Source organism: Nonomuraea sp. NPDC050404 (genome assembly GCF_040655495.1).
Taxonomy (GTDB): Bacteria; Actinomycetota; Actinomycetes; order Streptosporangiales; family Streptosporangiaceae; genus Nonomuraea.
Map to the genome: position 1 here is coordinate 982,125 of NZ_JBFAKB010000001.1, position 205,336 is coordinate 1,187,460.

General features: G+C 71.1%; 178 protein-coding genes and 1 riboswitch (1 of these 179 running past the window's edge). Of the genes, 89 read left to right on the forward strand and 89 right to left on the reverse strand.

The genetic code is table 11. The features are described from left to right. The 3 genes from AB0I81_RS04305 to AB0I81_RS04315 all read right to left on the reverse strand — a co-directional run. Positions 1–1,230, reverse strand: partial view of a beta-L-arabinofuranosidase domain-containing protein gene (locus tag AB0I81_RS04305; protein WP_360649632.1) — the 5' portion only. 936 nt of this gene lie to the left of the window's left edge; the window shows 1,230 of its 2,166 coding nt (coding positions 1–1,230); the start codon lies at positions 1,228–1,230; its stop codon lies off the left edge, out of view. A 123-nt stretch (positions 1,231–1,353) separates the two neighbouring features. After that, positions 1,354–4,293, reverse strand: a complete 2,940-nt coding sequence (locus tag AB0I81_RS04310; RefSeq protein ID WP_360649635.1) for an FAD-linked oxidase C-terminal domain-containing protein — start codon at positions 4,291–4,293, stop codon at positions 1,354–1,356. 54 nt (positions 4,294–4,347) lie between these two features. Next, positions 4,348–5,058: a hypothetical protein gene (locus tag AB0I81_RS04315; protein WP_360649638.1), complete on the reverse strand. Its 711-nt coding sequence runs from the start codon at positions 5,056–5,058 to the stop codon at positions 4,348–4,350. A 120-nt stretch (positions 5,059–5,178) separates the two neighbouring features. Between AB0I81_RS04315 and AB0I81_RS04320 the strand changes: the two genes are divergently transcribed. Further along, entirely contained in the window at positions 5,179–5,721 is a 543-nt protein-coding gene (locus AB0I81_RS04320) for an RNA 2'-phosphotransferase (protein ID WP_360649641.1), read from the forward strand. Here AB0I81_RS04320 and AB0I81_RS04325 read toward each other — a convergent pair. Then, complete coding sequence (locus AB0I81_RS04325) at positions 5,700–6,293, reverse strand: NADAR family protein (RefSeq protein ID WP_360649644.1); 594 nt, start codon at positions 6,291–6,293, stop codon at positions 5,700–5,702. The two genes, AB0I81_RS04320 and AB0I81_RS04325, sit on opposite strands and share 22 nt — an antisense overlap. A gap of 90 nt (positions 6,294–6,383) precedes the next feature. Between AB0I81_RS04325 and AB0I81_RS04330 the strand changes: the two genes are divergently transcribed. The 5 genes from AB0I81_RS04330 to AB0I81_RS04350 all read left to right on the forward strand — a co-directional run bounded on the left by AB0I81_RS04330 (position 6,384) and on the right by AB0I81_RS04350 (position 10,073). Further along, positions 6,384–6,617: a DUF2945 domain-containing protein gene (locus tag AB0I81_RS04330; RefSeq protein WP_360649647.1), complete on the forward strand. Its 234-nt coding sequence runs from the start codon at positions 6,384–6,386 to the stop codon at positions 6,615–6,617. Beyond that, positions 6,614–6,997 (forward strand): DUF3140 domain-containing protein, encoded by a 384-nt coding sequence (locus AB0I81_RS04335; protein ID WP_360649650.1) that lies wholly within the window; start codon positions 6,614–6,616, stop codon positions 6,995–6,997. Before AB0I81_RS04330 ends, AB0I81_RS04335 begins: the two co-directional genes overlap by 4 nt. Before the next feature lie 237 nt (positions 6,998–7,234). Next, the gene (locus AB0I81_RS04340) at positions 7,235–8,584 is read left to right on the forward strand and encodes a potassium transporter TrkG (protein WP_360649653.1); all 1,350 of its coding nucleotides are present in this window, start codon (positions 7,235–7,237) and stop codon (positions 8,582–8,584) included. Next, positions 8,577–9,239, forward strand: coding sequence for a TrkA family potassium uptake protein (locus tag AB0I81_RS04345; protein WP_360649655.1), 663 nt, complete (start codon positions 8,577–8,579; stop codon positions 9,237–9,239). The genes AB0I81_RS04340 and AB0I81_RS04345 overlap by 8 nt, the downstream gene beginning before the upstream one ends. A 147-nt stretch (positions 9,240–9,386) precedes the next feature. Further along, complete coding sequence (locus AB0I81_RS04350) at positions 9,387–10,073, forward strand: hypothetical protein (RefSeq protein WP_360649658.1); 687 nt, start codon at positions 9,387–9,389, stop codon at positions 10,071–10,073. 76 nt (positions 10,074–10,149) lie between these two features. On the opposite strand, the gene AB0I81_RS04355 is transcribed toward AB0I81_RS04350, so the two are convergent. Further along, on the reverse strand, positions 10,150–10,452 hold the full coding sequence (locus AB0I81_RS04355) for a hypothetical protein (RefSeq protein WP_360649661.1): 303 nt from the start codon (positions 10,450–10,452) through the stop codon (positions 10,150–10,152). Between the two features lie 301 nt (positions 10,453–10,753). Here AB0I81_RS04355 and AB0I81_RS04360 point away from each other — a divergent pair, with 301 nt between their 5' ends. After that, complete coding sequence (locus AB0I81_RS04360) at positions 10,754–11,500, forward strand: hypothetical protein (protein ID WP_360649664.1); 747 nt, start codon at positions 10,754–10,756, stop codon at positions 11,498–11,500. 155 nt (positions 11,501–11,655) lie between these two features. On the opposite strand, the gene AB0I81_RS04365 is transcribed toward AB0I81_RS04360, so the two are convergent. Continuing rightward, a complete protein-coding gene (locus tag AB0I81_RS04365) occupies positions 11,656–12,870 on the reverse strand; it encodes a S8 family serine peptidase (RefSeq protein ID WP_360649667.1) in 1,215 nt (404 codons plus the stop codon). Further along, positions 12,870–13,727, reverse strand: coding sequence for a hypothetical protein (locus AB0I81_RS04370; RefSeq protein ID WP_360649669.1), 858 nt, complete (start codon positions 13,725–13,727; stop codon positions 12,870–12,872). The genes AB0I81_RS04365 and AB0I81_RS04370 overlap by 1 nt, the downstream gene beginning before the upstream one ends. A gap of 226 nt (positions 13,728–13,953) precedes the next feature. Here AB0I81_RS04370 and AB0I81_RS04375 point away from each other — a divergent pair, with 226 nt between their 5' ends. After that, positions 13,954–14,400 (forward strand): CBS domain-containing protein, encoded by a 447-nt coding sequence (locus tag AB0I81_RS04375; protein WP_360649672.1) that lies wholly within the window; start codon positions 13,954–13,956, stop codon positions 14,398–14,400. Positions 14,401–14,497: 97 nt separating this feature from the next. On the opposite strand, the gene AB0I81_RS04380 is transcribed toward AB0I81_RS04375, so the two are convergent. Together AB0I81_RS04380 and AB0I81_RS04385 are read right to left on the reverse strand one after the other, a co-directional pair. Continuing rightward, positions 14,498–15,784, reverse strand: a complete 1,287-nt coding sequence (locus AB0I81_RS04380) for a lipase (RefSeq protein WP_360649675.1) — start codon at positions 15,782–15,784, stop codon at positions 14,498–14,500. Between the two features lie 121 nt (positions 15,785–15,905). After that, complete coding sequence (locus AB0I81_RS04385; RefSeq protein WP_360649678.1) at positions 15,906–17,081, reverse strand: hypothetical protein; 1,176 nt, start codon at positions 17,079–17,081, stop codon at positions 15,906–15,908. A gap of 188 nt (positions 17,082–17,269) precedes the next feature. On the opposite strand from AB0I81_RS04385, the gene AB0I81_RS04390 reads away from it, so the two are divergent. Beyond that, a complete protein-coding gene (locus tag AB0I81_RS04390; protein ID WP_360649681.1) occupies positions 17,270–17,632 on the forward strand; it encodes an STAS domain-containing protein in 363 nt (120 codons plus the stop codon). 89 nt (positions 17,633–17,721) lie between these two features. Here AB0I81_RS04390 and AB0I81_RS04395 read toward each other — a convergent pair whose 3' ends face one another. The 5 genes from AB0I81_RS04395 to AB0I81_RS04415 are packed head-to-tail and all read right to left on the reverse strand — an operon-like array spanning position 17,722 to position 22,813. Next, complete coding sequence (locus AB0I81_RS04395; RefSeq protein WP_360649684.1) at positions 17,722–18,411, reverse strand: ATP-binding cassette domain-containing protein; 690 nt, start codon at positions 18,409–18,411, stop codon at positions 17,722–17,724. After that, positions 18,404–19,477, reverse strand: coding sequence for an ABC transporter ATP-binding protein (locus AB0I81_RS04400; protein WP_360649687.1), 1,074 nt, complete (start codon positions 19,475–19,477; stop codon positions 18,404–18,406). The genes AB0I81_RS04395 and AB0I81_RS04400 overlap by 8 nt, the downstream gene beginning before the upstream one ends. Next, positions 19,474–20,316: an ABC transporter permease gene (locus AB0I81_RS04405; protein WP_360649690.1), complete on the reverse strand. Its 843-nt coding sequence runs from the start codon at positions 20,314–20,316 to the stop codon at positions 19,474–19,476. The genes AB0I81_RS04400 and AB0I81_RS04405 overlap by 4 nt, the downstream gene beginning before the upstream one ends. Continuing rightward, the gene (locus AB0I81_RS04410) at positions 20,316–21,293 is read right to left on the reverse strand and encodes an ABC transporter permease (RefSeq protein ID WP_360649693.1); all 978 of its coding nucleotides are present in this window, start codon (positions 21,291–21,293) and stop codon (positions 20,316–20,318) included. The genes AB0I81_RS04405 and AB0I81_RS04410 overlap by 1 nt, the downstream gene beginning before the upstream one ends. Further along, positions 21,290–22,813: an ABC transporter substrate-binding protein gene (locus AB0I81_RS04415; RefSeq protein WP_360649696.1), complete on the reverse strand. Its 1,524-nt coding sequence runs from the start codon at positions 22,811–22,813 to the stop codon at positions 21,290–21,292. Before AB0I81_RS04415 ends, AB0I81_RS04410 begins: the two co-directional genes overlap by 4 nt. A gap of 271 nt (positions 22,814–23,084) precedes the next feature. On the opposite strand from AB0I81_RS04415, the gene AB0I81_RS04420 reads away from it, so the two are divergent. Genes AB0I81_RS04420 through AB0I81_RS04430 form a run of 3 tightly spaced genes read left to right on the forward strand, consistent with a single transcriptional unit; the run spans position 23,085 to position 31,551 of the window. Continuing rightward, complete coding sequence (locus tag AB0I81_RS04420) at positions 23,085–27,026, forward strand: HAMP domain-containing protein (RefSeq protein WP_360649699.1); 3,942 nt, start codon at positions 23,085–23,087, stop codon at positions 27,024–27,026. 22 nt (positions 27,027–27,048) lie between these two features. Next, positions 27,049–29,385, forward strand: a complete 2,337-nt coding sequence (locus AB0I81_RS04425; RefSeq protein WP_360649702.1) for a SpoIIE family protein phosphatase — start codon at positions 27,049–27,051, stop codon at positions 29,383–29,385. Positions 29,386–29,445: 60 nt separating this feature from the next. After that, complete coding sequence (locus AB0I81_RS04430) at positions 29,446–31,551, forward strand: DEAD/DEAH box helicase (RefSeq protein ID WP_360649705.1); 2,106 nt, start codon at positions 29,446–29,448, stop codon at positions 31,549–31,551. 130 nt (positions 31,552–31,681) lie between these two features. Here the strand turns inward: AB0I81_RS04430 and AB0I81_RS04435 are convergent, their stop codons facing one another. The 3 genes from AB0I81_RS04435 to AB0I81_RS04445 form a co-directional block, all read right to left on the reverse strand. Then, positions 31,682–33,367, reverse strand: a complete 1,686-nt coding sequence (locus AB0I81_RS04435) for a RyR domain-containing protein (protein ID WP_360649708.1) — start codon at positions 33,365–33,367, stop codon at positions 31,682–31,684. 242 nt (positions 33,368–33,609) lie between these two features. Next, positions 33,610–34,149 carry a hypothetical protein gene (locus AB0I81_RS04440; protein ID WP_360649711.1) on the reverse strand — a complete coding sequence of 180 codons (540 nt, stop codon included), beginning with the start codon at positions 34,147–34,149 and terminating at the stop codon, positions 33,610–33,612. 166 nt (positions 34,150–34,315) lie between these two features. Continuing rightward, a complete protein-coding gene (locus AB0I81_RS04445; RefSeq protein WP_360649714.1) occupies positions 34,316–35,056 on the reverse strand; it encodes a phytanoyl-CoA dioxygenase family protein in 741 nt (246 codons plus the stop codon). A 263-nt stretch (positions 35,057–35,319) separates the two neighbouring features. Between AB0I81_RS04445 and AB0I81_RS04450 the strand changes: the two genes are divergently transcribed. The 3 genes from AB0I81_RS04450 to AB0I81_RS04460 all read left to right on the forward strand — a co-directional run bounded on the left by AB0I81_RS04450 (position 35,320) and on the right by AB0I81_RS04460 (position 38,598). After that, positions 35,320–36,282: a hypothetical protein gene (locus AB0I81_RS04450; RefSeq protein ID WP_360649717.1), complete on the forward strand. Its 963-nt coding sequence runs from the start codon at positions 35,320–35,322 to the stop codon at positions 36,280–36,282. 108 nt (positions 36,283–36,390) lie between these two features. Then, positions 36,391–37,365 carry an aldo/keto reductase gene (locus AB0I81_RS04455; protein WP_360649720.1) on the forward strand — a complete coding sequence of 325 codons (975 nt, stop codon included), beginning with the start codon at positions 36,391–36,393 and terminating at the stop codon, positions 37,363–37,365. A gap of 108 nt (positions 37,366–37,473) precedes the next feature. Continuing rightward, a complete protein-coding gene (locus AB0I81_RS04460; protein ID WP_360649723.1) occupies positions 37,474–38,598 on the forward strand; it encodes a DUF418 domain-containing protein in 1,125 nt (374 codons plus the stop codon). 4 nt (positions 38,599–38,602) lie between these two features. On the opposite strand, the gene AB0I81_RS04465 is transcribed toward AB0I81_RS04460, so the two are convergent. Beyond that, a complete protein-coding gene (locus AB0I81_RS04465; protein ID WP_360649726.1) occupies positions 38,603–39,262 on the reverse strand; it encodes a hypothetical protein in 660 nt (219 codons plus the stop codon). A 141-nt stretch (positions 39,263–39,403) separates the two neighbouring features. Between AB0I81_RS04465 and AB0I81_RS04470 the strand changes: the two genes are divergently transcribed. Continuing rightward, positions 39,404–40,447, forward strand: a complete 1,044-nt coding sequence (locus AB0I81_RS04470; protein WP_360649729.1) for an endo-1,4-beta-xylanase — start codon at positions 39,404–39,406, stop codon at positions 40,445–40,447. A 133-nt stretch (positions 40,448–40,580) separates the two neighbouring features. Here the strand turns inward: AB0I81_RS04470 and AB0I81_RS04475 are convergent, their stop codons facing one another. From AB0I81_RS04475 to AB0I81_RS04500, 6 genes are all read right to left on the reverse strand, one after another. Further along, positions 40,581–41,123: a hypothetical protein gene (locus AB0I81_RS04475; protein ID WP_360649732.1), complete on the reverse strand. Its 543-nt coding sequence runs from the start codon at positions 41,121–41,123 to the stop codon at positions 40,581–40,583. A gap of 21 nt (positions 41,124–41,144) precedes the next feature. Beyond that, the gene (locus tag AB0I81_RS04480) at positions 41,145–41,594 is read right to left on the reverse strand and encodes an Rrf2 family transcriptional regulator (RefSeq protein ID WP_360649735.1); all 450 of its coding nucleotides are present in this window, start codon (positions 41,592–41,594) and stop codon (positions 41,145–41,147) included. Positions 41,595–41,606: 12 nt separating this feature from the next. Beyond that, positions 41,607–42,551: a sulfite exporter TauE/SafE family protein gene (locus tag AB0I81_RS04485; protein ID WP_360649738.1), complete on the reverse strand. Its 945-nt coding sequence runs from the start codon at positions 42,549–42,551 to the stop codon at positions 41,607–41,609. 146 nt (positions 42,552–42,697) lie between these two features. Beyond that, positions 42,698–43,093 carry a hypothetical protein gene (locus AB0I81_RS04490; RefSeq protein ID WP_360649741.1) on the reverse strand — a complete coding sequence of 132 codons (396 nt, stop codon included), beginning with the start codon at positions 43,091–43,093 and terminating at the stop codon, positions 42,698–42,700. Further along, positions 43,090–44,388 (reverse strand): hypothetical protein, encoded by a 1,299-nt coding sequence (locus AB0I81_RS04495; RefSeq protein WP_360649744.1) that lies wholly within the window; start codon positions 44,386–44,388, stop codon positions 43,090–43,092. The genes AB0I81_RS04490 and AB0I81_RS04495 overlap by 4 nt, the downstream gene beginning before the upstream one ends. Further along, positions 44,385–45,443 carry a hypothetical protein gene (locus AB0I81_RS04500; protein WP_360649747.1) on the reverse strand — a complete coding sequence of 353 codons (1,059 nt, stop codon included), beginning with the start codon at positions 45,441–45,443 and terminating at the stop codon, positions 44,385–44,387. The genes AB0I81_RS04495 and AB0I81_RS04500 overlap by 4 nt, the downstream gene beginning before the upstream one ends. A gap of 238 nt (positions 45,444–45,681) precedes the next feature. Between AB0I81_RS04500 and AB0I81_RS04505 the strand changes: the two genes are divergently transcribed. Next, positions 45,682–46,719: a PP2C family protein-serine/threonine phosphatase gene (locus tag AB0I81_RS04505; protein WP_360649750.1), complete on the forward strand. Its 1,038-nt coding sequence runs from the start codon at positions 45,682–45,684 to the stop codon at positions 46,717–46,719. Positions 46,720–46,726: 7 nt separating this feature from the next. On the opposite strand, the gene AB0I81_RS04510 is transcribed toward AB0I81_RS04505, so the two are convergent. Both AB0I81_RS04510 and AB0I81_RS04515 read right to left on the reverse strand, forming a co-directional pair. Further along, on the reverse strand, positions 46,727–48,037 hold the full coding sequence (locus AB0I81_RS04510; protein WP_360649754.1) for a mannitol dehydrogenase family protein: 1,311 nt from the start codon (positions 48,035–48,037) through the stop codon (positions 46,727–46,729). Positions 48,038–48,046: 9 nt separating this feature from the next. Beyond that, on the reverse strand, positions 48,047–49,075 hold the full coding sequence (locus AB0I81_RS04515; protein WP_360649757.1) for a LacI family DNA-binding transcriptional regulator: 1,029 nt from the start codon (positions 49,073–49,075) through the stop codon (positions 48,047–48,049). A 151-nt stretch (positions 49,076–49,226) separates the two neighbouring features. Between AB0I81_RS04515 and AB0I81_RS04520 the strand changes: the two genes are divergently transcribed. Further along, positions 49,227–52,859, forward strand: a complete 3,633-nt coding sequence (locus AB0I81_RS04520; RefSeq protein WP_360649760.1) for a LamG-like jellyroll fold domain-containing protein — start codon at positions 49,227–49,229, stop codon at positions 52,857–52,859. 99 nt (positions 52,860–52,958) lie between these two features. Here AB0I81_RS04520 and AB0I81_RS04525 read toward each other — a convergent pair whose 3' ends face one another. Beyond that, on the reverse strand, positions 52,959–54,167 hold the full coding sequence (locus tag AB0I81_RS04525; RefSeq protein WP_360649763.1) for an acyl-CoA dehydrogenase family protein: 1,209 nt from the start codon (positions 54,165–54,167) through the stop codon (positions 52,959–52,961). Positions 54,168–54,427: 260 nt separating this feature from the next. On the opposite strand from AB0I81_RS04525, the gene AB0I81_RS04530 reads away from it, so the two are divergent. From AB0I81_RS04530 to AB0I81_RS04545, 4 genes are all read left to right on the forward strand, one after another. Then, positions 54,428–55,690: a hypothetical protein gene (locus AB0I81_RS04530; protein WP_360649766.1), complete on the forward strand. Its 1,263-nt coding sequence runs from the start codon at positions 54,428–54,430 to the stop codon at positions 55,688–55,690. Beyond that, positions 55,680–57,407 (forward strand): DUF6055 domain-containing protein, encoded by a 1,728-nt coding sequence (locus tag AB0I81_RS04535; protein ID WP_360649769.1) that lies wholly within the window; start codon positions 55,680–55,682, stop codon positions 57,405–57,407. Before AB0I81_RS04530 ends, AB0I81_RS04535 begins: the two co-directional genes overlap by 11 nt. 659 nt (positions 57,408–58,066) lie before the next feature. Beyond that, a complete protein-coding gene (locus AB0I81_RS04540; RefSeq protein ID WP_360649772.1) occupies positions 58,067–58,273 on the forward strand; it encodes a cold-shock protein in 207 nt (68 codons plus the stop codon). A 382-nt stretch (positions 58,274–58,655) separates the two neighbouring features. After that, positions 58,656–59,744 (forward strand): winged helix DNA-binding domain-containing protein, encoded by a 1,089-nt coding sequence (locus AB0I81_RS04545; RefSeq protein WP_360649775.1) that lies wholly within the window; start codon positions 58,656–58,658, stop codon positions 59,742–59,744. Positions 59,745–59,753: 9 nt separating this feature from the next. On the opposite strand, the gene AB0I81_RS04550 is transcribed toward AB0I81_RS04545, so the two are convergent. The 8 genes from AB0I81_RS04550 to rpmG all read right to left on the reverse strand — a co-directional run bounded on the left by AB0I81_RS04550 (position 59,754) and on the right by rpmG (position 64,880). Beyond that, on the reverse strand, positions 59,754–61,025 hold the full coding sequence (locus tag AB0I81_RS04550) for an MFS transporter (RefSeq protein WP_360649778.1): 1,272 nt from the start codon (positions 61,023–61,025) through the stop codon (positions 59,754–59,756). Beyond that, the gene (locus AB0I81_RS04555; protein ID WP_360650194.1) at positions 61,022–61,987 is read right to left on the reverse strand and encodes an ABC transporter substrate-binding protein; all 966 of its coding nucleotides are present in this window, start codon (positions 61,985–61,987) and stop codon (positions 61,022–61,024) included. The genes AB0I81_RS04550 and AB0I81_RS04555 overlap by 4 nt, the downstream gene beginning before the upstream one ends. A 17-nt stretch (positions 61,988–62,004) precedes the next feature. Then, positions 62,005–62,802 carry an ABC transporter ATP-binding protein gene (locus AB0I81_RS04560; protein WP_360650197.1) on the reverse strand — a complete coding sequence of 266 codons (798 nt, stop codon included), beginning with the start codon at positions 62,800–62,802 and terminating at the stop codon, positions 62,005–62,007. A gap of 2 nt (positions 62,803–62,804) precedes the next feature. After that, positions 62,805–63,827, reverse strand: a complete 1,023-nt coding sequence (locus tag AB0I81_RS04565; protein ID WP_360650200.1) for an iron ABC transporter permease — start codon at positions 63,825–63,827, stop codon at positions 62,805–62,807. 183 nt (positions 63,828–64,010) lie between these two features. Beyond that, positions 64,011–64,178, reverse strand: a complete 168-nt coding sequence (gene rpmF, locus AB0I81_RS04570) for a 50S ribosomal protein L32 (protein ID WP_360650203.1) — start codon at positions 64,176–64,178, stop codon at positions 64,011–64,013. A 2-nt stretch (positions 64,179–64,180) separates the two neighbouring features. Then, positions 64,181–64,480, reverse strand: coding sequence for a 30S ribosomal protein S14 (rpsN, locus tag AB0I81_RS04575; protein WP_360649781.1), 300 nt, complete (start codon positions 64,478–64,480; stop codon positions 64,181–64,183). Beyond that, positions 64,480–64,716 (reverse strand): 50S ribosomal protein L28, encoded by a 237-nt coding sequence (rpmB, locus tag AB0I81_RS04580; RefSeq protein WP_360649784.1) that lies wholly within the window; start codon positions 64,714–64,716, stop codon positions 64,480–64,482. The genes rpsN and rpmB overlap by 1 nt, the downstream gene beginning before the upstream one ends. Then, a complete protein-coding gene (gene rpmG / locus AB0I81_RS04585; RefSeq protein WP_360649786.1) occupies positions 64,716–64,880 on the reverse strand; it encodes a 50S ribosomal protein L33 in 165 nt (54 codons plus the stop codon). Before rpmG ends, rpmB begins: the two co-directional genes overlap by 1 nt. A 73-nt stretch (positions 64,881–64,953) precedes the next feature. On the opposite strand from rpmG, the gene AB0I81_RS04590 reads away from it, so the two are divergent. Then, positions 64,954–66,096 carry a GTP-binding protein gene (locus AB0I81_RS04590; protein WP_360649789.1) on the forward strand — a complete coding sequence of 381 codons (1,143 nt, stop codon included), beginning with the start codon at positions 64,954–64,956 and terminating at the stop codon, positions 66,094–66,096. After that, positions 66,093–66,329, forward strand: a complete 237-nt coding sequence (gene rpsR / locus AB0I81_RS04595) for a 30S ribosomal protein S18 (protein ID WP_360649792.1) — start codon at positions 66,093–66,095, stop codon at positions 66,327–66,329. Before AB0I81_RS04590 ends, rpsR begins: the two co-directional genes overlap by 4 nt. Positions 66,330–66,440: 111 nt before the next feature. Here rpsR and AB0I81_RS04600 read toward each other — a convergent pair whose 3' ends face one another. Further along, on the reverse strand, positions 66,441–69,281 hold the full coding sequence (locus AB0I81_RS04600) for a BTAD domain-containing putative transcriptional regulator (RefSeq protein ID WP_360649795.1): 2,841 nt from the start codon (positions 69,279–69,281) through the stop codon (positions 66,441–66,443). Positions 69,282–69,380: 99 nt separating this feature from the next. On the opposite strand from AB0I81_RS04600, the gene AB0I81_RS04605 reads away from it, so the two are divergent. The 4 genes from AB0I81_RS04605 to AB0I81_RS04620 all read left to right on the forward strand — a co-directional run bounded on the left by AB0I81_RS04605 (position 69,381) and on the right by AB0I81_RS04620 (position 72,836). Continuing rightward, the gene (locus AB0I81_RS04605; protein WP_360649798.1) at positions 69,381–69,833 is read left to right on the forward strand and encodes a carboxymuconolactone decarboxylase family protein; all 453 of its coding nucleotides are present in this window, start codon (positions 69,381–69,383) and stop codon (positions 69,831–69,833) included. Positions 69,834–69,860: 27 nt separating this feature from the next. Next, positions 69,861–70,151: a hypothetical protein gene (locus AB0I81_RS04610; RefSeq protein ID WP_360649801.1), complete on the forward strand. Its 291-nt coding sequence runs from the start codon at positions 69,861–69,863 to the stop codon at positions 70,149–70,151. A 130-nt stretch (positions 70,152–70,281) separates the two neighbouring features. Beyond that, positions 70,282–71,124, forward strand: coding sequence for an alpha/beta hydrolase (locus tag AB0I81_RS04615; RefSeq protein ID WP_360649804.1), 843 nt, complete (start codon positions 70,282–70,284; stop codon positions 71,122–71,124). Between the two features lie 113 nt (positions 71,125–71,237). Beyond that, positions 71,238–72,836 (forward strand): NAD(P)/FAD-dependent oxidoreductase, encoded by a 1,599-nt coding sequence (locus AB0I81_RS04620; protein ID WP_360649807.1) that lies wholly within the window; start codon positions 71,238–71,240, stop codon positions 72,834–72,836. A gap of 32 nt (positions 72,837–72,868) precedes the next feature. On the opposite strand, the gene AB0I81_RS04625 is transcribed toward AB0I81_RS04620, so the two are convergent. Both AB0I81_RS04625 and AB0I81_RS04630 read right to left on the reverse strand, forming a co-directional pair. Continuing rightward, on the reverse strand, positions 72,869–73,045 hold the full coding sequence (locus tag AB0I81_RS04625) for a hypothetical protein (RefSeq protein ID WP_360649810.1): 177 nt from the start codon (positions 73,043–73,045) through the stop codon (positions 72,869–72,871). A gap of 10 nt (positions 73,046–73,055) precedes the next feature. Then, positions 73,056–73,247: a hypothetical protein gene (locus tag AB0I81_RS04630; protein ID WP_360649813.1), complete on the reverse strand. Its 192-nt coding sequence runs from the start codon at positions 73,245–73,247 to the stop codon at positions 73,056–73,058. A 493-nt stretch (positions 73,248–73,740) separates the two neighbouring features. On the opposite strand from AB0I81_RS04630, the gene AB0I81_RS04635 reads away from it, so the two are divergent. From AB0I81_RS04635 to AB0I81_RS04645, 3 genes are all read left to right on the forward strand, one after another. Then, on the forward strand, positions 73,741–74,421 hold the full coding sequence (locus AB0I81_RS04635) for a hypothetical protein (RefSeq protein ID WP_360649815.1): 681 nt from the start codon (positions 73,741–73,743) through the stop codon (positions 74,419–74,421). Between the two features lie 119 nt (positions 74,422–74,540). Next, a complete protein-coding gene (locus AB0I81_RS04640) occupies positions 74,541–75,044 on the forward strand; it encodes a SigE family RNA polymerase sigma factor (RefSeq protein ID WP_360649818.1) in 504 nt (167 codons plus the stop codon). Next, positions 75,041–76,219 (forward strand): hypothetical protein, encoded by a 1,179-nt coding sequence (locus AB0I81_RS04645; RefSeq protein WP_360649821.1) that lies wholly within the window; start codon positions 75,041–75,043, stop codon positions 76,217–76,219. Before AB0I81_RS04640 ends, AB0I81_RS04645 begins: the two co-directional genes overlap by 4 nt. A gap of 4 nt (positions 76,220–76,223) precedes the next feature. Here the strand turns inward: AB0I81_RS04645 and AB0I81_RS04650 are convergent, their stop codons facing one another. Continuing rightward, a complete protein-coding gene (locus AB0I81_RS04650; protein ID WP_360649824.1) occupies positions 76,224–77,696 on the reverse strand; it encodes a helix-turn-helix domain-containing protein in 1,473 nt (490 codons plus the stop codon). A 257-nt stretch (positions 77,697–77,953) separates the two neighbouring features. Between AB0I81_RS04650 and aceA the strand changes: the two genes are divergently transcribed. Then, complete coding sequence (gene aceA, locus AB0I81_RS04655) at positions 77,954–79,237, forward strand: isocitrate lyase (protein ID WP_360649827.1); 1,284 nt, start codon at positions 77,954–77,956, stop codon at positions 79,235–79,237. Between the two features lie 99 nt (positions 79,238–79,336). Here aceA and AB0I81_RS04660 read toward each other — a convergent pair whose 3' ends face one another. Continuing rightward, on the reverse strand, positions 79,337–80,173 hold the full coding sequence (locus AB0I81_RS04660) for a siderophore-interacting protein (RefSeq protein ID WP_360649830.1): 837 nt from the start codon (positions 80,171–80,173) through the stop codon (positions 79,337–79,339). Positions 80,174–80,260: 87 nt separating this feature from the next. Beyond that, positions 80,261–81,235, reverse strand: coding sequence for an alpha/beta hydrolase (locus AB0I81_RS04665; RefSeq protein WP_360649833.1), 975 nt, complete (start codon positions 81,233–81,235; stop codon positions 80,261–80,263). Positions 81,236–81,592: 357 nt separating this feature from the next. Here AB0I81_RS04665 and AB0I81_RS04670 point away from each other — a divergent pair, with 357 nt between their 5' ends. From AB0I81_RS04670 to AB0I81_RS04680, 3 genes are read left to right on the forward strand one after another with little or no spacing between them, the layout of a single operon-like run. After that, positions 81,593–82,258, forward strand: a complete 666-nt coding sequence (locus AB0I81_RS04670; RefSeq protein WP_360650206.1) for an ABC-2 family transporter protein — start codon at positions 81,593–81,595, stop codon at positions 82,256–82,258. Continuing rightward, positions 82,251–83,039 (forward strand): ABC-2 family transporter protein, encoded by a 789-nt coding sequence (locus AB0I81_RS04675; RefSeq protein ID WP_360649836.1) that lies wholly within the window; start codon positions 82,251–82,253, stop codon positions 83,037–83,039. Before AB0I81_RS04670 ends, AB0I81_RS04675 begins: the two co-directional genes overlap by 8 nt. Before the next feature lie 4 nt (positions 83,040–83,043). After that, on the forward strand, positions 83,044–83,799 hold the full coding sequence (locus tag AB0I81_RS04680; RefSeq protein ID WP_360649839.1) for an ATP-binding cassette domain-containing protein: 756 nt from the start codon (positions 83,044–83,046) through the stop codon (positions 83,797–83,799). 5 nt (positions 83,800–83,804) lie between these two features. Here AB0I81_RS04680 and AB0I81_RS04685 read toward each other — a convergent pair whose 3' ends face one another. Beyond that, positions 83,805–84,245 carry a hypothetical protein gene (locus AB0I81_RS04685; protein ID WP_360649842.1) on the reverse strand — a complete coding sequence of 147 codons (441 nt, stop codon included), beginning with the start codon at positions 84,243–84,245 and terminating at the stop codon, positions 83,805–83,807. Positions 84,246–84,408: 163 nt separating this feature from the next. Here AB0I81_RS04685 and AB0I81_RS04690 point away from each other — a divergent pair, with 163 nt between their 5' ends. Together AB0I81_RS04690 and AB0I81_RS04695 are read left to right on the forward strand one after the other, a co-directional pair. Continuing rightward, on the forward strand, positions 84,409–84,948 hold the full coding sequence (locus tag AB0I81_RS04690) for an MFS transporter (protein ID WP_360649845.1): 540 nt from the start codon (positions 84,409–84,411) through the stop codon (positions 84,946–84,948). A 48-nt stretch (positions 84,949–84,996) separates the two neighbouring features. Further along, positions 84,997–85,722 (forward strand): YcnI family protein, encoded by a 726-nt coding sequence (locus AB0I81_RS04695; RefSeq protein WP_360649848.1) that lies wholly within the window; start codon positions 84,997–84,999, stop codon positions 85,720–85,722. 286 nt (positions 85,723–86,008) lie between these two features. On the opposite strand, the gene AB0I81_RS04700 is transcribed toward AB0I81_RS04695, so the two are convergent. From AB0I81_RS04700 to AB0I81_RS04710, 3 genes are all read right to left on the reverse strand, one after another. Next, positions 86,009–87,076 (reverse strand): ABC transporter permease, encoded by a 1,068-nt coding sequence (locus AB0I81_RS04700; RefSeq protein ID WP_360649851.1) that lies wholly within the window; start codon positions 87,074–87,076, stop codon positions 86,009–86,011. Positions 87,077–87,158: 82 nt separating this feature from the next. Continuing rightward, on the reverse strand, positions 87,159–88,133 hold the full coding sequence (locus AB0I81_RS04705) for an ABC transporter ATP-binding protein (RefSeq protein WP_360649854.1): 975 nt from the start codon (positions 88,131–88,133) through the stop codon (positions 87,159–87,161). Beyond that, positions 88,130–89,329 (reverse strand): DUF2092 domain-containing protein, encoded by a 1,200-nt coding sequence (locus AB0I81_RS04710; protein ID WP_360649857.1) that lies wholly within the window; start codon positions 89,327–89,329, stop codon positions 88,130–88,132. Before AB0I81_RS04710 ends, AB0I81_RS04705 begins: the two co-directional genes overlap by 4 nt. Positions 89,330–89,581: 252 nt before the next feature. On the opposite strand from AB0I81_RS04710, the gene AB0I81_RS04715 reads away from it, so the two are divergent. The 3 genes from AB0I81_RS04715 (at position 89,582) to AB0I81_RS04725 (ending at position 92,893) form a co-directional block, all read left to right on the forward strand. Next, on the forward strand, positions 89,582–90,256 hold the full coding sequence (locus AB0I81_RS04715; RefSeq protein ID WP_360649860.1) for a response regulator transcription factor: 675 nt from the start codon (positions 89,582–89,584) through the stop codon (positions 90,254–90,256). Next, the gene (locus AB0I81_RS04720; protein WP_360649863.1) at positions 90,249–91,595 is read left to right on the forward strand and encodes an ATP-binding protein; all 1,347 of its coding nucleotides are present in this window, start codon (positions 90,249–90,251) and stop codon (positions 91,593–91,595) included. The genes AB0I81_RS04715 and AB0I81_RS04720 overlap by 8 nt, the downstream gene beginning before the upstream one ends. 167 nt (positions 91,596–91,762) lie before the next feature. Beyond that, entirely contained in the window at positions 91,763–92,893 is a 1,131-nt protein-coding gene (locus AB0I81_RS04725; RefSeq protein ID WP_360649866.1) for a ScyD/ScyE family protein, read from the forward strand. A gap of 387 nt (positions 92,894–93,280) precedes the next feature. On the opposite strand, the gene AB0I81_RS04730 is transcribed toward AB0I81_RS04725, so the two are convergent. Beyond that, entirely contained in the window at positions 93,281–94,150 is an 870-nt protein-coding gene (locus AB0I81_RS04730; RefSeq protein WP_360649869.1) for a LysR family transcriptional regulator, read from the reverse strand. 547 nt (positions 94,151–94,697) lie between these two features. Between AB0I81_RS04730 and AB0I81_RS04735 the strand changes: the two genes are divergently transcribed. Together AB0I81_RS04735 and AB0I81_RS04740 are read left to right on the forward strand one after the other, a co-directional pair. After that, positions 94,698–95,780 (forward strand): neutral zinc metallopeptidase, encoded by a 1,083-nt coding sequence (locus AB0I81_RS04735; protein WP_360649872.1) that lies wholly within the window; start codon positions 94,698–94,700, stop codon positions 95,778–95,780. 133 nt (positions 95,781–95,913) lie between these two features. Further along, a complete protein-coding gene (locus tag AB0I81_RS04740; protein ID WP_360649874.1) occupies positions 95,914–97,647 on the forward strand; it encodes an LCP family protein in 1,734 nt (577 codons plus the stop codon). On the opposite strand, the gene AB0I81_RS04745 is transcribed toward AB0I81_RS04740, so the two are convergent. From AB0I81_RS04745 to AB0I81_RS04755, 3 genes are all read right to left on the reverse strand, one after another. After that, the gene (locus AB0I81_RS04745) at positions 97,632–98,855 is read right to left on the reverse strand and encodes a cytochrome P450 (RefSeq protein WP_360649877.1); all 1,224 of its coding nucleotides are present in this window, start codon (positions 98,853–98,855) and stop codon (positions 97,632–97,634) included. The two genes, AB0I81_RS04740 and AB0I81_RS04745, sit on opposite strands and share 16 nt — an antisense overlap. 69 nt (positions 98,856–98,924) lie before the next feature. Next, the gene (locus tag AB0I81_RS04750) at positions 98,925–100,265 is read right to left on the reverse strand and encodes a hypothetical protein (protein ID WP_360649880.1); all 1,341 of its coding nucleotides are present in this window, start codon (positions 100,263–100,265) and stop codon (positions 98,925–98,927) included. A 237-nt stretch (positions 100,266–100,502) separates the two neighbouring features. Continuing rightward, positions 100,503–102,485 carry a spermidine synthase gene (locus tag AB0I81_RS04755; protein ID WP_360649883.1) on the reverse strand — a complete coding sequence of 661 codons (1,983 nt, stop codon included), beginning with the start codon at positions 102,483–102,485 and terminating at the stop codon, positions 100,503–100,505. Between the two features lie 242 nt (positions 102,486–102,727). Between AB0I81_RS04755 and AB0I81_RS04760 the strand changes: the two genes are divergently transcribed. Next, the gene (locus tag AB0I81_RS04760) at positions 102,728–104,086 is read left to right on the forward strand and encodes a S8 family serine peptidase (protein WP_360650209.1); all 1,359 of its coding nucleotides are present in this window, start codon (positions 102,728–102,730) and stop codon (positions 104,084–104,086) included. Positions 104,087–104,136: 50 nt separating this feature from the next. Here AB0I81_RS04760 and AB0I81_RS04765 read toward each other — a convergent pair whose 3' ends face one another. Together AB0I81_RS04765 and AB0I81_RS04770 are read right to left on the reverse strand one after the other, a co-directional pair. Then, entirely contained in the window at positions 104,137–104,862 is a 726-nt protein-coding gene (locus AB0I81_RS04765) for an ABC transporter permease (RefSeq protein WP_360649885.1), read from the reverse strand. After that, positions 104,862–105,617 (reverse strand): ATP-binding cassette domain-containing protein, encoded by a 756-nt coding sequence (locus AB0I81_RS04770; RefSeq protein WP_360649888.1) that lies wholly within the window; start codon positions 105,615–105,617, stop codon positions 104,862–104,864. Before AB0I81_RS04770 ends, AB0I81_RS04765 begins: the two co-directional genes overlap by 1 nt. A 66-nt stretch (positions 105,618–105,683) precedes the next feature. On the opposite strand from AB0I81_RS04770, the gene AB0I81_RS04775 reads away from it, so the two are divergent. Then, a complete protein-coding gene (locus AB0I81_RS04775) occupies positions 105,684–106,331 on the forward strand; it encodes a TetR/AcrR family transcriptional regulator (protein WP_360649891.1) in 648 nt (215 codons plus the stop codon). On the opposite strand, the gene AB0I81_RS04780 is transcribed toward AB0I81_RS04775, so the two are convergent. Then, positions 106,328–106,642 carry a DUF4190 domain-containing protein gene (locus AB0I81_RS04780; RefSeq protein WP_360649894.1) on the reverse strand — a complete coding sequence of 105 codons (315 nt, stop codon included), beginning with the start codon at positions 106,640–106,642 and terminating at the stop codon, positions 106,328–106,330. The two genes, AB0I81_RS04775 and AB0I81_RS04780, sit on opposite strands and share 4 nt — an antisense overlap. Positions 106,643–106,759: 117 nt before the next feature. On the opposite strand from AB0I81_RS04780, the gene AB0I81_RS04785 reads away from it, so the two are divergent. Next, positions 106,760–107,707 carry an ion transporter gene (locus AB0I81_RS04785; RefSeq protein WP_360649897.1) on the forward strand — a complete coding sequence of 316 codons (948 nt, stop codon included), beginning with the start codon at positions 106,760–106,762 and terminating at the stop codon, positions 107,705–107,707. A 31-nt stretch (positions 107,708–107,738) separates the two neighbouring features. On the opposite strand, the gene rpsD is transcribed toward AB0I81_RS04785, so the two are convergent. Then, positions 107,739–108,353 carry a 30S ribosomal protein S4 gene (gene rpsD / locus AB0I81_RS04790; RefSeq protein ID WP_360650212.1) on the reverse strand — a complete coding sequence of 205 codons (615 nt, stop codon included), beginning with the start codon at positions 108,351–108,353 and terminating at the stop codon, positions 107,739–107,741. Between the two features lie 77 nt (positions 108,354–108,430). On the opposite strand from rpsD, the gene AB0I81_RS04795 reads away from it, so the two are divergent. Next, positions 108,431–109,132, forward strand: a complete 702-nt coding sequence (locus AB0I81_RS04795; protein ID WP_360649899.1) for a DUF2470 domain-containing protein — start codon at positions 108,431–108,433, stop codon at positions 109,130–109,132. Between the two features lie 16 nt (positions 109,133–109,148). Here the strand turns inward: AB0I81_RS04795 and AB0I81_RS04800 are convergent, their stop codons facing one another. Continuing rightward, on the reverse strand, positions 109,149–109,937 hold the full coding sequence (locus AB0I81_RS04800) for a TetR/AcrR family transcriptional regulator C-terminal domain-containing protein (protein ID WP_360649902.1): 789 nt from the start codon (positions 109,935–109,937) through the stop codon (positions 109,149–109,151). Positions 109,938–110,053: 116 nt separating this feature from the next. Between AB0I81_RS04800 and AB0I81_RS04805 the strand changes: the two genes are divergently transcribed. Then, entirely contained in the window at positions 110,054–111,628 is a 1,575-nt protein-coding gene (locus AB0I81_RS04805) for an ATP-binding cassette domain-containing protein (RefSeq protein WP_360649905.1), read from the forward strand. Positions 111,629–111,697: 69 nt separating this feature from the next. Here the strand turns inward: AB0I81_RS04805 and AB0I81_RS04810 are convergent, their stop codons facing one another. Then, entirely contained in the window at positions 111,698–112,912 is a 1,215-nt protein-coding gene (locus AB0I81_RS04810; protein ID WP_360649908.1) for an ROK family transcriptional regulator, read from the reverse strand. 252 nt (positions 112,913–113,164) lie between these two features. Here AB0I81_RS04810 and zwf point away from each other — a divergent pair, with 252 nt between their 5' ends. From zwf to eda, 4 genes are all read left to right on the forward strand, one after another. After that, positions 113,165–114,565, forward strand: coding sequence for a glucose-6-phosphate dehydrogenase (zwf, locus tag AB0I81_RS04815; protein WP_360650215.1), 1,401 nt, complete (start codon positions 113,165–113,167; stop codon positions 114,563–114,565). Further along, positions 114,566–116,509: a phosphogluconate dehydratase gene (edd, locus tag AB0I81_RS04820; protein WP_360649911.1), complete on the forward strand. Its 1,944-nt coding sequence runs from the start codon at positions 114,566–114,568 to the stop codon at positions 116,507–116,509. Between the two features lie 162 nt (positions 116,510–116,671). Continuing rightward, a complete protein-coding gene (gene glk, locus AB0I81_RS04825; protein WP_360649914.1) occupies positions 116,672–117,637 on the forward strand; it encodes a glucokinase in 966 nt (321 codons plus the stop codon). A gap of 56 nt (positions 117,638–117,693) precedes the next feature. Then, positions 117,694–118,305 carry a bifunctional 4-hydroxy-2-oxoglutarate aldolase/2-dehydro-3-deoxy-phosphogluconate aldolase gene (gene eda, locus AB0I81_RS04830; protein ID WP_360649917.1) on the forward strand — a complete coding sequence of 204 codons (612 nt, stop codon included), beginning with the start codon at positions 117,694–117,696 and terminating at the stop codon, positions 118,303–118,305. Between the two features lie 9 nt (positions 118,306–118,314). Here eda and AB0I81_RS04835 read toward each other — a convergent pair whose 3' ends face one another. Continuing rightward, entirely contained in the window at positions 118,315–119,223 is a 909-nt protein-coding gene (locus AB0I81_RS04835; protein WP_360649920.1) for a LysR family transcriptional regulator, read from the reverse strand. 85 nt (positions 119,224–119,308) lie between these two features. On the opposite strand from AB0I81_RS04835, the gene AB0I81_RS04840 reads away from it, so the two are divergent. The 7 genes from AB0I81_RS04840 to AB0I81_RS04870 all read left to right on the forward strand — a co-directional run bounded on the left by AB0I81_RS04840 (position 119,309) and on the right by AB0I81_RS04870 (position 127,957). Beyond that, the gene (locus tag AB0I81_RS04840) at positions 119,309–120,172 is read left to right on the forward strand and encodes a xanthine dehydrogenase family protein subunit M (RefSeq protein ID WP_360649923.1); all 864 of its coding nucleotides are present in this window, start codon (positions 119,309–119,311) and stop codon (positions 120,170–120,172) included. A gap of 3 nt (positions 120,173–120,175) precedes the next feature. Then, the gene (locus AB0I81_RS04845; protein WP_360649926.1) at positions 120,176–120,637 is read left to right on the forward strand and encodes a (2Fe-2S)-binding protein; all 462 of its coding nucleotides are present in this window, start codon (positions 120,176–120,178) and stop codon (positions 120,635–120,637) included. Next, a complete protein-coding gene (locus AB0I81_RS04850) occupies positions 120,634–122,982 on the forward strand; it encodes an aerobic carbon-monoxide dehydrogenase large subunit (protein WP_360649929.1) in 2,349 nt (782 codons plus the stop codon). The genes AB0I81_RS04845 and AB0I81_RS04850 overlap by 4 nt, the downstream gene beginning before the upstream one ends. Beyond that, the gene (locus AB0I81_RS04855) at positions 122,979–123,728 is read left to right on the forward strand and encodes an XdhC family protein (protein WP_360649932.1); all 750 of its coding nucleotides are present in this window, start codon (positions 122,979–122,981) and stop codon (positions 123,726–123,728) included. The genes AB0I81_RS04850 and AB0I81_RS04855 overlap by 4 nt, the downstream gene beginning before the upstream one ends. Positions 123,729–123,826: 98 nt before the next feature. Continuing rightward, positions 123,827–124,618 (forward strand): IclR family transcriptional regulator, encoded by a 792-nt coding sequence (locus tag AB0I81_RS04860; RefSeq protein ID WP_360649934.1) that lies wholly within the window; start codon positions 123,827–123,829, stop codon positions 124,616–124,618. A gap of 140 nt (positions 124,619–124,758) precedes the next feature. Then, positions 124,759–125,898 (forward strand): cytochrome P450, encoded by a 1,140-nt coding sequence (locus tag AB0I81_RS04865; protein WP_360649937.1) that lies wholly within the window; start codon positions 124,759–124,761, stop codon positions 125,896–125,898. Positions 125,899–126,022: 124 nt separating this feature from the next. Continuing rightward, positions 126,023–127,957 carry a protein kinase gene (locus AB0I81_RS04870; RefSeq protein WP_360649940.1) on the forward strand — a complete coding sequence of 645 codons (1,935 nt, stop codon included), beginning with the start codon at positions 126,023–126,025 and terminating at the stop codon, positions 127,955–127,957. A gap of 56 nt (positions 127,958–128,013) precedes the next feature. On the opposite strand, the gene AB0I81_RS04875 is transcribed toward AB0I81_RS04870, so the two are convergent. After that, complete coding sequence (locus tag AB0I81_RS04875) at positions 128,014–128,919, reverse strand: D-isomer specific 2-hydroxyacid dehydrogenase family protein (RefSeq protein ID WP_360649943.1); 906 nt, start codon at positions 128,917–128,919, stop codon at positions 128,014–128,016. 158 nt (positions 128,920–129,077) lie between these two features. On the opposite strand from AB0I81_RS04875, the gene AB0I81_RS04880 reads away from it, so the two are divergent. Further along, on the forward strand, positions 129,078–129,962 hold the full coding sequence (locus AB0I81_RS04880; protein WP_360649946.1) for an alpha/beta fold hydrolase: 885 nt from the start codon (positions 129,078–129,080) through the stop codon (positions 129,960–129,962). A gap of 54 nt (positions 129,963–130,016) precedes the next feature. Here the strand turns inward: AB0I81_RS04880 and AB0I81_RS04885 are convergent, their stop codons facing one another. Then, complete coding sequence (locus AB0I81_RS04885) at positions 130,017–130,637, reverse strand: bifunctional 4-hydroxy-2-oxoglutarate aldolase/2-dehydro-3-deoxy-phosphogluconate aldolase (protein WP_360649949.1); 621 nt, start codon at positions 130,635–130,637, stop codon at positions 130,017–130,019. Between the two features lie 61 nt (positions 130,638–130,698). Further along, on the reverse strand, positions 130,699–131,604 hold the full coding sequence (locus AB0I81_RS04890) for a sugar kinase (protein WP_360650218.1): 906 nt from the start codon (positions 131,602–131,604) through the stop codon (positions 130,699–130,701). 165 nt (positions 131,605–131,769) lie between these two features. On the opposite strand from AB0I81_RS04890, the gene AB0I81_RS04895 reads away from it, so the two are divergent. After that, a complete protein-coding gene (locus tag AB0I81_RS04895; protein WP_360649952.1) occupies positions 131,770–132,981 on the forward strand; it encodes an MFS transporter in 1,212 nt (403 codons plus the stop codon). Here AB0I81_RS04895 and AB0I81_RS04900 read toward each other — a convergent pair. The 3 genes from AB0I81_RS04900 to AB0I81_RS04910 are packed head-to-tail and all read right to left on the reverse strand — an operon-like array spanning position 132,963 to position 136,362. After that, positions 132,963–133,850, reverse strand: coding sequence for a PfkB family carbohydrate kinase (locus tag AB0I81_RS04900; protein WP_360649955.1), 888 nt, complete (start codon positions 133,848–133,850; stop codon positions 132,963–132,965). The genes AB0I81_RS04895 and AB0I81_RS04900 overlap by 19 nt on opposite strands. After that, a complete protein-coding gene (locus tag AB0I81_RS04905) occupies positions 133,847–134,872 on the reverse strand; it encodes a LacI family DNA-binding transcriptional regulator (RefSeq protein WP_360649958.1) in 1,026 nt (341 codons plus the stop codon). The genes AB0I81_RS04900 and AB0I81_RS04905 overlap by 4 nt, the downstream gene beginning before the upstream one ends. Before the next feature lie 5 nt (positions 134,873–134,877). Beyond that, positions 134,878–136,362, reverse strand: coding sequence for a glycoside hydrolase family 13 protein (locus tag AB0I81_RS04910; protein ID WP_360649961.1), 1,485 nt, complete (start codon positions 136,360–136,362; stop codon positions 134,878–134,880). 243 nt (positions 136,363–136,605) lie between these two features. Here AB0I81_RS04910 and AB0I81_RS04915 point away from each other — a divergent pair, with 243 nt between their 5' ends. Then, positions 136,606–137,904 (forward strand): ATP-binding cassette domain-containing protein, encoded by a 1,299-nt coding sequence (locus tag AB0I81_RS04915; protein WP_360649964.1) that lies wholly within the window; start codon positions 136,606–136,608, stop codon positions 137,902–137,904. Positions 137,905–137,907: 3 nt separating this feature from the next. On the opposite strand, the gene AB0I81_RS04920 is transcribed toward AB0I81_RS04915, so the two are convergent. The 4 genes from AB0I81_RS04920 to AB0I81_RS04935 form a co-directional block, all read right to left on the reverse strand. Further along, on the reverse strand, positions 137,908–138,555 hold the full coding sequence (locus AB0I81_RS04920; protein WP_360649967.1) for a Uma2 family endonuclease: 648 nt from the start codon (positions 138,553–138,555) through the stop codon (positions 137,908–137,910). A gap of 120 nt (positions 138,556–138,675) precedes the next feature. After that, positions 138,676–139,863: a hypothetical protein gene (locus AB0I81_RS04925; protein WP_360649970.1), complete on the reverse strand. Its 1,188-nt coding sequence runs from the start codon at positions 139,861–139,863 to the stop codon at positions 138,676–138,678. 427 nt (positions 139,864–140,290) lie between these two features. Continuing rightward, on the reverse strand, positions 140,291–141,712 hold the full coding sequence (locus tag AB0I81_RS04930; protein ID WP_360649973.1) for an acyltransferase: 1,422 nt from the start codon (positions 141,710–141,712) through the stop codon (positions 140,291–140,293). A gap of 280 nt (positions 141,713–141,992) precedes the next feature. Then, a complete protein-coding gene (locus AB0I81_RS04935; RefSeq protein ID WP_360649976.1) occupies positions 141,993–142,880 on the reverse strand; it encodes a cation diffusion facilitator family transporter in 888 nt (295 codons plus the stop codon). A 69-nt stretch (positions 142,881–142,949) separates the two neighbouring features. Here AB0I81_RS04935 and AB0I81_RS04940 point away from each other — a divergent pair, with 69 nt between their 5' ends. Beyond that, a complete protein-coding gene (locus AB0I81_RS04940) occupies positions 142,950–143,306 on the forward strand; it encodes a hypothetical protein (protein ID WP_360649979.1) in 357 nt (118 codons plus the stop codon). Here AB0I81_RS04940 and AB0I81_RS04945 read toward each other — a convergent pair. The 4 genes from AB0I81_RS04945 to AB0I81_RS04960 form a co-directional block, all read right to left on the reverse strand. Then, positions 143,201–144,364: an acyl-CoA dehydrogenase family protein gene (locus AB0I81_RS04945; protein WP_360649982.1), complete on the reverse strand. Its 1,164-nt coding sequence runs from the start codon at positions 144,362–144,364 to the stop codon at positions 143,201–143,203. The genes AB0I81_RS04940 and AB0I81_RS04945 overlap by 106 nt on opposite strands. Before the next feature lie 8 nt (positions 144,365–144,372). Next, the gene (locus tag AB0I81_RS04950) at positions 144,373–144,885 is read right to left on the reverse strand and encodes a MaoC family dehydratase (protein WP_360649985.1); all 513 of its coding nucleotides are present in this window, start codon (positions 144,883–144,885) and stop codon (positions 144,373–144,375) included. Positions 144,886–144,950: 65 nt separating this feature from the next. After that, complete coding sequence (locus AB0I81_RS04955) at positions 144,951–145,562, reverse strand: ACT domain-containing protein (protein ID WP_360649989.1); 612 nt, start codon at positions 145,560–145,562, stop codon at positions 144,951–144,953. 181 nt (positions 145,563–145,743) lie between these two features. Then, positions 145,744–148,854, reverse strand: a complete 3,111-nt coding sequence (locus AB0I81_RS04960; protein WP_360649992.1) for a cytochrome P450 — start codon at positions 148,852–148,854, stop codon at positions 145,744–145,746. A gap of 54 nt (positions 148,855–148,908) precedes the next feature. Here AB0I81_RS04960 and AB0I81_RS04965 point away from each other — a divergent pair, with 54 nt between their 5' ends. Beyond that, positions 148,909–149,472 (forward strand): TetR/AcrR family transcriptional regulator, encoded by a 564-nt coding sequence (locus AB0I81_RS04965; RefSeq protein WP_360649995.1) that lies wholly within the window; start codon positions 148,909–148,911, stop codon positions 149,470–149,472. Positions 149,473–149,481: 9 nt separating this feature from the next. Here the strand turns inward: AB0I81_RS04965 and AB0I81_RS04970 are convergent, their stop codons facing one another. The 8 genes from AB0I81_RS04970 to AB0I81_RS05005 form a co-directional block, all read right to left on the reverse strand. Beyond that, positions 149,482–149,784 carry a hypothetical protein gene (locus tag AB0I81_RS04970; RefSeq protein WP_360649998.1) on the reverse strand — a complete coding sequence of 101 codons (303 nt, stop codon included), beginning with the start codon at positions 149,782–149,784 and terminating at the stop codon, positions 149,482–149,484. A gap of 18 nt (positions 149,785–149,802) precedes the next feature. Beyond that, the gene (locus AB0I81_RS04975; RefSeq protein ID WP_360650001.1) at positions 149,803–151,851 is read right to left on the reverse strand and encodes a P-loop NTPase fold protein; all 2,049 of its coding nucleotides are present in this window, start codon (positions 151,849–151,851) and stop codon (positions 149,803–149,805) included. Continuing rightward, on the reverse strand, positions 151,848–153,308 hold the full coding sequence (locus tag AB0I81_RS04980; protein ID WP_360650004.1) for a hypothetical protein: 1,461 nt from the start codon (positions 153,306–153,308) through the stop codon (positions 151,848–151,850). The genes AB0I81_RS04975 and AB0I81_RS04980 overlap by 4 nt, the downstream gene beginning before the upstream one ends. A 136-nt stretch (positions 153,309–153,444) precedes the next feature. Next, on the reverse strand, positions 153,445–154,710 hold the full coding sequence (locus AB0I81_RS04985; protein WP_360650007.1) for a right-handed parallel beta-helix repeat-containing protein: 1,266 nt from the start codon (positions 154,708–154,710) through the stop codon (positions 153,445–153,447). 58 nt (positions 154,711–154,768) lie between these two features. Further along, the gene (locus tag AB0I81_RS04990; protein ID WP_360650010.1) at positions 154,769–156,550 is read right to left on the reverse strand and encodes a glycoside hydrolase family 13 protein; all 1,782 of its coding nucleotides are present in this window, start codon (positions 156,548–156,550) and stop codon (positions 154,769–154,771) included. A gap of 5 nt (positions 156,551–156,555) precedes the next feature. Continuing rightward, positions 156,556–157,389 carry an ABC transporter permease subunit gene (locus AB0I81_RS04995; RefSeq protein ID WP_360650221.1) on the reverse strand — a complete coding sequence of 278 codons (834 nt, stop codon included), beginning with the start codon at positions 157,387–157,389 and terminating at the stop codon, positions 156,556–156,558. A gap of 2 nt (positions 157,390–157,391) precedes the next feature. Then, on the reverse strand, positions 157,392–158,960 hold the full coding sequence (locus AB0I81_RS05000) for an ABC transporter permease subunit (RefSeq protein WP_360650013.1): 1,569 nt from the start codon (positions 158,958–158,960) through the stop codon (positions 157,392–157,394). A gap of 4 nt (positions 158,961–158,964) precedes the next feature. After that, positions 158,965–160,236, reverse strand: coding sequence for a maltose ABC transporter substrate-binding protein (locus AB0I81_RS05005; RefSeq protein WP_360650016.1), 1,272 nt, complete (start codon positions 160,234–160,236; stop codon positions 158,965–158,967). A gap of 300 nt (positions 160,237–160,536) precedes the next feature. On the opposite strand from AB0I81_RS05005, the gene AB0I81_RS05010 reads away from it, so the two are divergent. The 3 genes from AB0I81_RS05010 (at position 160,537) to AB0I81_RS05020 (ending at position 164,304) form a co-directional block, all read left to right on the forward strand. After that, on the forward strand, positions 160,537–162,030 hold the full coding sequence (locus tag AB0I81_RS05010; RefSeq protein WP_360650019.1) for a glycoside hydrolase family 13 protein: 1,494 nt from the start codon (positions 160,537–160,539) through the stop codon (positions 162,028–162,030). A 64-nt stretch (positions 162,031–162,094) separates the two neighbouring features. Next, a complete protein-coding gene (locus AB0I81_RS05015; RefSeq protein ID WP_360650021.1) occupies positions 162,095–163,438 on the forward strand; it encodes a HAMP domain-containing sensor histidine kinase in 1,344 nt (447 codons plus the stop codon). 47 nt (positions 163,439–163,485) lie between these two features. After that, positions 163,486–164,304 (forward strand): SAM-dependent methyltransferase, encoded by an 819-nt coding sequence (locus AB0I81_RS05020; protein ID WP_360650024.1) that lies wholly within the window; start codon positions 163,486–163,488, stop codon positions 164,302–164,304. Between the two features lie 166 nt (positions 164,305–164,470). Here AB0I81_RS05020 and AB0I81_RS05025 read toward each other — a convergent pair whose 3' ends face one another. Beyond that, complete coding sequence (locus AB0I81_RS05025; protein WP_360650027.1) at positions 164,471–165,811, reverse strand: cation:dicarboxylase symporter family transporter; 1,341 nt, start codon at positions 165,809–165,811, stop codon at positions 164,471–164,473. A gap of 108 nt (positions 165,812–165,919) precedes the next feature. On the opposite strand from AB0I81_RS05025, the gene AB0I81_RS05030 reads away from it, so the two are divergent. The 5 genes from AB0I81_RS05030 to AB0I81_RS05050 all read left to right on the forward strand — a co-directional run bounded on the left by AB0I81_RS05030 (position 165,920) and on the right by AB0I81_RS05050 (position 172,453). Next, positions 165,920–167,413, forward strand: coding sequence for an ATP-binding protein (locus AB0I81_RS05030; protein WP_360650030.1), 1,494 nt, complete (start codon positions 165,920–165,922; stop codon positions 167,411–167,413). Beyond that, positions 167,410–168,090: a response regulator gene (locus AB0I81_RS05035; RefSeq protein ID WP_360650033.1), complete on the forward strand. Its 681-nt coding sequence runs from the start codon at positions 167,410–167,412 to the stop codon at positions 168,088–168,090. Before AB0I81_RS05030 ends, AB0I81_RS05035 begins: the two co-directional genes overlap by 4 nt. Before the next feature lie 74 nt (positions 168,091–168,164). Beyond that, complete coding sequence (locus AB0I81_RS05040; protein ID WP_360650036.1) at positions 168,165–170,207, forward strand: N-acetylneuraminate synthase family protein; 2,043 nt, start codon at positions 168,165–168,167, stop codon at positions 170,205–170,207. A 27-nt stretch (positions 170,208–170,234) separates the two neighbouring features. Next, a complete protein-coding gene (locus AB0I81_RS05045) occupies positions 170,235–171,215 on the forward strand; it encodes a glycosyltransferase family 2 protein (RefSeq protein WP_360650039.1) in 981 nt (326 codons plus the stop codon). 2 nt (positions 171,216–171,217) lie between these two features. Further along, entirely contained in the window at positions 171,218–172,453 is a 1,236-nt protein-coding gene (locus AB0I81_RS05050; RefSeq protein ID WP_360650042.1) for a polysialyltransferase family glycosyltransferase, read from the forward strand. On the opposite strand, the gene AB0I81_RS05055 is transcribed toward AB0I81_RS05050, so the two are convergent. Next, a complete protein-coding gene (locus AB0I81_RS05055; protein WP_360650223.1) occupies positions 172,437–173,597 on the reverse strand; it encodes a DUF6716 putative glycosyltransferase in 1,161 nt (386 codons plus the stop codon). The two genes, AB0I81_RS05050 and AB0I81_RS05055, sit on opposite strands and share 17 nt — an antisense overlap. Positions 173,598–173,603: 6 nt before the next feature. Next, entirely contained in the window at positions 173,604–174,545 is a 942-nt protein-coding gene (locus AB0I81_RS05060; RefSeq protein WP_360650045.1) for a hypothetical protein, read from the reverse strand. A 98-nt stretch (positions 174,546–174,643) separates the two neighbouring features. On the opposite strand from AB0I81_RS05060, the gene AB0I81_RS05065 reads away from it, so the two are divergent. From AB0I81_RS05065 to AB0I81_RS05075, 3 genes are all read left to right on the forward strand, one after another. After that, entirely contained in the window at positions 174,644–175,459 is an 816-nt protein-coding gene (locus AB0I81_RS05065) for an aldo/keto reductase (RefSeq protein WP_360650048.1), read from the forward strand. 99 nt (positions 175,460–175,558) lie between these two features. Next, positions 175,559–176,512, forward strand: coding sequence for a Gfo/Idh/MocA family oxidoreductase (locus AB0I81_RS05070; RefSeq protein WP_360650051.1), 954 nt, complete (start codon positions 175,559–175,561; stop codon positions 176,510–176,512). Between the two features lie 118 nt (positions 176,513–176,630). Beyond that, positions 176,631–176,768: riboswitch (cyclic di-AMP (ydaO/yuaA leader) on the forward strand. A gap of 12 nt (positions 176,769–176,780) precedes the next feature. Beyond that, positions 176,781–177,485: a CHAP domain-containing protein gene (locus AB0I81_RS05075; RefSeq protein ID WP_360650054.1), complete on the forward strand. Its 705-nt coding sequence runs from the start codon at positions 176,781–176,783 to the stop codon at positions 177,483–177,485. A gap of 183 nt (positions 177,486–177,668) precedes the next feature. On the opposite strand, the gene AB0I81_RS05080 is transcribed toward AB0I81_RS05075, so the two are convergent. Then, complete coding sequence (locus AB0I81_RS05080; RefSeq protein ID WP_360650057.1) at positions 177,669–178,628, reverse strand: helix-turn-helix domain-containing protein; 960 nt, start codon at positions 178,626–178,628, stop codon at positions 177,669–177,671. A 71-nt stretch (positions 178,629–178,699) separates the two neighbouring features. Here AB0I81_RS05080 and AB0I81_RS05085 point away from each other — a divergent pair, with 71 nt between their 5' ends. After that, positions 178,700–179,902 carry an MFS transporter gene (locus AB0I81_RS05085; RefSeq protein ID WP_360650060.1) on the forward strand — a complete coding sequence of 401 codons (1,203 nt, stop codon included), beginning with the start codon at positions 178,700–178,702 and terminating at the stop codon, positions 179,900–179,902. A gap of 140 nt (positions 179,903–180,042) precedes the next feature. Here AB0I81_RS05085 and AB0I81_RS05090 read toward each other — a convergent pair whose 3' ends face one another. From AB0I81_RS05090 to AB0I81_RS05100, 3 genes are read right to left on the reverse strand one after another with little or no spacing between them, the layout of a single operon-like run. After that, positions 180,043–183,249 carry a S8 family serine peptidase gene (locus AB0I81_RS05090; RefSeq protein WP_360650063.1) on the reverse strand — a complete coding sequence of 1,069 codons (3,207 nt, stop codon included), beginning with the start codon at positions 183,247–183,249 and terminating at the stop codon, positions 180,043–180,045. A gap of 34 nt (positions 183,250–183,283) precedes the next feature. Then, positions 183,284–184,789, reverse strand: coding sequence for an MDR family MFS transporter (locus AB0I81_RS05095; protein WP_360650066.1), 1,506 nt, complete (start codon positions 184,787–184,789; stop codon positions 183,284–183,286). Positions 184,790–184,793: 4 nt separating this feature from the next. Further along, positions 184,794–185,384: an NAD(P)H-dependent oxidoreductase gene (locus AB0I81_RS05100; RefSeq protein ID WP_360650069.1), complete on the reverse strand. Its 591-nt coding sequence runs from the start codon at positions 185,382–185,384 to the stop codon at positions 184,794–184,796. 114 nt (positions 185,385–185,498) lie between these two features. Between AB0I81_RS05100 and AB0I81_RS05105 the strand changes: the two genes are divergently transcribed. The 4 genes from AB0I81_RS05105 (at position 185,499) to AB0I81_RS05120 (ending at position 188,614) form a co-directional block, all read left to right on the forward strand. Next, positions 185,499–186,227, forward strand: coding sequence for a TetR/AcrR family transcriptional regulator (locus AB0I81_RS05105; RefSeq protein WP_360650072.1), 729 nt, complete (start codon positions 185,499–185,501; stop codon positions 186,225–186,227). Between the two features lie 92 nt (positions 186,228–186,319). Next, positions 186,320–186,763 carry a YciI family protein gene (locus tag AB0I81_RS05110; RefSeq protein ID WP_360650075.1) on the forward strand — a complete coding sequence of 148 codons (444 nt, stop codon included), beginning with the start codon at positions 186,320–186,322 and terminating at the stop codon, positions 186,761–186,763. A 118-nt stretch (positions 186,764–186,881) separates the two neighbouring features. Next, positions 186,882–188,153, forward strand: coding sequence for an RNA polymerase sigma factor (locus tag AB0I81_RS05115; protein ID WP_360650078.1), 1,272 nt, complete (start codon positions 186,882–186,884; stop codon positions 188,151–188,153). 14 nt (positions 188,154–188,167) lie between these two features. After that, on the forward strand, positions 188,168–188,614 hold the full coding sequence (locus tag AB0I81_RS05120) for a GNAT family N-acetyltransferase (protein ID WP_360650081.1): 447 nt from the start codon (positions 188,168–188,170) through the stop codon (positions 188,612–188,614). Between the two features lie 3 nt (positions 188,615–188,617). Here AB0I81_RS05120 and AB0I81_RS05125 read toward each other — a convergent pair whose 3' ends face one another. Then, positions 188,618–189,142 (reverse strand): CGNR zinc finger domain-containing protein, encoded by a 525-nt coding sequence (locus tag AB0I81_RS05125; RefSeq protein WP_360650084.1) that lies wholly within the window; start codon positions 189,140–189,142, stop codon positions 188,618–188,620. 61 nt (positions 189,143–189,203) lie between these two features. On the opposite strand from AB0I81_RS05125, the gene AB0I81_RS05130 reads away from it, so the two are divergent. The 7 genes from AB0I81_RS05130 to AB0I81_RS05160 all read left to right on the forward strand — a co-directional run bounded on the left by AB0I81_RS05130 (position 189,204) and on the right by AB0I81_RS05160 (position 197,357). After that, a complete protein-coding gene (locus AB0I81_RS05130) occupies positions 189,204–190,502 on the forward strand; it encodes an MFS transporter (protein ID WP_360650087.1) in 1,299 nt (432 codons plus the stop codon). 290 nt (positions 190,503–190,792) lie between these two features. Continuing rightward, positions 190,793–192,130 (forward strand): extracellular solute-binding protein, encoded by a 1,338-nt coding sequence (locus AB0I81_RS05135; protein WP_360650090.1) that lies wholly within the window; start codon positions 190,793–190,795, stop codon positions 192,128–192,130. Positions 192,131–192,185: 55 nt separating this feature from the next. Beyond that, positions 192,186–193,142 carry a sugar ABC transporter permease gene (locus AB0I81_RS05140; RefSeq protein ID WP_360650093.1) on the forward strand — a complete coding sequence of 319 codons (957 nt, stop codon included), beginning with the start codon at positions 192,186–192,188 and terminating at the stop codon, positions 193,140–193,142. Beyond that, a complete protein-coding gene (locus AB0I81_RS05145) occupies positions 193,139–193,966 on the forward strand; it encodes a carbohydrate ABC transporter permease (protein WP_360650095.1) in 828 nt (275 codons plus the stop codon). Before AB0I81_RS05140 ends, AB0I81_RS05145 begins: the two co-directional genes overlap by 4 nt. Further along, positions 193,963–195,372 carry a GH1 family beta-glucosidase gene (locus tag AB0I81_RS05150; RefSeq protein WP_360650098.1) on the forward strand — a complete coding sequence of 470 codons (1,410 nt, stop codon included), beginning with the start codon at positions 193,963–193,965 and terminating at the stop codon, positions 195,370–195,372. The genes AB0I81_RS05145 and AB0I81_RS05150 overlap by 4 nt, the downstream gene beginning before the upstream one ends. Beyond that, positions 195,353–196,351 (forward strand): LacI family DNA-binding transcriptional regulator, encoded by a 999-nt coding sequence (locus AB0I81_RS05155; protein ID WP_360650101.1) that lies wholly within the window; start codon positions 195,353–195,355, stop codon positions 196,349–196,351. Before AB0I81_RS05150 ends, AB0I81_RS05155 begins: the two co-directional genes overlap by 20 nt. A gap of 10 nt (positions 196,352–196,361) precedes the next feature. Further along, complete coding sequence (locus AB0I81_RS05160) at positions 196,362–197,357, forward strand: aminoglycoside phosphotransferase family protein (RefSeq protein WP_360650104.1); 996 nt, start codon at positions 196,362–196,364, stop codon at positions 197,355–197,357. Here the strand turns inward: AB0I81_RS05160 and AB0I81_RS05165 are convergent. Together AB0I81_RS05165 and AB0I81_RS05170 are read right to left on the reverse strand one after the other, a co-directional pair. After that, entirely contained in the window at positions 197,301–199,655 is a 2,355-nt protein-coding gene (locus AB0I81_RS05165) for a M64 family metallopeptidase (protein WP_360650107.1), read from the reverse strand. The two genes, AB0I81_RS05160 and AB0I81_RS05165, sit on opposite strands and share 57 nt — an antisense overlap. Positions 199,656–199,739: 84 nt before the next feature. Then, positions 199,740–200,999, reverse strand: a complete 1,260-nt coding sequence (locus AB0I81_RS05170; protein WP_360650110.1) for an anti-sigma factor — start codon at positions 200,997–200,999, stop codon at positions 199,740–199,742. Positions 201,000–201,121: 122 nt separating this feature from the next. Between AB0I81_RS05170 and AB0I81_RS05175 the strand changes: the two genes are divergently transcribed. The 3 genes from AB0I81_RS05175 to AB0I81_RS05185 all read left to right on the forward strand — a co-directional run bounded on the left by AB0I81_RS05175 (position 201,122) and on the right by AB0I81_RS05185 (position 204,718). Then, the gene (locus AB0I81_RS05175; RefSeq protein ID WP_360650113.1) at positions 201,122–202,318 is read left to right on the forward strand and encodes an FAD-dependent oxidoreductase; all 1,197 of its coding nucleotides are present in this window, start codon (positions 201,122–201,124) and stop codon (positions 202,316–202,318) included. A 91-nt stretch (positions 202,319–202,409) separates the two neighbouring features. Next, on the forward strand, positions 202,410–203,747 hold the full coding sequence (locus AB0I81_RS05180) for a class II 3-deoxy-7-phosphoheptulonate synthase (RefSeq protein WP_360650116.1): 1,338 nt from the start codon (positions 202,410–202,412) through the stop codon (positions 203,745–203,747). Positions 203,748–203,950: 203 nt separating this feature from the next. Continuing rightward, positions 203,951–204,718 (forward strand): SAM-dependent methyltransferase, encoded by a 768-nt coding sequence (locus AB0I81_RS05185; protein WP_360650118.1) that lies wholly within the window; start codon positions 203,951–203,953, stop codon positions 204,716–204,718. A gap of 54 nt (positions 204,719–204,772) precedes the next feature. On the opposite strand, the gene AB0I81_RS05190 is transcribed toward AB0I81_RS05185, so the two are convergent. Beyond that, positions 204,773–205,147 carry a thioredoxin family protein gene (locus AB0I81_RS05190; RefSeq protein WP_360650121.1) on the reverse strand — a complete coding sequence of 125 codons (375 nt, stop codon included), beginning with the start codon at positions 205,145–205,147 and terminating at the stop codon, positions 204,773–204,775. Positions 205,148–205,336: the final 189 nt, after the last annotated feature.

Consider the following 205,336-nt stretch of genomic DNA (forward strand, 5'->3'; position numbering starts at 1 on the left):
GCGGCGGGATGCGAGGATCTGGCCGTAGAGCGCCCGCTCGTAGTACTGCATGTACTTCGGGTCGGCGGTGTGGCAGAACAGGGCGCGGCTCAGCTTGAGCATGTTGTAGTTGCAGCAAGTCTCGGCGTTGTTGGTGCCCAGGGTGCCGACGATGACGCCGCGCGCGCCGAACAACTCGCCGTTGTCGGCCGGGCCGGCCAGGCCGCCGTCGGTGAAGATCCGGTGCGGGACCACCATGTCCCAGAAGTTCACGGCCGCGGTGAAGTAGTCGCGTTCCCGGGTCTGCTCGAAGACGGACAGGTAGCCGATGAACTGGGGGATGTGCTGGTTGGCGTGCTTGCGGTTGAGCGTGTCCTGGTTGCCGACGGTGGCCGCGAGGAGGGCGGTGTTGTCGAAGCACTTGGCGGTGGCGAGGTACTCCGTCTTGCCGCTGAGGGCGTAGAGGTCGGCCATCACGGTGTTCATGCCGTTGTACTCACCGGCGATGTAGATGCCCCACATGCGGTCGAGCTGGGCTCGCGGAAGGTGGCCCAGCCTGCTGTGGACCCAGTCGCCCATCTTCAGCACGATCTGGAGCGCCTGCTCGTTGCCGGCGTGCTCGTAGGCGTCGAGTAACCCTCTCATGATCATGTGGCAGGTGTAGTACGGCGCCCAGATCGTGGGATAGGTGACGTACTGCTCCAGCTGGATGAACTGCGTCTCGGGGTAGGCGGCCAGGAATCCGGGGTGGCTCGGCCCGCCCGGCTCCCCCACCCGCGCGGCCAGCGCGTCCTGGCACTGGCCCAGCGCGTGGACCATATAGTCGGCCTTGTCCTTGAAGAAGGCGTCGCCGGAGCCCGCGTAGGCCAGGGCGAGTGCGCTGAGGAAGTGCCCGCTGTAGTGGCCGCGCAGGTTCCCGGTCGCGTCGTCCCAGCCGCCGGGCGGCTGGGCGCCCAGGGTGTCCAGGCCGGCGTTGGCCCGGAAATTGGCCAGCATGCGGTCGGCCGGATAGGCCCGCAGGAAGGTCAGGATCCGGTCCCGGTTGGCGGTGAACAGGCTCGGGCCCAGCGTGACCTGGCTGTTGGCGAACGGCCGCACGATCCAGCCGCCGGGCACCGGAAGGTCCTTCCGCGATGCGGGGCCCGCCGTCCGGGCCGCTGCCGCGTGGGGCATCAGCGCGAGCGCGGACGGGGTGGCGGCCGCCAGCACCGCCAGCCGAAGCACCTCACGCCTGGGCATGATCTCTGACATCGCACTGGCCCCTTCGCCGCTGGGTGTCCGAGGGCATTCGCGCCGGGGATGATAGCGTTAACATTTCGGCCCGAGAGCTGGTTCGGCTCAGGTCGAAAAGTGTCGGTGACCTTGCCGGGCTCGTCAAGAGCGCAGTTGCTCGGCGAGCAGCTCGGCGAGGTGGCGCCCCTTGTGGCCGGTGTGAGAAGCGGCGATCTGGGTGCGGCAGGAGAAGCCGTCGGCCAGGACCGTCTCGTGCGGGTCCGCCGACCGCAGCGCGGGGAACAGCCCCTCCTCCGCGCACGCCACCGACACGTCGTAGTGCTCCCGCTCGAACCCGAAGTTCCCGGCCTGCCCGCAGCACCCGGAGTCGAGCACCCGCGTACGGATCCCGAACCGCTCCAGCACGGCCCGGTCGGCGTCGTACCCCATGATGGCGCTCTGATGGCAGTGCACCTGCGCCAGCGCCGACCCGCCGGACGCGGCGGGGCGCCAGTCGGGGGCGCGCTCCTCCAGCAGTTCGGCCAGCGTGAGCGTGCGCTCGGACACCAGCCGCGCCTGCGCCGTGTTGATCAGTTCGGGCCCGTCCGAGCGGAACACGGCGGTGCAGCTCGGTTCCAGGCCCACCACCGGCACCCCCGACTCGGCCCACGGCAGCAGCGCCCGTACGCTGCGTGCCAGCACCCGCCGGGCGACGCCGAGCTGCCCCGTGGAGATCCACGTGAGCCCGCAGCACAGCGTCACCGGCGGCACCCGCACCTCGAACCCGGCCGCCTCCAGCACGCCGACCGCCGCCCGCCCGACCCGCGGGTCGAAGTTGTTGGTGAACGTGTCGGCCCACAACACCACCCGCCCGCGCGTCCCGGGCCGTACGGGGCCGCGCCGCCTGAACCAGTCGGTGAACCGCTCCCCCGCGAACCTCGGCAACTCCCGCCGCCCCGCGACCCCCGCGGCGGCCTTGACCAGCCGCGACAGCAGCGGCAGATGCGTGATCGTGTTCACCGTGCCGGGAGCGGCCGAGGCGAGCGCCGCCCACAGCGGCAGCCAGCCCATCGAGTAGTGCGCGGCCGGCCGGAGCCGGTGCCGGTAGTGGTGGGCGAGGAACTCGGCCTTGTACGTCGCCATGTCCACGTTCACCGGGCACTCCGCCCGGCAGCCCTTGCACGCCAGGCACAGGTCGAGCGCGTCGCGCACGGCGGTGGAACGCCAGCCGTCGGTGATCACCTCGCCGCGTACCATCTCCTCCAGCAGCCTGGCCCTGCCCCGCGTCGAGTGCTCCTCCTCGCGGGTGACCCGGTAGCTGGGGCACATCACGCCGCCCTCGAACGTGTGCTTGCGGCACTTCCCCGTCCCGACGCAGCGGGTGGCGGCGTGGCCGAAGCGGCCGTGGTCGTTCGGGTAGCCGAAGAACGTCTCCCGGGGCTCCAGCGGGTAGAAGTGCCGCTGGAGCAGGTTCTGGTCCAGGCGGTGCGGGTGGACGACCTTGCCGGGGTTCATCCGGTCGCGGGGGTCGAGGATGGCCTTGAGCTCGCCGAACGCCTCGACCACCTCCCGACCGAACATCCGCGGCAGCAGCTCGGCCAGCGCCTGCCCGTCGCCGTGCTCGCCGGACAACGACCCGCCGTAGGCGGCGACCAGGTCGGCGCACTCCCGCGCGAACCGCCTGTAGGTGGCGATACCGTCGTCGGTGTGCAGGTCGAGCGGGAGCCGGCCGTGCACGCAGCCCTGCCCGAAGTGGCCGTAGAGGGCCGAGTTCTGGTAGCCGTGGCGGCGCCGCAGCCGGTCGTAGTCACGCAGGTACGCGCCCAGCCGCTCGGGCGGTACGGCCGCGTCCGACCAGCCTTCGTACGTCTGCCGCCCCGTCGGCGGGTAGGCCTCCACGCCCAGCCCCGACTCGCGCAGCCGCCACAGCTCGTCCTCCCTGGCCGGATCGCCCAGGAACGCGTGCGTCGGCACCGCCGAGCCGGCCGCCCGGTCGCCGCGCCCCACGTCGCGCATCATGGCCTCGGCCCGCTCGCGCGCCTGCCCGGCCGTGTCGCCGCCGAACTGCACCAGCAGCCACCCCGCCCCCGGGGGCAGGTCGCGCAGCGCCGGATCGCCGGGGCGTTCGGCACGGGCCAGCCGGTACATCGTCTCGTCCATGGCCTCCAGCGCCAGCGGCCGGTGCGCGGCCACGGCGGGGACGGCGTCGGCGGCCGTGAAGATGTCCTCGAACCCGAGCACCGCCAGCGACCTGGCGGCCGGTCGCGGCACCACGGCCAGCTCGGCGCGCAGCACGGTGACGAGCGTGCCCTCGCTGCCGACGAGCGCGCGGGCCAGGTTGAAGCCGTTCTCGGGCAGGAGCTGGTCGAGGTTGTAGCCGGACACGCGCCGTTCCAGCCGGGGGAAGCGGGTGCGTACCAGCTCCATGGTGTCGTCGCGCAGGTCGCGCAGCTGCCGGTAGATCTCGGCGAGCCGCCCGCCCTCGGCCTGGATGCGGGCGTACTCGGCCGCGCCGGTCGGCCCCACCCACGCGCGCACGCCGTCGTAGGTGAGGATCTCCAGCCGCAGCACGGAGTCGGCCATCTTCCCGTACGCCTGCGCGGAGGCCCCGCACGAGTCGTTGCCGATCATGCCGCCGATGGTGCAGGCCGCGTGGCTGGACGGCTTGGGGCCGATCATCAGCCCGTCGCGCGCCAGCACGTGGTCCACCGCGTCCAGCACCGCTCCGGCCTGCACCGTGACCCGCCGCCGCGCCACGTCCACGGACTCGACCCGCCCGCAGTGCTTGGACCAGTCGATCACCACGGCCGCGTTGCAGCACTGACCGGCCAGGCTGGTGCCGCCGCCCCGCGACAGGACGGGCACGTCCCTGGCCCGGCACACCGCCACCGCCGCCACTCCGGCGTCGAGGTCGCGCGGCACCACCACGCCGATCGGGACCTGCCGGTAATTGGAGGCGTCCGTGGCGTAGGCGGCGCGGCTGCCGGCGTCGAAGCGCACCTCGCCCGCCACCGCCTCCTCCAGCCGCAGGCGAAGCGTCTCGACGTCGATCTCGCGGGGCGGCGGCGGGCCCGCGACGGGCGTGGTGACCAGGCTGTCCATGTCCCGGCCCTTACCCGGGCCGCCCCAGCCGGGTCCCAAGGCCGCGCCAAGCGTTCACCAGCTCAGCGCCTTGGGCCGCCCGGTGAGGACCGGCGGGCGGTCGCGCAGCACGCGCAGGCCCAGCGGGACCAGCGCCACGCAGAGCAGGGCGGTGATCAGCACGTGCGGGAGCAGGGCGCTCTTCAGCACGCCCATCCAGGTGCCGCCCGCGATGAGCACCATCGCGGCGCGGGCGGTGCCGAACAGGCCGGAGCGCCAGGCGGCGACGGCCAGCAGCACCGAGCCGGGGAACTGCCCGACGGAGGCCCAGACCGGCACGCGCCACGGCCCATAGGAGATGTCGACGTACTCCGTCATGACGGCCTTCGTGGCCTGCTCCAGGCCGATGACCTCGGTGATCTGGAAGGCGGTCTGGTCCACGCCGGCGAAGTACAGGCGGGCGAAGAGGCCGGTGACCAGAAGGGCGGCGCCCCAGTACGCGAGCCGGCCGCCGATCAGCTGCGCCGCGGCGATGAAGGCGGGGAAGAGCAGCAGCGCGCCCAGGGCGAAGACGCCGTAGGAGAGGGTGAGCAGTTCGGGGTCGGAGGTGTAGGCGACGAACTGGCCGTAGGCGGCGAACGGCCGGGTTTCCGCCCATGCCTGCTGTTCGGGGGTGAGGACGGTGATCGTGCTCAGGTACCGCAGCAGGTATCCGGCGAACATCACCACCGGGCCCAGCACGAGCGTCAGCCCGCCGAGCCACCGTCCGGGGAAGAAGGCGTTCATGGGCCCCGAGCCTGGCAATCACGGGCCGGGTGGCTCATCCGCCGATCGTCAGGGCGTACCCCTGTCGAAAGTAATAATCGGCTCGCGCCGGGGAGCCGGGAGGCGGCAACATGGCGGGTGATGAACGAACGGCGGATGATCCGCATTTCCAAATATCTCGCCCGGCACCTGCGCCACGACCCGCAGCGCATCGGGCTCACCCTCGACGAGGCCGGCTGGGCGGACGTCGGGGAGTTGCTGCGGGCCGCCGCCGCGCACGGCTTCCCGATCACGGCGGCCGAGCTGCGGGAGGTCGTCGAGGTCAACGACAAGCGGCGGTTCGTGATCGAGGGCGGGCGAATCAGGGCCAGCCAGGGGCACACGGTGCCGGTGGATCTCGGGCTGCCCGTCATGGAGCCGCCCGACGCGCTCTACCACGGCACGGTGGGGCGGTTCGTGGCGGCGATCAAGGATGAGGGGCTGCGGCCGATGAACCGGCACCACGTGCACCTGTCGCCTGACCGGCAGACGGCCACGCGGGTGGGGGCGCGGCGGGGGGTGCCGGTCGTGCTGGTGGTGGCGGCCGGGGCGATGCACGCCGATGGGCACGTGTTCCTGCGCAGCGAGAACGGGGTGTGGCTGGTGGACCGCGTACCGCCGGGCTACCTGCGCTTCCCCTCCTGACCGAGACCGGGGTCCTTGCCGAGGAGGTCTCGGGCGGCCATCAGGGCGAAGCCGAGCAGGTTGAGGCCCTTCCAGCGGGCGGGTGCGGTGGCGTGCTCGTCGCCGGCGGCCAGCCCGATGCCCCACACCGGGTCCACGGGGCTCGCCTCCACCAGGACGCGCCCGGCGGTGCCGAGCAGGAAGCCCGCGAGCTCGGGATGCTGCCCGAACTTGGCCGCGTTGCCGCGTACGACGATGTCGAACCGGCTCGCCTCCCACGTCGCCTGGTCGAAGCCGCGTACGGTGCGGCCCAGCTTCTTGGCCTCGCCCGGGTGCTCGGCCGCGAGGATCTCGCCCGCGCACTTCTCGTCCCCGAACAGCCACGCCTTGTGCGCCATCATGTAGTGCTCGGCCGAGGCGAACGTGTGCCCGTCCTCGCCGAACCGGACCGGCCACCACTGGCTCAGGCAGCCCTGGCCCACGCTCCCGTCGCGCGCGGGCCGGTGACCCCAGAAGCACAGGTACGTGAAGCGCCGGCCGGCCTGTTCCGCGGCGACCAGCCCTTCGACGCTCAGGGGGAGTTCATCGGGCATGTCGATCAGCCTGCCACATCTCCGGCCGCCCGCGGCAAAGAATCGGCCAGGCCCCGGCTGGGGTCGCCGGCGGCGGGTAGCCGGGCTCGCATGTGTGCTGCTGCGAAGAAGAAGAAAGAGCCGTCCCCTGGTGACGAGGTCGCCTGGAGCAGCCACGGCTCCACCGCCAAGGGCAAGGTCGAGAAGAAGATCACCAAGCGTCAGCAGGAGGCCGGCCGTACCGTGGCGGCCTCACCCGAGAATCCGCAGTACGTGGTGCGCAGCGAGAAGAGCGGCAAGAAGGCCGTGCACAAGGCGTCGGCGCTGCGTAAGGGCCGTAGATGAGCGAGGACAGGAAGGCGGTCGCGGACGAGTTCGGCAAGGCCGTGAACATGACCGCGAAGGAGCTGGAGCACTGGCTCACCACCGACGAGTCCAAGTCCGTCGGCGCTTCCAAGGACGGCTCTTCTTCTAAAGACGGCTCTTCTTCTAAGGACGGCGGTTCCGCGAAGGACGGCGGTGAGTCGGTGGGCCACGAGTCCGGCCGGAAGATCGTCGCGCTGCTGCGCGGGAAGAAGTCGGACCGATCGGACGGCGACTACGACCACATGAGCAAGGTGATCGGCTACATCCATCGCCACCTGGCGCAACGTCCTTCCGGTGACGTGCGCGAGACCCGATGGCGGTACTCGCTCATGAACTGGGGCCACGACCCGCTCAAGTAGAAATCACCCGCCCCACCCGTCAAGGACGCGTACTCATCCCGTCAAGGAGCCGCAGGTGAGCTGGCGCTCGCCCGGCCTGTTACGGTAGTGCGCCCGGCGCTCGCGGGGCCTGTTACGGTAGTGCGCGTTGCGCCGGGAAGTCTGGTCGGCAGAAGGACTGCGGCCGGCTTGCTCGGGGGAGGCGTTCGCGATGCGCAGCCGTCGTTGTGGCTGTTGTTCTAGGGGTGTGGCGCGATCATGGGCGTGCTGACGCCGTTCACCACCCGTTTGCAGCATCCTGCCCAGGTTGTGGTGTTCGGGTTCGGCCTGGCGGCCGCGATCGGCACGGCCCTGCTGTCACTGCCGATCGCCACCACGACGGGCGAGTCGGCGGGCTGGGTGGCGGCGCTGTTCACCGCGACCTCCGCCGTGTGCGTGACGGGGCTGGCCCTCGTCGACACCGAGGCGCACTGGTCGGTGTTCGGCGAGGTGGTGATCGCCGGGCTGGTCCAGGTGGGCGGCCTGGGGATCATGACGATGGCGACCGTGTTCACCCTGCTCGTGTCCGGCCGCTTAGGTCTGCGGGCCAGGATCCTGGCGCAGGCGGAGACCAAGACGCTCAGCATGAGCGACATCCGTCACGTCATCCGCAAAGTGGTCATCTTCAGCCTGGTGTGCGAGGTCATCGCGGCCACCGTGCTCACCGGGCGTTTCATGATCGGGTACGACGAGCCGTTCGGCCGCGCGATCTACCTGGGCGTCTTCCACGCGATCAGCGCCTTCAACGACGCCGGGTTCGCGCTCTGGCCCGACAGCCTCATGCGGTTCGTGACCGACGGGTGGATCTGCCTGACCGTCGCCATCGCCAGCATCGTGAGCGGGCTGGGCTTCCCCGTGGTGTTCGAGCTGGCCCGCTCCTGGCGTACCCCGCGCAGGTGGACCATCCTGACGAAGATCACGGTGAGCGTGACCGCGATCCTGCTGGTGCTCGGCACCCTGGCGTTCCTGGTGGTCGAGTGGCGCAACCCCAAGACGCTCGGGCCGCTGGACGACTCCGGCAAGCTGCTGGCGGCCTTCTTCGCCGCCGTGATGCCGCGCTCGGCCGGATTCAACACCCTCGACATCTCCCAGATGTACCCGTCGAGCTGGCTGACCACCGATCTGCTGATGTTCATCGGCGGCGGCAGCGCGAGCACGGCGGGCGGCATCAAGGTGACCACGATCGGGCTGCTGGCCTTCGTCATCTGGGCCGAGCTGCGCGGGGAGAACCGGGTGAACATCGGCCACCGCAGCCTGCCGGAGACCGCGCAGCGCCAGGCGGTGACGATCACGGCGCTGGGGGTCGTGATCGTGGGGGTCGCCACGTATCTGATGCTCGCCATGACCCCGTACAGTCTGGATCAGGTGCTGTTCGAGGTGATCGCGGCGTTCGGCACAGCGGGCCTCAGCACCGGCATCACCGCGAACCTCGGCGTGGCGGGCCACCTGCTGCTGGTCGCGCTGATGTTCATCGGCCGGATCGGCCCTCTCACCCTGGGTTCGGCCCTGGCCCTCAACAGGCGCGCCCGCCACTACGAGCTACCCGAGGAGCGAGTCATCGTTGGCTGAGTACAAAGGCGACCCGGTGGTCGTCATCGGCATGGGCAGGTTCGGCTCATCGCTGGCGATGGAACTCACCCGGCGCGGCACGGAGGTCCTGGCCATCGACCACCGGCCCAAGATCACCCAGAGCCTGGCGGGCCACATCACCCAGATCGCGACCGCCGACGCCACCGACATGGAGGCGCTGCGCCAGCTCGGCGTACCCGACTTCTACCAGGCGGTCGTGGCCGTCGGCAGCGACATCGAGGCCAGCATCCTGACCACGTCGCTGCTGGTCGAGCTGGAGATCAACGACATCTGGGCCAAGGCCATCAGCACCCAGCACGGCCGCATCCTGAGCCGCATCGGCGCCCACCACGTCGTCTTCCCCGAACACGACATGGGCGAACGCGTGGCCCACCTGGTCAGCGGCCGCATGCTCGACTACATGCAGGTGGACGAAAACTTCGCCCTGGCCAAAACCAGCCCTCCGAAGGAGTACGTAGGCGTCCCCCTGGGCCGGTCCAACCTACGCCGCAAATACGGAGTAACAATTGTGGCCGTAAAACCTCCGGGCGAAGACTTCACCTACGCCACAGCCGACACAGAACTCTCCTACGGCGACATCATCCTGGTCTCCGGCAGCACAGAACAGGTAGAACGCTTCGCCGAACTCCCCTAAACAGCCAGGTGGGCCCAACTCCCCCACCCGTTACCCCTGAACGCCGCTCACCATGTCCACGCCGCTTGCCGAGCGCCTGGGAGCTGTGCCTGGGGCGCAGGCTCTGCCCTGTTCGGTGGGTTGGGTCCACTGCGGCATCATTGCCAGGTGACCAACGACGATTTGGTGTTTAAGGCTGTGCGCGCACGGGTGGAGGCGGGTGACTACCTGGATGAGAGAGTCGGGTTACCCGGCGTCGACGTCGACACCGAAGAAGGCGGAGCTTTCACGTACGCCCCTGACGGTCGGCTTCAGCGGTTGTACTGGCGAGGCACTCCTCAATACCGTGCCGCGCAAGCCGCTGACCGGTTCGCGCCGCTGCCGCCATTGATACCGGCCTCGGTTGAAGCGGTGAACGAGTGTGAGGCGTTACTCGGATACCCATTGCCGCCCCTGCTGCGCCGCTGCTATCTCGAACTGGGCGACGGAGGCTTCGGCCCTGCCTATGGTTTGGAATCCCTGCAAAGCGTTCTCAGCGATAATCGGCAGGACTGGCCTGAATCATGGAGGACGAAAGCCAAGGCGCTGCTGTTGGTCTGCCACTGGGGATGCGGAATCACCTCCTACGTCGACTGCGGCGACCCCGGCGCTGGAATGTGGGCGATCGATCCCAACCCCGCCCCGATTGGCAATTTCCAGGTGTCACTGTTCCCCCAGCCTTTGAGTTTCACCGCGTGGCTGCATCGTTGGATCGAAGGCACTCTTCACCAGCCATGGCTCGTCCAGGACGAAAAGACCGGAGAATGGCGGGGAGGAACTGACGCCGAGGCTGGCGCTGCGCTGGAGTCCACCTAATCTGATCTCTGGCGGTCAGCTGACCGGTTCGGGAGGGGCTTCGGGGTTGAGCCCCTCCCGGTCAGGTGGTGAGGTCTCAGGTCCAGTCTCCGCAGTCCCAGCCCGAGCCGAAGTCGATGCACGCGCGGATTCGCCAGATGTCCTGGCCCGGGTCAGTGCTGCTGGCGGTGTGCCAGCCGGTCTGGAGGCTGCGGGTCGTTCCGTCGTAGAACTGGTATTCGACGCGTCCATTGTTGTTCGAGCCGGAATAGACCCATACCCGGCTCGCGCCCGAGCCGGGGTTGTTGTCGAACTGGGCCTGGACCGTGTAGTGCGAGGTGCTGGTGGCGGCCAGGGCGGGCAGGGCTAAGCCGGCACCGGTCGCGACCGTGGCCGCCACTACGAGGGCGGTCTTCGCCAGGATGCTTTTCGTTTCGCGGCGCGTTGGCTCAGTAACAGCGGAAAGCCCCGTCCCGGTTGTGGGGCGGGATCATCACCGGCGCGGCCAAGGATCTCGGGCTGCAAGGGGTGCGCCGCCCGATGTCCCATCTCGGACCGCCAAGGACCCTGTACGTGCGCGTCAACCCGCTGGACGATGAATGCCTCCCTCGCACGTACCCCCACCACTGACCCAGGGACCTCGCCGTCCCATGACGCTTCGACTCGCCGTCTAGCACCCGGCGATCGACGGGAGGCAGCACATGACGTCGTACGAAGAGGAAGAGACCCCTCAACAGCAACAACTGCAGGCGGTGGCGCAGGATCCGGCCAAGGATCACAGCCTGCCGATGTTCCAGGTCACCGGCAACGCCAACGGCAAGCAGACCGCCACCAAGGCGATCGTCACCACGGCCGAGATCGAGGGGCGGGCCCGTATCGACCGCACGGAGGTCGGCGCCGAGCCCGGGGACGGACTCGGCTGGATCCAGACGATGTTCCGGGCGCACCTGCAGGCCGACTATTACACGGCGGGCGGCGTGTACGTCGAGTCCCACATCAAGGAGACGAACAAGCCGCACATCGACGGTGACGGCAACGGCTTCTGGTACAGCGACCCCATGCCGTACGGCGGCGGTGACCCCATCATGGGATCGGTCTTCTCCGACTCGCCCCAGCACTCCGTCCTGCTGACCTCGCCCAAGGGCGGCCACCTCGTCCGGTTCGCGGCGTCGTGGGAGTTCGGCTGCTGGCTCGTCACCAGGACGCCCAATGGCCGCGTCAAGTTCCTGCACCACCAGGACTGGACCGCGTCCTTCCACGCCGAGTACCGCAACGGCGCGGTCGAGGTGTCACACGACGACGTCCATCTCGGCGACTCGGGTCCGGGTTCGGGGTCGCTGCACCCTCTGATGGACGGTCCTCCGGCGAGCGAGTTCCTGGATGATCCGGGGTTGTGGACGGACGCGGGTGGCGAGCGTCTGCACAAGGACGGGGCCGACCTCACCTGATCCTGATGCGAGAGCCTCCTCCGGGAGAACGAGACCGGCGGCCCCGAGGGGCGGGGACACTGGTGCTGTGTGGGCTGGGGGTAAGGCCGCCTGATCACACCGTCACCGCTGATGGGGTCCTTAAGAACATCGGCTCTTACGGGCCCGTGATCATCTTACGAGCGCCGCCCGGGGCCGGCCGGCGACGGCCGGGCGCGTGGGCGGCGCATCAGCAGTGCCGCGCCCACCAGGAACAGCAGCCCGCCGCCGACCGCCGTACCCCCGATGATCACGTACGTCATGTCGATCGGCGGGTGGGTGGTCGGTGGCGCGGCAGGGCCGTCGCCGAAGTACTTCGGTCCCTTGTACGGGGCCGCCTTGGTCTCGGCGTCCTTGGCCGCGCCCGCCGCCCGCACCGCCGCCGCGGCGTCGATCGCCCCGAAGCCGAGGAGCACGTCGTACCCGGCCGGCGGCTTCCTGGCGGTGCGCACGAGGATGTCGCGTACCTGCCGGGGCGTCAGGTCGGGGTTGCGGGACAACATCAGCGCCACGGTGCCCGCCGCGAGCGCGCAGGCCGGGGACGTGCCGTCCCCCGTGCGGTAGCCGCCGCCGTTGTCGGCGGCGTGGATGTCCACACCGGGAGCGGCGATCGTGTTGTACGTGTGCACCTGCGAGAACTCGGCCCGCGCCCCGCCCGGCCCCATAGCCGCCACCGCGATCACTCCCGGGAACGCGGCCGGGTAGGACACGACGTTGTTGGCGTCCACCTCCAGCGGGTTCGTGGATCCCCCGTTGCCGGCGCTGGCCAGCAGTACGGCTCCCTTGCCGAGGGCGTAGTCGACGGCCGCGGCCGTGTCCTCCTCGTACCCGCTGCCGAAGCCCCACTCGTCGCTGCCGAGGGACATGGAGATCACCTGGGCGCCCTTGTCGGCGGCATGCCGGATGCCCTTGGCCAGCGCGGTGCTCGCCTTGATGCTCTCCTTGGTGGCGGTCAGGTCACCGGACTCGGCCCTCGCCTCCGCGCGCTTGCGTGCCGGGTCCTGCTTGTCCCAGATGACGCGTACCGACAGCACCTTCGCCTGAGGGGCCACCCGCAGCACGCTGGAGGCCATGGCGGTGCCGTGCTCACCCCAGTACGACTGCCCGGGCTTGGCACCGCCGCCGATGAAGTCGGGACCGTTCGTCACGCGTCCCTTGAACTCGGGGTGGTTCCGTACGACCCCCGTGTCCAGGACCGCGACCGTGATGCCCTTGCCCTGGCCGAGCCGTTGCGCGGCGGGCACCTTCATGGCCTGCTGCTCCCAGCCCCGGGGCGCGTCGGCGGTCGCGGGGGCGGCGGTGGCCGTGATCAGCCCGCCCGCCATCACGACGGCACAGACCATGCCGCGCATCACGGCCCCACCTTCCGGTTCTCGGCGTAGATCCTGGTGGACAGGCTGCCGGCGAGCCCTTGCGCGGTGTGCTCCCACGCCTCGCGGTCCTCCTGCTGGTGGTAGACCCTCTTGCCCCACGACCCAGGCAGCCGCCCGGGCCTGCGGCCGTCCGCCGGTCCGGTGGTGACCGCCACGAACAGGGGCGCGTCGCCGACGGTCTCTCCGCTGTTGCCCGTGCGGGCGGAGTCGTTCCACTTGGTGCCGGGCGCGGCGAGGGCCCGTACCGCGTGGTCCGGTTTGTCCTGCGCCTCGCGGATGATGTCCTGCAGGTCGGCGCGTTCGGCCTTCCGGTCGGAGAAGGCGATCAGGGCCACGGTGGCGGCCGTCCCTCCGGTGTCGTCCACGTACGTGGCCCGCAGGGCCGCCACGCACCCCCGCTTGGCCACGGCCTGGGCCAGCGCGCCGGAGAGCGCCTTCTGGCAGGAGGTGTCCGAGGAGATCGCGGCCCTGGTCCAGCCGCGTTCGTCGTTCGGCGTGGAATACCCCTTGTCGGGGTGCTCTCTGCCGAGCCGGGCCGGGAAGAGCGTCTCGACGGGCACGTTGCGCCACAGTTGCCGGGAGTATTCTGGGTTGTGGATGTTCTGCTGGCTGTTGGAGTAGGCGTGCGCGACGAGCGCGCCGCCGCCGAGCACGGCCAGCAGCCCGAACCCCGCCACGGCCAGTCCGAGGGCGACCCGCCAGGCACTGCGCGGCGGGCGCACCGGGTCCGGCGGCATCTGGGGATATGGATACTGGTACTGCGGCCCCGGGGCGTAGGAGGGGTGCGGCTGAGGGGGATGGAACCCCGGCCCGGTGCCGGACGCGGGATACGTCATCGTCTCTCCTGTCGTGCGAGCCTGCCGATCAGGGAACGGAGCACGTTTCCGTTTGCCCTCTTCTGATCGTTTTTGCGCGCTATGACCCTATCGGTCCCCGGCAGGCCCCGAACCCACCTGCGCGTTCAGCGCTCCGGGCCGGAACCTCGCACGGACCGGCAAACTGGCCCGTTCTCCTCACCATTCGTCCACGCTGTTGTTGGCTACGCTTGAGGACGGAGGCCACATGCGCGCACGCGATCTCGCCGTCGATTTCCCGGCGGTCACCCTGGACAGTTCCGCCTTGGAGGCGGCCAAGCTGCTGGCCGAGCAGGACCTGCCGGGGCTCATCCTGGTCGGCGACGACGGGCGGCCGCTCAGCATCCTGCCCGGCACCCAGGTGTTGCGGCTGGCGGTGCCCGCGTACTGCCAGGACGATCCGGCGCTGGCCCGGGTGGTGGACGAGGCCCACGCGGACGGGTTCCTGCGTCAGCTCGGCGGCAAGACGGTACGGGAATGCCTGCCGGAGCAGCCGCGCGAGCTGCCGGTGACCGACGCCAAGGCGACGGTGCTGGAACTGGCGGCGCTGATGGCCCGTACGCGCAGCCCGCTGGTGGCGGTGATGGACGACGAGGGGCTGCTGATCGGCGCCGTGACCCTGCAGTCGTTGCTCGACCACACGCTACGGCCGTGACACCGCAGTTGCCGCTCGACCACACGCTGCGCACGGCCGGGTGGCGCGGGGACGGGTGGTGCGGGGACGGGTGGTGCGGGGACGTCGTCCCCGGCTCTCAGTCGATGAAGTCGATGTTCGGGTGTCGCGGGGATTCGCCGTCGAACAGGTGCCGGTCCCGTCCGCGAAGGTGCAGGTCGAAGAACGCGCCGATGTAGTCCCGTTGCGCGGCCAGCGAACGGCGGGGATCGATGGTGCCGATGACCGCCTCACGCCTCTCCCGCGTCACGTGCGCGCCGAGCTGCGGCACAATGACCTGCAGATCGCTGTAGGCCATGTGCGTGCTGCCCCCGCGCAGCAGCAGATCCCGCTTCCAGCCGCGCTGGTTCGCCCAGAAGTCCGCCCAGCTGCGGTCGAACTCGGGAGTCCGGTGCGTGTGCTCAAGCGGTTTCCCGTTCTCGTCCACGGCCTCGGCGCCCATCAGGAGGAACGGCCTGTCCAGGCCGCGTTTGGTGACTTCGCCCGGCACGTACGGACTCCCAGGGGGATAGCCGATCGCGGTCGCCATCGCGCCGTCCAGGTTGATCCCGGCGTCGATGCGGCGGTCGTGCACCATCGTCTCGCCCGCGGTGAACCCGCCGTAGGAGTGCCCGTAGGCGCCGGCCCTGGACAGGTCGAGCGACCGGCCGAGCCCGCGGGGAAGCGGCCGCCCGCCCGCGTCCGGGTTCTCCCCTCGGGTGATCTTCGTGAGCTGGTCGAGCACGAACCGGCTGTCGGCGACCCGGGCGTCGAGCGCCTTCTTCTCGTAGTCGGGGATCTCGCCCCCGGGCACCGCGAGTTCGAGCCGCCCGCCGGGGAACTCGACCGCCGCGCTCTCGTAGGTGTGCGAGAGGGAGACGACCACGTAGCCGCGGCTGGCCAGATCGTCGATGATCGCCGTGTACGTCTCCCGCGGGCCGCCGAAGCCGGGCGAGAAGAGCGTGACCGGCTTCGGCGCGCCGTGCGCCACGGGGACCCCGGTCTCGGCCCTTCGCTTCGCCGAGGCCCAGTCGATGGAGCCGACCGGCAGATCGAGGAGGTCCTCGCCCGCCAGCGCCTGGTCGACGACGCCGCTCATGCCGGGTGTGAACCACGGCGCCCGCGGGCCGTCGGCGAACCGGTCCGCCGGGTAGGTGACGGTGACCATGAGTTCCCTGCGCCGTTCCGGTTTCCACGGATCGGGGCGGGCGGAGTCGACGAGGTGGAGGTCGGTGGTGCCGACGTCGTACTGGCCGGTGAGGGCGGGCGCGGTGAGCCTGGCCCGGTCCGCCGCCACGGCGGGAGCGGTCGCAATGAGCCCGCCCGCGAGCGCGAGGCCCGCGATCAGCGCCGAACCTCGCACCACCCTGGTGTGTCTCAATGACACTGCCGGAGTCCTTCCAGATCGGGGCGGCCCCAGCGGTCGCCTGCCTCCGACTGTGGCAGCGCCCCGGCACCACGCACATCCTCCTTCGGACGGAGCCCGCGCTCATCCGTGAAGGGCACGGTCACTGGGCAGAGGATGAGGAGCCGGATGCGGCCTCGGCCTCCACCGCCGCCGCCGCGTCCGTACGGTCGAGCCGCCGCAGGCAGGCGGCCAGGGTGCGCAGGGCCTCCCGCAGAGCCTGTTCGGCCTGGCGGACACGCTCCTGCGACTCCTCCAGCTCCGCGCGCCGCCGCTCGCGCAGGTACCACTCGGCGTAACGATGGTCGTCGTCCCAGTCGTCCCGTTCCTCCACGGCCCGATGTTGCTCCCGCGCCCCGTGCACACGTGCGCGGTGCCGCCGCACCGCCTCGCTGCCGGCGGCCAGGGCTTTCCTCGGGTGGCTCAGCGGGAGAAGGCGGACGGCCAGGTTGTGCCAGATCTCGGCCAGCTCGCCGTAGCCGTCGTCGCGCCGCAGCTGTGGCCACACCTCGACGATGACCTCGTACGCCTCCTCGCCCCGTCCGCTGCGGACCAGCCGGTCGCTCAGCTCGTCCAGCGAGCGGGCGACCTGGTACCTCGAGTCATCCTGCCCGCGCCAGAACGCCAGGACCTCGGCCGTAGCGTCGGCGGCCTCGGCCACCCGGCCGACCCGGTCGAGCCGCTCCGCGAAAGCGGTCAGCGCGTGGCAGAGCTTGAGACCGGCAGCCGCGCCCCCGGCACTTTTACGTCCAGCGCGCTCAAGTCCGGCACGTTCGAGCCCGGCACGGAGCTCCGCCACCGCCGCGCCCGCCGACTCCAGCGCCTCCTCATGGCGGCCGAGCCGGGTCAGGAGCACGGTCCGCCACTCCCTGGTCTCCTCCTGCCCGGACCGGTGCCGATCGATGGCGAGCTGCTCGTCGGCGACGGCCAGCGCCTCCTCATAGCGACCGTCCTCCACCAGGTTGCGGCGCAGTGCGACCATCGTCTCGACCATCCGGCCGGCGAAGGCACCCGGCTTCGGCTCATCCAGCTTCCGGTACGCCCTGAGCTCCTCCCGGCGGGCGAGCGCGGCCAGGTCGTCCCAGCCCAGCTCCGTCAGCAGTTCGGCCAGCTCACGCAGCGGCCCCGGCAGGGCGGCGAGGTGGCTCGGCCCCGCCCGGCGCTTCTCCTCGACCAGCGCCAGCTGCTCGACCGCCCACCTCACCGTCTTGTCGGGACGGACCACACCTTGGTATCGGCGCTCATCCACGGGACGATCGAGCATCTCCCTGTGGAGCACCTCTGAATCATGCTCGGGCACCACCACTGGATAGCACACCCCGCCCCCGGACGCATGGCCGTCATCTCCTCGTACGGGTCGGCGGGATTTCGCCTTGAGTTCGCAAAAAACCGGGATATCGCCGAGGACTCCAGCGGTCTATTCTTCATTGATGGTCAAGTTCCGCCGGCGAAAGCGGTGACCCGTAGATGCCGCCATTGACGTTGGCGCACCAGCACCTGCCCGGGGTGACCGTGGTAGCCGTTACCGGCGAAATGGACGCCACCAACCGCGCCGATTTCGACGACTACCTCCGGGATGTCCGGTCGGCTCCGGCCAGCCGGCTGGTGTTCGACCTTTCCGGGGTGCCGTTCATGGACAGTTCGGGCCTGCACGTCCTGCTGTCGTGCGCCACGGACTGCCTCAGGAAGGGGGGCGTGGTCCACATGGCGGGCGTGCAGCCCCTGCCGGCCCGGCTGTTCGAGATCACGGGCGTGGTGGCGCACATTCCGGTGCACCCGACGGTCGAGGACGCCGTCACGGCCGCGCTCGCGTCGGAACGCTCCATGTAACGGCGCCGCCTGAGTTACGGGATCCGCGCCCCGACCGGCTGGATCCGGCGAGCGGGGCGACGGCCGAGGTCGCCGCCACGCTGGTGACCTCACTGGTCTTGGCCTTCGCCGCGTTGCGCCACCTGAACCGCGCCTGACTCCTCCCCGGGCGTCCCCCAGTCCTGGACGTTGCCGTTCGCCCAGCGGTTCAGCAGCTCCGCGTCATGGCTGACGGCCAGCACCCCCGCCCCCGTACGCTCCCGGTAGGCCTCGATCCTGCCCACCAGGAGCGCCTGCGTCGAGGCGTCCAGCATCGTGGTCATCTCATCGCAGATCAGGTACCGGGGCTCCAGGGTCAGCGCCCGCGCCACGCACGCCCGCTGGAGCTGCCCGTCCGACACCTCGTGGGCCCGGCGGCCGAACAACTCGGGCGTCAGCCCCAGCTCCCCGGCCAGTTCGTGGGCCCGGTCCAGGGGGCGCCGGCCCGCGCGCAGCGGTTCGGCGATCACGTCGAAGAGGGTGAAGCGGGGATCGACGGCGAGCCTGGGCTGCTGGAAGATCAGGCCGATCGAGGTACGTTGCGGCGCCCGGTGCCGCCACCCCCTGACCGTCGTGCCGTCCACGCTGACCGTGCCCTCCGACGGGCGCAGCAGCAGGGACAACACGCGGGCGAGCGTCGACTTGCCGCATCCGCTGGGCCCGGCCAGGCCCAGCACCTGCCCCGGGGGCACCGCGAGCGACACCCGGTCGAGCACGCGGTGCCGGCCGAAGGCGACCGTGACGTCGTGGGCCTCAAGCATGGTGACAGGCCACCCTCTTCCCGTTCATGGCAGGCTGCCGCGCGCACTCGGGGGTCGCCAGGGGGCAGCGCGGCACGAAGGCGCAGCCGTCCGGGAGGCGGGTCAGCTCGGGCGGCTGGCCGGGGATCGGCACGAACCGGCGCGACGGGAGCGCGTCCAGCAGGCCACGGGCGTACGGGTGCCGGGGTCCGGCGAAGAACGGCCCGGCCTGGGACAGCTCCACGACGCGGCTGGCGTACATGACGGCGATCTCGTCGGCCACCCGCTCGGCGGCGCGCAGGTCGTGGGTGATGACCAGCACCGCGCGGCCCTCGTCGCACAGGCGGCGCAGCTCGGCCATGGTCGCGTCCACGAGCGGCCGGTCCAGGCCCGTGGTGGGCTCGTCGGCCAGGATCAGCGGCGGGTCGCCCGCCAGGGCCAGGGCGTTGGCGACACGCTGCGCCATGCCGCCGGAGAGCTGGTGCGGGTAGCGGTCCAGGTCCCGGGGCCGCAGCCCGGCGCGTTCCGCGAGGGTGTCGGGGGTCTCGCCGGTGCGGCCGAGCTCCCGCAGCGTCTCGGCGAGCTGGGCGCGGGCGGTGCGCACGGGGGTGAGGTGGGCGGCCGGGCTCTGCGGGATGAGGCCGATGAGCCGGCCGCGCACCCGGCGGGCGAGCACCTTCTCCGGCGCCGCCACCAGATCCAAAGACTCACCGCCGGGCAAACCGGCAGGCCGGGCGTGTCCCGGCTCGCCGCCGGGCGGACCGTCAGACCGGGCGTGACCCGGCCCGGCACCGGGCGGACCGTCAGACCGGGCGTGACCCGGCCCGGCACCGGGCAGACCGTCAGACCGGTGGCGAGCTGACTCGGCATCGGGCAGGTCGTCGAGCCAGGCGTGCCCGGTGACGGTGGAGTTGCCGGGCAGCAGGCCGAGCAGGGCGTGGGCCATCACGGACTTGCCGCAGCCCGACTCCCCCACCAGCGCCAGGCACTGCCCCGCGCGCAGCTCGAAGCGGGCGTCGGTGACGGCGTGCACGTCGGCGCCGGGCAGGTGGAAGCGTACCGACAGGCCGTCCACACGCAGCTTCACAGGTTCAGCTCCGATCTCCAGCGCGGGTTGGCGCGGTCGCGTACGTACTGGGCCAGCGACGACACCGCCAGCGTCGGCACCAGGATGAGCAGCCCGGGGAAGAGGCTGGACCACCAGTCGCCCGCCAGCAGCGACCGCTGCCCATCGTTGATCATGTTGCCCAGGGAGGCCAGGTGCGGCGGCATGCCCAGGCCGAGGAAGCTGAGCGCGGTCTCGTGCCAGATGGCGTGCGGGACCATCAGCACGGTCGCCAGCAGCAGTTGCGGCGCGAGGTTGGGCACGAAATGCCGCACCACGATGCGCAGCCGCGACGAGCCGCCGGAGATGGCCGCGTCCACGAAGGGCCGCCCGCGCAGCGACAACACCTCGGAGCGGACGATCCGGGCGGCGGTCGTCCAGTGGGTCACCGACACCGACACGACCACGGCGGTGGCGCTGGGCGCGAACAGGGCCACGATGAAGACCCCGAACAGCAGGTGCGGCAGCGAGTTGAAGCCGTCCACGACCCGCATCAGCAACCGATCCACGGGCCCGCCCAGGGTGCCCGCGGCCAGCCCGACGAGGCCGCCGATGAACACGCTCACCACCGCCGCGGTCAGGCCGACCAGCAGCGAGACGCGCAGCCCGTAGATGGAGCGCAGCAGCACGTCCCTGCCGACCTCGTCGGTGCCGAACGGATGGGCGGGCGAGGGCGGCAGCCCGGCCGAGCGCAGATCGACGAGCTGCTGATCCAGCCGGACGATCAACGGCACCAGCACGACGGCCAGCACCAGCACCGCCACGGTGGCCAGGGCCAGGCGGTGGCGGCGGGCCTTCCTGAGTGGGCGCGTCAGAGCCATCAGCTCACCCCGAGCACGCGCACGCGCGGATCGGCCACCGTGTACGCCAGGTCCGCCACCAGGTTGCCGACCACGACCGCGAGGGTGGCCAGCAGGGTCAGCGCCGCCAGCAGCGGGAAGTCCACCGCCAGCGCCGCCTTGATCGTCGTACCGGCCACCCCCGGCCAGGAGAAGACCGCCTCCACCAGCATCGCCCCCGTCACCAGTTCGGGCACCCGAGCCCCCATGATCGTGATGAACGGCAGCAGCGCCGAGCGCAGCGCGTGCCGCAGCAGCACCGTCCGTTCACGCAGCCCGCGCGCCCGCGCCCCGGTCACGAAGTCCTCCCGCAACACGCCGATGACCGACTCGCGGACGAACAGCAGCAGCCACGACGACTGCGAGAAGGCCAGCACCACGACCGGCAGCACCATGTGCCTGGCCAGGTCGGGCAGCGTGACCGTGGTGGAGGCGGCGTCGGTGAGCCCGCCGGCGGGCAGCCAGCCGAGCGTCACGGAGAAGATCCAGATGGCCAGCAGCCCGACCCAGAACACCGGCGCGGCCTCGTTGGTGAACGCCGTGCCGGTGACCAGCCGGTCCAGCCAGGAGTCGCGCTTCCAGGCGGCCAGCGTGCCGATGGCGAGCCCGGCGGCCAGCATGAGGACCAGCGCGCAGCCGACGACCAGCAGCGTCCAGCCGAGCCGTTCGCCGATCACCTGGGCGACGGGCAGCCGCAGTGAGCGGGACTCGCCGAGGTCGCCGGTGAGCAGGTTGCCGAGCCAGGTCGTGTACTGCTCCAGGAGTGGCCGGTCCAGGCCCCAGTTCGCCCTGATGTCGGCCATGATCTGGGGGTCGGTCATGTCCGCCCGTTCGCCCAGGTACTGCCGTACGGGATCGAACGGCGAGGCCATGGCCAGCGCGAACATGCCGAACGTCACGGCCAGCAGCAGCGGCACCGCGAACGCCAGCCGCCACAGGACGATCCGCGCCCAGGTCACTGGGCGGGCTTCCAGTTGACGACCGTGCCGAGCAGGCCGCCGGTGGCGTGTTCGTGCGCCTCGACGCCCGGGGTCAGGCCGGTCCAGTTCCCGCGTACGACGTAGACGTGCTTGAGGTAGACCAGGTACAACCAGGTCGCGTTGTCATCGACGCGCTGCTGCACCATGTCGTAGGCCTTCTTGCGGGTGACCGGGTCGGACGACTGGCGGGCGGTTTCGAGGGCCTTGTCCACTGCGGGGTCGTCGAGGTGGCCGGGGTTGAAGTAGCCCTGTCCTGCGAAGGAGGAGTGGAACAGCTTGTAGTTGGTGTAGTCGGGGTCGTACGGGCTGCCCCAGCCCATGACCAGCGCGTCCTTCGACAGGCGCGGCACGATGGCGTCGGAGTCGAGCCCGGCGAGCCGGATGTCGATGCCGACCTGCTTGGCGTCCGAGGCGACGGCCAGCGCGATCTCCTTGCGCAGCGTGTCGCTGGCCCGGTACATCAGCGTGAACCTGGCGGGCGTGCCGTCCTTCTCCCTGATCCCGTCGGCGCCGGCCTTCCAGCCGGCCTCATCCAGCACCTTCGCGGCGCCGGCGCGGTCGGGGTCGGGAGAGCCCCGCACGGCGGCGTTGTGCCATTCGGTGCCGGCCGGTACGGGCCCGAACCCGGGGTTGCCCGCGCCGGCCAGGATCGCCGAGACCATCGCTGCACGGTCCACGGCCAGGTCGAGCGCCCTGCGGATGGCCAGGTCGCCCGTGACGGGCTGCTCCAGTGGGAACATGATGGCCCGGTAGTCGGCGCTGGGCGCCTCGATGACGCTCATCCCCGGCTGGTTCCTGAACCGGGCGGCGGCCTTGGGCGGCAGCACCGTGGCGGTGAGCTCGCCGGCGGCCATCCTGCTCGCGCGCGCGTTGTCGTCGGCGGTGTAGGCGAGGACCACGTTCTTGACCGTGGGCACCTCGCCCCAGTAGCCCTCGTTGGCCTTGAGCATCACCTTCTCGCCCTTGTTCCAGGCCACGAAGGTGTACGGGCCGGTGCCGACCGGATCGCCCGACAGGTCGGAGCCCGCGGGGATGATCCCGAGGGTGGTGCGCTGCAGGATGGCCGCGTACGGGTGCTTGAGGTGGAAGACGACCGTGCGGGGGTCGGGCGCGCTCACCTTGTCGATGAACTCGTAGTCGCCCCTGATCGGCGAGTTGTTGGCGGACTTGAGCACCTGCTCGTAGGTGTAGACGACGTCGGCGCTGGTCAGCTCCTTGCCGTCGTGGAACTTGACGCCCTGGCGCAGCTTGAACGTCACTTCCTCGCCATCGGCCTCGGGCAGCGACTCGGCCAGGCCGGGGTGCAGCTTCAGGTCGGGGGTGCGGCGGACGAGCCCGTCGTACATGAGCGAGCCGCCGTCCGGCGCGTAGCCGAGCGCCGGGTTGAGCGAGTCGTGCTCGACGGTCAGCCCCAGCACGACCGTGTCCCGCTCGGTGTCCCGCTCGGTGCCCTGCTTGACGGCGGCAGGTCCCTCCGAAGGGGCCGAACACGCACTCAACGCTAGGACAATTACCCCGAACAGGGCCAATCTTCGCCTCATGCTGGCGACCTTAAGGCGAGAATCACGCTATTGCAACCAGCTCGCAATAAGGGTGAATGAACGGTATGAACCCCCCAGGCAACCGCCGATGAACCAGCCGAAACCTCCTCACCTCGCGCCTGTACGACCTGTGATACAGAGAGCACCCTACGGTTAGCGCGCGACGCGGTCAGATCCGGCTAATGTCTCCGCTACCTGAGGAAGCCCGGGTGAGTACGGAGGACAGCTCATGAGCGACCCCACCGTCAGCACGTCCCGCACGTCCGCGCGTGTCAAACGCACAAGCGAGGCCAGCGAGGAGCCGGAGCTGCGGCGCCTGCTGGCCGGGCTGACGGCGGTCAGGGACGGCGATTTCCGTACCAGACTCCCCGACGACGCCGACGGCCTGCTGGGCGAGATCGCCTCGGTGTTCAACGGCATGGTGGACCAGCTGTCCCAGTTCACCTCCGAGGTCACGCGCGTGGCGCGGGAGGTCGGCACGGAGGGGCGGCTGGGCGGCCAGGCCGACGTCCCGGCCGTGTCGGGCACCTGGAAGGACCTCACCGAGTCCGTCAACGCCATGGCGGGCAACCTCACCGACCAGGTACGCAGCATCGCCCAGGTCACCACCGCAGTGGCCCGCGGCGACCTGTCGCAGAAGATCACCGTGCACGCGCGAGGCGAGATCCTGGAGCTGAAGAACACCGTCAACACGATGGTCGACCAGCTGTCCTCCTTCGCCGCCGAGGTCACCAGGGTCGCCCGCGAGGTCGGCACCGACGGCAGGCTCGGCGGCCAGGCCGACGTCAAGGGCGTGGCCGGCACCTGGCGGGCGCTGACCGACTCGGTGAACTTCATGGCCGGCAACCTCACCGACCAGGTGCGCAACATCTCCCAGGTGGCGACCGCGGTGGCCAAGGGCGACCTGTCGCAGCGCATCACGGTCTCGGCCAGGGGCGAGATCCTGGAGCTGAAGAACACCCTGAACACGATGGTCGACCAGCTGTCCTCCTTCGCCGACGAGGTGACCAGGGTGGCGGGTGAGGTCGGCACCGAGGGCAACCTGGGCGGCCAGGCCACGGTCAGGGGCGTGTCCGGCACCTGGAAGGACCTGACCGAGAACGTCAACGTCATGGCCTCCAACCTGACCAACCAGGTACGCAGCATCGCCCAGGTCGCCACCGCCGTGGCCCGCGGCGACCTGTCGCAGAAGATCACCGTCGAGGCCAAGGGCGAGGTCGCCGCGCTGGCGCAGACGATCAACACGATGGTCGACACGCTCAGCGCGTTCGCCGACGAGGTGACCAGGGTCGCCCGCGAGGTCGGCACGGAGGGCCAGCTCGGCGGCCAGGCCCGCGTCCCCAACGTGGCCGGCACCTGGAAGAACCTCACCGACAACGTCAACTCCATGGCCGACAACCTGACCAACCAGGTACGCAGCATCGCCCAGGTCACCACCGCCGTGGCCCGCGGCGACCTGACCCGCAAGATCGACGTGGACGCCCGGGGCGAGATCCTGGAGCTGAAGACCACCATCAACACGATGGTCGACCAGCTGTCCTCCTTCGCCGCCGAGGTCACCAGGGTCGCCCGCGAGGTCGGCAGCGAGGGCAGGCTCGGCGGGCAGGCCGAGGTCGAGGGCGTGTCCGGCACGTGGAAGCGGCTGACCGAGAACGTCAACGAGCTGGCCGGCAACCTCACCCGCCAGGTCCGCGCCATCGCCGAGGTCACCAGCGCCGTCACCTCCGGCGACCTGACCAGGTCCATCACCGTGGACGCCGAGGGCGAGCTGGCCGACCTGAAGGACAACATCAACTCGATGGTGAAGTCGCTGCGCGAGACGACCAGCGCCAACGAGCAGCAGGACTGGCTCAAGACCAACCTGGCCCGCATGTCCGGCCTCATGCAGGGGCACCGCGACCTGGCCACGGTGGCCCAGCTCGTGATGAGCGAGCTGGCGCCGCTGGTCGCGGCCCAGTACGGCGCGTTCTTCCTGGCCGAGGAGAGCGAGCTGCAGCTCATCAGCGCCTACGGCTACCCGGTGGCCCCGCACCGGCCCTCCCGCTTCAAGCTGGGCGAGGCGCTGGTCGGGCAGGCCGCGCGCAGCCGCAGGACCATCGCCATGACCGAGCTGCCGCCCGGCTACATCACGATCTCCTCCGGGCTCGGCAGCACCGCGCCGACCTCGGTGATCGTGCTGCCGATCGTGGTCGAGGAGCAGGTGCTCGGGGTGATCGAGCTGGCCTCGGTGCAGACGTTCACGCCGGTGCACCGGGCCTTCCTGGACCAGCTCATGGAGACCATCGGGGTCAACCTCAACACGATCGTGGCCAACGCGCGTACCGACGAGCTGCTCAAGGAGTCGCAGCGGCTGGCCGTGGAGCTGCAGACCCGCTCGGAGGAGTTGCAGCAACAGCAGGAGGAGTTGCAGCGCTCCAACGCCGAGCTGGAGGAGAAGGCCACGCTGCTGGCCCGCCAGAACCAGGACATCGAGACCAAGAACCTGGAGATCGAGCAGGCCCGCCAGGAGCTGGAGACGCGGGCGCACCAGCTCTCACTCGCCTCCACCTACAAGAGCGAGTTCCTGGCCAACATGAGCCACGAGCTGCGCACCCCGCTCAACTCGCTGCTCATCCTGGCCCAGCTGCTGGCCCAGAACCACACCCGCAACCTGACACCCAAGCAGGTCGAGTACGCCGGCATCATCCACTCGGCCGGCTCCGACCTGCTCCAGCTCATCAACGACATCCTCGACCTGTCCAAGGTCGAGGCCGGCAAGATGGACATCAACCCCGAATGGGTGCAGCTGCGGCGGCTGCTGGACTATGTGGAGGCCACGTTCCGGCCGCTGACCGGCCAGAAGAGCCTGGACTTCCGCGTCACCACCGCGACCGGCGTGCCCGCCGAGCTGCTCACCGACGACTCACGGCTGCGCCAGGTGCTGCGCAACCTGCTGTCGAACGCGGTCAAGTTCACCGAGAGCGGCGGCGTGGAGCTGCGCATCGAGCCCGCCGCGCCGTCCGAGCTGCCCGCCTCCGTACGCGCCAACGGCCCCGCCATCGCGCTGCGGGTGGTGGACACCGGCGTGGGCATCCCCGAGCAGCAGCTGGAGGTGATCTTCGGGGCGTTCCAGCAGGCCGACGGCACGACCAGCCGCAAGTACGGCGGGACGGGGCTCGGCCTGTCGATCTGCCGGGAGATCGCCTACCTGCTGGGCGGCGCGATCACCGTGCAGAGCACGCCGGCGCAGGGCAGCGTGTTCACGCTCTACCTGCCGGTGGCGCGGCCGGGCTTCGAGGTGCTCCCGGCGGAGGGCGGCGAGCCCGCGCAGACGGCCGTCGCGCCGGTGTCCGCCCGGCGGCTGCTGGTCATCGAGGAGCGCAGGCACGGGCTGCTGTCGCTGGTCTCCGACAGTGTCGTGGGCGACCTGGCCAGCACGCGCGACCACGAGGGCACCATGGAGGTCGTCACGGCGGCAGGGGCCAAGGAGGCGGCCGTCCTGTTGTCGGGGCAGTCCTGCCACTGCATCGTGCTGGATCTCAACATGCCGGACATGGCGGCGTACCCGCTGCTGGAGGCCATGAACGGCGACCCGCGCCTGCACGGCGTGCCCGTGCTGGCCTACAACAACTGGCGCACCCACCCGCAGCGGGAGGCGCGCCTGGACCACCAGCCGCTGGAGCTGCTGTCCAGCCTCGACGAGCTGCGCGAGCGCATCGCGCTGCACCTGACCGCCAACCGGCCCGGCGACGTGCTGCCCCTGGTCAGAACCGCCAACCTCGGCGCGGCGGAGGGGCGGGAGATCGACAACACGCTGGCCGGCTGCACCGTCCTGGTGGTGGACGACGACGCCCGCAACCTGTACGCGCTCACGAGCATGCTGGAGATCCACGGCATCACCGTGCTGCACGCCGAGAACGGCCGCAAGGGCATCGACACGCTGACCGCCCACGAGGAGACCGACCTGATCCTGATGGACGTCATGATGCCGGAGATGGACGGCTACACGGCGACCGAGACGATCAGGGCGATGCCCCAGTACGCGGACCTGCCGATCATCGCGGTCACCGCCAAGGCGATGCCGGGCGACCAGGAGAAGAGCCTGGCGGCCGGGGCCAGCGACTACGTGACCAAGCCGGTGGACGCCGATCATCTCATCGAACGAATCCAGCACTGGATGGATCCGTCCTGACGACTGCGACGAGGAGCGGCACGTGCACACTCCATCCGGTGACGACTCCCCCGTGACGCCTCCACACACCGATCCGATCCCCCCGGAGGAGGCGGGCGGGGAGGCGGAGAGGGAGCTGGGCCGGTTGGCGGCCGTCGTCGAACGGCTGCGGCAGGAGGTCCGGCGGACCCGCCGCGCCGCCGACGACCGCGCCGTGGTCGAGCTGGCCAAGGGCGTCCTGGTCGAGCGGCTGCGCTGCGGCCCCGCGCAGGCGTCGGAGCAGCTGGCCACGCTCGCGGCCAAGGCGGGCGTGTCGCGGCTGGAGGTGGCCGCCGACGTCGTCAGCGAGGTCGCCCGCGACCGCATCGGCGAGGCGGGCAGGAACGACCCGGAGGCCGCCGTACGGCTGCGCACGGCCGAGAGCGCCGCGCTCGGCGCCCACGACACCATGGTCGTGGCCGCCGCGATGCTGGAGCACGCCCTGGGCCCGCTGGGCGCCAAGGCGGTGGCGGTGTGGGCGGCCGAGCCGGGCGCCGCGCTCTGCCTGGCCGGGTACGCCGGTTTCGGGGACGAGGAGGCCAGGCGCTGGCGTCACGTCCCGCCCGGCGTGCTCACCCCGGCCGGGCGGACGCTGACGGAGCGGCGCCTGATCTGGCACTCCGACTCGGGGCTGCCCGCCATCGGCCGGCTCGTCGCGGGCGGCGGGCGGGTCACCGTGCCGATGACCGTGGGCGGGCGGATACTCGGCGTGCTGGAGATCTGCTGGCCGAACGCGCTGCCGCCGCGACCGCCCAGGATCGAGCGGCAGATCGAGGCCATGGCCGAGTTGTGCGCGCACACGCTCGACCCGCCGCTCGTGCCCCTGGCGCCCTCCTCGCGGGCCCCGTCGGAGATCGTGGACCTGGCCGACACCCTGCCCGACCCCGCGCTGGTGCTGCGGGCGCAGCCGGACGCGCGCGGCGAGCCGGCCGACTTCCGCATCGAGCACGTCAACGAGCGGATCACCGGCGGGGACGGACTGCTGCTTGAGGCGTATCCGCTGGTGTCGGGCGGTCTGCTGCTGGAGGCCTACCCCCGTGCGGCCGGTGGGCTGTTCTCGCGGCTGGAGCGGGTGCACGCGACGGGCGAGCCGTTCCGCGCCGAGCGCATGCCGCTCGCGCTGAGCACGACGGGCGTGGCGGACGTCAGCCTGACCCGGCACGGCGACTGCGTGTTGCTGGTGTGGCGCGACCACGACGAGGGCGCGCGGCTGGCCGGGCTGCTGGAGCACGCCCAGCGGCTGGGCCGCATCGGCGGCTTCGAGGAGAACACGATGACCGGCCACATCACCTGGAACGCCCAGCTCTACTCCCTGTACGGCCTGACGCAGGGCGACGACCCGATCCCCCTGGAACGCCTGCGTGACCACGCCCACGCCGACGACGAGATCGCCATCGGCCGTTTCCTGCGCACGGTGCTGCACCACCGGCGCTTCGCGGCCGTGGCGTTCCGGCTGCGCCGCCCCGACGGGGTCACCCGGCACATGCGCGTGGTCGCCGAGCCGGTCTTCGGGCCCGACGGGCGGCTGATGGCGGTACGGGGCGCCTACCAGGACATCTCCTCCCAGCACTGGACGGAGGTGGCGCTCTCGGCCACCCGGGAGGAGCTCGCCCAGACCGAGGAGCAGTCCGCCGCGCGCAACCGCCTGGCCCTGCAGCTTCAGCAAGCCATCATGCCGCCCTCGCACGGCTCGATGGACTCCTCGGGCCTGCACATCGCCGTCCGCTACCGGCCCGCGCAGAAGGAGCACCTGGTCGGCGGCGACTGGTACGACGCGGTCGCCCTGCCGTCCCGCCGCGTGCTGCTGTCGGTGGGCGACGTGGCCGGGCACGGCGTGGAGGCCGCCACGGGCATGGTCGTCCTGCGCAACGCGCTGCGCGGCCTGGCCACCACCGGCGCGGGCCCCGCCCAGATCATGAGCTGGCTCAACCAGGTCGCCCACCACCTGGCCGACCGCATGACCGCCACCGCCGTGTGCGGCCTGTACGACCCGCCCACCCGCGTACTGCGCTGGGCCAGGGCCGGGCACCTGCCGCCCATCCTGCTGCGCGAGGGCAACGGCTCGGAGCTGGCCATGGTGAAGGGGCCGCTGCTGGGGGCGTTCACCGACGCCCAGTACGAGGAGGGTGAGCTGCAGTTACGGGCCGGCGACACGCTGCTCCTCTACACCGACGGGCTGATCGAGCGGCGCGACCACAACCTGCGCCACGCCCAGGACCAGCTCCTGGCCATCGCCGAACGGCACGCCGCCACGCTCGACCACCGCCTGGACGACCTGCTGACGCACTGCCACTCCGACACCGACGACGACACCTGCCTCATCGGCGTGCGGCTGAACTGACCGCTTTCGTCGATGTCGGCTCTTGCGCGGGCACCGGCGTGCTGGGGCATGCTTAATCCGGTGGAATGGCGTGAGGCGGACCGGCTGCTGGCCGACACACGGACGCTGCTCGACGAGCACGCCTCCGTACGGGCGCAGGCGGCGCACGCCCTGGACGCGCTGCGCCGCGACGTGGCCAGGGCCGGGCTCGACGCGGTGCCCGTCTCGCGGCTGAAGGACGTCACCGACGGGCGGCTGCGCATCGGCACGCTGGAGAAGGCCGGGTACGCCACGGTGCGGCAGGTGCTGGAGGCGACGCCGTACGCGCTGCAGTTGTTGCCGGGGATCGGCGCGCGCACGGCGGGGCAGATCCACGCGGCCGCCCGGCAGATCGAGCGGGCCGCCGCCGAGGCCGCGAGCCTGCGCCTCGACGTGGACCGGCCAGACCACCACACCACCGAGCTGGTGATCGCCCTGCACCGGCTGGTGAACGTGGGCCCCGACCTGCCCCGCGCCCTGGACGCGGCCCGGGAGCTGGCGGGGCGGCTGGAGCCGCTGCTGGCCGAGGCGCGGCCGGCGCGCAACCGGCTGCGGATGATGTTCACGCTGCCCGGGCGGCGCCGGCGGGCGCGCGAGGCGGTGGCGGAGATCGAGGGCCTGCTGGCGGGCGCCGGGGAGACGCGGCTGCTGCTCGCCCAGGTCACCACCGACCTGCTGCGTCCCGCGGCCCGCGACCTGGAGGCGTGGGCGGACTTCGAGTCCCGCTCGCCCGAGTACTTCGGCCTGCTGGCGGAGCTGGCCGGAGAGCCGATCGGGTCCGGGCAGGGGCTGCTGCCCGACGACCTGGCGGCCAAGGTCGCCGCGCATCCGCTCGACGACACCCACCGGCGCGTGTCGCTGCGCGGCTACCAGGCGTTCGGGGCACGTTTCGCGCTCACCCAGGAACGCGTGATCATCGGTGATGAGATGGGGCTGGGCAAGTCCATCGAGGCCATCGCGGCGCTGGCGCACCTGCGGGCCGGTGGCGAGCGGCACTTCCTGGTGGCCTGCCCGGCGAGCGTACTGATCAACTGGGTGCGGGAGATCGAGTCCCGCAGCACCCTGCGCGCCTACCCGCTGCACGGCCCCGACCGGGCGGCGGCGCAGGCGGAGTGGGCGCGCGAGGGCGGCGTCGCGGTGGCCACCCTGGACGGCCTGCACCGGCTGGACACGACGGCGCCCGACGTGGGCATGCTGGTCGTGGACGAGGCGCACTACGTCAAGAACCCGGAGACCAGGCGGGCGCGGGCGGTCACGGCCTGGTGCGGGCGGGCGCGGCGGGTGTTGTTCCTGACGGGCACGCCCATGGAGAACCGGGTGGAGGAGTTCCGCACGCTGGTGTCCTACCTGCGCCCCGACGTGGCCGCCGGGCTGCGCAACAGCGACGTGGTGGCGGGGGCGCGGGCGTTCCGCAAGGCGGTCGCGCCCGTCTACCTGCGGCGCAACCAGCAGGACGTGCTGAGCGAGCTGCCCGACCGGATGGAGGCCGACGAGTGGGTGGAGTTCAGCGGGGCCGACTTCGAGGCATACCGGCGGGCGGTGTCCGAAGGCAACTTCATGGCCATGCGCCGCGCCGCCTACGCCGAACCCGCCACCTCCGCCAAGCTCAAGCGCCTGCTCGAACTCATCGAGGACGCCGAGGCCAACGGGCTGAAGGTGGTGGTGTTCTCCTACTTCCGCGCGGTGCTGGCCACGGTCGGGGCCGCGCTGAACGGGCGGGCCCACGGGCCGCTGTCCGGCGGGGTCGCCGCCGAGCGACGGCAGCGGATGGTGGACGACTTCTCGGCCGCGACCGGCCACGCGGTGCTGCTCAGCCAGGTCCAGGCGGGCGGGGTGGGCCTCAACCTGCAGGCGGCCTCGGTGGTGATCCTGTGCGAGCCGCAGGTCAAGCCCAGCATGGAGACGCAGGCCGTGGGCCGGGCCCACCGCATGGGCCAGGTACGCAGGGTGCAGGTGCACCGGCTGCTCACGGTCGACTCGGTGGACCAGCGCATGCTCGACATCCTGCGCCGCAAGTCGAAACTGTTCGACGCCTACGCCAGGCGCAGCGACCTGGCCGAGTCCTCGGGCGACGCGGTGGACGTCTCGGAGCAGTCGCTGGCCCGTCAGGTGGTCGAGGAGGAACAGCGCCGCCTGCTGGCCGACTGACCGAGCCGACGGCTCTTCTCCGGCGGACTCGGTCCGGCCGTCCCGCGGCTCCGGGGCAGGGCGTGCTCTGGGCCGGGATCAGCCACCGCACATCCGCACGAGGAGCAGCCCCACGTGCCCTGGGCCGGGATCAGCCACCGGACATCCGCACGATGAGGAGTCCCGCGTCCTCCAGGATTCGGGGCAGTTCCGCGACCGCCTTGCGGTCCTTGTCGCGGCCGGTCTCGGACAGGTAATCCCAGTCCACCAGGTCCGGATGTTGCCTCCTGGCGTCGTCGCGCACGGGCCCGTGGGTCCAGCCCCTGGCCAGGAGGTACTTCATCCAGCGGGTGTGCTCCGCCTGGGCCAGTCTCTCCACCTCGCCGGGCCGGAAGGAGAAGTCGGCCGCAGCTTCGGCGCCGGGCGCCGGCACGCAGCCGATCATCGCGAGCTTGGCGCCGATGTGGGCCGCCTGGTCGCGGTTCTGGCCCTTCTTGTCCTCGGTGAGCCGTTCGTAGGGGATCATGGAGGCGTTCTCGCCGGGCGTCTCGCCGCGCTCGACGCACCCGAGCAGGTAGTTGTCGTGGATCGCCCGCGCCAGGCGTTCGATCACGTCCTCGTCGATCAAGGCCGGCTTCCCCGCTTCCTCGGTGACGGCGAAGATCTGCAGTGTCCCGGCGAGGTCCTCCATCAGCCGGGCATCCCGGAAGGCGTCTCCGAACATCGTACGCTGGCCCACCCTGACGATCACGGGCGCGCCCGTCCACAGCGGGACGACGGTGAGCGCGGCCGTCAGCGCCGCATGCTCGTCGCCGTAACACACGTAGACCCGCTGGAAGGACTCACCGCCCTCGGCCAGGAGCGTGCGCAGCCCGTCGGGGCCGGCGTCGGCCGTGGTCACGTCGCAGGCGCCGGACATGAACGAGTACGTCCGGCGCAGCCGCGCCACCTCGCTCTCCGCGCCGGGCGCGATCACCCGTACCGGCAGGCGCACGCCCGGTGGCGGCGGCAGCAGGCGCCACCGCCTGGCCAGTTCGACCAGCAGGGCGCGGCCGAAGGGCGACAACCCCACCAGCAGGATTGGGCGCGCCTCCTTGACGGGGTCGTGCGCCAGGAGCACGCGTACGGCCAGCTCGTCGAGGTTGAAGAAGTCGAGCCGGTGCCCCTGGTGCCCGCTCACGCCCAGCCGGCGCGCCCGCAGCGCGGCGCACAGCCCGGGGTCGGGAACGTGCGCGTACGACGAGACCGGCGCGACCGGCCGCAGCCCGTGCACGGCCGCGGCGATGGCCACGTTGACCGTGGCGTCGTCCTCGCAGGCGTAGACGATCTCGGCCTTTCCCGCGCCCGCCGAGCGCAGCACCACCGGGTCCCTGGCGTCGCCGGCCACGTGGATCACCCCCGGCGCGCGCAGCGGGACCGCCGCCGAACCGCCGACCACGACGACCCTGCGGCCCGCCTCCCGCAACCGCCGCGTCACGACCTGCCCCAGCGGCCCGGTCCCGCAGACGATCGCGTGCCGCCGCGCCTCGCGCGCCCTGAGCCGGCGGAACTCGTTGCCGAGCAGCAGCCGTACGGCCTCGATCAGCGCGTAGATGGTGACCGCCGGGGCGGTGAACCTGGCGACCTCCAGCGTCCACGGCAGGGCGCCGCCCGTGTCGAGCGGCTTGCTGTCGATCACGAAGAGCTGCAGGTCGTAGTACACCCGGTCCAGAAAGGTGTACTTGCTCTCTTTCGCGACGTACTCGGTCAGCCCCAGATACCCCAGCACCAACGTCACCAGGGCCAGCACCCCGAACCCCGCCATGACGGACGATCTGATGGAGGTCGTTTCCTTCATCGCGCCTCGTTCCGCATCCGGGGGACGACGGGAACCACTGCCCCCTACATCCCCCACCGGATCGTTCCGTTACCGCCGGGTGTCAGGTCGGAGAGCCGCTCCCCGGCCGGAGGGTTGACGCCGCGGGCCGGTATCAGGGGCGGGCGAAGGTCTGCGGTTCGCGTTGCGGGGCCTCCGCGAGGATCCTGTCCTCCCGGCGGTGGCCGTACGAGATGAGCGCGTCATATCCAACATGGCTCTCCTCAGCACGTGCGGATGACGCGCATGCGACGATCCCCCGGTTCGTAGCCCAGGCGCGTGACCAGGTCGTGCGTGCCGCCGGGGCCGTCGCCCGGCCGGCCGTCCCACACGGCGACGGCGAGCGGTTCGGGGTCGAGTTCGCGGGCCAGGCGGACCATTCGTTCGTTCGCCTCCGCGAAGACCTCGTCGCCCGCCGCGGTGCCGTACGGCGGCGGCTCGACCTGGGCCGACCTGGTCAGCCTCTCGAACCTGGCCCGCCAGTCGGTGCCGGGCAGGTCCACCGAGCGGCGGAGGAACTCCTCGCGCGGGAGCGCCAGGCAGACGATGACGCGGGCACCCCGGTCCTGTGCGAGACCCGCTCCGATGAGGTCGGCTCCCCTGGCGCCGCCGCAGACGACGACGGTGCCGGGGCCGACGTCCCACTCGTCGAAGATCGCCTTCATCTCCTCGGTCACCCTGCCGACCAGCCGCTGCGGGAAGCGCGGCGGCTGCCTGCCGGGCGTGTCCACAAGGTGCCCGCTCACGATGAGAGCCCGGCTCATGAGATCCTCACGCTGGCTCCTCCTGACCAGCCGCCCGGCCTTCGGGTGGCCTCCTCCGCCCGAAGGCTACGAATCTAGGGCCGCCGGCCTCGCATCCGCTTCCGGGAGCCTCCTGGGGGTTTCCCTAGGTGCCCGGTGATCGAAGGGTGCAAGGCGCACCTGTTCCTCACCGGTCGGCCAGTGGGTCGAAGCCGCGCAGCATCATCCCCTGGCCGCGCGAAAGGTGCACGTCGCCGGTCGGCCGGTCCTCGGGGTCGCGGAACTGGACGAGCAGTGTCGTACGGGCCTCCCCCGACCGGTTCACCCCCGACCCGTGCACGGTCAGATAGCCGAGGAACAGCACGTCCCCCGCCTCCGCCTGCACCGGCAGCGCCTCCTCCAGCGGCCAGCGGGCCGGCGGCAGGTGCCAGCCGCCCTCCTCGACGTGCGGCAGCGGCCCCTGCCGATGGCTGCCGGGAACGACGCGTACGCACCCTTTCTCCTCGGGCGCGTCGTCGAAGTGGAAGATCGCCGCACCGACGGTGTGGCGGGTGTGCGGGAAGTGGGCGGCGTCCTGGTGCATGGGGAACGGCGAGCCCTTCTCCGCCGGTTTGACGAAGATCTTGGTGTGGTGGAGCTGGACGTTCTCCGAGCCGATCAGCTCCGCCGCCACGTCGGTGAAACGCGGATCGAGCATGAGCCGGCCGAACGCGGCCGAGTGGTACTGAACGTCGTGGCAGTGCCGCAGCTCCGTGGCGCCCGCGGCGAGCCGCCTGGCGCTGCCCCAGGTGGGGTCGTACGGGCGCAGCCGCGCCAGCACCGCGTGGCACTCCTCGCGGTAGGCCCGCGCCTCGTCCTTGCCGATCAAGCCCTTGACCAGCAGGTAACCGTGTTCCCGGTAGAACCGCGCCGGCGATGAATCGGCCATGCCACGCTCCCGTTGCCCGTCCCGTCCCTCCTTCGATGTGCCCGCGAAACGCCCTCCTCGTGCAAGATTTCCAGCATTTTCGAAGCGAGCGGGGGTGTTGCTAGCGTGGCCGCCCAATGACGCAGAGGTGACGGGATTTCCGAATGACGCAGTGGTCGGGTGGACCCCACGATCAGTACCGTTACGGCGCTCCGCCACCGCCTCCCCCGGGCTACTATCCGCCGCCACCCAGGAAGCGGGGCGGGGCAGGAGTGATCGCGGCGGTGATCTCGTTCGTGGCGGTCATCGCGATCGGCGGGGGCGGGATGCTGGTGTGGCGGCTGTCCGGCGGCGGCAGCGGCGAAGCAGCCGCCGGTGAGGCGGACGCGTCGAGCCTAGAGGCACTGAAGAAGGGCTCGCTGACGGACGGGGACCTGGCCAAGGTGGATCCGGCCGCCCTGTTCTACGCCAGCTTCAAGGCGCTGACCACGCAGCCGGTCATGCACATCACGATGAGCTCGTACCAGGAGAAGGCGGAGTTCGACAAGAACACGCCCAAGTACGTGTGGGAGAGCGGCTACGACTACCGGACCAAGAAGTGGCAGCTCGCCTGGGGATCGGGCGACGACGATGACGGGCCGGTCTCCTACTGCGACGACAACGAGTCCCACCTGTACAGCTTCATGTCCAAGAAGTGGCTCCCCGTCAGCCGGGACGACACGATGTGCGCCCAGAAGAGCGCCTACCGATACATCACCGACGGCGTGTCGGCCGGCGGGCTGACGGCGGAGCAGGCCGAGGTGTGGATTCGCGAGCTGCGGACCGAGTACGAGGGGCTGGTCAACCCGGGCCGGGTGCAGCCGGCCGAGATCGACGGCAGGAAGTACCTGCGGCTGGTCGTGGACATCAAGCCGACCAAGCGGGCCGGCGGGCTCTACATCGGCGGGCAGTCGCTCATGTGGTCGTTCAAGAAGACGGGACTCGATCCGCAGGCGCATCCATACAGTTACACGGGCGGGATGGGCACCGGGTTCCACATCGAGTACCTCATCGACCCCAAGTCGCTGCTGCCCGCCTATGCCGAGATCGAGCTGACGCCGATGCTGGGCGAGGACGGCAAACCGCGGCTGGAGAACTTCGACTTCTCCGGCTGGCGCGTCCAGTACCACCTGCCGGGGAAGATGCCCGAGTTGCGGACCGCGAGGCCCGAGCGGCCGGCGCTCGACTGGCCGGGCACGGGGAACTGACGGTCGGCGAGCGCAGATGGCCGGGCGCAGCGGCGGACGACGTGGAGAAGGTGCTTAACTTGGAGGGCGTAAAACGTTTCATTTCGATCTTTGCGGAAGGTCACCCCCTTGGACTACGAACGCCAGCCGTACAGAAGGTGCGGCCGTAGCGGACTCCTCCTGCCCGCGGTGTCGCTCGGCCTGTGGCACAACTTCGGCGAGGGCAAGCCGCTCGACGGTCAGCGCGCCATCCTGCACAAGGCCTTCGACCTGGGCATCACCCACTTCGACATCGCCGACAGGTACGGCCCGCCGCTCGGCGCGGCCGAGGCCACGTTCGGGCGGATCTTCCCCCGGTCCCTGCGAGACGAGGCCGTGGTCACCACCAAGGGCCGCAACCCCATGTGGGACGGCCCGTACGGCAAGGGCAACTCGCGCAAGCACCTGCTGGCCACCCTCGACCGCTCGCTGGCCCGGCTCGGCCTCGACTACGTGGACATCTTCTACCTGCACCACGAGGACCCGGACACGCCGCTGGAGGAGCAGGTCGCCACGCTGGACCACATGGTCCGCACCGGCCGCGCGCTCTACGTCGGCGTCTCCAACTTCTCCCCCGAGCGCACGGCCGAGGCCGCCCGCCTGCTGCGCGCGCTCGGCACCCCGCTGCTGGTGCACCAGCCCTCGTACTCGCTGCTCAACCGGCGCATCGAGCAGTCCCTGCTCGGCGTGCTCGAGCAGGAGGGCGTCGGCTGCGTGGTGTACTCGCCGCTGGCCCAGGGCCTGCTCACCGACCGCTACCTGAACGGCATCCCGGCCGACTCCAGGGCGGCCGAGGGCCGGTTCCTGACCCCGGAGCGGGTGACGCCGGAGGTGCTGACGTTCGTACGGGCGCTGTCGGAGCTGGCCACCTCGCGCGGCCAGACGGTGGCCCAGCTCGCACTGGCCTGGGCGCTGCGCGATCCGCGGATCACCTCGGTGCTCGTGGGCGCTTCCAGCCCCGAGCAGCTGGAGGCGAACGTGGCGGCCGTGGACCGGCTGGACTTCACCGACGACGAACTGACGGCCATCGACCGTGCCGCCAAGGAGGCCGGCGTGGAAGCCTGAGAGCCTGCGGCGAAACCAAAGGTGTAACGCCGTACATCCATCGATGTACGGCGTTTTTCGCTCCCCAGGCCGATCTCCGCGAGTGCGTGAGCCAGCAGGCTTGAGAGTGTGAGCAGACGCATCGACGCACTCGACGTCCTTCGTGGCGTGGCCATCATGGGCACGCTGGGCACCAACATCTGGATCTTCACCGCCCCCGGCGGCGCGCTGGAGTTCCTCCAGTTCGGCGACGGCGGCAGTGCGGTGGAGACCTTCCTGCGGTTCCTGGCCAACGGCAAGTTCCTCGGCCTGCTGACCCTGCTGTTCGGGGTGGGGCTCGAACTTCAGTACCGCAGCGCGGTGCGCAAGGGGATGCGCTGGCCGGGGCGGTACCTGTGGCGGGCGGCGCTGCTGCTGGCCGAGGGTGTCCTGCACTACATCCTGGTCTTCGAGTTCGACGTGCTGATGGGGTACGCGATCACCTCCATGCTGGTCGCGTACCTGGTGGGGCGGAGTGAGCGGGTCATCACGGCGTGGATGGTCGCCGCGGGCACGCTGCTCGTGGCCCTGGTCGGGCTGGCCACGCTGGCGCTGACGGCGGTGCCGGCCGGGGGCGGGGGCGGGGCGGCTCCCGTGTACCCGGCGAGCTGGCTCGACCAGGTCTGGCTGCGGCTGGACAACGCGATCGTCTTCCGGATGGAACTCGTCTTCATCGTGCCCCTGGGCACCGTGCTCTTCCTGCTCGGCGTGCGGCTGATGCGGGCCGGTGTCTTCGACGAGCGTGGCGCGCGGCTGCGGGGCGGGCTGATGGTGGCCGGGCTGGGCATCGGGGTGCCGCTGAACCTGGTGACCTCCTTCGCCGGTCCCACCTGGTTCATGATCGACCGCTACCTCGTCGCGCCGCTGGTCGCTCTCGGTCTGCTCGCGATGATCACCTCTGTGGTGCTCGGCCTGCGCGGCGAGCCCGGCCCGCTGCGCCGCGGGCTCACCAACGTCGGCCGTACGGCGCTGTCCTGCTACGTGTTCCAGAACCTGGCCGCGAGCGTGCTCTGCTACAACTGGGGCCTGGGGCTGGCCGACCGGCTGGACGGGCTGCGGCCGTGGTGGGTGCCGGTGGCGTGGGCCGGGATCTGTCTGCTGTTCATGGGGCTGTCCACGCTGTGGTTGCGGCGCTTCGAGCGCGGACCGCTCGAACTGGCCTGGCAGTGGGCGTACCAGGCGCCGTGGAGGTCCCGTACGCCGGAGCGCGTCTGAACGGTCAGCGGAGGCGGCGTCCGCGCGCGATCAGGACGCCGGCCGCGACCAGGAGGACAAGGGCCGCCGCGCCCGCGGCGAATCGGCCCCAGCCGGCGTCGTCCTCCGCCACGGGCGCCGGAACCTCCCTGGTCCGCTCGCTCATGACCAGCCGCACGGGGGCGCCGAGGGCGGCGATCATCTCGGAGTCGATCGGCCCCCCGAGGCTCTCATGCCCGGTGGCGCGTTCGTCCCCGGGCCGCAGGGGCCCCTCGCCCGGCTCGACCGGGACGTTGCCCGAGCACAGGGTGGTCGACAGCCCGACCTCTTCCGGCTGCTCGAACATCCCCGAGTCGCCGGAGGAGGCGAACACGAGATAGCGGCCGCCCGTCGCGAACGGGTAGCCGCACGCGGCGGTGTCGGCGCTGCTCACGAGCCTGAACTCGGCGGCGGGCGCGCCCTTGTACACGTTGTCGGCCCGGAAGGTGTAGATCACGGGCCGGCCCACGGGGACTTCCCCCTCGCCGCTCCCCCACGCCACGGTGCCGGTGAACACGGTGTCCGCGTGCTTCACCGCCTCGGCCGGCGACAGTCTCGAACAGCTACAGGCGTACGCCGGGGCGGAGGCCCCCACCAGCACGGTTGCGATGAGGATGAGGACGGCGAGCAAGCGGGACAACACCATGCCCGTAGAACGTGCGTGATCGGTGCGCGGTTCAAGCATTGACGTGGCGTCCGCGAACGCTTACGGTTCCGGCAGTCGGTGAAACTATCGATACATATCCGAAACTTTCGGACGCCTCGGCACCCCCCACGGAGGTCTCTGGTGAAGCCATTGATCATCGCTCTCGCGCTCGTCCTCGCCCTCCCCGCACTCCCCGCCTCCGCCCACCCGCGACCACCCCGGGACCTGCGCCAGCTCGCGCAGCAGACCGGCATCAAGATCGGCTCCGCCGTGGACATCGCCGCCCTGCGCGCGGAGTCCGACTACCGCAAGGTGCTCAACCGGGAGTTCAACCACGTCACCGCCGAGAACGCGATGAAGTGGGAGTCCGTGGAACCGCAGCGCGGCGTGTTCACCTGGACCGACGCCGACGCCCTGGTCGAGAACGCCCGCCGCAACCACCAGCAGGTACGCGGCCACACCCTGGTCTGGCACAACCAGCTTCCCGCCTGGCTGACCGCGGGCGTGGCGGACGGCTCGATCGACGCCGCCGAGCTCAGGCAGATCCTGCGCGACCACATCACCACCCAGGTACGCCGCTACAAGGGCAAGATCAGGGCCTGGGACGTGGTCAACGAGGTCGTGGAGGAGGACGGCACGATGCGGCAGAGCATCTGGCTGACCCACCTCGGACCGGGCTACATCGCCGACGCCTTCCGCTGGGCACACCGCGCCGACCCGCACGCCAAGCTGTTCATCAACGACTACAACCTGGAGTGGAACGCCCCCAAGATCGAGACCACCCTGTCCGTGGTCAAGGACCTGAAGGCGCAGGGGGTGCCGATCCACGGCGTCGGGTTCCAGGGCCACCTCGGGATCCAGTACGACTACCCCGGCGACTGGGCCAACGTCATGCGCCGCTTCGCCGACCTCGGGCTGGAGGTCGCGGTGACCGAGCTGGACGTGCGCATGGTGTTGCCCGTCACCCCGGAGAAGCTGGCCACCCAGGCCAGCTACTACAGCCGGGCCCTGTCCGACTGCCTCAGCGTCAGGGCCTGCCGTGAGCTGACCGTCTGGGGTTACACCGACCGGCACTCGTGGGTGCCGGGCTGGTTCGATGGGGAGGGCTCGGCGTGCCTGCTCGACGAGAACCTGGCCCCCAAGCCCGCCTACCAGGCACTGCTGACCGTGAAACGCCCCCGCTAGCAACTCCCGGCAAAGCACCGTTCAACCAGGGGCGCCGCATCCGGCCGGGGCCCCTGCGTTCAGTTGGCGGGCTGCGTCCGGCCGGGGCACCGCGTCCGGCCGGAGCGCTGTGTTCAGAGTCGGGGCACTGTGTTCAGTCGGGGTCCGGTTTTCGGTCGAGGCGTTGGAAGAGGCCGTAGACGAAACGGGCCCGGTAGTCCTCGCCGTCGTGGCGGAAGTCGACGGTCCAGTGGTGCGGGGCGGGCCCATCGATCTGTACGGCGCCGGGAAAACTCGCCGCGACGTCCGCCACGACGAACCCCCACGGCGTCAGGTCCGCGAGGCTCGTCGTGACCGGCCCCGAGGCGCGGACGAACCACTGGTTCCACAGCTCGCCGCCGGGGCCGAGCAGCGCCTCGTACTCCAGGCCCGGCCAGGTCGGCAGCGGCCAGCGCAGGACGTCGCAGGTCAGGCTGCCGGCCGGGCGGCGGGCGCGGTGCGGCGGCGGGCCGAGCGCCACCCGCAGCGCGGAGACGCCCCTGCGTACGTGGGTGAGCCGCGTCCAGTGGGCGTGCGCCTCCCGCAACTCGGTGCGGGAGGCGCCTCTGGCTTCGAGCGCCTCCTCGACCTTGGCCGCGTTGACGTCGCGCATGCGGTGCAGCAGCGCCAGCTCGAACTCGACCACCCCGAAAGCCACCGCCCCAGCTTGCCAGGCCGCTCAGACACTTTCGCCCGCGACCGCCCCCCGTGACGAGCGCCGCGCGACCGGCCCGCCGTTCTCGTCCGTAAGCGGTTCGGCGGCGATGACGTCGGCCAGGGTGATCTCGTTGAGCAGGGCGTTCTCGTGGTTGCGCAGCCGGCTCCAGATCTCGGTGAGGGGCGCGGCGGCCGGGGAGAAGGGGCGGATGACCGGCTCGGCGCCCTCGGTGACGCGGATGACGTCGGCGAGCGCGATCTCCTTGGCCGGGCGGGCCAGCCAGTAGCCGCCGTCCGGCCCGCGCTGACTGTGGATGAGCCCGGCCCGGCGCAGCTGGAGCAGGATGTTGTCGCAGAAGCGACGCGGGATCTCCTGCGTGACGGCGATCCGTTCGGCGTGCACCGGGCGGTCGGACGCGGCCAGGGCGAGCATGGCGCCCAGGGCGTACTGGGTTCTGGCGGAGATTCTCATGGGCCCGTCGGCTCAGGCGCTGGCCGTCTCCTCCTTCTCACCGGCGGGACGCGCGCCCAGCTCGCTCTCCACCGCGTCGACCGACTCGTTGGCCTTGTCGCGGCGGTACTCGCGCACGGAGTAGGCGATCGCGGCGGCCCAGATCACGGCGATGATGATGTAGGCGGCGGTCTGCACGCCGCCGGAGGCGTCGATCCATTCACTGCGCAGCAGCGTGCGCACGTTGGTCAGAATGATCACGCCGCCCACCGCGGAGCCGAGGATGCGCGGCGGGATGTGCCGTACGAGCCAGGCCGCGATCGGCGCGGCGATGACGCCGCCGAGCAGCAGGACGGCCACCCAGGAGAAGTTGATGTTCTCCGAGCCGATGCCGACGAAGAAGCCGACGCTGGCGGCGATGGCCACGAGGAACTCGCTGGCGTCGATGGAGCCGATCACCTTGCGCGGCGCCATGCGCCCGCTGGCCAGGATCGCGGGGGTGCCGACCGGGCCCCAGCCGCCACCGCCGGTGGCGTCCACGAAGCCGGCCACCAGGCCGAGCGGCGCCAGGAAGCGCCTGCGCAGCGGCTTGCCCAGGTTGCCGCGCGGCAGGCCGAAGGCGGTGAAGCGGATGAGGATGTACACGCCGAGCGACAGCAGGATGATCGACATCACCGGCGCGGCGAGTTCGGTGGACAGGCTGGACAGGAACGTGGCCCCGGCGAACGCGCCGATCGCGCCCGGGATGCCGATCTTGGCGACGACCTTCCAGTCCACGTTGCCGAAGCGCCAGTGGGAGATGCCGGAGGCGAGCGTGGTGCCGATCTCGGCGAGGTGGACGGTGGCGGAGGCGGCCGCCGCGTTGGTGCCGATGGCCAGCAGCAGCGTGGTCGACGTGACGCCGTACGCCATGCCGAGGCTGCCATCGACGAGCTGGGCCGCCAGGCCGACGAGCCCGAGCAGGATGAGCGCTCGCACGATCTCCCCTTTCTCTACTTAATAAGTAGGGATAATGTTTTACGACGCCGCGTGTCCTGTCAAGTCCCGGCATGGGAACGCCCACATGCCACGGCCGCCCCGACCGGTGTCACGGTGCGGGACGGCCGCGCGTACCCTCTGGTTGCTCAGCCCGTGATCAGGGCCTTTACGGCGAGCTCCTCCACGCCCGCGGGGCCGTCGAGGCGGACCGAGAGCTCCCAGACGCCGCTCATCGAGAACAGCTCGCCCTCGGCCAGGAAACGGCCGGGCTCCCGCTCGGTGGCGGGGAGTTCGGGCATCGCGTGCCCCATGTCGGGCATCACCGCCGAGACCATCACGCTGTCGGCGTCGCCCTTGTCCACCCTGATCTCCACGGTGACGCGTCCGGGGGCCGGGTCCTCGATCAGGACGGTGGCGGCGTAGTGGGTGCCCGTGGTGCGCACGTTGACCGGTTCCGCCGCCGCGTTCCCGCCCGCCACGAACAGCGCCACGGTGGCGGCCACCAGCACCGCCACCGCTATCAGCGCCCGCTTCCTGTTCATCGCACGGCCTCCGGGGTCGTCACGTCCACGGTGAAGGGCGCGGTCACGATGCGGTCTCCGGTGGCGTACTGGACCCAGGCGAGGTAGCGGCCGGGCTCGGGGAAGCTGAAGGTGAAGCGCAGCCGGGAGCCCGGGGCGCCCATCTCGTGCACGTGGCCGAGGAAGTCGCCGTCCTGGCTGCGGATGAGGAGGTGGCCGGTCATGCCGAGCCAGGGCCGCACGCCGGCGGGGGCGGTGAGTTCGATCGTCGCGGGCCGGCCGGCGACCGGCACGGCGGGCCGCAGAGTCGGCACGACGGCCTCGCCACCCGGCTCCGGCGTCGTCGGCCGCTCCGTCTTCTCGGTCGATTCGCCGTCGCCGCCGACGGTGAAGTCCGCGGCGACGAGTTGCCCGCCCGAGTCCTCCCGTTCCAGCTCGGCGTGCGCCAGATACCGGCCGGGACGCTCGGCCCGCAACCTGACCTCCATCCGCCCGGGGGCGGTGCGCAGGGGGTGGACGTGGCGGAAGTACCGCCCGTCCTCGCTGGTGACGATCACGTGCGCGAGCGCCTCGTGGTGGACGACGAGGTCGTCCACGGGCCGCCCGGTGGAGCCGTCCACGAGGTCGATCCGCAGCGTGAACTCCTCCCCCTGGGCCGGCCTGGCGGGCACCGTCTCCACCCGCGCCTGCGCGTACGGCCGCCCGCCCGCCACGGCGGTCGTCTCGACCGTGGGCGCGGCGCCGTCAGGAGCGGCGGGAGGCAGTTGCGGCTCGAACACGATCACCATGGCGGCGACCGTCACCCCGGCGGCGGCGCCGGCGGCCAGCGCCATCGCCGTGCCCGGACGGGTGGTCATCCCGGTGAGCAGGCCGCCCACCAGCAGCAGCGCGGCCAGGAACAAGCCGCCGTAGATGAGGAAGTCCCCCGCGGAACCGCGATCGACGAGGACACGGAACGGGACCACGGCGGTCTCGTTCCCCGCGCTCAGCTTCAGCTCGTGGGGGCCGGTCCGCTCGACCTGGAGCTGCGCGTACTGCGGCTGGGCCGCGGCCAGGGCCGTGCCCGTCACCGTGCGGCCGTCCTCGACCGAGCGGACCTCGACGGCCACGGGCAGCCCGGAGACCGGCTGGTAGGCGATGACGCCGATGCGCAGCGGCCCCGGCACCCGCGACGTGCCCTTGATCACCACCGTGACCTCGGCGCCGGCGATCGTCTGGGCGATCCGCAGGTCCGCCCCCGCCGTGACGTTGTGCGCCGCGGCGGGGGAGGCCATCGCCAGCACGAGCACGGCGACGAGGCACAGGACTCGGATCATGCCCGCTCTGCGTCTACCGTACGGGGCGCGGCCCCGGCTGTGCCGTCAGCGGTGTCGTCGGCGGTGTCGGGCGTGGTTTTTTCGCTTCCGGCCGCGTTGGGCAGGAACAGCGCGCCCAGCGCGAGCCCGATGAGCCCGGCGATGATGGGCGCGCCGGTCCACAGCTCGGGCACGGTGGGCAGGCCGCCGCCGGTGGCCGAGGCGATCCCGATGTAAAGCGACCAGGTGGCCAGGCCGGACAGCCCGGCGAAGGTCCAGTACGCGGCGCGCCGCTCGCCCGTGGGACGCAGCCACCGGATCAGCAGGTCGCTCACGAGTCCGGCGACCACGAACGACACCAGGACGGGCACGTTCTTGAACTCGGTCTGGGCGCCGGGCATGAGCACGGCGAGGGTGTACATCACGGTCACCGAGCCGAACGGCAGCAGCCAGCGGCGCGCCAGGAGCAGCACGGGGCTGAGCAGGATGATGTTGGTCACGACCATCGCGAGCGCGAGCCGGTCGGCGCCGGGCTCGTTGACGGCGGAGAACGCCTCGACGATGCGGACCGGCCGGTACTGCATGGCGTCGCCGTACGACAGGAACAGGGAGACGAGCGTGGTGGCGAAGGCGAGCCCGATCAGCGCGGGCAGCAGGCGGCCGAGGGACGGCTGGGCGCCCACGTCGGGGGCGTTCCACGCCGAGCGCAGCGGGGTGGTGATGATGAGAAGCATCGTCACGATGAGCCCGAGATGCGAGGGGCTGAACAGGATGTCGAGACTCGTCTCGATGCCGAGCACGGTGTGCCACAACATGTCGATGAGCCCGAAGAAGGCGAACGCGGGCACCGCCAGCAGCCCGGCGAGGTAGCCGAACGGCACGGCCGCCGGCCCCTGCCTGCCGGCGCGGACGTTGCGCCAGACCTGCCAGATGATCCAGCCCGAGACCACCGCGAACCCGGAGTAGAACACCGCGTGCCAGGGCGTGAAGAACGTCTCCAGTTCGGCCAGGTTGGTGTGCGCCCAGGCGTCGATCATCAGCCCGATCCCGAACCAGACGCCGAGCAGCGCCGTCACCAGATCGGTCCTCGGAGAGACCCAGCCGCGGGGCTCCCCGGAATCCACCATTAATCGCCGGATGCCGGCGTCAGCCGATACCACGTGATGGCTCCTCGCTGTCGATTCGAATTCTGTCGAATCGAATCTATCCATGATCGCGTGACTGGATCGCCTCTCCATGCGCGGCTTGAGAACAGCACATGCACTGCGCGATGCTGGTGAGTCAATAGTGGTTGATATTGCACTCGGGGGTCGGATGAGGTCGCTGCAGGTCCTGCGCTGGCTTCCGTTCGTCGTCATGCTGGGCGTCGCCGGGCTCGACCTGCTGGCCGGCGAGCTGCTGGTGTTCCTGCCCCTTCTCACGCTCGGCCCGGCCTTCGCGTCGGTGTCGGGCGGTGTACGCAGGACCGCCGCGGTCGGGGCGGTGGCGCTGGCCATCTGCCTGCCCATGGCCTCCTACAACGGCCTGCTGTTCACCTGGGAGAACAACCTCACCATCATCAGCATCGCCGGCGTGACCGCGGCGAGCATGCTGGCCGCCCGCCTGCGCCTGCTGCGCGAGCGCGAACTGGCCAGCGTCCGGCAGGTCGCCGAGACCGCGCAGCGGGTGCTGCTGCGGCCCGTGCCCCGGCGGGCGGGGGATCTGCGGGTGGCGTTGTCGTACACCTCCGCGGCGGCCGAGGCCCAGATCGGCGGCGACCTGTACGAGATCGTCACGACCCCGCACGGCGTACGGCTGCTGATCGGGGACGTCCAGGGCAAGGGCCTGGCGGCGGTCGAGACGGCGGCCTGGGTGCTGGGCGCCTTCCGGGAGGCGGCCTACGACGAGGCCGGCCCCGCCGACATCGGCGAGCGACTGGAGGCGAGCCTGGCCAGGCACCTGGGCGGCGAGCAGTTCGTCACCGCGATCCTCGCCGAGGTCCACGAGACGGAGATGACGCTGGTGAACTTCGGTCATCCGCCGCCGCTGCTCGTGCTCGGTGACGGCGGCCTGGTCACCGCCGAGCCGCCCGAGCTGGGCCTGCCGCTGGGACTGGGCTCGTTCGACTCCTCGGCGATCAAGTCGCACCGGGTCCCGTTCGGGGGCGGGGACCGCATCCTGTTCTTCACCGACGGGGTGATCGAGGCCAGGAACGCGGCCGGCGAGTTCTACCCGCTGGCGGAGCGGGCCCGGCTGCTGCGGCACGACGACCCGCAGGCGGCGCTCGACGCGCTGCGCGCCGACCTCGTCGCGCACACGGGCGGCCCGCTGCTGGACGACGCCGCGATGCTCCTGCTCCACCGACCCGGCTGACCTCCTCTCACGCCAAGTTCGCGGCCCGCGTCGCGACGGCGTCGATCAGCTCGGTGTCGTGCGCGAGCTCCGGATCCAGGCAGGCCAGCACGGTACGGGCGGCCTCCGGCAACGGCCCGGCGACCGGAAGGGAGCAGGCCACGGCGTCGCGCACCGGAACGCCGCCACCGCGCAAATGCAGCAGCCAGGCCGCGATCATGCGGACGGCCCCGCCGGGCAACCCGCCCCGCCGCCGTTCGGCCCGCAACACGGGCAGCACCCGCACGGGCAACTTCTGCGACCCATCCTCGGCGATCTTCGCCAGGGTGTGCCGGATCCGCGAATTGGCGAACCGTGCCAGCAGCGCGTCCCGATAGGCGTCCAGCTCGGGCTCGGGAAAGTCCAGGTGGCGCGCGGCCTGCGCCCACCACTCCACCAGCCACCCGCGGCAGGCCGGATCGGCGACCGCCTCGGCGACCGTGGCATGGCCGCGCAGACCGCCGGCGTAGGCGAGGAGCGAGTGGCCGCCGTTCAACAACCAGAGCTTGCGTTCCTCGTACGGCGCCGCGTCGGCGACGAAGCGGGCACCCGCCTCCTCCCAGCGCGGCCGCCCCGCCGGGAACTCCCCGCACAACACCCACTCGGCGAACGGCTCGGCCACCACGGGCGCGGCATCGGCCCTGCCGGTGGCGGCGGCCACCACGCCGGAGTCCTCCGCCGACGGGTACGGGGTGATCCGGTCCACCATGGTGGTGACGTAGGAGGCGTCCGAGGTCCGCAGCCCGGCCGCCCCGGCCAGCTCGCCGACCATCCGCGCGGCCACCTCGCCGTTGCCGGGCAGGTTGTCGCACGGCACGATCGCGACCGGCCCGCCCCCGGCCCGCCGCCGCGCCGCCAGCCCGGCGGCCAGCCGCCCGGCCACGCTCCGTACCGGCGCCTCCGGATCCGCCCGCAACGCCGCGAGATCGGCGCCTGGCTTCGTGTAGGCCGCCTCGGTGACCGTCAGCGTGACCACCGCCAGTTCGGGCCGTCGCCAGTACGCCAGCCAGTCGCTGTGATCACCCCCGGCGTGCACCGCCGCGACCGAGCCGATCACCTCGAAGGAGTCACCGTCGCTCCCCCGCGTGACCAGCGTGTACAGGCAGTCCTGGGCCGACATCCGCGCCACGACGTCCGTGCTGCGCCCGGTGAAGGCGGCGATGCCCCAGCGGGCGGCGTCCGGGGCGTGCTCGGTGTACCAGGCCTGGTGGGCGCGGAAGAACCCGCCGAGCCCCAGGTGCAACATGCGGACGGGGGCGGCGGGACGGCCGTCGGCGGCGCGGTTCAGCGGAGGGATCATGACCTTGACTCAGAGCGTACCCGGCACCAGCGGAACCGTGGTCGACTCGCGCACCACCAGGCGGCAGGGCCGGGCATGGCGGCCGGGTGAGTGGGTGCCGTTGATGGCGGCCAGCAACATCTCGGCGGCCGTCCTGCCGAGCCCGTCCAGGTTCATGTCCACGCTGGTCAGCGGCGGCTGGCTGGCCCCGGTCATCACGTCCCAGTTGTCGAACCCGACCAGCGCCACGTCCTCCGGCACCCGGCGCCCGATGGCCCGCAGCGCGTCGGCGACGCCCCTGGCGATCTGGTCGCTGCCGCAGAACACCGCGTCGAACCCGGTCCCACCGGCCAGCAACATCCCGACCGCCTGCCGCCCCCACACCTCGCTCCACGCCCCGAACAGCGGCGGCCCCGACAGTTCGAGCCCGGCCTCGCCCAGGCGTTCGGCGGCCGACGACGCGCGGACGCGGGCCGAGTGGTGGTGCTCGGGGCCGGTGACGTGCGCGATCCGCGTACGGCCGATGGCCAGCAGGTGCTCCACCGCCTTGCGCGCCCCGCCCTCCTCGTCGGGCACCACCGAGCAGTCCTGCGGGTCGCTGGAGCTGATGTAGGCGTAGACGACGGGCACGGGCAGCCCCGCCGCGATCGGGGCGCGCGCCTCGGTGCGCCTGCCGGTGACGATGATGCCGTCCACACGCCGGCTGAGCAGCGTCTTGACGTGGTACTGCTCCCGGATCGGGTCGTCACGCCCGTCGCACAGGAACACCGACATCTGCCCGGCGCCGAGCGCGTCCTCCGCGCCCATCAGCACCGGGATGCTGAACCGGCCGATCGTGTCCATGGTGATCATGCCCACCGTGTACGTACGCCCGGAGTGCAGGCTGCGCGCTCCCGCGTTGACCTCGAAGCTGAGCTGCCTGGCGGCCTCCCTGACCCGCACCCGGGTCTCCTCGCGCAGGGATCCACGGCCGTTGAGGGCCTTGGAGGCGGTGCCCACCGACACCCCGGCCAGCGCCGCGACGTCGGCGATCGTGGCGTGACGCTCCAATTTCCCCATACTTTCCTCCGCTTTCCTACCGCCTTGCCTTGTCAATTCTACCGTCCGTTGACGCAAGCAAGAGAGCGTTGCTAATTTGCGGAAAACGGTTTCCTGGCTTTCCACCCACCGAGAAGCGCCCCGCCCCCGCCCGCGCAGTGAAGGACCAGCCATGCACCCGAGGATCGCCCTGCCCGCCGTGCTCCTGCTCGCCTTATGCACGCCGGTGTCGCCCGCCGCCGCGGCCGCGCCGCCCGCCGTCGCAGCCGCGCCGCCCGCCCCCGTGCTCGCCTATGAGTTCGACCCCGACGACCTCACCACCGGCACGATCACCGACTCCTCCGGCAACGGCCTGGACGGCACGCTGGTCAACGGCTCGACCGCGGCCCTGGTCGAGGGCCGGGGCGGCGGCCACGCGCTGAGCCTGCCCGGCGGCGCGCCGAACTCCGATGGCGCCTACGTAACGGTACCGCTCGCCGCACTGCGGGACAGAACGGACCTGACGGTCTCGGCGCGCGTGCGCTGGGACGGCACGACCGCCCCCTGGCAGTGGATCTACGCACTCGGCAAGGACACCGGCCGCTACCTGTTCACCACGCCCTACAACGGCGACGGCCGCCTGCGCACCGCGCTCACCACCTCGGGCGGCGGCGGCGAGGCCCAGGTCACGGGCTCGGCCGCGCTGCAGTCCGGCACGTGGAAGACGCTGACCGTCACCCTCGACACGGGCGCCGGCCGCCTGACCACCTACCTCGACGGCGCCGCCGTCTCCACCGCGCCCACCTCGATCAGCGCCGCGCAGCTCATCGACGCCGCCACCACGTCGGCGGGCTTCATCGGACGCTCCTTCTACCAGGACCCGCTGTTCGACGGCGCGATAGACGACTTCCGCATGTACGCCGCCGCGCTGTCGGCCGAGGAGGTGGCCGCCACCACCGGCGTCGAACCGCCTGCCCCGACCGGCCTCACCCAGGACGCCTTCACCGTCCGCACGATCATCGGCGCCGCGCCGCCCCTGCCCGCCACGGTCCGCGCCACCTTCTCCGACGGCTACGACCGCGACCTGCCCATCGCCTGGCGGCCCGTGGACCCCGGCGACTACGCCCGTACCGGCACCTTCACCGCGAACGGCACGGCCGGCGGCAGGCCGGTGACCGCCGAGGTGACGGTGATCCGCGAGGGCCAGCTCGTCATCGACCTGGCCAAGGACACCGGCCCCTTCCACGGCGGCGCGTCGGGCACGCTCTACGGCCTCTACGGGCCGGGAGTGCCGACGAACAACCTGATCGAGGGCATGCGCGTGCGCACGGTGTCCACCAAGGCGCAGGACGGCGCGCAACACCCGGGCGCCGACGCGCTGGAGGTGGTGAAACCGCTGGCCGACAGCACCGACGGCGACGTGTACGTCTACATGACCGACATCCATCGCGGCTTCCCCTACCAGTGGCCCGGCGGCACCCCGGAGGAGAAACTCACCCTCTACAAGGAGAAGATCGCCAAGCAGGTCGCCCAGGCGAAGCAACTTGACCCGAAATATCAGGACAACATCGTGTTCGTGCCGTTCAACGAGCCCGAGGGCAACATGTACGGCACCGGCCAGTGGAGCTACAACGGCGTGAGCTGGCTCAGCGACCCTGACGACTACTTCAGGGCCTGGGACGAGATCCACGCGCTCATCAAGGGCGAAATGCCCTCCGCCCGCATCGCCGGCCCCAACACCAGCGTGCTGTACTCCCAGGTCAAGGGCTATCTGGAGCACACGGTCGAGGCGGGCACGGTGCCCGACGTGATGACCTGGCACGAGCTCAGCCACCCCGAGCAGGTCCGCTCCAGCGTCAGGCGCTACCGCGAGATGGAGGCCGAGGTCTTCGCGGGCACCGCGCACGAGGGCAGGAAACTGCCGATCAACGTCAACGAGTACGCCTTCAACTACCACACCTCGGTGCCCGGCCAGATGATCCAGTGGATCTCGGCCATCGAGGAGTCGAAGGTGGACGCCGACATCGCGTACTGGAACATCGACGGCAACCTGTCCGACTCGGCCGTGCAGGCCAACCGGGGCAACGGCCAGTGGTGGCTGTTCAACGCCTACGGCGCCATGAGCGGCCACACCGTGCGGGTGACGCCGCCGTACCCGGGCCAGAACTACACGCTGCAGGGCGTGGCCACCCTCGATCCCGGCAAACGGCAGGCGCGCGCGATCTTCGGCGGCGCGGACAGCGCCGGGCACATCCGGTTCGAGAACGTGCCCGCGCGCCTGTTCGGCCGCACCGTGCACGCGTGGATCAGGGAGATCCCGTGGACCGGGCAGGTCGGCGACTCCGCGCAGCCGGAGGTCGTGGCCGAGCGGGACGTCGCGGTCAAGGACGGCGCCGTGGTCTTCGACTTCGGCGCCGGCGGGCTGCCCCGGCTGAAGGAGTCGTCGGCGTACGAGATCGTCCTGACCCCCAAGGGGCCCGGCAGGGCGACGGCGCCCGTCCCGGACCTGTGGGCGCGGTCGTACGAGGCCGAGGACGCCGAATACACCGGCACCGGCTACAGCCGCAACGGGCCCGAGGGCTCGCCGGCCGACGTGTCGAAGTTCTACACCTCGGGCCGCTACGACGTGGGCGGGCTGCGTACGGGCTCCGACGGCGTCCTGGACTTCACCGTCGAGGTCCCGCGCGCGGGCCGCTACGACCTCAGTGTCTTCGCCAACTCCCTCAACACCTACGACCTGGTGCGTGAGCAGGGCCCGACCAACGTCTTCGTCCGCGTGGACGGCGGCGCGGAACAGGAGTTGTTCCTGCCGCTCGGCTACAAGTGGGTGGTCTGGGACCACGCCGACACCACGGTCGAGCTGACCGCGGGCAGGCACGTCATCTCGCTGGCCGCCCGCGCGCTCGACGGGTCCGGGGCCACGAAGGGCGACGCGATCGTGGACCGCATCCGGCTCTCGCTGCCGAACCCGGCCGCCACCACCTCCGTCTACGAGGCCGAACTGGCGGACCTGACCGGCGCGAGGCCGTCATACGGGACGGGCGGCTCGGGCTCCGGCGTCGCGGCGGCCGGGCGCGGCCGGTCGGCCACGTTCTGGGTCTACTCCCCCGCCGACGCCGCCGCCACGCTCGACCTCGCGCTGCTCGGCCCGGGAAGGGCCGCGATGTCGGTCAACGGCGAACTGGTCCTGGACGCGCGGCGCGGGGCCTCGTCGGTGAACGTGTCACTGTCCGGCGGCATCAACAAGGTCAGGGTCACCGGCACCTCGGGCACCGCGCTCATCGACCGCCTCACGGTGCGGCAGGCCGCCGCCACAGCACTGCCCGCCACCGTGTACGAGGCCGAGTCCGCGCAGCTCGCGGGCACCGCCAAGGCGTCCCGGCTCTCGCTGGCCGCCGGTCAGGCCGCGGTGACCGGGATCGGCGGCGCGCCGGGCAACGGCAACACGCTGACGTTCACGGTCAGGGCTCCGGCCGCGGGCACGTACGCCATGCGCGTGCGCTACTCCAACCCCGAGCAGTCGGCCGCGACCCACTACAACCCCGACCCGCTGGCCAGGCACGCCGACCTGTCGATCAACGGCGCCGCACCGCGGCGGGTGTTGTTCCCGCACACCTTCCACGAGAACAACTTCTGGGAGCTGACCGTGCCACTGAAACTCCGCAGGGGGGACAACACGCTCCGCTTCTCCTCGGCGGAACTGCCCAACTTCGACGGCAGGACCTACGCCTCGGACACCTTCCCCGGGGTGCTGCTCCGCTCGCAGTACGCGCCGGTGATCGACAGGATCACGGTCGCGCCGTACAGCGCGCATGCCAGGGGCTGAGCGCACAGCGCGCATGCCGGGGGCTGAGCGCACAGCGCGCATGCCAGGAACTGAGCGCACAGCGCCCGGACCAGGGGCTGAACCCAGGGCGCGAAGCTCTCAGCGGACCGGCAGGCCGGTGACCGCGCGGCCGATGATCAGCCGCTGGATCTCCGACGTGCCCTCGAAGATCGTAAAAATCTTGGCATCCCGGTGGAAGCGTTCCACCGGGTGCTCCCTGGTGTATCCGGCGCCGCCCAGGATCTGGATCGCCTGCTCGGTCACCCACACCGCCGTCTCCCCCGCCACCAGCTTCGACATCGAGCCCTCCGCCTGCTCGAACTGCCGGCCGTTGCGGGCCATCCAGGCGGCCCGCCAGGTCAGCAGGCGGGCCATGTCCACGCGGGTGGCCATCTCGGCGAGCAGGAAGGCGATGGCCTGGTTCTCGCCGATCCTGCGGCCGAACTGCTCGCGTTCGCGGGCGTAGTCCCTGGCGTACTCGAAGCCCGCGCGGGCGATCCCCACCGCCATCGCGGCCACCGACGGGCGGGTGGTCTCGAACGTGCGCATCGCCGCCTGCTCCCCGGCCCGCTCCCCCTTCCGTACGCGGGCCAGCCGCGCCCGCAGCTTCTCCTCGCCGCCGAGCAGGCACGAGCCGGGCACGCGGACGTCCCGCAGGACCACCTCGGCCGTGTGCGAGGCGCGGATGCCGTGCTTGCGGAACTTCTGGCCCATGGACAGCCCCGGTGTGCCCGGCGGGATGACGAAGGACGCCTGGCCCCTGGTGCCCAGGTCCGGGTCGACCGAGGCGACGACCACGTGGACGTCGGCGATGCCGCCGTTCGTGGCCCAGGTCTTGACGCCGTTGAGCACCCAGTCGGTGCCGTCGGGGACGGCGCGGGTGCGGATGGCGCCGATGTCGGAGCCCGCGTCCGGCTCGGAGGCGCAGAAGGCGCCCAGCTTGACGTCGTTCTCGGTGCCGAACATCAGCGGCAGCCACTCCCCCATCTGCTCGGGGGTGCCGTTGGCGGACAGGGCGGCGGCGGCCAGCCCCGTGCCGGTGATGGACAGGCCGATGCCCGCGTCGCCCCAGAAGATCTCCTCGAAGGCCACCGGCAGCGCCAGCCCGCTCTCCTCGAACCACTGGGTGGCGAAGAAGTCGAGCGAGTACAGCCCGATCTTGGCGGCCTCCTGGATGACGGGCCAGGGGGTCTGCTCGCGTTCGTCCCATTCGGCGCCGGCCGGGCGGATCACGTCGCGGGCGAACGCGTGCACCCAGTCGCGTACCCCGACCACGTCGTCGCTGAGCTCCGGGCAGAAACCCGCCATGACCGCACTCCTCGCGCCAGCCCGTTACCGCTGGTAACACCTTACCGATTGGTAGCCCCGCTTGTGGAGGCCGACACAACCAACGCCTTGTCTGGAAATTTCACTGCAATTCCGGGCATCCTGCCAGGCAGCTGACACGGCGTCCTGACGGGAGCGGCGGGGACCTTGACAGGCTCGCGGCGCGCCCACCACACTCTTCCCCCGCATCAAAGTGTGTGACATAGCACCTTGTGTTAGCGTTAACAACTTTGGAGGTCAGAGTGAGACGATTAATCGCCGCCTTCACAGCGGTACTCGCCGCCATCGGGATCTTTCTCATCGCCGCCCAGCCCGCCGCCGCGGCCGATGTCAACCTGGCCCTCACGGCGACCGCCTCGGCGTCCTACACCTCCCCCTGGGAGAACGTCGCGGCGATCAACGACGGCATCGACCCGCCCAACTCCAACGACACCCAGAACCGCCGCTGGGGCACCTGGCCCAACACCGGTGAACAGTGGGCGCTGCTGACCTGGGCGCAGGCGCAGACGCTCACCTCCGCGCAGATCTACTTCTTCGACGACGGGGGCGGCGTGCGCGTGCCGGCCTCGTGGCGGCTGCAGCGCTGGACCGGCAGCGCGTACGCCGACATCCCCGGCTCCTACCCGACCTCCGTCAACGCCTACAACACGGTCACCTTCTCCGCCGCGGTGAACACCACGCGGCTGCGCGTGCTCATCCAGAGCGGCTCGGCCTCCGTCGGCCTGCTGGAGGTCAAGGCCATCGGGCAGGGCACCCAGCAGCCCGGCACCTGGAACCCGCCGGCGAACCTGGTCACCCCGCTGAACGAGGTCTGGCAGCATCAGGAGAGCACGTACCCCAACCTGTACGGCTTCCGCAACTACGGCTGGGACCAGATCATGGCCAACCGTGGCTCGATCAACTACTGCGTGCGCTGGGACTCCGGCGCCACGGTGACGGCGAGCCAGCGCGACCAGATCCACGCCACGCTGGCCCGCCAGTTCAAGAAGTGGATGGACGTCATGGCCGGCCACAACAACTGGCCGTACGCCGACGTGCCGCTGAAGGTGGTGGGCTGGGCCGTACGCGACCGGGCGCAGCTCCAGTGGAGCGACACCTCCGTCGACATCTACGTCAACGACATCCGCGAGAACGCCCCGCAGTGCGCGCAGGCGTGCGGCCGCTTCTTCAACCAGAGCGGCAACTACCCCAACTGTCCGGGCGGCATCTCGCACCACTACGACATGTCGCTCTGGCTGACCGCCGGCATGGGCGGCGGCGCGGGCGGCGACTGGGGGCAGCGGCTCGGCAGCGAGTACTACATGAGCAACCTCAACACCAACAACATGCACATCCTGCTGCACGAGATCGGACACAGCTTCGGCCTGGACGACTTCTACGACTGGACGCCGACCGGCCAGTGCTGCTTCCTGATGAAGGCGGGCAGCGCGTCGTCGATCACGGACTTCGACGCGTGGATGTTCCGGGACTGGTGGCGCCACCTGAAGAGCCGCTATGGCTACTAGGATCGCGGCAGTCCTCTGCCTCTTCCTCGCACTGCTGGTCACACCGTCCCAGACCGCCACGGCGGCGGCCAAGACGGTCTATATCCCCGCGCGCTGGGCGAGCACCGGCGAGGTGCCCTGGGTCGCCCAGCGCACCAAGGAGTCGGCCAACTTCATCCTGCTGTGGGGCGACCGTTCCGGCACCGATCCCAGGAACGCCCCCAGCCAGTACCGCTTCGACCCCGACAACATCCTCGGCCAGCTCGAAAACCTCTACTCCTTCTACGTGAACACCATGCGGTTCACGCCGGAGACGGGCCTGCTCGCCCAGCACAAGATCATCGTGATCATCACCAGGACCTGGTCGAACGCCCCGCTGGACGCCTGGGCCACGGGCGGCTCCACCGACGGCAGGGTCGGCGTCATCAACATCGCCCCCGGCGCGGCGCTGCCCGGTTCGTGGGGGCTGGCGCACGAACTGGCGCACGTGTTCCAGAACTACACCTTCCTCGGCAGGCCGGGCTACGGGTTCACCCATCCGGGCTCGGGCACGTTCTGGGAGGCCAGCGCCGAGTTCATGGCGATGCAGGTCTACCCGAGGACCGCCGCGGGCGACCTGACCAGGTTCATCCGCACGGAGAACCTCGCCTACAGCAGCAGCCGCCACCACTACGGCGCCTGGATGTTGCTGCAGTACATCAAGGACCGCGACGGCCTGGCCATGTTCAACCGCATCTGGAACGAGGCCAGGAACACCGAGCATCCGCTGGAGGTCTACCGGCGCATCGCCGGCATCGACCAGGCGGAGCTCAACCGCCGGGTCGGCGAGTACGCCCAGCGCAACGTCACCTGGGACTACTCCAACCGGGCCGACTTCATGCCGTTCATCAACTCCCTGTATCCCTTCATCACCGCCTACAACGGCGTGCCGGTGCTGGCCGTCAACGCCGCGGCCGGCCACTTCCGCGTCTCCGACGCCCTCGCGCCGTCCGACTACGGCTACAACAAGATCCGCCTGGTCCCGAGCAGCGACGGGGCCCTGATCCGGATGCGGTTCCGCGGGCATATCAACTCCGCGGCGCAGTCGGGATGGACGTACGGGTTCGTCGCGGTGCGCAACGGCGTCCCGCGGTACGGCCCCGTGCACAACTCGTCGAACGGCGAGGTGACCTTCCAGACCCAGCCCGGCGAGAGGGACGTCTACCTCGTGGTCACCGGCGCGCCCGGAGCCGTGCACAAGTACGCCTACCTCGACGGATACCCGAAGAACTACCGTTACCCGTACCAGTTCCGGCTCCAGGGCGCCACGCCGTGGGGCTTCGAGCCCGGCCACGTGCGGCCGCCCGCGCCCGGCAACGGGCGCTGGCACTCCAACGGCGGCGGCTGGGTGGACAATCGGGCCAACGTGGCCGCCACCGCCTACGTCGGCCCCCGGGCCGCCGTCTACGGCAACAGCACCGTCAGCGGCAACGCCCGCATCGAGGACCTGGCCTGGGTCAACAGCGGCGCCACCGTCACCGGCAACGCCGTGGTCAAGAACAGCGCCCTGGTCCAGGGCGGGGCCAACCTCAGCGGGAGCGTGGTCGTGGGCGGCGACGCCGAACCGGCCACGGCCTGCGGTTCCGGGACGTACCTGATGTTCAACCCCGACCGGCGCTGCGACGGCGGCGGGGGCGAGCAGGACGTCAACCCGCCCCACCCGATCTTCAGCGACGCCGACCTGGCCTTCGGCGGCTGACCGAGCGGTTGAACACGGGAGCGGGCGCCCAGCAGGGCGCCCGCTCCATCATGTGGCGCTCTTTCCCCGCCGTGACCTGCGCGGCCTCAGGAGGAGCAGCGCGAGGCACGCCGTGAGGAGTTCTGCCACCGGGAAGCTGACCCACACCCCACCGTCCCGAACCGGCCCAGCGCGAAGAGCGGCGGCGCCACCCCGGCGAACGGGTAGACGAACGCGAGCACCCGCAGCGCGTCGGCCGCCTGCTCCCGTACCGCCCGGTCGTCGGTGAACAGGGCGACCAGCGGCTCGGCCAGCAGGAGCAGGCGTGCCAGAGTTGCCGGCGGACCGGCCCGGTGCCCATGGCGGCGGCATGGTCTCGTCCGGTGTCACGGGCCCGCAACGGCAATGGCTCCCCATGTGTCGGCAAATGGCAGGCAATATAGCCGAGTCACGGGCCACCGGAGGGCCGCCGGGAAGGGGGTGAGGTTTGTGGGGCCTCAACCTGCGTGTTAATCTGGGGGCGTTGCAGTTGTGGTACCCATAAAGACTTGTGCGCACCTGAACACATTGTGACTTCAGGTGCGTTTTTGTTTTCCCGGTCATCTCCGGACGGGCTCACGCAGGCGACACGGGGGTCCGCGTTGTGCGGACTTCGTCCAGGTCTATCACAGGAGATCATCATGTCGACCGGAACCGTGAAGTGGTTCAACTCGGAAAAGGGCTTCGGCTTCATCGCGCAGGACGGCGGCGGCGCCGACGTCTTCGCGCACTACTCCAACATCGTCTCCAACGGCGGCTACCGTGAGCTCGTCGAGGGCCAGAAGGTGGCCTTCGACGTGGTCCAGGGCCAGAAGGGCCCGCAGGCGGAGAACATCGTTCCCGCCTGACACGCACGCAGCCACGAGCCGGGGCCCGCATCCGCAAGGATGCGGGCCCCGTCCCGTTTATCCCGCCCCCGACGCGTGGATGCGGGTCCCGCCCCGTTTTAGCCCGCCCCAGACGCGGGGATGCGGGCCCGTCCCGTTCATCCCGCTCGAGCGCGGGGATGCGGGCCCCAGTCTGTTTTAGCCCGCCCCAGACGCGGGCCGCCCCACCGCCCGGGCGCGCCAAGTTTTGGGTTTTGTCCGCATATCGCCCGGAGAAGCGGTCACAAACTGTCCGCTTCCCCTGCGATCGTGGTCCTGTGCCATGCAGCGACGACACCCCGGAGGACCCGACCGCCGTGACCGCAATGACCATCCCCGGCGCCGGCAAGCGAGGGGTGCCGCGATGACCGTACTGGACACCCGGGCACTCAACCGCGCCACGCTCGCCAGGCAGTTGCTGCTCGACCGCTCCGACCTGCCGGCGTTCGACGCCGTCGCGCATCTGGGCGGCCTGCAGGCGCAGGAGCCGCAGGAACCGTTCATCGGGCTCTGGTCACGACTGCGCGACTTCACCCCGGCGGCGCTGTCCGACCTGCTGACCGGGCGGCGCGTGGTGCGGCTCGCCCTCATGCGCCGCACCGTGCACCTCATGACCGCCGAGGACGTCCTGGCCTGGCGGGCCCGCCACGACGCCATGCTGCGCCAGAAGGTGCTGGGCGTCTACCGCCGCGAGCTCGCCGGGGTGGATCTCGACGAGCTCGCGGCGGCGGGCCTGGCGGTGATGGCCGACGGCGAGCCCCGCACGATGGGCGAGCTCGCGCGGGCGCTGGCCGGACGCTGGCCGGAGGCGGGGACGCGGCCGCTGGGCGAGATGCTGGTCGCCGCACTCCTGCCGATGGCGCAACTGCCGCCGCGCGGGTTGTGGCGTACGAAGGCGGGAGCGCGTTACGCGCCGCTCGCCACCTGGCTGGGCCGCGACGTCGACCCGCTCTCCCCCGACGCCGCCGACCCGGTAGGCCAGGCGATGGTGCGGCGTTACCTGGCCGCGTACGGCCCCGCCGCCTCGGCCGACCTGCGTGCCTGGTGCGGCCTGGCCGGGCTGCCCGCCGCCGTGGCCGCCGTCCGCGAGGAGCTGGTGAGCTTCCGCGACGAGCGCGGCCGCGAGCTGCTGGACCTGCCCGGCGCGCCGCGCCCCGACCCCGGCATCCCCGCCCCGGTACGGTTCCTGCCCGCCTTCGACAACGCGATCCTCGGCTACCACGACCGCGGCCGGATCATCGACGACGAACACCGCGGCCTGTCGGTCGCGGGCGAACGCGTGGTGCTGGTCGACGGCCGGGTCTCCGCCACCTGGACCGTCAAGGAGGACACGGTGCTCGTCACCCCGCTGCGCGACCTCTCCCCCGCCGACCGCACCGACGTCGCCGAGCAGGGGCAGGCGCTGGCCGCGTTCCTCTCCGACGGCGAAAGCCGGCGTATACAGGTGCTTTGAGCGTCCCGCTCAACCTTCCGTAACCGGCCGGTCCGGGCTTGTTTCCCGTGCGGCGGAGAAGTGCCGGCTGCTGGGGGTCAGGGCCGCCGCGGCGGGGGCCAGGAAGCACACCAGCGCGCAGACGGCCAGGACCGGCTGCCAGCCGAAGGCGTCCATTGCGGGGGCGAGGAAGGCCAGGCCGACGGGGGCCAGGCCGTAGGAGACGAGGAAGTCGAGCGAGGAGACCCGCGCGAGCAGGCGCGGCTCCACCTCGCGCTGGGTGGCGGTGAACCAGGGCACGTTGAACAGCTCGATGCCCAGGCCGGCCAGCGCGTAGGCGGCGAACACCAGGGCGGGGTGGGCCGGCAGCAGCAGGCTGAGGGGCGCGAGTCCGTACAGGGCCAGGCCGGCCAGCGCGGCCCAGCCCTGGGAGCGCGGCTTCCAGCGGCTCATGAGCACGGCCCCGACGATCGCGCCGAGGGTGTAGGCGGTCAGTGCCGCCGCGAGCACCGCCTCGCTCCCGTAGCTGTCGCGGCTGACCAGGGGAAGCGCCACTCCGGTGGCGGAGTAGCCGGTGAAGATCACGGCTGCCAGCGCGGCCAGCCCGGCGAGGAACCACGGATGCCGCCGCGCTTCCCGCGCCCCCTCGCCGAACTCCCGCACGAGCTCGCCCACGCCGAACCCTTTTGACCGCCCGGCTTCGCCCGCGTCCCGTACGGGCACTCCCCGAGGGGGCAGGAGCGCGGCGACCAGCCACAGCAGTGCGATGGCCACGAGCAGCGACCAGGTGTCCATGACGACCGCCAGCAGCGCGGTGCCCGCCGGCGCGACCAGCGTGGTGACGCGCACCGCCAGCGTGATGGCGGCGTTGGCCTGATGGCGTCGTTCGGGGTGCACGATCTCCGCGGTGAGCGCCTGGAAAGCGGGCCGGCACGCGCCCTGCCCGGCCCCCGCGACCGCGGCCGCCGCGGCCATGAGCAGGACGGAGCGGCCGAGCCCGAGCGCGATGAACGGGGTGGCGAGCGCGGCGGCCAGCCCGGACCACAACACCACCGCCCGGCGCGAGTACCGGTCGGCCAGCACCCCCGCGACCGGCACCGCGGCCAGGAATCCCACGGTACGGGCGGCCAGCACGATCCCGAGGCCGGCGGCGGTGAGGGTGCGGTCGAGCACCGCGAGGCCGAGCACGAACGGCAACGCCCAGGTCGCCAGGCCGGAGGCGGTCGTACCGGACCACAACCGCAGAAAGGCGAGGTCGCGCAGCACCGACCGGCCGCCCGGGGAAAACGTGGTAGTGGTCATTTCTCCAACTCGCGCAGGTATGTGGCGAAACCCTCCAAGCCGTCGATGTTACGGGGCCCGCTGATGCCCTCGTTGTAGTCCAGGATGTGGAAGCGGTCGTTGACGACGGCGGGCAGCTTGCTGGTGGCGGGGTACTCCTTCAGGAACTTGATCTTCTCCGCCGCCGGTTTGTCCCCGTAGTCGAGGATGATGATGACCTCCGGCTTGGCTTCGACCACGGCCTCCCAGGTCACCTCGCTCCAGCGGGCGTCCAGGCCGGCGAAGACGTTCCGGCCGCCGGCGAAGCGGATGATGTCGTTGGGCGGCACCTGGCTGCCGGCGGTGAAGGGCTTGTCGGTGCCCGAGTCGTACAGGAAGACCGGCACCGGCTCCCCCTTGGGCGCCTGGCCGCGTACCGCTTCCACCCGTGCGCGGTATCCGGCGATCAGGGAGCGGGCCCGGTCCTCGACGCCGAAGATCTGCCCGAGGCGTTCGAGGTCGGTGTAGAGGCCCTCGAAGGGGGTCAGGCGTTCGGGATAGCCGGGGTAGTTGTAGCAGGATTCGGCGTGCATGAAGCTCTGGATCTTCAGGCCGTCGAGGATGGCGGGGGTGATGCCGCGCTGGTCGCTGAAGCCCGAGCGCCAGCCGGCGACCACGAGGTCGGCCTTGGCCTCGACGACCAGCTCGCGGTTGAGCAGGTCGTCGCTGAGCATCTTGACCTTGGCGTACTCGGCGGCCCACGGTGATTCCTGGACCGGCGGGTTGGCGGGCGGCATGACGTAGCCGTGCACGTGCCGGGTGAGCCCGAGTGCGAACAGCTTGTCCGCGCTGCCGGCCTCGTAGGCGACGGCGCGGCGCGGCAGGGTGTACTCGACCTCCTGCCCGCACCTCTTGACCGTCACCTTCCGCGCGGTCGCGGCGCCCTCCACCTGGGCGCCGCAGCCGGTCAGGAGGAGCGTGCCGGTCAGGGCGGCGGCGGTCATCGATCGAAAACGCGTGGTCACGCGGGGGTTCCTTCCGTGGAGGAGGTGGCCGAGCCCAGGTCGTAGAGCACCTGGGGAACTCCGGTGAGCGGGTGCGGGACGACGCTCGCCTCGACGCCGAAGACGTCGCGCAGGAGCGCCTCGGTGAGGACCTCGCGCGGCGGCCCGGCGGCCACGAGGCGTCCCCGTGACAACACCGTGAGCCGGTCGCAGGCGGACGCGGCCAGGTTGAGGTCGTGCAGGGTGACGAGCACGCTCATACCGGTGTCCCTGAGCATGGCCAGCAGCCGGATCTGGTGGTGCAGGTCGAGGTGGTTGGTGGGCTCGTCCAGGATCAGGAAGCGCGGTTCCTGTACGAGGGCGCGGGCCACCAGGACGCGCCGGCGTTCGCCACCGGACAACGACAGCACCCCGCGGTGCGCCAGGTGCGCGACCTCCATGCGGGACATGGCCTGCCGGCACAGCTCCCGTTCGCGGGCGCTGAGCGCCTGGTTGCCGCGCAGGTGCGGGGCGCGGCCGAGCGCGACGATCTCCTCGACGGTGAAGTCCAGGTCGGCCCCGTCCTCCTGGGTGAGGGCGGCGATCATCCTGGCGCTGTCGCGCAGCGGCACGCGGGTCAGGTCGGCGCCGTCCACGCGCACCGCGCCACCGGCCGGCCGCAGCGCGCGGTAGACGCACCGCAGCGCCGTCGTCTTGCCCGAGCCGTTGGGCCCGATCAGGCCGACGACCTGCCCTTTCTCCACCGCGAGCGTCAGATCCTCAACGATCGCCGCGCCGTCGATGGACACCGAGAGCTCATCCAGCAGCAAGGTCATCTTCATCGCCCTCCGAACAGATAACCGCGGCGGCGCAGCAGGACGACGAACACCGGGACGCCCACCAGCGCGGTGATCACGCCCAGCGGCAGTTCGCGCGGCGCCACCAGAGTCCTGGCGACCAGGTCGGCCCACACCATGAAGATCGCCCCGACCAGCGGGGCGATCGTGAGCACGCGTACGTGCGCCGCGCCCACCCACAGCCGCACCAGGTGCGGCATGACCAGCCCGACGAACCCGATCGCGCCGCTGACCGCGACCATCGCGCCGGTCGCCAGCGACGTCAGCACGAACAGGCCCCTGCGCACCCTGAGCGTGTCCACGCCCAGGCTCGCCGAGGTCTCATCGCCCAGGGCGAGCACGTCCAGGCCGCGCGCGAACCGGCGCAGCACCACGACGCAGACGCCGGTGACGACGGCCACGACCGGCAGCGCGCCCCACGTGGCCGCGCCGAAGCCGCCCATCGACCAGAACAGCACCGTGCTGGTCGACTCCCCGTCCGGCATGAAGTACACGATCAGGCTCATCACCGCCTGGAACCCGAACGCCATGGCCACGCCGGTGAGCACCAGCCGCAGCGGCGCCAGGCCGCCCGCGCCGCGCGAGGCCAGGTAGACCAGCGCCGAGACGAGCAGCGCCCCGAGGAAGGCGCCGGTGGAGACCGCGTAGATGCCCATCGCGGTGAGCGCGCCCGAGGCGCTGACCAGCACCGCCCCGGCGGACGCCCCCGACGACACGCCGAGGACGAACGGGTCGGCCAGCGCGTTGCGCACCATCGCCTGGATCGCCACCCCGACGACGCTGAGCCCGGCGCCCACCAGGACCGCCAGCAGCACGCGCGGCGTGCGGACCTGCCAGATGATCTGGTACGCGGTGACCTCGCCGGCCGTGATCGAGCCGCCGGTCACGGCCGCCCAGAGGTAGCGGAGCGTGTCCCCCGGGGCCACGGCGGCGGCGCCCAGACCGATCGCCAGCAGCACCGACACCGCCAGCACCACGGCCAGTCCCGTGACGATCAGCGCCATCGGGGCGGTCGAGGTGGGAGGCACGTCGTCAGACCTCGGGACCGCGACCGGCGCGGCTGCGGGACCTGACTCGGGTAACGATCTCACGGACTCTCCAGACAATGACAATCATTTCCACGAGACCGTATCACTACAAATCGGCCCGCCGCGCGGCCCATCACCCACGCGGCGGGCCGGTTCACCTCACTCGGCCGTGAGCAGCCCCCGCTGATAGGCGCGGACGAGGCGGCGCGGCACCAGCAACTCCCGCCCGTTCACGGTGATGGGGACGAGATCGGGCGCGGCGGCCTTCCACTGGCTGCGGCGGTGGCGGGTGTTGGCTCGGGAGGTCCTGCGCTTGGGCACGGCCATGGTCACCAGCTCGCCTTCGTGATGCCGGGCAGCTCGCCGCGGTGCGCCATCTGCCTGAAGCGCACCCGGGAGAGCCCGAACTTGGTCAGGTGGCCGCGGGGACGGCCGTCGACGGAGTCGCGGTTGCGGACGCGGGTGGCGCTGGCGTCGCGTGGCTGGCGGGCCAGCTCCCGCATGGCCTGCGCCCGCTCCTGCGGCGTACCGGTGCGGATGAGCTCCTTCAGCTCGGCCCGCCGCTCCGCGTGGCGCAAAACCACGGCCTTGCGCCGCTCATTGGCGGCGATCTTGCTCTTCTTGGCCATCAGATCCGCTCCCCTCTGGCCCGGATGCGGGCGACCGCCTCCTCGATGCCGATCCTGTCGATCGTCTTGATCGCGCGGGCGCTCAGCGTCAGCCGGACGTGGCGGCCCTCACCCGGCAACCAGTAGCGCCGCCGCTGGATGTTGGGGTTCCACCGGCGCCGGGTGCGGCGGTGGGAGTGGGAGACGTTGTTGCCGAAGACCGGCCGGACGCCGGTGAGCTGGCAGTGCGCGGACATCAGCGCTCCTCCCGGAACAACACGTGCTGCCGGATCTTGGGGTCGTACTTGCGCAGCGTCAGCCTGTCCGGCGTGTTCCTGCGGTTCTTCCTGGTCACGTAGGTGTAGCCGGTGCCGGCCGTGGACCGGAGTTTGATCACGGGACGCACCTCGTTTCTCGCCAAAGCGGTTCCTTTCCACTCGTTGACTCGTGCCATGATAATGAAAACGGTTATCGATTTAGCAACTGGAAGCTCGGTGCCTACTCCCGTCGTCCTCGTCGCGGGCCTGCACGGATCGGCCCGCACCGCCGCCGTCGACCGGCTGCTCGCCGACCATCCGGGGTCACTCGCCGTCCACCACGACCTGCGCGAGGTCGTACGGGGACGGGTCAGGCGCACCGTCCGCGACCCGACGGGCGTGCTGGACACGGCCGACCTGCGGCTGGCACACGGCTGCGTCACCTGCACCGTGCGCGAAGACCTCATCCCCCAGCTCGTCCTGCTCGCGCCCAGGGCGGCGCTGCTGATCGTGGACCTGTGGGACTCGGTGGAGCCGCGCTCGGTGGCCGAGGCCGTCGACTGCGACGAGGCGCGGCAGACCCTGCGGCTCACCGCCGTGCTCACCGCCCTGGACGCCGAGGCCCTGCCCGACGACATCACCCGGGGCGAGCGGCTCATCCAGGTCGGCAAGCCCGCGGCCGGCGGCGACCGGCGCTACCTGGCCGAGGTCCTGGCCCGGCAGCTCGAATACGCCACCGGCCTGGTCCTGCACGGCGGCGACGAGGACGACAGGGAGCTGTCCCGCAGCGTCCTGGCGCACCTCGCGCCCGTCACGCCCGTCCACACCGCCGGCTCGCTGCCTTCGTGCACCGGCGCCGCCCTGTGCGCGGGTGAGCTGGCCGAACGCGTGGACCCGGCCACCGCGCGGCTCCCCTGCGACGCCCAGACCGACGAGATCGTCACCGCCGTCTGGCGCAGCCGCCGCCCGCTGCATCCCGGGCGCCTGTTCGACGCCGTGGACGAGCTGGTCACCGAGTCCGTACGCTCACGCGGCCGGTTCTGGCTGGCCGGCCGCCCCAGCAGGTTGCTGGCCTGGGACGCGGTCGCCGGCATCGTCTCGGTCGAGGACGGCGGCCCGTGGCTGGCCGCGCTGCCCGAGGCCGCCTGGGACCTGGTCGCCCCCGCCCGCCGCCTGGCCGCCGCGCTCGACTGGGAGGACGGGCACGGCGACCGCGTACAGCACCTCGTCTTCACCGGCCCCGGCCTCGATCCCGTCCGCTTCCGCGCGCTGCTCGACTCCTGCCTGCTCACCGAGGAGGAGCAGGACGCCGGGCCGCCCGCCTGGGCCCGGTACGACGACCCGTTCGCCCCGATTCTCGACCTCAAGGAGACCGCGTGAAGAACCGCCGCGCCCCGCGCAAGAGGGCCAACCCGCTGACGCACGTCGAACGCATCGACTACAAGGACCTCAACCTGCTGCGCAAGTTCGTCTCCGACCGGGGCAAGATCCGCAGCCGGCGCGTCACCGGCGTCACCGTCCAGCAGCAGCGCCTGCTCGCCAGGGCCATCAAGAACGCCCGCGAGATGGCCCTGCTCCCCTACGCCTCCCGCCCCGGCGACATGCCCGGATAAATTCCGTTAAAGGACTCATCCGGATGGCGGGCTCCGCACGAACCATGGCTGGGGCCGTACACATATGCGGTGGTCCCGGCGCACGGTGGGCCGGGACCCCATCCGCGGGCGTCAGGGGGCGACGTCCTTCAGCAGGGTGCGCATCTCCTCGGCCTCCGGCACGCCGAGCTCCTCGTAGAGGCCGAGTGCCAGCCGCCCATGTTCGCCGGCCCGCGCCGATCGCCCGAGCGCGAGGCAGGCGCGGGCCAGCCCGTCGTGGGCGCGCGCCCGCTCCGGCCGGTTGCGCGTGGCGTCGGCGAGCGCCAGCGCGGCCTCGTGCTCCCCGGCCGCCCGCGCCGGATCGCCCGCCGCCTCGGCCAGCCCGTTGAGTGCGGCGGCCTCGTCGGCGGTGTTGCCGAGCCGGCGGTAGAGCGCCGCGGCCTGCTCGTGGCGGGCGCGCGCCTCGGCGAGCTCGCCCTGGCCGCGCAGGACGACGCCGAGATGGTTGAGTATGACCGCCTCACCTGCCGGGTCGCCGACCTTGCGGTAGAGCGCGAGCGCCAGGTCGAGGTGGATGCGGGCCTCCTTCGGCCGGCCGGCGCGGTCGAGCACGAGGGCGAGGATGCCCAGCACGTGCGCCTCGCCCCAGGTGTCGGCGCCGATCCTGGCCAGGTCGAGCGCCTTCTTGAGGTGCTGCTCCGCCTGCGCGTCCTGCCGCCGGCGCTGGGCCACGTTGCCCAGCGTGAGCAGCGCCCGAGCGCATTCGCCTGGTTCGTCCCAGGCGTCGAGGACCCGCCGGGCGTGCTCCTGCGCGCGCTCGTACTCGCCGAGCCGCCAGTACGTCCACGCCAGCTCGGTGAGCGCCCGCGCCTGGACCGCGCGGTCGCCGAGCTCGCAGCTGCGCTGGAGCGCCAGGGTGTGCAGCGTGAGCGCGTCGTCGTGGTGCGCCTGCCGTTCGAGGTAGGGGCCGATGGCCAGGGCCAGGAATCCGAGGCAGATCTTGGGCCCGTGCACGGCGGTCGCGATGATGTTGGAGCGCTCGGCGTCGAGCCAGACGCCGGCCTCCGCCGCGTCGCGGATGGGCGCGATCGGGGACTCCGGCTGGGGGATCCCCTCCCGCTGGGCGATGCTGTGCGGGAACAGCCGGTCCACCGCCGCTCGCGAGCGATGCAGGTAGTAGACGAGCAGCCGCATGAGCGCCCCGTCGTCCTCGGCGAGGCCGCGGGCGTGCTCGCGGAGCAGGTCGTGGAAGGTGTAGCGGCCCGGTTCGAGCTGCAGCAGCATGTGGGCGTCGAGGAGCCCTTCGAGGAGCTCTTCCGCCTCCTCCTCCGGGATGCCGGCCAGCGCGGCCGCGGCGCAGGTGTCGATGTCGCGGCCGGGCGCCTGCCCGAGCAGGCGGAACATGCGCTGCTCGGCCTCATGGAGCTGCTCGTAGGACAGGGCGAAGGCCGCCGAGACGCCGTCCAGCAGTCGGCGGTGGTCGCGCAGCCGGCCGGCCAGGTAGGACACGGTCCAGCGGGGGCGGTGCTGGAGGCGGGCGGCCGCGATCCTGATGGCCAGCGGGAGGTGCCCGCACAACCGCAGCACCTCGCGTACGGCGTCGGGTTCCGCGCGGGCGCGGTCGCCCGCGATCCGCTCGAACAGCCCGGCGGCGTCCTGCTCGTCCAGCACGTCCATCGACAGCGCGTGGGCCCCGTCCAGGTCCACGAGCCGCCGCCTGCTGGTGATCAGGATGAGGGTGTCGGAGTGGCCGGGCAGCAGCGGGCGTACGTGGTCGGCGTCGGTGGCGTTGTCCAGCACGGCGAGCACCCGGCGGCCGGCCAGCTCGGCGCGCCAGAGGGCGCTGCGCTCGGCCGGCGGGACCGGGATGCGGTCGGCGGGCACGCCGAGCTGGCGCAGGAGCGTCTCCAGCGCGGCGGCGGAGTCGATCGGCTCGTGGCCGGCGGTGTGGGCCCGCAGGTCGATGAAGAGGCGGCCGTCCGGGTAGTGCTCGGCCAGGCGGTGGGCCACGTGGACGGCGAGCGCGGTCTTGCCGATCCCGGCCATGCCGTCGATCGTGACGACCGCCGACCGCTCGCCTCCCACCAGCCGCTCCAGCTCGGCGGTACGTCCGGAAAAATCGGGAATGTCGTAGGGCAGGAAGGTGGAGCGACGCGGCGGCGCGGAACCCACCGGCGTCTCCCCGGCCGGGCGCGATGCCCGATCCTCCGCCAGGACCGGATCGCTCATCGGGACCGGATCGCTCATCGGGACCGCCTCGATCGGGCGTAGGGCCGGATCGTCTCTCAGGACCGCCCGCTCAAGCTCGGTGAAGGCGTGCCCGGGGTCGAGGCCCTGCTCCTCCGCCAGCGCCGTACGGTAGGAACGGGCCGCCGCGAGGGCGTCGGCCTGCCTCCCCGCCCGGTGCAGCGCCAGGACGAGGTGGCCGTTGAGCCTTTCGCGCAGCGGGTTCGCGCTCACCTGGGCGGCCAGCTCGTCGAGCAGGTCGCCGTGCCGGCCCGCGGCCAGCTCATCCTCCGCCAGCCGCTCGTACGCCGCCAGCCGCCGGTCGTTCCAGAGCTCCCTGACGCCGCCCGCGTAATGCGCGTGCACGTCCTCCAGCGCCTCACCGCGCCACAACTCCAGGGCCCCGCGCAGCTCACCGGCCGCCACCAGGTCGGTGAACTCCCGCGCGTCGACCTGCCCAGGCTCGGGCCGTGCGACATACCCGCCGGCGCTCGTCTCCAGCAGCCGCTCGGCCCCCGCGCCGCGCAGCACCTTGCGGATGGCGGTGATGGAGGCGTGGATCTGCGATCGGGCGGTGTCGGGGCGGTCGTAGCCCCACATCGCCTCGATCAGCCGCTCGATGCTGATCACCCGGTCGGCGTTCAGCAGGAGATAGGCCAGTACGGCCCGGTGACGTGGGGCGATGCCCGTCAGGGGCACGCCGTCGGCGATCAGCTGGACGGGACCGAGAAGAGTGAAGCGCACCATCGTCGTCCCCCCATCTCCGTCGCATCGCGGACGCATAGCGAATGTATCAACCCGGACGACCACTCTGATCTCACCCCAATCGCGACAGAGGAGAACACGATGGAAGCCCGGATGAAGAACCCCGCCGAGATCATCCCCGCCGTCATGAAGCCGATCCAGGAACTCATCAAGGCCGCCCACTCGCAGGGCCTGCCCAGGGAGCTCCTGGAGCTGGTCCACCTGCGGATCAGCCAGATCAACGGCTGCAGCTTCTGCGTCGCCGCCGGCCTCACGTCCCTGCGCAAGCTCGGCGAGAGCGAGGAGCGCATCGGCCTGGTCGCCGCCTGGCGCGAGGCCGGGTACTACACCGACGCCGAACGGGCCGCGCTGGCGCTGGCGGAGGCCGCGACGCGGCTGGCCGACCGCCCGGACGCCGTTCCCGACCACGTCTGGGACGACGCCGCCGACCACTTCGACGAGCCGCAACTGGCCTCGCTCCTGCTGATGACCGCCACCACCAACCTCTTCAACCGGCTCAACGTCCCGATCCGGCAGGCCCCGGGCAGCTGGTAAGCCGATCACCCCCAAGGAGGCAGAGAAATGTCCGTCGTACGCGCACACCGCTACTCCGTCGCCGGCGCCGACCTGGAGGAGTTCCTGGCCCGCCGCAGCTCGCTGATCGCGACCGTCCGGGAAGGGCATCCCGGGCTCACCAAGGCCGTGCTGATCCTGCTGGAGGACGGCACCTACGCCGACACCTGGCACTGGGCGAGCGCCGAGCAGATGGGCGCCGCGTTCGCCGCCCTGCCCACCTTCCCGGAGGCGCCGCTGACCATGGCCCTGACCAAGGACTCCGCCGCGCTGAACGGTCAGGTCATCGACGAGCGCTGAAAGCCGGGGCCCGGTCTCGGCGCGCCGGTAGTGCCACCACTACCGGCGTGCGGGGGGCGGTCGGCATGGTGTCCTCCCGCCGCGTCCAGCGAAACTGATCAAGCAGCCCCCGCTTGATTTGGAGCATTCCATGCGTGTTCAGGTGAACGGCACCTCCCTGTACGTGGACGTCGAAGGCGCCTCCCTGGAGCCCGACGGCTACACCATGCGCGAGAAGCCGACCGTCCTGCTGCTGCACGGCGGCCCCGGCCACGACCATTCGATCTTCAAGCCCGCCTATTCGCAGCTCGCCGACGTGGCCCAGCTCATCTACGTCGACCAGCGCGGCAACGGCCGCAGCCGGGAGTCCGACACCTCCACCTGGAACCTCGACCAGTGGGGCGACGACGTGCGCGCCCTGTGCGACACCCTCGGCATCGTCGATCCGATCGTCCTGGGCTGGTCCTGGGGCGGGGTCGTGGCCATGAACTACGCCACCCGCCACCCCGGCCACGCGGCCAAGCTGATCCTGCAGAGCACCGTCGCCCGCTGGGACCTGGACCGGATCGTCGAGGGCTTCCGCGCGGAGGCCGGCGACGAGGCCGCCATGGCCGCCAAGGCGTTCCTCGCCGAGGGGAAGCCGTGGACGTTCGTCGACTTCGGGCGGGTCTGCGCTCCGGCCTACTGCCCCGCTCCTCCCGCCGAATCCGACGTCCAGGTCATGTCGCGCATCGTGCCGAACCCCGAGCTCACCATGAGCTTCATGTCCACCGCCCGGTTCGACCTGACGCCGGCCCTGGCCTCCGTCCAGTGCCCGGCGCTGGTGGCGGCCGGCACCCGCGACCCGATCACGCCGCTGTCCGCGGCGCAGGAGATCGCGGACTGCCTGCCCGGGGCGCGGCTGGAGGTCTTCGAGCAGTCCGGCCACTTCATCCCGGACACCGAGGGCGAACGCTTCTTCGCCCTGGTGCGTTCCTTCATCGCCGGGTCGTAGCGCCGTCGGTCTTGGCCGCCGGGAGCGGCCGTGTCAGGGTTGATGACTACGGGGCTGCGCTCCAGCCGTCATGCCGCCGCCCCTCCGCCGCACACGGACGGGAGATCCCGGACATGCCCGCAACCTCCTTCGACGCGGTCGTCATCGGCGCCGGGTTCGCCGGCCTGTACATGTTGCACCGGCTGCGCGGGCTGGGCCTGACCGCCCGGCTGTTCGAGACCGGTGAGGGCGTCGGCGGCACCTGGTACTGGAACAGGTACCCGGGCGCCCGCTGCGATGTGGAGAGCGTCGAATACTCCTACTCCTTCTCGGAGGAACTGCAGCAGGCGTGGGACTGGCGCGAGCGGTATCCGGCCCAGCCCGACATCCTGCGCTACGCCGAACACGTCGCCGACCGCTTCGACCTGCGCCGCGACATCAGGTTCCGGACGCGGGTGACCCGTGCCGCCCATGACGGGGCCGCGGCCCGCTGGCGGGTGGAGACCGACCGCGGCGACCGGGTGAGCGCCCGTTTCCTCATCACCGCCGTGGGCTGCCTGTCGGAGGCCAGGGTCCCCGGCTTCCCCGGCGCCGGCTCCTTCGCGGGAGAGAGCCACCACACCGGTCGCTGGCCGCACGAGGAGGTGGACTTCACCGGCAAGCGGGTGGCGGTCATCGGCACCGGTTCCTCCGGCATCCAGATCATCCCGGTCCTCGCGCGGCGGGCCGCGCACGTCACGGTCTTCCAGCGGACGCCCAACTTCACCATCCCGGCGTGGAACCGTCCGATGCCGCCGGAGCACGCCCGGTGGGTGAAGGACAACTACGCGGACATCCGCCGGACGATGCGCGGCTCCCTGTTCGGCATCGCGGCGGAGTTCAACCCGGGCTCGGCCCTGGAGGCGTCGGAACAGGAACGCCGCGCGGAGCTGGAGACGCGGTGGGCGCACGGCGGCCCCGGCTTCCTGGGGGCCTTCAGCGACATCGCGGTGGACGCGCGGGCGAACGAGATGGTCGCGGACTTCGTCCGGGAGAAGATCAGGAAGACCGTCGAGGATCCGCGGGTGGCCGAGATGTTGTCGCCGCGCGACCATCCGATCGGCACCAAGCGGCCCTGCTTCGACACCGACTACTACGCCACCTTCAACCGGCCCGACGTGACGCTCGTCGATGTCCGCGAGGCGCCGATCGAGGAGATCACGCCGACGGGGGTGCGCACGTCCGCCGCCTCGTACGAGGTCGACACCATCGTGTACGCCACCGGCTACGACGCCATCACCGGCCCGCTGCTCGCGATCGACATCACCGGCACCGGCGGCACCACGCTGCGCGCCAAGTGGGCGGCCAGCCCGCACACCTACCTCGGCCTCATGACCGCCGGCTTCCCCAACCTGTTCACCATCACCGGCCCCGGCAGCCCCTGCGTGCTCAGCAACATGTTCGTCTCCATCGAGCAGCACGTGGACTGGATCGCCGGCTGCCTGAGCCACCTGGCCGAGACGGGCGCGACGGTCATCGAGGCCGGCCGTGACGCCGAGGACGCCTGGATGCGGCACGTCGGCGAGGTGGCGGGGCAGACGCTCTACCCGCTGGCCGACTCGTGGTACCTGGGCGCGAACGTCCCCGGCAAGCCCCGGGTCTTCATGCCCTACGCGGGCGGGGTCGGGGCCTACCGCGACATCTGCGACGAGATCGCGGCCAAGGGCTACGAGGGATTCGTCCTGTCGGCCTGACCTGCGGGCATCACCTCTGGCACCGGCGGGCACTACGGGTCGCGCCTGTTCAGCAGTCTGCACATCGCCGCGAACGTCGCCCCGCCCGCGCCACCGCCGCCGAGCAGGGCGCCCGGCCATGGCACGCCGGTGGCCAGGACCAGCGCGCAGGTGATCGCGGCGATCATGATCGTCAGGGTGAGTGTGAGCAGCTGACCTGTGGTGAACATCGGTCCTCTTTCAAATGCGGTCGTCGGCCCAGAAGTCGATGAGCTCCTCTGGGGTGAGGTCGTCGGGGCGCGCGGCGGGCGGGGTCCGCCCGGTGCTGAGCACCCAGGTCGTCAGGAGCGTGACCAGCAGTTGCTCATCCGCGGGGCAGGGAGCGTCGGCGCAGTACGCGATGCTTGACGGGCGAGCCGTGAGCAACGGCATGGGTTGGCGGCCTCCCGGACATCAGCGGTGAATGCGCCAACATTGCCTCGCCGGGAAGGCCGCCGGCCAGTTGTCCAAACGTGCTCGGACGCACCCGCACGAGACCGGAAACGCACCGCGCCGGGCATAAAACGTCCGCACCCATCCGACCTCGTCCGACTTCATCCGCATTTATCCGCATTTAGCCGGACGGGGCCCGGACGATCGGGGAATGCCCAGCTACGCGCCCATGCCGAGGCGGGCGTCACTCCTGTGGCCGATGCGCAAACGATCACCTGGAGCGGCCATAGCGACCGGATGAGATGGAATCTGCGAAGTGTCCAGAATCGCGAGACTCTTTCTGCAAATATGACGTTCTAGATGACCTTTCCACCGATCCTTTCGACCAACCCCCAGGACGATGACTGACACTTTCCGGGCAGGATCACATTCCGCCTTCATAGCTGCGCTCATAGAGCTGCGGGAATCGGCCGGCCAGCCGACCTATTCCCAGATGAATCGGTTGTCGCGCGCGCCGGGCATCCCCAAGGAACTGCCGGCGAGCACGCTCAACGACATCCTCAACGGCAAGCGGGAACGCCTGCCCGACTGGGGGCTCGTCGCCTCCTTCGTGCAGGTCTGTCACCGGCATGCCGAACAGACCGGCCTGCTCACGGACACCCTCGGCACCGTGGAACAGTGGCAGGCCCGGTGGCGCGCCGCCAGGAACGAGTTGCCCAGGCCGCACGCCACCGGGTCGTACGACCTCTACCGCACCCCTGCCGATGAGGCCGAGCGACGGACCAGCAGGACCGTCGCGCGCCTGGTCCGCCTGGCGGGCGACGGCGACTCCGAGGCCGCCTACCGTCTGGCGATCATCCACCTGCTCACCGGCGAGCTCGCGGCGGCCGGTTACTGGATCCACGCCGCCCGCCTGCGGCACTATCCCGACGCCGAAGCCCTCGCCCGCGATCCGCACCGGATCCAGTTCGCGGCGGGCGTGTCCTTCAGTTACGGCGAGGCGTTCGAGCAGGAAGGCCAGGCCAAGCTCGGCATCGCCAGGTTCTACTACGGGCTCGCCGCCGACCACGGCCATGTCCAGGCCGCCGAGCGCCTCCGGGTCCTGCGCGCCATTCCGTTCGGCAAGCTGCTGCCCGCACCGATCGGCATCGAGCGCCGCCCCTCGGACGGGTGACCCGGCGCCGCAGAGCGCGGCGGAGAACGGATTCCCGGACGCCGGCCCCCATCGGCCCTCATGCAACAGTTGGCCCGCATTGTTCCTCTGGGAGGTGACGGAACGACGAAGGGCTTGGAGTGTTGGAAGCTGATCCGCGTTTCGCGGAGTTCGTCGCCGAACGCGGCGACGCGCTGCTGCGCTACGGCTACGTGCTGGCCGGCAATCCGCACGACGCGGCCGACCTGGTCCAGGAGGCGCTGCTGAAGGTGCGCGCCGCCTGGCCCCGGCTGCGGCACAAGGACAATCCGGAGAGCTACGCGCGTACCACGATGGCCAGGCTGCACATCGCCGCCTGGCGGCTGCGCCGGCGCGAGCTGCTCGCCTGGGAGCTGCCGGAGGTCGAGCACCACGACCGGCTGCCCGCCGGCGACGAGCGCAACATGTGGCAGGCGCTGGCCGGGCTGCCGCGCAAGCAGCGGGCGGTGCTGGTGCTGCGTTACTACGAGCAGCTCGACGACGCCGAGATCGCCGCGGTGCTCGGCATCTCGCGCGGCACCGTACGCAGCCAGGCCGCCCGCGCTCTGGACAAACTCCGCACCACCGCCCCGGCCCGGCCGATGACGAGGGGGAACGCCCGATGACCGACGTTGAGGAGACCCTGCGCAGGACGTTCGGCCAGGCCGCGGAGCAGGCTCCAGGGCTGCCCCCGCTGCTGCCCGAGCACCTGGAGGGAGTGCACCGGCGCAGGCGGCGGCGCTCCAGGGCGGTGCTGGCCGCGGCGGCTGTCGTGCTGGTCGCGGGCGGCACACTGGCCGTGGTACGCGGCGGCGACACCATCACCGCCGTGACCGCCACGCGGCCGCTGTCCCCCAAGCCGCCCGCATCCGTGGAGGAAGTGTGGCCGCAGGCCGTGAAGAAGATCCCGGTGAAGGGGCCGGGCGGCCTGACGTGGCAGCCGATCACGCTGATCGACGATCAGACGCTGCTGCTGGTGACCTCCACGGCAAAAGTCGGGCGGGCCGCCGCCCTGTACGCCTACGGCCTGGACGACGGCACATCCCGCGAGATCGCCACCATGCCGGACCCCGACAGGTACGGCTATGCCGGCAACTTCGCCGTGAGGGCCGGGCGGGTGGCCTGGGGAACCCTGGGCAAAGGCCGCGTCCACCTGTGGAGCGCGCCCCTGGACGGCGGAAAGACCGAGACCATCGGCAGCCAGAGCCTCCCGGCGGGCGACGACGGCAGCGGCATCGACGTGCTGGAGATCACCAACGGCAAGGTCGTGTTCTCCTTCTACGCCGGCGGGGTCTTCTCCGTCCCCCTCGGCGGGGGCACGGTGACGCCGGTCACGGGCGACGCCGGCATGCACCTGCTCACCTGGCCGTGGATCGGCGCCCCCGGGCGCGGCGGCGAGCCCCACGGCACCGTGTACGCCCAGATCACGAACGTCGAGACGGGCGAGAAGAGGTCGGCCGTCACCAAGCAGGGCGAGGACCTCGATGAGTGCGGTGTGACGATCTGTGTCGGGACGACCGAGGAGGGCAAGGGCTTCTTCCGGCACCGGGACGGCTCGGCCCACAAGCTCGCGCCCAGCCTGGTGTTCCAGCCCCGCTCGCCCTCCCAGGACCGCTTCTACGTCTCGACGTTCGGCGACGGCGCGGGTCTCTACGACCTGGACACCGGCGAGTCCGGCGATCTGGGCCTGCGCCAGGAAGGCCAGTTCATGAGCCTGCCCTCCCAGGACGACACCGGCCGGCTGCTCAGCTACACGCTGGGAGACCGGCTCCACGTGATCGATCTCGCCAAGATCGAGTGACCGCTCACGAGCCGTTCGCGTGCCGTTCCAGGAAGGTGTAGACGTCGGCCTCGTCCACCCCCGGGAACGACCCGGGCGGCAGCGCGGCCAGCACGTGCGAGTTCGCCCGAGCGGACGGCCAGGCGTACCCCTCCCAGCGTTCGGAAAGCTCGGCCGGCGGGCGGCGGCAGCAGTCGCCGCCCGGGCAGCCGGACTTGGTGCGGTTGGTGGTCTCGCGGCCCCGGAACCAGCGCGACTCCTTGTACGGCACGCCGAGCGTGATCGCGAAGTCCCGCTCGCGGGAAGGATCCACGTGCGCGATGCAGAAGTAGGTCCCGGTGGGCGAGTCGGAGTACTGGTAGAACACCGAGAACCGGTCGGGTGAGGAGAACACCTGCCGCCCCGACCACTGCAGGCACATGCGCTGCCCCTCGATGGCGCCCTGCTCGTCGGCGGGGAAGACGATGCCGTCGTTCTCGTAGGCCTTGTAGATGGTGCCGCCGGCGTCGTTGCGCACGAAGTGGCAGACCAGGCCCAGGTGGTGGGTGGCCAGGTTGGTGAAGCGGTGCGCGGCCATCTCGTAGGAGACGGCGAACACGTCGCGCAGGTCCTCCACCGACAGCGCCCGGTCGGACTTGGCCTCCTGGAGGTAGGGGGCGGCGGCCTTCTCGGGGACGAGGATGGCGGCGGCGAAGTAGTTGGCCTCGGTGCGCTGGCGCAGGAAGTCGGCGAAGTCGCGGGGCTTGTCGTGGCCGAGCGCGAGATGCCCGAGCGTCTGGAGCAGGATCGTGCGCGGCGTGTGCATGCCGAGTTGCTCGTGCTTGACGTAGATGCGGCGGTTGCGCAGGTCGGTGATGGAGCGTACGGAGCGGGGCAGGTCCTGTGCGGTGTGCACGGTGAAGCCGAAGTGCGTGACCAGGCTCTGGATCATGCTCTGGGACAACGCGCCGGTACGGTAGCCGACCGCCTCCAGCGCCTCGGCCGCGGCCTTCTCGATCTCGGGGAAGTAGTTGCCCACCTCGCGCTGGCGGCGCCGCAACTCGGCGTTGGCGACCCTGGCCTCCTCCGGCGTGGCGGTGCCGCGGGCCTGGCGGGCGCGCAGCTCGCCGTACAGGCCGAGGAGGTGTTCCAGCACGTCGTTGGGCACGCGCGCGGAGACCTTCAGCCGGGGCAGGCCGAGCCCGGCGTAGATGGGGTCGCGCTGGGCCTCCTCCAGCGCGATCTCCAGCTGGGCGCGGCGGTTGGGCGGCTGGCGGCGCAGCAGCTCCTCGACGGGGACGGCCAGGGCGCTGGCCAGCGACTTGAGCAGGGAGAGCTTGGGCTCGCGCTTGCCGTTCTCGAGCAGCGACAGCTGGCTGGGCGCTCTGCCGACGCGGGAGCCCAGGTCGGACAGTGTGAGCCCGCGCTGTTTCCGCAGGTGGCGCAGGCGCTGGCCAAACGCGATCAGATCGAGCTCCTGCGTCAAAGACAGCGGTTCTTCACCTACCAAGGACGCCATAGCGGAATCTTAGACAGAAATTCGGCCCATTTTCTAGCCTTCTCGGGCCACGGTTGGCAGGTCGATCGGCGCGCGTTCTCGCCAGGCGATTGGTCTAGTCCAACGGTAAAACTTGCGATTTCTTCGCCCTTGAATACCGCCCAGCAATGTACGCAGGGAGAATTTTCGTGGTTCTTCTCCTCGCCACAGCCTATTGACACTGCCTCCAAGGGCAGAGACTCGGCGTGAGCCCCCAGGGGACGACAAAGGAGTGAATCATGATCGATCGCCTCAAGGGAGCTGCCGAGCAGCTACAGGACGAATGGGACAACAACCCTCGCTGGGAGGGCATCGAGCGCACCTACAGCGCGGAAGACGTGGTGAGATTGCGCGGCAGTGTCCAGGAGGAGCACACCCTGGCCCGGCTGGGCGCCGAGCGGTTGTGGAGCCTGCTGCACACCGAGGACTACGTCAACTCCCTCGGGGCGCTGACCGGCAACCAGGCGGTGCAGCAGGTGAGGGCCGGGCTGAAGGCCATCTACCTGTCGGGCTGGCAGGTCGCCGCGGATGCGAACCTGGGCGGGCACACCTACCCGGACCAGAGCCTCTACCCGGCCAACTCCGTGCCGGCCGTGGTGCGCCGGATCAACAACGCGCTGCTGCGCGCCGACCAGATCACCTGGTCGGAGGGCGTCGAGGCGCCGCACTGGCTGGCGCCGATCGTGGCGGACGCGGAAGCCGGCTTCGGCGGTGTGCTCAACGCGTTCGAGCTGATGAAGGGCATGATCGCGGCCGGCGCCGCGGGCGTGCACTGGGAGGACCAGCTCGCCTCCGAGAAGAAGTGCGGCCATCTGGGCGGCAAGGTGCTGATCCCGACCGGCCAGCACGTCAAGACCCTGAACGCCGCCCGCCTCGCCGCGGACGTCGCCGGGGTGCCCTCGCTGGTCGTCGCGCGGACCGACGCACAGGCCGCGACGCTCCTGACCAGCGACGTGGACCCGCGCGACCAGGTGTTCACCACCGGCGACCGCACCCCGGAGGGCTTCTACCGGGTCAGGAACGGGCTGGAGGCGTGTGTGGCGCGCGGCCTGGCGTACGCGCCGTACTCCGACCTGCTCTGGATGGAGACCGGCACGCCCGACCTGGACGTGGCCCGCTCGTTCGCCGAGGCGATCAAGGCCGAGCACCCGGACCAGATGCTCGCCTACAACTGCTCGCCGTCGTTCAACTGGAAGAAGCACCTGGACGACTCGACGATCGCCAAGTTCCAGCGGGAGCTGGGGCACATGGGGTACAAGTTCCAGTTCATCACGCTGGCCGGGTTCCACTCGCTGAACTACGGCATGTTCGACCTGGCCCAGGGGTACGCCGCCGACGGCATGACCGCCTACGTCGAACTGCAGGAGGCCGAGTTCGCGGCCGAGTCGCGCGGCTACACCGCCACCAGGCACCAGCGTGAGGTCGGCACCGGCTACTTCGACCTGGTCAGCACCGCCGTGGCGCCGGACTCCTCGACGACCGCGCTGACGGGCTCGACCGAGGAAGAGCAGTTCGCGCACTGACAACTCATGGACTCGCCGGCCACCTCCAGGGCATGGGATGGTTCCCCGGCGATGGGCCGCGCCGGTTACCCCCAGCACCGGCGCGGCCCACTCATGCGTTCAGGAGGCGATCGCCGCCGCCTCCTCGGCCTCGACCTGGCGGTTCCAGTCGCCCTTGACCTGACGCCACCCCTCGTCGTCCACCCCGGTCCGCCAGTAGCCGGAGATCGACAGCCGGTCGATCCCGACCCCCCGCTCCAGGCGCAGGTGGCGGCGCAACTCCTTGACGAACCCGGCCTCACCGTGCACGAACGCGTGCACGTCGCCCTCGGGGAAGTCCAGTTCGCGCACCGCCGTCACCAGCTTCTCGCCCACGGGCCGGTCGCCCCGGTAGATCCAGGTGATCCGCGCGTCGGCCGCCGTCCCGAGCTTCAACTCGTCCTCGGGCGCGTCCACCTCGATCAGGACCCGCGCGGGCACGCCGTCATGGAGCACCTCCAGCGCGGCGGCGATGGCCGGCAGCGCGCTCTCGTCGCCCACCAGCAGGTGCCAGGCCGCCTCGGGGTCGGGTGCGTATCCGCCGCCGGGTCCCAGCATGAGCAGTTCGTCACCCGGCCCGGCCCGGTCCGCCCAGGGGCCGGCCAGGCCCTCGTCGCCGTGGACCACGAAGTCGAGGGTCAGTTCACGGGAGTCGGGATCCCAGGCGCGCACGGTGTAGGTCCGCAACTTCGGCCACAGTTCGCGGGGCATGGTCTCACGGCAGCCCTTCACGCTGAACGGCTGCGGATATTCGACGCCCTCGACCGGAAAGACGAGCTTGACGTAGTGGTCGGTGAGCCCCGTGGTCGCGAACTCGGCCAGCCCGTCGCCCCCGACGACCACCCGGACCATGTGACGCGAGATGCGCTCGGTGCGCTGGACGACCCCCCGGTGGTGGTCCGTACGGTTGTCCGCCATTGGACAGCCCCCTGACATTACATAGTTAGGTATACCTAACCTTACACTGCTCCTCAGTCTCGATGTGTGCCGATCATCACAATCCGGTCAGGCCGCCGCCGAGCCTCCCATGGGTTCGGACAGATCCGCCACCATCCTCAAAAATTGGGACATGTGGCGGAATGCCAGTCGCGCCTCGGGGAGCACGTCGGCCAGGATCGGGAAGACGTGCGGCATGCGGGGCCATTCCTCGTACCTGACCGGCACGCCCGCCAGCCGCGCCCGCCGCGCCACCCGCCGGGCCTCGTCCCGCAGCACCTCCGTCGAGCCCGTCACGATCATGAGCGGCGGCAGTCCCGTGAAGTCCCCGTGCACCGGCGAGACGAGCGGGTCCCACGGGTCGAGCCCGGAGGTCCACCGGCGGGCCAGCCAGCGCACCCGCCCCGCCGACACCATCGGGTCCTGGAAGCGGTTGGCCCGGCGCGGCACGTCGGTGAGGTCGGCCCACGGCGAGAGGCAGATCGCCGCCGCGGGCAGCGGCAGCCCCCTGTCGCGCAGTGCCAGCAGGGTCGCCAGCGTCAGATGACCGCCCGCGGAGTCCCCCGCCACGACGATGTCCCCCGGCGCGTGGCCGCGCCGCAGCAGGCAGTCATAGGCGTCCAGCGCGTCGGCCAGTGAGTCGGCCAGCTTGTGCACCGGGCCCTGCCGGTAGTCCAGCGCCAGCACCGGCCGCCGGGCCGCCACCGACAGCCGCCACGTGATGGACCTGTGCGTACGCGGCGAGCACGAGAAATAACCCCCGCCGTGGAAGTACAGCACGGCCTTGCGCTCGTCGAGCCCCTGCCCGCCGCGCACCCATTCGCCACCACAGGAGGAGAAGGCGGCGGGCACGATCGCGACATGATCGGGACGTGGCGGCGCGACCCGCGCCAGATCACCGAGGCGGGCGGCCCCCACCAGGGCGAGCGGATGGCGCAACAGCAGGGTGCCGGCCGGCTTGACGGTGCCGCGCATGAGACCGGTGAGCGCGCGGGCCTGCCAGCTCACGGGATACTCCGGCACCACGTTCCTGTCTATCCGCATAAAACCCCCTTACAGGGCCATTCTTCCCCCTCTCAAGATCATCCTACCGGTGAGTAAGTATCTCATCCCTTACGCGGATATTTCGGCACAATGAACGCCCGGCAGTCCGCGGCCCCTTAATTCCGTTGCCGGTCGCCGGCCCCGCCGTGGATAATTCCGTGCTTCCCACCGGCAGACCCGTGCGCGGGTCCAAACACGGTCCGCAACCGTGCCATCACACCCTGGAGGTGCAAAACCATACCGCTCTATGCCCGGCTGGTCCGGTACGGCTTCCGCAAGCACGCCACCTACGTCGGCGCCGCACTCGCGGGCGCGTTCACCAACAGCGTCTTCGGCATCCTGCGCGCCTACATCCTCATCGCCCTCTGGCAGGCCCGCCCCGGCCTGGCGGGCTACGACATCACCGACGCCATCACCTTCTGCTTCATCACCCAGGCGTTCATCGGGCCGATGCAGCTGATGGGCGGCGGCCTCACCCTTCCCGAACGCATCCGCAGCGGCGACATCGCGCTCGACCTGGTGCGCCCGGCCTCGCTGCAACTCTGGGCGCTGGCCGAGGACATGGGCAGGGCCGCCTACCTGTTCCTGGTCCGCGGCATCCCGCCCACGCTGCTCGGCGCGGCCCTGTTCGGCCTCTACTTCCCCGCCGGCCCTGGACAGTGGCTGTCCTTCCTGGCCGGCTTCGCGCTCGCCCTGCTCGTCAGCTTCGGCTGGCGTTACCTGGTCGCGCTGTCGGTCGCCTGGCTGCTCGACGATCGCGGCGTCGCGATCCTGTCGATGGTCCTGACCACCTTCTTCAGCGGCATGATGGTGCCGCTGCACCTGTTCCCCGGCTGGTTCGGCGAACTGGCCAGGGCGCTGCCCTGGGCCGCCATGGTCCAGTTGCCCACCGACCTCTATCTCGGCAAGGCCCCGGTGGCGGACACGCTGGCGCTGCAGGCGTTCTGGGCCGTGGCCCTGCTCGGGCTCGGCTGGCTCGGCACCAGGGCGATCCGCCACAAGGTGGTGATCCAGGGTGGTTAGGACGTACTTCCTGCTGATCTGGGTCTCGACCCGCGCCGCGGCCGCGTACCCCGTCTCGTTCGCGCTGATGACGGTGCTCGGCTTCCTGCTCGCAGGCACGGACGTCGCGGTGATCCTGGTCATCTTCGCCAACACCACCACCCTGGCGGGCTTCTCCCGCGAGGAGGTGCTGTTCCTGTACGGCGCCGCCAACCTGGCCTTCACCATCTGCGACACCTTCGTCAGCAACCTCGACCGCACCAGCCAGCACATCAAGGCGGGCACCCTCGACACGTTCCTGATCAGGCCGGTCAGCGCGTGGCTGCAACTCGCCGCCGAACGCTTCATGCCCACCAGGATCGGGCGCATCCTGCAGGCCGCGCTCGTGCTCGGCTACGCGGTCACCGCGCTCGGCGTCGGGTGGGAGCGCGCCTGGATGATCCCCGTCATGGTGATCACCGGGATCGTCATCTACACGGCGTTGTGGACGATCGCCGGCGCGGTGCAGTTCGTGCTGACCGACGCGCCCGAGGTGGTCAACTCGCTGACCTACGGCAGCAACCAGCTCACCCAGTACCCGTTCAGCGTCTACGCCCGTGACCTGGTCGCGGGCGTGACCTACGCGCTGCCGCTGGCGTTCGTCAACTGGCAGCCCGGCCTGTACGTCCTGGACCGGGACGACCCCTTCGGCACACCCGAGTTCATGCGTTTCCTCGGACCGGCCGCCGCGCTGGTCCTGGCCCTGCTGGCCGCGCTGGCCTGGCGGCAGGGCGTCCGGCACTACCGATCAACGGGGAGTTGAGCACATGATCGAGCTTGACCGGGCAGGCCGCTCGTTCAAGGTGAAGAAGAACGTCGTCCACGCCGTACGCGACCTGTCGTTCACCGTCGCGCCGGGCGAGTTCGTCGGGTACCTCGGCCCCAACGGCGCGGGCAAGTCCACCACGATCAAGATGTTGTGCGGCATCCTGACGCCCACCTCCGGCCAGGTCCGGGTGGCCGGGCTGGACCCCTCGCGCCGGCGCACCACGCTGGCGCGGCGGATCGGCGTGGTGTTCGGGCAGCGTACGACGTTGTGGTGGGACCTGCCGCTGCGCGACAGCTTCGAGCTGATCCGCCACCTGTACCGGGTGGACCGCGCCACTTTCCTGACCCGGCTCGGCGAGCTGACCGAAACCCTGGATCTGGGCCCATTCCTGCGCACTCCGGTGCGCCAGCTCAGCCTGGGGCAGCGGATGCGCGGCGACCTGACGGCGGCGCTGCTGCACCAGCCCGACGTGCTCGTCCTCGACGAGCCGACGATCGGGCTGGACGTGGTCAGCAAGGCCGCCATCCGGGACTTCCTGGGGCGGCAGAACGCCGAGCGGGGCACGACCGTGCTGCTGACCACGCACGACCTCGGCGACATCGAACGCCTGTGCCGCCGGGTCATGCTGATCGACCACGGGCGGCTGGCCTTCGACGGCAGCCTGGAGGAGCTGATGGCCACCGCGCCCGACCAGTCCTCCATCGAGGAGGTCGTGACCCGCCTCTACACCTCGGGCAGTCCCGCCTCCCAGTAGCCCGCTCAGTAGTAGCTGCCCTCCGGCGTGGTCTCGTAGTCCTCGTCCATCTCGTCGTCGCGGCGCGACCAGCGCGACGGCATCAGCACGGGGATGAACAGGGCCACGCCGAGCAGGGCGAACACGCCCGTCGTGAGCAAGGTCTTGGCGCCGAAGCCGGCGTCCCTGACGATCTGGTGGACCGAGGGCTCGGCCGGGATGAAGGACAGCGCCCGGTTCACGTCGAGCGCGTACACGACCGTCCAGGCCAGCAACACCATGGAGGGCACGAACGTCGCCAGCGGCGAGACCCGGCCGGCCATCACGAGCCCGAAGACCAGTCCGACGGCGGCCATCGCGCCGAGCGCGATCCACATCTTCTGGTTGTCGGGCGGGGTGGCCGCGGCGTTTCCGACGGCCTGCTGCACCGCCCACCCGCCGCCGCCCAGCACTGCCGCCGTTACCACAAGCCCGATGAGCAAACCAGCTAAGTGCCGCAACGTTCTCACCTCTATGTCAACGTGGGTCGGCACGACCCTAGCGACAAATGCCATTTTCGGACCAGGCATTGCGCAGCTTGGGACTCGAGGTCTCCTGGGACCCTGCCCCGTGAGAGCATGGGGCACACCCATGCGCGCGCGACTTCCCCTCCGGCTCGCGCGGACGGCCGCCTTCGCCGCCGTCTGCGTGACTCTCGCCGCGCTCGCCCACGTCTTCGGCGGTGGCGCGGCGCCCGCGCCGCAGACCGCCGCGCTCGGGCTGGCGGGCGTGGCCGCGCTGGGACTGGCGTTGTGCGGCAGGGAGCGTTCGGCGGGCACGATCAACCTGATGCTGGTGGGGGCGCAACTCGGGCTGCACGAGTTGTTCGCGGGCGAGGGCGCGGCCTACGTCTCGGTGCACGGGCACGCCCAGGGCGGCCTGGCGGTCAACGCCGGCATGCTGCTCACGCACCTCACGGCGACGGTGATCACCGGCCTGTGGCTGTCACGCGGCGAGGCCGCGCTGTGGTCTTTGCTGCGCCGCCTCGGCCGCCGCCTCACCGTGCTGCTCGCCCCGGCCGCCGCGCCCGTGTCGCCGGCGTGCGCGCCCATCGTGCTCACCAGGGTGGTCCCGCTCCAGCCGGGCTTCCGGCACAGCGTGGCCAGGCGTGGTCCTCCACTTCCCGCCTGACCGTCCGACACCCCTTTTCATCCCCCCATCACCAAGTGGAGTTCTCGCATGTCCTTCGTACGCCGTGCGGCGACCGTGCTCGCCGCCACCACCGCGCTCACCGCCGCCCTGGCCCTGCCCGCGCTGGCCCACGTCACCATCCAGCCCGGCACCGCCGAGCAGGGCGCGTTCACCAAGGTCGCCTTCCGGGTGCCGAACGAGCGCGACGACGCCTCGACCACCAAGATCGAGGTGTCCTTCCCCGTCGATCACCCGCTGGCCTTCGTGTCGGTCAAGCCGGTGCCCGGGTGGGAGGTCAAGGTCACGGAGAGCAAGCTGCCCAAGCCGGTCAAGACCGAGTACGGCGACCTGGAGGAGGCCGTCACCAAGGTCGTCTGGGAGGGCGGGAAGATCAACCCCGGGGAGTTCCAGGAGTTCGAGGTGTCCATGGGGCAACTGCCCAAGGACGTGGACTCGCTGCTGTTCCCGACGAAGCAGACGTACTCGGGCGGTGAGGTGGTGGACTGGTCGGAGGCGCCTAAGGCGGACGGCACGGAGGCCGAGCACCCGGCGCCGCTGCTCAAGCTGGTGCCCGCCGCCGCCGAGAACGGCACCACGGCTCCCACCACCGCCGCCGCCACCACGGCTCCTTCCGGCGCGCCCTCGCTGGCGCCCGTGGCCGCCGCGTCGTCGTCGGACGGCACGGCCCGCCTGCTGGGCGGGGCCGGGCTGGTCGTGGGCATCATCGGCGTCGTCATCGGCGTCCTGGGCCTGCGCCGCCGCCCGTCGGCCTGAGGCCACCGCCCCTCAGCCTGAGCGCCCGCCCCTCCGCCTGAGCCACCGCCCCTCAGCCTGAGAGCCACCGCCCGTCGGCCTGAAGCCCGGACACAAGCTCACGGGCCCTGCGCGCGGATGACCGACGCGCCGGGCCCGTGGCTCTCGCACCGATGCCTGGCTGACCCACCGGCCCCGGCTTGCGGCGGTCCCGGCTTGCGTGGGCCTGGCTTGTGAGGGCCTGGCTGGCTTGTGAGGGGTTCCGCTCGGCCGCGCTCCCCCTCGCGCGGCCCGTGCGGCGGGGTGGTCAGGAGGTGATGTCCTTGCCGGAGAAGCGCGCCCACGCGATCGAGCCGAACAGCGCGATGTACGCACCGAACGCCAGCAGCCCCTCCCCCAGCGCCCCCGTGTCGATCGGGCTGCGCAGCACCGCGTCGAAGTTCGTGAACCAGGTGGGCAGCAGGTACGGCGCGATCACGTCCAGGTCGGGGATGGCCCGCAGCACCTGGCAGACGATGACCAGCACCAGGGTGCCCGCGATGGCCCCGATGGGCACCTCGGTGAACGTGGACACCGCCAGCGCGATGGCGGCCAGCGCCGCCATGCCGGCTCCGACGTACCCGACCGCGATGGCGATGCGCACCAGCCCTTCCGCGAACGAGATCGTGGTGCCCGACAGCAGCGTCACGTCCCCGGCGGGAAAGAGCACCACCCCGGTAACCAGCGCCGACAGCGCCACCACCGCCGTCACGGCGTAGGCGTAGACGACCGCGTTGAGGTACTTGACCACCAGCAGCCGGGTCCGCCCGGCCGGCGCGGCCAGCAGGTAGCGCAGCGTGCCGCCCCCGGCCTCCCCCGCGATCGAGTCGCCCGCCACCACGCTCACGGCCACCGGCATCAGCAGCAGCACCAGGAACGAGAACGAGACGAACGTGAGCATGAGGCTGTTGCCCGCCACGTCCGCGATGATCCCGCCCATCTCGTCGCCCGGGCCGCCGGAGCCGCCGGCGATGCGCAGGGCGACACCGACGACGACCGGCACGAGCGCCAGCACCGCCAGCATGGCCAGGTTGCGCGGGCGCCGGAAGGTCAGGCGCAACTCCGAGCCGAGCAGCCGCCAGAACGCCCACACCGCCCTCGTGGCCCCCCTCGGCGCGGCGTCGCGCTCGCGATCGCCGTCGGAGGAGGAGGAGGGCGGGGGCTCGGGCGGGTGACGTTCGCTGGTGCGCATGGTCTCCGTCACCGGCACGAGGCCGGGCGTGCGCCGCCCGAGCGTGGCCGTGGTGGCGCCACCCGTGCCGGCGGCCGACGCCGCCCCCGCAGCCGTCGCCGCCCCCACATCCGATGCCGCCCCCGTGGCCGTCGCCGTTGCCACGCCCGACGCCGTCCGCGCGGCCGAACCTGCCTCCGAAGCCGGCGTCGTCCCCCGAGCCGGCGTCGCTCCCGACGTCGCGCCGTCACCCGTCGACATCGAAGCCCTCCCCTGTCAGTCCCACGAACACGTCCTCCAGGCTCGGCCGCACCACGGCCAGCCCCCGTACGGCCACGCCCTTACCCACCAGCGCGGCGTTGACCCGCTCCGGCGCGTGCCCGCCCAGCTCCGCCGTGACCTCGCGGCCCTCGGCCCGCACGTCGGCCAGGCCGGTCTCGGTCAGCACGCGCGCGGCGTCGTCGGCGTCGGGTGTCTCCACCCTGATCCGGGTGACCAGGCCGCTGCTGAGCGAGGCGATGGTGCCCTGCGCGACGAGCTTCCCGGTACGCATGATCGCCGCGTGCGTACACATCTGCTCGACCTCCGCCAGCAGGTGCGAGGAGACGAACACCGTGGTGCCGTCCGCGGCGATCTCCTTGACCAGCGTGCGTACCTCGCGGGTGCCCTGCGGGTCGAGCCCGTTGGTGGGCTCGTCCAGGATGAGCAGTTCGCGCGGCCCCAGCAGCGCGGCCGCGATGGACAACCGCTGGCGCATGCCGAGCGAGTAGTTGCGGTAGCGCTTGCCCGCGGCGGCCGACAGGCCCACCCGTTCGAGGGCTTCGGCGATCCGCCGCTTGGCGGTGCCGCCGCGCGCGGTCGGGTCGGCCGCGTCGAAGCGCGTCAGGTTGGCCGCGCCCGACAGGTACGGGTAGAACGCCGGCCCTTCGACCAGCGCCCCCACCTTGGGCAGGGCCTGGGCCTGCGGCAGCCCGAGCACGGAGTACTCGCCCTCGGTGGGCGACACCAGGCCCAGCAGCATGCGGATCGTGGTGGTCTTGCCGGAGCCGTTGGGCCCGAGGAAGCCGAACACCGAGCCGCGCGGCACGGCCAGGTCCAGCGTGTCCACGGCGATCTGGCCGCCCCTGAAGCGCTTGGTCAGCCCCGCGGTGACGATCGCCGAGTCCCCGGAGGGCGGGGCCGCCCCGAAGGGCGCCCCCGCTTCCTGCGTGACGACGGTCACTTGGTGCCCGCCGCCTTGGTGATCGCCTCCGGAGTGACCGCGCCGACGAGCAGCCGGCCGTCATCGGTCAGCAGGGCGGTGACAAGCTTGGTCCTGATCAGCTTGCCGGAGCCCCACGTGCCGCTCACCGGGGTGGCCGACTTGAGCACACCGTCCAGGACCGCCTTCGGGTCGGCGGTGCCGCCGAAGGGCCCGCCGTCGCCTTGGGAGCCCTGAGAGCCCTCGGAGCTCTCGGAGTTCTCGGGCGTCGGGGTCTGCTTGGTCAGGTCGGACAGGGAGAACGGCACCACGGCCACGCTGCCCCACCCGTCGCCGACGACCTTCATGTCGCCCGCGACGTCCTTGGCGTGCTCGGCACGCTCCTCGGCGTGCTCCTCGATCTTCATGTCCTCACCGAGGGTCTTCTCCTCCACCTTGGCGCCCGCGGGCGGGGTGAAGGTGAAGTTCTCGGCCGCCGGGGGCGTGAACGTCACCTGGGTGAAGCCCACCTGGTACGCCGGCTCGGCCGAGCCCTTGGCGTACACCTGGACCTGCAGCGGGACGTAGGTCTCGCCGTCGAGCGCGACCCTGATCTCCTGCACCAGGGAGCTCTCCTCCTTGGGCGACAACACGAGCTGGTAGACCGGCCGGCCCGCCACCTCCGCCGTGTTGATCACCCGTACGGCGGTGTGCTCGTCGGCCTTGGCCAGCAGCCTCTCGGCCAGCTGCTGCGGCGTCAGGTCGGTCGGCTGCGGCACCGGAGTGCTCTTGTGCGGCGCGCCTTCGCCCTTCTTGACGGTCAGCTTGGTGGCGGTGTTGGTGGCGCTGTCCCAGTACCAGCCCTGGCCGCCGTTGACGATCAGGTTGGTCTCGTTGAGCTGGGTCGGCATGGCCACGCGCAGCTTGTCCTCGGCGCCGTACCAGACCTTCACCTCGTGCGAGCCGGACAGCAGGCTCAGCGGCGAGGCCGAGCCGGTCTGCGGCAGCGCCGGCAGGCCGAGCGAGGCCGTCTGCTGTACGGTCCCGGACATCGGCGGGATGCCGCCTTCCTTGCTGGTGGCGGCCGCCGCGTCGGCCAGCAGTTGCGCCGCCGAGCGCTCGGGCAGCACAGGCTCCCCGCTCACCGCGGCTATCACGGGGCCGGCGCCGATCGCGGCTCCGATCACGGCCGCCGCCGCGATCGGGACTCCCCACCTCACGAACGTGCCTCTTCGCATCTCACTCCTTAACGGTATGTCGATGCCCAAAGCCTGCGTCATGGTTCCTGTGGCAACCCTGAGACAGCCTGAGACGACTCTCAGCCCTGAGCCCCGGAGTCCGGTGCCCCGCCGGCACTGTGCCGGCACTATGCCGGCACTGTGCGGTTGCCTGAGCTGGCTAGAGTGCATGGCGCGGCCCTGGTCCGTCCGGCCTGAGACGGCTCTCAGCCTCTCAGCGTGGTCTCAGGGCGGGAACAGGAGAATTGCCACATGAGAGTACTTGTCGTCGAGGACGAGCGGCGGATGGCGGCGGCGCTGCAACGGGGGCTGCAGGCCGAGGGCTTCGCCGTGGACCTCGCCCACGACGGTGAGGACGGGCTGCACGCGGCCAGGCAGGGCGACTACGACGTCGTGGTGCTGGACATCATGTTGCCCAGGTTGTCGGGCTACAACGTGTGCAAGCAGTTGCGCGCCGAGGAGAACTGGGTGCCGATCCTGATGTTGTCGGCCAAGGACGGCGAGTACGACATGGCCGACGGGCTCGACCTGGGCGCCGACGACTACCTGACCAAGCCGTTCTCGTACGTGGTGCTGGTGGCCCGGCTGCGGGCGCTGCTGCGGCGCGACGCGGGGCGGCGGCCGTCGGTGCTGCTGGCGGGCGACCTGTCGCTGGACCCGGCCCGCCGCAGGGTGGAGCGGGGCGAGAGCTCGATCGAGCTGACGCCGCGGGAGTTCGCGCTGCTGGAGTACCTGATGCGGCGGCGCGACGAGGTGGTGTCGAAGTCGGAGATCCTGGAGCACGTGTGGGACACCTTCGACACCGACCCGAACGTGGTCGAGGTGTACGTCGGCTACCTGCGCCGCAAGATCGACGCCCCGTTCGGCAGGAACGCGCTGCAGACCGTGCGCGGCGCGGGCTACCGGCTGGCGGGCGACGGTGGCTGAGTCCCCGCTGGTCTGGTGGCGGCGGCAGGGGCTGCGCTTCCGGCTCACGGCGGCGGCCGCCGCGGTGCTCGCGCTGGCGCTGGCGCTGTCGGCCTCGGTGCTGCTGAGCGTGCTGGACCGGGCCCTGATGGACACGGTGGAGGAGTCCACCAGGCAGCAGGCCCAGGCCGTGCGCGTGGCGGCCGACGCGGGCACGCTGACCAGCCCGATCACCACCCACGACGGCACGATCGTGCAGGTCATCGACGCGCGCGGGCGGATCACGCACGTCACCTACGGCGCCGACCGGCTGGTGCCGCTGCTGGACGCCAAGACCAGGGCGAACGTGCTGCGGCACGGTCAGGCGACGGAGCTGGACGGGCGGCCGTACGCCATCCCCGGGTTCCTGCGGGTCGTCGTGATCAGCGCGGACCGGGGGCAGACGGTGGTGGCGGCCCGGCCCGTCGGCGAGATCCAGACCAGCCTGGGCACGGCGGCGCGGGTGCTGCTGGTCGGCACGCCGGCGCTGATGGTGCTGCTGGCGGTGGCGAGCTGGCTGATGATCGGCCGCACCCTGCGTCCCATCGCGGCGCTGCGCAGGGGCGCGGCGGACATCACGCACACGGCCAGGTCGCGCCGGCTGCCGGTGCCGCAGTCGCGTGACGAGGTGCACTCGCTGGCCACCACGCTCAACGACATGCTGGCCAGGCTGGAGGAGGCCGAGCAGCGCCAGCGGGCGCTCATCTCCGACGCCGCGCACGAGTTGCGCAGCCCGCTGGCCAGCATCCGGCTGCAGCTCGAAGTGGCGCTCGGCCACCCCGACGGGCAGGACTGGCCGGACACCGCCGAGGGCGTGCTGGAGGACACCATGCGGCTGTCCCGGCTGGCCGAGGACCTGCTGGCGCTGGCCAGGCTGGACGAACGCGGCGGCGCGCCCGCGCGGCGCGAGCCGGTGGACCTGGACGACGTGGTGCGCCAGACCGTGGACCGGTACGCCGAGGCCCGCCTGACGGCCTGCGACCCCGTCGTGGTCCGCGGCGACGCCCTCGACCTTAGCCGGGTGCTGACCAACCTCATGGACAACGCGGCGCGCCACACCACCTCCAAGATCGAGGTGGCGCTGACTGCCGACGGCGTGCTGACGATCACCGACGACGGCCCCGGCATTCCCGAGCAGGACCGCGAGCGCGTCTTCAACCGCTTCACCCGGCTCGACTCCGGCCGCAGCCGCGACGAGGGCGGGACGGGGCTGGGGCTGGCCATCGTGCGGGAGACCGTCCGGGCTCATGGCGGCACGGTGCACCTGGAGGACGCGGAACCGGGCCTGCGGGCCGTGGTGAGACTGCCGGTGGCTCACTGAAGGCCGCCCGCCAGAACCGCCCGCCCGGTCAAGCCCGCCCCCCCTGGTCAAGCCCGCCCGCCGACATCCGCCCGCCCGGTCATGCCCGCCCGCGCGCTGAAGCCCGTTCGTGTCTCGATGGAGACAGGGCCCTGGCCATCAGGCGCTCGCCGTGTTACGCACAGGCCATGCGTGCAGCGCGCACAAGGCCCGCCGGCCGCGCCACCCTGACCGCCGCCGTCGCGGCGACCCTCGCCCTCACCGCGGCCGCCTACCCGGCCGCCGCCCTTTCCCGCACCTCCGCCGGACCGTCCATCACGGTGGTCGCCTCCGGGCTGGACAACCCCCGAGGACTCAACTTCGGGCCCGACGGCGTCCTGTACGTGGCCGAAGCGGGCCGGGGCGGTTCCGGGCCGTGCATCACCGGCGCCCAGGACCAGACGTTCTGCCTGGGCCCCAGCGGGGCCGTGACGGCCGTCTCGCACGGCAGGCAGCGCCGCGTCGTCACCGGCCTGCCCTCCCTGGGCACGCCGAACCTGAGCGAGGTGCTCGGCGTGCACGACGTGGCCGCGACCGACGGCGGCCTGCTCATCCCGATCGGGCTGGGCACCGACCCGGCCAGGCGCGCGCAGCTCGGCCCGGGTGGGGCCGCGATCGCCACGCTGGTCAAGGCGTCGGGCGGGCGCTGGCGCAGCATCGCCGACCTGGGCGCGTACGAGAGCGCCAACGACCCCGACCAGGGGCAGCCCGGGACCGGCCCGGACAGCCAGCCGTACGCGGTGCTGCCCGAGGGCAAGGGCGCGCTGGTCGTGGACGCGGGCGCCAACGACCTGCTGCGGGTACGTCCCGGCGGCCGGATCTCGACGGTCGCCGTGTTCGACGTCCGCCCGGTGCCGGGGCCCGGCGGCGGCGAGGTGCCGATGCACCCCGTGCCCACGAGCGTGGCCCGCGGCCCCGACGGCGCGCTCTACGTCGGGCAGCTCACCGGCTTCCCCTTCCCCGTGGGAGGAGCCGGAGTGTGGCGCCTGACGCCGGGCCAGGCGCCGCAGGTGTACGCCTCCGGCTTCACCAACATCGTGGACATCGCCTTCGACCGGCGCGGCCGGCTGCTGGTGCTGGAGATCGCCGCGAACGGCCTGCTGTCCGGCGACCCGGCCGGCGCCCTGTACCGCGTCGAACGCGATGGCACCAGGACACTCATCGCCGGGGACGGCCTGTTCACGCCCACGGGCGTGGCGGCCGGGCCGGATGGCGCCTACTACGTGTCCAACAGGGGCACGCTGGCGGGCACCGGGGAGGTACTGCGGATCAGAGGCTGACAGCGCGTCTTTCGCGAGCCTTGCCGGGAGCGCGTCTTCCGCGGGCCTTCAGGGGCGCGGCGCCAGTCGCCGGGCCCCGGGGGGCTCTGCTGCCGAGTTGCCTGGTCCTGGGTGCCAGGCTCTGCTGTCGGAGTGCCTGGTCCAGGGTGCCGGCTCTGCTGTCGAGTGCCTGGTCCTGGGTGCCAGGCTCTGCGATCGTGCCTGGTCAGGTGGAGCGCCAGGCTCTGCTGTCGTGCCTGGTCAGGTGGAGCGCCAGGCTCTGCTGTCGTGCCTGGTCAGGTGGAGCGCCAGGCTCTGCTGTCGTGCCCGGTCGGGTGGGGCGCCAGGCTTTGCTGTTGTGCCTGGGTCAGGTGGGGTGCCAGGCGGAAATGGATCGTTCCCGATGGGTCAGGCGGCGGTTCCCTTCTCCGCGGTGGCCAGGAAGTCCTGGGCGATGAGCGGCAGGCGGCGGCGGGCGTGCACCACGGCTATGACGCGACGCACCGCGGGTTCGAGCGAGCGCACCACCAGGCCCGCGCGTCCGGCCTGCTCGGCCATGCCGCGGTACCACAACAACGACGCCTGCCCGGCGCGCACGGCCTTGAGCCAGCCGTTGCGTTCGTCGGTCTCGAGCACGACCACCGGGGTGACCGCGTACTTGCCGAACATCGCTTCGAGCTCCCTGCGCCGCATGCTGCCGCGGGCGGGCAGCGCCAGGCGCATGCCGTGCAGTTTGCCCATCGGCACCGGATTGGGCAGTTCGAGCCCCGGCGGGGAGATCAGTACGATCTCCTGGCGTTCGAGGGGATGGGTGATGAGATCGGTGGGCACGGGCAGGTCCGTGAGGCCGAGGTCGGCCCGCTGGTCCCTGATCGCGCTGACGACGCCGTCTCTGCCGTCGCAGCGCACGATGTGCACGCGCACTCCCGGGTGGTCGGCCGCGTAGGCCGGCAGCAGCCGTCCCGCGAGGCCGGGTTCGAGACTGGGGGTGGCGGCGATGCGGAGTTCCGCCTCGGTGACGGTGTTCTGGTTGGCCAGGCCCTCGATCTCGTGAACGGCGTCGAGTGCCTCCCTTGCCAGCTTGACCACCCGGCGTCCCTGTGCGGTGACGACCACTCCGCGCCCCGAACGGGCGAAGAGGGTCATGCCGAGCTCCCGCTCGAGGTCGCGGATCGCGCGGGACAGCGCAGGCTGCGCGATGTAGAGCGACCTGGCCGCGTCGGTCATGGTGCGGTGCTCCGCAGTCGCGACCACATAGCGGAGCTGCTGGAGATTCATGCTCAGAAAGCTAGGACACCGCCCCCCGCGGGGACCGGGAGATAGCGGAGATCACCTCGAATGATTTCGGACTGTAACCGAGCACTGCTACATCCGTGACGGGTGAGAAATCAGTATGCTTTTGCCCCAAATTTGGCAAGGGTCCGGCAAGTCGCGATCCAAAGCCATGCATTTCGGATTACGGGGCATCGGGGGAGACAGGGTGACAGGGAACGGGCAATACCCACCGCCGCCACAGGGGCCCGGGCAGCCACAGCGGCCACACTCGTTGCCGTGGCCGCCGCCCGGATACCGCCAGCCGCAGCAGCAGGGCGGCCAGGGCAACCCGTACCAGCAGCCACCGCCTCCCCCTCCTCCCCCGCCGCCTCCGCCGCCGCAGCAGGGGCACGGATACCAGCAGCCCCACCCGCAGGGCCCTTACGGCCAGCCCCCGTACGGGCAGCAGCCTCCGTACGGGCAACCTCCATACGGGCAACCTCCGCACGGGCAGCCCCCGTACGGGCAGCCGCACCGGCAGCCGCCGCCCCCGCCCCCTCCTCCGCCGCCCATGCCGCCACCACGGCAGTGGGGGCACTACCCGCCGCCGCGCAAGAAGTCGGGCATGGGCGTGCTCGGTGCGCTCGGCGCCGTGTTCGGCTCGCTGGCCGCCCTGTTCGTGCTGATCGTCATCGGAGCGGTCATGATGCACGGCGCGGACTCCGACTCCGACGACTCCTCGCCGGTGGCGATCCCGACCTGGCAACCGTCGGACGACCCGTCCGACGAACCGTCGTACGAGCCCTCGCAGGACACCACGGAGAACACCCCCGACCGCAGCGAGGAGCCGACCCCGAGCCCCTCGGAGAGCGAGGACGACGAGCCGGAGACGACGGTCACGCCGCCCGCCAGGGTCCAGGTCAACACGAGCCTGAAGAACAACTCCATGTACCGGGCCGGCATCCTGCCCAGGCTCAACTGCCGTGCGGGCAACGCCAGCATCTTCAGTCACAGCCAGCTCAAGGCGCTGATCCTGAAGACCGGCAAGTGCATGGACCGGGCCTGGAAGCCCGCACTGGAGAAGCAGGGCTTCCGGTTCAGCCCGCCCAACTACGCCATCGCGGCCGTGCGGGGCAGGGGCGCCTGCGGCGACTATCCGTCGGCGGGCAGCATCGTGCCGTACTACTGCCCGCGCAACAACACCATCTACGCCTCCACCTCGGCCATGGCCAAGGGCAGCGGCAACGCGCTCGGCTACGGTCAGATCATCTCCTGGCACGGCGGCATCATCGGCATGATGGCCCACGAGTACGGCCACCACGTCCAGAACCTCACCGGCCTGATGGACTCGTGGTGGAGCTCCACCACGGCCTCCAGCAGCCAGAGCGGCAAGCTGGCGCTCAGCCGCCGCCTGGAACTGCAGGCCAACTGCCTGAGCGGCATGTGGATGCGGTCGGTGGCGGCGTCGTACCCGGTGAACTCGGCCCGGCGCAACGAGTTGTTCACCTTCTTCGGACGGGTGGGCGACCATCCGGGTTATCCGCGCGACCACGGCAAGCCGGTCAACAGCGGCCGGTGGTTCCGTCAGGGCTATGAGAGAAGCCAGGCATACCAGTGCAATACGTGGATGGCGTCGTCCTCGTCGGTCTCCTGATTGACCTGCGGTGTTCATCTCAGGTTGAGCACATGTCTCTGATGTCCAGGTATGGGGACTAGAATCCTGGCAATCTTGTGCCGATCGGGGGGCAAACGTCAGTTTTGCCTGGTAGGCGTTGAAGGAGCCGGGTGTGAGTAATCGCGATGGGGAAGAGACCGTGCCAGAAGGCAGGAAGCGGCGCCCCACGCGACGATCTCGCCCGTCCAGGCCCGCCGACCCTCCCCAGGGCCGCGCGGGCAAGCCTTCCGGCTCGGGCAAGCCCACCGCCTCGGGAAAACCCACCGGCCCGGGAAAGCCCCCCGCTTCGGGAAAGCCCACCGGCCCGGGTGAGCCCGACAAAGCCGGGAAACCCACCGGCGCGGGGAGGCCGCGCACCGGCAGGTTCTCCTTCGGCTCCGGCTCGGCCGTCCCGCGCTTCGCCAAACCGCTGACCACCGCTTCCATGCTCGGCTGGACCGCCCTGTCCGCCATCGTGCCCGGCGCCGCTCATCTGCGGGCCGGGCATCGGCGTACCGGGCTGGTGCTGATCGGCGTGTACGCGGTCCTGCTGCTGGCCCTCCTGGCCTACGGCCTGAGCGTGGCCGGGAACCTGTCGAACGCGGCCGCCCTGGTAGACGACGGCATGATGGTCGTCGTCATCGCCGGCGCCTCGGTGCTCGCCCTGGCCTGGTTCGCGCTGATGGTCACCTCGTACGTGGTGCTCGGCCCGAACCGGCTCAACCAGCAGGGCCAGATGGTGACCGGCGTCGTGGTGGGCCTGTTGTGCGTCGCGGTGATGTCGCCGTTCGCGCTCACCGCCAGCACCGTGGTGACCATGCGTGAGGCGTTCAGCATCTTCCCCAGCGACCCCGACACGCAGGCGTCGCACGCGGCCCAGAACCCCGAGGACCCCTGGGACGGCAAGGACCGGGTGAACTTCCTGCTGATCGGCGGCGACGCGGCCGGCAACAGGACCGGCGTGCGCACCGACAGCATGAACGTGGCCAGCGTGGACCTCAAGACCGGCGCCACCGTGCTGTTCAGCCTGCCGCGCAACCTGCAGCACGTCCGCTTCCCCACCAGTTCGCCGCTGCACAAGCAGTTCCCGAACGGCTTCCTGGCGGAGCTGCCCAACGGCGGCCTGCTCAACGAGGTCTGGCAGTACGCCAACGACCACCCGCAGCTCATGGGCGGCAAGAACAAGGGCCCTCGCGCGCTGATGGACGCCATCGGCCACACCCTGGGCCTGAAGATCGACTACTACGCGCTGATGAACATGTACGGCTTCGCCGACCTGGTGGACGCCATCGGCGGCCTGCGCATCCGGGTCGAGCAGGACGTCAAGTGGGGCGGCCTGTACGGCACGGCCGGCACGATCAGGGCCGGCAACCGCAAGCTGAGCGGCGAGCAGGCCCTCTGGTACGGCCGCTCCCGCGTCGGCAGCGACGACTTCTCCCGGATGGCCCGCCAGCGCTGCGTCATCAGCGCCTTCGCCCAGCAGGCCACGCCGACCGTGATCCTGGCCAACTTCAACAAGCTGGCCGGCGCGGCCAGGCGGGCGGCCCAGACGAACATCCCCCGCGACCTGGTGCAACCGGTGGTGGAGCTGGCCGTCAAGGTCAAGGACGCCAAGATGACGAGCTTGCAGTTCGTGCCGCCGCACTTCTATCCGGGCAACGCCGACTGGGCGAAGATCCGGCAGGCCTCGAAGCGGGCGATCGCCAAGTCGCTCCGTCCGGCCCAGGCCAAGAGCGCGAACGTGAGCGCCTCTCCGAGCGTGACCGCCTCGGCCCCGGCCACGACCCGCGCAGCGGCCCCCACTCAGACGCCCACCCGCAACAACCAGGGAAGCGACGGCGAGTCCGTCGATCAGCTCTGCGGCTGACCGGCCGGGATCCGGCCGAATGTCACGGGCAGCTCCTGCGGCCCCCTGATCGTCAGGCTGGCGCGCCACCGCAGCCGCTCCTCCGGCACGGCCAGCGCCAGCCCCGGCAGGCGGACGACCTCCGCCAGTGCGGCAGCGCCGACGATGCGGGCCAGCAGCGCGCCCAGGCAGTAGTGCGGCCCGTGGCCGAAGCTCAGGTGGCCGTTGTCCTCGCGATCGAGGTCGGGCAGGTCCGGCTCGGCGAAGCGCCGCGGGTCCCGGTTGGCCGCCGCCAGCGCCACCAGGATCGGCTGCCCGGCCGCCAGGCGTACCCCGCCCAGTTCCACCGGCTCCAGCGCGAAACGCCAGGTGGCCAGCTCGACGGGGCCGTCGTGGCGCAGCAGCTCCTCCACGGCCCGCTCGATCAGCTCGGGGCGGGCGCGCAACCGGTCGAGCTGCGCGGGATGCCGCAGCAGCGTGTACGTGCCCAGCCCGATGAGCCCGATGGTCGTCTCGTACCCCGCGACGAGCAGCAGGAAGATCATCGACAGCAGCTCGTCCTCCGTCAGCCGGTCCCCGTCCCCGGCCGCGGCGCTCATCGCGCTGATGACGTCGTCCCCCGGCGCCCGCCGCTTGGCGGCCACCAGCCCGCGCACGTACGCGCCCAGTTCCCCCAGCGCCGCCCGCCTGGCGTCGTTCCGCCCCGCCTGGGACGACACCACGGCCGTCGTCCACCGCCGGAAGTCCGTACGGTCGCGCTCGGGCACGCCCAGCACGTCGCAGATCACCCCGGCCTGCAGCGGCGAGGCGAAGTCCGCCACCAGGTCGGCCCCGGGAGTCAGCCGGGAAGCGAGGGTGCGCGCGGCCGACTCGATGCCCGGCCGCAGCTCCGCCAGCCGCCGCGCGGTGAAGAAGCCGGACACCAGGCGGCGCAGCCGGGTGTGCTCGGGCGGGTCGGTGGTGAGCAGGTGGGTGCCGAGACCGGAGCGGTCCTCCAGCGGCCGGCCCCGCCCCGCCTGCTGCCAGTCGTCCGGCGCGTGCCGCGGGTCCTTGCTCAGCCTCGGGTCCGTCAGCGCGGCGCGGGCGTCGTCGTAGCGGGTCACGAGCCAGCCGTACAGGCCGCTGCGCAGCCGTACCAGGTGCGGGGCGCCCGACTCGCGCAGCTCGGCGTAGGCGGGATAGGGGTCGGCCAGCAGATTAGGGTGCCCCGGCAACATCTCTTCCAGCATTCGTCTCCCCCGATGCGGTGAGCGGTACGGGCGGCGGGCGCGGCGGGAGCCCGCCCGCCACCCGCGACGCTACTTGCCGAGCTGTCCGAGGATCCACTCGGCCAGCGTGGCGGTCACCTGGCCGTGCTCGGAGTTGTGGGAGTCGCAGTGGAAGTCGTCGAGCTGGCTGTGCTCGGGCGACAGGGAGGTGATGTCGGTGTAGAGGTCGACCGTCCAGTCCACGGGGTCGTACTGGAGGGCCACGGCGCTCACGGTCGGGACGAAGCAGGCCGAGCGGTACTTGGTCGCGATCGGCGCGCCGAGCCGGTCGGCGAGCATGCCGTACAGGGGCAGCGTGCCCCCCGGCACGCCGTCGAACGGAGCCACGTCGCTGGTGTAGCTCTTGCTGGCCCACATGGGCACCGCCCGCATGCCGCCGACGTGCCGGTTGGTGCCGCGGTCCGGCTGGGTGCGCACGGTCGCGCCGACCAGGCCGCCCAGCGCGCTCCACTCGAACACGGGCTGGTCGGCCGGCATGTTCCTGCCGGTGCCGTCGGCGGCCCCGTTGGCCACGCCGAGCTTGCGCGGGCGCACCGGGAACCAGCCGACGCGGCGCAGGTCCTCCAGGAACTCGGTGCGCACCGGGCTGGCGGTGGCCACGGGTCCCGAGTAGCGGCCGCTCTCGACCCACGCCCACAGGAGCTGTTGCGCGGCGGGACTCGCGATCAGGGCCGTCTGGCAGGGTTCGGACGGGGAGAGGCTCGCCGCGAAGTGCGCGAGCTGCTGCAGGATGAGCGGGATCCAGGCGCCGTTGTGCGGCGCGTCGTAGGACAGGTACGTCGCGGTCTGGTGGTCCTCCCCGCGGTTCTCCATCTCCGCCAGCGCGTAGCGGGCGATCAGCCCGCCCATGCCGACCCCGCCGGCGATCAGCGGCGCGTTGCCGTCCCGCTCGCTGATGGCGCGGCGGATGCAGGTGGCCGCCACGCCGGCGTTGGCCTGGATGTGGGTGTGCCGGGCGCCGAAGCCGAGCAGCACGACGTCGATGCCCTGGGCGAGGAGCTGGTCCAGCAGGCGCTGCTGGTGGGGCGGGTAGGGGGCGTTGAGGTGGTGCCACAGCCCCGGCAGGTCGCTGGGGCCGTAGTTGAAGCCGTCGGCGATGATCATCGGCCTGACGAGGCGTTCGTGACCGGCGCCGTAGTGGATGACGGCGGTGCCGGTGGCGGTCCGGCCCTGGTAGGGCCAGGCGGAGGTGAGTGCCCATTCCGCCTGCGGCACCCGCGTCCGTCCGCCGGGGGGCGGCGCGGGGGTCGCGAACAGCACTCCTTTCGGGAGCACCGCGGCGATCTGGTCGGCGCGGCCGGCGGGCACCGGATCGGTCTCCTGCCGCAGGGCGAGCTCGACATCTATCCTTGCTGCCCCTTGTGTCGCCATGATTACACCTTTTCTCGTGGGTTTACCGGACGTCACCCCCGATCTCTTGCCTCCTTCTGGAAAAGACGAGTTTCCCTTTTCACATACAACGATCATCGCGATCAAGGCATGGCTGGTATCTCTACCTCACCTCGCGGTCTCCGACAAAGCAACCTTCGCGGGAAACCGTTCACCTGACCGTCGGTCAAGGCGATACATAGGGAATTTCGGAAATACCCTTCGGCATTTCCGGCGCGGTCACGCCAGGACGGAGTTCTTCCTCGGCAGCAGGATGAAGGCGCCGACGTACAACAGGCCCGCGACGATGATCAGGCCCTGGTAGCCGATCACCAGGGCCACGTACTCCAGGCAGCCGCCGACCATCGCGCCCAGCAGGTTCGCGCCGAAGGAGGTGGTCGCGTCGGCCGAGTCGGCGAAGCGCTTGGCGAACACCACGTTCGCGACGAAGATCGGGAAGAACGCCACCGCCACGGCCACCACCGCGCGCAGCGGCAGCGGGAGCGACAACAACCATTCGTTCGGCACGAGCCAGGCCAGCAGCAGGCCCGCGAGCAGCACGCCGTACATGACCGGTAGGGGCGGGGTGCGGAAGCGGCGGGTCACCTCGACGGCGGCGAGCACCGCGACGAGCACGCCGGCGAAGACGATCGCGTTGACCACCCACGTGGTGCCGAACAGCAGCGCGAAGCCGGTCACGCTCTTGGTCTCCAGCAACATGAACGCCACGCCCAGCAGGAACAGGTCCGCGTACGGCCGCATCCGCTGGTACGGACCGGCCACGGCGCGCACCGCGAGCAGGCTGACGATGAGGATCAGGCCGAGCGTGATGAGGTAGATCGGCGGGATCGTGGCGTCCTTGAGGTACAGGAAGGGCCGGTCGTCCCCGGCGGGCGCGGGCGTGCCCGGGGCGGCGCCCGGCCACTCGGTGGCGCAGCGCTGGTCGGTGGCGACCAGGCCGGCGGTGATCACGGCCTGCTGGCCGCTGGTGCTGACCACGTCCACGCACGGCTTGTGGCCGAAGGCGTTCTGCATGGTCGAGGCGAGGCGGTCCACGAGCCAGCTCTCGCGGTAGTAGTTGTACATCGAGAACGTGCCGCCCGGCCGCAGGTGCTCGCGGGCCGCCCGCATGGCCTCCTCGGTGAACAGGTAGCTCTCCAGGCGCAGCGAACTGGCGCCGGAGACGAGGGTGAGCGAGTCGGGCAGGGCGAACAGGATCAGGTCGTACTTGGTGTCGGTGCGCTCCAGGAAGGCGCGGCCGTCGGTGACGTGGGTGGTGACGCGCGGGTCGTCGTAGGGCCTGTCGGGGTGGGCCGAGCCGCCCAGCTCGCGCAGTTTGGGGTCGATCTCGACGGCGTCCACCCGCTGGGCGCCCTTGGACAGGGCGATCGCCACGTCCGTGCCGCTGCCGGCGCCGACGATGAGCACGTCCTTGGGCGGCTTGGCGGTGCGCTCGTACGGCAGGGCGTACTGGGCCTCCCACTGCAGCCGGGCGTAGGCGGGCGTGGCCTGCTGGTGCGGGATGCCGTTGACCGCGATGTCGAGCACGGGGATGCCGAGCATCTGCTTCTGCTCGGTGGTGACCTTGTAGTACGGCGACCAGATCGCCCCGGCGGTCAGGGTCTCGGCCAGCAGCAGCCCGACCACGGCCAGCGACGGCACGCTCACCAGGCCCACGTACAGGGCCCGGGGCTTGGGCACCAGCAGCAGCCCGTAGCAGACCGCCACGATGATCCCCCAGAACACCGGCGGCGCGCTCAGGAACGACAGCGCCGTGAACGCCGCGATGCCGGTCAGGCTGCCGATCAGGTCGTAGCGGTAGGCCTCCAGGCGGGGCAGCTCGGGGAAGCACCGCCCGACGAGCTCGGCGGGCCCCATGAGCACGACCGCGGCGGCGGCGAAGATCACCGGCAGGATCGCCCAGGCGGGCGGCCCGGTGGTGGACAGGCTCGTCCAGTACAGGACGCCCTCGGTGTTCCTGTCCACCGTGACGGGGAAGGTCAGCACGACGATGACCAGGATGGCCAGGACGACGGGCGAGTAGAACGGCTGCCGCCGCGAACGCCCCACGCGCAGGAAGCCCAGCCCGATGCCGAGGAAGGACCCGAGCAGCACGAAATTGGTGAAATAGCTGAGATGGACGATGTTCGACCCGGTCCATCGGATCAGCGCCAGCTCCAGGAAGAGCATGAACGCGCTGGCGAGGATGAGCCTCGGCCGCACCGCCAACCAGTGTGCTTTTTCTCCGTCATCGACCGGCTTTTGCGCCTGGAGCGTCATAACGCTTCACCGTAGTGAACGGACCGAAAACAAGGAAGCCTGACATCCCAGAACAAATGTCGTCCACTTCGCCCCGCTTAGGGAGTTTCTGCAGGTCAAAACCCCTCAGATCCGCTGGACGCGCCGGTACGGATGAGTGAATGTTGGATGGTTCGTTTCCCTCCAGATACCTCCCGGCGGTGACCATGCGGATCCTGATCCAGCTTCGTCCCTCCCCCGATCTGGTCGCGGCGGTCGCCGACCCCGCCCAGACCGCCACCACGGCCGACGTCGCCGACGGGCTGCCCGGCGTGGAGCTCGATCCCGCCTTCCTGCCCGTGGCCGTGCCCAGGCCCGTCCCCGCGGCGGGCGGCGATCCGCTCTCGCTGAACCAGCCGCTCGACTACTCGCTGGCCGCGGAGGACGCCTCGGTGCTGGTACGGGGCACGATCTCGGACGACGAGCTGACCGCCAGGGTCACCCTGCTGCCCGCCCTGCGGCCCGACGTGGTGGGCGTGTTCGCCGATCCCGTCATCGAGTCCACGCCGACGTGTGGCGGCGATCCGCCGGTCGGCGACTGGCACGACGTGGAGCGGCTGCTGAACGTGGCGGGGCTGCTGGCGGAGGGGCTCGACGGCGACGGCGTGGCGATGGCCGTGCTGGACACCGGGATCAACGCGGCCCACACGGCCAGGCAGCTCGGCAGGGGCGTCACGGTGGACGCCGGGCGGAGCTGGAACCCGGCGGGCGCGCTCGGCAGGCCGGGCCAGTTCGAGGTCGGCCACGGCACGATGTGCGCGTTCGACTCGCTCATCGCCGCCCCGCAGGCCACCCTGATCGACATCCCGGTGCTGCTGTCGGCCCGGCCGGGCGGCTCGGCGCTGGACGGGCTGCTGTCGGACGCGGTGGCGGCCTTCGCGCACCTGCGTACCGTGCTCGACGCCCAGCCGGCCGAGTCCAGGGCACTGGTGGTCAGCAACTCGTGGGGGTCGTTCTCCCCGGACTGGGACTTTCCCGTGGGGCATCCGGGCAACTACTCCGACAACGCCGCGCACCCGTTCAACCTCATGGTGGGCGCCCTCGACAGGGCGGGCGCCGACGTGTTGTTCGCGGCGGGGAACTGCGGGCGCGAGTGCCCCGACGGCCGCTGCGCCCACCCCAACCGGCCCATCGTGGGCGCCAACTCCCATCCGAGGGCGCTGTCGGTGGGTGGCGTGGACGTCAACGGCGGGCGGGTGGGCTACTCCTCGCAGGGTCCCGGCCGGCTGACCGCCCGCAAGCCCGATGTCTGCGCCTACACGCACTTCTCCGGGTCCGGGGCGTTCGGCGCCCGCGAGCCCGACTCCGGCACCTCGGCGGCGGCGCCGGTGGCGGCCGGGCTCGTGGCCGCGGTGCGCACCCGCTGGCCGGTGAGCCGGCTGTCGCCGGCCCAGCTGCGGGCGCTGCTGCGCAGGACGGCGGAGGACCGCAGCGAGGTCGGGTTCGACTACGACTACGGGTACGGGACCGTGGACCCGGCCGGGATCATCGCCGCCCTGAAACGGCGGGCCAAGAGCGCGGCCTGACCTCTCCGCACGGGAGGGGCCAGGCTGGGGCAGGCCCCTCCCGCCTCGCTCTAGGCGTGCTCGCGGTTGAACACGCGGGTCCCGATCGTCAGGCTGATCACCGCGAAGAGCACGGTCACCGCCACGCCGACGCCCACGGTGCCGGTCAGGTAGCGGCCGTGGAACAGCTCGCGCAGGGCCTCCAGCACGTACCTGAACGGGCTGACGTGCGAGAGGCCGTCGAGCCAGGCCGGCGCCATCGACATCGGCAGGAACGAGCCGGACAGCAGGACCAGCGGCACCACCGCCGTGCTCATCACCGGCGGGAAGAGCTGCTCGTTCATGGTCAGCGCGATCGCGTACGACAGCGCGGCCAGGCTCGCCCCCAGCACCGCGACGAGCACGAACCCGGCCGCCAGCCCGAGCACGGGGGCGCGCAGGCCGAAGGCGAAGGCCGCCACGAGCAGCAGCACCGTCTGCGCGGCCAGCGTGACGACGTTGTTGAGCACCCGCCCCAGCAGCAGCGCCAGGCGGCTGGCCGGGGTGACGCGCAGGCGCTCCAGCACGCCCGTGCGCTTGTCGAAGACCACGCCGAACCCCGCCATGCCCGTGCTCATCAGCCCGAGCTGCACGATCAGGCCCGGCACCAGCGTCTCCCATGTGCCGATCGTGGCGAAGATCGGCCCGAACAACACCAGGAACAACATCGGCTGAACCACGCCGAAGACGAGGCTGATCTTCTGCTGGAGCGTGACGTCGAGGTCGTGGCGGAACAGCACCCAGGTGTCGCGCAACATCACGCCACCGTCCCGGCCGGCTCGTTGTCCTCGCGCAGCGACCTGCCGGTGATGTCGAGGAACACGTCGTCGAGCGTGCGCCCGCCGGTCTTCAGCTCGGCCGGGGCGCCCTCGGCCACGATGCGGCCGTGGTCGATGATCAGCACGCGGTCGCAGAGCGCGTCGGCCTCGTCCAGGTAGTGGGTGGTCAGGAAGACCGTCATGCCCTTCTCCTCACGCAGCGAGCGGATGTGCGCCCACAGGTTGGCCCGGCTCTGCGGGTCCAGGCCGGTCGTCGGCTCGTCGAGGAAGAGCAGCACCGGCTCGTGCAGCAGCGCGAACGCGATGTCGAAGCGGCGGCGCTGCCCTCCGGAGAGCGTGGCGGGGATCCTGGTCTCCAGGCCGGTGAGCTCCAGCCGGGCCAGCACGTCCGCGGCCCTGGCGGCGACCTGGGCGCGGCTCAGGCCGTACAGCAGGCCCTGCAGTCGCAGTTCGCCCTTCACCGGGGAGACGGGCGGCATCCCGCTGCCCTGGGCGACGTAGCCGATGCGCCTGCGCACCTCCTTCGGCGCGCCGACCAGGTCCTGGCCGGCCACCGTGGCGGTGCCGGCGGTGGGGCGCAGCAGCGTGGTCAGCATGCGCATGGTCGTCGTCTTGCCCGCCCCATTGGGGCCGAGGAACCCGACGATCTGGCCGGGCTCCACCGAGATGTCCACGCCCGCGACGGCTTCGACGCCGCCCTTGAAGGTCTTGCTCAGACCCGATGTCTTGATCATTTCATCGCCTCCAAAATTTAAGTAACCACAATTTTGGTGTCACTGCAAACTTGGTACGATGACGGCATGCAAGAGGGGTTGCGGGAGCGGAAGAAGCGCGAGACCAGGGAGCGGATCTCGGACATCGCGACGGGCCTGTTCATCGCCCGGGGGTTCGACAACGTGACGGTGGCCGAGGTGGCGCAGGCCGCCGACGTGTCGGTCAACACGGTGTTCAACTACTTCAGGACGAAGGAGGACCTGTTCGCCGACCGGCACGACCTGGCGGTGGAGCTGCCGCAGCGGGTGCTGCGCGAGCGCGGTCCCGGTGAGAGCGTGGCGGGCGCGTTCAGGCGCGACTATCTCGACGCGATCGACACGCGCGACTGGCGCTACGGGCTCAACGACGGCAACGACGTCTTCGCCGGCGTCGTCAACGCCAGCCCGGCGCTGGTGGCCCGGCTACGCGAGCTGGGGGTGGAGCGGGAGGAGGGCCTGGCGCGGGCGCTGGCCGAGGAGCTGGGCAGCGACCCCGGCGATCTCGCCCCGAAGGTGGTGGCCGCGCACGTCCTCAACACCACGCGGATCCTGAGCGATCACGCCATGGCCATGATGCTGGCGGGCGAGCCGTGGGAGCGGATCGGGCCGTCGCTGAGAGCGCAGGCGGAAAGGGCCTTCGACCTGCTGGAGGCGGGACTGGGCGACTTCGGCGCGACCGGCTCGGGTGGGCGCTAGTAGCCGGCCGAGGAGAAGGCTCCGCCCATGAGGGCGATGGCCACGAACAACAACATGCCGCCGATGGTGGCGATCATCATCACCGAGGAGATGATGCCGCAGATCTTCCCGGCCTGGATCTGGCCGCGGTTCTCGTAGTGCTGGCCGCTCGCGTCGATCTCCTGGAGCGCCTTGTTGCCCATCGACCAGGCGAAGGGACCGAGAATCTGGCAGACCACCAGGCTCAGAATGCCCAGCACGAGAATGGTGGCGCCGTTGGGGTGGCTCAGCGGCGGGCCGTAATAACCAGGCCCGTAATTGGGATACGACACGGTCGCTCGGCCCCCTCCGTTCAACACGTCCGGTGGGTTTTATACCACAGTCCTCCTCTTGATCATGTTGCGTCATCATGGGACGGCATATGATCGACCTCTGAGGAGCATTCCCCCGTGCGTGAACGCACCCGTGCCGTACTCGCCCATCGGCATTTCCAGCGATTCATCATCGCTGTCATCCTGGTGAACGCCGCCACGCTCGGCCTGGAGACCTTCCCCGCCGTCGTGGAGAGCCACGGCACGCTGCTGACCGTGATCGACCACATCGCGCTCTACATCTTCGCCGCCGAGCTGATCGCCAAGCTCTACGTCGAGCGCGCCGCCTTCCCACGCGACCCGTGGAACATCTTCGACACCCTCATCGTCGCCATCGCCTTCGCCTCCACCACCGGCGGCCTGTCGGTGCTGCGCGCCCTGCGCATCCTGCGGGTGCTGCGGCTGCTGTCGGTCGTGCCGAGCCTGCGGCGGGTGGTCTCGGCGCTGCTGCGCGCGATGCCCGGGATGAGCTCGATCGTGGTGCTGCTCTCGCTGGTCTTGTACGTGGCGGCCGTGATGGCCACCAAGCTCTACGGACAGACCGCGCCCGACCGTTTCGGCAGCCTGCCGACCTCGCTGTTCACCCTCTACCAGACGATGACGGGCGACGACTGGGGCAACATCGCCAGGGAGGTGATGGAGCGGCATCCGTCGGCCTGGATCTTCTTCACCATCTTCATCCTGGTGTGCACCTTCGTCGTGCTGAACCTCTTCCTCGCCGTCGTGGTGAGCGCGATGGACGAGGAGAACGCCGAGGAGCGGGCCGAGGAACTGGCCGCCCTGGAGGATACCTCGGCCCACACCCAGCAGGTCCTGCGGGAGACCACGGCCCGCACGCAGCAAACCCTTGAGGACACCACGGCCAACACGCGGCAGATCCTGGACGAACTGGCCGAACTGCGCAAGGAGGTCGCCGAACTACGCGGCCTGTCCCCGGCGGAGGCCGCCGCGTCCACGATGTCGAGACCGTCCGGCGCGCCCACCTCCTCCAAGAAGAAGGCCCGGGGGAGGCGGTCACGACGATGACCGTCTCCCCCGGGCCCTGCCCGTACGTGAGTCAGCGAGAGTAGAACTCGACCACGAGCTGCTCGTCCACCGGGATCGCGATCTGCTCGCGCTCGGGCCGGTTCACCAGGGTGAAGCGCAGCTCGGACAGCTCTACCGACAGGTACGCGGCGGTGCGCTCGTCGGCGTAGATGCCCTCGGCGGCGGCCACGAAGGGCTGCATCTTGCGCGAGCGCTCCCGTACCGTGATCACCTGACCCGGCTTGACCAGGTAGCTCGGGATGTCCACCTTCCGGCCGTCCACGGCGATGTGCCCGTGGTTGACGAACTGCCTGGCCGCGTAGATCGACGGCGCCAGGCCGGAACGCAGGACGAGCGAGGCCAGGCGGGTCTCCAGCAGTGTGACCAGCTCCGTGCCCGACGCGCCGGACTTGCGCACGGCCAGGTCCCAGTAGCGGCGCAGCTGGCGCTCGGACACGTCGTAGTACCAGCGCAGCTTCTGCTTCTCCATCAGCCGCATCCCGTAGTCGCCGGTGTTGCGGCGGTTGGTCTTGCGGCCGTGCTCGCCCGGCGGGTAGGGGCGCTGTTCGAAGTAGCGGACGGCTTTCCTGGTCAGCGGGACGCCCGCGCGACGAGACAGTCGCACCTTCGGGCCGGTGTAGCGCACGTTCACCTCGATGTGATTAGGTAGTCCTTACTTAGGCAAGCCTAACCTACCATTAAAGTTGCCCTCAAGGAGGCGCCATGCTGCCGATCCCCGAGCGGGTCCGCACCCTCGCCGCGACGGCCGACGTCGCCAAGCTCTCCGTGGACGGCGCCCCCTCGCCCGCACGCGGCGGGGTGGACGAGCGCGGCCGGCCGATACTTCTGGTACGGCCCGGCGAGGCGCTGCACGGCCTGCGCGCCGACGCCGTCGTGGCGGTGAACCTGACGGCGATGCGGCAGCTGGGCACCGTCACGCACCCGCGCGGGCTGATCGAGGTGCAGGGCTGGGCGGAGGCCGTACCGGAGCCCGAGGCGCGCGCCGCGGCGGTGGCGGTGGCCGCGCACTCGGCGGACGAGAGCCTGTTCGAGGCCCTGGAACGGTTCGGCCGGCCGGACGCGCCCCAGTTGCTGCGGTTGGACGTGGGCCAGGTGGTGTACCTCACGGGCCAGGAGTCGGGGGTGCTGGACGCCGACGACTACCTCGGCGCGTCGCCCGACCCGCTCACCGAGACGGCCGAACGGGTCCTCGAACACGTCAACTCCTCCCACCGCCCCCAGCTCACCGCCGGGGTGACACGGCAACTCGGGGAGCCGGCCGGGGATGTGTGGTTGTGGGAGCTGGACCGGTACGGGGCGACGGTGCGCGTTGACGAGTCACTCGTGCGCTTCCCCTGGCCGACCCCCGCCCAATCGAGCCTGTGCCTGGAGACGGCCCTGCGCGGCCTGCTGTGCAGCTGCTGATCGACGTTGACCTGCCTCATCTTCCCGCGCGGGACTGTTCCATGCCGTCGAGGAGGTAGCCCAGGCCCTCGTCGAACGTGGCGTCCCACTCGTGGTCCAGGCCGTGCTCGGCGAGGGCCGGGTAGCGCCCGCCGCGTTCGCGCAGGAAGTCTCCGGTGTCGGCCTCGTCACTGTCCTGCCACGTCACCTGCATGATGACCGACCCCATGACGTAGTTGGACAGACTGTAGGCCGCGGCCTTCGGGGCGGTGAACCCGGCCGCGATCAGCCGCTCGTACAGGAACTCCGTGCGTTCCAGCGCGTTCGGGCCCATGAGCGGGCGGTCCAGGAGGGCCGCCGACCACGGATGCCGCAGCAGCGCCGCCCGCCAGCCCCGCATCAACCCACGCACCGGCCCCCGCCAGTCCCCACCCGAACCCACCCCCACGCCGGACCCGAGCCCCACACCCCCGCCACGCTCCCCCGACCGCGCAGTCCCGCCCAGCCCTCCACTTCCGCCACGCGCTGCACTCCCGCCCAGCCCCGCACTCCCGCCATGCGCGTCCAGCCCCGTGTTTTCGTGTTCGAGAGCGTCCAGGCGGACCTCGCGGAAGACGGCGTCCAGGGCCAGGTCCAGCACGTCGTCCTTGGTCTTGACGTGCCAGTAGAGGGTGGTCGAGCCGGTGTCCAGGCGTTCGGCCAGGCGGCGCATGGTCAGCCGGCCGACGCCCTCCTCGTCCAGCAGTTCCAGCGCCTCCGCCACGATCCGCTCCAGCGTCAGCCTCTGCCGGGGGGCCTTCCGGTCGCGCGACCACACGTTGTCCATCCCCGGATAATACGTTGTACGCAAACCGGATCGATGGTCTAGTTGGTGGAACGTTGGTCGGGTTGGACGATCGCCGGGCCGGGACAACGATCGGTCGGGCAGGCAAGGAGAGTCCCGTGGGGCATGTCGAAGTGAGCGGGGTGACCTACCTGCTGCCCGATGGGCGGCCGTTGTTGCTGGAGGTGTCGTTCAAGGTCGGCGACGGCGCCAAGGCGGCGCTGGTGGGGCCCAACGGGGCGGGCAAGAGCACGTTGTTGCGCCTCGTCGCGGGCGAGGTGACGCCGGTCGAGGGCCGGGTGGCGGCCACGGGCGGTGTCGGGGTCATGCGGCAGTTCCTCGGCACGGGGACCGTACGGGATCTGCTGCTCAACGTGGCGCCGGCCCGCGTACGGCAAGCGTGTGCCGCGCTCGAACGGGCCGAGGCGGCGATCGCGGCGCGCGACGACGAGGCAGGACAGCTCGCCTACGCGCAGGCCATCGCCGACTACGCCGACGTGGGCGGCTACGAGCTGGAGGTGGTGTGGGACGTGTGCGCCACCGAGGCGCTGGGCCTGCCGTACGAGCGGATCAAGGACCGGAGCCTGGCCACGCTGTCCGGCGGCGAGCAGAAGCGGCTCATGCTGGAGGCGCTGCTGCGCGGGCCCGATGAGGTGCTGCTGCTCGACGAGCCCGACAACTTCCTCGACGTACGCGGCAAGCAGTGGCTGGAGCGGGCGATCAGGGCCTCTGCCAAGACGGTGCTGCTCGTCTCGCACGATCGGCGGCTGCTGGCCGAGGCCGCCGATCGGATCATCACCGTCGAAGGGCGGACGGTCTGGGTGCACGGCGGCGGGTTCGCGAGCTACGCCGAGGCCCGCAGGCGGCGCAAGGAGCGGCTGGAGGAGTTGCGGCAGCGGTGGGAGGAGGAGCGGGCCAGGCTGCGGCGGCTGGTGCACACGCTGCGGCAGCGCTCGGCGAACAACGACGCGCTGGCGGGGGCGTACCGGTCGGCGGTGACCCGGCTGGAGCGCTTCGAGCGGGCAGGGCCGCCGCGACGCGCGCCCAAGGAGCAGAACGTGCGCATGCGGCTGCGCGGCGGGCGCACCGGCAAGCGGGCGGTCGTCTGCGACGAGCTGGAGCTGTCGGGGCTGCTGCGGCCGTTCAGCACCGAGATCTGGTACGGCGAGCGCGTCGGCGTGCTCGGCATGAACGGCACCGGCAAGTCCCACTTCCTGCGCCTGCTGGCGGGCGAGCCCATCGCGCACCACGGCACCGCCCGCCTGGGCGCCAGGGTCTCCCCCGGCCACTTCGCCCAGACGCACCTGCGCCCCGACCTGCACGGGCGGGCGGCGGCCGAGGTGGTGATGGGCGAGCACGCGATGACCCGCAACGAGGCGATGGCGGCGCTGGCCCGCTACGAGCTGGCGCCGGCGGGCGGGCAGCCGTTCGAGACGTTGTCGGGCGGGCAGCAGGCCAGGCTGCAGATCCTGCTGCTGGAGTTGTCGGGGGCGACTCTGCTGCTGCTCGACGAGCCGACGGACAACCTGGACCTGGCCAGCGCGGAGGCATTGCAGGTCGGGCTGGAGGCGTATGAGGGAACGGTGCTGGCCGTGACGCACGACCGCTGGTTCGCCGACGACCTCGACCGGTACCTGATCTTCGGCGCGGACGGCCTCGTCAGGGAGAGCGACGCCCCTCGCTGGGACCTTTAGGCGGGCCCCGCGGTGGCCTCCCCGTGGAGCGCGCGGTGGCCTTCCTAAAGAGCGCGCCGGGCCTGCGGGTCAGCCGGTTTCTGTGGCGGGGGTGCGGTCGCGGCGCAGGAGGGTGAGGGTCATGGTCTCGTCCACGGCCTCCGGTGACAGCACGTGGTCCAGCACCATCACCGCGCACCCGCTGATCCCGGCCCCCGCCCCCAGCCGGCTCGGCTCGATGCGCAGGCGCCGGGTCGCCAGGGCGGTGGAGCGGCGGTAGACGACCTCGCGGATGCTCGACACCAGCGGCCCGAACGTCTCCGCCATGTCCCCGCCCAGCACCACCACCGACGGGTTGAGGATGTTGACCGCCCCGGCCAGCACCTCGCCGATCCGGCGGCCGGCCTCGCGGACCGTGGCCATCGTCTCGGCGTCGCCCGCGCGCACGAGGGTCGTGACGTCCGCGATCGTCCTGACGTCCTTGCCGCGCGCCCGCAGGTCCTTAAGCAGCGCGGTCCCGCTGGCCACCGAGTCGACGCAGTCGTAGTTGCCGCAGCGGCACAACACGCCGCCCCCGTCCAGCACGGGGATGTGCCCGATCTCACCGGCCGCGCCGAGCGCGCCGCGCAGAATCTCGCCGCCGGCGATCACGCCCGCGCCGATGCGGGTGGAGATCTTGACGAACATGAGGTCGTCGAGGTCGGGATAGGCGCCGCGGTGCTCGCCGATGGCCAGCACGTTGACGTCGTTGTCGAGGAGCACGGGTACGGGGAAGCGCTCGCGGATGAGCGGCGGGATCACCACGCCGGTCCACGAGGCCATGACCCGGGCACTCTCCGTACGGCCCTGCGCGAACTCGACCGTGGCCGGCACGCCCATCCCCACGCCGCGGATCATCGAGCGCGGCCGGTCGCCGAGCAGCTCGTCCCACGTGTCCATGAGCAGCGGCAGGACGGTGTCGGGCCCTTCCTCCACGTCCATCGTGAACTCGCGCCCGGCCAGCTCGCCCCCGGCCAGGTCGCACACGGCCACCCTGGTACGGCTCGCGCCCAGCGCCGCCACCAGCACCACGCCGCCCGCGGCGTTGAACTCCAGCCGGACCGGCGGACGCCCGCCCGTGGAGGGCGCGTCGGTGCGCTCCACGACGAGGCCGCGTTCCAGCAGCTCACCGACGCGCAGCTGCACCGCGGGGCGCGACAGGCCGGTCACCCGGCCGAGGTCGGCCCGCGTCACGGCCTCACCGGTGCGGATGAGGCGGAGCACCTCGCCACTCGTGGCAAGGGCGGTGGCGGTACGTCGAGGCATCGGCTAAGTGAACCACATGCAGTTGTGTCATGAAAAGTCGCGACTTTTTCATCTCAAATGCCAAAACTCCGCTTGTGGACGACCCAAACTCTCGCTAGTGTCCGTTCTGTCCCTCTTGGTAGATCAATCGGAGCCTTCACCGTGTCCCCCGCAGCACTGCCCACGCCAGAAGCCGGCCCAGAGATCAGCACAGATGCCGGCCCGGCCCACACCGCCGACCTCGTCGTCTTCGGCGGGACCGGCGACCTGTCCATGCGCAAGCTGCTCCCCGCGCTGTACCACAGCGACCGGGAGGGCCGGCTCTCCCCGGAGACCCGCGTCATCGCCATGTCCAGGGGCGGGCTGACCGACGCCGACTTCCGCGGCAAGGTGGACGCCGAGGTACGCGACGAGGTGCCGATCGACGACCCCGCCATGTGGCAGCGCTTCCTTGGCCGCCTGCACCACGTGTCGGTGGACGTCGGAGGCCAGAACACGTCGGGCTGGAACGCGCTGGCCGACCTGCTGACCGGCTACGAGGACCGCGACCGGATCTTCTATCTGGCCAGCCCGCCCAGGACGTTCGGCCCCTTCTGCCGCGAGGTGGAGCAGGCGGGGCTGGTGACGCCGCGCTCGCGCGTGGTGCTGGAGAAGCCGCTCGGCAACGACCTGCCCAGCGCGCAGCGCATCAACGACGAGGTCGGCGCCATCTTCGACGAGCACCAGATCTTCCGCATCGACCACTACCTGGGCAAGGAGACGGTGCAGAACCTGCTGGTCCTGCGCTTCGCCAACGCCTTCCTTGAGCCGATCTGGAACTCCCTGTGGATCGACCACGTGCAGATCACGGCGGCCGAGACGGTCGGCACGCCCGGCCGGCGCGGCTACTACGACCACGCGGGCGCGCTGCGCGACATGGTGCAGAACCACCTGCTGCAACTCCTGACGCTGACCGCGATGGAGCCGCCGGCCCGCAACGACCGGGAGTCCATCCGCGACGAGAAGGTCAAGGTGCTGCAGGCGCTGCGGCCGATCGCGGGCGGCGAGGTGGAACGGTTCACCGTGCGCGGCCAGTACACCGAGGCCGGGGACCTGGTGGGTTACCTGGACGAGCCGGGCTCCACGCCGCCCACGGAGGAGTCGCGGCGGGTGGAGACCTTCACCGCGATCCGGGCCGAGGTCAAGAACTGGCGGTGGGCGGGGGTGCCGTTCTACCTGCGTACCGGCAAGCGCATGCCGTACCGGCGCTCGGAGATCGTGGTGCAGTTCAAGGACGTGCCGCACTCGATCTTCCCCGGCGGCACGCCGAACAGGCTCGTGTTGCGGCTGCAGCCGGAAGAGGGCATCGAGCTGCACATCATGGCCAAGGAGCCGGGCGCGGGCGAGACGACGCTGAAGCCGGTGCCGCTGTCGCTGAGCTTCGGCAAGACGTTCACCGCGCGGGTGCCCGAGGCGTACGAGCGGCTGCTCATGGACGTGCTGACCGGGAACCCGACGCTGTTCATGCGCCGCGACGAGGTGGAGGCGGCCTGGCGGTGGATCGACCCGATCCTGGAGGCCTGGAAGGCCGACGCCGCCCTGCCCGAGCCCTACCCGGCGGGAACCACCGGCCCTGCCGGAGCCCACGAACTGCTCGGCCGCAGCGGTCGTGCCTGGCACGAGGAGGAACTCTAAATGAACCGAGTCATCCAGGAGATCACCGATCGGATCGCCGAGCGCAGCGCCGCCAGCCGCAGCGCGTACCTGGAGCGGATCCGCCGCGACGGCGCGGAGGCCAGGGCCAAGGGCCCGGCGCGGGCGCACCTGGGCTGCGCGAACCTCGCGCACGGCTTCGCGGGCGCGGACGCCGAGGACAAGCCGGTCCTGCGGGCCGGGGCCAAGCCCGGTGTGGCCATCGTGACCAGCTACAACGACATGTTGTCCGCGCACCAGCCGTACGAGACCTACCCGCCCGAGCTGAAGGCGGCCGTGCGCAAGGCCGGCGGCGTGGCGCAGGTGGCGGGCGGCGTGCCGGCGATGTGCGACGGCATCACGCAGGGCCGGGCGGGCATGGAGCTGTCGTTGTACAGCCGTGACGTGATCGCCATGGCCACCGCGATCGCGCTGTCGCACGACATGTTCGACGCGACGCTGCTGCTGGGCGTGTGCGACAAGATCGTGCCGGGGCTGTTCATCGGGGCGCTGCACTTCGGGCACCTGCCCGCGCTCTTCGTGCCGGCCGGGCCGATGACCTCGGGCCTGCCGAACAAGGTCAAGGCGCGCACCCGGCAGCTCTTCGCCGAGGGCAAGGTCGGCAAGCTGGAGCTGCTCGACGCCGAGGCCAAGTCCTACCACTCCCCCGGCACCTGCACCTTCTACGGCACCGCGAACTCCAACCAGGCGCTGATGGAGGTCATGGGCCTGCACCTGCCGGGCTCGACGTTCGTCAACCCGCACACCGAGCTGCGCCACGCGCTCACGGAGGCCGCCGGGCGCAGGGCCGTGGAGATCACCGCGCACGGCGCGGAGTACACGCCGATCGGCGAGCTGGTCGATGAGAAGTCGATCGTGAACGCGTGCGTCGCGCTGCTGGCCACCGGCGGCTCCACGAACCACACGCTGCACCTGGTCGCCATGGCGGCGGCCGCGGGCATCGTACTGACCTGGGACGACCTGGCCTGCCTGTCGGAGGCCGTGCCGTCGCTGACCAAGATCTACCCCAACGGCCAGGCGGATGTGAACCACTTCCGCGACGCCGGCGGCATGCAGGTGCTCATCGGCGACCTGCTCGACGAGGGCCTGCTGCACGCCGACGTGATGACCGTGGCGGGCCCCGGCCTCGACCGCTACCGGCAGGCACCGGAGCTGGTGGACGGCGAGCTGGTCTGGGCGCCGGTCACCGGCGGCAGCAAGGACCTGGACGTGCTGCGCCCGGCCGCCGACCCGTTCTCCGCCGACGGCGGCATCCACATGGTCGAGGGCAACCTGGGCCGCGCGGTCAGCAAGGTCTCGGCGGTCAAGCCCGAGCACCTGGTGATCGAGGCGCCGGCCAAGGTCTTCCACGACCAGCTCGACCTGCTGAAGGCGTTCGAGACGGGCGAGCTGGACGGGCAGGACTTCGTGGCGGTCATCCGCTACCAGGGTCCGAGCGCGAACGGCATGCCCGAACTGCACAAGCTCACCTCGCCGCTGGCGGTGCTGCTGGACCGGGGACAGCGGGTGGCGATCGTCACCGACGGCCGCATGTCGGGCGCGTCCGGCAAGGTGCCCGCGGCCATCCACCTGTCGCCCGAGGCGGCCGACGGCGGGCCGATCGCGCTGGTCCGCGAGGGCGACGTGATCAGGCTGGACTCGGCGGCCGGCACGCTGGAGCTGCTGGTGCCGGCGCAGGAGCTGGCCCGCCGGGCGCCCGAGGGCCGTCCGCTGAGCGACGCGCAGTGGGTCGGCACGGGCCGGGAGCTGTTCGCCGCCTTCCGCCGCATGGCGGGACACGCCGAGCAGGGCGCCGGAATCTTCGGGGTCAGCGGCGCCGAGTCGCCGCACCACGGCCCCGGGCTGGGCTTCCCCGCCGAGGCCGGCTCCTCGCACCTGGAGACGGGTGTTTCGGTCGGAGCGCGGCCCTCCGGCCTCGTCCGGTGACAACCTATCTCCGGGTACGGTGCTCTATGTCCGTTTGGCGCGCGCTGAACGCTCCCGAGCATGTTCGTCCGCACGCCCTCGCTCGGGGCGTTGTGAGAACTCGTGGCATTCTTCGGAGTACGGCGAGCGATCTTGACGCCGCCCTGAATGCCGGAGGTATGCGTGAGTGCCTTTGACCTTCCGTGGCTCGTGGCCGACATCGGGGGCACCAATGCCCGATTCGGCCTGGTCACCTCGCTGGGGGCGCGGCCGTCGAACGTCGCCGTCCTGCACGGGGCCGACTACGCCACGCTCCCGGAAGCCGTGTCCGCCTACCTCGCCGGGCACGCCGGCGGCGTGCGGCCGGGGGCGGCCTGCCTGGCGCTGGCGGGGCCGGTCGACGGGGATCGCTACCGGCTGACGAACTCGGCCTGGGCCGGATCCGTACGGGACCTGAACATCCCCTACACCCGGCTGCTCAACGACTTCGAGGCGCTGGCCGTGTCGCTGCCCCACTTGGACGGCGACGACCTGGTGTCCCTGGGCGGGCCCCCGCCGCGCCTCGGGGTCAAGGCGGTGCTGGGTCCCGGGACCGGGCTCGGCGTCGGCGGGCTCGTGCCGGGCGAGCACGGCTGGACGCCCATCCCCGGCGAGGGCGGGCACGCCACGGTGCCGGTCGTGGAGCCGCGCGAGATCGAGGTCGTACGGGCGCTGCAGTCGCAGGGCATGCCGCACGTGGTGGCCGAGCACCTGCTGTCGGGCCCCGGGCTGGTGCACCTGCACCGGGCGCTGGCCCTGGTCAACGGCGTCAACGCGCCCGCGCTGACCGCCTCGGACATCGTGGCCAGGGTGGACGACTCGTTGTGCGCCGAGACGGTCGACGTCTTCTGCGCGATGCTGGGCACCTTCGCCGGCAACGTCGCGCTGACGCTCGGCGCCAGGGGTGGGGTGTACCTGGCCGGCGGAGTGCTGCCCCGTATTGTGGAACGCGTGCGTACCAGTTGTTTCCGTACGCGGTTCGAGAACAATCCCGACATGCCCGCCTACCTGGCGGACATCGGGACCGTACTGATCGTCGCGGACCAGCCGGGGATGACGGGCGCGGCGGCGTGGCTGAGCCAGCGAGCCCGCCGTGAGCTGGTGGGCTGACCCATTGCACGTGACAAGACGACGGCCGTGAGCCGGCCGACGAGGAGAGATAGCTGATGAGCCTGCTCGATCTCGCCCCAGTGATCCCCGTCGTGGTGATCGAGGACGTCGAGACCGCCGTCCCGCTGGCCCGCGCGCTGGTGGCCGGTGGGCTGCCGGTCATCGAGGTGACCCTGCGCACGCCCGCCGCCCGCGAGGCCATCGCCAGGATCGCCGAGGAGGTGCCCGAGGCGAACGTGGGCGCGGGGACGATCCGCACCACCGACGACATCTCGTCGTCCGTGGCGGCGGGGGCCAAGTTCCTGGTCTCACCCGGCACGACGTTGTCGCTGGTCGAGGCGCTGGACTCCAGCGGTGTGCCGTACCTGCCGGGCGCGGCGACCGTGTCGGAGGTGATGGCGCTGGCCGAGCGCGGGGTCAAGGAGCTGAAGTTCTTCCCGGCCGAGGCGGCGGGCGGCGTGCCGTACCTCAAGGCGCTGGGCGGGCCGCTGCCGGACGTGCGTTTCTGCCCGACCGGCGGGATCCGCGTGAACACCGCCCCCGACTACCTGGCGCTGCCGAACGTGGGCTGCGTCGGCGGCACCTGGCTGACCCCGGCCGACGCCCTCGCCTCGGGCGACTGGGCCCGCGTGGAGAAGCTGGCCGCGGAGGCCGCGGCCCTCAGGTGACGAAGGCGCTCAACTCCAGATCGACACGTGCACCGGCGGGCGGAAGCGGCTGCGGGGGATGCCGTCGTCCGGGGTGCGCATGGTCTGGGTGGCGGCCGGGGTGGTGAGGAAGTCCATGAAGGTTCCCGCGCAGGGTGAGCGGGTGGCCGGGTCCAGGGTGGTGGCGTACCAGTAGGCGGGCAGCGGGGTGGCCGGGGTTTCGATGGGGATCAGTTCGCCGCGGCGTAACTGGGAGGCGACCAGGTGGGCGGTGGCGGGGGCGACGCCCGCGCCTTCGGCCGCCGCCTTCCAGGCCGCCGTCTGATTGGCGAAGACGCGTACCTGGGAGTCCTGGATCCGCAGCAGGCGCAGCAGGCGGCTGGTGTCGCCGGCCGGGTCGGTGGCCGACGGGCCGACCAGCCAGTGGTCACGGCGGCCGCGCGGTGAGCCGACCACGATGAGGCGGCAGCGCAGGACCGGGCGGCTGACCAGGCCGTCGCCCGTCGTCTGGGCGCCGAGGGCGACGTCGGCCAGGCGGCTGGACAGCAGCAGCGGGATCTCGGCGGTCGCGGCCACGCCGGTGGTGGCCTCCACCGACTTGCGCTGGGTGAACAGGCACAGCAGCGGGCCCGCGACGTACTCGGCCAGTCCGGCGTCCATGACCACGTGCAGGCGCGCCGGGTGGTTCTGCTGGACGGCGGCGACCGCCTCCGCGCCGAGCGCGACCATCTGGGAGGCGATGCCGAGCAGGCGGCGGCCGCCCTCGGTGAGGACCATGCGGTCGCCCGCGCGGGTGAGGAGGGGGTCGCCGAGGTGCCTGCGGAGCTGGGCCAGTGACTGGGAGACGGCGGGCTCGCTGACGCCGAGGGCGCGGGCGGCGGCCTTGACGGAGCCGAGGCGGGCGACGAAGACGAACGCGCCGAGCTGGCTGAGGGTCACCCCCTCTTCTTAGTTGTCCCGGCCGCATTAAGGAAAGCCTTATTTACGGATTGTCGCGACAAATCGGGAACAGCAATGTGCTGTCATGCAGGTTCCCGCGACGTTCGAATACGAGAGAGCCGACAGCGTTCCGCACGCTCTCGAGCTCCTGGAGCGCTACGGCCCCGAGGCCAGGGTCGTGGCGGGCGGGCACAGTCTCATCCCGATGATGAAGCTGCGCCTGGCCCAGCCCGAGGCGCTGATCGACATCAATGGACTGGCCGCTGAGCTGGGGCGGATCGCGGTCGAGGGCGACGAGCTGGCCATCGGGTCACTGGTGCGGCACACGGAGTTGCTGGAGAGCAGCACAGCCACCGACCTTTTCCCGATATTTCGGGATGCGGAGCGTGTTATTGCGGACCCAATAGTGCGAAATCGGGGGACCGTTGGAGGTTCCTTGTGCCAAGGGGATCCTTCTGAGGATTTGTCGGCGGTGTTCACGGCATTGCGGGCGACCGCGGTCATCCAGGGGCCGGGCGGAATTCGTACCGTGCCTGTCAGGCAATTCCACCAGGGTCCTTACGAGACGGCGGTCGCGCCGAACGAGCTGCTGATCCAGCTCCGCGTGCCGATCACGCCGGGCACCGGCAGCGCGTACGAGAAGGTCGAGCGGCGCGTCGGGGACTGGCCCGTCGCCGCGGCCGGGGCGGTCCTGCGGATCGAGGACGGCGTGATCACGCGGGCCGGGATCGGGCTCACGGCCGTCGGGGCCGAGCACTTCTGCGCCCCCGAGGCCGAGAGCCATCTCGAAGGCCGGGCGCCCGGCGCGGAGGCGTTCGAGCAGGCGGGCAGGATCGCCGCCGAGCACTGCTCGCCGCACGCCGACCAGCGCGGGCCCGCCGACTACAAGCGCCACCTGGCCGCCGAGCTGACCAAGCGGGCGCTGACCGCGGCCGCGGGGAGGATCTGAACGATGCGGATCACTGTTTCGGTGAACGGACAGCCGTACACCAGGGACGTCGAGCCGAGGCTGCTGCTCGTGCACTTCCTGCGCGACGAGCTGGACCTGACCGGCACCCACTGGGGCTGCGACACCTCCAACTGCGGCGTCTGCACGGTGCAACTGGACGGCGTGCCGGTCAAGTCGTGCACGGTGCTGGCCGTCATGGCCGACGGGCACGAGGTGACGACGGTGGAGGGGCTGGAACGGGACGGCGAGCTGGACGTCGTGCAGAAGGGGTTCGTGGAGTGTCACGGGCTGCAGTGCGGGTTCTGCACGCCGGGCATGTTGCTGACTGCCCGCGCGCTGCTGGACCGCCATCCCGACCCGGACGAGGGCCAGATCAGGGAGGCCATCTCGGGGCAACTGTGCCGGTGCACGGGCTACGAGAACATCGTCCGTTCGATCCGCTGGGCCGCGGAGGCCAAATCATGAGTTTCGGCAGAATGCACCGCAAAGAGGACGCCCGGTTCATTCGCGGGCGCGGCAACTACACCGACGACGTACGCCTGCCGGGCATGTTGTACGGCGCCGTGCTGCGCAGCCCGCACGCCCACGCGCGCATCGTCTCCATCGACACCAGCGCGGCCGAGGCGCATCCGAAGGTCAAGGCGGTCATCACCGGCCAGACCCTGGAAGGGCTCAACCTGGCCTGGATGCCCACGCTGTCGAACGACATCCAGGCGGTACTGGCCACGGACAAGGTGCGCTTCCAGGGGCAGGAGGTCGCGTTCGTGGTCGCCGAGGACGCCTACTCGGCGCGCGACGCGCTGGAGCTGATCGACGTCGAGTACGACGCCCTGGAGGCGGTCATCGACGCCAGGAAGGCGCTCGACCCGGGCGCGCCGGTCATCAGGGACGATCTGGAGGGGCGTACCGGCAACCACATCTTCGACTGGGAGGCCGGGGACAGGGCGCGCACCGACGCGGTGTTCGAGCAGGCCGAGGTGACGGTCGCGCAGGACCTGCTCTACCCGCGCGTGCATCCGGCGCCGCTGGAGACGTGCGGCGCGGTGGCCGACTTCGACAAGGTCACCGGGAAGCTGACCGTCTGGTGCCCGACGCAGGCGCCGCACGCGCACCGCACGCTGTACGCGATGGTGGCCGGGCTGCCCGAGCACAAGATCCGGGTGATCTCGCCCGACATCGGCGGCGGCTTCGGCGGCAAGGTCGGGATTTATCCAGGATATGTGTGCGCGATCGTCGGCTCGATCGTCACCGGCAGGCCGGTCAAGTGGATGGAGGACCGCTCGGAGAATCTCATGAGCACCGCCTTCGCCCGCGACTACCACATGCACGGCGAGATCGCCGCGTCCCGCGACGGCAGGATCCGGGGCATCAGGGTGAAGGTGCTGGCCGACCACGGCGCGTTCAACGGCACCGCGCAGCCGACCAAGTTCCCCGCCGGGTTCTTCCACGTCTTCTCCGGCTCCTACGACATCGAGACCGCCCACTGCGAGGTCACCGGCGTCTACACCAACAAGGCACCCGGCGGCGTGGCCTACGCCTGCTCCTTCCGCGTCACCGAGGCCGTCTACCTGGTCGAGCGCATGGTGGACGTGCTGGCCGCCGAGCTGGGCATGGACCCGGCCGAGCTGCGCATGCGCAACCTGCTCAAGCCCGAGCAGTTCCCCTACCACTCCCCCACCGGCTGGGAGTACGACTCGGGCGACTACCCCAAGGCGCTGCGCCTGGCGCTGGACATGGCCGGATACGACAAGCTCCGCGCCGAGCAGGCCGACAAGCGGGCCAGGGGCGAGCTGATGGGCATCGGCGTCAGCTTCTTCACCGAGGCGGTCGGCGCGGGACCGCGCAAGCACATGGACATCCTCGGCCTCGGCATGGCCGACGGGGCCGAGTTGCGCGTGCACCCGACGGGCAAGGCCGTGCTGCGGGTGTCGTGCCAGTCGCAGGGCCAGGGGCACGAGACCACGTTCGCCCAGATCGTCGGGCAGGAGCTGGGCATCCCGGCCGACGACGTGGAGGTGGTGCACGGCGACACCGACCAGACACCGTTCGGGCTCGGCACGTACGGCTCGCGCTCCACGCCCGTCTCAGGGGCCGCGACGGCGATAGTGGCCAGAAAGGTCAGGGACCGGGCCAAGATCGTCGCAGCGGCCATGCTGGAGGCCGCTCCGGACGATCTGGAGTGGGCCGAGGGCAAGTGGTCGGTGGTGGGCGACCCCGGCACCGGCAAGTCGCTGGCCGAGATCGCGCTGGCCGCCCACTCCAGCCTGGAGCTGCCCGAGGGCGTCGAGGGCCACCTGGACGCGGTCACCGTCTACAACCCGCCCAACCTCACCTATCCGTTCGGCGCCTACATCTGCGTCGTGGACGTCGATCCCGGCACCGGGCAGGTGAAGGTGCGCAGGTTCGTGGCGGTGGACGACTGCGGGGTGCGGATCAACCCGATGATCGTCGAGGGGCAGGTGCACGGCGGGCTGGCCGACGGGGTCGGCATGGCGCTCATGCAGGTGATGGCGTTCGACGAGGACGGCAACCACCTGGGCGCCTCGTTCATGGACTACCTGCTGCCGACCTCGATGGAGTGCCCGTCGTGGGAGCTGGGCGAGACCGTGACGCCCTCGCCGACGCATCCGATCGGGGCCAAGGGCGTCGGGGAGTCGGCCACGGTCGGCTCGCCGGCGGCGGTGGTCAACGCCGTGGTGGACGCGTTGCAACCGTACGGGGTGCGGCACGCGGACATGCCGCTCACGCCCGCGAACGTGTGGCGGGTCATCAACGGCGATCCGTTCCGCACGGACCTGGCGATCCCGTGAGCGAGTTCCTCGGCATGCCGGCGCCCCGTCCTCGCGGCGGGACGCTGGTCCCCGCTGCCAAGGAAGGGCCGCTGGATGACCGGGTGGCGCGGCTGCGGTCAGGTCGGGAGCCGTACGTGCTGGCCACCGTCGTCCGCGCGCTCCGCCCGACCAGCGCGAAGGCGGGCGATCGCGCGCTGGTGCTGCCCGACGGGACGATCGAGGGGTTCGTCGGCGGCGTGTGCGCGACGGACACCGTACGGGCGCAGGGGCTGCGCCTGATGGGCACCGGCCGGGCCACGCTGCTGCGCATCACCCCCGAGGCGGAGGCGCCGCACGAGGAGGAGGGCCTGGTCGCGGTCGGGCAGCCGTGCCTGTCCGGCGGCACGCTGGAGATCTTCCTGGAGGCCGTGCTGCCGCCCAGGCTCGTACGCGTGCACGGCGACGGTCCCATCGCGCGGGCCTTCGTCTCGGTCGGCGAGGCGATGGGCTGCACGGTCGAGTCGGGGGACGGCCCCGTGGCCGCGGACACCTCGGCCGTGCTGGTCGCCTCGCACGGCGTGGACGAGGAACCGGTGTTGCGCGAGGCGCTGGCGCGGCAGGTGCCGTACATCGGGCTGATCGCCAGTCGCAAGCGCGGCGCGGCGGTGCTGGCGCGGATCAAGGGAGGAGAACGGGTTCATGTTCCGGCGGGTCTGGACATAGGGGCCAGAACGCCTGGTGAGGTGGCTGTTTCCGTGTACGCGGAGATCATCAAGCTGCGCTGAGCGGGTATTCAGCGCCCGCCTGCCGGGGTACTCCAGCAAAGGTAAACGAGAGCCCCCGGGAAGCCCCCTTCCGCTACTCGGAGAGCGAAGGGAAATTGATGCCGACGGAAATGGTCAGTCAAGCGCAGGCGGTGACGGACGAGCGCCCCGCGTCCCAGCCCGGCAGTCTGGAGAGGGGGATCGACATCCTGCTCGCGCTCAGCGCGGCCTCCCGCCCGGTCACGCTGTCGCAGCTCTGCCGGAGCACGGGCCTGCCCAAGTCGACCGCGCACCGGATACTCGGCGTGTTGTGCTCGCGCGAGCTGGCCCGGCGGGTGGGCAACGCCTACCTGCCGGGCGAGTTGCTGGAGTCGATGACGGGCATCACCCGCGCCCGTGTCCCCGGCACCCGCAAGGTGGTGCTGCCCTACCTGCTCTACCTGTTGGAGACCACCAGGCAGACGGTCAACCTGGCCGTCCCCTCCGGTCTGGAGGCCCGCTACGTCGAGCGCCTGTACGGCCACAACCGGGTCTGCTCGCGCTCCGACGGCCTGGACCGGGTGCCGCTGCACTGCACGGCGACCGGCAAGGCGCTGCTGGCCTTCGATCCCAAGCTGCGCCAGGAACTGCTGGCCCGTGGCGCGTTCGAGCGGATGACGCGCCGCACGATCACCAGCCTGGCCGGGCTGGAACGGGAGCTGGCCCAGGTCCGCCGGCACGGCATCGCCTACTCGCAGGAGGAGTACACCGAGGGCGTGGCCTGCGTGGCCGCTCCCGTGTTCGGTCCCGGCGGCCGGATCTGCATGTCGCTCGGCGTGGCCGCGCCCGCCCACCTGGCGCCGCTGGCCAAGCTGAGCATTTCGGTACGCGGCGCGGCCCAGGCCATCTCCGCCGCCCTCCTCGGCGTATGACCTCGTTCCGGTCACCGGAACACTGACAGATCTTGAGACCGAAAGTGTTCCGGTAACCGAAACCCCGCATTGCGAACGCGATCCCCGGGACGATCACATCGAGGTCATGAACGTCCCACCCGGATCGCCGGAACACGCACGTGCCTAGGGGGCTGCCCAAGGCCACCCTGCTGGAGAGCCTGCGCCTGGCGCCGGCCCTCGTCCCGCCGGGCACCCCCCACGTGACGCCCGGCCGCGACGTGCTGCGCTCCCGGGCGCTGCTCACCGCCCTGGAGTCCCGCTACGGCGGCCGCCCCGTCCTGGTACGCGGCCCGCGCGGCCGGGCCCTGCTGGTCATGTCCAAGCGCGACGCGCTGCGCGTGCTGGGCGAGGACGACGCCTACGCCCACACCCTGGAGGAGCGCCCTTTCGGCCTGCCCACGGACGTGCTGCGCCCGCGCTTCATCGAGATCGCCCAGCAGGAGGCCAAGGCGCTGACCGAAGGCGTGGTGGAGCACCCGAGGCTCAACGCCTGCTGGGAGCGGGTGGCCAGGCGCTGCGTCTACGGCGACGGCGCGGCCGGCGACGAGGAGCTCACCAGGCTGCTGACCGGCATCACGCGGGCGGGCCGGTGGCGGCGGGGGCGGCGCAAGGAGATCCTGGCCGGCCGGTACGACGCGCGCATCATCGACCACCTGCGCCGCGCCGAGCCGGGCAGCCTGGCCGGGCTGATCGCCGAGACGCCCGAGTTGGAGTCGCGCGGGCTGATGCAGGCCGCGTTCTGGCTGATGGGGCTCGGCTCGATCGCCGCGGGGCTGACGCAGACGCTGGCGCTGCTGGCCGCCCACCCCGGCCACCGCAAGGCCGCCCGCAAGAACTCCGACCACCTGCGCGCCTGCCTGCGTGAAGGGCTGCGCCTGTGGCCGCCGGTGCCGGCGCTGTCGCGGGTCACCACCGCCGAGACCGAGTGGTACGGCAGCACCCTGCCCGCCGGCACCACCGTCCTGGTGCCGGTCGCGGCCCACCAGCGCAGCCCGCGCCTGCCGTACGCCAACACCTTCGCCCCCGAGATCTGGCTGGACGGCACCGCCGCCGACGAGTGGTGGGCCATGCCGGGCTGCGGCGGCGTGCACCTGACCCTCGCGGTCGGCACCGCCTTCCTGGGCGGCATCCTGCGGGTGGCCCGCCCCAAGCCGGTCGGCCGGCTGCTCTCACCGCACCGCCCGCTGCCCCACGCGATCGACGTGGCGCGGCTGCGGGTGACGATGCGGGCCGCACGACGCGACCCCGCTGGGGGTTAGTGGCCGACGGACAGGCCCTGTCTCCGTTAGAGTCTGGGGTACAAACGGGATGCCAGGCGGCGGAACGGTTCGGGTTGCCATTCGGGTTGCCAGCGGAACGAACCGGCGGGAGGAACGGTTCGGTTTGAGAAGGGATGACGACGGCGAGAGGGCGGCGACGTTGGGGCGCTCCGGAGGCACTCCTCTGCAGCCGGATGACCCGCCGGCGATCGGCCCTTATGAGCTGATCAGCCGTATCGGCTCCGGCGGCATGGGCGTGGTCTACCTCGCCAAGGCGGCCGACGGCCCGCGGGTGGCGCTCAAGGCGATCCGGCGCGACTACACCGCCGACCCCGTCTACCGGGCGCGTTTCCACGAAGAGGTGTCCAACGCGCGCAAGGTGGCCTCGTTCTGCACGGCGCGCGTGCTCGACCACGGCGAGGACAACGGCGTCCTCTACCTCGTCACCGAGTACATCGACGGCATCTCGCTGGAGGACCACCTCATCGAGCACGGCGCGCTGTCGCCGTCGGTGCTGCACGCGGCGGCCGTGGGCGTGGCCGCCGCGCTGACCGCGATCCACGCGGCGGGGCTGGTGCACCGCGACCTCAAGCCGGCCAACGTGATGCTGACGCTGGCCGGGCCGCGGGTGATCGACTTCGGGCTGGCGCGCTCGACGCACGTGGACTCCCGGCACACCAACGCCGGCATGGTGATGGGCACTCCCGGGTGGATCGCTCCCGAACAGGTCTTCGAGGGGCGTACGAGTCCGGCGGGTGACGTGTTCGCGTGGGGGTCGCTGATCGCCTACGCCGGGCTGGGCGGGCATCCGTTCGGCGAGGGGGACGCGTACGTGATGGCGGCCAGGGCCCGGCAGGCGCCGCCCGACCTGCGCGGGCTGCCCGCGCCGCTGGACCGGCTGGTCGCCGCGGCCATCCACCCCGACCCGGCGCGGCGGCCCGCCGCCCGGCAGCTCCTGCTTGAGCTGGTGGAGGCGGCCGACGAGCCCGCGGCGCAGCTCGCGGCCACCAAGCACCTGACCAACACGTGGAACCCGTCGGAGTTCGGCCCGCTGATGCCGCCCCCGCCGCCCGTGGACCGGCCCGCCCAGGCTCCCCACCCCGCCCAGGCGCCCCGGCCCGCACGCCACCCCGAGCAGCCCCGGCCGCAGGCCGAACGACCGGGCCCCGGCGCGTCCCGCCCACCCCAGCAACCGCCTCCCGCCGAGCGAACGGGTCCCGGCGGGGTCCGGATGCCCCAGCAGCCGCCTCCCGCCGAGAGGACAGGTCCCGGCGGCGTCCGCAGGCCGCAACAACCGTCTCCCGCCGAACGAACGGGACCCGGCGGCGTCCGCAGGCCGCAACAACCGCCTCCCGCGGAGCGTACGGGCCCCGGTGGGGTCCGCATGCCGCAGCAACAGCCGCCGCACCCTGAGAGGACAGGTCCCGTGCCGGGTGCCGGGCGCGTGCCGCCGCCGAACCCCGAGCGGACCGGCCCGGTCCCGGGTACCGGGCGGGTGCCGCACCCGCACCAGACGGGTCAGGGGCCGCTGCCGCACCACTCGACCACCGGTCAGGGACCGCTGCCCGGCTACCGGCCCGCGCGGCCCAAGCGGGGCGTGTTCGCGGGCTGCCTGACCGTGATGGTGGTCGCGGCCGTGCTGATGGTGCTGCTGATCGCCGGGCTGTTGTGGATGTTCAACGGCTCGCCCGCCTCCGGTGCGGACGGCCCGGTCATGGACGGCAAGCTGAGCTTCGCCGTGACGGGTGCGAAGTGTCCCAAGCCGGCCAAGGGCGCGACGAAACGCACCTGCCAGATCGGCTTACAGGTGAAGAACGTCGGCCAGGAGGCCAGGGTGCTCTATCCCGGCCAGCAGAAGCTGATCGACGAGGACGACGAGTCGCACGGCGGCACCAAGCTGCTCGACAAGAGCGGCAAGGAGATCACGCCGATCCGCATCGAGGCGGGTCAGGCGTTCACCGGCGCGCTGGTGTTCGAACTGCCGAAGGGCCTCGAACCGGCGAGCCTGGAGGTGCACGACTCAGGGCTGAGCACCGGAGCCAGGCTCAACCTGGACTAGCCCGCACTGCCCGGCCTGGAGCAGCCCGCACCGCCGGCCTTGATTAGCACCTGAGATCAGAAGCCCTGTTTCGGGGAGACCACGCCCTCCAGCGGGGCGCCCGCGCCGAAGCGCCGCACGTTCGAGGTGACCCGCTCGGACAGGCCGCGCCAGTAGGCGGGGCGGGGGTTCGCGGAGTGCGGCGTGATCAGCACGTTGTCCAGTTCCCAGAGCGGATGCCCGTCCGGCAGCGGCTCCGGGTCGGTGACGTCCAGCGCCGCCCCGCCGATGCGGCCCGCGCGCAGCGCCTCCACCAGGTCATCGGTGACGACGAGACTGCCCCTGGCCACGTTCACCAGCCACGCGTCCTGCCGCATGAGAGCGAACTCCTCCGCCCCGAGCATCCCCCTGGTGCCGGGCGTGGCGGGCGCCGCGACGACCACGTAGTCGGCCTCGGGCAGCGCCTCGCGGTAGCGGGCGCGCGGCAGGATCTCGGCCGCGCCGGGCACCTCGCCGCTGTCGGTGACCGCCACGATCCGGCAGCCGAACGGCTTCAGCAGCGCGATCAGCGCCCGCCCGATGCCGCCGCAGCCGACGATCGCGACCGTGGAGCCGGCCAGTTCCCTGGAGGTCTTGGGCCCCCAGGACGTGGCCCTGGCCATGCGGTGCAGTTCGCGGGCGGCGGCCAGCATCAGGGCCAGCGCGTGCTCGGCCACCTGCGGCCCGTAGGAGCCGGTGGCGGCGGTGAAGACGGGATGGTCGGTGATGACTCCGGCGTCGGCCCACCGCTCGACGCCCGCGTGCGGGAGCTGCACCCAGCGGATGCCCTCGTGCAGCATGGAGCGCACCTCGTCGGGGTCGTCGTTGCCGAAGTAGACGATCGCCTCGGCCTCCGCCAGCGGTACGAGGCGGCCGCCCGCACGGCGTACGGCGTCGATGAGGGCGGGTACGGGTTCGGGGCCGACGTGAACGGCGACGGTCATCGGGCAGCCTCCCGGTCGTTACACATAGATCGCGAGTGAGCATATATGGCACCCGATGTCCGGATGAGCGCCACCCCCTTTCTCATGCAGTCGCATTGAATAAACGGGCGCGGCCTGTTTACAATGCGCATGCATTAAAAAAAAGGGGGCAGGCGGCGATGCCGATCGAATGGGCGCGGAACAGCGAGCTGGAGCTGGCCTACGAACGCATGGGGGCGCGGGACGGGGAGCCCCTGTTACTGATTATGGGCATGGGTCTGCAGATGGTGGCGTGGCCGGACGGGTTCTGCGACGCGCTGGGGGCCAAGGGGTTCGCGGTGGTCAGGTACGACAACCGGGACGCGGGACTGTCCTCGCAGCTCACCCGGCGGGGGCGGCCGGGCCTGCTCAGGGGGAGGAAGGGCGCGGCGTACGAGCTGGCGGACATGGCCGACGACGCCGTGGCCGTCATGGACGCGCTCGGCTGGGAGGGCGCCCACCTGTTCGGCGCGGCGGTCGGCGGGACCATCGCGCAACTCGTCGCGCTGCGCCGCCCCGAACGGGTGCGCACGCTCGGGCTCGCCGCCGCGTACGCGGGATCGCGGCGCGGCCAGGTGCACACCGGGGCGGCCGTGCGATCGATGCTCGGCAAGCTGCTGCGGCGCTACCCGCCCGGCCGGGAGGGCTCCGCGCGGGCCCTCACCGACATGGCACGGTCGGCGGCCTCACCCGGCTACCCGTTCGACGAGGAGATGTGGCGGCAGATGGGCCTGACCTCCTACGACCGGCGCCCCGACCCCGGTCCCGGCCTGATGCGCCAGTTCCGCGCCTTCCGGGCGGCCGGCGACCTGCTGCCGAGGCTGGCCGGCATCACCGCGCCCACGCTCGTCATCCACGGCGAGGCCGACCCGATGGTGCGGGTCGGCGCGTCCCGGGCGATCGCCGACGCCATCCCGGGCGCGCGCATGAAGCTCTACCCGGGCATGGGCCACGACCTGCCCCGCGACCTGTGGCCGTCGATAGCGGACGAGCTGTGGACCCTGGCCGCCACCACACCGACCTGAAAGCGGTCAGCTGGCCTGCTTGCAAAGCGGACAGCGGACCTGCCTGAGAGCCGGTCAGCGGGCCTGTGCCAGCCGGGCGAGCAGCGCCGTGACCCGCTCCCCCGCCGCCTGTGCGCCGCCCGAGGTCAGCGCCGAGCCCATGCCGCAGGCCACGGCGCCGGCCTCGATCCACTCCTGCGCGTTGTCCAGGGTCACCCCGCCCGTGGGGATCGCCGGAGTCTGGGGCAGCGCGGCACGTACATCACGCAACCAGGACGGCGACACGACCGAAGCCGGGAAGATCTTCACGGCGTCGGCGCCCTCCTCCAGGGCCCGTACGATCTCCGTCGGGGTCGTCACACCGGGGAAGACCGGCACGCCATAGCGGTGCCCCGCGCGGATCACCTCGGGATGCAGGTTGGGCGAGACGAGGAAGCGCGCCCCGGCCTCCACGGCGGCGCGGGCGGCGGCCGCGTCCAGCACCGTGCCGGCGCCGACGAGGGCCTCGGGCCGCTGCTCGGTGAGCCGCGCGACGGCGGTGAGCGCGCGCGGCGTGGTGAGCGCCACCTCCACCGCCTTCAGCCCGGCGTCGAGCACGGCCTCGGCGGCGGCCACCGCCTCCTGCGGCCCGGCGCTCCTGACAATGCCGAACACGCGCTGCTCGGTGACGGCCTGGACGATCTCCCAGCGGTACATGACTCCCTTTCCAAGGGCGGACGGTTTCAGGGCTTCCAACGGTGGACGGTGTCCACGACATCTAACGGTGGACGGTGTCCACGGCGTCGGTGAACGCGGCCAGCGCGCGGTCGAGGCCGGCCCGGTCGGGCAGCCCGTCGATGTCGTTGGCACACTGCACCACGAGTGCCGCGACGGCCGCCGCCTCACGCAGGCACACCTCCCGCGGCACCCCGCGCAGCAGCCCGGACAGGAACCCGGCGGCGAAGGCGTCCCCCGCGCCGACGGGATCGGTCAGCGGCACGGTGAACGCCTCCTGCCGCAGCTCGCCGCACGTGGCCGACTTGTCGCGCCGCTTGACCACGACCAGCCCGCCGAGCCCCGCCGGGTCCACCTCCAGCAGCTCCAGCTCATCCTCCCCCGCCAGCACCACGTCGGCGCGCCCGAGCAGCGGCGCCACACGTTCGCGCCACCGTTCGGGCGTGCCGAGCTTGAGCCTGATGTTCGGGTCGAACGAGACCGGCGCGCCCGCCTCGGCCGCCAGGTCGAGCAGCCGGAGCGTGGCCCGGTGCGCCGTGTCGGACAACATCGGCGTGATGCCGGTGACGTGTACGAGCCGCGCCCCGCGTACCATCTCGGCGGTCAGCTCGCCGGGCGTCAGCCGGGAGGCGGCCGAGCCCGCGCGGTAGTACTGCACGTCGATGGCCCTGGCCGGGTGGCTGTCGCGCAGCAGCAGCCCGGTCGGGGCGTCGGGGTCGACGACGGCGTGGCGGGTGTCGATGCCCTCGGCGCGCAACTGCGCCAGCACGGCCCTGCCCGCCGGGTCCGCGCCCACCCGGCCCAGCCAGCGCACCTCGTGGCCCAGCCTGGCCAGCCCCGCCGCCACGTTGCTCTCCGCGCCGGCGATCGAGCGGCGGAACGCGGTGGCGCGCTCCAGCGGGATCCCCGGCTCGGCCAGCATCAGCAGCATCGTCTCGCCGCACACCACGACGCTCAAAACCCACCTCTTTCCAGGACTTTCGGCGGAAATAATACTATTAAATGTCCCGACTTATCAGGCTCTGACGCGCGAACTTAGGTCAAACAGGCCCTCTTGGCCACAAGACGCCCATGAGTGACGCTAAAGCGGGCGATCGATGCGGGGGCATTGCTTGTGAGGCGTTCATTCATCATCTTGCTGGCCGCCAACGCTCTTTCCGTCACCGGGAACGTCCTGTCCGTCCTCGCCGTCCCGTGGTTCGTGCTGGAGACCACCGGCAGTGCCGTACTGACGGGAGTGGCCTCGTTCACCACGACCCTCCCCATCGTCATCTCCGCCGCCTTCGGCGGCACACTCGTCGACCGGGTCGGCCACCGTGCGGGCAGCATGCTGTCCGACCTGGTCAGCGGCCTCATCGTGCTGACCATCCCCGTGCTCTTCCTCACCACGGGGCTCAGCTACCCGTTCCTGCTGGTGCTGCTCTTCCTGCGCTGGCTGGCGGCCACCCCGGGCGAGACCGCGCGCAAGGCCATGCTGCCCGACCTGGCGGCGGCGGCCGGTGTGGGCCTCGAACGGGCCACGGCGGCCTACGACGGCGTCCACCGGGGAGCCTCGATGGTGGGCGCGCCGCTGGCCGGGGTGCTGATCCTGTGGATCGGGCCGAGCACCCTGCTGCTGGTGGACGGGGTGACGTTCCTGCTGTCCGCGCTGCTGGTCGGCGTGGGGATCCCGCGCATGAAGCGGCACAGGCGCGACTCCGGCGGGTACGCGGGCGACCTGCGGGCCGGGCTGGCCTTCCTGCGGCGGGACCGGCTGCAGTTCAGCGCCACCGGGATGATCGTGGTGACCAACCTGCTCGACGCGGGCGTGACGCAGGTGCTGCTGGCCCTGTACGCGCGCGACGTGGCCGGCGACCCCCGTGCGTTCGGCCTGCTAGCCGGCGTGCTGGGGGCGGGGGCGATGGCCGGGACCATCGTGTACGGGGCGGTCGGCGGCCGATTACCCATGCGGCTCACGTTCGGATGGTGCTTCCTGGTGGCCGGGGTGCCGCGCGTGCTGGCGCTGGCGCTGGGCGCGCCGTTACCCGTGGCGCTCGCCGTGACCGCGGTGTCCGGGTTCGCCGCGGGGGCGATCAATCCCATCCTGGGCATCCTGCAGTACTCCCGGACCCCCGCCCCGCTGCGGGCCCGGGTGATCGGCGCCATGTCGGCCGCCGCGTACGTGGGCATGCCGATGGGCGGGCTGCTGGCCGGCTCGCTGACCGAGTTCACCGGCCTGAGCACCACGCTCTTCGTTTTCGCCGGCGTCTTCCTGCTGGTCTCCGTGCCGCCCTTCGTCTGCCGGGCCTGGCGGGAGCTGGACCGCCCTCAGCCGGCGGAGACCTGAGCCCTGGCCAGGAGCAGCGCCTCGGTGATCGGGGACTCGTGCGTGCCCGGCACCGTGCAGGCGTGCGCGCCGGCGATCGCGCCGAGCCGTACGCACTCCTCCAGCGGCCTGCCGCGCAACGTGCCGTACAGGAATCCGGAGACGAACGCGTCGCCCGCGCCGTTGCTGTCGGCCACGGGGGCGGGCGGCGGCTCGGCCGGGAAGGCGCGCACGCCGCCGGCGCCGTCGCGGGTCAGGACGAGGCAGCCGTCGGCGCCGCGCGTGCACACGACGGTGTGGGCGCGCCCGCGCGCGATGATGTCGCGCATGGCGGCGGCCGGGTCGCGGAGGGCGGTCGCCGACAGGAACACCAGGTCGCAGCCGTAGGCGAAGTCCTTGTGGTAGTCGTTGACGCCGTCCCAGTCGTGCAGGTCGGTGGAGACGGGCATGCCCGCCAGGTCGGGAAAGACGTCGCGGCAGCGGTCCGTGATCGACATGTGCGCGTGGCGGGCGCGGACGCCCGCGTAGAGCGGCCTGGGCAGGCGCTCGCCCGGCGTGGCCTTCGGGTCGTGCAGCGAGGTGCGCCGCCCGTCGGGGCCGACGAGCAGGACGCTGCGCGTGGTGCCCGCCCGGGCCGTGCCCCAGCGGCAGTCGAGGTCGCGCAGCGCGTGGCGGATCAGCGCGCCCTGCGGGTCGTCGCCGATGAGGTCGGCGAAGGTGACGCCGAGCCCGAGCGCGTGGCAGCCGAGCGCCACGCCGGAGCCGGTGTTGCCGATCCGGTCCACGATCGGGGGCACGTGGTAGGTGTCGCGGTAGGGCAGGGGCAGTTCGGGCACGTAGACGGTCGAGTCGACGCCGGAGCCGCCGAGGACCAGGACGTCGGTGGTCATCGGTTGACGAGGGGGCCGGAGCCGGTGGAGCCGCGTACGACGAGCTCCGGCTGGAAGATCAGCTCGACGTGCTTGGCGGGCGCGCCGTTGACCTCTTCGAGCAGCGTCTGCACGGCCGCCGACGCCATCGCGCCGATCGGCTTGCGCACGGTGGTCAGCGGCGGGTCGGTGAACGCGATCAGCGGCGAGTCGTCGAACCCGACCACGGACACGTCGCCCGGCACGGACAGCCCCTGCTGCCTGCACGCGCGGATCGCGCCCAGCGCCATGAGGTCGCTCGCGCACACGATGCCGGTGCAGCCGCGCGCGAGCAGTTGCGCGGCGGCGGCCTGGCCGCCCTCGACCGAGAACAACGAGTGCGAGATCTGGTCCTCCACGTCGTCCGCGCCGAGCAGTTGCGCCATGGCCTGCTTGAATCCCTCGATCTTCCTGATCACCGGCACGAACCGGCGAGGCCCCAGCGCGATGCCGATGCGCTCGTGGCCGGAGTCCACCAGGTGCTGCACCGACAACCGCGCGGCCATGCGGTCGTCGGGCGAGATGAAGGGCGCGTCGATGTGCTCGCTGTAGCCGTCGACCAGCACGATCGGCAGCCCGCGGTCGGTCAGGCGGGTGTAGCGGTCCATCCTGGCGGTGGTGTCGGCGTGCAGCCCTGAGACGAACACGATGCCGCTGACGCCCCGATCGACCAGCAGTTCGGTGAACTCGTCCTCGGGCGCGCCGCCGGGCAGCTGGGTGCACAACACGGGCGTGTAGCCGTGCTGGGTCAGCGCCTTCTCGATGGCCTGCGCGAAGGCGGGGAAGATCGGGTTGTCCAGCTCCGGCGTCACCAGGCCGATCAGCCCGTTGCTGCGTTGCCGCAGACGGGGCGGGCGCTCGTAGCCCATGAGGTCGAGCGCGGTCATCACCGCCTGACGGGTGGCGGCAGAGACGCCGGGTTTGCCGTTGAGCACCCTGCTGACGGTGGCCTCGCTCACCCCGGCCTGGGCGGCGATGTCGGCTAGGCGAGCGTGACCGTTCATGGCAGCTACTTTACTTTCCACCAGGCCGTCGAATCCGCTGCTCCGGGGACATCGGAGGCGAGCAGGAGCCGCCCCTCGACGCCGAAGTCCACGGGCGTCGCGGTGAGGTTGACGGCGCAGACGAACGTGCCTTCGGACAGGGTCCTGGAGAAGATGAGCGTGCCCTCGGGCGAGTCGTGCCAGACCAGCGCGTCGTCCCGCTCGAAGTCCAGGTCGCGGCGCAGGTGCAGCGCCTGCCGGTACAACTCCAGCGTCGAGCCCGGCACGCCCTGCTGGGCCTGCACGCTCAGCTCGCCCCACGCCTCGGGGATCGGCAGCCACGGCTCGTCCCAGCCGCCCTCGCGCGTCCAGGGCAGCGGCACGCGGCAGCCGTCGCGCCCGCTGTCGGGGTCGCGCAGCCGCTGCGGGTCCTGGCACAACTCGGCCGGCAGGTCGAGCACCTCGGGCAGGCCGAGCTCCTCGCCGTTGTAGAGGTAGGCGGAGCCGGGCAGGGCGAGCGTCAGCAGCGCGGCGGCGCGGGCCCTGGCCAGGCTGCCGTGGCGGGTGACGTGCCGCTTGACGTCGTGGTTCGACAACACCCAGGTGGTCGGCGCGCCGACCGAGCCGGCGGTGGCCAGCGAGGAGTCGATCACGGTACGCAGCTCCGCGGCCTCCCACGGCGCGAACAGGTAGTGGAAGTTGAACGCCTGGTGCAACTCGTCGGGGCGGACGTACCTGGCCAGCCGCTCGGGCGTCGGCGCCCACGCCTCGGCCACGCCGATCCGCTCGCCCGGATAGGAGTCGAGCACCCGCCGCCAGGCGCGGTGGATCTCGTGCACGCCGTCGTTGTCGAAGAACGGCACCGGCTCCCTGCCGACCATCGTGGCCTGGTTGCCGTGGCCGACGTCGGGCAGGCCCGCCGGCTTGACCATGCCGTGCGCCACGTCGACGCGGAAGCCGTCCACGCCCAGGTCGAGCCAGAAGCGCAGGATCGACTCGAACTCCCCGCGCACCTCCGCGCTGTCCCAGTCGAGGTCCGGCTGGGACGGGTCGAACAGGTGCAGGTACCACTGCCCGTCCTCGACCTGCGTCCACGCGGGCCCGCCGAAGATCGACTCCCAGTCGTTGGGCTCGTCGCGGAAGATGTAGCGGTCGCGCCGCTCGCCGCGCAGCGCCTGCTGGAACCAGGGATGGGCGGAGGAGGTGTGGTTGGGCACGACGTCCACGATGACCCGCAGGCCGTGGCCGTGGGCCTCGTCGATGAGCGCCTTGGCGTCCGCGAGCGTGCCGAACAGCGGGTCCACGTCGCGGTAGTCCGCCACGTCGTAGCCGAAGTCCGCCATCGGCGAGGTGTAGAACGGGGTCAGCCAGATGGCGTCCACACCCAGCCCCGCCAGGTACGGCAGGCGATCGCGAACGCCGATCAGGTCACCGATCCCATCGCCGTTGCCGTCGGCGAAGCTGCGCACGTAGACCTGGTAAATCGCGGCGTTCCGCCACCAAGCGGTCATGGTTTCCCCCGAAGTCATCCCCCGAACGTTCCGACTATGAAAGCTCTTTCCGCAACTTTACGCAAGTCCTTCCACACGCCACAGATTGGGAAAGGAAGGTGTAGGGATGCCCAAAACACCCGTCCGAAACGCCCAGACAAGAGAATCTTTTATGTCAAGGGTGGACATGTAGCGTTAAGGCGCGATGTACTACCTCTTCTATCAGCCTCGTCACAGGTGACACGCGCGCAAGGTAGTGGGGCCATGAGCTCGGTCGTTCTCGACAAAGTGACCAAGGTGTATCCGGGCGACTACCTGGCAGTCGACCGGCTGAGCCTCCAAGCGAGCGACGGCGAGTTCCTCGTCCTCCTCGGCCCCTCGGGGTGTGGCAAGTCCACGTTACTCCGCATGATCGCCGGCCTGGAGGAGATCACCGAAGGGGACCTCTGGCTGGACGGGGAGATCGCCAACCACCTGGCTCCGCGCGACCGCGACGTGGCGATGGTGTTCCAGAACGGCGCCCTCTACCCGCACAGGACGGTCCGCGGGAACATCGCCTTCCCGCTGGAGATCGCCAAGGCCGACCCGGCGCTGGTACGCGAGCGGGTCACCGAACTGTCCAAGGCGCTGCACATCGGCGAGACGCTGGAACGCAGGCCCGGCACGCTGTCGGGCGGGCAGCGGCAGCGGGTGGCGATGGGGCGGGCGATCGTGCGGCAGCCGAAGTTGTTCCTCATGGACGAGCCGCTGTCCAACCTGGACGCCGGCATGCGCACCGAGTTGCGGATGGAGATCTCGGCGCTGGTCAGGTCGCTCGGCGTCACCACGGTCTACGTCACGCACGACCAGGTGGAGGCCCTGACGCTGGCGGACAGGATCGCGATTCTGAATCGCGGGGTCCTGCAGGACGTCGGCACTCCGGCCCAGATTTACAACGATCCAGCGACGGCTTTCGTGGCCGCTTTTCTCAACTCCCAGCAGTTGAACCTGTTGGCGGCCGGTGTCAGGACGCCGCAGAACCAGTATGTGATGCTCGATTTCGGCCCTCATCAGTTCACGATGCCCTGGAGCGATCCCAGGGCGTACGCCATCTCGCAGCACACGGGCGGGCAAGTGCTGGTCGGGATGCGGCCGGACGGGCTGGCGCCGGTGCCGGAGTCGTACGAGGGGCCCTCGTTCTACGGGCGGGTCAGGACGCTGGAGTACCACGGGCACGAGTGGCTGGCCTACCTGGAGTGCGGGATGCCGGCCGTGCCGGTGCCCGAGCCGCCGGACCCGCGCGGGCGCGGCGGGCGGCGCAACGGCGGCAGGAACGGGTCGGGCAAGCTGTCCGGGCTGGTGCGGCGGCTGCTGACCCGCGAGGAGGAGGAGCAGGCGCCGCAGGAGCAGGAGCAGACCGGCCAGCACCCGAACAGCGGCATCCACCGCCGCTCCGACCTGATCATCCGGCTGGGCAACCGGCCCATCTGGCGCGCGGGCGACGCCGCCAAGGTGGCGGTGGACCTCTCCCGCATCATGATCTTCACCCAGGACGGCGCCCGCATCGACCCCCCACGCCGGTAACGCCTACCTGCGCGAACCGGTGAGCGCGGCGGGATCGAAGGCGATCCGGAACGGCAGGTCGACCGTGAGCGTGTCTCCCGCCTTGGCCTCCGCGAGCAGCTCGTAGCCATGGGCACCGAGCCGGAACACCTCGACCCGTGGCGCCGGGTCGCCCTGCAACTCAACCCTCATGAAGAACGGGATGCCGCCCGCGGCGTATTTGGGCGGCTTCATGTCGTAGTGCCGCCGACGCGCGCCAAGGCCCGGACTGACGATTTCGACGACGCAAGTGACGCTGCTCGACGACAACCTGGTCACCCCGGAGAGCATCGCCTCGGAACGACCCACCACGATGTCGGGGATCAAGCCATCTTCGCCCACCTGGAGGTTGCCCGTCTCCACGACCTCGCAGTCCTGCGGGCGTGCATCATCCAGGATGCTCAGCAGGCGCTTGGCGGCGATCGCGTGATCGTAGCCGGGCATGGGACTCACCAGGAAACTCCCGTCGACCAACTCGATCCGCTCCTCAATTTCGGGGAGCTTGAGCCAGTCCTCCACGGTGTACTGATCCCGGGCGCTTGGCATGGAGAAGAGCCTGACCCGCCCGGGCGGCGGATGGGCACACAGCCAGCCGTCATCCGGCAGGGCGGTCATCGTCTCATCGCCTTCCATGCATAAGAACCTCGCACTGACAACCATGGGAAGCCGATTGTGCCCGTTCGAGCACGTCGAGTGACGAGATCACATTACCGTGGCTTTGTCGTCACCGTTCGTCATCCGCCGGAGTCGGTGTCAGGAGGACGCGGTCCAGCGGGGTCCCTCTGGGGTGTCCTCGACTGCGATCCCGCCGCGCGCCATCGCCTCTCGTAGCGCGTCCGCCAGGTCGTAGCAGCCCTTCCCGCGCAGTTCGGCCCGCAGTTCCAGCAGCGGCTCCACCAGCACGGGCAATCCCAGTGAGCGCCGGCTCGCCGTTGAGGCCAGTTCGCCCAGGCGGGCGATCAGCAGCCGCATCAGCTCCCTGGCCTGCTCCACCCCGCCCGAGTCCTCCTCGGTGTCGGCGGCCCACTTGACCATCTCCGCCTCCAGGTCGAGCACGGCCTGCGCCGCCGCCACCAGGTCGGGCCGGTCCGCGGCGGCCTCGAACAGCTCCTCGCACGAGCGGATCGACTCCTCCAGCGTCACCTCGGCGGGCGCGGCCTCCGGCTCGGGCTCGGGCGGGATGGGCAGGTCCGTGCCGCCCTCGGCCAGGCGGCGCAGTTCGGCGAGGCTGGTACGGGTCCCCGCGGCCAGGACCGTGCACGAACCCATCCGCCGCACGGTCAGCGCGCCCCGGCCCGCCACCCGTACCGACTCGTCGCCCAGGTCGATGAAGAGCGCCGTGTGCTCGTCCAGCCCGAGCACCGCCGTGCCGGGCGGCAGCTCGCGCTCCATCCGCGACAGCCGGCGCTCACCCAGGTAGCAGTAGCGCGTGTCGTGGGTGCCGCCCTCGGCGTTGTCGAAGTGCGGGATCAGCACCGCCTGCAGCCCAAGCGGCTCCAGCAGGTCCACGCCCTCACGCCAGTGCGGCTCCGCGCCCACCTTGTAGATCTCGTACACCGGTACGGTGGCCAGCCCCGCCGTGCAGGCCGCCGCCGAGGCCAGTACGGTCACCCCCGTGCGCGCGCGGATCCTGGCCCGCAGATCGCCGGCCACGCCGGACTCGGCCCACCGCTCCAGCGCGTACGTGGGGCTGCCCGGCCCCGCGAACACCCAGTCGGCGCCCGTGATCGCGGCCCCCACCTCGACATCCAGGCCGACGCTGTGGGCGAAGTAACGGCAGGCGCGGGCGGAGATGTCGGCGCGGTTCTCCTGGAAGGCGTAGGGAGTGTCGAGCAGCACGGCCCGAGCCCCCGCGCGCAGCGACCGCGCCGCGGCGCGGTGGATCTCGACCATGGTCGGGCTCGTCTCACCCGACCCCATCAGCACCAGCAAACCGGGCATGGATGTCTACCTTCTCTCTCGCACGCCATCGACTACAACCCGGCCCACCGCGAAGTTTCAAGAGCAGGAGACGAATGCCTATGGAACGCACTTGCGCATGATTGGCAGTAAGTTGGTGCCGGTGACGGGAAGACACGTGGTCTCGGTTGAGACGCTCATGCTACGGGTGGGGCCCGATGGGCGCTGGGCGTACAGACATGCCATTACCCAGCCGCTACACGGTGAAAGCCCCGACGAGACGGCCCGCAGGCTGAGTGGCGTGGCGGCCGGCACGTCCGGCACCGTCGTGCACTCCACGAGCTGGCGTCACGAGCCGGACGAGGGTTATGTGCTGACGTACGCGGTCTGTCCCGATCCCGAGCCGTGGCTGCCCGCGATCGAGGTGCCCGTGCTGGAGATCGTCAGGGGCCGGGCCCCCGCGACGCCGTCACCCGAGCGGGTCGGGCTGGCCAACGTGGTCGCGCACGCGGTCAGGCACCTGGCCTTCCTCCTGGCCGAGGACCCCGTCGTCGCCCGCGCCCTGTCCCGCGACCCGCGCCTGGTCGCCGCCCTGGAGAGCCCCGCCGCCCTGGAGACCCGCGCTGGGGGGACCGGCGCTCTGGAGGCCGGCGCTCTGGAGACCGGTGCTCTGGAGGCCGGCGCTCTGGAGACGGCTGCGGTATCGGCGTGACACGCGGCGGCCCAGCGACTGCATGGGCCGCTCGATGTAGCGGTAGGTCAGCGCGCTGACGCCCACGACCAGCCCGACGGCCAGCGCCGCCATGCCGAGCTGGTACGGCAGCGCGGCCGCCCGCAGATCCCCGCTGACCGCCACGAAGTACTTCAGCACCGGATGGTGCACCAGGTAGAGCGAGTAGCTGATCAGCCCGAACCACACGAGGACCCGGGGCAGCCGCCGCCCGCGCAGCGCCATCCCGCCCGCGAACGTGGCCGCCGCCAGCGCGATCGTGGTGATCCACACGTCGGTCCGCACCCACCACCAGCCACTGGTGATGGCCCACAGCGGCGAGATCGCCACCAGCGCCGTGGTCACCGCCACCGGCCACAGCCGGCCCGTGCCACGCTCCCACCGGTAGATGGCCGTGCCCGCGAACATCACCGCCACCACCGCCACGCCCAGCCACGGCACCCGGCTGCTGAACACCAGCAACACCAGCGCCATGACGCCGAGCACGCACGCCGCCGCCGTACGGAACCTGCCCGCCACCACGGCCGCCAGCCCGACGGCGAACACCACGCCCGACACGTACGCCGGCCACCCGCCGGTCAGCACCGCGCCCGACGTGACCAGCCCGACCACCACGGCCACCGCCGCGAACACCATCGACAGCAGCCCGCTGCGCTCATGCCCCCGAGTCAGGAACAGCGCCGTGACCAGCAGGTAGAACACCATCTCGTACGACAACGTCCACATGGTGTCGACCACGCCGCCGACGCTGACGACGTCCAGCAGCATGGTCGCGTGCGCCGCCACCGCGCTCCCGTCGCGCGCCACCTCATCGCGTACCGGCACCCACCACGCCAGGGCCAGCACGAGGGCGATGGCGGCGAGGTAGAGGGGGTAGAGGCGGAAGAACCGGCTGATCCAGAAGGCGCGGACGTCGCCGTGACGCTCCAGCGAGGCCGGGATGATGTAGCCGCTGACCAGGAAGAACACCAGGATCCCGTAGACGCCCAGGTTGAACCAGTAGGGCCGCAGGCCGGGCAGGAACCAGGGCAGCAGGTGCTCGGCGACCACCGCCATCGCGCCGATGCCACGCAGGGCATCCAGCCAGGCGAGCCTCGTGGCGGAGGCGGCGGCAGGGCCGACGGCGGCGGGATTGGCGGCGGGCACGGCTGCGGCGGACACCCGCCTCAACCTACCCGTTCCGGCACCGGTGATGCGGCGGGTCGGATCTTCGGATGATGCGGGTCGAACCCTCAAGCGACGCGGGAACGGACGCTCAAGTGATACGGGAGCGGACGCTCAAGTGATACGGGAGCGGACGCTCAGCCGGTTCGGCGGACGCTCAGCCGGTTCGATGGGAGGTCAGCCAGTTCGGCGGACGCTCAGCCGGTTCGATGGGAGGTCAGCCAGTTCGGCGGACGCTCAGCCGGTTCGGTGGGAGGTCAGCCGGTTCGGCGGACGTTCAGCCGGTTCGGTGGGAGGTCAGTGAGGCGTGATGGTCGGCGCCGGCCGGGCCGTCCGGGTCCGTGTGCACGGTGGCGGCCCTCAGGCGCGGCAGGTCGTGGATGAGCCGGTGCTCGGCCTCGACCGCCACCCTGTGCGCCGCCACCAGCGACATCTCATGGGAGACGAGGAGGTCCACCTCGGCGTGCAGCGCGTGCCCGATCCAGCGCAGCCGTACGGACTCCACCCGCCGCACCCCCGCGACCGTGGCCAGGATGCGCTCGGCGTCGTCCACGAGCGACGGATCCACCGCGTCCATCAGCCGGTGGTAGATCTCGCGGGCCGCGTCGCGCAGGACGAAGCAGATGGCGACCGTGATGAGCAGGCCCACGATGGGGTCGGCCAGGGGGAAGCCGAGCGCGGCGCCGCCCGCGCCGAGCAGGACGGCCAGCGAGGTGAAGCCGTCGGTCCTGGCGTGCAGGCCGTCGGCCACCAGCGCGGCCGAGCCGATCTCGCGGCCCACCTTGATCCGGTAGCGGGCCACCCACTCGTTCCCGGCGAAACCGATCAGCGCCGCTCCCGCCACCCATCCCACGGCCCTGATCTCCTGGGGGTCCAGCAGTCGCATGATGGCCTCGTACCCGGCCAGGGCGGCCGAGCCGGCGATGAGCGCGACGATGACGATGCCCGCCAGGTCCTCCGCGCGGCCGTACCCGTAGGTGTAGCGGCGGTTGGCGGCGCGGCGGCCGAGCGAGAACGCGATCGCCAGCGGCACGGCCGTCAGCGCGTCGGCCAGGTTGTGCAGCGTGTCGCCGAGCAGCGCGACCGAGCCCGAGGCCACCACGATGACCGCCTGGATGGCGGCGGTGACCATGAGGACGGCGAAGGAGATGGCAAGCACGCGCATGCCCCGGTCACTGCCCTCCAGGGCACTGTCGGTCTTGCCGGCGCTGTCGTGGCTGTGCGGAACGAAGGCGTGGGCGACCCTGGCCAGCGCCGCCCCGATCCCCCGGCGCCCGCGACCGCGCCCATGGCCATGGCCGTGCTCATGCCCGTGCTCATGCCCGTGCTCATGATCCTGCCCATGACCGTGCCGATGCCCATGCCCATGCCCATGATCGTGCCCATGATCGTGGCCGTGGCCGTGCGGGGCGGGATCTCGCTGGTCGGACATGGCATCCCTCGCTGGCGCGGCTCATCCCTTTGTATCAGGATGCCCGCCCCCGCCTACCAGCCGACCTTCCCCTTCCCCGACACCAGCGACCGGGCGATGACCAGGCGCTGGACGTCGTTGGTCCCCTCGCCGATCGCCATCAGCGGCGCGTCCCGGTAGAGGCGCTCGACCACGTACTCCTGCGAGTACCCGTACCCGCCGTGGATGCGCATCGACTCCAGCGACGCCTTAAGCGCCACCTCCGAGGCGAAGTACTTGGCCATGCCCGCCTCCATGTCCACCCGCTGCCCGCCGTCGGCCCGGGAGGCGGCCCAGTACGTGAGCAGCCGGGCGGCCTGGATCTCGGTGGCCATGTCGGCGAGTTTGAGCTGGACGGCCTGGAAGTCGGCGATCGGCTGTCCGAAGGCCGTGCGTTCGCGGGCGTAGCCGAGCGCGGCGTCGTACGCGGCCTGGGCGACCCCGACGGCGCGGGCGGCGATGTTGATGCGGCCCATCTCCAGCCCGCCGAGCACCTGCTGCATGCCGCGCCCCTCGACGCCGCCGAGCAGGCACGAGACCGGCACGCGTACCTCGTCGAGCACCACCTCGCAGGTCTCGGTGCCCTTGTAGCCGAGTTTGGGCAGGTCGCGGCTGACGCCGAAGCCCGCCGACGACGGGTCCACCAGCAGCACCGACATGCCCTTGTGCGCGGGCTCCTCGACCGAGGTCTTGACCAGCACGGGCAGCGGGTCGGCGTGCCGGGCGTTGGTGATCCACGTCTTGGTGCCGGTCACGACATAGTGGTCGCCGTCGCGTACCGCGCGGGTCTGGATGCCCTGCAGGTCGGTGCCCGCGCCGGGCTCGGTCAGCGCGATGCCGGTGCGGCGCGTGCCGGCGGCCAGGTCGGCCAGGTGCAGCCGCTTCTGCTCCTCGGTGCCGTGGCGGTTGATCATCCAGCAGGCCAGCGAGTGGGAGCCGATCGTGCCCGCGACGCCCATCCAGCCGCGCGCGATCTCCTCGAAGACCAGCGCGAAGGAGACCATGTCGGCGTCCATGCCGCCGTACTCCTCGGGCACGGACAGGCCGAACAGCCCCATCTGCTTCATCTTCTCGACGATCTCGGCGGGATAGCGCCCCGAGTGCTCCCACTCGGTCGCGACCGGCACGATCTCCTTGTCCACGAACGCGCGCAGCGTCTCCCTGAACGCCTTCTGCTCGTCGGTCAGCTCGAAATCCATGTGCCTCCTCAGAGCGGGCCGGTCTTGGCCTGGGGGAAGTAGCCCTTGTCGTGCGGGGCGTCGCGCCGGTAGACCATGACGGTCCGCGTCCAGGACATGACCTCGTCGCCGTCCTGGTTGAGCCCGCGCGTGTGGCAGGTGACGATGCCGGCGTACGGGCGGGACTTCGACTCCCGTTTCGCGGTCACCTTCGACTCGGCGTAGAGGGTGTCGCCGATGAACACCGGGTGGGTGAGCTTGATGCCGTCCCAGCCCAGGTTCATGATCGCGGTCTGGCTGACGTCGATGACGGACAGGCCGAGCACGATGGCCACGCTGAGCCCGGAGTTCACGATGATCTTGCCGGTGGGTGACTTGGCGGCGAGGTGGGCGTTGAAGTGGTTCTGGTTCGTGTTCATGGTCAGGAGCGTGAACCAGGTGTTGTCCGCCTCGCTGATCGTGCGGCCCATGGGGTGCTGGTAGACGTCCCCGACGGTGAAGTCCTCGTAGTAACGGCCGATTCCGGGCTCGTGCAGGGTCACTGGGAAGGGCTCCTGTTCACACGATCAGAACGCCCACGTTAGTGACCAGATGATTGTTCGGTCAATCACCCCACGACGGCGCGGGAGGCCAGCTTCGAGACCACGTCCACGATGCGCGCGGCCCGCTCCACCTCGGCGCGGTGGAACTCCGGCCCCTCCGCGCGGGCGATGACCAGGTGCAGCCCCGCCGCGACGACGGGCAGCAACATCAGCCGCAGTTCCTCGGCCTCCATGGTGACGGCGCGCGGCGGGGACTCCGGCAGGTCGAACTCGGCGGGCGCGGCCAGCGAGGCGTGCCGTACGGCGCCGTCGGCCACCGCCATCGACCACTCCGCGCCGCACAGCCCCGGAAGGGCGTCCACGAGCGTGGCGAAACCCCTGCCGGGCTCGGCGGCCACGTGCATCAGCAGGTCGTAGTCGAGCGCGGAGCCGGGCACTTCCCTGGTGACCCAGACCCCCTCGACCCGTACGCCGGGCATGGCGGACAACCGCTCGCGCGCCTCGGCCGCGCTGCCCGCGCCCGGCCAGGAGACGGTGAAGTCGTCCACGGCCCGGCCGGCCTCGCGTTCGAGCACGGTGACCTGCAGGATGTCCGCGCCCAGCGCCCCCAGCGCCTTCGCGACCTGGCCGAGACCGCCCGGCCGGTCCGGCAACGACACCCTCAGTCGCAGCAGCATGCCGCCCCCTTTCCCGTGGCTCTCACAGTGCCGTGGAAAAGTTTCCGGCATGTTCCACGGACATGTCGCACATGCTGCGGTTATATCCGAGAATGCAGTATTAAGTCCGAATTGTCGTTAAAGGGTGGCTCGGTTTTCCACAGGTCGTCGTGGTGTGACCGCCCCGCGCGGGGAACCCGGGTCAGGCGAACACGTCCTGCTGGTAGCGCCCGTCCGCCTCCAGCCCGGCAAGCCAGGCGGCGCCGTCCTCGCCCGTCCTGTCCCGGTACAACTCCAGCAGGGCCTGCCGTACGGCCGGGGCCATGCGCAGCCCGTCGCCGCAGACGTACACGTGGGCGCCCTGCTCAAGCAGTTCCCACACCTCCCGCGCGCGGGCCGCCACCGCGTCCTGGACGAACCGGTGGGGATGCCCGGCCACGGCCGAGTACGCCCGGTGCACCGTCACCCCGTCCGCCCGGCCCCACGCCTCCAGCTCATCGGCGTACAGCAGGTCGTGCTCGGGATGGCGGCACCCGGTGAACACCTCGGCCCGACCGGTCGCCCCGTTCAGCGCCCGCTCCTCCAGGAAGCCGCGCAGCGGCGCGAAACCGGTGCCGGGGCCGACGAGGATCACCGGCGTGGCCGGGTCGTCCGGCAGCCGGAACGGCGGCGCGGGCACCCGGATGTAGCCGTAGAACACCTCGCCCTCCTTCAGTCCCGCCAGGTAGGCCGAGCACATGCCCTGGTAGGTGCCGGTGCCGGACCAGGCGGGGCCCTCGACCAGGCCGACGGTGAGGCGTACCAGGCCGGGGTCGGCCAGCGGCGAGGAGGACACGGAGTAGTAGCGCGGCTTGATCGGCCCGGCCAGCTCCAGGAACACCGGCAGCGGCAGCTCGATCGCCGGGAAACGTTCCAGCAGGGCCAGCGTGGACAGGCGCTTGGCGAGGATCTCCTCGGCGTAGTCCGCGGTCAGCGCGGCGAGCCGGCTCGTGGTCCACGGGCAGGCGGTGTGCGCGGCCAGCGCCTCCAGGTCCGCCCTGGTGGCCACCTCCTGCAACTCGGCGAACTCGGTCAGCAGCAGGCCGGCGGTGACCGGCGTGTCCACGGGCAGGTGCGTCGAGCCGGCCGCGCGCAGCCGTACGACCTGGTCGCGCGGGACGCGCAGGCAGCGCAGCGCCCACTCCACCAGCTCGGGGTCGTTCTTGGCGAAGACGGCCACGTGGTCGCCGGCCTCGTACGTCACCCCTTCCGGCAGCCTGGCCACCACGGAGCGCACGCCGGGGCGCGGCGCCTCGACGGAGAAGTCCCACAGGCCGGCGGGGTCGCCGGTCAGCTCCTCGGTGGAGACCACGGTCAGCGGGAAGGCCCGCTCGGACACCACCGACGGCCTGACCTCGGACTCGGTGAGCACCTCCATCTCATACCGCGGCCCGGCCGCGCCGGGGGCGGCGCTGTACTCCCGCGCCAGCGCCGCCCACAGGCTCGCCATCCACGCGGACACGTCGCCGTCGAAGTCACCGTCCGTGTCGGCCTCGCCCCGCTCGATGAGCGGCACGGCCCCCGCCGCCGTCAGCTTCTCGTGCGCGCGCCGCGGGAAGTCCTGGTACGTGGGCCACTGCGTGTTCCCGCAGCCCAGCACGGCCAGCCGTACCCCCGACAGGTCGGGCAGGTCCTGCGCCGCGTCGAAGCGCTGGGCGTTGTCGGGCGCCTTGCCGTTGTAGGAGGAGGCCACCACGACCAGCAGGCCCTCCGCCGGTGGGACCAGGTCGTCCAGCGTGGTCAGCGTGGTGGCGAACCCGGCCCGCCCGGCCCGCTCGGCCAGCCGCTCGGCGATGTCGGCGCTGGTGCCGAGGTTGGAGCCGTAGGCGACGGTGAGCGGCACGCCGGTCACGGCGATGTCGGCCTGCTCGCTCTCGCGCTCGGGCCGCTCGGCCGCCGCGGTCCGCTCGTGCGCGCGCCGCTCGCGGACCCTGAGCGTGAACCCCTCCGGCTTGAGGGTGAGCGTCTGCTTGATCTGCATGCGGTAGACGTTCGGGTCGGACAGCGCGAAGCGCCGCAGGATCATCGCCAGCGCCAGCCTGGCCTCGGTGAGCGCGAACTGGCGGCCGATGCAGGCCCGCTCGCCGTTGCCGAACGGCTTGTACGCGCCGGGGTGGTGGCCCTTCCTGTTCTCCGGCAGCCAGCGGTCGATGTCGAACTCCTCGGGCCGCTCCCACGCCTTGGCGCTGCGGTGCAGCGGCGGCAGCAGGATGGCGACGCCCTGGTCCTTCGGGATGAGGTAGTCGCCGATCATGGTGTCCTTGATGGCGGTGACCGCGAAGACGGGGATCGGCGACCAGAAGCGCAGCGTCTCCTCCAGGACACGCGGGATGACGTCGAGCTTCATGATCGTCTCGTACGAGGGCGGCTCGTCGCCCGGCAGCAGCCGGTCCACCTCCTCGTAGGCGCGGGCCAGCAGGTGCGGCTCGCGCAGCAGGTTGTACAGGGCGAAGGAGAGCAGGCCACTGGTGGTCTCGTGACCGGCGATGAGGAAGGTGAGCACCTGGTTGCGGATGTTCTCATCCGACAGGCGCGCGCCGCTCTTCGGGTCGGACGCCTCCAGCATGAGGCCCAGCAGGTCCTTGGCCCCTCCCGCGCCCTCGGCCCGCCGCCGCGCGATGACCTCGTCCACCAGCGCCTGCATGGTGGCGATGTCGCGCCGGTAGGTCTCCTCGTTCTTCTTCTTCAGTTTGGTGACGAACGGCAGCTGCTGGTTGCGGTACATGGCCTCGGTCAGCGCGCCGCCCATGGCCCGCAGGAACGGGTGCAACTCGGGCGAGTCGAAGGAGTTGAACCGGTAGCCGAACCCGGTGAGCGAGATCGTGTCGAGGGTCAGCCTGGTCATGTCGTCGGAGACGGGCAGGTCCTCCCCCTGACGACCTGCCCACGACTCGACGAGCTGCTCGGCGACCTCCAGGAACTGCGGGTAGTACGCCTTCATCGAGCGCTGGCTGAAGGCGGGCATCAGGATGCGGTGCGCGTGGCCCCACACCGGCTCGTCCGGCTCGGCCGTGAACAGGCCGTCGCCGCCGAAGTCGCGCACGATCGACAGAGGCGGCCTGATCCGCTTGACGAACCGGGTCTCGTCGCACAACTCGGCGACCAGGTCGGGGTCGTAGGCCAGCACGACCCGCCGGCCGGCGATGTCCAGCCGGAAGATGCCCTCCTCGTACCGTGAGGCCACCTCGACGAAGTGCTGGACCGGCGAGTGCGAGGGAATCTGCAGCGTGTTGCCCACAATCGGCAGGCCCGCGGGGGCGGGGATCCGAGCCATGAGTGCTCCCTTTTCGTAGCCATACACCGTATGGCTGACGCTACCATACGGTGTATGGCAGTGAGCGCGCGAAGGGGTTCGCCCCTGACCCTCGACGAGATAACCACCACGGCCCTGCGTCTGATGGACGAGGGCGGGGTGGAGGGGTTGTCCATGCGCAAGCTGGCGGCCGAGCTCGACGTCAACCCGATGTCGCTGTACCACCACGTGGATAACAAGGAAGGGCTGATCAAGCTGATCTGCGCCACGGGCGCGCAGCGCATGAAACTGCCGCCGGACGACGGCTCACCCTGGCAGCAGCAGTTGCGCGCGATGGCCCTGGCCTACCACCGGCACGCGGTCACGCATCCGGCCATGTGGCGGCACCTGCACGACCACCCCGAGCTCATCGCGGACCGGAAGCTGGAGATCTGGCAGACGCTCTACCGCATCCTGCGCCTGGCCGGGGTGCCCGAGTCGGAGCTGCGGCGGACGAGCGACGTGCTGCACGCGTTCGTCACGGGGTTCATCGCCGCCGAGACGCAGGGCCATCTGGCGGACGACCCGCAGGAGGTCGAGCTCGCCTTCGACGCGGCGATCCGGATGATCATCCACGGGGTGGCGGGCTGCTCGGACTGACCTTGCGGGTCAGCCCGCCGCCTCCCAGACCGCCTCGAACGACTCCCGGGGGATCTCGGTCAGCTCCCACACGTCCAGCGGCTGGTCGGTGAGGAAGCCGTACTCGTCCTGGAGATGCCGCCACCAGTAACGGCGGGCGCCACGGTCGGCGCCCACCTCCACCTGACGCACGGCCCACTGCTCGCCACCGTCGCCCTCGACGCTCTCGAACAGCCAGGCCCGCCCGTCCTCGTCGCCCATGTGCCAGTACTGGCGGGGGACGTCGGACTCGGCGAGCTGCCGCACCAGCGGCAGGCGAAGATCGGGAACCACGGGGACACTCTAGCCGCGTCAGTCGGGCGCCGGCGGGATCGGCCGCAGGCCCCAGTGCTCCCTGATCCCGCCCAGCAGGGCTCTGGCCTGGCGGTCGGCGGTGCCGATCCGGCTGCCCGTCCTGGCCAGCAGGGTGAAGGAGCGCTCGCGCTCGGCCGTCCTGATGCGCTCGGGGGTCAGCCCGGCCGTGAAGACGCCGATGACCGTGTCGAGGAAGTACAGCCGGTTGGCGACGGTCAGGTCGGTGACGCGCTCCGCCAGCTCGCACAACATGCCGGGGCGCAGGTCGGGCTCCACCTCGGCGAGGCCGGCCTCCTGCGGCGGGATCCGGTCGTCGCCGCCGCCGGCCAGGCGGTGCAACTCGCGCGCCACCAGCCGGCGTGCCGTGTCGGGCAGTTCCTCCGCGAGCGCCTCCTCGCCCTCGGACGGCGGGTCGTGGAAGAGGATCGCCGCTCTCGCGATGCGTAACAGGTCGCGGGGGATGCCCCCGGCCAGCGCGTTGAACAGGGCGGTGAAGGCCACCGGCAGCCCGATGACGCGGAAGTCGAGCAGCCGGGCGGCGTCCTCCTGCCCCAGCGGCTCGACCCTGATCACCTCGTCGATGGCGCTGTCGAAGACGTCGCGCCCGCCCACCGGCGCCAGCTCGGCCGCGCGCAGCGCCTCATCGGAGACCGACAGCAGGAACAGGCAGCCGGGCACGTCGAAGATGACCTTGAGCTCGTTGAGGAAGTCCTGGGCCGCGGTGGCGGGCTGGATCCGGTCGAGCTCATCGATGCCGATCACCAGCCGCCGCCCGTCGTCCAGCGCATTGCCGATCTGGCGCAGGAACTCCCTCAGCCCGTACACGATCTCCGGGTAGCTGAGCGGCTGCCGCGTCCGGCTCAGGCTCCGTTTGAGCGACAGATTGACGCCCGGCACGCCGATCCCGGCCTCGCCGCCGTGCGTCTGCAGGTATCTGATCTGCTGCAGGTGCTGGGACGCCGACCGGCGCAGTGGCCGGGGGCCCTCGCTCAGCACCAGCTTGCACACCTCGCCGAACAGGTGCAACGCGAAGTCGCGCCGCTCGTACAGGACCGGGGCGTCCACCACGACGCTGAGCCGGTCCTCGTGGCGGCAGTACGTGGTCAGCAGCTCGGTCTTGCCCACGCCGCGCGGTCCCGACAACGCGATGCTGCCGTCGTCCATGCCACCGGCCACCACCTCCAGCCGCTTGCCCGCGGGTGTGCTGACGTGGTTCTCGTCGCGGGTACGCGCGAGGTCCGGCGTGCGCGGGACCTCCAGCCGGCCCGAGACCGAGCGCTCGGCGGCCGCCTGGACGTGCCGGCGCAGGAGCCGCCGCATGCTCTCGGCCAGTTGCTCACGCCACAGGTGACGCAACTGCCGCAGGCGCTCCCCGTCCCTGACGGCGGCGCTCGGGTGCGCCAGGGACAGCCACCAGGCCCGTACGGGGGCCGCGAACGCGCCCGTCCACACCCCTCCCGCCGCCAGCAGCGCCGGCACGGCCCAGCCACCGAATGCCTGGTAGAGCAGGAACGTCAGACCGCCCGTCGAGACCACCGCCACGAGCGCGGCCGAGGCCAGGAGGGCCGCGTCCGGCGGGTTGCCGCGCTCGGCGTCGTACGGCGACAGCAGCCAGGCCGCCCCGAACACCAGTGCCCCGGCCGCGAGCACCACGAGCAGCGCCAGGCCCGCGCCGGGCAACATCGATCCCGCCGAAGCCGGGCCCGCCCGGCTCGCGGTGGCCCACCCGAAGAGCAGGCAGGCGGCGGCCGTCACCCCCGCGCAGGCGGCCAGCAGCAGGACGCGGCCCACACTGGCCCTCGGGCCATCGGCGGGCAACCGGGCGACCACTTTCTCGTAGTCGGCGCGGTATCCCTCGCCGAGGCCGCTCATGAGCGACTCCTTCTCGCGCTCCAGCACGGCGTTCAGCTCGTCGGCCGAGGTTCGCGCGTTCTGCAGCCCCGCTTCCTCGAGTATGGCCTCGACCGCCGCCTCGCGCGCCTGCCCGAAGATGCTCTCCAGGTCGCGCCGGTGCTCGGGATCCGGCGCGGTGGCTGGTGTGCTCATCGGGTCACGGCTGACACGACCCGGTACGGCTCGAAGCCCGCCGGCATGTGCTCCAGCACCGGCGAGTTGAGTTGTTTGACGGGGATCATCCGGCCCACCGCCCTGCCGCCCTCCTCCGTGGGGAAGCTGAGCTCGCCGGAGGCGCCGCGCACGACGTGGGCGAGCTGGAGGTTGCCGAACTGGGGCGGGATGTCGGCCGCCCTGGGCACCGCGGGCCCCATCCTGGCGACCATGGCCAGCACGGCCAGCTCGTCGTGGTGCGCGATGGCCATCCCGTCCCTCAGGTCGGGCAGCCCGAAACCGTGATGCCGATATGCCTTGAGGAAGTCCTGGAAGCCGGCCGGCTGCCCGGTGACCCCGCTCTGCCAGCCCTCGGAGTCGGCGGAGGTGGCGTAGACGACGCTCACGTTGCCCTCCTTCAGCGTGGGGACGTACACGTCGGTGGAGGCGAACCCGGTCGCCGCGGCCAGCACGGTGAGCGGGGTGGCCTTGCACTGCCGGTCCTTCAGCGCCTTGGCGAAGTCGGCGAAGTCGGCGCCGCGGCCCGCGTAGAGGACGGTGTCGAGGGGGTTCTTCTTCAGGGTGACGGCGATGCAGATGTTCATGACCACCGTGCCGAAGAGATTCGGCGCCGCCTTCCTGTCGATGGTCGCGCCGACATAGGACACGGGAGGTTGTTTCAGATAACCCCGCAGTTCTTTGTTGTAGGCAGCGAAAAGCGAATTGGTGTACGGGTCGTGATTGTCGTCGTGCACCACGATCGCCGATTTCAGCGTCTTACGGTGGTCCAGATAATGCCGCAGGGCCCGCGCGTACTGAATGTTGCTGGGCGAGACGCTCCAGAAAAGCGGCAGAGCGGTCAGGCTGTCGGCGGAGGTGATCGCGCTGACCATGGGGATGCCCGCGGTCCCGAGCCGCCTGACCACCTTCTCGGTGTTGGGCACGCTGGAGCCGAGCCCGAGCACGCCGACCAGGGGGTGCTCCTCTTCCGAGACCTCGAGCACCTTGTCCACGATCCGGTCGGCGTCCTGCCTGCTGCCCTGGTTGGCCAGCAGCAGTTGCAACCGCACTTTCCCGTGGTCGCCGAAGACGGTCTCTTGGTTGGCCCTGATCAGCGCCGTGTACGTGCCCTGCAGGGCGTGCTCGATCTGGCTCAGGGTGATGGCCGAGGCCGCGTCCCTCGCGACGGTGAGCGGCATCAGCAATACGGCCTTGACATAGGGTCCGCCCGCGTCGGCGACGCGCTCGTTCTCTTCCTGGATCTTGAGCTGGATGCGGTTGATCCGCTCCATGGTCCGCGCCGGTTCGCCGCGCGTGGTGGCGGGGTCGTTGAAGAACGTCCCGCCGTCGCTCAGCCCGAGCAGTTCCTCGTGTCCGTCGCCGCTCGGCCAGGTCAGCCGGTAGCGCTCGTAAATGAGCACCCCGCCAATGCCCAGCACGCAGACAAGAATCGTCACAATACCCGCGATGAGCAATTTCCGTACCATCGCCATCCCCCGGAGGATTTGGGGTTCATGTCAATGATTCTTGCTCAGCGCGCAAGCGAAGAGGCGGAAATGGGGCTCGCCATTTCCGCCTCTCTTAGGTGACCTTCTAGTGCTGGTAGGCGCCCGCGTCGGGCATGGCGGGCAGGGCCTTGCCCTTGATGTCCTTGGCGAACGCCTTGCCGCCGAACCACTTGTGCGTCAGGGCCAGGCCCCGCTTCAGCGCCGGGGAGCCGGGACGCAGCCGCAGGTCGGTGCGGGAGACGAACTTGGGGTCGGCCAGGACCGACTTCGGCCCCAGCTTGAACCGGGACTTGCTGCCCTGGTAGACGCCGCCCGCCTCGTCGGCGCCGGCCCCGTCCTCGTAGCCGGACTCGCCGCCGACCGCGATCACGTTGTTGCGCAGCTTCAGTATCGACGGGGAGCAGCCGTCGTGGCAGGACCAGCCGATGGTCGACTTGGCCGGCAGGTAGACCGAGTTGTGCACCGCGACCGTGCCCAGGACGGGGCCGACGGCGTGCCGCGCGCCGCGGGTGACCAGGAAGGAGGCGCGGCTGCGGGAGGAGGTGACGACGTTGTGGGCGAACAGGGTGCCGGTGGCGGTCTTGCCCTTCTGCGCGCCGAGTTCGCTGAACGTCTCGTTGTTCCTGGCGATGTTGTGCGTGATCTTGTTGCGGTCGCCGTTGAAGATCTCGACGGCGGCCCCGTCGGTGCCGTAGTCCTCACTCTGGGCGAAGCTGCCGGTGATGGTGTTGCCGGTGATCACGTTGTCGTCGCCGTTGAGCAGCACGCCGAAGGCGCCGGAGTCGTTGTCGCCGCCGGAGTCGTTGACGCTCATCCGGTTGTTGTCGGTCAGGACGCTGTCGCGCAGGGTGTTGCGCGAGCCGGACGGCGTGATGTAGACGCCGGTGACGTTGCGCTCGGCCTTCACCCCGCGCAACTCGTTGTTGTCGCCGTCGACCTCGAAGCCGGCCCAGCGGCAGTTGTGGGCGTGCAGGCCGCTGATGCTCCAGTGGTTGCCCTTGACGACCACGCAGTCTTCCCGGGTGCCGCTGATCTTGGGGAGCGCGCCGCTGCCGTACGTCTTGACGGTGATGGGCTTGGCCGCGGTGCCGCTGGCCTCCAGCTTGACCGGCCCGGTGAAGGCGCTGCCGCGCTTGACGGCGACGGTGTCGCCCGGCTTGAGCTCGGCGGCGACGGCCTTGTCCAGCGACTTCCACGCCGTGGCGGCGGTGGTGCCGTCGGCGGCGTCGTCACCGGCGCGGGAGTCCACGTAGTAGGTGGTGCCCGCCCGCGCCCCTGTCTGAGCGGTGGCCGAGGACGGTGCGGCGGCAGGCAGGAGCGAGGCCATAACGGCTACGGACAGCAACCTCATACGAGCACACCACTATCTAGTTGGGGCGGGAGTGACAGCAGAGGCCACCGTAGCGTGATCAGTGTGTCAGGCGCCACATACGAAACGAAGGTCCTTCACCGGGAACCTGGTCTCCATCAGGGGCGTTGTAGATGCCCGTCGCGTGCGCGCCGATGGCCAGCGGCTCGCCGGACGCGCGGCGCACACAGACCAGGATCGACTCCCCGTACGTCTCGCGCGCGAACACCAGGCAGTCGGCGTCGGCGTGCAGCCAGCGCAGCCCGCCGTGCCGCAGGGCGGGCTCGGCCCGGCGCAGCCCCAGCAGTTCGCGGTAGCCGGCCAGGGTCGGCAGGTCCTGGTCGTGCGGCCGGTTCCAGGGCATCGGGGTGCGGGAGTGCTCGCCGTTCACGCCGGTCAGGCCGAACTCGCTGCCGGCGAAGACCATCGGCGTGCCCGGCAGCGTGGCCTGCAGGCCGAGGGCGAGCAGGTGGCGTTCGCGGGAGCCGGTCACCGTACGGATGCGGGGCGAGTCGTGGGAGTCGAGCAGCTGCCAGGAGTGCACGAGCGAGCGCCACGACATTTGCGAGGCGAACGACCTGAACGTGGCCAGCGTGGCCGGGCCATCGCGCTCGGGCACGCCGCCCGGCACGCCCATGAAGTGCTCCAGGCCGGGGTCCCGGCCGCGCAGCCAGGCCCAGACGGGCCGGGTGAAGCCGCCGTAGTTCATGGTGCCGTGCCAGCCGTCGCGGTCGAGGTCGTGCGAGGCGTCGTGGTTGTGCTCGGCGATGAAGGCGGCCTCGGGGCCGACCTCGGCCCGCAGCAGGGCGGCGACCTCGTGGGCGTGGTCGTCGGCGCCGCGCCTGCCGGTCATGTTGGCCACGTCCACCCGCCAGCCGTCGAGCGGGCCGAGCCACTTCCTCATCACGGCCGCCATGCCGGCGCGCACCCGCTCGCTGCCCCAGTTGAGCTTGGGCAGCGTCTTGTAGCCCCACCAGGACTCGTAGTCGCCGGTCTCGGGGTCGAAGTAGAACATCTCGCGTTCCGGCGCGCGCACGTCGGAGACGGCCGCGGTGAACCACTCGTGGGTGTCGCCGCAGTGGTTGGTGGTGATGTCGCCGAGCAGTCGCATGCCGCGCGCCCGCAGCGCGCCCGACAGGCGGTGCAGGGCCTCGTCGCCGCCGAGCAGCGGGTCCACGTGCTCGAAGGTCGAGGCGTTGTAGCGGTGGTTGGAGCGGGCGGGGAAGATCGGCGTGAGGTAGACGGTGTTCACGCCGAGGCCCTGCACGTGGTCCAGCCGCCCGGCGATGCCGTCGAGGTCGCCGCCGTAGAACTGGCTGGAGGCGCCGGGGCCGTCGGGGATCACCGGGTCGCGGTCCCAGTCGCGCGGCAGCGCCCAGTCGGGCGTCTCGCGCCGGGGGCCGGAACGGTCGAAGCGGTCGGGGAAGATCTGGTAGACGATCGCGTCCTGCATCCAGGACGGCGGCGGCGTGTGGCAGACCAGGCGGAAGTCGCTCGCGTCGGTGAGGTCGTGGGCGGCCGGTCCCGCCGCGGTCAGCCACCTCTGGCCGGTCCCGGTGAGCAGCAGGAAGCGGTACGGGGTGACCGGGTTGACCGCGGTGACCTCGGCCCGCCACCAGACGTCGGTGGCGCCGTACCCGCCCGCGTGCCGGCGGGACTCATCGGCGGACGCCTCGAAGAAGCGCGGCTCCCCGTCGTGCACGGCACGCACGTGCACGGCCGTCACCCCGGCGGCCAGCGGCGCGCGCAACCAGAGCGTGACCCGCGAGCCGAGCTCGGGCCGCTGGTCGGAGACGTACAGGGCCGAGCCGTCGTGATGCGGCTCCCCCAGGAATTTCAGCACCGCACCTATCCCTTGACTGCTCCGGCGGTGAGCCCGGAGACGATGTACTTCTGCAACCAGAGGAACACACCCACGGTCGGAATCGCGGTAATGAGCGTTCCCGCGGCGAACATGCCGAAGTTCGCGTTGCGCTGGTCGCCGGCGATCATGCCCCACATGCCGACGGCCAGGGTCTTGCTGCCGGTGTCGCGCAGGAACACGTTGGCCATCAGGAACTCGCTCATGATGCCGATGAAGGCCAGCAGCGCGGTGACCGCGAGGATCGGCGTCACCAGGGGCATGATGACCCGCCAGAAGATCTGGGCGTGGGTGGCGCCGTCCATGGTGGCCGCCTCGTCCAGCTCCTTGGGCACGGTGTCCAGGAAGCCCTTCATCAGCCAGGTGTTCACGCCGAGCGCGCCGCCGAGGTAGAGCAGCAGCAGCCCCCAGACGGTGTTGAAGCCGAAGGCCGGGTACAGCTCGGTCACCTCGGTGAAGATCATGAAGATCGTCACGATGGCGAGGAACTGCGGGAACATCTGGATGAGCAGCAGCGCCATCATGCCGACGCGGCGGCCGGCGAAGCGCATGCGGCTGAAGGCGTAGGCGGCCAGCATCGACAGCAGCAGGCTCGCGAACGACGACACCAGCGCGATGAACACCGAGTTGAAGAACCACCGGGCGAACGGGTAGGTGTCGGAGGTCAGCAGGTCGGCGAAGTTGCCGAGGCTCGCGCCCGTGGGCAGCAGGGTGGTGGAGGACAGCGTGCCCATCGGGTTGAACGCGGCCGAGACCACGAACAGGATCGGGAACACCGCGAACGCGCACACGACCAGCACGAACGCGTGCCGGAGTGCCATTTTCACGCGTAGACCTCCTCCTGCTTGCGGGTGCGGCGGAACGTCACGGCCGAGATGACGGCCACGATGGCGAAGATGAACACCGAGATCGCCGCCGCGAAGCCGAACTGCGCGCCGCCCCCGCCGAAGGCCAGCCTGAAGGTGTAGGTGATGAGCAGGTCGGTGGAGCCCACCTGCGGGCTCTGCGCCGGGAACGGGCCGCCGTCGGTGGTCAGCGCGATGGCGTTGTAGTTGTTGAAGTTGAACGCGAACGACGAGATCAGCAGCGGCGAGAGCGCGACGAGCAGCAGCGGCAGCGTCACCCGGCGAAACGCCTTCCACGGCGTGGCCCCGTCGATGGCGGCGGCCTCGGTCAGCTCGCGCGGGATGGCCTGCAGCGCGCCGGTGGTGACGAGGAACATGTACGGAAAGCCGAGCCAGAGGTTGACCAGGATGACGCCGAAGCGGGCGGTCATCGTCTCGCCCAGCCAGTCGATCTCGGCCCCGAGCAGCTGGTTGATCAGGCCGAAGTCGCGGTTGAACATGTCCCGCCAGACCAGCAGCATGGCGAAGGCGGGCATCGCGTACGGCAGGATCAGCACGATCCGGTAGAACCGGGTGCCGCGCATGCGCGGGTGGTGCAGCGCCAGGGCGACCGACATGCCGATCGCGAAGCAGCCGAGCACGGAGGCCAGCGCGAAGACGAGGTTCCAGCCCAGGACGCCGGTGAAGTATCCGGAGATGGTGGGGTCGGTCAGGACGCGCAGGAAGTTGTCCGGGCCGACGTTGACCTGCCAGCCCTGCGCCAGGTGCTCGCCCCCGGCGTTGACGAAGTAGCCCCGGTCCTCGTCGGCCGTCCAGGTGTCGCCGTTGCCGCGTACGCAGTCGCACGCGGCGTCGTACACCAGCGCGGCCTTGCCCTCGACGGCGCGGCTGAGCCCGTTGGCCTTGATCACCCCGTCGGCGGTGGGCACGCTCATGGCCGAGATCTGCCGGCCGCGGGCGGCGGCCTCGGGGGCCTTGAGCACGCTGAGGCCGGGGGCGCTCAGCACCTTGCCGGTGACGCCGACCTGGGCGCCGTCCAGCCGGGTCAGCCCTTCCCCGGTGCCCAGCGAGACCTGTTTGGTGGCCGGGTCCACCAGCAGGAACACCAGTTCCTCGCCGCGCAGCGCGGCGGTCATGGCGTACTCGGGCGAGCCCGGCGCCTGCCGGACCGAGCCGGTCTGGATGGCGGTGACGGCGGCGGCCTTGTCGCCGCGGTGCCCGTCGCCGAAGTTCGTGAACGCCGTGGTGACCGTGTAGATCACCGGGAAGACCTGGAAGGCGACCAGGAAGACGGTGCCGGGAATGAGATACTTGGCCGGGATGAAGCGGCGGGTCAGGTAGAGGTAGCCGATGGCCGCGCTCACGGCGGCCAGCAGCCCCAGCCAGACCCACTCCCCGGCGGCGACGAGCGGCGGCGCGGCGTAGAGCAGGATCGCGGCGGTCACGGCGAGCACCGCGATCCTGCTCACCACGAACGCCGTGGTGATCTCCCGGCGGGGCCGTGGAGCCGCCTCGCGCTCCACGGCCTCGCGCACGTCCAGAGACATGTCGTCAGTTCTTGAGCGAGCCGTCGATGGCCTTCTGCGCCGCCGCGGCGGCCTCGGCCGCGTCGCCGCCCTTGACCACCGCCGTCTCCGCGATGCCGAACGGCTCCCAGATGGCGGCCATCTCGGGGATGGCGGGCATCGGCAGGCCGTCCTTGCCGGCCGTCATGAACTTGGCCGCGTCGGGGTCGGCCGCCTGGACCTCCTCCAGCGCGGCGGTCAGCGCCGGGGGCCGCGGGTCGGCCTCGTACAGGGCCTTGGCGACGTCCTTGTTGGTCACGTAGTTGGCGACGAACTCCTGGGCCAGGGCCTTGTTCTTGCCCTTGGAGGCCACGAAGAAGCTCTGCACGCCGACGAACGGGGTGGCGGGCTTGCCGTCCTTGAACGACGGGACGGCGGTGATGTCGTACTTGATGCCGCCCTTCTTGACCTCGCTGACCGCCCACGGGCCCGAGACGAGGTAGGCGCACTTGCCGCCGGCGAAGTTGACGATGTAGTTCTCGTTGGTCAGCGAGGTGCGCAGCGCGCCGTCGCCCTTCTCGCCGAGGTCCTTCAGCTTCTCGAACGCCTTGACCGAGTCGGCGGAGCCGAGCAGCACCTGCTTGGGGTCGGGGTCGCCGGCACTGGTGGTGCCGAACAGCGCGCCGCCGCCGGAGGCGAAGATCGGGTAGACGTGGAAGGCGTCGCCCTTCTGACCGACGGGGATGCAGAGCACCTCCTCGACCTTGCCGTCCTTCTTCAGCTTCTTGCCCTCTTCCAGCATCTCCTCGATGCTCGCGGGGGCGTCGGGGGCCAGGTCGGTGTTGCGGATCAGGGCGATGTTCTCCACCGCGTACGGGGCTCCGTAGATCTGGCCGTTGAACGTCACGGCCTGGATCGCCTTGTCGGAGAAGGCCGCCTTCTGCTCCTCGGTGAGCGTGACCGGGTCGATGGCGCCGTTCTGCACCAGGTTGCCGATCCAGTCGTGCGCGCCGATCATGATGTCGGGGCCGCTGCCCTGCTGGGAGGCCGTCAGGAACGTGACCTGGTTGTCCTTGCTGATCTCCTTCACCTCGACGGTCACGCCGTTCTCGGTGCCGAACCGGTCGGCGAAGGGCTTGAGCGGCGCGACCCGCATGGGGTCGGCCCAGATCACCAGCGAGCCGCCGGCCGCGGCGGACGCCTGGCCGGAGGCCGCCGCGCTGGGCGTCGCGGGAGAGGCCGACGGGGAACTACCGCACGCCGTGGCGGCGAACGCCAGGGTCGCGAGTGCTGCCGCACCCAGAGCCCGCATGCGCATGGGGGGACCTCCTGAGGTCACGGAGGAACGGCGGCGCCGCACGCGCCACCGCCGACTGCCGGAGAAAGCTTGAACGTTTCCGGGACGTTAGCGGCTCTTTGCAAGAATTGGAAGATCTTGCGCAAGAGCGTTATGCGATCCTCATCCGCCGTGAAGCCCCTGACCTGCCGGGTACCCTGGATCAACGTTGCAGGTGACATCTGCAACTTTCCGAAACTTGCACTTGACCATTCTCGGGTGATCGCGACATCGTGCTTCTGAGATCACCCGACATCTCGGTCATCCGGGGGAAGGACAGACATGCTCGGCAATGACGACTGGTGGCGTGACGCCGTCGTATACCAGGTTTACCCGCGCAGCTTCGCCGACGCGAACGGCGACGGCATGGGCGATCTGGAAGGCGTGCGCCTGCGCCTGGACTACCTTGCCGAGCTGGGGGTGGACGCCATCTGGCTGAGCCCCTTCTACACCTCCCCGATGGCCGACGGCGGCTACGACGTGGCCGACTACCGGGACGTGGACCCCATGTTCGGCACGCTCGCCGACTTCGACGCGCTGGTCGCCGACGCCCATGCCAAGGACATCCGGGTCATCGTGGACCTGGTGCCGAACCACTCCTCCGACCAGCACGCCTGGTTCAAGGAGGGCCTGCGCGACCGTTACGTCTTCCGCGACAAGCCGAACGACTGGGAGTCGATCTTCGGCGGTCCGGCGTGGACGCAGGTCGAGGACGGGCAGTGGTACCTGCACCTGTTCGCCCCCGAGCAGCCGGACCTCAACTGGGACAACCCGGAGGTGCGCGCCGAGTTCCGCGACATTCTGCGCTTCTGGCTGGACCGGGGCGTGGACGGCTTCCGCATCGACGTGGCGCACGGCATGATCAAGGCCGACGGGCTGCCCGACGTGGGGCAGAAGGACGGGCCCCAGGCCGAGATGCTGGGCGATGAGCAGGTGCCCTACTTCGACCAGGACGGCGTGCACGACATCTACCGCGAGTGGCGGCCGATCCTCGACTCCTACCCCGGTGGGCGGATGGCGGTGGCCGAGGCGTGGGTCTCCTCGCCCGAGCGGCTGGCCCGCTACGTGGGCAGGGACGAGTTGCACCAGGCGTTCAACTTCGAGTTCATGATGGCGGACTTCCACGCCAAGTCGTTCCGTACGGTGATCGAGAAGTCCCTGAGGGAGGCCGACCTGGTCGGCGCGCCCACCACCTGGGTGTTGTCCAACCACGACAAGCCCCGGCACGTCACCCGGCACGGCGGCCTGGCCCGCGCCCGCGCGGCCACCCTGCTCATGCTGGCCCTGCCCGGCTCCGCCTACCTCTACAACGGCGAGGAGCTCGGCCTGCCCGAGGTGCTCGACCTGCCCGACGAGCTGCGCCAGGACCCGGCGTTCCGGCGCAGCGGCGAGAGCCGCGACGGCTGCCGGGTGCCGCTGCCCTGGACCTCCACCGGCGACCTGGGCTGGCGCGACCCGTGGTTGCCGATCCCGGCCGGGTGGGCGGCGCTGTCCGCCGAGGCCCAGCAGGACGACCCGGACTCCACGCTGAACCTCTACCGGGCCGCGCTCAAGCTGCGCAAGCGGCATCCCGCGCTCGGCGGCGGCACGCTCACCTGGCTCGACTCCCCCAAGGACGTGCTGGCCATCGAGCGCGACCCCGGGCTCGTCGTGGTGGTCAACACCGGCGAGGAGCCGGTACGCATGGAGCTGCCGGGCGAGGTGCTGCTGTCCAGCGGCCCGCTGCCCGGTGACGGCTCGATCCCGCCGGACACGACCATCTGGTTGCAGCGCTGACGATTGGGAGAATCTTTCCCATCACCCGGCAAAGTATGGCGATCACGCTCGGTAACCTCAGGGGGTGGCACCCTGGTGGGCCAGATCCCTGCGCGGACGCGTCACCCTCATCGCGACGGCGGTAGCCGCCCTCGTGCTCATCCCCGTGGGCGTCGCGGCGGTGGTGGTGACCAGGTCCGTGATCGCCGCCACGGTGTTCGGTGAGACGCGGGACACCGCCGAGCGGGTCGCGTTCGAGATGCGCGGCGGCGCGCTGCCCATGGGCGCCGCCATCCCGGTGCCGAACCCGTCCATCGACCTGATCCAGGTGGTCGGCGCGGACGGGCGGTTCCTGGCCACGAGCGACGCGGCCAGGAACCTGCCGCCGCTCAGCGACGTGCGCCCCAGCGCCAAGGACCGGGTCGTCAACACCACGAACTGCCTGCCGACCGAGTGCGTGCACCTGTCGGCGGTGCGGGTGAACATCTACGCCGACTCCCCCATCGTCTACGCCGGCCGCAGCACGCCGGGCGTCCTGTCCACGCGCACTCTGGAGCTCGTCGTGTTCGCGGAGGTCGCGCTGCTCATCGGGCTGGCGGCGGGGGCCACGTGGCTGGTCACCGGGCGGGCGCTGCGGCCGGTGGCGACCATGCGGGCGGAGCTGGACGCCGTACACGCGGGGGATCTCAGCCACCGTGTGACCCGGCCGCCGGGCGACGACGAGGTGGCACAGCTCGCCGAGTCCGTCAACGGCACCCTGGCCCGCCTGGAACGCTCGGCCGAGCAGCAGCGCCAGTTCGCCTCCGACGCCTCCCACGAGCTGCGCACCCCGATCGCCGGGCTGCGCGCCCAGCTGGAGAGCGCCCAGCTCTATCCGGAGGACACCGACGTGGGCCGGCTGGTGGACAGCGCGCTGCGCGACACCGACCGGCTGGAGGCCATCATCACCGACCTGCTGCTGCTGGCCAGGATCGGCTCCCGGGTGGACGTGGCCAAGGAGCGCATCGACCTGGCCGACCTGGTGCGGGGGGAACTGGCCGTGCGCGGCGGCAAGCTGCCCGTCCGGGTTGACCTGGCCAAGGGGGTCGAGGTCGAGGGGGTACGGCTGCAGCTCGCCAGGGTTCTGGGCAACCTGCTGGACAACGCCCAGCGGCACGCCGAGCGCACGGTCCGGGTCACGGTCGGAACGGAGGAGCCGGACACGGCGGTGCTGGCCGTGGAGAACGACGGCGCGGAGATCGCCCCGGAGGACCGGGAGCGCATCTTCGAGCGCTTCACCCGCCTGGACGCCGCCCGTAGCCGGGACGCGGGCGGCACGGGGCTCGGCCTGGCCATCGCGCGTGACGTGGCGATGGCGCACCGGGGCCAGATCTGCGTGGACGACTTCAAGGGAGGCGCCAGGTTCGTCCTCCGCCTACCCGCCATTTAACGCCGTTTCGGTAGATTTCCGACACGCCGGTCGTGGATCATGGGCGCATGACGGAGCAGGCCCCTCAGGGCGTGAACCCCCACATCCCGAACGCGGCGCGGATGTACGACTACTTCCTCGGGGGCAAGGACAACTTCAAGGCCGACCGCGACCTCGGTGACATGGTGCTGGGCGTGATGCCCGAGGTCCGCGACGGGACCAGGGAGAACAGGGCGCTGATCGGCCGCGTGGTGCAGTACCTGTGCGAGCAGGGCGTCACGCAGTTCCTCGACCTGGGCTCCGGCCTGCCCGCACAGGAGAACGTGCACGAGGTGGCGCTGCGTCACGTTCCCGAGGCGCGGGTGGTGTACGTGGACAGCGACCCGGTGGTGGCCGCGCACGGCAGGGCGCTGCTGGCCGACCCCAACCGGGTGGCGATGGTGCTCGGCGACGTGCGCCGGCCCGAGGAGGTGCTGCGGGATCCTGAGGTGCGGGGGCTGCTCGACTTCGATCGGCCGGTGGCGGTGCTGATGATGTTCGTCCTGCACCTCATCGGTGAGCAGGATCGGCCGCAGGAGTTCATGACCGCCTACCGCGAGGCGCTGGCGCCCGGCAGCTACCTGGCCATCTCGCACGTGACCAACGACGTGGCCACCGAGCGGACGGCGCAGGTCACCGAGTTCTACCGCAAGGCCAACGCGGACTTCACGCCGCGTCCCGGCACGGAGATCGGCGCCTTCTTCGGCGACTTCGACCTCATCCCGCCCGGCCTGGCCACCGGCCTGCCCACACACCAGGTCTGGCCGTTCTCCGACCCCATCAACCCGGTGTTCGTGGATGAGGACCTGGCCCGGATGGCTTACGCAGGCATCGGCCGCAAACCCTGACCCCACCCACCTTCACCACCCCACCGTACTTCCGGCGGGGGTCCTTTGGGTGAAGGGGAGGGAGGCAGCGCGGCCCAGGCGGCGCAGGCAGGCGGCGCGGGCGCGTGGGTGTGGCCCGCCACCGTTCTCCCCCGGAAGGGCCGGGCCGGAGTGCGGTGGGGGGCGGTTAGGCGGGGGTCATCTGCTTGGCGTGGTCGTCGCGGGGGTCGTCGTCGCCGGTGTCCGCGTCGTCGTCCAAAAGGGTCGCCTCGTCGAAGGGGGCCCGGCCGGCCAGCACCTGGTCGGCGCGTTCACGGTCGAAGCCGCCGGTCCAGGTGCCGACCAGCACGGTCGCCACGGCGTTGCCGGCGAAGTTGGTCAGGGCCCGGGCCTCGGACATGAACCGGTCGATGCCCACGATGAGGCCCACGCCGTCTACCAGTTCGGGCCGGTGCGCCTGCAGGCCACCCGCCAGTGTGGCGAGCCCGGCCCCGGTGACGCCCGCCGCGCCCTTGGAGGCGATCATCATGAACAGCAGCAGCGCCACCTGCTCCCCGAACTCCAGCGGCGACCCCGTGGCCGTGGCGATGAACAGGGTCGCCATGGTCAGGTAGATCGCGGTGCCGTCGAGGTTGAAGGAGTAGCCGGTCGGGACCGTGATGCCGGCCACGGTCTTGCTCACGCCCAGGTGCTCCATCTTGGCGATGAGCCGCGGCAGCGCCGTCTCCGACGACGAGGTGGACAGGATCAGCAGGAACTCCCTGCCCAGGTAGCGCAGCAGCGACCACAGGTTGATCCGGGCGACCAGCCACAGGATCGCGCCGAGCACCACGCCGACGAACAACACGCACGTCACGTAGAAGGCGATCATGATGATGGCCAGGCTCTTGAGCGCCTCGATCCCGGTCGCCCCCACGACGGCCGCGATCGCGCCGAACGCGCCCACCGGCGCCGCCCACATGATCATGGCGAGGATGCGGAACACGAGCCGCTGCAGGTGCTCGACCCCGCGCAGGATCGGCGCCCCCTTGGCCCCCATGGCCTGCAGCGCGAACCCGGTCAGCAACGCCACGAACAGCGCCTGCAGCACTGAGCCCTCGGTCAGCGACGACACCACGGTCTCGGGGATGATGCCCAGCAGGAAGTCGACCGTGTCGGACTCCACGCCCTTGGCCGCCTCCGCCGTGGCCTGCTCCCTGGCCGCGTCGGTGAGCTGCAGTCCCTCACCCGGATGGATGACGTTGCCCACCACCAGGCCGATGACCAGCGCCACCGTGGACATGACGATGAAGTATCCGAGGGCGAGCCCGCCCACCTTGCCGACCTGGGCGGCCTGGCGTACCGAGCCGATGCCCAGCACGATCGTGCAGAAGATGATCGGCCCGATCACCATTTTGATCAGCGCGACGAAGCCCGTGCCGAGGGGTTTGAGCGCCTGGCCCACGTCCGGCCAGACGAACCCGACCAGGATGCCGAGCAGGACCGCCGCGATGACGGCCAGATAGAGATAGCGAGTGCGATCGCGCATAGGGGGGTTCTCCGTGCTTTTGGAGGGACCTTTTCGTTGTGCGACTATGCGCCTCACCAGTGATGCAGGTCACCATTGCGTAAGTTGCGTAAACGGGAGGGTGCGAGAATGCGGCGCTGGAGCCTGGCGGGGCAGATGCTGGTCCTGCAGTTGCTCGTGGTGGCCGTCACGGCGGCGGGCGGCGCGGTGCTGGCCCTGGTGCAGGCGCACGACCTGCTCACCGACGAGGCCCGCGCCACGGCCACGGCCGTGGCGGTCAGCGTGGCGGCCTCACCCGACGTGCTGGAGGCCCTGGAGGAGGAGAACCCGACCCAGCGGCTCCAGCCGTACGCGGAACGTGTGCGCGCGGCGACGGGCGTCGACTTCATCACGATCATGCGCCCCGACGGCACCCGCTACACCCACCCGAACCCCGCCGAGATCGGCCGCCGCTTCCTCGGCCACACCGAGCGGGCACTGCGCGGCGAGACGTTCACCGAGACCTACACCGGCACGCTGGGCGCCTCGGAGCGGGCCGTGACGCCGGTCATGGCGGGCGGCCGGGTGCGGGCGCTGGTCAGCGCCGGGATCACGGTCCAGCGGATCAGCGCCAGGCTGCGCGACCAGCTCGCCTGGGGCGGCCTCATCGTGGCGCTCGCGCTCGGCCTGGGCGCGGCCGGCACCGCGCTGGTCACCGCCCGGCTGCGCCGCCAGACGCACGGCCTGGGGCCCGTCGAGCTGGCCCGCATCCACGAGCACCACGACGCGGTCCTGCACACGGTCAGGGAGGGCCTGCTGCTGATCGGCAGGGACGGCACGCTGACGTTGTGCAACGACGCGGCCCGGCTGCTGCTCGGCCTGCCCGCCGACGCCGAGGGCAGGAACGTGCACGATCTGGGCCTGACCGGGATGCTGGCCGGCGACGAGGAGCGCATCCACCTGGCAGGCGACCGGGTGCTGGCCGTCAACAGCGCCGCGAGCAGGCTCGGCACGGTCGTCACCGTACGCGACCACACCGAACTGCAGGCGCTGACCGGCCAGCTCGACGCCGAGCGCGGCTTCGCCGACTCGCTGCGCTCGGCCGCGCACGAGGCCGCCAACCGGCTGCACACGGTCATCACGCTGGTGGAGCTGGGCCGTACCGAGCAGGCGGTGGCCCTGGGCACGGCGGAGCTGCGGGCCGCGCAGGAGCTGACCGACCGGGTGGTGGGCGCGGTGCGCGAGCCGGTGCTGGCCGCGCTGCTGCTGGGCAAGAGCGCCGAGGCGGCCGAGCGCGGCGCCGAGCTGGTGATCAGCCAGGACAGCGAGCTGGGAGACCTGGGACTGGACGCCCGCGAGCTGGTCACGATCGTGGGCAACCTGATCGACAACGCCATCGACGCGGCCGGACGGATCGAGGTGCACCTGAGCGCGGACGAGCACGGCGTGCTGATCAGGATGGCCGACGACGGGCCGGGGCTGACCGATACGGACGCCTTCGAGAAGGGCTGGACCACCAAGGGCGACGGGCACGGGCTCGGCCTGGCGCTGGTGGGGCAGGCGGTGCGGCGGCTGGACGGCACGATCGAGGTGGCGGGCTCGGTGTTCACCGTCAGGCTGCCGCTACCGGAGCGCACGAGGTGAACGAGAGCAAGAAGATCTCCGTGCTCATCGTGGAGGACGAGGAGATCACCGCCGAGGCCAACCGCATCTACGTGGAGCGGCTGCCGTTCTTCGAGGTGGCCGGGGTGGTCAGGTCCGGCGCCGACGCGCTGCGTTTCCTGCGGAAGCGGCCGGTGGACCTCATCCTGCTCGACCTCTACCTGCCCGACATGCACGGCCTGGAGGTGTGCAGGGCGGTGCGGGCCGGCGGCCTCATGTGCGACGTCATCGCCGTCACCTCCGCGCGCGATCTGGCCATGGTGCGTTCAGCGGTCAACCTGGGCATCTCGCAGTACCTGCTCAAGCCGTTCACGTACGCGACACTGGCGGAGAAGCTGCTGCGTTACGCCCGGTTCAAGGAGGAGTCCGGCCTGGCCGTCGGGCAGGGCGACGTGGACCGCGTGCTCGGCACCCTGCGGGCCCCCTCGGAGCTGCCCAAAGGCATGGCCCGCGACACCCTGGACACCGTGGCCGCGCACCTGCGCGGGCACCCGCGTGGGGTGGGCGCGCAGGCTGTGGCGGACGCGATGGGAGTGTCCCGGGTGACGGCCCGCCGATACCTGGAATACCTGGTCGAATTGGGTGTCGCGGACCGCATCCCGCAGTACGGCGCGGTGGGCCGGCCAGAGTTGCTCTACCGGATTCCCATGGAAAGTTAATGATGGTGACGCTGGCCGTTCAATCCAGCCCTCTAGCTTCTGGGTGCAATCCGATGCACTGAGGAGACAAGACGTTGCGAGTCCTGGCCGTAGTTCCCGCCCGCGGAGGTTCGGCGGGCGTACCCCTGAAGAACCTCGCCCTGGTCGGGGGCGTCCCGCTGGTCACCCGGGCGGTTCGGGCGTGCCTGAACGCCGAGCTGGTGGACCGGGTCGTGGTCAGCACCGACCACGACGGGATCGCCGAGACCGCCAGGCAGGCGGGCGCGGACGTGGTGGAGCGCCCCGAGGAGCTGAGCGGCGCCACCGCCTCCAGCGAGTCCGCCGTGCTGCACGCGCTCGACGCGGTCGGTGAGGACCCCGAGGTGGTCGTGCTCGTGCAGTGCACCAGCGCGTTCATCAACCCGGAGGACCTGTCGGCGGCCGTGCGCAAGGTCCTGGACGGCGAGGCCGACTCGGTCGTGTCCGGGCTGCCCACGCACGAGTTCCTGTGGACGGCCACCGGCGGCGGCATCAACCACGACCCCGCCGTACGGCAGCGCAGGCAGGACCGCGCGCCGGAGTTCCGCGAGAACGGCGCCTTCTACGTCATGCGCACCTCCGGCCTGCGTGAGCACGGCCACCGCTTCTTCGGCGAGGTCGCCGTGCAGCCGGTGCCCAGCAAGCACGCCATCGAGATCGACAACCCGGAGGACCTGGAGCTCGTGCAAGCGCTCGCCCCGTTCATCGACCAGCCCGAGCCGATCGACGTGGACGCCGTCATCACCGACTTCGACGGAGTGCACACCGACGACCGCGCCTACGTCGACTCCGAGGGCCGCGAGATGGTGCTCGTCAGCCGCTCCGACGGCATGGGCGTCTCGCTGCTGCGCCGCTCCGGCGTGAAGGTGCTGGTCATGTCCACCGAGCAGAACCCGGTGGTGGCCGCCCGCGCCCGCAAGCTCAACGTGCCCGTGCTGCAGGGCCTGGCCGACAAGCGCACCGTGCTGCGCGACTGGCTGAACATCGAGGGCCTCGACCCGGCCCGCGTGGCCTACGTCGGCAACGACGTCAACGACCTGGGCCCGATGGGCGAGGTCGGCTGGCCCATCGCCACGCCCGACGCCCACCCCCGGGTCCGCGCCGCCGCCCGCGTCGTGCTGACCAGGCCCGGCGGTGACGGCGCGGTGCGTGAGTTGTGCGACCGCGTGGTGGCGGCCAGGCCCGAGCCGTCCGCCGCCCTCACCGACGTGCGCACCAGGCCCCGGCTCGGGCCGGTGGCGATCGGCGACGTGCTGGTCGGCGACGGCGAGCCGGTGTACGTGATCGGCGAGATCGGCATCAACCACAACGGCGACCTCGACCTGGCCAGGCAGCTCATCGACGTGGCCGCCGAGGCCGGCTGCCAGGCGGTCAAGTTCCAGAAGCGCACCCCCGCGATCTGCGTGCCCGAGGAGCAGAAGGGCCAGATCAGGCAGACGCCGTGGGGCGAGATGACCTACCTGGAGTACAAGGAGCGCACCGAGTTCGGCCGCGACGAGTACACGCAGATCTCCAAGTACTGCGACGAGCGCGGCCTGCACTGGTTCGCCTCGCCGTGGGACGTGCCTTCGGTGGACTTCCTGCAGGAGATGGACGTCCCCGTGCACAAGATCGCCTCGGCCAGCGTCGCCGACCACGAGCTGCTGCGCGCCCTGGCCGCCACCGGCAAGCCGCTCATCCTGTCGACCGGAATGTCCACGCTGGCGGAGATCGACGCGGCCGTGGAGATCCTGGGCACCGATAGGCTGATCATGATGCACGCGACGTCCACGTACCCGCTGCCGCCCGAGGAGGCCAACCTGCGGGCGATCACCACGCTCAAGGAGCGCTACGGCGTGCCCGTCGGCTACTCCGGCCACGAGCGCGGCCTGCAGATCTCGCTGGCGGCCGTCACGCTCGGCGCGGTCTGCGTGGAGCGGCACATCACGCTCGACCGCACCATGTGGGGCTCCGACCACGCCGCCTCGCTGGAGCCGTCCGGCCTTGAGCACCTCGTCCGCGACATCCGCATCATCGAGCAGGCCATGGGTGATGGCGTCAAGCGTGTCTTCCCCGGTGAGGAGGCTCCGAAGGCCCGCCTGCGCCGGGTGACCGTCTGACCGCTCCACCAGGAAAGAAACAGCACATTGATCACACTCTCGGTCGTCGTGCCGGTGCGGGACGGCGAGCGCTTCATCGCCGACGCGCTCACCTCGCTGTCCCGCAACGCGCGCCGCGACTTCGAGTTCATCGTCGTGAACGACGGGTCCGCGGACGCCACGGGCGACATCATCGGCGACTTCATCGGTGACGTGCCAGGGCTGAACGTGCTCACCAACCCCGCTCCGGTGGGGCTGGCGGACGCGCGGAACACGGGCCTGTCGGCCGCGACGGGCCGGTACGTCACGTTCATGGACGGCGACGACTGGCTCGCCCCCGGCTATCTGGCACGGCTCGTCGAGGCCATCGACGGGCTCGGCTGCGACTTCGTACGCGCCGACCACGTGCAGGTCGAGGGCCGCAAACGGGTTGTGCACCGCGCCCCGCTGGCGCGACGGGGCGCGGTGCTCGACCCTCGCGACGCCATCCTGCCGGCCGGCGTGCGGACCATGGTCGACTACCCGTACGCGTGGGCCGGCATCTACCGGCGTTCCCTGCGTGACCTGCTGCACTTCCCCGGCTCCCTGCACACCGCCGAGGACCGGCCGTGGATCTGGCGGCTGCACCGCGAGGCGGCCACCTTCGCGGTGGTGTCGCTGGCCGGGGTGTTCTACCGGCGCATGGTGTCGGGGTCGCTGACGCAGGTGGGCGACGAGCGCCAGTTGCACTTCTTCGACGCCTTCGAGCTGGTCTTCAAGGATCTGGAGACGGAGTTCCTGCCGAAGGCGGTGCGGAACTTCTGCGCGCTGCTCGCCCACCATCTGGAGATCGGCGACCGGTTCACGCCCGAGTTGCGCGCCCGCTTCACCGAGCGGGGCGCGCAGATGGTGCGCGCGCTGCCGCCGGAGCTGGTGGCCGAGTCGGTGTCGCGGATGTCCGTGGCGCGCGAGACCACCCTGCGGGCCCTCGTGCCCGACCTGCCCCCCAGCCCGCACGTCCGGGTCCGCCGGGACCGGGAGGAGACATAAGAGTGAAGGTCTTCTACGCCTCGACGCTGTTCGGGGCGATGTCGCTGGCGGCCGCGATCGACGACGGCCGCTTCGGCGACGGCCGCCGCGTCCTCGTGGTCTCCAACAACGCGGCCATCCCCGAGGTGTCGATGCCGCTGGACCAGACGCCCGGCTTCGGGGTGCTGCGCAAGCGCTTCGACCGGGTGGTCTCCTGGAACGAGCTGATCGCGCCGCTGCACCCCTCCGACTGGCGGGCGCGCGTCATCGAGGTGCCGATGATGGAGCGCCTCATCCGCTCCCACTGGGGGCTGGACGAGGTCGAGGAGCTGGTCCTGGAGTCGATCGCGGTGCCGCCGGCGCGCACGATCGCGGGCCTGGTGCGGGACTGCCCGATCTCGGTGTACTCCGACGGGCTGATGAGCTACGGCCCCACCCGTGACCCGCTGCCGGCCGAGATCTTCCGCCGCATCGAGCGGCTGATCCACCTCGACCTGGTGCAGGGGCTCAAGCCCCTGCTCCTCAGCGAGTACGGCGTCGCCCCCGAGATCCTGCCCGAGGAACGTTTCCTGTCGGTCGTGCACGAGGTCACCGCCACGGCCCCCGACATGCTCGCCGGGCAGGCGATCATCCTGGGCCAGTACATGTCGGCGCTGGAGATCGTCACGCCGGAGGAGGAGGCGGGGCTGCACGAGACCATGCTCAAGGCCCTGGCCGCGCGCGGCTACACCAACGTCGTCTTCAAGCCGCACCCGGCCGCCGGCCGCCGGCACGCCCAGCTCCTGCGCTCCGCCGCCGAGTCCATGGGCGTGCGGCTGGCGGTGATCGGGGAGAGCGTGCCGGCCGAGGTGTGCTTCGCGGCGCTGCGGCCGGAGCTGGTCGTGGGCTGCTTCTCCACGGGGCTGGTGACGGCGCGGCGCTACTTCGGGCTCGAAGTGGCCTCGTACGGTACGGACCTGGTGCTGGAGCGGCTGACCCCGTACGAGAACAGCAACAGGATCCCGCTCACCATCGTCGACGCCCTGCTGCCCCGGTTGTCGGCCGAGGGCCACATCGAGCGCCCGCCGGTCACGGACGTGCAGGCGCTGGTCCGCTCGGTGGGCTACTGCATGCAGGCCGACACCTACCCGGACCTGCGGCCGGACGACATCGCGTTCGACCCGCGCTACTACAAGCGCAAGCGCCTGGAGACGCTGGGCTTCGCCGACAAGCCCAGCGCGTTCACCAGGATCCGCAGGAAGATCAGGTCAGCGATCTGAGGTAGCGGCGCATGCGGCGCTTGGCCCGGTAGCCCACCCGCAACATCTTCGGTGGCACCTCCACCCGGAGGCGGGCCCTGCGCCGCCCCGCCGCGTGTTCCGGCCCGTCGAGCAGTGACCTGGCGGGCACCCGCGATCCCTCTGCCACCAGCCCGCCCAGCTGCCCTGTCCAGTCGTTGCGCAGGGGCGGGTGGAAATAGTTGGCCGCGCACCACTCCTTCGAGGCGTGCCGGAAGCCGCCCCCGGCCAACTCGTCCAGCGTGCCGAGCAGGTCGCTGTCCTCGAACACCAGGTTGATCATCTCGGCGCTCACGCCGAAGTCGCTCAGCACCAGCGACGGCACGCCCATCGCGACGGCCTCCAGCGCCGCCGTCGAGCTGACCGTGACGAACCCGGCGGCCCGCTGGAGCTGCTCGTACATCGATCCGGCCTCGAACGCCAGCCGCCCGGGCTCGCCCATCTCGCGCCACAGCCGCTGGTAGTGGAAGCGTTCGTTGTGCGTCTGCCGCTCCTCCTCCAGCGCGCGCAGCTTGACCACCACGTCCAGGTCGGGCCGGCGGGCGGCCAGCGCGGCCAGCGCGGTCAGGATGCGCTCGCGCTCGTCCCGCTCGCGCGGCACCTTGGCCTGCGTGGCGAACACCACCCGGTTGCCGCCCGCGGCCGTCAGGTCGGGGCGCAGGAACGGCAGCCTGGCCAGGCCGACCGCCCCTCCCCCGCCGAGCCTGCCGGCGATCTCGGAGAACTCGGCCACCTCGCGCTCGCTGTGCACCACGAACAGGTCGCAACCGCTGCGGAACACCCACGCCTTGTCCGTGGCCGGCACCGAGATGCCCGGCAGCCCGCTGGCGAACACCGGCCGCGGCCGCAGGTCGCCCAGCGTCTCGGCCACCAGCACGTCCACCACCGGGCCCGTGCACGCCACGAGGATCACATCGGGCCGCGTCCGCTCTGCCAGCCGCCGCACCGAGCGCGCCGAGAGCACCGGCGGCGCCTCGAGACCGCCCACTGCGGCGGCGATCTGCTCCGGCGAGGGGGCGATCGGGGTGCGCACCACGACCAGCTCGGTCACGCAGCCCGGGGGCAGGTCACCGAGCAGGCAGGCCGCCCATTTCAGGTACGAGTCGGAGTCGGCGACCGCCAACACTTTCAACTAAGACACTCCGGTCAAATGCGAGCGCAGGGCGGGGGCCGCCCTGCTGGTCCACCAGTGATCGGGAACGTCCACGGGCTCGACGGCGACTCCGCGCGGGCTGAGCAGCACCCGCAGCGAGGTGATCGCGGTAGAGGGGAGGCTGAGCACGCGCTGGCCGGACTCCAGGCCGCGCAGCGTCAGCTCGGCGGGCACGCCCGCTTCGTGCACGGTGATGCCGGGACGCTCCCGGATCAGCGCGACGTCCACGGGGTCCTCGCGGCGGTGCGGGTAGTAGGCCAGCGGCTCGCGCGCGGCCAGTTCGGTCAGCCAGCGCAGGTACTGCTCGCGGTGGACCAGGCCGTTGCGGACCAGCGAGGTGCCGAGCACGACCGTGCGCTCGTTGGGGCCCTCGGCGCTGGGCGGCTGGGAGCGCAGCCAGGCGAAGTCGTGCCGTACGAGGTCGATGCCGGCGTCGCGGACGGCCTGTTCGAGCTTGTCGTCCACGTTCAGCGCGGTGAACACGGAGACCTTGCTCAGGCGCAGCCGCAGCGCGGCGGCCAGCCCCAGCGCGGCGCGCGGCCCCGTCGGCTTGACGCGGGCGCGCAGCAGCGGCCGGTACGGGCCGGCGGCGAGCAGTTCGAGCAGGTGCAGCGTGGCCAGGCCGTCGTCCACGATGACGATGCGGCCGGTCCTGGAGGTGAGCCAGCGCAGCTGCACCTTGCCGGAGAAGGCGTCCCCGACCGCCTGCACACGCCTGGGCATGCGCTCGCGCGGCTCGGCCAGCTCCACGCCCTCGGGCATCCCCAGCGAGCGCAGCTCGCGCCGGGTGGCCTTCAAGGGCCGAAGGCCCGCACGCGGCACGACGACCGTCTCGGGGCCGAGGAGCCCGGCGTGGTGGGCCTCGACGGCGCACAGCATCTGGAGCGGGGACTCCACCCAGGCCGACGCCTGTTCGACCACTCCTTGCCCTCCCAGCGGGGTGATGGCCCGTTCACGACCGCTTCAAGCTAGCCCCACCGCCTTAAGGGGTCAGAAACGCTGCGTGAACAATGGAGGGTATGAATTCGCTTCTGCTCAACACCGACGGCGTGCAGATCCCGCAACTCGGGTACGGCGTCTGGCTGATTCCGGCCGACGAGGCCGAGCAGGCGGTCTCCGCCGCGATCAAGAAAGGCTACCGGCACATCGACACCGCCGCCGGATACCACAACGAGGAGGGCGTGGGGCGGGCCGTGCGCGAATGCGGGCTGCCGCGCGAGAAGGTGTTCGTGACCACGAAGCTGGGCAACGCCGACCACGAGCGCGCCGAGGCGGCCTTCGAGGAGAGCCTGTCCCGGCTGGGCCTGGACTACGTGGATCTCTACCTGATCCACTGGCCGGTGCCGGCGCGGGGCACGTACGTGCGGGCCTGGCGGGAGCTGGAGAAGATCTACCGGAGCGGGCGGGCCAAGGCCATCGGCGTCTCCAACTTCACCGTCCAGACGCTCACCAGGCTCATGGACGAGACCGACATCACGCCGGCCATCAACCAGATCGAGCTGCACCCGTACCTGCAGCAGCGGGAGTTGCGGGCCTTCCACGAGGCCAACGGCATCCTCACCGAGGCGTGGGGCCCGATCGGGCAGGGCAAGGGGCTGCTGTCGGACCCGGCGCTGACGGTGCTGGCGGGCAAGTACGGCAAAACGCCGGCGCAGATCGTGCTCCGCTGGCACCTGCAACTCGGCAACGTGGTGATTCCCAAGTCCGTGACGCCGGCCAGGATCGCGGAGAACATCGACGTCTTCGGCTTCATCCTCGACGGTGAGGACATGGCGGCCATCGGCGCTTTGAACAAGGGACAGCGGCTGGGCCCGGATCCGGAGACGTTCGCCTAGTGACTTTTGTGGCGGAAGTTATTCATGTGGCGAGTGGCGGGTAATCCCTTTACATACCCACATGACCGGAATTTTACGTTACCGGATACGATCTGCCGCGTGCGAGATTTCACATGGGGAATAGCGGCGACCGGCGGCATTGCCCGCGTCGTGGGCGCCGCGATCGTGGCGGAGCCGGGAATGCGGGTGGCCGCCGTCGGTTCGAGGAACCTGGTCAGGGCGCAGGCCCTGGCGGCGGAACTGGGGGCGGCGTCGGCGTACGGGTCCTATGAGCAGTTGTGCGCCGACCCGGCGGTGGACGCCGTCTACGTGGCCACACCGCACGCCCAGCACCTGCCGGTGGCCGCGGCGGCCATCGCCGCGGGCAAGGCTGTGTTGTGCGAGAAACCGCTGGCCGCGACCCTGGACGACGCGGAGAAGATGGTACGCATGGCGCGCGAGGCGGGCGTGTTCCTGATGGAAGCGATGTGGATGAGGTTCAACCCGCTCATCCGGCTCCTCGCGGCCGATCCGCGCTTCGGGGAGATCCGCTCCGTGCAGGCCAGTTTCGGGTTCGCCGCGGCCTATGACCCGGCGCACCGGCTGTGGGCGCCGGAGCTGGGCGGGGGCGCGCTGCTGGACCTGGGGATCTACCCGTTCGGGCTGGCCCAGCTCCTCCTGGGCATGCCCTCTGACCTGCGCGTCACCGGCTCGCTGGCGCCCACGGGGGTCGATGCGGAGGCGGCCGGGGTGTTGCTCTATCCCGGCGGCAGACACGCTCTCGTGGCGACCTCATTGCTCGGGAATTACCCCAACCAGGCCAGTGTTGTGGGCAGGCAGATGCGGGCGGACATCCCGGCGCCCTTCTGGGCCCCGCAGCGAATCATCCTCACCGGTCCATCCATGGACCCGGAAGAGCATGTGCTCGATCCGGCGGACAACGGATACGCCGGAGAGCTTCGCGAAGTCCGCGCCGCCACGGCCGAGGGCAGGACCGAATCCTCGATCATGCCTCTTGACGAATCCCTTGCCATGATGGGGCTTCTGGCCGACGCTCGCGGGCAAATCGCTTAGCCGGGCCTTTATGGATTTGTAATCCTCTTGCCTCATGTATTACCTTATGAGGCGTCTTGAGACATACGTCCGGTTTGTCCCGGCTATGTCTGACCATCGCACGAAAGATCGCAGGATAGTCCTGTGACCGCTGAATCCGCCTTCGGGCGGAACCGGGGACCCATGTCCTTTGGGGTGAATCGGCATTCCGATGCCGTAGGGCAGCTTCCACGCCCGAACCCGTCAGCTAACCCGGTAAGCGGCATGGAAGCAAGGAGTAACCCCCTCGATGGCCAAGCATCGCATCACCGCTGCCAAGAAGAGCATCGCCCGCGCCGCGCTCGGCGCGACCGTCCTCGCCTCGGGCCTCGGCGTCAGCGCCGGCGCGGCCCAGGCCGACACCGCCACCGGCGTCGCCGCGGCCACCGCCGCCCGGCACCCGGTCACGGCCGTCGCCGCCCACAAGGCCGGCACCGACGACCGTACCGAAACCAAGATCAGCGCCACCGCCGAGCAGGTCCTGGCCCTGGCCAAGTCCCAGGTCGGCACCTCGGAGAACGCCAGCGGCGGCGGCACCAAGTACCAGGACTGGTACGCCGCCTCGCAGCGCGCCGGCGAGACCGTCGCCCGTGACGGCGGCAACCGCAACGCCTACCTGAACGCCGCCTGGTGCTCGATGTTCGTCTCCTGGGTCGGCGAGCAGACCGGCGCCCGCCCGCAGGTCGGCTGGGACGCCTACACCGTCTCGCACGCCAAGTGGTTCGCCGCCAACGACCGCTGGGGCACCGAGGCCAGGCCCGGCGCCGTGGTCTTCTTCTCCTGGGGCGGCGGCAAGAGCCTGAGCGACATCCAGCACGTCGGGTTCGTCGTGAAGGACAACAAGAACGGCACCATCTCCACGGTCGAGGGCAACACCGGCAACGGCAAGGTCGAGGAGCGGATCCGTCCGAAGTCGCAGGTCGTCGGCTACGGCTACCCCGAGTACGCGGCCTGATGGGCCCTGCTTGAGAGGCTCCCTGCCTTCCGTGTGACCACGAGCGCGCGTCCCCTTCCGGGGGCGCGCGCTCGCCGCGTTCCAAGCGCGCGTCCCCTCAAGGGCGCGCGCTTGCCGCGTTCCGGGCGCGCTTTACCGTGTTCCGCGGCGGGACCACGTGCTCGCCGCGTTTCACCCAGGAGGTCAGCCCACGGCCGAGACCTGGCCGCGGAAGGTGCGGCGGTAGGCCGCCGGGGTGGTGCCCAGGGCGCGGTGGAAGTGTTGCCGCAGCCCGTCGGCGGTGCCCAGGCCCGAGCGCTCGGCCACCGCGTCGATCGTCAGGTCGGTGGTCTCCAGGAGTTCGCGGGCCCTGGCCAGCCGCTGCTGGTTGAGCCAGCGCAGCGGGGTGGCGCCGATCTCGCGCGCGAAGTGCCGGCCGAAGGTGCGCAGGCTCATCCCCGCCCGCTGGGCGAGCTGGTCCATGGTGAGCGGCTCGTGCAGCCGGGCCAGCGCCCAGTCCAGCACCGGGGCGAGGCTCTGCGGGGCGGGCACCGGCCGTACCGGGGCGAACTGGGTCTGGTCCCCCTCCCGGTGCGGGGCGACGACCATGCGGCGGCCCACCGCGGCGGCGGCCGCCGTGCCGTAGTCCGTACGCACGATGTGCAGGCACAGGTCGATGGCGGCGGCCGTGCCCGCGCTGGTCAGGATGTCGCCGTCGTCGATGTAGAGGGCCTGGGCGTTGACCCGGACGCGGGGGTGGCGGCGGGCCAGCTCATCGGCGTACTTCCAGTGTGTGGCCGCCTCGCGGCCGTCCAGCAGCCCCGTCGCGGCCAGGACGAAGGCGCCTGAGCAGAGGGAGGCGATGCGGGTGCCGCGGGCGTGCGCGGCGCGCAGCGCGTCCACCAGTTCGGCCGACGGCTCGTAGCCGACGTCCATCATGCAGGCCGGCACCACGATCAGATCCGCCTCCTCCAGGGCCTCCAGACCGTGCTCCGCCTGCATGCGCAGGCCGCCGGGGCCGCGCAGCGGGGCGCCCGGCGGCTCGGTGGCGCACAGGACGAGCTCGTAGCCCTCGCCGTCGAAGACCGTGCACGGCACGGCCAGCTCGAACAGGGCCGAGGGGTTGAGTACGGTGACGGCCACGCGGAGCGGTTCAGTGCCCATGGCGTAAATCTAGCGCATCCTGACGTTTCTGCCACTCGTTCTTCGTCGCCGCAGGTCGGAGTATGGGTTACATGCATCGACCACTGATTCTGGGCGGCGCCGCCGCCATCGCCGTGACCTTCGGCCTGGCCCGTTACGGCTATGGGCTCTTCCAGCCGCGCCTGGCCCGCGAGTTCGACCTGTCCATGTCCGTGGTGGGGCTGATCGGCAGCGCGACCTACGTCGGCTATCTCCTCGCCCTGCTGCTCGCCGGCATCCTGGTGGCCCGCTTCGGCCCGCGTCCCGTGGTGGTCGCGGGCGGCGTCTCCGCCACCGCCGGGATGACCCTGGTGGCCTTCGCGCAGGGCCCGGCGATGCTGACGGCCGGGCTCGTCCTGGCCGGCACCAGCTCCGGCTGGGCGTGGACGCCCTACTCCGACGTGGTGGACCGGGCGGTTCCCGCCGGGCTGCGGGCGCGTGCCATGGGGGTGCTCTCCTCGGGTACGGCGTTCGGCGTGGTGGTGGCCGGGCCGCTCGCGCTGCTCGCCTACGGCACGGGTTGGCGGCTCGTCTGGCTGCTGTTCGCCGCGATGGCGCTGGCCATGACGCTGTTCAACGCCCGGGTGCTGCCCACCGGCACGCACCGCCCGGCGCAAGGCGGCCCGCGGGTGGGGCTGCGGTGGTTCGCGCGCCGGGCGGCGGTGCCGCTGTACGCGACGGCCGTGGCCTACGGCCTGGTCGGGTCGGTCTACTGGCAGTACGCGGTGACGGCCGTCGAGGACGGCATGGGCGACGGCCGGGCGACCGCGCCGCTGTTCTGGACGCTGATGGGGCTCGCGGGCATCGCGGGCGTGCTCGTCGGGCACGCCATCGACCGGCACGGGCTGCGGCGGGTGCACGCCGGGATGTTCGCCGGGCTGAGCGTGGCCGTGGCGCTGCTCGGGCTGGCGCCGGGGTCGTTGCCCGCGGTGATCGTGTCGGCGGTGTTGTACGGCCCGCTGTTCATGGCCGGCTCCGGGCTGCTGTCGTTCTGGAGCTACCGGCTGTTCCCCGACCGGCCCTCCACCGGGTTCAGCGCCACGGTGGCGTTCCTGGCGGCGGGCACGATCGCCGGGCCGGCGGTGCTGGGCTTGGTGGCCGACGGGTACGGCCTGCGGGCGGCGTTCCTGGCGACGGCCGCGGTGTCCCTGCTGGCCCTGCTCGTCCGGCCGCACACCACCGGGGAGGCCCGGCCCGCGCCGAGCCCCCGCCGCGGCCGGGAAACGGTCTCCTGCGGCGTCTCGAACTCCGCCTGACGCGGCCCTTCCCGCCTCACTCGACGCGAACGTCCCCGCCTCTCCGGGCGGGGACGTCGGCGCGTCTCTTGGCGGAGACGTCCGTGCGTCTTTCGGCGAGGACGTCCGTGCGTCACTTGGCGCGGGCGTCCCCGCGTCGATCAGCCCACCGCATAGGCGCGGGTGATGGTCTGTGTGAGGGTGGTGCCGGATTTGCCGGTTACTTCGGCCCGGAGGGAGACAAATCCCGCCTTATCGGGGTTGGTCAGGGTCGCGAGCCAGCGCTTTCCCTCCGCCCGCACCCGTACGGGACTCCACGTCTTGCCGTCATCGGCGGACATCTGCAACCGGACGGCCTTGACCGCCCCACCAGGCCCCTCCGTCCACATCGGCAGCCGGGTCCGCGAGCCCGGCCTGGCCCGGCTGAGCTCGTCGAGCCCCTCGGGGGCGTACCGCATCGCCATCAGCGGCAGCGGCCTGCGCTGAGAGGTGCCCGCCGACCTGAACGTCCAGGTGGCCGCCACTTCGGTGGACAGCGTCGAGTACGGCACCTGCCTGCTCATCGCCGTGCTCAACTTGTACATGGCCGCCCGTGCGGGCAGTTCGGCACGCAGCTCACAGGGATTGGCCGTGGCACACTGCGACAGTTCGGCCTTCGCCAGTTCCTGCCCGTCACCGGTCAGGGTCGCCGTGCCCTTGGCCGCGTCGTCCGCCCCGCTCCTGCCCGCGCCGCCGTCCGCGAACAGCGTCCCGGCCGCGAACGTCAGCTCATTCCCGCTGCGCCCGCCGGCGGGCGCGGCGGGCCCGGTCACGGCGGCGTTCCAGACGTCGTCCGCCCCGCTCGGGCCCGTCACCGTGGAGTCGCCGACCGAGAGCCCGCCCTCCCAGACCGGTCCGGCCGTCCGGTGGTAGGTACGCGTGCCGGGCAGCTCCACCTCATCCCACGACAGCAACACGGAGAGCCTGCCGTCGCCGAACCTGAGCACGGACGAGGGCGTGCCCTTGGCCGCCACGCCGGCTCCCCGGTAACTGGTCCGCACCGTCTGCAGCTCCTGCCGCCTGACGTCGTACACGGGATTCTCCGGCAGGCCGCCGCGGTGTTCGTGGGCCAGGTCGTAGAAGCCCTTCCACTGGGTCCTCACCAGGAAGTTCAGGCTCTGGTCGCGTACGGGTACGACGTACAACCCGTCCTTCACCACCCTTGACGTCAGCGTGGCCACCGACCACGGCCCCCTGGCCAGTTCGATGTCCATGCCGGGCAGTTGCGTCGCGGCCGGGTCGTCCAGGGTGACCCGCATCGGCACGCCCTTCCGCGCGTCCACCGTCACCTCCTGGTCGGCGCCGTCCACCCGCACCGGAGTGTGGGTGACGGTGATCCCGTTGCCCTTCTGGGCGATGTCCGCGTAGAGCTGGTAGTCGCCCTCGGGCAACCGCTTCCTGGCCACCCCGCCGGCGAACTCCAGCAGCCGGACGGTGCCCTTCTCGGCGTCGTAGAGCTGGGCGTAGGCGTCCACGGGCTCTCCCTTCCTGTCGAGGGCCCGTACGGTGACGTCGTAGGACTCGGGTTCGACGAACGCGCCGGCCAGCGTCCTGACCACGGTGGTGCCCGCGGTCGCGGTGACGGTGCCCGGGTGGTCGCCGGTGGGTTCGTCCTTCGCGTCGATGGTCACCTCGACCGAGGTCTTTCCGCCGGCGGGCACCTCGACCTGCTTCGCGGACAGGCTCAGCACCTGGCCCTGGGTGGTGAGGTCGAGGGTGACGGGACTGTCGCCCGCGTTGGTGTAGGTGATGGTCCTGGTGGCGACGCGGTCACCGGAGGCGTCCCAGGGGAAGGCGGCCCAGAGGTTGGCCGGTTCGGCGGTGACGTCCTGGGCGAGGGCCCGTACCAGGTCGGCCTGGCCGGCCCCCTGCTCGTACAGGGTCGTGTCGGGGGTGGGCTTGGCGCTGCCGATGAGGGCGGCCTTGAGTTGCGCGCCCGTCCAGTCCGGGTGGCGCTGGGCGAGGATCGCGGCGGCGCCGGCCACGTGCGGGGTGGCCATCGACGTCCCGCTGTAGGCGATGTGGCCGCCGCCGAGCTTGGCCGCCATGATCTCCACGCCGGGGGCGGTGAGGTCCGGCTTGATGGCGTGGTCGCCCTCGCGCGGGCCCTGGCTGGAGAAGTCGGCCAGCTTGCCCTCCCGATCGACGGCGCCGACGGTCAGCGCCGCGTCCGCGCTGCCCGGGCTCAGCACCGCGCCCCAGTCGCTGGAGTTGCCCGAGCCCGCCACGAACAGCGTGCCCGTCTTCTCCGACAGCTCGTTCACCGCCTGCTCCAGGGGGTCGAGGTCGGGGGTGTCCCCGCTGCCGAAGCTCATGCTGACGATCTTGGCCTTGACCTCGAGCGCGGCCCACCGCATGCCGGCCAGGATGGCGGAGTCGGTCGGTCCCGCGGCGGTGCCCACCTTGCCGACCGCGAGCTTCGCGTCCGGCGCCACGCCTCTGTACTTCTCCCCCGCGCCCGCGACGATGGAGGCGACGTGGGTGCCGTGGCCGAGGGTGTCGCGTACGTCGGCGTCCTCGCTGAAGTTGCGCGAGGCGACGACGACGTCCTTCAGTTCGGGGTGATCGGGGTCGTAGCCGGAGTCCAGCACGGCGACCGTGACGCCCTTGCCGGTCAGGCCCTGCTGCCAGGCCTGCTTGGCGCCGATCTGCTCGACGCTGCGGTCCAGGGTGAAGCTGCGGCGTCCGTCCAGCCACAGCTTGGCCTTGGCGTCGGCTCTGGTCGTCGTCCGCTTGGCGAGGTCGGCCCAGGTCTTGGAGGTCTCCGCCTTGGGCACGCGCAACGCGGTCATGCCGAGGCCGGTGATCTGCTTGCTCGTCCTGGCGCCGCTGACGTCCAGCCCCTGGGCGATCAGCGGGATGTCGGTCCTGCCGGCGTCGCCGTAGTTCCATTGGAGCAGTTGGGTGACGTCGAACAGGCGCTGGTCGAGCAGGCCCGCCGCGATCAGTGGCCTGGCGTCGGAGGGGATCACGTGCAGGTGACCCTCCCGGACCTGCCGCGTGAACGTCACCTCCCGGCCGGGGCCCGGGGTCACACGGTGGCCGCCGCCGGTGACCTCGACCCGGTCACCGGTGATCAGGGTCACCCCGCCCGTCGGGGACCTGGGCAGCTCGGGCTGCGACTCGGACTGTGACTCGGCTTGGGGGGCGGCTTCGGGGCTCGCCTCGGGAACCGCTTGGGGAACGGTTTCGGGGCCTGCCTCGGGAACCGGTTGGGGGGTGGCTTCGGGGCCCGCCTCGGGAACCGGTTGGGGGGCTGCGAAGCCGAGGGTCCCCGCCAGGAGGGCCGCGGCGACGCCGGTGCGGGCGATCAGGTTCGGGAGTATCACGTGAGAGCAGATGTCCGGATATGTCGCTGGTGTTTCAGCGCAGCGGCACATTCCGTACGAACCAGGCGGCGGTGAAGGCGATCGCCCCGAGGATCGCCGCCCCCACCAGCACCCCGTGCAGCCCCGAGGTGACGGCCTCCGCCACGCTCGCGCGTACCGTCTCCCCCATCGTGGCCATCAGCTCGGGCGTCAGCCCGCCACCGCCCGCCATCCTGGCCGCCTCCCCTGGCCCGAGCCGATCGGCCAGCCCGGCCCCCATCCTGGCGCCGAAGACGGCGCCCAGCAGCGAGATCCCCAGCGAGCCCCCGATGGTCCGCATCAGCGTGACGGTGCCACCGGCCGCTCCCATGTCGCGAGGATCGGCGCTGTTCATGGTGATCAGCACGCTGCTCTGGGTCAGCAGCCCGATGCCCACGCCCGTCAGCACGGAGAGCCCGGAGGCCAGGCCCGTACCGGTGCCCACGTCGAGCACGGTCAGCGCGAGCACGCCCACCGTCAGCACGCCGCCACCGAGGATCGCGCACCAGCGGTAGCGTCCGCTCCTGGTGATGAGGCGGCCGGCGGTGAGCTGCGCCCCGAGCATGCCGAACATCAGCGGCATCAGCAGCATCCCGCTGGCGGTCGGCGTGACACCCAGCACGAACTGCATGTACTGCGGCAGGTACGCGGTCACGCCCATCATGACGGCCCCGGACGCGAAGCTGAGCACCTGGGCGAGGGTGAAGTTGCGGTCGTGGAAGAGCCTGGGCGGGATGACCGGTTCCGCGGCCCGCCGCTCGGCGCGCACGAATCCCGCCAGGCAGGCGACCGCGACCGCGCTCAGCAGGAGGATCCGCGGCGAGTCCCACGCGTACGCGGTGCCGCCCCAGCTCGTCACGAGGGTCAGCGCCAGGATCCCCGCCGTCAGCAGGGCCGCGCCGAGCCAGTCGATCCTGGCCCTGACCCGTTCCTGTTCCGGCAGCCGGATCATGAGCCCCACGACGAGCAGGGCCAGGGCGCCGATCGGCACGTTCACGTAGAACGTCCAGCGCCAGCTCAGCTGCTCGGTGAGCAGGCCGCCGAGCAGCGGGCCGCCCACGAAGGCGACGGGCATCATGATCCCGATCATCGACTGTACGGTGCCGCTCCGGCGGGGCGGCACGAGCACTCCGATGATCGCCAGGGCGCCCACCATCAGCCCGCCCGCGCCCACTCCCTGGACCGCGCGGAAGGCGATGAGCTGCCCGATGTCCCGGGAGACGCCGGCCAGCGCGGACCCGGCCAGGAAGATGCCGACCGAGATCATGAAGGCGCCCTTGCGGCCGTACAGGTCGCCGAGCTTGCCCCAGAGCGGCGTGGTGGCGGCCGTGGCGAGCAGGTAGGAGGTCACCACCCAGGACAGGTGGCTCAGCCCGCCCAGCTCGCCGGTGATCGTGGGCAGGGCGGTGCCCACGATCAGGCCGTCCAGCATGGCCAGGAACATGCCGAGCATCAGGCCGAACACGCCCATGTACGTGGCGCGGCTCACCGGTGCCACGGTCGTGGCCGGAGTGGTGTTCATCGCCTCACACCTCGTACGGGCGGGTGGTCCTGGCCTCGCGCAGGGCCTGCCCCCACCACGCGAGCTGGTCGAGCATGGCCTTGGCGGCCGTGTCCGCGCCGGGGTTGACGGCGGCCCCGTCGGTACCGATCTGAGCCCACGGGGCCTGCAGCCCGACCGCGTCCCTGACCGTCACGGCGTGCAGTTCGGCCAGCACGAGCCGGAGTTGCTCGACCGCCCGCAGTCCGGCCGAGAAGCCGCCGTACCCCACGAACCCGACCGGCTTGGCGTGCCATTCGCGGTTGTGCCAGTCGATGGCGTTCTTCAGCGACGCGGGGAAGCTGCGGTTGTACTCGGGGGTGACGAGCACGAACGCGTCGGCCGCCGCCATGCGCGGTCGCACGGCCTCCAGCAGGTTCCTGGCCTGCGCCGACTCCGGCGGCGACCCGAGTACGGGGAACACGGTGGGCAGCGGCGTCTCGACCAGGTCAATGAGGTCGGGCGTCATGTCGGCCCGCCTGCCGAGGTGGCCGTGGATCCAGTTCGCCACGGCGGGGCCGAAGCGGCCGTCCCTGATGCTTCCGACGAGAACGGCGACGCGCAAAGGGGTGTCCATGGGGCACCTTTCGATGTGTACAACGTATCAACGTCGATACAACGTACACAGCACTGTGTACGTTGTCCACTGCTGATACGCTGTACACGATCCGCTCAGAGGAAGGCAGAGGCCATGGCCGCTCAGGACAAGGACGACACCCCGCTGTGGGCCCGCCTGGAACGCCCCGCCCCGGCGCCCAGGCAGACGCTGTCGCCACGGCGGATCGCGACCACGGCCGTCGCCATCGCCGACGCGGAGGGCCTGGACGCCGTCACCATGCGCCGCCTGGCCGGCGAGCTGGGCGTGGCGCCGATGGCTGCCTACCGGTACGTGTCCGGCAAGGACGAACTGCTGGAGCTGATGGTCGACCACGTCTACTCCGAGCTGGAGCTGCCCGACGGCACGGCGGGCTGGCGTGAGGCGCTGCGCGCGGTCGCCCTGCGCACGCGCGAGCTGATCCTCGCCCACCCCTGGTTCGGCCAGCTCCCGCCCGGCGCGGTGCTCGCGCTCACCCCGAACCGCACGGCGGTCTCCGAGCGCATGCTGAGCGCCGTGGCCGGGCTCGGCCTCGACCTCGACACCGCGATGGCCGTCGTCACCAGCGTCAGCTCCTACACCCACGGCATGACCGGCCAGGAGGTCGCGATGCGGCAGCTCATGGCCGGGCGGGGGTGGTCGGATGAGCAGGAGGTGTACACGAGCCTGGCCCCGCAGCTCACCTACCTGCTCGACACGGGCCGCTACCCCACCTACAGGCGCTACATCTACGAGGGCCGGTGCAAGAACGACCCGGGGTGGCAGTTCGAGACCGGTCTCGAATACGTTCTGGACGGCATCGCCGCCCGGGTCGGCGCGAAATAATTCCGGGGGCGTGTCGATCCGCGCCGCCGCCGTTCGACGCCTTGGCGGAAGCGGCCGGCACGGCCGTCACCCGACCCGAGAGGACGACACCGATGAAGTTCATGATCGTGGGCAAGGGCAACGCCGAGACCGAGGCGCCGGGGGCGATGCCCAGCCAGGAGCTCGTGGACAACATGCACGCCTACAACGAGTCGCTGGTCAAGGCGGGGGTGCTGCTGGCGGCCGAGGGACTTTACCCCAGCTCGCGCGGTGCCCAGATCGCCTACAGCGGCGGCAAGGCGAGCGTGATCGACGGGCCGTTCGCGGAGGCCAAGGAGCTCATCGCCGGGTTCTGGCTGATCCAGGTCAAGTCGCGGGAGGAGGCCATGGAGTGGGCGCTGCGCGTCCCGGTGCCGCCGGGGTACGACGGCGTCGGGCTGTCCGTGTGGCAGGTGTTCGACGCCTCGGACGTACCGGACGACTCGATGCCGGCCGAGGAGCGGGCCCGCGAGGAGGCGCTGCGCGAACGACTCGGCGCGAACAAGCCCGGCACCTGACGAGGACGGCTCGGGTGCGGACCTGTCCACAACCGAAAGACGTCCCGGTTGCAGGTCCCGCCCACGACCGGAGGCGTCCCGGTTGCGGTCCCGTCCCCGCCGCTGATCTGATGGGTTCGTGACTGCTTCCGACACGCATCGCGCCATTGAGGCGGTATGGCGCATCGAGGCGGCCCGGCTCATCGCCGGGCTCGCCGGGATGATGCGCGATGTCGGCCTGGCCGAGGAGCTGGCGCAGGACGCGCTGGTCGCCGCGCTGGAGCAGTGGCCTCGGTCCGGCGTCCCCCGCAACCCCGGCGCGTGGCTGATGACGGTCTCCAAGCGCCGCGCCATCGACCTGATCCGCAGGAACGAACGCCTGCAGCGCAACCTCGTCGAGCTCGGTCACCGCATCGACCTGGAGGAGGAGCTCCCGGACGTCGACGAGATCGAGGACGACCTGCTGCGGCTGGTGTTCACGGCCTGCCATCCCACGTTGTCGATGGAGGCGCGGGTGGCGCTGACGCTGCGCGTGCTCGGGGGCCTGACCACCGACGAGATCGCGCGGGCCTTCCTGGTCACGGAGCCGACCGTGGCCCAGCGCATCGTGCGCGCCAAGCGGACCCTGGCCGACAAGAGGATCCCATTCGAGGTGCCGCAGGGCGCGGAGCTGGCCGGACGCCTGTCGTCGGTGCTGGAGGTCATCTACCTCATCTTCAACGAGGGTTACTCGGCCACGGCGGGAGACGACTGGATGCGCCCCGCCCTGTGCGAGGACGCGCTGCGGCTCGGCCGCGTGCTGGCGGGGCTGATGCCCAGGGAGCCCGAGGTGCACGGCCTGGTCGCGCTCATGGAGATCCACGCCTCCCGCGCGAACGCCCGGGTGGGCCCGTCGGGCGAGCCGATCCTGCTGCTGGAGCAGAACCGCGCCCGCTGGGACCGGCTGCTCATCGGCCGCGGCCTGGCGGCCCTCGGCCGGGCCGAAGAACTGGCCGGGGAGATGGGGCCGTACACGCTGCAGGCCGCCATCGCCGCCTGCCACGCCCGCGCCGTCCGCCCGGAGGACACCGACTGGGTACGGATGGCGGACCTGTACGAGGCCCTGGCCAAGCTGGCCCGCTCCCCCGTCGTAGAGCTCAACCGGGCGGTGGCACTGTCGATGGCCTACGGCCCGGCCGTCGGGCTCGAACTCCTGGACCAGATCGTGGACGAGCCGTCGCTGCGCGACTATCACCTGCTGCCCAGCGTACGCGGGGACCTGCTGTTCAAGCTGGGACGGCCGGCCGAGGCCCGGGTGGAGTTCGAGCGCGCGGCGGCCATGACCCGCAACGCCCGCGAACGCGTTCTCATGGAGGAACGCGCCGCCGCCTGCCAGACCCCCGCAGCAGTCAGCCCGAACCCGGACACGTGAGGATTCCCCGGCCCGTGCCACGACTCGAAGAGATCACCCCCGACAACCTCTCCGACGCCCTCGGCGTCGAGGTGCGCCACGATCAGGAGCACTTCGTCGCCCCTGTGATGGCCTCCCTGGCCGAGGCGTACGCCTCCCGCAGCACGGCCTGGCCCCGCCTGGTACGCGACGGCGAACGGGCCGTCGCGTTCGTCATGGGCAACTTCGACCCCGACAACGAGATCCAGGCTTTCCGCTGCGGCATCTGGCGGCTCAACGTCGCGGCCGGGGAACAGGGCAAGGGGTACGGCCGCTTCGCGGTGGAGGCCCTGTGCGAGGAGGCCAGGCGGCGCGGCCAGCAGCGCGTCACGGTGCTGTGGGAACAGGGACCGGGCGGCCCCGAGGGCTTCTATCTGCGACTCGGCTTCAAGCCGACCGGCGAGGTGCTCTTCGGCGAGCGGGTGGCCGAACTGCTGCTCTGAGGCTCACGACCGGGCGGCTCTGGCGCGGTGGCGGCGTACCGCGTCGAGGTTGGCGCAGCGGTGGGAGCAGTAGCGTTGGCGGCCGGTGCGGGAGGTGTCGGCGAAGATGGTCGAGCAGCCGTGCACGGCGCAGCGCCTCAGGCGGTGCATGCCCCGTCCGACCAGGTGCAGCGCGGTGCCCACCGAGATGAGCGAGGACAGGACGGAGCCGAGCGGCCGGTGGTCGTCGCGGTAGTGCAGGTGCCAGCCGCTGCCGGCGTGGTCGGTCAGGCGGGGGTGGGCGGCGGAGGCGGCCAGCATGCGGTTGACCAGTTCGGCACGCGCCTGCTCGTCGGCGGCGTCGACGACCTGCTCCCACGCGTCCAGGACGGCCAGGGTGCGGTCCAGGTCCTGTGGTGTGACCGGGCTCTCCAGCACCAGCCCGGCGTCCTGGCAACGCTCCGCGAGTTCCCCGGCGGTCGCCGGGCGGCGGTTGGCCAGGGCCGCCGCGAGGTTGACGGCATCCTCGCCGTAAGGGTTGAGATGCATAAGACCATTACATCAGGCTGGTTCGCATGGCACACCATCCCCCGGCGTACGGTCCGCGCCCGTGACCAACGGCCCACAGCACCAGCCGTCCATGACGAACCTCTCCCGGTCCCGGGCGATCGACCGCGACGGGCTCGCCGGCGCCACCCGTCCGGCGGGGCGCTACCGCTGGGTCGTGCTCGGCGTGGCCACCTTCACTCAGGCCGCCTCGGGCTTCTTCGTGCAGGGCATCGGCGCGATGAGCGTGCATCTGGAGAGGGACCTCGGCCTGAGCACGACCCAGCTGGGCCTGCTGCTCTCGGCGTCCCAGCTCATCCCGCTGATCGGGCTGCTGGTGGCCGGGGAGTTGCTGGACCGCTACAACGAGCGCTGGGTCGTCGGGGTGGGCGCCGGGATCGTCGCCGTGAGCCTGCTCGCGGGCAGCGCGGTGCCCGGGTATGCCGGTCTGCTCCTGGTCCTGCTGCTGGTCGGCGCGGGTTACAGCACCGTGCAGCCCGGGGGGAGCAAGTCGGTGGCGTCGTGGTTCGAGACGTCCCAGCGCGGGTTGGCCATGGGTGTGCGGCAGGCCGGTGTACCGCTGGGCGGTGTGGTCGCCGCGGCCGCGCTGCCCCTCCTCGCCGGTGCCGCCGGATGGCGGGCCACGCTCGTGGCCGGCGGGCTCGTGGCGCTGCTGGGAGCGATCGCCTTCATGGGCCTCTATCGCCGCCCACCCATCGCGACACTGATCCCACCGGCGGCCCCACCACCCCCTCCGGCCGCACCGGCCCCGCCCAGCCCGTTCAGGGAGCGGTTGCGGATGTTGCGGGAGCCGTCCATGGTGCGGAGTCTGGTGTCGGGGACGAGCCTGGTCTCGGTGCACAGCGGCATCGGCGTCCTGGCCGTCCTGCACCTGCACGAGGCCGCCTCAGTACGGGCGGAGCAGGCGGCGCTCGTCCTGGTGGCGGCGCAGGCGGCGGGCGTGGCCGGGCGCGTCTTCCTGGCGGCCTGGAGCGATCGTGTCCGCTCGGGACGCTACACCTCCGTCCTGATCTGCCTGGCCGCCGTGACCGTGGCGATGGCGGCGCTGATGACCCCCGCGGGCCGTTCGCCACTGGCGGCGTGCCTCCTGCTGGTCTGGCTCGGCTTCTTCGGGATCGGCTGGTACGGCCCATGGGTCGCCTACGTGGCCGAATCCGCGCCCCCGGGCAGGACGGGGTTCGCGCTCGGCCTGGCCATGGCCGTCACCCAGATCGCCATCGTCCTGGTGCCGACCGTGCTCGGCCTGCTCAAGGACCTCACGCACAGTTTCGTACCGGCGTGGGGGCTGCTGACCGCGATGACCGCGGTCGCGCTGGCCGTGACGGCACGCCGTCGCCGGTGAGGAGCGCGGAAACAGCCCGCGTGACCGGGGGAAAGAGGCCCCGGTGCGGGTGATGTGGCACAAAAGGTGCCTCTTGAGGTGGGAGCGCTCCCAATCAGCTCTTTGGGAGCTTTATGACGATAAATCCTGTTTCTGAGTGATAAACCGCCCCATTGGTAACGGTTAAGTTTCGCGGCATTGACGTCCCGGACCCATAAGTGCACCCTTTGTGGGAGCGCTCCCAAAGACTCCCACCGCGGCGGAGCGCGTGCCGCGGTTCTCCCCAACATTCACCCGAGAAGGGGTCCCCCATGATGATCAGCAAGCGCCGCGGTCTTGCCGCGGCCTCGGCCCTGGCCGCCGCGGCGCTGGCCGTGGCGTCCTGTGGCTCCGGCGGCACCGGCACGGAGTCCAGCGCTCCCGCCTCCTCCGCGGCGGCCGGGCCGGTCACGATCCGCGTGCAGACCTTCGGCGGCGGCAGCAACTTCGGCTACAAGAACGCCGTCGACAAGTGGAACGCCGAGCACAAGGACATCCAGATCAAGCACGAGAACCTCACCGACCAGTTCGAGCAGCAGTACTGGCCCCAGATGATCCAGTGGCTGACCTCGGGCAGCGGTGCGGGCGACGTGGTCGGCATCGACGAGGGCGGCATGGGCCTGGCCAAGGCGCGCAGCGAGTGGTGGGCCGACCTGAAGGAGTACGGCCTGGAGTCGCGCAAGGCCGATTTCCCCGCGTGGAAGTGGGAGAACGGCGTCGGCGCCGACGGCAAGCTGTTCGCCCTGGGCACCGACATCGGCGGCATGAGCCTGTGCTACCGCACGGACCTGTTCAAGAAGGCCGGCCTGCCGACCGACCGCGAAGAGGTCGGCGCCCTGTGGCCGACGTGGGACGAGTTCATGAACGTCGCCAAGAAGTTCCAGGCCAAGGTGAAGGACACCAAGTTCGCCGACGGCACGAACACGCTCTACCAGGTGGTCCTGTACCAGGAGGCGGCCAAGAACGGCAACGTCACCTACTTCGACAAGGACAACAACCTCATCGTCGACAAGAACCCGGCGGTGAAGACGGCCTACGACTTCGCGCAGAAGATGAGCCAGCAGGGCCTGACCGCCAAGCTGCGCAACTTCACCGACGAGTGGGCGACGGGCACCCAGAAGGGCGCGTTCGCCACGGTCGGCTGCCCGTCCTGGATGCTCGGCGTGGTCAGCGGCAACGCCGGCGACGACGCCAAGGGCCAGTGGGATGTGGCCTCGGTGCCCGGCGGGGGCGGCAACTGGGGCGGCTCCTGGCTGGCGGTGCCCAAGCAGTCCAAGCACCCGAAGGAAGCGGCCATGGTCGCCGACTACCTGACGCAGGCGCAGGCCCAGGCGAGCATCTTCACCGACTTCGGCAACATGCCGAGCAACACCAAGTCCCAGCAGGACCCGGCGGTGCAGGGCGCGAAGAACGAGTTCTTCAACAACGCCCCCATCGGTGACATCTTCGCCAAGTCCGCCTCCAGCCTCCAGCCGGTCTTCCTCGGCGTGAAGCACGCCCAGGTCAAGAACGCCATCGAGTCGGTCATCCAGGGCATGGACGACGGCTCCGTCCCGTACGACAAGGCCTGGCAGCAGCTGGTCGACGACGCGGTCAAGGCCGCGGGCTGATCCTCCCGCCCGGCCCGCCCAGCGGGCCGGGCATATTGCCGCCGAAAGGTCTGACATGAGTCTCGACACCCTTCCACGGGCGGCGCGGAACAACCACCGCCGCGCTCGCCCGCCCGGCCGCCGATGGCGTTCCCGGCTGGACGTCAAGGCGATGCCGTACGTCCTGGTGTCTCCGTATTTCATCCTTTTCGCCGCCTTCGGGCTCTTCCCGCTGGCGTTCACGCTCTACTACTCGCTCTACGACTACGACCTGACCGGGACCGTCGAGTGGGCCGGGCTGGGCAACTTCACCTCGCTGCTGACCGACGACGACTTCTGGCGCGCGACGGTGAACACGGTGGGCATGTTCGTCATCGCCACCGTCCCCCAGATGTTCCTGGCCCTGTTCCTGGCCAACGCGCTGAACAAGCGCCTGAGGTTCCGCCTGGCGCTGCGGATGAGCGTGCTGCTGCCGCTCGTCACGTCGGTGGTCGCGGTCGCGGTGGTGTTCACGCAGCTGTTCGCCCGCGACTGGGGCCTGGTCAACTACGTCCTCGGCCTGTTCGGCGTCGAGTCCACGAACTGGCGGGCCGAGCGCGTCCCGTCGTGGATCGCGATCGCCATGATGGTCGACTGGCGCTGGACCGGCTACAACGCGATCATCTTCCTGGCCGGCATGCAGACGATCCCGCGCGACCTGTACGAGGCCGCCTCGATCGACGGCGCGTCGCGGCGCAGGCAGTTCTGGCAGATCACGCTGCCGATGTTGCGCCCGACCATGATCTTCGTGGTGCTGAACTCCACGATCGGCGGCCTGACGCTGTTCGCCGAGCCGATGACGTTCTACAACGGCAACCCCGACGGCGGCTCACAGGGCCAGTTCCAGACGGTGGCCATGTTCGTCTACAAGGAGGCCTTCCGCGAGTTCGACTACGGCTACGCCTCCGCGGCCGCGTGGCTGCTGTTCCTGCTCATCCTCATCGGAGCGGCGATCAACTTCCTGTTCGTGCGCAGGATCGGGGGCACGAAGTGAACATCTGGAAACCGACCGTCCTGACCAGGGTGATGCTGGGGCTGGCCATCCTGCTGTCGGTCTTCCCGCTGTACTGGATGCTGGTCATCGCATCCCGTACGAACGCCGACGCGGTCAAGGTGCCGCCGGCGCTCCTGCCGGGCGGGAACCTGGGCGACAACATCATCGCGGTGCTCACCCACCCGGAGGCCCAGTTCGTGCAGGGCCTGACGAACTCGTTCATCGTGGCGAGCGTCGTCACCATCTCGGTCATCTTCATCTCGACGCTGGCCGGCTTCGCGTTCGCGAACCTGAACTTCAAGGGCCGCAACGCGCTGCTGCTGCTCGTGCTGCTGACGATGGCGGTGCCGCTGCAGCAGATGGGCGTGGTGCCGCTCTACCGGCTCATGGTGAGCCTGGAGTGGACCAACACCCTCAAGGCGATCATCCTGCCGTACCTGCTCAACGGGTTCGGCGTGTTCCTCATGACGCAGTACACGCGGCAGTCCGTGCCGATGGAGCTGATCGAGGCCGCCCGGGTGGACGGCGCCGCGACGCTGCGCATCTGGTGGAACGTCGTGCTGCCCGCGGTGCGGCCGGGCATGGCGGTGCTCGGCATCAACACCTTCATGCTCATGTGGAACGACTACATGTGGCCGCTGATCGTGGCCAACCAGAACCCGACCGTGCAGATCGCGATCAACTCGCTCAACGCCCGGTTCTCCACGGAGTACTCGTTGATCTTCGCCGGCACGGCGTTGTCCATCATCCCGCTCATCGTGGTTTTCGTCGCATTCGGCCGCCAGATCGTCGGCGGACTCATGGAAGGTGCGGTCAAGGCGTGACGACACAAGAAGAACAGACGCGTGCCGGGCTGCGCTTCCCCACGGGGTTCACGTGGGGATCCGCTACGTCGGCGTACCAGATCGAGGGTGCCGTCGAGGAGGACGGACGAGGCCCGTCGATCTGGGACACCTTCGTCAAGAAGCCGGGCCGGGTGCTCAACGGGCACAACGCGGACGTGGCCATCGACCACTACCACCGCTACCGGGACGACGTCGCCATCATGGCGGACCTGGGCCTGTCGGCCTACCGGTTCTCCGTCTCCTGGCCCCGCGTCCAGCCGGCCGGTTCCGGCCAGATCAACCACAAGGGCCTGGACTTCTACAAGCGGCTCACCGACGAGTTGCGCCAGCACGCCATCGACCCCTGGCTGACCCTCTACCACTGGGACCTGCCCCAGGCGCTGGAGGACAAGGGCGGCTGGCCCAACCGCGACACGGCCTACCGCTTCGCGGAGTACGCGGCGGCCGTGCACGAGGCGCTGAAGGACCACGTCCACACCTTCAGCACGGTCAACGAGCCGTGGTGCGCCGCGTTCCTCGGCTACGCCTCGGGCGAGCACGCCCCGGGCAGGCGCGAGCCGGAGAACGCGATCAGGGGCGCGCATCACCTCAACCTGGCGCACGGCCTGTCGGTGCAGGCGATGGACGCCCAGCGGGTCGGCGGCTGCGTCAACCTGTACGCGATCACGCCGCACACCGACAGCGAGCGCGACCTGGACGCGGCCCGGCGCATCGACGGCCTGCAGAACAGGTTCTTCCTGGACGCCATGCTGCTGGGCCGCTACCCGGAGGACGTGCTCGCCGACCTGCCCTTCGACCTCGGCTTCATCGAACCGGGCGACATGAAGACCATCGGCGCGCCGATCGACGTGCTGCTCGTCAACTACTACAGCCGCTTCACGGTCTCGGGAGCACCGGGCGGCGCGCAGTCGGCGGCGGCGGCCCCCACGGACTCGGGTTCCCCGTGGGTGGGCAGCGAGCACGTCTCGTTCGTCAACGCCGGCCGGCCGGTCACCGCGATGGGCTGGGAGATCGACGAGGGCGGCCTGACGGAGATCCTCACCCGGGTGGCGCGGGAGTACCCGCCGATCCCGATGGTGGTCTCCGAGAACGGCGCGGCCTTCGAGGACGTGCTCAACGACGGCCGCATCCACGACCGGGAGCGGACGGCCTACGTGGAGGCGCACCTGGGCGCCTGCAAGGACGCCATCGACGCGGGCGTGCCCCTGGAGGGCTATTTCGCCTGGTCGCTGATGGACAACTTCGAGTGGGCCTGGGGTTACGGCAAGCGGTTCGGCCTGGTTCGGGTGGACTTCGAAACGCAGGAGCGAACGCTCAAGGACAGCGCGCTCTGGTACGCGGAGATCATCCGGCAGAATAGGCGCCATGAACCGACCGACTCTTGAGGCAGTTGCTGCTCGGGCCGGGGTGGGCCGGGGCACGGTGTCGAGAGTCATCAACGGCTCGCCCAATGTCAGCGCCAAGGCCCGCGAGGCCGTTGAGCTGGCCATTCGCGAGCTGGGCTACGTGCCCAACCGTGCGGCGCGGGCCCTGGTCACGCGCCGCACGGACACGGTGGCGCTGGTGGTCTCCGAGTCCCAGTTCCGGGTCTTCGACGAGCCGTACTTCGCGGGCACCATCCGCGGCATCGGCTCGGCGCTGGCCGAGACGGGGCTGCAGCTCATCCTGGCCATGGCGCGTACCCCGGAGGAGCACGCACGCCTGGAGCACTACCTGACGGGCCAGCACGTGGACGGCGTGCTGCTGCTCTCGCTGCACGGCGCCGACCCGCTGCCCGGCAGGCTGGAGGCGATGGGCGTGCCGACCGTGCTGGGCGGCCGGCCCGTCGGCCTCGACCCCTACAGCTACGTGGACATGGACAACAGGGCCGGGGCCCGGCAGGCGGTCAAGCACCTGCTGGGCCTGGGCCGTACCGCGATCGCCACGATCGCGGGGTCCCAGGACATGGGCGTGGGCGTCGACCGGCTCTCGGGCTACCGCGACGCGCTGCTGACCTCCGGCCTGCCGGAGCTGGTGGCCTACGGCGACTTCTCCGAGCACAGCGGCGCGGCGGCGATGACCGAGCTGCTGCGGGCGCACCCCGACCTCGACGCGGTCTTCGCCGCGTCCGACCCGATGGCCCTGGGCGCGATGCGCGTGCTCAAGGCCGCGGGGCGGTCGATCCCCGGCGAGGTGGCGGTGATCGGGTTCGACGACTCCAAGGCGGCGCTGCACGCCGACCCGCCGCTGACCACCGTCCACCAGCCGACCGAGTCGATGGGCAGGCAGATGGCCCAGTTGCTGGTGGCCCGGATCAACGGCGAGGAGCTGCGCCAGCCCGTCGTCATCCTCGACACTCATCTGGTACGCAGAGAGACGGCCTGAAAGAGGTTCCGTGGACAGCAGGACCAAGCGCCGTTTATCGGATGCCGAGCTGGACGCGCTGGTACGCCGGGCGGCGGGCACGGGCCTCACCGCGGTCACCGAGCTGACCGACGGTTACGCCAACGCCGTCTGGCGGCTGAAGCTGGACGACGGGCGCGAGGCGGTGCTCAAGCTGTCTCCCCCGCCCGACCTGGAGCAGCTCAGCTACGAGCGCAACCTGCTGCGCATGGAGGCCGCCGCGATCGAGCTGGCGGCCGGGGCGGGCGTGCCCGTGGCCAAGCTGCTGCGCGCCGGGTTCGACGACCCGGTGCTGGGCGGCGACTACCTGCTGCTGGCCGCGCTCGACGGGGTGTCATGGAACGACGTGAAGCCCGAGTGCGGCGACGAGCTGCGCAGGGAGCTGGGCGGCCATCTGGCCAGGTTCAACTCGGTGACCGGCGAGGTGTTCGGCTACCCGCACGCGGGGATCACCGGCGCCACGTGGCGTGAGGCGTTCCTGGCGATGGTGGCGGCGCTGCTGGGCGACACCGAGCGTTACCCGACGCCGCTGCCCCGCCCGCCCGCCGAGATCATGGCGGCGTTCGAGGCCGCGGCGCCCGTCCTGGCGGAGGTGACGACGCCGCGGCTGGTGCACTTCGACGTGTGGCCGGGCAACGTCTTCCTCGACCTGCGCGGGACGCCGCGGATCGAGGCGATCATCGACCACGAGCGGGCCTTCTGGGGCGACCCGCTGGCCGAGTTCGCCACGCCGACCCTCTTCGGGGCGCTGAAGGAGGACGACCCGCTGCTGGCGGGCTATCGCGAGGTGACGCCGCTGGAGCTGACCCCGGCGGCGTTCACCAGGCTCGACCTCTATCACGCCTACATCTATCTGATCCTGCTGATCGAGAACGGACCCCGGCAGTATCCGCCGGACGCCTACGCCAGGGTCCGCAACGCCGCGACCTCCTCACTCACCGAGGTGCTCGACCGCCTCGTAGGCGCCGCCGCGGGGCCCGTCGGCTAGGTCGCCGCACCGGCTGCCGCCCTTGACCGTGTTCGGCACGCCGAGGTCGGCGGGGGTGTTGCCGGGGCAGGCGAGCGCGCCCCTGATCGTGCTGCCCGACAGGATCGGCGTCGTGTTGCCGCTCAGCAGCGCGGCGCCGCGCAGATCTGCTCCTACGATGGTCAGGTTGCCCGCGCCGCTCACGGCGAGGGCGCCGGTGACGCGGGCGCCGAGCAGGTGCACCTCGGCGGGCCCCGCCGCGGTGAGCGCGCCGGTGATCCGGCCGCCGTTGACCACCAGCGACGCGCCCGGCCTGACCACGACCGCGCCCGTGACCTGGGCGTCGTCAAGACAGGTGACGCCGGTGGAGACGGTGAGCGGGCCGCGGTGGGTGCCGGTGACGGTCCTGGTGCAGGCGGGGGGCGGGGCGATGGTCGTGACGGTGAAGCTCCTGGCCGCGCCGTAATTGCCCGCGGCGTCGATCGAGCGGTACTCGATGGTGTGCCGGCCGCGCGGCAGCCTGCCGTACACGAGGGAGTCGATCACCGTGCCCTGCTCGGAGAACGTCCAGGGCAGGTCCGGCGAGGTGGGCCAGCCGAAGTAGTTGAACCAGCCGTCGCCGTCCACCCGCGACTCCGAGACCACATAGCCGTCGCGGTCGTCGTCGCCGGTGAGCCGCATGGAGAAGGGGCCGTTGTAGACGTAGGTCTCGCCGGACCTGGCCAGCGGTTCCGACAGCTCGTACGCGGTGCCGGGGCCCGTGGCGTCGATCGTCCAGGTCAGGGTGCGCCCGCCGAGGCTCGCGGTGAGCGTGTGCGTGCCCCGCTTCAGCTCCAGCGCGCCCAGGTCCAGGTCGGTGCCCGTGTGGCGGGTGCCGTTCAGCGTCCAGGTGACCTCGGGAACGGTCGCGGCCGGATGAGTGGTCTCGACGTGGACGACGTCGTGGCGGCCGAGCGGCCGGTCGGTGGGCGTGGAGGAGACGAAGGCGGGCTCGACGCCGTCCGGCGGGGTGGTGAGGGTGGTGTCCACCGTCCAGGTGCGGGTCCTGGTGATGGCCGACCTGACGGCCGGGTCCCTGACGAACCCGGTCGGGTCGGAGACAGTGGCGGTCACCGTGTGGGTGCCCGGTGCCAGGCCGAGGATGCGCAGGTCGAGGGCGTCGCGGTCGCCCGGCAGGTCGCGGCCGTCCACGTTCCAGGTGGTTGTCAGGGAGTGGCTGACGGGGCGCATGGGCTCCACCCACAACACCCGGTCGGCGCCCACGGGCGCGGCCGTCGGCGTGGAGTCCTGGATCACCATGGTCTTGGCGGTGATGCGCTGCACCATGACCTCGCGGCTGACCTGGTCGAAGTAGTAGCCGAGGGTCTTCATCATGGAGTGCGCGCTGGGCCGCCACACGCCCGTGGTGAAGTACAGGCCGCCCTCGTAGCGGCCGATCGGGCCGCCCGACTCGCTGGGCTCGCCCAGCCAGCGCCACCACTTGCGCCGCTGGTCGCGCATCTGCTGCTCGGTCAGCAGCGTGTGGTGGGCGCTGGAGGGCTCCGCGCCGGTGTACGCGCCGCCGGGGACGCCGCGCTGGTAGTAGTCGTACTCGTCCTGCAGGCCGCCCAGGGAGTGGCCCAGCTCGTGCGGGCTGATCAGGGCGGACATGCTGTTGCTGCCAGAGGCTGTGGCGTACGAGCCGCCCGCGCCGCCGTACGTGGCGCTGTTGCCCAGCGCGAGGATCTGCCGGTTGGCCGATGAGGTGCCGGTGACCAGGTCGGCGTAGCGGGTGGCGGCGGCGTTGTCCATGGTGATCAGGCGCTGCACGCTGGCCGGGTTGCAGCGGCCCCAGAAGCCCATGCTCAGCGGCGTCGTACGGCGGGGCGAGTCCAGGCCGGGGTCGCAGCTGATGCCGGACTCGCCCGAGACGATGTCCACGCGGTAGACGTTGAGGTAGTTGCGGTAGGACTTGAACGGCTCGATCGACCACATCACGTTGAGGTGGCGGTCGGCGTCGGCCCGGAACTTGTCCTGCTCGGCCTCGGTGTAGCCGTCACCCAGGATGATCAGGTTGAACCTCTTGACGGGGGCGCCGGTGACCTGCACGGGCACGACCGTGGCGGCACCCGGTTCGGCCGCCGCCGCCACGGGTTCGGCGGCGAGGGCTGCCGGGACCTCGGCGGGTTCCGCGAGGGCTGCCGGGACCTCGGCGGGTTCCGCGAGGGCTGCCGGGGCCGCTGCGGGGGCGGCGAGGGCTGTGGGGGCGGCTGACGCCGGGGCTGCGGGGGACGCGCATAACATGGCGGCGGCGAGTGTCAGGGCCGCGAAGGTACGCATGATCGCACTATCGGCCCGCCCGGCCCTCCCGTCCACCCCGATGGATCACCCGGATGGATCACCCAGATGGATCACCCGAGTCGATCATGTGCCGGGCAGCTGGGCCAGCATGATGGGTCCCGTGGTGGGCTTCTTCGAGCCGCTCGCGGGCTCGACCGTGAGGGCCACGTGCTGGTCTCCGTCCTGCGGCGTCAGCACCATGGGCGGGCTCTTGCCGTCCTTGCGCCTGTGCAGCATGCCGCCCGAGCGCGGCCCCTTCGGCCCCATCAGCCACACCTCGTAGCCCTTCGTCGTGGGCAGCTCGGGCAGGCCCGAGGTGGCGAAGAGCATGCGTCCCTGCGTGCGCGAGATCACCAGCATGCCGCTGCCGCCGGTGGTGATGGGCTGGCGCATGGCCTCGGCGTCGGGCGCGGCCAGCACCGACGTCAGCACCTCGTCCCTGGTGTTCATGTCGCCCAGGTCGCGGCGGGCGTCGAAGGCGACCACGCCGAGCGCGACGGCGGCCGCCACGGACACGGCGGTCAGCGCGGCCATCAGCCTGGTACGCCGCCGCCGCAACGGCACCACCCGCCCGCCACCGGGCGTGCCGGCAACTTGCCCCGCCATGTTGTCCGGCCCGCCGGGGAACCGCCCCGCCCGGCCCGCCGACTTGCCAGTGCCCGCAGTGCCCTCCGGTGCACCGGGACCCGCCGTGCCCTCGGCACTGGGCCCCGCCATGCCTTCCGTTGTGCGGGGGCCAGCGGTGCCCTCCGGTGCGCCGGGGAGTTGCCCCGCCGTGCCCTCCGGCGTCACGGGGAGCTGGCCCGCCCTCCAGTAGACGGGCTCCCCCTGCTCGGGCGGCAGGTTCAGGGTCGGTGGGTCGTCGTCACCGCGTCCCATCCCCCGGGCCTGGGGCCCGATCCCGATGGTCTGGGGTCCGATCCCGAGCGTCGGGGCGTCCGGCGGAAGGGCCTGGGGCCCGTTCCCGGGCATTCCGGCGTCCGGCGGCAGTGGCGCGCGCGGAGGCACCCCCGGCATCCCGGATGCCCCGGGAACACCGGGGGCACCGGGCGTACCGAATGCTCCGGGGGCCCGCCAGATGGTTGGGCTGTCGTCGCGGACCTGTTGCGGCTCATCCTCGAACCCCCGCGACCGGTGCGCGGCGTCGAGGAGGCGGGCGCGCAGCCGGGCGGGCGGCGGCTCGGCCACCGCCTCCGCCAGCCTCGCGGCCGTTTCCCGCAAACGGCGCACTTCGGCCGCGCATCCTGCGCACGCGTGCAGGTGCCGCTCGAACTGCACCCACTCGGCGTACGGCAGTGCGTGCACGGCGTAGGCGCCAGAGAGGGTGTGGAGTTCGTCGTTCATCATCCACTCCCTGTTGTGAGAGGCGGCTCACGCATGTACTTCGGCCGGTCGGGCACGCCGGATGGCTATGAGGCTTGCTCATTTCGCATGACATAGGACACAATCTCATCGGGTGATGAATTATGGGATGCGTAATAGCGGGCGGTGGACCCGCCGGGGCCATGCTGGCCCTCCTCCTGGCCAGATCGGGCGTCGAAGTGACGCTGCTGGAGAAGCACGGCGACTTCCTGCGGGACTTCAGGGGTGACACGATCCACCCCTCGACCCTGCAGGTGCTCGACGAGCTCGGACTCGCACAGGAGTTCCTGAAACTGCCGCACCGGAAGGCGTACGACCTCAATCTCGTCTCCGACCGCGGCGACATCAAGATCGCGAGCCTGCGCCGGCTGCCGAGCGCGTACCGGTACATCGCGTTCGTCCCGCAGTGGGACTTCCTCAAGCTCATCACGACGGCCGCCGAACGCTACCCCGGGTTCCGGCTGCTGATGAACGCCGAGGCGTACGACCTGATCCGCGAGGGCGGGGCCGTGCGCGGGCTGCGGTACCGCGACGAGTCGGGCGAGCACGAGATCAGGGCGGACCTGACGGTGGCCGCCGACGGCCGGCACTCGGTGCTGCGCGAGCGGGCGGGGCTGGTGCCCGAGAACCTCGGCGCGCCGATGGACGTGGTGTGGTTCCGGCTCCCCCGGCACCGGAGCGACCGCGACGACACGTTCCTGCGGATCTCCCCCGGGCACATGATGGTGGCGATCAACCGCGAGAGCTACTGGCAACTCGCCTACCTGATCGTCAAGGGCGGCTACGCCCGGTTGACCGAGCAGGGCATCGACGCCCTGCGCGGCCCGGTGGGCGACCTGCTGCCGTGGCTGGCCGACCGGGTCGGGCAGATCGAGGGCTACGACGACGTCAGCGTGCTCACGGTCGCGCTCAACCGGCTGCGCCGCTGGCACCGGCCCGGGTTCCTGTGCATCGGAGACGCGGCGCACGCCATGTCGCCGGTGTTCGGCGTGGGCATCAACCTGGCCGTGCAGGACGCGGTGGCCGCCGCCAACCTGCTGGCGGGCATGCTCGGCTCGGGCGCGCCGATCCCCGAGTCGGCGCTGCACCGGGTGCAGCGCAGGCGCATGCTGCCGACCAGGCTCACCCAGGCGGCGCAACGACTGGTGCAGAACCGGGTGATCAACCCCGCGCTGACGGGGGGCCTGGACCCGTCGAGGCTGCCGCGCGACCTGACGAAGATCCCGCTGCTCAACCGGGTGGCCCCGCGCTTCATCGGCCAAGGGATACGACCCGAGCACGTGATGGTCAAGGAACTTTGACCGCCTCTGGGTTCGCAGGCGGATAACCGCATTCTCACAACGTGGACGGAGGGGTCGGTGGTGCCGAGCGAGTGGCATACCCTCGTATCTCGTGAGCAGCAATCTGGTGGACCTCGATTCCTGGCGCGCCCTCCCCGCGGCGCAGCAGCCCGACTGGCCGGACCGCGGCGAGCTCGACAAGGTTGTCTCCGAGCTCGGCAGCCTGCCCCCATTGGTCTTCGCCGGCGAATGCGATCAGCTCAAGGATCAGCTGGCCGCAGTCGCCCGCGGTGAGGCGTTCGTCCTGCAGGGCGGTGACTGCGCCGAGACCTTCTCCGGCGCCACGGCCGACAACGTGCGGCAGAAGCTGAAGACGTTGCTGCAGATGGCCATCGTGCTGACCTACGCGGGCCGGGTGCCGGTGGTGAAGATCGGCCGGGTGGCCGGGCAGTTCGCCAAGCCCCGCTCCAAGAACACCGAGGTGCGCGGCGGCGTGGAGTTGCCGGCCTACCGGGGCGACATGGTCAACGGGTTCGACTTCACCCCCGAGGCGCGCAAGCCCGATCCGTGGCGGCTGCTCAAGGCGTACCACTCCTCGGCGGTGACGCTCAACCTGGCGCGCGCGTTCACCAAGGGCGGCTACGCCGACCTGCGGCAGGTGCACGCGTGGAACCAGGACTTCGTGGCCGAGTCGCCCGCGGGGCGCCGCTATGAGCAGCTGGCCAGGGAGATCGACCAGGCGCTCGCGTTCATGCGGGCCTGCGGGGCCGATCCCGAGGAGTTCCACACGGTCGAGTTCTACTCCTCGCACGAGGCGCTGATCCTCGACTACGACCGGGCGCTCACCCGCATCGACTCGCGTACGGGGCTGCCGTACGACGTGTCGGCGCACATGGTCTGGATCGGCGAGCGCACCCGCCAGCTCGACGGGGCGCACGTCGACTTCTTCGCCAGGATCCGCAACCCGATCGGCGTCAAGCTCGGCCCGACGACCACGCCCGAGGAGGCGCTGGCGCTGATCGACAAGCTCAACCCGGCCAACGAGCCCGGCCGGCTCACGTTCATCACCCGGATGGGCGCCTCCAAGATCCGCGAGCACCTGCCCGCGCTGGTCAAGGAGGTCACCGCGACAGGGGCGCGGGTGGCGTGGATCTGCGACCCGATGCACGGCAACACCTTCGAGGCGCCCAGCGGGCACAAGACGCGGCGCGTCGATGACGTGCTGGACGAGGTGGCGGGCTTCTTCGAGGTGCACAAGTCGCTGGGCACGCACCCCGGCGGCATCCACATCGAGTTCACCGGCGACGACGTGACGGAGTGCGTGGGCGGCGGGCACGAGATCGGCGAGATGGACCTCGGGACGCGCTACGAGACGGCGTGCGACCCCCGGCTCAACCGCGGCCAGTCGCTGGACCTGGCTTTCAGGGTGGCCGAGCTGTACCGCGGCTGACCGAGCCGCACTCAAGCCGCATTCGAACACGGGCGCGGGCCGGAGACGTCTCCGGTCCGCGCTTTGTTGTGCGCGGTGCGATGGCGCCGACACGGCGCGTTCCCGAGTGATTTACGTCTCATCCGGTCCGGGCGAATCGTCGGGTGACTGTGCAGGTTATGGGGCTATGATCGCCGGAAAAGAGCCATAAATCTGGAGAAAACGTGGATAGTGCTCCGGAGGGGGTCGACCCGAACGTCCCCAACGCCGCGCGCATGTACGACTACTTCCTCGACGGCAAGGACAACTTCGCGGCCGACCGTGCGGCGGCGGAGCAGATCCTCAAGACGTTCCCCCAGACCAAGGAGGGCGCCCGCGCGAACCGGGCCTTCCTGCGCCGCGCCGTACGATACCTGGCCGACCAGGGTGTCGAGCAGATCGTGGACCTCGGCGCCGGCCTGCCGACCCAGGGCAACACGCACGAGAGCGCCCCTGAGGCGCGCGTGGTCTACGTGGACAACGACGCCGTCGTCTGCGTGCACGGCAGGGCGCTGCTGGCCAGGCGGGAGAACGTCGACTTCCTCCAGGCCGACGTGCGCGAGCCGGACGTGCTGCTGGACAAGCTGAAGGACCTGGTGGACTTCGACCGGCCGGTGGCGTTCCTGATGCTGACCATCCTGCACTTCCTGCCCGACGAGACCGCCTACGACCTGGTGGACAGGCTGCGTGAGCGGAGCGTGCCGGGCAGCCACCTGGTGATCAGCCACGCCGTGGACACCACGCCCGACACCACCCCGCAGGCGCTGGAGATCTACAAGCGGGCCAGGGCGTCGCTGAACCTGCGTACCCGCGAGGAGATCCTGCGTTTCTTCGACGGGTACGAACTGGCCGAACCCGGGCTGACGCACCCGGCCGGTTGGCGCCCCGAGGACGGCGACACCCTCGGCGGGAACGTCACCTTCGGCTACGTCGGCGTCGCCCGCAAGCTCTGATGCACCCCGTGAACGCGAAAGCCCCGCCGTACGAGGCGGGGCAGGTCGCGGGTGTCAGTTCTGCTGGGCCTTCTTCAGCTCCTCGCTGAGCTCGGCCCTGATGGCGTCCATGTCGAGCTCCTTGACCTGCCGGATCAGATCCTCAAGGGCGGGCGGGGGAATGGCGCCGGCCTGGGCGAAGACCACGATGCCGTCGCGGATGGCCATCAACGTGGGGATCGAGGTGATGTCGAACCCCTGCGCGAGGCCCTGCTCGGCATCGGTGTCGATCTTGCCGAAGGTGATGTCCGCGTGCTTGTCCGACGCCTGCTCGAAGATCGGCCCGAACTTCTTGCACGGCGGGCACCACTCGGCCCAGAAGTCGAGCAGCACGATCCCCTTGTCGGCGATGTCGTTGAAGTTCTTCTCTGTTACTTCGATGGTCGCCACAAGTGGCTCCTTGCTCGTTGTCGCTGGCTCTGCATCGGTGTCAACCACGTACCCGACACCAGCATTCCATGCCCCGGCCGCGGGCGCCGCCCCCGTGCCGCCGGTCACCGTCGGTCGCGGTGGTCACGGCGGTGGCGCGCCGGCACAACACCTCCGCGACCAGCCCGTACGCCTCCACGCGCAGATCCG

What these genes read in the sequence shown, in the direction of transcription:
- AB0I81_RS04310 (WP_360649635.1), bottom strand. Translation starts at nt 4,293, where the DNA reads ATGGACAGCCTGGTCACCACGCCCGTCGCGGGCCCGCCGCCGCCCCGC.
- AB0I81_RS04315 (WP_360649638.1), bottom strand. Translation starts at nt 5,058, where the DNA reads ATGAACGCCTTCTTCCCCGGACGGTGGCTCGGCGGGCTGACGCTCGTG.
- AB0I81_RS04320 (WP_360649641.1), top strand. Translation starts at nt 5,179, where the DNA reads ATGAACGAACGGCGGATGATCCGCATTTCCAAATATCTCGCCCGGCAC.
- AB0I81_RS04325 (WP_360649644.1), bottom strand. Translation starts at nt 6,293, where the DNA reads ATGCCCGATGAACTCCCCCTGAGCGTCGAAGGGCTGGTCGCCGCGGAA.
- AB0I81_RS04330 (WP_360649647.1), top strand. Translation starts at nt 6,384, where the DNA reads ATGTGTGCTGCTGCGAAGAAGAAGAAAGAGCCGTCCCCTGGTGACGAG.
- AB0I81_RS04335 (WP_360649650.1), top strand. Translation starts at nt 6,614, where the DNA reads ATGAGCGAGGACAGGAAGGCGGTCGCGGACGAGTTCGGCAAGGCCGTG.
- AB0I81_RS04340 (WP_360649653.1), top strand. Translation starts at nt 7,235, where the DNA reads ATGGGCGTGCTGACGCCGTTCACCACCCGTTTGCAGCATCCTGCCCAG.
- AB0I81_RS04360 (WP_360649664.1), top strand. Translation starts at nt 10,754, where the DNA reads ATGACGTCGTACGAAGAGGAAGAGACCCCTCAACAGCAACAACTGCAG.
- AB0I81_RS04365 (WP_360649667.1), bottom strand. Translation starts at nt 12,870, where the DNA reads ATGCGCGGCATGGTCTGTGCCGTCGTGATGGCGGGCGGGCTGATCACG.
- AB0I81_RS04370 (WP_360649669.1), bottom strand. Translation starts at nt 13,727, where the DNA reads ATGACGTATCCCGCGTCCGGCACCGGGCCGGGGTTCCATCCCCCTCAG.
- AB0I81_RS04375 (WP_360649672.1), top strand. Translation starts at nt 13,954, where the DNA reads ATGCGCGCACGCGATCTCGCCGTCGATTTCCCGGCGGTCACCCTGGAC.
- AB0I81_RS04390 (WP_360649681.1), top strand. Translation starts at nt 17,270, where the DNA reads ATGCCGCCATTGACGTTGGCGCACCAGCACCTGCCCGGGGTGACCGTG.
- AB0I81_RS04395 (WP_360649684.1), bottom strand. Translation starts at nt 18,411, where the DNA reads ATGCTTGAGGCCCACGACGTCACGGTCGCCTTCGGCCGGCACCGCGTG.
- AB0I81_RS04405 (WP_360649690.1), bottom strand. Translation starts at nt 20,316, where the DNA reads ATGGCTCTGACGCGCCCACTCAGGAAGGCCCGCCGCCACCGCCTGGCC.
- AB0I81_RS04420 (WP_360649699.1), top strand. Translation starts at nt 23,085, where the DNA reads ATGAGCGACCCCACCGTCAGCACGTCCCGCACGTCCGCGCGTGTCAAA.
- AB0I81_RS04435 (WP_360649708.1), bottom strand. Translation starts at nt 33,367, where the DNA reads ATGAAGGAAACGACCTCCATCAGATCGTCCGTCATGGCGGGGTTCGGG.
- AB0I81_RS04440 (WP_360649711.1), bottom strand. Translation starts at nt 34,149, where the DNA reads ATGAGCCGGGCTCTCATCGTGAGCGGGCACCTTGTGGACACGCCCGGC.
- AB0I81_RS04445 (WP_360649714.1), bottom strand. Translation starts at nt 35,056, where the DNA reads ATGGCCGATTCATCGCCGGCGCGGTTCTACCGGGAACACGGTTACCTG.
- AB0I81_RS04465 (WP_360649726.1), bottom strand. Translation starts at nt 39,262, where the DNA reads ATGGTGTTGTCCCGCTTGCTCGCCGTCCTCATCCTCATCGCAACCGTG.
- AB0I81_RS04480 (WP_360649735.1), bottom strand. Translation starts at nt 41,594, where the DNA reads ATGAGAATCTCCGCCAGAACCCAGTACGCCCTGGGCGCCATGCTCGCC.
- AB0I81_RS04490 (WP_360649741.1), bottom strand. Translation starts at nt 43,093, where the DNA reads ATGAACAGGAAGCGGGCGCTGATAGCGGTGGCGGTGCTGGTGGCCGCC.
- AB0I81_RS04495 (WP_360649744.1), bottom strand. Translation starts at nt 44,388, where the DNA reads ATGATCCGAGTCCTGTGCCTCGTCGCCGTGCTCGTGCTGGCGATGGCC.
- AB0I81_RS04505 (WP_360649750.1), top strand. Translation starts at nt 45,682, where the DNA reads ATGAGGTCGCTGCAGGTCCTGCGCTGGCTTCCGTTCGTCGTCATGCTG.
- AB0I81_RS04510 (WP_360649754.1), bottom strand. Translation starts at nt 48,037, where the DNA reads ATGATCCCTCCGCTGAACCGCGCCGCCGACGGCCGTCCCGCCGCCCCC.
- AB0I81_RS04515 (WP_360649757.1), bottom strand. Translation starts at nt 49,075, where the DNA reads ATGGGGAAATTGGAGCGTCACGCCACGATCGCCGACGTCGCGGCGCTG.
- AB0I81_RS04520 (WP_360649760.1), top strand. Translation starts at nt 49,227, where the DNA reads ATGCACCCGAGGATCGCCCTGCCCGCCGTGCTCCTGCTCGCCTTATGC.
- AB0I81_RS04525 (WP_360649763.1), bottom strand. Translation starts at nt 54,167, where the DNA reads ATGGCGGGTTTCTGCCCGGAGCTCAGCGACGACGTGGTCGGGGTACGC.
- AB0I81_RS04535 (WP_360649769.1), top strand. Translation starts at nt 55,680, where the DNA reads ATGGCTACTAGGATCGCGGCAGTCCTCTGCCTCTTCCTCGCACTGCTG.
- AB0I81_RS04540 (WP_360649772.1), top strand. Translation starts at nt 58,067, where the DNA reads ATGTCGACCGGAACCGTGAAGTGGTTCAACTCGGAAAAGGGCTTCGGC.
- AB0I81_RS04545 (WP_360649775.1), top strand. Translation starts at nt 58,656, where the DNA reads ATGACCGTACTGGACACCCGGGCACTCAACCGCGCCACGCTCGCCAGG.
- AB0I81_RS04550 (WP_360649778.1), bottom strand. Translation starts at nt 61,025, where the DNA reads ATGACCACTACCACGTTTTCCCCGGGCGGCCGGTCGGTGCTGCGCGAC.
- AB0I81_RS04555 (WP_360650194.1), bottom strand. Translation starts at nt 61,987, where the DNA reads ATGACCGCCGCCGCCCTGACCGGCACGCTCCTCCTGACCGGCTGCGGC.
- AB0I81_RS04560 (WP_360650197.1), bottom strand. Translation starts at nt 62,802, where the DNA reads ATGACCTTGCTGCTGGATGAGCTCTCGGTGTCCATCGACGGCGCGGCG.
- AB0I81_RS04565 (WP_360650200.1), bottom strand. Translation starts at nt 63,827, where the DNA reads ATGGCGCTGATCGTCACGGGACTGGCCGTGGTGCTGGCGGTGTCGGTG.
- rpmF (WP_360650203.1), bottom strand. Translation starts at nt 64,178, where the DNA reads ATGGCCGTGCCCAAGCGCAGGACCTCCCGAGCCAACACCCGCCACCGC.
- rpsN (WP_360649781.1), bottom strand. Translation starts at nt 64,480, where the DNA reads ATGGCCAAGAAGAGCAAGATCGCCGCCAATGAGCGGCGCAAGGCCGTG.
- rpmB (WP_360649784.1), bottom strand. Translation starts at nt 64,716, where the DNA reads ATGTCCGCGCACTGCCAGCTCACCGGCGTCCGGCCGGTCTTCGGCAAC.
- AB0I81_RS04600 (WP_360649795.1), bottom strand. Translation starts at nt 69,281, where the DNA reads ATGGTGCGCTTCACTCTTCTCGGTCCCGTCCAGCTGATCGCCGACGGC.
- AB0I81_RS04605 (WP_360649798.1), top strand. Translation starts at nt 69,381, where the DNA reads ATGGAAGCCCGGATGAAGAACCCCGCCGAGATCATCCCCGCCGTCATG.
- AB0I81_RS04610 (WP_360649801.1), top strand. Translation starts at nt 69,861, where the DNA reads ATGTCCGTCGTACGCGCACACCGCTACTCCGTCGCCGGCGCCGACCTG.
- AB0I81_RS04615 (WP_360649804.1), top strand. Translation starts at nt 70,282, where the DNA reads ATGCGTGTTCAGGTGAACGGCACCTCCCTGTACGTGGACGTCGAAGGC.
- AB0I81_RS04620 (WP_360649807.1), top strand. Translation starts at nt 71,238, where the DNA reads ATGCCCGCAACCTCCTTCGACGCGGTCGTCATCGGCGCCGGGTTCGCC.
- AB0I81_RS04625 (WP_360649810.1), bottom strand. Translation starts at nt 73,045, where the DNA reads ATGTTCACCACAGGTCAGCTGCTCACACTCACCCTGACGATCATGATC.
- AB0I81_RS04630 (WP_360649813.1), bottom strand. Translation starts at nt 73,247, where the DNA reads ATGCCGTTGCTCACGGCTCGCCCGTCAAGCATCGCGTACTGCGCCGAC.
- AB0I81_RS04635 (WP_360649815.1), top strand. Translation starts at nt 73,741, where the DNA reads ATGAATCGGTTGTCGCGCGCGCCGGGCATCCCCAAGGAACTGCCGGCG.
- AB0I81_RS04645 (WP_360649821.1), top strand. Translation starts at nt 75,041, where the DNA reads ATGACCGACGTTGAGGAGACCCTGCGCAGGACGTTCGGCCAGGCCGCG.
- AB0I81_RS04650 (WP_360649824.1), bottom strand. Translation starts at nt 77,696, where the DNA reads ATGGCGTCCTTGGTAGGTGAAGAACCGCTGTCTTTGACGCAGGAGCTC.
- aceA (WP_360649827.1), top strand. Translation starts at nt 77,954, where the DNA reads ATGATCGATCGCCTCAAGGGAGCTGCCGAGCAGCTACAGGACGAATGG.
- AB0I81_RS04660 (WP_360649830.1), bottom strand. Translation starts at nt 80,173, where the DNA reads ATGGCGGACAACCGTACGGACCACCACCGGGGGGTCGTCCAGCGCACC.
- AB0I81_RS04665 (WP_360649833.1), bottom strand. Translation starts at nt 81,235, where the DNA reads ATGCGGATAGACAGGAACGTGGTGCCGGAGTATCCCGTGAGCTGGCAG.
- AB0I81_RS04680 (WP_360649839.1), top strand. Translation starts at nt 83,044, where the DNA reads ATGATCGAGCTTGACCGGGCAGGCCGCTCGTTCAAGGTGAAGAAGAAC.
- AB0I81_RS04690 (WP_360649845.1), top strand. Translation starts at nt 84,409, where the DNA reads ATGCGCGCGCGACTTCCCCTCCGGCTCGCGCGGACGGCCGCCTTCGCC.
- AB0I81_RS04695 (WP_360649848.1), top strand. Translation starts at nt 84,997, where the DNA reads ATGTCCTTCGTACGCCGTGCGGCGACCGTGCTCGCCGCCACCACCGCG.
- AB0I81_RS04710 (WP_360649857.1), bottom strand. Translation starts at nt 89,329, where the DNA reads ATGCGAAGAGGCACGTTCGTGAGGTGGGGAGTCCCGATCGCGGCGGCG.
- AB0I81_RS04715 (WP_360649860.1), top strand. Translation starts at nt 89,582, where the DNA reads ATGAGAGTACTTGTCGTCGAGGACGAGCGGCGGATGGCGGCGGCGCTG.
- AB0I81_RS04725 (WP_360649866.1), top strand. Translation starts at nt 91,763, where the DNA reads ATGCGTGCAGCGCGCACAAGGCCCGCCGGCCGCGCCACCCTGACCGCC.
- AB0I81_RS04730 (WP_360649869.1), bottom strand. Translation starts at nt 94,150, where the DNA reads ATGAATCTCCAGCAGCTCCGCTATGTGGTCGCGACTGCGGAGCACCGC.
- AB0I81_RS04735 (WP_360649872.1), top strand. Translation starts at nt 94,698, where the DNA reads ATGCCGCCACCACGGCAGTGGGGGCACTACCCGCCGCCGCGCAAGAAG.
- AB0I81_RS04745 (WP_360649877.1), bottom strand. Translation starts at nt 98,855, where the DNA reads ATGCTGGAAGAGATGTTGCCGGGGCACCCTAATCTGCTGGCCGACCCC.
- AB0I81_RS04750 (WP_360649880.1), bottom strand. Translation starts at nt 100,265, where the DNA reads ATGGCGACACAAGGGGCAGCAAGGATAGATGTCGAGCTCGCCCTGCGG.
- AB0I81_RS04760 (WP_360650209.1), top strand. Translation starts at nt 102,728, where the DNA reads ATGCGGATCCTGATCCAGCTTCGTCCCTCCCCCGATCTGGTCGCGGCG.
- AB0I81_RS04765 (WP_360649885.1), bottom strand. Translation starts at nt 104,862, where the DNA reads ATGTTGCGCGACACCTGGGTGCTGTTCCGCCACGACCTCGACGTCACG.
- AB0I81_RS04770 (WP_360649888.1), bottom strand. Translation starts at nt 105,617, where the DNA reads ATGATCAAGACATCGGGTCTGAGCAAGACCTTCAAGGGCGGCGTCGAA.
- AB0I81_RS04775 (WP_360649891.1), top strand. Translation starts at nt 105,684, where the DNA reads ATGCAAGAGGGGTTGCGGGAGCGGAAGAAGCGCGAGACCAGGGAGCGG.
- AB0I81_RS04795 (WP_360649899.1), top strand. Translation starts at nt 108,431, where the DNA reads ATGCTGCCGATCCCCGAGCGGGTCCGCACCCTCGCCGCGACGGCCGAC.
- AB0I81_RS04800 (WP_360649902.1), bottom strand. Translation starts at nt 109,937, where the DNA reads ATGGACAACGTGTGGTCGCGCGACCGGAAGGCCCCCCGGCAGAGGCTG.
- AB0I81_RS04810 (WP_360649908.1), bottom strand. Translation starts at nt 112,912, where the DNA reads ATGCCTCGACGTACCGCCACCGCCCTTGCCACGAGTGGCGAGGTGCTC.
- zwf (WP_360650215.1), top strand. Translation starts at nt 113,165, where the DNA reads ATGCGCAAGCTGCTCCCCGCGCTGTACCACAGCGACCGGGAGGGCCGG.
- edd (WP_360649911.1), top strand. Translation starts at nt 114,566, where the DNA reads ATGAACCGAGTCATCCAGGAGATCACCGATCGGATCGCCGAGCGCAGC.
- eda (WP_360649917.1), top strand. Translation starts at nt 117,694, where the DNA reads ATGAGCCTGCTCGATCTCGCCCCAGTGATCCCCGTCGTGGTGATCGAG.
- AB0I81_RS04840 (WP_360649923.1), top strand. Translation starts at nt 119,309, where the DNA reads ATGCAGGTTCCCGCGACGTTCGAATACGAGAGAGCCGACAGCGTTCCG.
- AB0I81_RS04845 (WP_360649926.1), top strand. Translation starts at nt 120,176, where the DNA reads ATGCGGATCACTGTTTCGGTGAACGGACAGCCGTACACCAGGGACGTC.
- AB0I81_RS04850 (WP_360649929.1), top strand. Translation starts at nt 120,634, where the DNA reads ATGAGTTTCGGCAGAATGCACCGCAAAGAGGACGCCCGGTTCATTCGC.
- AB0I81_RS04860 (WP_360649934.1), top strand. Translation starts at nt 123,827, where the DNA reads ATGCCGACGGAAATGGTCAGTCAAGCGCAGGCGGTGACGGACGAGCGC.
- AB0I81_RS04875 (WP_360649943.1), bottom strand. Translation starts at nt 128,919, where the DNA reads ATGACCGTCGCCGTTCACGTCGGCCCCGAACCCGTACCCGCCCTCATC.
- AB0I81_RS04880 (WP_360649946.1), top strand. Translation starts at nt 129,078, where the DNA reads ATGCCGATCGAATGGGCGCGGAACAGCGAGCTGGAGCTGGCCTACGAA.
- AB0I81_RS04885 (WP_360649949.1), bottom strand. Translation starts at nt 130,637, where the DNA reads ATGTACCGCTGGGAGATCGTCCAGGCCGTCACCGAGCAGCGCGTGTTC.
- AB0I81_RS04900 (WP_360649955.1), bottom strand. Translation starts at nt 133,850, where the DNA reads ATGACCACCGACGTCCTGGTCCTCGGCGGCTCCGGCGTCGACTCGACC.
- AB0I81_RS04905 (WP_360649958.1), bottom strand. Translation starts at nt 134,872, where the DNA reads ATGAACGGTCACGCTCGCCTAGCCGACATCGCCGCCCAGGCCGGGGTG.
- AB0I81_RS04910 (WP_360649961.1), bottom strand. Translation starts at nt 136,362, where the DNA reads ATGACCGCTTGGTGGCGGAACGCCGCGATTTACCAGGTCTACGTGCGC.
- AB0I81_RS04915 (WP_360649964.1), top strand. Translation starts at nt 136,606, where the DNA reads ATGAGCTCGGTCGTTCTCGACAAAGTGACCAAGGTGTATCCGGGCGAC.
- AB0I81_RS04920 (WP_360649967.1), bottom strand. Translation starts at nt 138,555, where the DNA reads ATGGAAGGCGATGAGACGATGACCGCCCTGCCGGATGACGGCTGGCTG.
- AB0I81_RS04925 (WP_360649970.1), bottom strand. Translation starts at nt 139,863, where the DNA reads ATGCCCGGTTTGCTGGTGCTGATGGGGTCGGGTGAGACGAGCCCGACC.
- AB0I81_RS04935 (WP_360649976.1), bottom strand. Translation starts at nt 142,880, where the DNA reads ATGCGCGTGCTTGCCATCTCCTTCGCCGTCCTCATGGTCACCGCCGCC.
- AB0I81_RS04945 (WP_360649982.1), bottom strand. Translation starts at nt 144,364, where the DNA reads ATGGATTTCGAGCTGACCGACGAGCAGAAGGCGTTCAGGGAGACGCTG.
- AB0I81_RS04955 (WP_360649989.1), bottom strand. Translation starts at nt 145,562, where the DNA reads ATGCTGCTGCGACTGAGGGTGTCGTTGCCGGACCGGCCGGGCGGTCTC.
- AB0I81_RS04960 (WP_360649992.1), bottom strand. Translation starts at nt 148,854, where the DNA reads ATGGCTCGGATCCCCGCCCCCGCGGGCCTGCCGATTGTGGGCAACACG.
- AB0I81_RS04965 (WP_360649995.1), top strand. Translation starts at nt 148,909, where the DNA reads ATGGCAGTGAGCGCGCGAAGGGGTTCGCCCCTGACCCTCGACGAGATA.
- AB0I81_RS04975 (WP_360650001.1), bottom strand. Translation starts at nt 151,851, where the DNA reads ATGAGCACACCAGCCACCGCGCCGGATCCCGAGCACCGGCGCGACCTG.
- AB0I81_RS04985 (WP_360650007.1), bottom strand. Translation starts at nt 154,710, where the DNA reads ATGAGGTTGCTGTCCGTAGCCGTTATGGCCTCGCTCCTGCCTGCCGCC.
- AB0I81_RS04995 (WP_360650221.1), bottom strand. Translation starts at nt 157,389, where the DNA reads ATGGCACTCCGGCACGCGTTCGTGCTGGTCGTGTGCGCGTTCGCGGTG.
- AB0I81_RS05000 (WP_360650013.1), bottom strand. Translation starts at nt 158,960, where the DNA reads ATGTCTCTGGACGTGCGCGAGGCCGTGGAGCGCGAGGCGGCTCCACGG.
- AB0I81_RS05005 (WP_360650016.1), bottom strand. Translation starts at nt 160,236, where the DNA reads ATGCGCATGCGGGCTCTGGGTGCGGCAGCACTCGCGACCCTGGCGTTC.
- AB0I81_RS05010 (WP_360650019.1), top strand. Translation starts at nt 160,537, where the DNA reads ATGCTCGGCAATGACGACTGGTGGCGTGACGCCGTCGTATACCAGGTT.
- AB0I81_RS05020 (WP_360650024.1), top strand. Translation starts at nt 163,486, where the DNA reads ATGACGGAGCAGGCCCCTCAGGGCGTGAACCCCCACATCCCGAACGCG.
- AB0I81_RS05025 (WP_360650027.1), bottom strand. Translation starts at nt 165,811, where the DNA reads ATGCGCGATCGCACTCGCTATCTCTATCTGGCCGTCATCGCGGCGGTC.
- AB0I81_RS05030 (WP_360650030.1), top strand. Translation starts at nt 165,920, where the DNA reads ATGCGGCGCTGGAGCCTGGCGGGGCAGATGCTGGTCCTGCAGTTGCTC.
- AB0I81_RS05065 (WP_360650048.1), top strand. Translation starts at nt 174,644, where the DNA reads ATGAATTCGCTTCTGCTCAACACCGACGGCGTGCAGATCCCGCAACTC.
- AB0I81_RS05075 (WP_360650054.1), top strand. Translation starts at nt 176,781, where the DNA reads ATGGCCAAGCATCGCATCACCGCTGCCAAGAAGAGCATCGCCCGCGCC.
- AB0I81_RS05080 (WP_360650057.1), bottom strand. Translation starts at nt 178,628, where the DNA reads ATGGGCACTGAACCGCTCCGCGTGGCCGTCACCGTACTCAACCCCTCG.
- AB0I81_RS05085 (WP_360650060.1), top strand. Translation starts at nt 178,700, where the DNA reads ATGCATCGACCACTGATTCTGGGCGGCGCCGCCGCCATCGCCGTGACC.
- AB0I81_RS05095 (WP_360650066.1), bottom strand. Translation starts at nt 184,789, where the DNA reads ATGAACACCACTCCGGCCACGACCGTGGCACCGGTGAGCCGCGCCACG.
- AB0I81_RS05100 (WP_360650069.1), bottom strand. Translation starts at nt 185,384, where the DNA reads ATGGACACCCCTTTGCGCGTCGCCGTTCTCGTCGGAAGCATCAGGGAC.
- AB0I81_RS05105 (WP_360650072.1), top strand. Translation starts at nt 185,499, where the DNA reads ATGGCCGCTCAGGACAAGGACGACACCCCGCTGTGGGCCCGCCTGGAA.
- AB0I81_RS05110 (WP_360650075.1), top strand. Translation starts at nt 186,320, where the DNA reads ATGAAGTTCATGATCGTGGGCAAGGGCAACGCCGAGACCGAGGCGCCG.
- AB0I81_RS05125 (WP_360650084.1), bottom strand. Translation starts at nt 189,142, where the DNA reads ATGCATCTCAACCCTTACGGCGAGGATGCCGTCAACCTCGCGGCGGCC.
- AB0I81_RS05135 (WP_360650090.1), top strand. Translation starts at nt 190,793, where the DNA reads ATGATGATCAGCAAGCGCCGCGGTCTTGCCGCGGCCTCGGCCCTGGCC.
- AB0I81_RS05140 (WP_360650093.1), top strand. Translation starts at nt 192,186, where the DNA reads ATGAGTCTCGACACCCTTCCACGGGCGGCGCGGAACAACCACCGCCGC.
- AB0I81_RS05155 (WP_360650101.1), top strand. Translation starts at nt 195,353, where the DNA reads ATGAACCGACCGACTCTTGAGGCAGTTGCTGCTCGGGCCGGGGTGGGC.
- AB0I81_RS05165 (WP_360650107.1), bottom strand. Translation starts at nt 199,655, where the DNA reads ATGCGTACCTTCGCGGCCCTGACACTCGCCGCCGCCATGTTATGCGCG.
- AB0I81_RS05170 (WP_360650110.1), bottom strand. Translation starts at nt 200,999, where the DNA reads ATGAACGACGAACTCCACACCCTCTCTGGCGCCTACGCCGTGCACGCA.
- AB0I81_RS05175 (WP_360650113.1), top strand. Translation starts at nt 201,122, where the DNA reads ATGGGATGCGTAATAGCGGGCGGTGGACCCGCCGGGGCCATGCTGGCC.